We start from the raw sequence: 230,686 nt of genomic DNA, 5'->3' as shown, positions 1-230,686 counted from the left end.
CTGTGGTGTTGAAAGCGGTGGGGTTTACCTTTTTTCATATAAAAACCAATTGCAGAAGGTTGCTGAGTTTTCTCAAATTTCAGATGCAGGTATCTTCTATCGTTACGAAAAATTCATATTTCCCGATGATGACGGAGGTATTCCAGAAAAAATACTCTTTAAAAAAGAGCAAAAGCAATATTTGGATGAAGAAACACTTTGGACACAAACTACTATGGAAACCAGACAGCTAACTTGGGCAAACGGACAATTGACACCTGATTATAGAGATAAATCCTCAGATTAAGTATTCGCTTTTATTGGGAAACTAAAAATATACGTCATTTTACCGATATTCTTAATTATCGGCTATTTTACCGATATTTTGAATTATCGGCTATTTTACCGATATTTGTGCTTATGGATAGAACTATAGCTATCATAACTGGAGACATTATCAATTCTAGAAAGGCAACACCAGAGGTTTGGCTGCCTTATCTAAAAAAGGCATTGAACACCTATGGCAAGGAACCTTTACAATGGGAGATCTATCGTGGCGATAGCTTTCAATTGGAAACTTCCCCAGAAAAAGCACTGGAAGCGGCTATCCATATCAAATCGTGTCTAAAGCAAAAAAAAGGGATAGACGTAAGAATGGGCATAGGCCTTGGAGAAAAAGAATATAGCTCAGAAAAAATAACCGAATCCAATGGTTCGGCATTCATTCGCTCAGGAGAATGCTTTGAAAACTTAAAAAAACAGACCCTGGCATTAAAATCCGGTTCAGAAAGTTTTGATACTCCCATCAATCTCATGTTACAACTTGCATCACTGAGTATGGACAATTGGTTGCCTGCTACTTCCCGAATTGTAAAAACTGCCTTGGAACATCCCAAAGCCAATCAAAAAGAGCTAGCCGCATCTTTGGAAAAATCGCAAAGCAATATTAGCGAAGCATTGATAAGAGCTGGATTTGACGAAGTCCAAAAATTAATTCAATTTTACAAAACCCAACTCACACAATTATGACGCTACTTGCCCTAAAATTAATACTGGCTCATTTTATTGGCGATTTTGTATTGCAGCCCGGTCATTGGGTAGACGACAAACTTGAAAAAAAGTGGAAATCAAAATACCTTTACTGGCATATTGGCGTCCATTTAATAGCCCTTTTGGTTCTACTGCAATTTCAACACTTTGGACTCATTGCAATTATCATTGTAACACATTATTTGATTGACTTGGGAAAACTGGCTTTTAGCACCAAAAAAAATTACCGGTGGTTATTTGTGGTGGATCAAATACTGCATTTATCTGTAATTGTAGCAATTGTTTATTGGATAACTCCTTTTGAACTGGACTTCCAAAACATATTTGGACAAGAAAATCTCTTGCTGATTACCTTTCTGGTATTTGTTACCTACGTTTCAGGAATTATCATGCGAATGCTATTGGCTCCTTACATTGAAGAGATTGTAAAGGACGATGACCCAAAAGAAGGGGGATCTTTGAAAAATGCCGGAAAGTATATTGGCATGTTGGAGCGACTTTTTGTGTTTGGATTTATTATGATTGGCCAATGGGCAGCTATTGGGCTATTGATTGCTGCAAAATCTGTCTTTCGGTTCGGAGATTTAAACAAGGGCAAGAATAGAAAGCTTACTGAATATGTTCTTATTGGTACTTTACTAAGCTTTGGATTAGCCATTTTAGCCGGTCTTACTTATGATTATCTAGCTGAAATTTCATAAAAAAACAGGCAGACCAGCTATATGGTCTGCCCTAAAGTTCCAAACATTTGGTTTGGATTTATACATGAACTTTTTGATTCCATATTCCCGTTGCAGCAGTTTCTCTAACATAATCAGAAAAATCTTTGGGTTTTCTTCCCAAGACCTCTTCAATACCATGTGTAATCACCTGATTATTATCATTACCCAAAACTTCAGTAAATAAGTAATTAATCAACCAAATATAATCTGAAGGAATTCCATGTTCTTCCATCATTTTGGTATATGCCGGCAAGGAGATAGCGGTAAATTGGATATCCCTTCCAGTAGCCTCTGCTATCTCATGTACCACGTCTTTAAAAGTCAAAAATCTAGAACCTGTCAACTCATAAATTCTTCCATTATGCCTTTCGTTCAACAATACATCCACAGCTACATCCGCAATATCTTCGGCATCAACATAAGGAACTTTCACCTTGTCTTGGGGAAGAGCCACATGACCTGCTAAAATAGGCTCTAGAAAAAAGCTTTCACTAAAATTTTGATTAAACCAACTGGCACGTATAACGGTATAGTCTAAACCAGAATTTATCACCAATTGCTCACAACGTTCCGCTTCAATTTCTCCCTTACCGGAAAGGAGGACTAATTTTTGAATTCCCTTCTCTTTGGCTACTTTGACAAATGCCTCGATCGCTTCTTTGGCTCCAGGGACCGCCAAATCTGGTTGATAGGTAATGTACACCCTTTCAATACCCTCTAATACTGTGGGCCAACCTGCGGGTTTGTCCCAATCAAAGGCTGGATTTTCCGATCGTGAACCAATGCGTACATTGTGTCCTTTTTGAGTCAATCGTTCTGCAACACGTCTTCCCGTTTTTCCTTTTCCTCCCAATACTAAAATGTTTTTTTTCATAATGCTTGTTTTTGATATTTATATTATTGTTTACTTGTTTATTCCAGCGATGATCAACATCGCAAATGAGATGATCGCACTTATAATTCGAATTGTATGAAAACGATTCCAAGGGTTTTCAAATCTTCTGCGTAGTATTTGTAATTCCTCAAGACTACTTCCCGCCAAATCTGTTTTGTTCAATAACTGATTGAGAGGTATATTTCCTATTATAGTTACCAGAATCACACCAAAAAAGTAGATGCCAACTGCTATCAAAATCATCCAAAAATGAGTAGACGAAATAGCTCTATTTGTAACTATGCTAGCGATTCCTATAAAAAATGACCCGATGAAAATCACAAAAAACAAAGGGTTTTCTATGCTACGATTCATTTTCTGAAAAGATTGTAAATAGCCAAGATTATCCAATTGTCCAATGCCAGGAGTTACAGCGTTTCCCCATGTAAAACATAGTCCTGCAACCAACCCAAAACACAAGGTGGTGGCGAAAAGTGTAAGATTGCCCATTGAAATTTCCATGGTGTATAGTTTTAATCGGTTATACTATTTTTTGTTTTTTACGTAGACCTTCACGTACCAATACAATATGGCCACAGCAATGAACTCAAAGGCTATCACCCAGAATCCGATATCAGTATAAAAGCCATAGTAACTGCCTCCATTTGGTATAATCAAAAAAGGAACAGTGATAATGGCATCTAAAACTGCGCTGGTTAAAAACAGTGCTAGTCCAACACTATATCCATTGGTATTCCTATCCTCATTATAGTATAGCCAACATCCTACCCAGACCAGCGGTAGTACTGCTATAAATAAAACCATATTGGCTTGTTGTTCGGGATTTTCTATAACTGGAACATAAAATGACAGAGTATATAGACTTACCCCAAAAATCCAAATCAATGTCCCAATTGCAATTACCCTAAAAATTTTCATGACTGTTCGTTTTTAATTATAGAGCAAAACTAGAACAGCCCGTATGGGAAGATTTGTTCAAGAAGGAGGAAGATTTGTTCGAAAAGTATTATGATTTGATTTCGCTGGGGCGAAAACCAAATTTTTTGGCGAAGGCATTGGAAAAAGAGCTCAAACTATCGTATCCAACATGCCATGCCGCTTCTTGTACGGTGGCATCTTTATTCCGAATGAGATCATGGGCCATTGTCATACGTTCATTTTGTAAGTATTTGAAAACTGGCACCCCAAAGAGCTCTTTGAAATCCTTTTTGAGTTTAAAGGTATTAAGTCCAATTTTTCGGGAAAGCTCTGTGAGTGAAGGAGGCGTATCCAGATTCTGGGAAAGTATTTCTTTGGCCTCATATAATTTTTCCCGTTCAACACTTTTAATTCCTTGATCTTTTAAAGTGGATAATTGCCAAAAAAAATGAGATAACAATGCTGTTATTTGGCTTCGGAAAAACATCATTTTCGCCTTCCCTTCATAGGAATTGTTAAAAATGCCATCGACAATATGTTGCATCTCCGGTGTCATAAAAAATCGGGGGCCTTCCACATAATGGTCGGAAGGGTTCACCAGTTGCTCCAGCAGTTCAGTAAAAAGTTCTCCCTCATCATTTGGCAATTTTTGCAAGTTTTTGGGAGAAGTGGCAATTACGATACATTGCAAAGGTTTTATTGAGGAAACGGTATGTACGCATTCAACGGTTTCATCTGCGTAAAAAGAAAGCGCGAGTCCCTTGGTATTTTCATATTCCTTCTCTTTGCCCGCATACTTCATGGCTAAATGGACATTGCCGGAACCATATAGTGCTACCGCAATCAAAGGCTCATCAAAACTGCACGAATCAACTATGACAGTCTTAGAATTTGCTTCCTCTACCAAAATGGTAAAATCATTAATGTCCAGTATATCCCTAACCATATGTATCTTATCGATATGAATAAAAGTACTTATTTTGTGCTAATTCTTTATGTTTTCAATTGTAGCCCATGAAACCACCATTCAACACCTATAAACCAGACGGATTTCATACAGTAAATGCTTACTTGTTTGTATCCGAACCGCAGAAGCTAATCGATTTTTTACAAAAGGCTTTCTATGCAGAAGAACAAAACCGCTCTATAGATGAAGAGACTGGAGACATTGGAAATGTTATTCTAAAAATTGGAGATAGTTGTTTTATGATCAGTCAGGCCAGAGGTGAGTTCGAAAATATGCGAACCGCTTTTTATCTCTATGTTAAAGATGTGGATACAATATATCAAAATGCATTGAAATATGGGGCAACTAGTGTTTTTGAACCGGCAGACATGGATTATGAAGATCGTCAAGGTGGTATTACCGACCCAGTGGGAAATTATTGGTGGATTTCAAAACGATTGGTAGAAAAAGGATATAAGGACTAATATAAATTCTCCCGTTCTTTGATTGCTTTTTGGGTACTATATTTTACAAAATTCCTTCAGACTTCAATATTCCTACACTTTTGAGCACATCATTCACCGCCTTGGTCATTGATTTGGCGGAAATTGTTGCCCCTGCAATGGCATCAACATCCTCTCCATAGCGTATTACCCTATCAACTCCCATACCAATAAACTGCTTTAACCATCGCTGACTCCCTATTTGTCTACCATGGTTTTCGCGATAGATCAATACTTTAGATTTTTTTATGCTTAAATCTGTATTGAACAGCACCACATAATCAAAAACATCTTTCATACTAGGAGCCTCTCCCAGATAGGCGTAACCAATTAGCTTTTCATTTTGCACTACCTTAAAAAAATTCTCGCCACCAAGTTCAATAGCGGTTTTGCCGTTCAAACTAGAACTAATGGAAACTAAATCCAACGAAAATTCTTCAACTTCAAAGGTGGTTTGAACCGCCGAATTTAGTTTCTCCTGAAGGCGCGGAGAAATCTTATTTACGGAAAAACTAAAAAACAAAAGGGCCATGCAACACACGGCCCCAATGTAAATTCCATTCTTACTTTCCTTCTGAAGCATCTGAAGTTTCTTTGGTTAATACAAACTTTGAAATAACCTCGTTTATTTTGGCATTATCGGCACCCGCTTTCTCTAACGGATAAAAATGCATGAATAATGGCTTTTCATCCACTTTTTTGGCAAGTGTCAAATCCCCTTCACGATTATATACTTCATCCCATGCAGTTCTAACATTTGCCCAAAAACCATTATGGGATGCCCACCAATCTTTAGCCAATTTACATTTTTCATCAGCTACTTTTGTATACGTGTTCATCCCCTTTTCTTGAGCTAAAAGAAGATCTTCTTCACCATCTGCGCGAACTACTTTATCATTATCCTGCTCATGGAGCCAACCGTATTCCGTAATTTCCTGACGATTACCACGAAGCATAACATTGTAGTCCTTTCTCTTGGTATATTCCCTTCGCGGTAGGGGTGAATCCGTTTTGTTCTCCCAGTAATGTTTCCCATCGGCATGAATCCAAGTTGCAGAACCAGAATAACGCGGACTATCATCCACTTGAAACACTTTCTGGGTCCATTGGCCCTTTACTTCTTCTGCCGGTAAAGTTTTAAATACCCAATTATTGTCTTTGTCATAATGGAACACTTTTTGGTTTTCATATTCCCAGTCCTGCCGCCAATGCTTAATGACCATACTATCGTTGACCACCAACAAATGTTGAATAGAAATTTTATTCTCTTCATCCACTATAGGTAAAGCCAATTCTAGAGCACCCGCCGTGTAATCCATCTTTTTTTCGTAATCAATTTCAGGAGCAAAGGTCTCGGTGTACTTAAATGTAATTTCATAACAGCCACACATATCTTTTATGGCCTGTCTGTCAAGTTCTTTTTTTTCTTGCGCGCCCAACAAGGCAAACACAAAACTAAAGGAGATTAAAAATGCTACATTCTTCATTTTAAAAGTATTGTTTTCTGGATTTAAAAAAAAATAAAAAATTACTTATTATTATTTAGACTGATTTAAAATAAGATATATATTTGCGACAAATTTAAATGGAATGAGTCTAAATAAAAATTATATTCTCTTTTATTTTTTATTTTTTTTTAGTGTTGTAGGATTCTCTCAAGAAAACTACACAAAGGAAAATGATTCCATTTCCATAAAGAAATTGGACGAAGTTGTGGTGACAGGTGAAAGCAAAGTTATGTCACTAAGCAAAAAGCTGTTTGCTGTTCAAGTTCTAGATCAAACAGATATTGCTAAAGTTGCTGGCAATAATTTAGCAGATGTTCTTACCTATAGCTTAAACATTACCATTACCCCTGACCCATCTACCGGCAGGTCTACAGTTAACATGTTCGGGTTAGACGGACAATATGTAAAAGTACTGCTAGATGGAATTCCTATGGCTAGCGATAATGGAGTTGGAAATAACATAGATATTACCCAGATAAACCTTGAAGATGTTGAAAGAGTAGAAATAGTGGAAGGTTCGATGGGTGTGCTCTATGGGGACAATGCAGTAGCTGGAGTTATCAATATTGTAACCAAACGCGGTTTAGAAGGAGATAAAGCTTGGCAGATACAACTTGCTGTTCAAGAAGAGACTGTAGGAAGTGAGTATGAATTTTTTGATGAGGGTAGGCATATCCAAAATTTTAAAATCAGTAATCGGCTAAATGATAAAGTCTCATACTCAATTGGTGCTTCCAGAAATGATTATGCAGGGTTTTATAATGGATTTAGAGGTAAAGATTACGTCAATATTGAAGATAATGTAGTCGTTAATGATGGATTAAGAGGAACCGAATGGAGCCCTAAAGAACAACTAACCGCATATGGCAATCTAAATCTTTCTCTAGGAAAACATATGTTTCTCTACAAACTACAATATTATGACGAAGCTGTAACCGTATATGACCGTAATGTAATTGGCAGGCTGGATAGTGGAACCGGGTTGGTAAATCCAACTGCTCTGGATGAGCTTTTTGAAACTGATAGGTTTGTAAATAATCTTACAGTATCAGGACCTATAAATGGGTTGACAACCTATAACTTTTTCTTTTCACAACAAAACCAGAAACGTTACTATCAGCAGTATGTATACAATATTCTACAGCAGGGTATAGAGTCTTATATCACAGATGACTTAAGCCAATCCAGTGAGATATGGTACTCCAAAGGTTTTGTAAGCAACATTGTTCCAAAATCCAATTTTTTTAATCTACAACTAGGTTACGAGTTCACTCATCAGTCAGGTTTTGACGCAATTGCCACGGGCGAGTACTCTAATGATGTCGTTAAAAACACCCTGGAAAATTATGATTTCTTCGGGGTAGCTGATTTCAACCTAACAGATAAACTCTCCATATACCCCGGAGCACGACTAACCAACAACTCACAATTTGGAAACAAACTCATATGGTCACTTTCATCAACTTATAATTTCAATGAAACTTTGAAGTTAAAGGCAGTATTTGGTTCCGCATTCAGGGCTCCTAATTTTGAAGAACTTTTCTTCTATTTCGTTGATGCCAACCATAATGTGCAAGGCAATCCAAACCTTCAACCAGAGGACGGAATTTCCATTTTCCTAAATCTTGAAAATACATTTAAACTTAGTGATACTGGGTTTTTAAAATCTGCCATAAAAGCATACTACTTTGATATTAACGAAAAAATAGCCAGTGTAGTTGTATCTGATGAAAATGATAGAAGCCTTTTCACTTTTGCAAATGTGGACTATTCCAAAATTTTAGGTTTTTCATGGGAAAACAATGTGAAAGTGGGGAATTGGCAAGTAGGTTTAGGAGGTACCTATATGGGAGAGTCCACTGAAATTAGTACATCCGAAGCCAATAACAACGATTATCTATGGAGCTTTAACCTACAATCCACACTTGGGTACACCCTTCCATCTCTAAACACAACGTTCTCTACCCAACTAAAATATACCGGAAAAACACAGGTTATTTTGGATGGTATTGATGGTTTGGTTGTGGGTCAAACCGATGATTTTACATGGATGGATGCTTCTATAAAAACCAATATAACCAAGGATTTGGGAATTACCCTTGGTGCTCGAAACATCTTCAATATCGTTACCGTTAATGCCTCCGATGTGCCTTCGGGTGCGCATAGTTCCTCTGCTGTTTCCAGCAGACTGTTCGGTAACGGAAGGTCCTATTTTTTTAAACTCTCATATAATTTAAACTTTAATTAAAGTCATGAAAAAAACCATTTTTTTAAAAGTAATTTTGTTTTTGTTTGTTCTAAGCTCATGTAGTGATGATGACACCAAAGACTTGATAGATTTCACTGTATCTTTTGGTAGTGATACTATTAGCACGGCCGAAGAGGATACTACGAAAGAAATCACCCTTACCTTCTCTAGGGCAGCTACTGAGGCAGGAACCATTTCAGTTTCCTATTCTGGAATAAATGCGGAATACGGAACAGATTTCACAACAGCGCCCGTTGGCAGTTCGGGTACAATTTCTGTTCCTGTGAGCGTTGGAGACTTAGGTTCAACCATAACATTCACCAAATTATTAGACCCTATTGAGGGCACCACAAAATCTCTTGTTTTCTCTATTGATGGTTTTGATGTAACTGATTGGACTACCGGCTCAACCTCATCTTCAACAGTTAGTTTTTCGCCAATTGCTGCCTTAAGTGGTATCATCGATTTAGAAACTGGAGGCTCTAACATGCCAAATCAAGTATATTTCGATTTTAGTACAGGGGTGCAAACTCCGGTTAAAAGGGATACTTGGGAAATTGCTTTATATAATGGGGCAGAAAACAGAGTCTATCTTAATTCAGCTATGTTAGTATCCGCAGCAGAACTATCTGGCATTACTGATATTCTTTCTGTTACTGAAGAAACTGATTTAACCACTCCATTGGAATTAAATGCCCTAGACCCTATGACATTCCAACCTACCACGGTAACTGTGAATACTATTGAAGAACTGCTCCAAGGTCTTCCTATAGGGTATTTCCAATATGGTGATATTGATGAAGGTATTGTCTTTACAGATAGCTGGCAAGGAGATTTGGAAGGAACTGCCTTTGCAGAAATTTCCACCACAGCTGATGAAAACAATATATATATTGTCAGCTTGGGTAGTGCAATTCCAACAGAATCAGCAGATCCGGGAAGCATCAGCACAACTGGTGACCATAGAGGTTTTATGAAAGTTAGGATATTAAGTGATGGTAATAGTTATACCATTCAATACGCGGCCCTTGATGAGACTACTAATTATTCTGAGATAACTGTACCCAAGAACTCTAGTCACCTATTGTCCGCCTTTAGTTTGACAGATGGACAAAGTGTAAGTGTAGAACCAGCCGGTGATGAATGGGATATCAATTTTAGCGGAGTGTTCTCTTATTATGGCTATCAAGGATCATTAATTGCAGGATTGACCTATTCCGATTATGCAGTACATAATACTTTAGGTGGTGTTGGGCTCTACCAGGTAACTACGTATGAAAAAGATTCAGATGGAGTAGTAACAGAATTTGATGTTCCTTCCTACTCAAATTTTACTATTGGAGACATAGAGGAGTCCTCTTTGGTATATGATGATCGATCAATAATCGGTAGTGGTTGGAGAGATGCATTTGGAGGAATACTCAAAGACGATAGATATTATGTGCTTAAGGATGCAGCAGGAAACTATTACAAAATGATGTTTACGGCTTATGTGAGCAGTGAAGGAGAAAGGGGCAACGCCCAGTTTACTTATGAGCGACTGTAAGTACTTAAATAGAATAAAATGAGCGTAACAAATATTATTTTTATAATTCTCAGACTGTTTTTGGGCGGTTTTATGATTTATGGTGGAATCCAAAAATTCCAAAAACCAATTCCAGCTCCCATTGAAGTGGTCGAAAAAGCGGAGAAGTTTAAGGCACCTGAAAAAGAAAGCACACTCCAGAAGATTTTGTACATCAGTGGGGCAAAACAGACCGGGTATTTTTGGCAATTGTTGGGTATTTGCGAACTGTTTTTCGGATTGCTGATATTACTACAGGGAAGCAGTTTTGTTGGGGCAGTTTTCTTGTTGCCCATAACTCTTCACATCTTTTTGTTCCATCTGTTTTTAGAGGCTGATGAACTTGGTGAACTTATACAAACGGGAGGTTTATTTATTGCCAACATCGCTTTAGTATTAAAAGAAAAATCCAAGTGGAAACACTTGCTTTGGATAAAACCGATTTAGTTTGGTTTAGTTGCAGTTAGTTTGGTAGGAAATCGGGGCATTGCCCCGATTTTTCTTTTTTTGGCCTAATTTCTTCAAAAAGGATACCTTTAAAGTGTGATTGCTTTCTTATCCAAATTACTTAATAAACGTAGGTGGCGCATCATCCGATTTTATATTGTTGGATGGTCCTTGGCATTTGTTTTTTTGGCAATTGTTCGCGGTGTCGGTACTGAAGAACAGGGGCAGTTAAAATTCGATTTCAAATCAAGTATGATCATTGGTCTCACAATGGGACCAATCTTGGGTGTTATTTCAGGGATTGCTTCCATTTGGGCGGAGAAAAATATTTATCGAAAGCTTAGCATTGGAAGACTCTTATTGCTAAGGACCATGTATACCTTTTTATTCATCATTGCGATGACTTTTGTAGCATATGGGGTCTACCAATTTTATTTTGGCACAGAAATAAGCCTGCTCACCTTTGCTTTTGATGCCGGTAGTGGTGCCATATACTTTTACATATGGATAACTGACTCTTTTCTGACCATACTCCGACAAGTAAACCTCATGTTGGGAGAGGGGAACCTTTTAAAATTGATACGTGGTAAATTCTATACCCCACGGGAAGAAGCTCGAATCTTTATGTTTTTAGACCTACAGTCTTCCACGGAATTGGCAGAACGTCTTGGGCATGTTAATTATAGCATGTTGGTACAAGATTGCTTTAACGATTTAGGCATTGTTGTTGAGAATGATGCTGAAATATATCAATATGTAGGTGATGAAGCTGTCCTTACCTGGAAATTAAAAGAAGGGCTCCAAAATGAAAATTGCCTTAAGGCCTACTATAATTTCACTCAATTACTTTTGAAAAAACACGAGCATTACCAAAAAAAATACGCCTGCACACCATTTTTTAAAGCGGGCCTGCATGCGGGAACAGTTACCGTTACAGAAGTAGGAAAATACAAAAAGGAAATCGCTTACCATGGTGATACCATAAATACCGCTGCAAGAATTCAAGGCCAATGCAATAGTTTAAAGAGCGAATTATTGATATCTGAAAGCCTTAAAAACCAATTATCCTCTTCTAATTTTATGTATAACCCTATGGGAAGCATTCCCCTTAAAGGAAAAAAAGACAATGTGGCGGTTTGTGCGGTTTCCCAACTAACAGAATAATACTAGCCATCTAGACTTTCTGAAGAAAAAATGGAAACAAAAATTTACTGCTTGAGATTTCTAAATATGATTTCCTTCCTCACCTCAAAATGACTATTTTTCAACTTGAAATTATAGTGTGAATCCACCAAAACATATTCTTCCAAGTATTGTAATTGCACAATTTTTTTGCACATCCTTATGGTTTGCAGGCAATGGGGTTATGGTAGATTTGATAATCAATTTTGGGCTAAAACCAAATGCCTTGGGGCATCTTACCTCAGCTGTACAATTTGGGTTTATTGCCGGCACACTGCTTTTTGCTGTTTTTACTCTCACAGATCGCTATTCCCCTTCCAAAGTTTTTTTAGTGAGTGCTTTGCTTGGAGCTTTGTGCAATGCTGGGGTTATTTGGCAAGGCAATACATTAATCAGTATTTTAGGGCTTCGCTTTTTAACTGGGTTCTTTTTAGCAGGGATTTACCCCGTAGGTATGAAAATAGCAGCAGACTATTATGATAAGGGGTTGGGCAAATCCCTGAGCTATTTGGTGGGAGCTTTAGTGGTTGGGACCGCACTGCCGCATCTCTTAAAAGGGTTCACAACCATTTTTTCATGGCAATCCGTTTTGTTGACAACTTCTACCCTTGCTGTATTAGGCGGTGTATTGATTGTAATCCTAGTACCTAATGGTCCCTATAGAAAAGCCAGCGCGCATCTAAACTTTACAGCCTGTTTTACTATCTTCAAAAAACCAAGTTTCAAGGCCGCAGCATTAGGGTATTTTGGCCATATGTGGGAATTATATGTTTTTTGGGCCTTTGTCCCAGTAATGCTTCAAACCCATGCCCTTACCCATGGACGTATGGGACTAAACATCCCGATTTTATCATTTATAATTATTGCTTTGGGAGGTTTGGCCTGTGTACTTGGAGGATATGTTTCCCAGAAAATAGGAGTAAAAAAAACAGCGGCTACCATATTATTGCTATCGGGAATTTGTTGCTTTGCATCACCTCTATTTTTTATAGTTTCTTCTGAAGTCGTATTTCTTGGTTTCCTAGTTTTTTGGGGTATGGTTGTTGTTGCAGATTCCCCGCTCTTTTCCACCCTGGTTGCCCAAAATGCCCCTGTAGAAATTAAGGGTACTGCATTGACTATTGTCAATTGTATTGGTTTTGCCATTACCATACTAAGTCTTCAGTTGGTTACAGCACTTCAACCAGTTCTACAATTCAATTATTTGTATTTGATTTTGACTATTGGGCCCGTTTTAGGGTTATTGGGATTGTTTAGGAAATAATGCAACCCTCCAGCTTTTTGTTCACACCTTCTTTTTTACGGGAAAAAGCATATTTATATTTAGAAAATTGTTTTAACCGCATCTATGGTTTTATCCAAATCGGCATAGCTGATGGCATCGTTTAAAAAATAGCTTTCGAAAGCAGAGGGTGGCAAATAAACACCTTGATTCAACATGCCATGAAAATATTTTTTAAAAGTATCATTGTTCCCTTTTGCGGAGGAAGCAAAATCAACTACGGGTTCCTCACAAAAATGTACTGAAATCATGCTCCCATAGCGGTTAATTTGATGTGCCACACCCTTTTCCGTCAATATTCCGGCGATGCCCTTGTGTAAGTATTCTGTTTTCTTGGCCAAACTGGTAAATACTTCCGGCTTATTGTTAAGTTCCGTAAGCATAGCAAGTCCAGCGCTCATGGCCAAAGGGTTTCCACTTAAGGTTCCTGCTTGATAAACGGGTCCATCCGGAGCCAAATGATCCATAATTTCAGTTTTTGCGGCAAACGCACCTACGGGAAGTCCACCTCCTATCACCTTTCCAAACATCACAATATCAGCATTTATTCCTAAGGCTTCCTGGGCGCCACCTTTTTCCAAACGAAAACCAGTCATCACCTCATCAAACAACAACAAAATCCCTTCTTCCGTACACAATTTTCGTAATCCATGGATGAATTCATCCGAAGGAATTATGCAACCCATGTTTCCTGCCACGGGTTCTAAAATTATCGCGGCGATTTCACCTTTATTGGCTGTTGCAAGTGCTTTTACACCTTCCAAATCGTTATAATCGGCCAAAAGGGTATCCTTGGCCGTACCTTGGGTCACCCCAGGACTATTTGGGCTTCCAAAGGTTACCGCACCACTCCCAGCTTGTATCAAAAAAGAATCTGAATGCCCGTGATAACATCCGGCAAATTTGATGATCTTATCTTTTCCGGTATAGCCCCGGGCCAAACGAACCGCACTCATGCAAGCTTCGGTACCACTATTTACAAAGCGAATCTTATCGATATTGGGAACCATGGAAACAGCCAATTTTGCCAGTTCCGTCTCAATTTCGGTAGGCATTCCAAAAGAAGTTCCTTTTTTGGCCTTTTCCACCACAGCATTTATTACGGGTTCGTAGGCATGACCCAAAATAAGTGGACCCCACGAAGCGATATAATCAATTAATTGATTTCCATCTTCATCATAGAGGTAAGCACCTTTAGCTTCTTTTACAAAAATGGGATCTCCTCCTACTGCTTTAAAAGCTCGCACTGGAGAGTTTACCCCACCGGGAATATATTTTTTTGCCTCGGCAAATAAGGCACTGCTTCGTTGGTATAGCATGTACTATTTGGTGTTTAATGATGTGACACTAGATTATTTTACGCTTCTTTCCTTTCGGATGTTTATGACCTGCCCAATGGATAAATTAGTGCTGTCCAAATTATTGATTCGCATTAACTCATTCACCGAGATGGAGTATTCTCTTGAAATTCCATATAGGGTATCCCCTTTTTCAACTTCGTGGGTGAACACATCGTAATTTTTGGGTTCACGAACCGTATCCAATCCCCCACGAACTACTTCTTCATCATAGTCATCCAAACTGTAGCGTTCAATTAGGGCAATGAGTTTCTGCGGATATTTTTTATCGGTGGCATATCCTGCTTGTCGCAAGCCATAAGCCCATTTTTTGTAGTCATTTCGCCGATAATTGAACAGGAATTTATAACGGGAGCGTGAGGAAAGAAAAATACTATGGTCCCGGAATGAGTACATGGGGTGGTTGTATTTTCTAAAACATTCACCTTTGGCGTCATCATCATGAAAATCGAACTCGCCATCCCAACCGGTATGACATTTAATTCCGAAGTGGTTGTTGGTTTTCTGTGTAAGTTCCCCTTTGCCCGACCCACTCTCTAAAATACCCTGTGCTAAGGTAATGCTGGCCGGAATACCAAAAGCCCGCATTTCGTATTGTGCCATCTGCGCAAAGGTTTCTATATATTCTTGGGTATTGGCGATGGGAAATTTCACAAATCTGCCGGGATTAACAGGCAAGGGATATAATTCAGATTCCTTGGGGCCGTCTGTGGGAATTCCAGCATTCGGATTCCTATGTTTCCTAGCTTCGGTTACAGCTTTTTGTTCTTTGGTTACTGTCCTTTTTTTTGCCCCACAGCTTACCAACATCAATGTTAGCACCACAATACATCCTATTCGCCTGATCATATGTCCAATAACGGTAATTTTTTCTTCTTCAATACAAGGTTCATGCCTTTTATGCCTTGCAATCCTCCACTATGGATTGCCAAAATACGAGTGCCTGGTTTAAAAAAGCCTTGTTTTACTTTTTCCAATATCCCAAAAAGCATTTTCCCTGTATAAATAGGATCCAATGGAATCTCTGTCTCTTTTTTAAAGATGTTGATGAAATCTATCAGACTTTCATCGACCTTGGCATATCCTCCAAAATGGTAATCGGGAACAAGTTCCCAATTTTCATTACGGGCAAATTTAAGAATATCTTGCTTTAGAAAATCACCTTTTAACGCCGGGAATCCCAAAACAGTTTGATGCGGCTTTACCGAATTGATGAGTCCCGCGACTGTACCACCCGTTCCCACACAACTGCAAATAAAATTGAATTCAACATCTGAATCTGTTAAAATTTCTTCACACCCCTTTACGGCCAGCGCATTTGTTCCTCCTTCTGGCAATTCATAAAAATCACCAAAAAGAGTCTTCATTTTTTCATGAAAAATGGGACTGTCCTTCTCCTTGTATTCACTTCGGGATACAAAATGGAATTCCATTCCATGTTCTGCCGCCAGCTGCAAGGTGGGATTTTCACTCCAGTTTTCTTTTAGTTCTTCACCACGGATAACCCCAATTGTTTTTACATCCGATTTCTTACCCGCATAGGCCGTTGCAGCAATATGATTGGAAAAAGCACCTCCAAAGGTGAGGAGTTTGGTCTGGTTTTCCTTTTTGGCTTCCAGTAAATTATATTTTAGCTTTCGGTATTTATTCCCGGAAATGAAGGGGTGAATGGTATCTTCCCTTTTGATACAGAGAGTTACATCTTTTTCCTCAAGAAGAGATAAGTGTACTTTTTGATTGGGGATTAACAAATTCTGAATTTATCGCGTCAAATAGTCCAAAAAACCAAAGGTTTTTCGATGCGAAAGATAACCCATATTATTCTCATTTGCATATGCCTCTCTTTCAAAACTAATGTTTTGATAGGCCCGATAACTGTTCAAGTACAGTATCGTTCTTAAAATCCATTCCGAAATGTAAAGGATATAAAAAGGAACAATCAACAATTCTTGTTGTTGTTTTAGGTGTATACGTTCATGGTTTATCAGAACCTCATCTTTTTTAAGTGATCCCTCTTTTAAAAAGATGAACGGCCATAAAGATAGACCTACATAATTTCGATAAAAGAAATGTTTAAAAACTAATATCAAACTAAATTATAATAAGATTCCTACAAATATAATGGCTAGAACACATAGAAATTTGATTGTTTCGATAATAACATTAACAATTTCGATGAACTACCTAGGTTCTTACAAATCATAAAATCCTAGTGGTATTCATGGGAATATCTTAATTTTAGGGGAAACGAAATTGGTTTCGTAGCATATGAAAGAGCTTATTCCCTTGGAAGAGGGTGATTTTTATCTCTCTGAAGAGGGATATAAAGTATTCACTGAAAAATACCACTTAAAACGCGGGTACTGTTGTGAAAGTGGTTGCCGGCATTGTCCTTATGGTTATGACAAAAAAACAAACGCCAGACGTTGAAAGCAAATGTTCGGCATAATATTTGTGACTAAAAAATAGTCATTTTAATGAACTCAAAAAAAAGATTACTATGAAGAATTTAAAACTATTTTCCTTGGCTGCACTGGCAGTTGTTTTCTTGACGTCTTGCAGTTCCGTTAGGGTTATTGCGGATTATGATAAAGAAGCTAATTTTAAAACCTATAAAACTTACGCCTTTTATAAAACCGGAATTGACAAGGCCCAAATCTCTGATTTGGATAAAAAACGAATTTTGAAGGCAATTGATGCTGAAATGAGTTCGCGAGGCTTTGTAAAATCCGAACAACCCGATGTTTTGGTAAGCATTTTCACTAAAGAACGTGAACGTGTTGATGTCTACAACAACAACTTTGGTTGGGGCTGGGGTTGGGGAGGCTTCTACAATCCATGGCTTTGGGGTCCGGGCTGGGGTGGTGGCTGGGGTGGCAACAATGTTAGTACCCGTACCGAAGGTTCCTTATATATTGACCTTATCGACACCCAAAACAGGGAACTGGTATGGCAAGGGCGCGGAGTTGGCACTTTGAACAATATTAAAAATATTGAAAAGAAAGAAGAACGGATTAGAGAATTTGTTTCTCAAATTCTACAGGAATATCCGCCAGCAATAACTGTTGCAGCCAATTAAAATATTCCTATTCAAAATTGAGCGAAGAATCTACAACAACCAAAATGGAAGTGTTTATCCCAATTGGAAAAATAAGTTAGATTCTTCGTTCTATTTTAATTTAAAGTTCTACAATAGCGGGAAGGTATTTTCGTTCTTTGCTTCCTTTAAAACAAAAGCACTTTTCACAGCTCCTATATTGGGTAAAGACGCAATTTTAGTCTTGGCAAAATCGTAATAAGCATCCAGATTTTTAACAATCACCTTCAACAAAAAATCAAATTCACCCCCCACTACAAAGCACTCTGTTATCTCTGAAAATTGTTTTACCTGATTCAAAAAATCATCCATCAAGTGACCCTTTTGGGCTTCAAGGGAAACAAAACTAAATACAGTAATACTACTCTCAATTTTTTCTTTGTTGATAACGGCCGCATAGTTTCGAATAAAACCCTCATTTTCCAACCTTCTAATCCGTTCATATACCGGCGTCTTAGTTAAACCTAGTTTTTCCGCAATGGTTTTTGCCACGGTTTTGGCATCCTTTTCCAATATTTTTAAAATTTCACGGTCAATGCTGTCTAATTGTTGCTGCATACTTTTTCCTGATTGATGAAGATTGATATATTAAAAATAGTGTTTATTACTATAATATAGTATAATAAAAGTTTTTATTCCTTATAAAGCATAAATAATAGTCTTTAAATTCTTTTAATACTATATTTACAGGAAATTATATAGTATCACCCTATAAACTCTAATACTACTTAAATGATTAATCCCAAATACGAAAGCAATCCTATTTTAGATAAACTGCCCATACATTTAAAGCAGTTTATAAAACCGCAAAATTATGATGATTATTCAGCAATAGATCAAGCGGTATGGCGCTATGTAATGCGAAAAAATGTGGATTATTTAAGTAGGGTAGCACATAAATCATATGTAGATGGCTTATTAAAAACAGGGATTTCAATTGACCATATCCCCAATATGTATGGAATGAACCGCATTCTAAAAGAAATTGGATGGGCAGCGGTCGCAGTGGATGGTTTTATTCCACCATCGGCATTTATGGAGTTTCAAGCTTACAATGTGTTGGTTATCGCATCAGATATTAGACAACTTGAAAATATTGAATACACCCCTGCACCGGACATTATTCATGAAGGAGCGGGACACGCTCCCATAATTGCAAATCCGGAGTATGCCGAATATTTAAGACGATTTGGGGAAATTGGAAGTAAGGCTATTTCTAGTGCCAAAGACTATGAACTGTACCAGGCCGTAAGACACCTTTCCATTATAAAAGAGGCCACAGAAACCCCAAAAGAGGAAATTGACAAAGCCGAAAAACAAATAGAAGAACTACAGAAAAATATGGGAATTCCCAGTGAAATGGCACTTATTCGCAACTTACATTGGTGGACTGTGGAATATGGTTTGATTGGCACTCTGGATAATCCAAAAATTTATGGAGCAGGGCTGCTTTCATCTATTGGGGAAAGTAAATGGTGCATGCAAAGCGATGTTGTTAAAGAGCAGTATACCATCGATGCCGCGCAAAAAGCATTTGATATTACCAAACCGCAACCACAACTTTTTGTAACTCCAAATTTTGCCCATTTGAGTCAAGTTTTGGAAGATTTTGCAAATACCATGGCGCTACGAACCGGAGGCCTATCTGGCATACAAAAATTAATAGATTCCAAGGCTCTTGGAAGTATTGAACTAAGTACAGGAATTCAAATATCTGGGCATTTTCATACTATAATTGAACATGAAGGCAAACCCATTTATGTACGAACAGTTGGTCCTACGGCATTGGCATATCGTGAAAAAGAATTAGTTGGGCATAGTACTTTGGACCATTCTGAAGGTTTTGGCTCTCCAATTGGTAAACTAAAAGGCATTAACTTGGCTATTGAGGATATGGGGCCTCGCGATTTAATGGCCTATAAAATTTTTGAAGGGGAACAGGTTTCTTTAGAATTTGAGGGAGGAGTGAAAATAAAGGGCACCATTGTTACCGGAACCCGAAACTTACAAGGTAAAATCATTTTGATTACGTTTAAAGATTGTAAGGTTACCCATGACGGTACAATTTTATTTCTGCCCAATTGGGGACTATATCATATGGCCGTGGGTCAAAAAGTGGTTTCAGCATTCAATGGCCCAGCCGACCTGAATAGTTTTAATCTTATCTCGCACAAGATTACGGAAACTACGATTAAGCCAAAAACAGATAACAAAAAAAAGCAATTGGAATTGTACTACGCACAAATCAGGGATTTTAGAACAGGCATAAATACAACCATTTCCAGAAACAAGGTTTTCCAAGAACTCAAAAAGGATTATCCAGACGATTGGTTATTGCCCACAGAGCTTTACGAACTGGCCAAGGAGAGTAATGACCAAGACTTTCAAACCGATATTCTAAAGCATTTGGAAACTGTTAAATTGAATAATCCAAAAGTGGGACATCTTATTGATGATGGAATTTCATTGGTGGATGCCACTTTAGTTGACTAGAATCCAAGTATTTGTGTATTTTCTTCAGATATTTGGATTTGGGGTACTTCGGCCATTTTTACTGGATAAAAGTCAATAGCAACTTTGTTTCCTTCTTTCAGTACTCCTAATTCTACTTTTTTGGAAATATTCCCATACCATATACTTCTTGAATATAATTTGTCACCACTTCTAAGGCCCGCTTTCCATGCTTCACTATCCTTGTTAACTTCATCTACCTGTGTTCCATCTTCAGAAAGTTCAAAACCTAGTTCAAAAAGCTGGGTGGTTGGCTCGTATTCCAATTTCATTTCATTATAAAAATCCGCTAAAGGAAGTAATTTTCCATCTACAATAAATTCTTTAAAAACTGTATCGGTTCGATTGGGAAAATACTTTTTCAATACGCTTTTAAACACGGTATGGTTCAACTTTTTATTTTCATCCGTTGCCACTTTCAACAAATCCTTCATGACATTATCCAAACTATACTTTCCATTTGAATCCTTTTGAATTGAATAATCCAAGTAAAACGCAAACAAGGTCCCCCTGTAATAGGGCAATTTTCGATACTCATAGTCGGACCAAAAGTTTTCATAGTTCATTTCTGAATTTGGCACTTCTTTTATTGAAAGCGAATGCAAATTCTTTGCAGTTTCATTTATAGAGTTTATAAAAAAAGCTCCATCTAGCTCCTTAATTTTGTTTTTGGCTACATTCTTATAAGTGTAATACTCTGTAAAACCCTCACTAAACCAATACTGCTCTTCTTCGTTTTCATTTTCAATGGTGTTACCAATCCAATTGTGCATCAATTCATGATTGAACAAGTACACCATCTGATCTATATCAGTAAAATCATTATTGGAGACGGAGGTCGCGAATGAGTTGGTCAATCCGGTTCCTTGAAAGCTGCTACCTGTCTCTTGGAAAAAAGGCTGCATGGTAACAGTAAAATATTCTTGTGAATGATCCTCCCAAAAATCGCGCTGACACTTTAAGGTCTGTTTTAAAACTTGCATTACCTCCTTTTCCCCAAATGGAACCCATTCTCCCCTAGTGGCCAAGCTTATTGCATTTCCATTAATTTCATCTTCCAATATTCTAAAATCACCCCCAACAAAAATGGCACTCTCAAATAACTCCACATCCATATTCTCTAGGAATTGATTTCTTTTTTTACTTCCAAAACTATTGTGAATTGTATACTGCTCTGGAAAATCAATCCAATCCAAAGTGATATCAAAATTGGTTTTTGAAGTCTTGGGAAACATGAATAAATTATGTGAAAACACATGGAAGTAATCCTCCGTTATAACAGGACGATAGGCCTTGTCCGTTGCTAAATTTCCATAAAAATCCTGCTTTAAGTCGTACTCAAATTCCAGCGTTTTAAGATTTTTGGGATGCTTTAGAATTATCCAACCACTGTCCAAATCCTTTTCAATATCATCATCAACATCTATCAATTGTACATTGTGGAGGGTATTAAAAAGGTCTTTTTGACCCCAAGCTTCATTATTGAATTCCAATATTGTGGTTCCCGATGAATCCGCAGGAAATTTCATGTTTATTTTAAGTAGTGAAAGACTATCCTCAGTTACATGGGATATCGAAAAAACAATGTTTGATTGTGATTTTTCTTGGCAAGAAAAAGCCAAAATTAGCGCAAAAAATAAAACTGTTCTTTTAAACATGGTACATGAATTAATCATCTAACAGACGAAAAGAAAGTTAAAATGTGACAGATTTAAGGCAAAATTTCCTCTAAATTTTTAGAATCATCAATAGGATTCCCTTCATAATGCAAAGTCCACCCCAGTGTCTTTGTAACAACAAATATCTTGGAAAGTTCACTAATCAAACGATTTTCCGCATTGGATTTTAAGGATGATGCTTTCACCTTTTTCAATAGCGAAATGGTTACATCTTGTTTTATGGTATTGTAATCTTCCGCTTTAAATGGATTAAAATAATCCGCTGTAACATCATAATATTCAAAATCTGGATTAATCTTAATTTCAGCCTCTGGAATAGCGTTGATATAGATTGTTTTTTGCTCCTCATCCATTTCATAAACAACCTTAGAAAGGTCATAGGCAATTGTGGCCTCTGCGTTTACAACTACCAATGCTTTCTTATCCGCTGTGACCAATGTGCCAAACAATTCTTTTGAATCGGCATAATTGTATACCTCAACAAAATGTCCTTCGGTTACAATGAGTTTGGACACGTTTTGCAATTCTTGCTGAATGAGCAATGAATTTTCTTTTAAAATGGACAGCTGCTCCCTATCATCTGCACAAGATTTATAAATCAAAACTGATGCTAAGGCAATGATTGCTCCAACAAGTACTTTTTTCATTTAGTCAAATTTCATAAAAGGATACCTTTCCTTAAGATACGTAATTTTCGTCTGGAGCGACTTTTTAAATTGTTGATGTTCCTTGGAATCTGGATTAAAGGGTCGATGCTGTAACCCTTTTTGAATGGCCTCCACCTCATCCATAATTTCATGGGAATGCGAAGAAATCCAGATCGTTTTAAACCTTTCCCATATATAATCAACGGCAAGTTCGTTGGGATGAACCATATCCATTCCATAAAAACGATAGTCGCGTAATTCATCCATCATAATTTCATACGATGGAAAATAAGACACATCATGTTCCTTTGTCAATTGATGGACTGCAGCAATGAGATTTGCCTTGCTTCTTTGGTTTTCGACAAATCCATCTTTTAAATGGCGTACCGGGGAAATAGTAATAACAATCTGAACTTTTGGGTTGATGGATTGGAACAAACCTATCAGCCTTTTCAAGCTTGCCTGAATCACTTCTGTAGCTAATAATTCCTTGGAAAACTCTTTCTGGGGAACTTTATGACAATTCCCAACGACTTTCCCCGAGTTGACATTCCTGTAAATCCAGGAAGTTCCCAATGTAATAAGAATATGGGTTGACTCTTCAGCTTGCTGTTTGGCTTCTTTAAGGGTGTTATTCAGGCTTTGCAGCAATTCTTCTGAAGTATTGGCACTTAAATCTGAATGGGCATCAAAGCAATGCCATCTTCCATTTTGTTCAAAAACCTCATTTTCCTGATAAAAATGACCTTCAATAGCACGTTCCACCAAATTTTCAATGGCCAAAGGATGAAATAAAATTCCAAAAGGATTTTGTACTTGCTGGAACTTATAGTATCCAAGCTTACCCCCTATATTTTCAACAAAACAGGATCCCAGCAGCAAAAGTTTGCTTTGATAATCTATTGGATTATCTGCTTTTTCGATAGGGATTTTGGTTTGAAGTTTCATCAGGAAATATATTCCTTCACCTTATCCAAAGCTTCTTGAATACCTGATGGGTTCTTACCCCCTGCAGTAGCGAAAAATGGTTGTCCACCACCTCCACCTTGAATATGTTTTCCCAATTCGCGAACAATTGTTCCTGCATTCAAGCCTTTTTCCGAGACAAGTTCTTTGGAAATATAGCAAGACAGCAGGGCCTTTCCATCCTTTTCAGCAGCAAGCAATAAAAATAAGTTTGAATACTGCCCTCCTATCTCAAAGGCCAAATCTTTGATTCCCCCGGCATCTAAATCCACTTTTTTGGATAAAAACTGCACCCCGTTGATTTCATTCAACTCGGATATCAACTCATTTTTAAGTCCCTTCGCCTTATCCTTAAGCAGCTGTTCCACCTGCTTTTTTAAGGTTGAATTTTCTTCTTGTAATCCAACAACTGCCTTTACTGGATCCTGCGCATTGTTCAACAAATCCTTGATTTCAAAAAGCATTCTATTGTTTTTGAAGTAGAATTCTTTGACCGCATCTGAGGTAATAGCCTCAATTCTTCGTATTCCTGCTGCAACAGCACCTTCGGATACAATCTTAAAATGCCAAATATCCGCAGTGTTTTTCACGTGGGTCCCTCCGCAAAGTTCAATGGATTGCCCAAAACGAACCGTGCGCACTGTATCACCATATTTTTCTCCAAACAGCGCCATTGCACCTTGGTCCATTGCCTCTTTGATGGGGATGTTTCTACTTTCCTCAAACGGTAGCTGACCTTCAATACGGGCATTCACGAAGTTCTCTACATCCCTTAATTCCTCAACACTCAACTTGGAAAAGTGTGAAAAATCGAAACGGAGGTATTTGGAATGTACTGCCGAACCTTTCTGTTCTACATGGGTGCCTAAAATTTCCCGTAATGCTTGATGTAATAAATGCGTTGCCGTATGATTACTAGCGGTTCTCCATCGCTGTTTTTTATCTACTGTAGCTTTAAGTATTCCTGAAACATCCTTAGGTAAATTCTCAGAAAAATGAACTATTTCATTGTTCTCCTTCTTGGTATCAATAATGTAGATTACATCTCCATTTGTAGTCTCTAAATATCCTTTATCGCCTACTTGACCACCACCTTCCGCATAAAATGGAGTAAGGTTAAAGACCAGATGATACTGATCCCCTCCTTTTTTACTGGTTACTTTTCGATATTTTACCAATTTCACATTAGCTTCCAAAGTATCGTAACCTATAAATTCTTGCTCCGCATCTTCAAGTAAAACCACCCAATCTTCTTTGGATACTTCGGAAGCAGCCCTAGAACGGTCCTTTTGAGCTTTTAACGCCTTTTCAAACCCTTCAACATCGAGCTTATATCCTTTTTCCTCCAGAATCAAAGAAGTCAAGTCAATAGGAAAACCAAAAGTATCGTAGAGTTCAAAAGCTTTTTGCCCATCAATGGTTTTATTTTTTGACGATTTAATCACGGAATCCAACAATACCAATCCTTGCTCTAAGGTGCTCAAAAATGAATTTTCCTCTTCTTTGACCACATTTTCTATCAATTGATACTGCTCGCGTAGCTCCGGAAATGCTTTCCCCATGGTCTCGCCCAGCACCTTTACCAATCTATAGATAAATGGTTTATTGGTTCCTAAAAACGTAAATCCATAACGGATGCCACGTCTCAAAATCCTTCGGATTACATAACCAGCTCCTGTATTGCTCGGCAATTGCCCATCTGCTATGGAAAATGCAACGGCCCTGATGTGATCAGAAACAACCCGTATGGCAATGTCGGTCTCCTCATCTTTACCATATTTACGACCTGTGATGGTTTCTATTTCGCGAATCAACGGGGTAAAAACATCCGTGTCATAGTTGGACTTTACGCCCTGTAAAACCATACACAAACGTTCAAAACCCATTCCGGTATCAACATGTTTCTCAGGTAGATTTTCAAGCTGTCCATTGGCTTTTCTATTGTACTGCATAAAAACCAAGTTCCAAATCTCCACAACCTGCGGATGATCTTGGTTTACCAACGAAGCTCCAGTTACTTTAGCTTTTTCTTCCTTTGATCTAATATCCACATGAATCTCAGAACATGGCCCACAAGGACCTTGATCTCCCATCTCCCAAAAATTGTCCTTTTTGTTCCCCATGATAATTCGGTCTTCAGGAACAATGGCTTTCCATAAATCAAAGGCCTCCTTATCCATTTTCAAACTATCCGCATCATCACTCCCTTCAAAAACAGAAACATAAAGACTATCCTTATCAATTTTGTAGACATCGGTCAACAACTCCCAAGCCCATTGAATAGCCTCCTTTTTAAAATAATCCCCAAAACTCCAGTTCCCCAACATCTCAAACATGGTATGGTGATAAGTGTCCTTACCAACTTCCTCCAAATCGTTATGCTTGCCGCTAACTCTAAGACATTTCTGGGTATCGGAAATCCGTTTCGATTTTGAGATGGAATTTCCCAAAAAGAATTCCTTGAATTGGTTCATTCCTGCATTGGTGAACATCAAAGTGGGGTCATCTTTCATGACTATTGGCGCCGAAGGAACTATTTTATGCTTTTTCCCTTTAAAAAAGTCTAAAAACTGGGCTCTAACCTCTTGGGATGTCATTGGAATTGCTAGGGTTTTATTAAATTTAACATTTAAAGCAAAACAATTTTTATATTTGTTTGTTTTCTTTAAAAGAATGCGCAAAAATAGGATAAAATCCCTTCATGTCTAAAGTTAAGTACTATTACGATCCTGATACACTTTCATATCGAAAGATTGAACCTAAAAAATCCAAAAGGTATCGGAATCTCTTCTTTTTCATTGTTGGGGCCGCATTATTCGGATTTCTAGGCCTTATTGTATTATTGAACACCAACTTGTTGAACACTCCCAAGGAACTTTCTTTGGAACGTGAGGTACGTAATTATGAACTCCAATACGAGATCTTGGGGAAGAAGATGGAGCAAATGGAGCAGGTTCTCGGTAACATTGAAGACAGGGACAACAATATTTACAGACTATATTTTGAAGCAAACCCCATTCCAGAAGAGCAACGTAGAGCTGGTTTTGGTGGTGTAAATCGATATAAATCTTTAGAAGGTTTCAACAATTCAGAAATCATTGTCAATGCTACGCAGCGTTTGGACATCATTCAGAAACAAATGGTGATCCAATCAAAATCATTGGATGAGATTGCTAAATTGGCTGAAGAAAAAGAAAAACTTTTAGCGGCTATTCCTGCCATACAACCCGTAAGAAATGAAGACCTAACGAGAATGGCATCAGGTTACGGGTGGCGATCCGATCCTTTTACGAAAGCCCGGAAAATGCATTGGGGCATGGATTTTACAGCACCAAGAGGTGTTCCCATTTACGCTACTGGAGATGGAACTGTTAAAAGAGCCGATAACCGATCATCCGGTTATGGCAAACACATTAGAATAGACCACGGTTACGGCTATATGTCCCTGTATGCACATTTAAGCAAGTACAATGTTAGCAAAGGCCAAAAGGTAAAACGTGGCGATTTGATTGGCTTTGTGGGAAACACTGGCCGTTCTGAAGCTCCCCATCTTCATTATGAAGTCTTTAAGGACGAAGAACGCATCAACCCCATTAACTTCTATTATGGAAGTTTGACGGCGGAAGAGTTTGAAAATATGCTCAAATTCGCCAACCAAGAAAACCAATCTCTGGATTAATGCACGTAGATCTTCCTGAAAAACGATATTACGGCATTGGAGAAGTAGCCAAGGCATTTGGCGTAAACACATCTTTAATTCGGTTTTGGGAAAGGGAGTTCGATGTACTTCAACCAAAAAAAAATGCAAAGGGAAATCGAAAATTTACCCCACAGGATATAACAAACCTGCAACTGATCTACCACTTGGTAAAAGAACGTGGATTTACTTTGGAAGGGGCCAAAACACATCTAAAAGAAGAAAAGCAAAAAACACTCTCAACTTTTGAGGTGGTACAAAAACTACAAAAAGTACGTGCTGAACTTCTCAAAATAAAAGAACAATTATAATAACACTACAAACACTAAAACCGAGAACATGAAAAAGGGTATTCTTGCCATAATCGTACTTGTTGTGCTAGCCGTTTTGCTTGGGGGCTGGTACATAAAAACCAACAACACTTTGGTTGATATGAAAGGACAGGCCACAAAACAATGGGCCAATGTTGAAAGTTCCTATCAACGAAGGAGCGATTTAATAGGTAACTTGGTAAAAACAGTACAAGGAGCTGCGGATTTTGAAAGGGGCACCTTAAAAGATGTTATTGAAGCCCGTGCCAAGGCAACTTCCACAACTATAGATGCCAATAATATTACCCCAGAACAATTGACACAGTTTCAGCAGGCCCAGACCGGCCTTTCTTCGGCACTTTCACGGCTTTTGGTCACTGTGGAACGCTATCCAGATCTTAAATCCAATCAGAACTTTTTGGAATTACAGTCACAATTAGAGGGCACGGAAAATAGAATTAACGTAGAGCGTAACAGATTCAATGATATAGCTGGTGAATACAATATTACCATTGAGAAAATCCCAACCAATATAATTGCCAGCATTGCCAATTTTGACCCAGTTGCATTATTTAGCTCCAATCCAGGCGCTGAAAATGCTCCGGATGTAAACTTCGATTTTAATTAAGTATGTCGCACGTAGAGAAATTTTTAACTGCTGAAGAGGAACAGGAGATTGTTGAAGCCATTCTTGAAGCCGAAAAAAACACTTCAGGAGAAATCAGGGTCCATATTGAAGCTACAGCCAAAATAGATCACTTTAGCAGGGCCCAGCAACTATTTCATTTTCTTAAAATGGATAATACCAAAGAGGAAAATGGTGTTTTGTTATATGTGGCCGTTGATGACAAAAAATTTGTCATTTATGGAGATAGTGGCATTGACAGGGCCGTTCCAAAGGGTTTTTGGGATACTACAAAAGACCTGATTTCATCGCATTTTAAAAATGGTGCTTTTAAACAAGGTATTGTTGAGGGCGTATTAAAAACTGGAAAGGAACTAGAAGCTCATTTTCCATGGAACTACAATGACACCAATGAATTGAGCGATGCCATATCCAAAGGTTAGTCTTCTTATTGCCTTATGCTATGTTTCCATAGGATGGGGACAGTTTGCCATCCCGGAAAAACCTAAAAAACAAACAAGTGTTTATGATTATGTGAATCTACTGCCCGCCTCTCAAAGTAAGGCTTTGGAACAAAAACTGATTCGATATTCCGATAGCACCTCCACACAAATTGTAGTTGCAATAATACGTTCTACAGAAGGCGAAAACATTAATTATTTAGGTGCCCAATGGGGTCAAAAGTGGGGAATTGGGCAAGCGGAAAAAGACAATGGTATACTTGTTCTGTTAGCCAAGGATGACCGAAGGATAGCCATTAACACCGGATATGGGGTAGAAGGCGCCCTAACAGATTTTATGTCCAAGCGGATTATAGAATCCATTATTATCCCGGAATTTAAAAAAGGTGATTATTACGGTGGATTGGATAAGGGTTCGGATGCTATTTTCCAAGTATTGAACGGCGAATTCAAGGAAGAACGCTCTTTTGGCAATGATCAAGGGTTTAAATTTGAATCATTGCTTCCGTTCATCATCTTCATTATTATCATCATTATTCTTTCCAGACGAAACAAAAACAATCGCGGAGGTCGCGGTGGAGGTCGAAAAACAGGAATGGATATCTGGGATATGATTATCTTAAGTAATATGGGCCGTAGTTCAAGATCTTCTGGAGGAGGGTTTGGAGGCGGTGGTTTCGGTTCTGGTGGATTTGGTGGAGGCTTTGGTGGAGGCGGTTTTGGAGGCGGTGGTGCTTCAGGTGGTTGGTGATATGTATTGGATTCATAAGAACGGTTATAAACTTCCAGCGCAACCTTTCACTTTACCAAACATCTTCAAACAAATCAAGTAAATGTTTCTAAAGAAATGTTTTTTTGCCTCAATGCTCTTGGCCGCCACATTATGTAGTGATGAAGAAATTGAAATAAATTGTGCTACAGTAACCTGTCTAAGCGTTGATAATTCAATATCGATAAAATTCATTGATCAGGAAACAGATGACAACTTAATTTCCAATGGGGTCTATTCTCCTTCCCAGATTACAATTACCGACTTACAGGATACCGCAACGAATTTTGAAATTCAAAAAGATTTTGAGGATGAGGATGTTTTGGTACTGGATTTAGAAAACCAAAGTTTTGGTGAAATTGGATATGAAGTTAGGATTACCGACGGAGTTGTTTTTAATTTCACTCTAAATACTTCCTATGGAGAAGGTAGCGAATGTTGTGGCCCATACATAAACATTGATGACGTATCTGTACATAATGTTGTCAATGAGTTTAGCCAGTATGGTACTTTACCATTAAGTCTCACTATATTTATTTCAGATTAAAAGGTTAAAAACTTATTTTTAATTGCTGTTTTGTTATTCTATAATTCAAAATAAATCACTCATGATCCTAAAACGACTTCTATCACTTTGTTTACCACTATGTTTATTTATTTCCTGTTTAGATACAACAACCGATAGCTGCTCTAATGTATTGTGCGCTGGACTGCCTGTTTTGGGTTTTGAGGTGCTACAGAATGGAGAAAATGTTTTTGATTTTGGCTCCTACAGTGGAGATGATGTGGTTATAGACGATACCAATGCGCAAACTGCTGTTGAATTCTTATCAAGCATAAATGACCGTCCAGCTCTTTTGATTCAGGATTCAGATTGGACTGCAGGCAACTATAATTATGCTGTAGCGCTTGGAGATGATGACTCATTCACAATACGCACAACTTTTGAGCTTTCCGATGATAGCGAGTGCTGTGGCGGCATTCCTTTTCTAACCGCAATTGAAATAAATGATGTAGAAATCAATCTGGCAGAAGTTAGTGGAGGAGTATTTACGGTTAACCTTTAGACTCTAAAATGAATCTATAACTGGATAAAAAAGTACTTGCCCAAAACCAACACCATACCTTTATCACTAAAGTCATTATTTTGAACAATAGTCCGTTGGTCAAAATCATAAATCTTTCCTAACGTGCAATCCGTCCCATAACAGCTATCCGTAAATACTAACGCACCACCTATAAACTTTAAAGCCCCTCTACCTATTTTTAAGCTATCTTGTCTTTGGTTAAACACATTGTGTAATTAATTCCTTTTTAGATGGTACGCTTTTTTCGTTTTTTTTTGATTTCCGCACTTGTTCTATCCTTTTCTTGTAAAAAAAAGAGCTCGTCGGATACTGATAACTTGTTTAAATTCAAGGATTATATTAGTTACCACACCAATGGAAATCAAAGTATTTCAACTCCCATCACTATTGTCTTAGCCCAACAACTGGATCAGTTTGAGCTTGCTCAAGAACTCCCATCAGAATACTTGAAAATAACACCAAAAGTTGAAGGGAAACTGGCTATTGAAAACGGAAGAGAACTAACTTTTCAACCTTCTGAATATTTAAAACCGAATACGGAATACGTTATTGATCTTTCACTGGGTAAGCTTTTTGAGAATATTAAAAGTGATTTCAAAAACTATACGTTTAGTTTTAAAACGATTACTCCAAATTTTAAAATCAATCTAGGAAATCTACAATCCTACAGTAAAAATTGGCAGTATTTAACGGGTACCTTGGAAGCTTCTGATATTCTCAATGCAGAAAAAACTAACACTGTGTTGGCTGCCACGCTGGGTGATAAAAAAATTCTCGTAAAATGGGACAATAGCAGCGAAGATGCTAGATATTTCAGTTTTAAAATTGATAGCATCCCACGTAAAACAGATGATAGTGAGCTAATCCTTAGTTGGAACGGCAAGGAACTGGGTGTTGATAACAAGGGTTCGGAAAAATATACCATTCCAGGATTAAACAAATTCGTTGTAATAGACGCTAAAACTTCAACCGCACCCAATGCCGCATTGACATTAAATTTTTCAGACCCGCTAAAGCAAAATCAAAATTTAAATGGTTTGGTCACCATTGAAAACGCTCAAAGTCTTCGGTATGAAATAAATGGTAATGTATTGAAAGTATATCCTTCAAACCGAATTATGGGACAAGTGCACGTAAACGTATTTGAAGGCATTAAAAGTGATTATGGTTATGCGCTAAAAAAATCATTTTCTGAATTGGTTTCTTTTGAACAGTTAAAACCAAGTGTGAGGTTAATTTCAAAAGGTACAATTCTACCAAACGCCACATCAACCCCCATCTACTTTGAAACCGTTAATCTATCTGCGGTTGAAGTGCGGGTCATTCAGGTTTTTGAGAACAATATGTTGCAATACCTTCAAAACAACAATCTGACCCAAGAGTACAATTTGGATCTTAGACCTGTAGGTAGAAGAGTAGCTTATAAAGTAATATCACTTGCAGAAACCAAGGATGATGACATGAGTTTCTGGAAAGCACACGCCCTTGATCTATCAGAATTGATAAAAGTGAATCCCGGATCATTATATCGCGTAGAATTTAGCTTTAAAAAAGAACATACTTCCTATGAATGTGCAGATTCCGCCACTACTGAAGATGAAACAGAAAGTTATACTTCTAGCGATACCGATTCACAAGATTTGAGCGAACAAGCTTTGGAGGAACGCTATTGGGACAATGAGATTTATTATTGGAGAAACTACAACTATAATTGGGAAGAGGAGGACAATCCTTGCCATCAAGCCTATTATAACGCAAATAGAATTGTAACAACCAATCTTTTAGGTAGTGATTTGGGACTTATTGTAAAAAAAGGGAGCAATCGCACATACCATTTTGCCACAACCAACCTTTTGACCACAAATCCGGAAGCAAATACAAACATCAAATTGTATAATTTCCAACAGCAACTACTTGCTGAAATAACAACGGATGCCTCTGGATTTGGAGTTTACGATGGAGAAGCAACCATAGCAGTTGCCGTAGCAGAAAAGAATAACAATTTTGCCTATGCAAAACTTGCAGATGGCAATGCGCTTTCATTAAGTAAGTTTGATGTTTCTGGCCAAGAATTGCAAAGCGGCCTGCAAGGTTTTATCTATACGGAAAGAGGGGTGCATCGTCCTGGCGACCCTGTCCACCTTACCTTTGTATTGGATGATAAAGCTAATCCACTGCCCACAAATCATCCTGTAACCCTTGAAGTGAATGATGCACGAGGGAAATTAGTGCAACGAAATGTACTTAAAGACGGTACCGTACCCGTTGCTGATGGACTGTATGCCAAAAAAGAGGGTAGTTTTTATTACTTCCCTATTCCAACAAAAGCCAATTCGCCCACAGGAACTTGGAATGCCAAAATCATCGTTGGAGGAGCACAATTCAATAAAAGTTTAAAGATTGCTACTGTTAAGCCCAATAGATTAAAGGTAGATTTTGCTTTTGAAGATGAAGTATTAATGGCCAACAAAAATAGCAAGGGAAAGGCACTAGTGCAGTGGCTTCATGGTGCACCTGCTCGAAATTTAAAAATTGATATCAATGCTAAAATACAACGAGCTTCCAATGCGTTCCCCAATCATAAGGGGTATATTTTTCAAGACCCAGTTCGAACTTTTAATGAAACGGAACTTCAATTTATTTCTTCAAAATTGGATGGAGAGGGGCTACTCAATATTGATAAAAAAATCAATGCCAACACTAATGCTCCAGGCATGTTGCAAGCCACTTTTACTACAAAAGTATTTGAAGGCGGAGGAGATTTTTCCATCGATGTTTTCTCAAAGAAATTAGCGCCTTTTTCACATTTTGCTGGGTTACGTTCCCCAAAAGCAAGGCAATACGGTTCGTTTTTAACCGATGAAGACACAACGTTTGATGTAGTTTCGGTTAATGCAGATGGCAAAAAGGCTGGAAACCGCAAGTTAAAAGTCAAAGTTTATAAAATAGAGTGGCGGTGGTGGTGGAACCGTGGTTACGATAATCTTTCCCGATATGAAAATGCTACAGTGCATCGTCCGTTTAAAGAATTGTCCGTTACGACCGCATCCGATGGAAAAGCAAGTTTTAAAGTAAACATTCCTGATGACGATGGCGGGCGTTTTCTGATTCGGGTTATTGATGAAGATTCTGGACATGCCACTGGGCGGACAGCTTATTTTTATAGAAACTGGTGGAGAAGACAGGCGTCTGGAGATACTGAAAGTTCGAAAATTTTAATTTTTTCAGCTGACAAGGAAAAGTATTCGCTTGGAGATCAGGCAGTGGTTACTTTTCCATCAGATTTAGGGAGCAGGGCTTTATTAAGTATTGAAAACGGTTCTGAAGTTTTATCACAACAATGGATTGAAACCTCAGCAAAAGAGACCAAAGCTACCATTCCAATCACTGCTGATATGGCTCCCAATGCCTACATCAACATATCCTTGTTACAACCTCATGGACAAGTAGCAAACGACCTGCCCATTCGTCTGTATGGCGTTGTACCTTTATTGGTTGAAAACCCAGCGACCTTTCTAAAACCAGAGCTGAAAATACCAGAAGTTTTGGAACCAGAAAAATCCTTTAAAGTCACTGTATCTGAAGCCAACAAAAAAGCAATGACCTATTCCTTGGCAGTTGTTGATGAAGGCCTTCTGGATTTAACCCGATTTAAAACGCCAGATATCCATGCTTCGTTCTATGCCAGACAAGCTTTGGGGGTAAAAACCTTTGATATTTTTGATGATGTTATGGGTGCCTACTCCATCAGTGTAGATAACATTTATGCCATTGGCGGTGGTGGAATTGGTGAAGGAGCCAAAAACAGAAAGGCACAACGATTTAAACCAGTTGTCACTTATTTAGGGCCATTTACTTTAAAAGCTGGTGAAAAAGCATCCCACACCATCGAAATGCCTAATTATGTAGGTTCTGTACGAACGATGGTCGTTGCAGGAAATAATAACAGTGCCTACGGTAATGCTGAAAAGGCTACTCCAGTTCGGAAACCATTGATGGTATTGACCTCGATACCCAGAAAATTATCTCCAGGCGAAAAAGTGACCATTCCCGTTACCGTATTCGCCATGGAAAAAAAGATTAAAAACGTAAAGGTTTCAATCGATGCAGGAAAAGCTCTGGAAGCTATTGGCCCTACATCAAAAAGTATCACCTTCAATTCCGTGGGCGAGCAAATTGTAAATTTTGATTTTAAGGTAAATCCAACAAAATCATTTCAAACCATAAAAGTCACAGCATCTGGGAATGGAGAAAGTGCAAGCAACGAAACTGAAATAGATGTAGAAAATCCCAATCCAATAACTACCAAAAGTGCGTTGTATACGATAACCGAAAATCAATCAGAGACCATTTCTTTTGAAACTTTTGGAACATCTGGCACCAATTCTGCATTTGTTGAGTTTTCCACGCTCCCACCTATGGACTTTTCAAAAAGAATGGAATACTTGCTGCAGTATCCCCATGGCTGTGTGGAACAAACTACGTCCGCAGCTTTTCCCCAGCTATTTTTAGCAGAAGTACTTGATATCACTTTTGACAAGAAAAAAGAAATCGAAAAAAATATAAAAGCTGCCATTAAGAGGCTTAACGATTTTCAAGTACCAAATGGTGGTTTAAGCTATTGGTCCGGTTATGGAAGTGCAGATGATTGGGGAACATCCTACGCAGGGCATTTTATGTTGGAGGCCAAACAGAAAGGGTATCAACTCCCATTAACATTTTTGAGTAATTGGCTACGTTATCAAAAAAACACAGCTCGTCAATGGAGTAATCAAAGTACGAGTTATAATAATGATATTGCCCAAGCCTACCGCCTATATACATTGGCTTTGGCTCAACAACCAGAATTGGCGGCCATGAACAGATTGCGTGAATCCAAAAACCTGAGTAATGAAGCTAAATGGAGGTTGGCTGCTGCTTATGCGTTGATGGGCAAAAAAGAAGTGGCAAAAGAACTTGCCCAAACGGCTAACATTAACTTTAGACCTAATTCCTATAATTACAGAACCTATGGTTCAGTATTCAGGAATAGGGCAATGGCTTTAGAGACTATGGTCATACTTGAAGATTCCCAACAGCGAGAATTGGCTGTTTCACTAGCAAAAAACCTGTCCTCACAAAGATGGTACAGCACACAAGAGACGGCATTTGCGTTGTTGTCCATGGCTAAAATGGTTGCAAAAAATGGGGGTAAATCCCTTGATTTGACTTTTACCAATAATGGAAAAGAAGTAGCGGTAAAAACAGATAGGGCTATTGCGCAACGAAGTATTTCAATCTCCTCAGCAAAAGGTGAAATACTTATCAAAAACAATCAAGGCAATACCATTTATGCCACGCTTACCCAAACTGGAAAACTACCCGTGGGTCAAGAATTGGCGCAACAGCAAAATCTAACACTTTCCGTAAAATATTTGGATGCTGTTGGAAATTCTATTAATGTAACTGAGCTTCGTCAAGGAACTGAATTGCAAGCACAGCTAACCGTGTTTAATTCCACCAATGATTATTATGATAATCTGGCTTTGACTCAAATTGTTCCTAGCGGGTGGGAAATTGTAAATACATCTTATGCAGGAGGAAGCGACCCAAATTCAAGTAAAGCTGATTACATTGACACACGTGACGACAGAACCAATTTCTATTTTGATTTAGGGGCAAGGAAGACAAAAACTTTTACTATAAAATTGAATGCTTCCTTTTTAGGTGACTATTACTTGCCAGGGTCTCAGGTTGAAGCTATGTACGACAATACCAGCTATGCCCGTAATAAGGGCAAATGGATTAAAGTATCACGATGATGTTGTAAATGAAGGTTTTTTTATTGGCATTGAAGAAAATTATACTGAAACACCGAATTAAACTTTCGGTTGTTCTCATTCTTTTCTTGTTTTGGTTTTTCTGTTTACCCAAACAACTTTTTAAAGACCCAACCTCGACTGTAGTCACCAGTTCTGATAATGTATTGATCGGGGCGCGAATTGCAAGTGACGGGCAATGGCGTTTTCCTGAAATGGATTCCATTCCAGAACGTTTTAAACAAAGTATTTTACTTTTCGAAGATGAATATTTCTATCACCATCCCGGTTTTAATCCGATTTCTATTTTTAATGCCATAAAGCATAACCTCACCAAGGATACGCGAAGAGGAGGAAGTACCATTACCCAACAAGTTATACGGTTGAGCAGAAAAAACAAGCGTCGAACCTATATTGAAAAATGCATTGAAATCTTCATGGCAACTAGACTAGAGTTGCGCTATTCCAAGGAAGATATTCTAAAACTGTATGCCACGCATACGCCTTATGGCGGTAATGTAGTAGGCTTAGAAACCGCTTCATGGCGTTACTTTGGAATTCCCGCACAAGAATTAAGTTGGGGTCAGTCAGCTACATTGGCTGTTTTGCCCAATGCGCCATCGCTTATTTTTCCAGGCAGAAATGAACAATTGCTCCTGAAGAAACGTAATCGGTTGCTCAAAAAATTATGGAGTGAAAACCATATCGATGAAACTACCTATGAACTGGCCATTGCAGAACCTTTACCACAAAAACCCATTGCTTTGCCCAATATAACGCCACATCTTACAGAACGGATTAAAAAAGAGCACCGAGGCAAACGAATACAGACTTCGATTGATAGACATTTGCAGTATCAAGCAAATATTGTGGCAGAACGACATTACCAACGATTAAAAGGTAACGAAATCCATAACCTTGCCATTTTAATTTTGGATGTGGAAACCCGAAAGGTTTTAAGCTATGTGGGCAATTCTCCTTCGGGAAAACAACACGGAAACTACGTAGATATCATCACCAAAAATCGAAGTGCCGGTAGCACTTTAAAACCTTTTCTTTTTGCTTCACTTATGCATGAAGGCCAATTGTTGCCTAATACTTTGGTAAAAGACATTCCAACTGTAATCAATGGTTACAATCCAAAAAACTTCAATAAAAAACACTCTGGCGTTGTACCAGCCAGTAGAGCTCTTTCCCGTTCATTAAATGTGCCCGCAGTTCGGTTATTGCGACAATATGGGCTTCAAAAATTTTATAACAAACTTCATAAAATGAACTTGAAATTGAATAGCCCTTCCAGTCATTACGGTTTGGCATTAATTTTAGGTGGAGCAGAAAGCTCACTATGGGGTCTTACCAAAACGTATGCATCGGCCGCTTCAACTTTAAATTATTTTGAATCCAATTCTAGTACGTATCGCACGAATGAATTTGTAGAACCCAGTTACTTGCTGAACACTAAAATCGATTTTGGGGAGCAGCAATTTGAAGCTCCTGTTATAAATGCAGGAGCGATTTACCATACCTTCAAATCACTACAAGAAGTAAATAGACCGGAAGGTGACGAAAATTGGCAATTTTTTGATTCTTCTAAACGTATTGCATGGAAAACAGGAACCAGTTTTGGTTTTAAAGATGCTTGGGCCGTTGGAGTAACCCAAAAATATGCCATTGGTGTTTGGGCAGGAAATGCCGATGGCGAAGGAAGACCTGGATTAACAGGAATTACCGCCGCGGCACCCATTCTTTTTGATATCCTGGATATATTACCCAATAGCAGTTGGTTTCAGCAACCGTTTGATGATCTGACTGAAATGGAAATCTGCGCGCAAAGTGGACATCTCGCTTCCTCTTTCTGTGATAATATCAAGAAAGAGCTGCTCCCAAATAATGGAATAAAAAGCAAGCAATGTCCTTACCATAAACAAATTTTCTTGGATGCTTCAAAGGCGTTTAGGGTAAATTCTGAGTGTTATCCACTAGAGGATATGATAGCAAAAAATTGGTTTACCCTTACTCCTGTAATTGAATATTATTATGCTACTTCAAATCCAAATTATAGGCCTTTGCCTACTTATTTACAAGGATGTTCTATTTCAGAAGTACAGTTTATGGAATTTATCTATCCCAAGAAAAATGAGGAAGTTTTGCTTCCAAAAGACCTGGGCAACAATACAACTGAAATCATATTCAAGCTGGTGCATCAACAAGGAGAAAGTACTGTGTATTGGTATTTGGATGAGACTTACATCGGCACTACCGAAAATTTTCATGAACTGATTTATCAAATTAAGCCTGGAGAATATGTATTGACCGTAGTTGACGATGAAGGCAATCGCATTCAACAAAAATTAGCTGTAAAATTAGCTTCGGAGAACTAGGTCTCTATTTCTTACGCATAAAAACAGTAATAGGCACTCCGCTAAAGTCAAAGTTCTCCCGCAATTGGTTTTCTAAAAAACGTTTGTAAGGTTCGCGTACGTACTGCGGTAGATTACAGAAAAAAGCAAATTGCGGATAAGGTGTTGGCAGTTGGGTACAGAACTTTATTTTTACAAATTTTCCCTTATAAGCAGGTGGTGATGTTTTCTCAATTATGGGCAACATGATGTCGTTCAATTTTCGGGTAACCACTTTTTTTGAACGATTTTTATAGACATCCACAGCGGTTTCAATCGCTTTAAAAATGCGCTGTTTAGTCAACACGGAAATGAAAAGAATCGGCACATCATCAAAAGGTTCTATGGCCTTTTTAATTTTTTGCGTGTATTCTTTAACGGAATTGGTTTCTTTTTCAACCAAATCCCATTTGTTCACCAAAATTACCACTCCTTTGTGGTTCCGTTGTGCTAACCAAAAGATGTTCTGTACTTGTCCATCAAACCCACGTGTGGCATCCACCAATAATATACAGACATCACAGTGCTCAATGGCCCTTACGGACCTCATCACCGAATAAAACTCCAGATCTTCCTTTACTTTGGCTTTTCTACGGATTCCAGCGGTATCCACTAAATTAAACTCAAATCCAAATCTGTTGTATTTTGTATCGATACTATCGCGAGTTGTTCCCGCGATATCAGTAACAATGTATCTATCCTCTCCTATCAGGGCATTTATAAAAGATGATTTTCCGGCATTGGGTCTTCCTACAACCGCAAATCTTGGCAAGTCACTTTCTTCTTCTTCAACTTCTGGAAGTTCTTTGACCAGTGCATCCAATAGCTCCCCTGTTCCACTTCCATTTATACTCGATAAGGTATAGTAATCCCCAAGTCCCAATGCGTAAAATTCCACTGCATCGGTTTCTCGTTGGGCGTTGTCAACTTTATTAACAGCAAGGAAAATGGGTTTATCCACTTTACGAAGCAACTTGGATACATCTTCATCCATCCCAGTAACTCCAGACTCTACATCAACCATAAAAATAATGGCATCAGCTTCATCAATAGCGAGTTCTACTTGTTTGTCGATTTCCTGCTCAAAGATATCATCACTACCAACCACATACCCTCCAGTATCTATTAATGAAAATTCTTTCCCGTTCCAATCACTTTTTCCGTAGTGACGATCACGTGTAACACCACTTACAGCGTCCACGATGGCTTCGCGACGTTGAATTAATCGATTAAAGAAAGTGGATTTACCCACATTTGGTCTTCCCACAATAGCTACAATAGCACCCATCCGCATTAAATTTTGGCAAAAATACCACTATTTATGAAGAAAAAATGATACCTTTTTTAATCAATTTCAATTAGTTATGAGTGATTTCGCCAATGAAATTGTTTTGCGTCCACGTTTTGAAGTTTCTTTAAAAGAAGATATTGAAAAATTAAAGTTACTTTTTGACAAAAGTGCCAAGGAACCTTTTTTGATAAAACGATTGGATGAACACATTTACATTAGGTTTAAAAAGTCGGCTACCACCTTTTGGACCCCACAACTCCATTTAGAACTTACATCGTTTGAAGATGGAATTAGTAAAATACATGGTGTTTTTGGACCCAACCCTACACTATGGAGCTTTTTTATGTTCTTACACTTTGGGGTTGGAACCCTCTTTATTATTCTGGCAGTTTTTGCATACTCCAACTACTCTCTTGGCCATGACATTACATTTTGGGCCGTTGGAATGGTCTTTTTGATACTTATCTGGTTTAGCTTATACGCTTTTGGGCGATTGGGAAAATCAAAAGGAAAACCTCAAATGGAACAATTAAAAGGCTATATGAGGGATTTAATTTCAACTTTAAAAAAGACTGATTAGCTATTGTAACCAAAACGTTTGAGTTGTCTTGAGTTACTGCGCCAATTTTTATTCACCTTAACGTAGAGTTCTATATGAACCTGCTTATCGAAGAATTTTTCAAGGTCTTTTCTGGATTCCACTCCTACCCTTTTTAGCGCACTACCCTTATGCCCTATAATTATGCCCTTTTGTGTATCACGTTCAACCATTATTACAGAACGGATTCTAATAATTTTTTCATCCTCAAAAAATTCCTCAGTCTCCACCTCAACGGCATAGGGAATTTCTTTTTTATAGTGCATCAATATTTTCTCTCGAATGGTTTCGTTCACAAAAAAACGCTCTGGTTTATCCGTTAATTGGTCTTTGGGATAATATGGTGGTGCTTCTGGAAGTAATTCCAGAATCCTGTCAAAAACTTCCTTTACATTAAAGTTTTCCAATGCAGAAATGGGATGTAGTTCTGCCTTTGGAAGGACATCTTGCCAGTGCTGAATTTGTTCTTCCAAAACCGATTGCTCGGAAGTGTCTATCTTGTTTAGAAGCAGCAAGACCGGAATATTGCTGTTTTGAATCTTTTTGAAGAAGGCCTCATCTTTCAATGCCTTTTCTCCAATCTCAACCATATACAATAAAACATCTGCATCTTCAAAGGCCGATTTCACAAAGTCCATCATGGAGCTTTGTAGCTCATAAGCTGGTTTTATGATTCCAGGAGTGTCGGACAGAATTACCTGAAAATCATCCCCATTGACAATTCCCAAAATCCGATGTCTTGTGGTTTGTGCCTTGGACGTGATAATGGAAAGTTTTTCGCCCACAAAAGCATTCATCAAAGTGGATTTACCCACATTTGGGTTTCCGATAATATTTACAAAACCTGATCTATGCTTTTTCATTCTTCAATTTTGAAAAATACGTTTTAGCCGCCACATTTACTTTAGGGGCAAGCAAAAGTACGGCTATCATATTTGGAATAACCATTAAAGCGTATGAAAGGTCTATGAGATTCTTTACCAATTCTAAGGATGCGACCGCAGCAAACACAATCATAACCACAAAATACCAATTATAGAATCTGCCTATTTTGGCATTGGTTAAAAATGATAAACATTTTACCCCGTAATACGAATATGTAAATAAAGTAGAAAGAGCGAACGCGGAAACAATGACCATCAATAGTACACCACCCCAATTTCCAAGGGAAGTATTAAATGCGTTCAAGGTCATTACAATTCCGCTTCCATCTTCTAAATAAGCGCCACTTAAAATTAAGACCACTGCCGTAAAAGTGCACACCAAAATGGTATCTATAAATGGACCTAGCATGGCTACCAAACCTTCACGAATGGGTTCTTCGTTTTTAGATTGGCCATGATACATGGGGGCGCTACCCAAACCTGCCTCATTTGAAAACATGGCCCTGCGAACACCAATGATAACCAATCCCCAAAATCCACCAGTTACCACTGTGTTAAAATTCCATGCTTCGGCTATTATTAATTTTAAAGAGGGTAATATTTGTGATGCATTCATGGCCATGACCACAATTACAGCTATCAAATACACCATCACCATAAATGGCACAATGGTAGTAGCCACTTTCGCTATTTTGGACAATCCTCCAAAAATGACAAATGAAGTAATGATGGCAAGCAAGAAACCTATGGTTAGTTTCCAATTGAAATCACTCATGGCAAACAAAGAGTCTGACGGTTGAATTACACTCATAAAAGTCTCCGTAAACTGATTGGCGGTGAAAACCCCCAAGAATCCAAATATTCCCGCAATACAAAAGAAAATGGCCAACGGCTTGTATTTTTTCCCCAAACCTTGTGTAATATAGAACATGGGGCCTCCCTGTAATTTTCCTTCGGAATCCTGCCCTCTGAACATAATGGACAAACTACAGGAATAGAACTTAATGCCCATTCCTATAAGAGCTGTCATCCAAATCCAAAAAACCACTCCGGGGCCTCCGTCGTGAATGGCAATTGCAACCCCAGAAATATTTCCTAGGCCAACGGTTGCCGCAACAGCAGCAGATAATGCTTGAAATGAGCTGACATCGCCTTTGGCATTCTTATCATCATATTTACCTCTAGCAATAGCAATGGCGTGTCCAAAATAGCGATAGGGTAAAAATTTGGAATACAAAACCAGTAATAATCCTCCACCTATAAGTAAGATGAACATAGGCCATTCCGTCCCTGAAATTGCCTTCACTAAAAAGTCATTGAGTTGCTCCATGGTTTCGAAGGTAGCTATTTCGATTAAAACTTACCATTGAGACGAAAATTTACAGCCCCTGTTTATCACATCCTCAATTTCAGCAGTGAATTATGAACAATATGAAACCGTGGGACGTTCCAAGTGAATCTGATAGAATGTGCTTCAATTTTCAAATCAAGAAGATATTCAAGGTAAACCGATAAAGATGCTTCGACGGGCTGAGCATTAGTTCGAACATTTGATTTGAATTCACTACGTTTTTCAAATCAAAGTCTCTCTAATTTGGAAATAATAGGAAAACGGTTGTATATTTACCGTCCACATCGCGGGATAGAGCAGTAGGTAGCTCGTCGGGCTCATAACCCGAAGGTCACTGGTTCGAGTCCAGTTCCCGCTACTTTAAAATCCACTGATAATCAGATGTTTAAATCAATTGTCAGTGGATTCTTTTTTTAGTACCTTACAGAACGCATACACTACCGCGTACAAGTCAACTGGAATGATAAGGAAATTTATAGAACCAAGAATATATCATGGAGGTCCAAATTTTGATCTATCCAAAAGATGGTATGTCTATTATTCCTACGAACATCCTACTAAAAAGAATAAGGACGGGACGCCGGCTATGAAGCGCCAACCAACAATAACTCTAAGCATCAACAGAAAATACAAGACCAAGTGATGTAAGGAAAAAATACAAGGTCGTGATGGTCAGTTATGGCTACTGCGTTTACACCCTTTTCTCTACAGGCTAATACAAATCTATCAGCATATGCATTTCTGTCTGCATCAGAAACAGGCTTTGGTCCTGACCAATTAATGTCTCTTGGCGTGTGGACTTGGAAATCACAGTTATAAAATCTTGTCCCTTTGTTCATTAAAATAAGTCTTCCCTTTTTTGTATTTGCTTGTAAACTCCACCAAGTCCCCTAGCGCGAGGGATTTGTACCTTCCCTTGCCCTCCTTGCCATGGTAAAGCCTCCCATTGGGACTTGTCCAACTTACTTTCTTATCGGAACCGCCCAATTTGGCAAAGACATCTTGGGCCTGAGAGTAGTCCAATCCATGTCCGTTGTCTTTGATTTGCAAGGAGGCTACGTTCCCGAGTTTTGATTTTTGATATTCAATATGGATTTCCGTGGCATCCGCATCAAGGGTATTCCATATCAGTTCTGAAATGGCCGTCTTCCCATTGGCACGGGTCAATGACTCGATATGGTCTATTTCAACACCAAGATCTATTTGTTTGCCCATGGTAGCTGACTATTTGGAAGAAAGTTGCTTTAACATCGAATTGTACTTTAACAGGTTCCTTGTCTTAATTGCTGTCGTAGAAATAAACATTGATGGAGTCGATATTACCCGGCCCCAGTTTTTTCAACGTACATATCAGCCTTTTGAAATAGTCCATTGGAGCACCGCGTTCAAGTCCGATCACCACATCAAAGGTATTTGAACCCGATTTCTTTTTTGGTTTCTCAAAAACATTTTCAAGGTCTTCAACTTCATCAAGGTCACTCCCCATATATTTCAGGCCGTTTTCGTTCAGTAATAAATTGAGATAGTTGAGACCGGGCTTTCCGTGTTCCTCAAAGGCTTCTTGCGCCCTTTTATCATTCGTAAAACTTAAAGGTACTTTTTCTGTACAGGAATTATCATAGGTTATCTGGCAATAGGTTGCCGTTGTACATAATGCGATACAGACCAGTGTTATCATTTTTTTCATGAAACCAATATTTGAACTTTTGTTGAAATTAAAAAATAATTATGGGTGGTCAACGCCCCCCAAGGTAAATTAAGACACTCTTGTGGATTGTCTACCTTGGATCGGCATCGTCCACATAATTCTTGACGCTTATCTTAATCATATAATGATCGGAAAGCAGTCGGTCATGCAATCCGAGATCGGATGAACGCAGAATGTACTGCCTGCTGTATTTGAACTCTGGCCTTTCTTCGGCTACAAATATCCTGTCAAAAGGGGATTCGTTGTATTCACGGCTCCAATAGGTAGCTCCATCATTGTTGTTCAAATCAATGAACCCGTTCTCCACAATAGTGTCAATTGCTGGTTCATCATTGCGCAGTATGTTCGTATCCCCAAGAATGATAAGACTAGGATCGATATCCTTCCTAACTTTATTTAAGGCCTCACAAAGGGTAACGGCCTCACTGGCCCTGACCTTTCTGTTCTTGGTCACCCCGCCGTAGTTCGACTTCATATGTATGGGAACCAGCGAAAGTGTGCGACCTTCAGATTCCTTTGTCCATTCGCCATCGATGGATTTTCTCCAAACTTCAATTTCAGTCGAAAAGGACAGCACATGGGGTTTACGATCCCAAAGGTTCAAATCACCATCCTTGTGAGCCACATCTAGCGGTAGAACATCCTCAAGGGTCATTTTTTTATCGTCCCACATCACTGCGCACAACTGTGACTTGTCCCCAGATCTGCGATTGGGAAGGATAACATATTTCCATGGCGCCTTTAAGTGCTCTTCCAATAAATAACAGACAATGTCCAAGTCCGAATTCCTCCTTTCCGAAAAGGCCCTGCTCTCGATTTCCGGCTGGTTCTCCGACAACTTTACTACCTCGTCCCGAGGGGTGACATATACTTCCTGGAGAGCGATAAGGTCTACCCCCGCCATTTCGATATGATCTGCCAAGGCAAATGCACTCTGTTTTTCCGCAGCCCGTGAGCTACCTGAAAGGTGTTCAATGTTCCAACTTGCAATTTGAAGAAAACTCATTTTTTTGATTTTAATGTTATTTGTTCTTTTTTGTTCCATAGCTCCAGAACGGTACTTTATGCGTCGACCCAAGTACCCTTCCGACAAAGTAGGGATGTATCCTTTTGGGAACAGAAGTGCAATGACAGAATAGCCTTCACTTCACTTTCGAAACCACCTGTATCACTTCTTAAAATTTGGGGAGAGGGAAAGAACAAATTATAAAATCTTCTGAACTTTTGGTTGTATAAAAACCTTAATAATTCTGTGGTTTTTTGCCAATTTAGCTACATTAGTTTTCGGCCAATTACTATCCTAACTCTCGGCAGTCAATAAGTTTTCTGGGGAAATTAATATACCTTCTGGCTTGGATAGCCTTCAATTTTATAATCTTCAATGTGAAAATTCACTTTGGAGTTGAGTGTTTTTGGCAATATGCATTTTCAATTTCTTGATTTTTATCCCAAAATAATTTACCACATTCTTTACAAATACGCCTACCTTGGTGAGCAAGATATTTATATAGCGTACGTTTTGAGCCTATGTCGATGAGTTTCATGATTTCCTCTACGCTCAATTTATTATCTCGATAATATTTTTCAGCTAGAATAGCTTTATGTTGTGCTTTCTTACTAAGCCCAGGATGACGACCCAAACGAACACCCCTTCTTCTTGAGCTTTCCAGTCCTGCCCTAGTTCGTTCAATAATAATGTCTCTTTCCAACTGAGCAATGGATGCAAACAAATTGAATACAAACCTTCCGTGTGGTGATGATGTATCGATAAAGTTCTCTTGGATGCTTTTAAAGTGTATACCCTTTTTCTCAAAGTCTTCGATGAGCTTGACCAAATGTGAGAGGCTTCGCGCAATCCGATCCATCTTCCAGACAACAATTGTATCGCCCTCCCTTAATTTGGAAAGCAATTCGTCTAAGCCCTTACGTTCGCTTTTTGCTCCAGACGAGATATCAGCATAAATATTCTTCGGTTTGATGCCTTCCTTTAAAAAAGCATCAACCTGTAAATTATGTTTTTGGGATTTTGTGCTCACCCTTGCATAACCAAATGTCATTCTGTGTCATTTAAACGTATACAAAGTAAACCTTAAAAGTGTACGGTTAAAGTAAACTGACTAGGAGTAATGAACAAGTTTGGAAACAAAAGTTTACAAAAACGGTAGGATTTGTAAACTCGTAGTATCCCGTAAAAGGTGAATTAACGAAACTACTAAAAGAGACCACGAATGGGACTCTAGTAGAATACCCTTAATTTTTAAAAGGCAGTTTCATAAAATGGCCGTTTAGAGGGACTGAAACATTTTATATCTGAATTGGTCCCAAAAGTTCAATTTCCCATACCTATGTGTAAACTTTCTCCAAGGTCTGTGAAAGGTGAATTTTAAAGCTATAAAACGGTAGTTATAGTACACACCATAATCACAAACCTGCTTCTTTTAAAATAACCACTTCCATCATCACATGTTAATAAGCACATTTCACTAGCCCAAAGTTCTCAATCACTCATCTGAATTATTTTTTTAGGTGTAAAGATTTTAGCTTAGCTACCAAACAACCAAACCATGAAGACCAGAATCACGTTTTTATTTTTTTTCTTGATGCTGAACTGTTCTCTGCTAGCGCAAAATGGAATAGTATCAGGAACCCTTTTGGATAAAGATGGAACACCATTAGCAGGAGTAAGCATTACAGTAAAAGGGAAAAATAACGGCACCCAAAGTGATTTTGACGGAAACTACAGTATAAATTGTGGAGTGGGCGACACGCTGATTTTCACCTATATCGGTTTTTCAAGCAAGGAAATCAAGGTAACGGCAAAAATGTTCAATAACAGTCCGACCACGGAAATCACCAAAAATACTCCAGTAGCATCGATTATTTCCAATGACTACGCCGAACAACTGAGTAAGAATAAAAATCTGGAATTCGACATACCGGATATAGGTACATCCAACAAAACCTTTACACTTAACCAAAGGTATTTTAACTACTCACAAATAAAAAAAATTGACCCAAGCCAAGATGACATCAAAATTAAAATTTACGCAGGAGACATTCATTTTGAGATTGGTGTGGATCAAAAAAGCAGTTTTCAATTTGTGCAACAAAGAAACCTGCCTGAAACTCAAAATCTATTTGCCCAAGGTAGAGCCAATAATGGAAGCTCTACTTGGTTTGGGCCTGAAACCGACGAGATATTTTCTTACGGGCCAAGATTGACGAATTTGGAGTTTGATGGCCAGTCTTATCCTTTTGATGTTAACGGACGATTGGTGGGTGTTGGTCAAGGGAACGGAACAACGGCAAATGCCTACGATAACCCAATATTTGAAACAGGGCTGAACACCTATACAACGGTCAATTTTCATGTTGCCTCCGATAAAGACCAATTCAAACTTAATTATGCCAATGGTAATACCAAAGACCTTTTCAACAAATCTGGCAATAAGACGAATCATATCGATTTGGGTTATGTAAGCAAAGGGGACATGCTGGAATGGGATGCATCAGTGCAATATCATAATAGCAAAATTGGAAATGCCAACATCAATGGTCATCACAACCAAATTTATTTTGGTCAATTGATAACACCTCCCAGTTTTTCCAACGGACAAGCATTTGCGCTCGATGATGGAACACAAAGGAGCTTTAGTCCTCAAAATTTCAATAATCCATATTGGCTATTGAAAAACAATGGAAACATGGTTGATTACTCCTTTTTCAAAGCGTCTCTTATCAACGACATTAATTTCATTGATAATCTTAATATCGATACAGGGATAACTTTTTCAAAACAATCACAAGAAATGCGCTTTGACCTTCCGTTTGGCACAAATGGTTTTGAAAATGGCTATTTAAGTGATAAATTGATACATACGGAAGAGATTTCGTTCGATTTTTCAGCAAGTCATTGGAACATCCGCGTTGCTGATGGTATTTATTTAGCGCCATACACTTCCTTTAATTTTACCAATTCTAGATTGCAATATGGTCTGTTGGAAGCATCTGCCATACAAACACTGAACACTTTAAGCAACGAGCCAAAAAAATCGACGGTACAACTTAAGAACAGGGTGACTTTTGAAACTGATTTTGGATTTGACATGTGGTTGACCCTTCAAAACAATTCGTTCTCTTCTTCTGTACAGGGTAATGAATGGTTCTTACCTTCTGCAAAGTTATATGTAGGTTTGGGCAACAATATATTCGATTCTGATTTTATAAACCACCTTTCTCTTAGTGGTGGTTTTTCAAAGGATGTTGTCGATTTCCCACTGTTCTATGACAATCTAAGCCATAATAGTCTACAACTTGATTTGGAAGACAGTTTAACCTACACGACCAACAATGACCTTTTTATTTCAGACGGATTGGATTTTGAAATGGTGGAACAGTTTGATTTTGAAACGAAAGCCACTTTCTTCAATCACCAGCTTGATATAACGGTCAGCTATTATAACTCCTTGAACAAGAACAGTATTTTTCCATTTTTTGGGAATAATGGTTGGCAACTTCAAAATATCGGTGAAATCAGAAACAAGGGACTTGAAGCCTCTATCGATTTTCACTTGGGACGGTATTATGATTCTGGATTTAAGGTGAACACAAAAATTATCTTCTCCAAGAATAGGCCCATTGTTGAAAATATTTATGGCAATACGCTTAACCGTATTCCCATTGCCGGATTTCAAACGATTACCAAAAATCTCATTATTGGTCAACCAGTGGGGACCTTGGTCGGTAACGCATTCTTGAGAAACGAAAACAATGCGGTTGTGGTTGGTGATGATGGATTTCCTTTGGTAGATCCTGAGCTTCAAATTTTGGGAAATCCCGTTCCCGATTTCAATCTTGGTTGGTCAAATACTTTAAGCTTGGGTGGCTTCAAATTGAGTTTTCTTTTGGATTATCAAAGAGGTGGTGATATCTGGAATGGCACACAAAATATCTTGAACTACTTTGGTGCCTCCCAAGAATCGGCCCAATTAAGAGAGACCACGGGGTTTATCTTTCAAGGTGTTGATCAACAAGGCAACACAAACTCCATTCCTGTTGATTTTGCTTCCGTCAATTCCAATACAAACGAAAACAGATGGGCAAGATATGGTTTTGGCGGTGTCGCTGAAGAAGCCATATCGGACGGAAGTTATTTGAACCTTAAATCCATTTCTTTTTCCTATAAAATAAAGAACGGTTCCAAAGATTCTTTTTTCAAAGAAGCGGTATTTGGAGTCTTTGCCAAAAATATCTGGACATGGACTAAAACACAGGGTGTCAATCCTTATGGCACATTGTACGGCAATACATCTGCACAAGGATTGCATTTTTTCAACCTTCCATTGGCCTCTGAGATTGGAGCAAACATTAACATAAAAATCTAATGAAGATGAAAAACGAGACGGCTTCTTTTTTAAACGTAGTACTGCTATATGCTTTGTTTAGCTCTTCAATACTCTTGGGGCAGCAATCATACCAACTTGAAAAAATATACACCCATACCGATAGACCATTTTACTTTCCCGGGGAAACCATTTGGTTTAAATCGTATCTGGTCGATGAAAATAACCAACCTTCGAGTATAACTGATATCATTCGGGCCGAGTTGGTTTCTCCCAAAGGAAGTGTGGTCAAAACCAAAAATTTGGCAGTAGTCCATGGATATGTATATGGTGATTTTGAAATTCAGGAGAATTGGGTCGGAGGCATTTATAATTTGAAGGTTTACACCAATTACATGCGAAACTTTGATGAGAACCTATTCTTTTCAAAAGAAATCACAGTTCAAAAAGTGGTTGTGCCCAAACTATTATTATCGTTAGACTTCCAAAAAGAAGCCTACGGTAAGGGAAGCAACGTTAAGGTGGATTTCGATGTAAAGGACTTAAAGAACAACCCATTGGCAAGCACAGAATTCATAATCAATGTATTGCTCCGGGGCAACAACTTTGTCCAAAAAGAAATGTTGACCAATGAGAATGGGAAAAGTGTCATTGCTTTTGATTTACCTAAAGATTTGAATACATCGGATGTGGTGCTGAACATTCAAGTGCCTTATCAGGGAACAACCGAATCCATTTCAAGGACTGTGCCTGTTATCATGGACAACATTGATTTCCAATTCATGCCGGAAGGGGGCAAAATGATCGAGGGCACCAACAATGTAATCGCCTTTAAGGCTTTGAATGAATTTGGAAAACCCGCTGATATAAAAGGATATATTCTGGATGCGAACGGAAACAAAATCCAATATTTTGAAAGCTATCACGATGGTATGGGCACACTTCAACTCGTACCTGTACTGAGTACAGCTTATTTTGCCAAAATTACCAGTCCATTTCAATCAGATTCACTTTATGCCCTGCCAAAAAACCATTCCAAAGGCACTAAAATTTCGTTGCTGGACCATCAAATCGATACCACCACATGGGATATATTTACCACAACCCAATTCTGTGGCACTTTACAGGTTTTGGATGTTCTGGACCAAATACTCACTGAGAAAACAGTACAGTTGAAAAGGGGAAGTATTAAGGTTGACATCGGCATTTCAGAATTTCCCAGGGGCATAGCAAAGTTTCGCTTGATAAACTCCAAAAAGGATGTCATTAGTGAGCGATTGGTGTTTTTGAACAATCACAAAGCCTTGAACATTAAGCTAAAACCCAATAAAGAAATCTATGCGCCAAGGGAAAAGGTAGTGTTGGAAATCGAAACAAAGGATTTTGATAGCATTCCGGTCAGTAGTAACCTATCCATAGCCGTTGCGGACAACGCATTGTTATCATTTGCTGATGACAAACAAGACCGCATCGACAGCTATCTTTTAATGTCAAGTGAATTACAGGGAAAAATTCACGAACCATCTTTCTACTTTGACCCAGAAGAAGAAAAATCCATCAAAGCGATCGATTTGGTCATGCTTACCCATGGCTGGAGGGATTATCTTGTCCATCCAATAAAAAAAGTAGACTTTCTACCTGAAAAAAGAAACTTGATCGAGGGACAGATATTGGACAGAAAAGGAAACCCAATCTCGGCAAATTTGTTTTTGTTCGAAGACAGTGGGGAAAAGGCGTTGCAATTCAAGACAGACCAAAATGGAAACTTTAGATGTAAAATCGGGAATGCCAACTCCTACATCCTAGTGGCCTATCGAGATGATCGAAAATCCTTAAAAATTATAGAAAAACAAATACTATCCACAAAAAAAATAGTTGGCTCTCCTGCATCAAAAAAAACCGAGCAAAAGGAAACCGGATTTCCAAATTTAGAAGTTGCAAATAAACCACTTCAAAAACCTGTACAGGAAAAAGCAGTGTTCTCCACAAGTTTAGCTGAAGACGCCTCCTCTTTGGATGAAGTCGTTGTTGTTGGTTATGGTAATTATTCCAGAAAGCAGGCATTGGGGTTTGCACAAATTTTTGTTGAAACAGATGAAATCAATGGCCTTGCAAGTACGGTAAGCCAGATATTACAGGGACGGGTGGCCGGAGTTGCCATTACAAATTCAAGTGGGGTCTCAGGAGCAGGCACCACAATCAACATTAGGGGGGCAAATTCAATAAGGGGCTCCAATCAACCTCTTTACGTTATCGATGGCATTCCATATACCGATAGTTTTTCAGGGGATCAGAGTGCTGAACTGCAAGATTTGAATCCCAACAACATAGAGTCCGTAAGTGTTCTAAAAGGTGTCGCCGCCAGTACGCTTTATGGAGCAAGAGGAGCAAATGGCATAGTGATCATAAATACAAAAAAGAGGTATTATCGATATAATGACAAGGTATTGATTGGAAAGAAGTTCAATAATTATACTGTTAAAAAGATTCTTTCCAACTCCAATTCACCTTCAATAAGCTCTTCCAAAACATTTTACATGCCTGTTTATGATGCCGCTGAAGTTGTATCGGAAAGAAGCGATTTCAGAAATACAATCTATTGGAATCCAGTGGTGCAAACCGATAAAACAGGCAAAGCCAAGTTGGAGTTTTACAATTCAGATGCTATTACCTCTTTCAACATAATAGCAGAAGGGATTTCCCATAATGGATTATTAAATCATACGGAATCCAAATATAGTATCCAACGTCCACTGAGCATCACTGCGAAGTTTCCCAATTATTGTTCTTTGAACGACACCATAAAAATCCCAATCACTATTTCAAACAATACCAGTGAGGATTTAAAATTAAAGTTGGATGTAAATATTCCCAATGAATTTTCACTCCTCAACAAAGGGGATTTGAAGGATAGTATTTGGGTGGCATCCAAAGGTTTTTTGCTTAAACATATTGATGTTGTCCCGAAAAAAATAAGTGAAAATTTAACTTTAAACGTTAATGTCCAAAATACTGTTCATTCCGATGGTTTTAGTAGGGAAATAACGGTCTTAAGCCCATACTTTCCTGTTAAAACTGCAATTTCTGGTTCAAAGAATGGAAGGTATGATTTCAATATAACCAACCTAGTGCCCAACAGCATTCGCGCAGAATTGAATGTTTATATTGATGTCGTTGGTGATGTCATGAACGGTATCGAAGGTATTATCAGACAACCTTACGGATGCTTTGAACAGACCTCATCGGCCACTTATCCCAATGTCATGGTGCTCAAATATCTCAAAGAAACGGGTAAAAGCAATACCGAAATTGAGGTAAAAGCCATGGATTTTATCAAAAAAGGTTACAAAAGGCTTATAGGTTTTGAGACTTCCCAAGGCGGATTCGAATGGTTTGGCCATACACCTCCCCATGAAACGCTGACAGCCTTTGGAATTCTAGAATTTACTGAAATGAAAGAGGTTTATGAAAAGGTAGACCAGAAAATGATAGATCGAACCATAAATTGGTTGATGGAGCAAAGAGATGGCGAAGGTGGTTTCCATAAAAGCAAAAAAGGATACGATAGTTTTGCAAGTTCTCCCCCAAAAGTAGCCAATGCCTATATTGTCTATGCTCTGAGTGAAGTAGGTCTTAATTCCGAAATAGAAAAAGAATATCAAAGCTCCTTGCAAGAAGCCCTAGAATCTGAAGACACCTACAGAATGGCACTAATGGCCTTGGCAAGTCATAATATGGGACATCAGGCAGATTATGAAAACCTGATCGATAAATTGCTCACACAAATAAAAGCTTCAGGTTATGGAGATTTGGCCGTGGAAAATACCATTACCCGATCTTATGGAAAATCCAAGGAATTGGAAACAACGGCATTCATAGTGCTTTCATTGCTCCGGTCAACTCAATACAGTTCAGAAGTGGCAAAGGGCATACAGTACATAACATCCAATAGGGAATATGGCCGTTTTGGCAGTACGCAGGCCACAGTCATGTCATTAAAGGCTTTGATCGAATATACCAAAACCCATAAAAGGATTATTGCCGAAAGCAAAAATGGGGTGCGATTATCCGTGAATGAAAAGAGTATTGAACGTCGACTGGTAAAACAAGAAAATGGTATCCTGAAAATCGATGGTATTGAAGAGTTTTTATCCGAGGGAAAGCAATCCGTTGAGATTCATTTCCAAAATCCAGAAAAAACATTTCCCTATACGCTGGATATTAAATGGGAAAGCCATTTACCCAAATCTTCCCCCAATACCTTTGTTGATTTAAGAACCATCTTGGCAGATTCAGTTGTTAAGGTTGGCAACATTGCAAGAATGAGAATTGATATTGCCAATAAAAGGGATAGTCCCGTTTCAATGACAACGGCTATTATCGGAATTCCTAGTGGGGCAAGTTTACAACCCTACCAATTAAAGGAACTATTGGAAGCTCAACTAGTGGATTATTACGAAGTCTTTGATAACTATTTGGTACTCTATTGGAAAAGTTTGAATGCTTTGGAAGAAAAAACGATAAATCTAGATCTAAAAGCAGAAATTGCGGGAAATTACAAATCCCCTGCCAGTACGGTCTATTTATACTATGGGGATGAAAACAAGCATTGGATACAGGGCAGTTATTTAGTCATTAAACCTTGATCATTACAGTTGTATGACCGATGCACATAATTGGAGTTTAACAAGTCCCTTCTTATAAGTGGGAAGCATCATTGTTCAATTGACAACTGAAATCATCTATAGAAAAAATTACTTGCCTCTTTTTCAAATATTTGGAGAAATGTTGAAATTCTTGATCAGAGATTGACGAATCAACGGAATTTCTTTTTCGGCCATTGATTCTGCCAAATCGCTTTCTTCTATTTGCTTCTGGGTTATATTGGAGTTTCGAGACCAATTTTTATACTCGTAGGCAATGATCAAGTCCCTCAGCTTTGTTCTAACCATTCGTAGCTTGGAATTTTCTTTTGCCATTATTCGTAACAGCCTACTCGCGATTAAGGCTCTTTGAAGATCTAGTTCGTTTTGAATACCTGATGTTATAATCCTATGTATGTCAAATTCCGATTCCATCTGTAAATTTCATCTTTTTAACCCTTTACAAAGGTATTCTATTACTCAAGAAATAAGGAGTCAGTTGAAATAATAAGTCAGGAAGCAGTCTCTTAAATTACCTTCGGGTTTATAGAATAATTCATCATTACATCATAAGTAACTGATTTTTAAATTATTATGTAAAATTTTAATCGCATCGTCGGGCTCATAACCCGAAGGTCACTGGTTCGAGTCCAGTTCCCGCTACTAAGAAACCCTCAGAAACACTGGGGGTTTCGCTATTTTTAGGAGTAATTGAAATCCTAAAAAAATCAAAACAGAACCCAAGATATATCATGGTGGTCCAACCTTTAACCTCAAAGACATGCACTATTTTACTCCCAGTCACACTAATTTACATCTTGTATTTCAGTTTTTTAGAATTTTTCTAATATACATTATCTAAATCTGTGCTATGTATCGTTTTTTAAAACTTTCGATTGAGCTTTTAAATTAAGGATAATTGAATCGGTTTCGAAAAAGATTTAACTTCCTTTTATCCTTTCCTATTTGGGGCAAAGTATCCGTTTGGAAAATCATGTGATAATCTATGGAAACGATACCATTCCATTTTTCGGGTTATCTAAGGGAAGTTATTGGTCAGCAACTCACAAATGTTAAACAAGCCACCCACCGAGGTACGATCCCGGGGAAATGAATTCTTAACGTTTCCGGTTACGATGGGTGTGCTGATTTTCATTTAAGGATAAAGTGTCAATTCTTGGATTTAACTCTTCTTTATCTCATCTAATCAGACACCATCAAATTGATAAGGTCACAAATTTCTTTAAAAAAATCAACGCTTTCAATTATACTATTTAACCCAGGTTTTGAGCTAGTAAAGTTTAGTCTATTTCATTAGAATTGATGGATATACATTATGATAGAATTTGAGGTATTGGATATCGCTTTTTTATTGTCCCAATTCCCTAGCTTCAAAATGTAATAACTCTTGATTTTCAAACTTTGAAACTGCCTCAATGGGATTACAACATACCTCACAATCTTCTACATAGGTTTGATTTGATACCGAAGTATCCAAAAGAAAAGAAATCTCTTCCCAACAGTACGGGCATTGAAAAAAGTGTTCGAACATTTATGACAGGATTAAAAATCCACGTTCAATAGTTGTCCGCTTATCTGTAGCATTTGAAGTTCTGCTAACTTTGCGCTATACTTTGCTTGGCTTTGCGCCAGTTCTGCATTCAATAAATTCAATTGTGCCTGTCTAAACTCAATAGAAGTTATCTGTCCCAATTTGTATCGTTCGTCAGTACGTTTAAAATTATTCTGATTAGTCTGTAAATTCTTTTCTTGAACCTCAAGAACATAGAGTGCATTGGTATAACTATCCCATGCATTTCTAATATCACGCTCTACTTCTAATTCTATCTGTTTCTTGATAAGTTCTTGGTTCTCATATCCAATTTTAACATTCTTGATATTGGTTATTCCACTTCCTCCATCAAAGAGGTTCCAAGTGAGATTGACTGTACCCGTATAACCCGTAGATGTATTTTGTAATAGGAAAGCCAAAGGACTATTGTTGTTGGATTCATTCCATCCGTATGTACCTGTTAAGCCAATAGTAGGTAAAAAAACACTTTTTGTCGCTTTTTGATTATATCTGCTTATGCTTATGTCCTTTTCTGCCAATTGTAATTGAATATTGTTTGTCTTGGCCTCATTATGCATGTTTTCCATTTGAAGTCCAGGAACAAAAACCACTGTGGTATCCGCAATAAACTGCGTATCAAGTCCTTGGTTCATCACAAGGTTTAAATCTCGCATTGTGTTTCGCAATTGTTGTCTGGAATTTAACAGGTTGATACTGTCCGTATTTATGTCGACCTCGGCATTTAACACATCCAACCCTGTATTTTGGCCATATTCAAATTGATACTGGGCCCGTGTTAATCTATCTTTCGAAATTTGGAGTGCTTCTTCCAAGTTTTTGGTGTTCTCAGTCAACCTTGCAACCTCATAATACACCGTAAAAAGTTGTAAAATTGTGGTTTCTATGGTTTGTCTTACCTCAAGTTCTGATTGTTGTGAGCGTTCTTTAAAGCTTTTGTAAGTATAATATCTATTCAATCCATCAAACAACGTATAGTTTACATCTATAGAGGCGTTGTAACGTCTGGTTTCGGCACCGTCTGCCCTGCGTGTTTCCCCACTGGCTAATTCTCCTTCTGTATTTTGCACGTCTATACTTCCTCCCCCATTGGCCGAAACAGTAGGAAGGTATCCAGAGTTTAAAATACTTGCATTGTTATCATCAATCCTTTTTGTGTTTCTTGCTACTTGGATTCCTAAGTTATTTTCCAGAACCAAATCTATAGCTTCTTCCTTGGAAAGGATTTTTTCCTGGGCTTCTATAGAATTACTAAAAATCAATACAAAAAAAGGTAGTGTAAAAAGTATGCTTCTCATTATGTTGTTCCTTCTAAAACTTTTGAAGTGTTTTCCCTTGACTCATTGTGGTTCGCATTACCATTTAGGCTATGTTTTCCTTCTTCTAACATATATTGCTCATCTTTTTGCTCTTTTATAGCCCTTTCCACTTCTTCTTTTGATATTTTTTCACCTATCCATAAGCGTTTTGCCGAAACTTTTACCTGGTTTCCAAAGGAAAGGAAAATGGGCAACAATAAAAGTGTTAGTACTGTTGCAAAACCTATTCCATATGCTATGGCAATAGCCATAGGTTTTAAAAACTGTGCTTGTCTACTTTTTTCCAATAATAAAGGTGCTAGACCGGCTATGGTAGTTACCGATGTCAGGAATATAGCTCTAAAACGTGAACGCCCAGCTTCATAGAGGGCCTCATTGAATTTTAACCCGTTTCTAAGATTACTATTGAATTTTCCTATAAGCACGAGACCATCATTTACCATAATTCCAATCAATGCGATAATGCCCAACAGTGAAAGAATATTGATGGGAAAACCATGTATTACGTGTCCCCAAGCCACTGCAGTAAGGCTAAAAGGCACCAGTAGTATCAGCAATAGGGGCTGACTAAAACTCCTAAATGTAAAGGCGATGGTAATAAAAATGAGTGCCAAAACTGTTAAACCTGCAAACCGCAAAGACTTACGAAATTTTACAAATTCCCTGTTTTGTCCTTCATATGAAGGAGTAATAGATGGATATTTGGATAAAATATCGGGCATGACCTCATTCTGTATCCAAAGCATGGCATCAGTCCCACTTGTAGTTTTGGAATCCTTTAAATCTGACGACACTTGAATTTCCCGTCGACCATCCAGATGGTTTATTGCCACATCACCTCGTTCTATGGAATAGTCCGCAATTTCCTTGAGAGGGATTCTTTCTCCATTTGGTGCCAATATGCGCATTTCATCCAAATCCATTATAGAGGACCTGTTTTCTCTATCGTACCGAACCCAAACACGAATTTCATCTTGCCCCCGTTGAAAACGTTGAGCCTGAGAGCCAAAAAATCCTGCACGCACCTGATCCATTACGGTTCTAAGGTCCAATCCCAACAAGTATGCATTTTCTTTGAGTTGTAAACGTATTTCCTTAATTCCTGCCGGATCATTGTCCGCTACATCTTTCAACAATGCATTATTAAGCATTGCAGTTTTTAATTCTGTCTTTGCTGCTTTAAGCTCTTCAATGTTATTTCCCAAGAGTGATACGGAGACTGGGTCACCACCAAAGTTACCTCCTCCTCCATAGATTAAACTTTCTACCCCGATGACCGGGCCTACCAATTCTCGTAATCTAGCCGTAATCAAATCGGATACAACTTCATCTGGACGTTCTTCACCGGGCAACAAGTTGATGACCAAGGTCGCTGAGGAAGATCCCGGCCCAACGTTTTTTAGCATATTTTCAAACAACATCTTATCCGTACCTGCCAAATACTCTTCCGTAAGTTCTTTGTTTACAATATGCGCCTTATCCTGAATCATCTCAATGATGGAATCGGTTACCTTTTCATTGGTTCCATTGGGCATGGTCAATTCCACCTCAATTCTATCACTTGCAATTCTTGGAAAGAAGGCTGTTCTGATAATTCCTCCCCCGATAGAACCAAATGTCAACACCAAGGCCATAAAGAAAAAGGCAAACATTAAGAATTTATAGTCCAAGGCAAACTTTAGAACCGGGCTATATAATTTATCCCGCATCCATGCCATTGAACGGTCTCCCATTTTATTAATGACACGGAGCTTGGAAAATACCTTTGCAATTCCACTTTTAGGGCCTTCTTTTTGTGGCTGTAATGCCTTGGAATGTGCTAAATGCGCCGGAAGTATTATTAAAGCTTCCACCAAAGAAACTGCCAAGGTTAAAATAACAATAACGGAAACCTCACTAAAGAATTCCCCAATACCACCATCTAAAAAGAAGAAAATTGAAAATGCCAATATGGTAGTTATAATTGCCGAAAGAATAGGTGGAATCACCTCCATGGTTCCATCTATGGCTGCTCTTACGGGAGTCTTACCTTTTTCATAGTGTTGGTAAATATTCTCCGCAATCACAATCCCATCATCAACCAAAATTCCAATAACGATAATCATCCCAAAAAGGGACAGCACATTAATGGTAACATTGAACATGGGGGCAAAAATGAACATTCCCAAAAATGCAACAGGCAATCCAAAGGCCACCCAAAAGGCCAATCTTGTATTCAAGAACAGGGAAAGAAAAAGAAGCACCAAAATCATCCCAATTACAGCATTCTCAGCTAAAAGGTCCGTACGTTGATTCAAGACTTTTGATAAATCCCGAACCACCTCTAGCTGGACATTGGTATACTTCTGATTAAATTCCTCTATATACTCTTTTATCTTATCCGCAGAACCAATTAAATCTTCGGTATTAGTACTTGTAACGGTTATATTGACCGACAAATCTCCGTTATAATAAGAGGCATTGGGTGTCTCGGAAAAGCGATCTCTAATTTTTGCCACATCTTTCAATCGAACAGATCGACCGGAAGTTTCTGCCCAGACAATAATATTGGAAAGCTCATCTCCATAATATGATCTATTGTTTGCCCGAATTAAATATTCCTCCGAGCTGGTCTTGATGTTCCCTCCAGTTACCAAAATATTTGCGTTGGACACCGCCTGGGCTACTTCATCAAAAGAGATATTGTAAGCCAAAAGACTATTTTCGTTAACCGCAATTTCAATTTCCTCATCTGGATAACCTCCTATTTCAATTTGGGAAATTCCGTCAATTGCCCTTAGATCATTTTCTATTTGACGCCCAATCTGTTTTAAAGATACCAAAGGGATATTTTCACCACTAACTGCAAAACTTATTGTGGGTCTAACCGCTTCCATTTTTGAAACCACCAAAGGCTCCATTTCACTAGGAAAAGTAGGTACACGGTCAACAGCGTTTTTTACCTCCAACAGCATAAAATCTATATCCCTGCCCTTTTCAATCTCAACATTGATGGTGCCACTATTTTCTTGGGAAGTGGATGTAACACGTTCCACACCTTGCAACCCTTTGAGGTTATCCTCGATTTTTAAAACAATTCCCTCCTCAATTTCTTGTGGGGATGCTCCCGGATAAGTAATGCTAATTGCAATATTTCTGGATTCTGCTAAGGGGAAAAAAGAAGATTTTAAAGATAATGCCCCAACTATTCCAAAAGCAAAGAACGCCAAAATGATAACATTGACCGCAACATGATATTTGATAAAATAGGCAATTACCTTTTTCATGACTTTGCCTTTTTTGATTTGTTGGAATTAAAAACCTTTACCAACATTCCGGCATAAGCTCCTGTCAATGCTTTGGAAACGATAACCTCTTTATCCGGCACATTTTTAAGTACAACTTTTTTATCACTGAAATAAATCGGGTTGACGTCTATAAGATCTAAAATAGAATCCCGAACAACAAAAATCTGGTTATTCTCCAATAATAGAGATCGGTCTATTTCAATAGCGTTTGATTCTTCTTTAGCTTCTAAGTTTGCCTCCAGATATTGCCCTTCTTTCAAGTTTTCCCCACTTACCTCAATAAAGACTGTAATTGTTTGGGAATTCTGATCCACGCTTCCATTTATACGTGCAACTTCACCATCATAATTCTGGGTCCTATCCAGATTAACAAGCGCTACTTTTTTTCCAACTTTTAAAAAATCCCCATAGGTCTTACTCACGGAAACCTCTAATTCATAAATTCCAGTATTTATATACTCTCCCAGTTTTTGACCTGACCTGACCAGAGTTCCCTCTGTAACCAAAGCATCCGTCAAAACACCTTTAAAAGGCGCAGATATGGTATATTTTGATAGGCGTTGCTCTAAATTCTTCAGGTTATAATAATTTGATATTATTCCTCTTCCGGAAATAAAGAATTTTTCCTTTTCCGTAGTCATCTTAGGCAAGCTAGGTGTGCCTTTATCTAAATCAAAATTATTCAAATACTCTTGCCATTTAGGATAGATTTCTGGATAATCCAACCTCAAATCTGGCATTATTGAAGTTAGTAAATTGTACAAATCACTTTTTGCAGATTGTACACTGGCGTAATACTCATTGGCATCAATCCGAATTAACGTCTGACCTTTACTATATTCTTGTCCAGTCCTAAAAAGCTTACTTCCTGATTGAAAAACCCCTTGTACCTCAGAGAACAGCTCAACTCGTCTTTTTGCCTTTAGATTTCCATTGGCCGGAACTATAATGGGAATTGTACTGTTATTTACGGTATCCACAAAAACCGTCTTCACAACTTTCTGTGGTTTTGGTCTGCGGTTGTTCTTACTTCCTGCAATGAGTCCAGCAAAATAAAGTGATGCTAAAATAATGAGTCCACCTAGGACAGCGGAGATGATTAGCTTGCGCATATAAATGAATTAGTCTTTGCAAAACTATATTCTAGCACCGCGTTTTTGGTTAAATATTTCATAAATTGAAACGTTGACTGTCAATTTATGCCATAAAAAAAGGGGATACACGCCTGCATCCCCAAACCAAACAAACTAAAGTATAACTAACTACTCATTTTCGTCAACATCTTCAAATTTTGTATCCGCCATTCGTGTGCGTTGTAATTGTATATCATTGAACTTTGGATTTAATGTTTTTTCATCGGTATCAAAGACCAGAAATTGTTTTGTATTCATTTCTTGAAGTCCTTTATATGAATTGAATCTATTATTTTGAATCTGAAGTATTTTTAAGCTCGCCAATTGCCCAAATTCCGTTGGGATTTCTCCACCCAGCTGGTTATTGGCCAGAACTAATTCCCGAAGTTGTCCCAATTTGCCCATTTCTTGGGGAATGCTTCCTTCCAAATTATTCTCAAAAAGCCCCAAAGCTTCCAATTTTGATAAATTTCCAATAGTATTGGGAATAATACCTTTTAGGTTGTTACTGGAAAGATTGAGCTCTATCAAGTTCTCCAATTCTCCAAAAGTTGGCGGAATTGATCCACTCAAAAAATTATTGAACATGGAGAACACCTGCAATTCCTTTAAATGTCCAATACCTGTTGGCAGAGACCCTTTAATTCTGTTCATCTCCAACCTAAGAACCTTTAGGCTTTCCAACTTAACTATATCCTTGGGTAAAACTCCTGTAATATTGTTGAAGGCAAGGTTTAAATGCGTTAGGCGTCTTAACCTTCCCAAGCTTTCCGGCAAGGTTCCTTCTAAATTGTTTCTAAAAAGATTTATCTCTACTACATGATTGTCTTTTACCTTAATGCCTTTCCAGGTATGTACTGGTGATTCTAAATCCCATGGCGTGGTCCATTTTTCACCATTAGTACTTTTAAAAAGGTCGATAAGCACATTCTTTTCCTTTTGCGATACACCTAACTCATTAGCAAGTGTAGTATAAAAGGAAAGAGATAATAATAAACAGAATGTTATTAGCCTTATCATAGGTTGAAACTTCAATTTATAAGAATTTACCTACAAATTAACATTCGAAATATAAGTCCCACAAATAAAATGGGTAAATGGATGGGATTTTGTTGTAAAGGTGTCTAAAAGTGTGGTAAAGCAATCTTTCAGATTACTAGTTTAAAGATTCTAGCTCATTTGATATCTTCTCCCAGTCTTCCATTAATGACTCCAAAAGGTTCTTTTTTCCTTGATATTCATCAAAGAAACCTGACTTGGCAATGGTTTTATCGTAATCCAAAAGCAAGTCATGGTCTATGGATGCAATTTCCTTCTCCAATTGGGAAATCTTTTTCTCTACGCTGCTCAATTTATTCTTTAAAGACTTTAGCTTCTTCTGGGTTTGGTAGTCGTTTTCCTTGACTTGTACTTTTTCTACCTGAACTTTTTTATCTCCTTTTTCAATCTTTCTAAAATCCTCAGCTTTTCGTTGTTCCAAGTAAAAATCAATATCACCCAAATACTCTTTGATATTGCCATCCTTGAATTCGTAAACCTTATTGGTCAACCCTTGCAGAAAATCACGGTCGTGGGAAACAAGAATTAGTGTTCCTTCAAAATTTTGCAATGCTTGTTTCAGTACATTTTTGGATTTTATATCCAGGTGATTGGTAGGTTCGTCCATCACAAGGACATTGAAGGGCTGCAACAACAATTTGGCCAATGCCAAACGGTTACGCTCGCCTCCGGATAAGACTTTTACATACTTATCCACCTCATCTCCCCGAAACAAAAATGAACCTAAAATATCTCTTACCTTGCTTCTGTTACGTTCATTGGCTGCATCAATCATGGTATCCAAAACTGTTTTGCTACCATCCAAATACTCGGCCTGATTTTGGGCAAAATAGCCAATTTGTACATTGTGCCCTATCTTAAGATGGCCCTCAAATTCAAGCTCTCCCACCATAACTTTGGCCAAAGTAGTCTTGCCCTGTCCGTTTTGGCCAACAAATGCCGTTTTGCTACTTCGTTCCACCAAAAGATCTATCCCTTCCAAAACCTGCTTTTCCCCATAGTTTTTGGAAAGATTTTCAAGTTCGGCAACCACCTTTCCCGGGGTTATGGAAACCGGAAAGCGTACGTTCATTACGCTATTATCATCTTCATCAACCTCTATACGTTCAATCTTATCCAATTTTTTGATAAGCGATTGTGCCATGGATGCCTTGGTGGCTTTGGCCCTGAACTTTTCTATCAGTTTTTCTGTTTGCTGTATTTGTTTCTCTTGATTTTTTTGGGCATTTAACTGTTGTTCCTTGATTTCACCCCTTAACTCCAAAAATTTTGAATAAGGCTTATTGTAATCGTAAATACGACCCAACGAAATCTCTATAGTTCTGTTGGTAACATTGTCCAGAAACATTTTATCATGAGAAACGATGACCACCGCTCCCGCATAATTCCTTAAAAACTGTTCCAACCAAATAATGGATTCAATATCCAAATGGTTTGTAGGTTCATCCAACAGTAAAACATCATTGTTCTGAAGTAAAAGTTTTGCCAACTCAATGCGCATGCGCCAACCTCCTGAAAAAGTATCCGTGACCTTATCAAAATCGTTTCGCCTGAATCCAAGCCCTAAAAGGACTTTCTCAGTATCACCTTGATAGTTATAGCCTCCTAAAATTTCATAGCGATGGGTAACATCGGTCAAGTCAATCATCAATTGGTTATAGCTTTCGCTTTCATAGTCGGTGCGCTCTGCCAATTCTTGATTTATTCTATCAAGCTGCGATTCCAAAGATTTGAGTTCATAGAATGCTTGATAGGATTCTTCCAGGACCGTTCTACCTAACTCAAAATCGATATCTTGTTTAAGAAAACCAATTTTAATATCCTTCTCCATGGCTATGGTACCAGAATCTGCAGCCATTTCTTTTGAAAGTAGTTTGAGCAAGGTGGATTTTCCCGCTCCATTTTTACCAATAAGACCAACCCGATCCCCAGCATTTAAACGAAAGGCGATTTCTTCAAAAAGGTATTCGCCCCCAAAAGCGACTGAAAGGTTATGGATATTAAGCATATTTATAATAAAAATTCATTATCTTAAAATCAGCTTTTGGTATTGATGTTCGATGGTAACAATGGCTATAATTCCTACCTTTGATAAAAGCCTTGCAAATGTTAAAAAAAGGAAGCAAACTCTACAGTATTTTAACAGGAAGTTGTCCTAAATGTCATGAGGAGAGCATGTACGTCAATAACAATCCTTATAGATTATCACAGATTTTTAAAATGCATGAGCGCTGCTCCAATTGCAATACCAAATATAAAATTGAACCCTCCTTTTTTTATGGGGCCATGTATGTAAGCTATGGTGTTGGAATTGCCTTTGCCGTTGCAGCATTTGTTATTTCTTTTCTAATAATTGGGACTTCTTTGACTAGCGCCTTTATTGCAATAGTGGCAACCATGATTCTGTTTATGCCTGTTATTATTCGTTTGTCAAGAAATATTTGGATCAACTTTTTTATTAAGTATGAACCAAGGCAAATAAAAGGTCAGTTGGAATAATACTTTTTTGTAAATCTTTGAATATTGATTTCCTGGTTCAATTCTGGACCTTTTTCAACGGTATTAAATAGTTGTCTGGAAGCATCAGGAGCAATGAGAACTCCTCTAGAACCAAAACCATTCAGAACATATATGTTTTTATGTTCAGGATGTTGGCCTACCAAAGGTCTTCTATCTACAACCGTTGGTCTAATTCCGGCAACATGGTCTATTACCTCAAAATCACACTTTAGGAAGGTTTTTAATTTGTCCAAAAGTTCCTCTTTTGCTTCTTCCGTAGGGATGTTGGTTTTGTCTTTCCATTTGTATGTTGCTCCAATACGGTATAAATCGTTTCCTAAGGGAATGCTAAAAACCGAAGATTTGATAACGCTATCTTCCCTTAAATTGGGCGCTTTTATTGTAAGCAGTTCCCCTTTTGTTCCATTTAATGGGAGATAGTTGAAAAAAGGATTGTTTTTAAGCCCATAGCCTTCGGCAAAAACAATTTGTTTGGCTTTTATTGATTTATAGGAAATATACCCTTCAAAAGCCTCAAAACAGGAAAAATCGAACTTTTCTGCAGTAAAGCATCCTCTTTTTTCCAAATATCCGGCATATGAGTTGAGTAATGTCTTTGTGTCAATCCTCCCAGTGTAATTTACTTCACCATAACCAAAGGGAGCATCAATGCTCGAGTTTTTATTTTCGATGATGGCTGTGGATAAAAAATAATCAAGACCCGGGCGATCTGCGGCTTCAAACCAGCTGTTTTGTTCTTGGGTCGATGTAAATCTTCGCAAAACCTGAAGTTTATAATCCAACTTCACATTTAGTTTTCTTTCTAAATCTGCATAAAACGGAATGGCCAACTCCATTTGTTCTTTAGCATTCCAGGCCATTGTAAACCGTTTTAATATTACCGGATTATAGAGGCCTCCGGCCACAAGGGATGCTTTTTGCGAGTCATCTGAAATTACTGTGAATGTTTTACCCTCTTTTTCCAATATTTCGCAAAAGGAAATTCCGGCCAAACCCAAACCAACAACTATATAATCCAACATTTGGCAAAAGTAAACATCCTTGCTTTGATTTCTAGATTGCGTTCAAAATGACAAAAGAGAAGAAATAAAAAACGCCGCACATTTGTGCGGCGTCTATATGAATTGAATTGGAAATTTTAATCACTTAAGACTTAATAAGCCCACATGTCCTGCTCCCGATCTCGGATAACCTCTTTAATTCTTTTGGCTTCCAATAACTGGAACAGTGCATTATCAAAAACGTAGTCGTCAATTTCACGATCACCGTGAACATTGTCCTCTTTATAAATCACTGCATTAAAACGTCTTGCGTTCAACAGCATATCAAAAGTAATGGGACGTGCCGAGTTACGTTGATTATAGACCTTGGCTTCATGAAGAACTTGTCTTGCTGCTGGATACCAGACCCAAAACAGTTCTACTTTATTTTCTCCAGGATCTACAGACTCATCGTCTACAAAGTTTACATCTGGAGCCACAGGAGCGATACCCAATAAACGGTATTTTAATTCTCCTTGGCGCTTATCAAAATACCAAATGCCTTTTATACGGTACTCCTCAATATCAGCAGCGGTTAAATCTCTCTGGTTGATAAACTCAGCAGAAATTTGTTCACCTGCATTGATTTGCTCGTATCCAAGATCTGTGGTATCCACCTTGCTCAATGTAGCGGCTAAATCTTCAAACTTTCGCTTTTCAGTGAAGTATGAATCCGTATATACCTCGGTCAGATTACCATTTTTGATGTTTTTCATCAATACGTGGTACAAAGACCGTCTGTCCGCTCCAATACCAATGGTATCGGTTGGGTAGTATAATGGAAAGTTAACACGCTCATCTAGGTCAATTACCTCCCATATGGTTTTGGACCAAAGGATATCTCTATCATCTGTATATCCATATTCCAATGGGGCATCGTTATCCTGTTCTATTTGAGCTTCGGTTTTCTTACCTACATCATCAGGTAGCTTGGCATTCAAAATGTTTGCCTGAGCCATGATCGACATGGGCACTAAGGTTAAAGCTCCAATTAAAAATGCGTTTTTCCAATTCATGATTATCTGTATACTTTTTAGTTTGTAAGCTCTACAACAACTGGCGAAACCTTTTTCAACTTATAGGTTTTGTTGTTTGAAATGTAGGCTTTGATATCGAATATCTGTACGGCTTCACCTCTTTTAGCTCTTTGTAAAGCTGATTTGGCTCTTGCATTCAATTTGTTTCCGTTCACTACGATGGTAGGTTGACCTGGCACTTTAAATTTAAATCCGCTTACAGCAAGGTTCAAATCAAAATCAAAGTCTTCCAACATAGCTCCTATAGTAGATATCTCTAGGTTCTTTCTAGGCATTTTAGCACTTCCAGCTTCTCCACGAACAGTACCTCCTGGTCTTGGAATATCCTTGATACGGAATGTAGCTGGTGTACTGATTCTTTGCCCATCAGGCAAAATACCAGAAGCACTGATAGTAACTTCCCTACCTTTTCCAGGATTCATGACATATTTGCTTCCACTTCTCTTGGAAAGTCCAGGAGCAGATGCAGAAACTTTGTTATCAGGAATTCCAGGAATGGATATAGTCATTGGGTTAGCAACCCCACGGTATACCACATTCATCTTATCTGCAGCAATTACAGCAGCATTAGGCTTGGAAATTGTAGCAAAAGAATTTTTAACTTCTACAGGAATTTCCTCTCCATCTTGCATAAAGAACATTGTACCAACTATTTCATGATCACCAGGGTTACCGGCACCAATCAACATTTGCACACCACCAGCTTCCAACTTATAGTCTTTACCTTCGGTCAGTTTTCTTCCGTCCAAAGTCAACTCAGCCTTAACTGGAGTAGATGTTTTATCTGTTTTACTGATGATGATCTTACCATCATACTTATCTCCGTTATAGAAAGCAGATTTAGATGCCAACAAAGAAGTAGCAAAGTTTGTTAATGAAACTTGATTTGTAAGCTCACCTTCCAACATAGATTTTAAAGCATCTTCTTCAGTAGCTTTAACATCCGCCTGAAGCGCTGTTAGTTTAGCCAAAGAAGCTACCAATGGATACCCTTCATAGTGATAGTTGATCCAATCTTGCTTTGTACCATCTCTTTTTTCTACTTTACCGTTTGCATCTCCCGTTTGAAAGCGTGTGTTAACAGCTTCCTTTAAGGCTGTAGGTGCAATAGCAGCAACTTGCGTCTTATAGTCATTGATTCTTTTCATGAATTCCTTACCTTCTGGTGATAAGTTATCTCCCTGAAAAAGAGTCTGATCTAAATAATCGGAATTGTCCATTCTTGCATAATCCTTAGGATCTTCAAGCTTTTCGGTCATTCCCTTTTTAAGAGTTTCCAAGTAATCGTAGTACTCTTGTGACAAGCCCTTGATCTTCTGAGCATTTTGGTATAATTTACCATATTTCTCAGCATCTTCAGAAGCTTTTGTTTCAAGACTTGCCAAAAAGTTATCGTTACTTTCTGTAGTCTTTATATTGGAAGTCTCAAGCTTTTCGTTCATTATCCCGAACGCCGCAAGAACTTCCTTACTCATATTTAAGGCCAACATCGCGATGAAGATCAAATACATAAGGTTGATCATCTTCTGACGTGGTGTTTGTTTTCCTCCTGCCATGTTTTTCTAATTAGAATTAATAATTAATTTGATCTGGGTTTGGTATTATAATCAAATCCCTAATTAGTTTTTTGCCATTGCAGACAACATTCCACCATAAACTCCATTCAATGAAGAAAGGTTAGTTGCCAATGATTCCATTTGATCTTTTAATGCACCAGCATTCTGTACAACTTCTTCGTTGATAGAAGCTTGTCTGCTAGCGCTTTCCAACTGTACTTTGTACAAACTGTTCAAAGATTCCATTTGAGCGGCAGCATGAGACAATTCTTCAGAATACTTTTTAGTATGCTGAATTGCATCTGTAGTTGGAGCAATACCTTTAGCAGCACCTTCAAAATTCTTGATGCTATCACCTAAACTTGTGAAAAGTTCAGAATCAATATTGGCTTCTTTTAAAAGATCATCCAATTTTCTTGAAAGAAGACCTTCTGCTTCTTTAGCTTGCTTAGCGTCATTCTTGTTTCCTTTAGCTTGACCATTGTTCAATTCAGGATACACCAAAGACCAATCGTACTCATCGTCTACTGGTTCAAATGCACTGATAGCAAAGATCAATGCTTCTGTAATAAGTCCAACAGCAAGAAGCAATCCACCGGTAAGTGGTCCAAATTCCCAGTGAAGGATCTTAAATAGTGCACCAATAATTACTACCGATGCTCCAAGCCCGTAGGCCATGTTAAATAGTTTTTTTGTTGATTTTGACTGTGCCATAATTCTAATTTTAATTAAGTTATATAAATAAGTATTTGGTTACTGGTTTATATAATGCTCTCTCGTTTTTATTAATTTAATTTGGAAGCCCTTGCCCCTTTGTGGAATCCTCTTCGCCCATATAATCCTGAACGGTTCGGAAACCTATGTAACTCCTTGCCGAATCTTGGTATTCATAGTCTCTTGTGCTTACTTGCAAGAAGTATGCAACATCTTTCCAAGATCCTCCACGGATTACTTTTCTTTTGTTCTGCCCTGATCCAATATTAGGGTTCATGGTAGAAAGATATTCGTAGGCGCCTTGATCAAAGCTGGAACTTGTCCATTCTGATACATTACCCGCCATATTGTATAAATTGTAATCGTTTGGCTCATATGATTTTGCCTCAACAGTATACAATGCAGCATCTGCGGCATAATCTCCACGTTGCGGCTTAAAGTTAGCCATAAAACATCCTGTATCACTTATTACGTAAGGCCCACCCCATGGGTATGTGCCCCCTTCAATACCTCCTCTAGCGGCATATTCCCATTCGGCTTCCGTAGGTAATCTAAACTGATTTACAAATTGTCTTCCACGACTCTTCTGGTCATCGTTTTTAAACTTGGTTCTCCAAGAGCAAAACGCTTTTGCCTGCTGCCAGTTTACACCAACAACGGGATACTCACTGTATGCATCATGCCAAAAATAGTCATTGTGCATAGGTTCATTATAGGAATATTCAAAATCACGAATCCAAACGGTTGTGTCAGGGTAAATTTCTAATTCCTCCTTTTTAATGAAATCTTTTCTTCTACCACTTTTAGCTCGGGCAGCAGCTTCGATATCCATCCAATTGTACTTATATTTTAATTGGGTCACATCAATGGTTCTTAATCCATTATAGCTTTCCTCTTCAGGAATATATAATGAATCCATTACCTCAGCATAATATTCATCTGGGTATTCTGATGTATCCCATACCAAATCCATGTCAGTATTCAATGCTCTCCCTTCATATCCGGTTTCACCTAAACCGGCATAATTATCGAGCATATATCTATCGTATACTGAGATTTTGGTAGTGTCCGTATCTTTAAAGGCATACTCTCCTATACCTTCATCTTCAGGACCAATTCCCAATTCATCTGCAAGAATGGCTAATTTGGTTCTGGTTATAGAATCTTTGACCCACTCCACAAACTGACGGTACTCACTATTTGTGATTTCCGTGTCATCCATGTAAAAAGAACGTACGGTAACTGTTCTAGTGGGAGCGTTCAATACTTTCGCCTGATCCTCTTCAGCCTTACCCATTACAAAGGAGCCGCGGGGAATCAGTTCCATTCCGTAGGGTTTCTCAGGATACCACTTTTTTCCTTGGGCTCCAACGAGTTCACCTTTTGACTTTGATTTTGAACCACAACTTGTGAGTAAAAAAACAAATGCTATAGATGAAAAGAATAGCTTTCTCATACTTTAGGTTAAATTTTCGATTTAAGATTATAAACTGCGTTGCACAAATTCATTATTCTCAAAACTGTTTTTTGAATAAATTATTGTGTAAAACCAATTAATGCTTAAAAATTTAGTTTGTTAATTAAAGCCCTTTCTATAGGCCTTGAACCACCTTTCTGGAATATTCTGGTTGCAAGCATCCAGATAGTCCTCTTCGGTGCAAGGTAATAACGCCACTGAATTTGTTTTAGTATGTTCAGGTAAAATTGATGGAACCTCTACCCACCAGCGCTCTGTAACATGACTCTTGTAGAATATGAGTTCTTCGGTATCCGTAGGTACGGTGAACTTTGTAAAATCTTCGCTTTTGGAACTTGGGAACTCCTTTACCCTAAAACTGATACCTTCTATAAAGTACCAAATAATCTGGGCTATCATTTGAAAAGCTTGCAAGGAATTTTCTCCTTCGTAGATACCAAAAAGTGATACTTTGTCACTTATACCCGCATATCTTGCAATAGCGCAGATTTCCCTCCCGGTAAAACCATTGGGAGAAAAGTTTTTGTACAATCCCATTTCACTGGCACGAATTGCCCTTAGATCCAAACTCACAATATGGGCACTTCTCAATACTGGTTCTGCCAATCCAATATTAGCTGTTATATCTCCCAATCGATATGCATCAAAGAAAAGACGCTCCATTAAATCCATCTCCTCTTGGGCATTAAAATAACTTTGATACCCAATATTTGAAAAATTAAAAAGGTTATTGGGTTTATCTGTTATGATTCTACTCATATAAGAATGGGAAGAAATTAATTCTTCATCTTCCCCAAAGTCAAAACGGCTATCTATGGACACCAAATTGACCATGTTTCTAATTTTGTCAAAAGCCCTGTAGGTTGGAAAGGTAATATCTTGGGTGCCTCCTATTATAATAGGTATAATATTTTCTTCCAAAAGACCGGCCACAATTTCCTTAACCACAAAATAGGTGTCTTCAACGGTGTCTCCTTCTTCAACATCACCTATATCCAAAATTGTAGCGTTCCAATTACCTGTCATTAAGCGATACAATTGAATACGAATTTCATCGATGTCCAATTTTTCAGGTTTTTTCTCAAAGGCATTTCTTGATTCTAATACCCCAAAAATGGCAACTGTAGCATTGGCAAAAACAGGCAATCCTTTTTTTTCGGTATGTTTAAAAACATTCTTGCCCAATGCTTGTGGGGGGAGTAATTCTGAAAATGCCAAGACTTTGTCCTTTATGGGGACCAAAAAATCGAATGCCATACTACTTCTTAGCCTTTGTTTTTGCTTTGGTTTTTTTCTTAGGTGATTTTTTTTCAATAAGTGCCTGTGCCTCTTCCAAAGAAATCTTGGTTGCATCAACATCTTTGGAAAGCTCAACTTTTATTCTTCCTTTTATGATATTGTGCCTGCCCCATCTGGCCTTTTCAATACGAATTTTTTCTGCCGGCCATTCTTGAATCAATTTTTCCGCCTCTTTTACTTTTTTGGCTTCAATGAGTTCAACAATATCGGTTTTGGAAAGGTTGTCAAAATCGTATTTCTTGTTCACATTAATGAACATGCCATCCCATTTAATAAAAGGACCAAAACGACCCACACCTTTGGTCACCTCTTTATCTTCGTAATGTGCAATTGGCGCATCGGCCAATTGTTTAGCCTTGATCAGTTCAATGGCCCTATCCATATCCACATCAAAAGCACTTTCTCCTTTATCCAATGAGATGAATTTTTTTCCAAACCTCACATAGGGGCCAAACCGACCAACATTGGCCTCAATCTCTTCTCCTTCGTAAACCCCCAATTTTCTTGGCAATTCAAAAAGTTCCATGGCCTCATCAAAGGTTATTGTGGTAATGGATTGCTCTGGCAGCAAACTTGCGAACAATGGTTTTTCTTCTTCATCTACGGTACCTATTTGCACCATTGGGCCAAAACGACCTAATCTTGCCGCTACCTGTCTTCCAGATTTTGGATCTTTTCCCAATACCCGTTCTCCACTTGCACGTTCAGCATTTTCCTCTACATCCAATACTTTGGGATGGAAATTTTTGTAGAATTCCTTCATCATCTTCTGCCAATCTTCATCTCCCGAGGCAATTTCATCAAAGTTTTCTTCAACCTTCGCCGTAAAGTTATAATCTAGGATAGTGGTGAAATGACTAACGAGAAAATCGTTTACGATCATTCCAATATCAGTGGGAACCAATTTTCCTTTGTCCGAACCTATCATTTCAGATAATTTCTTTTCGGCAACTGCACCGGCCTCCAAAACCAACTGTATATAATTACGTTGTGTTCCTTCCACTGTTCCCTTTTCCACATATCCTCTATTTTGAATTGTAGAAATTGTTGGTGCATATGTTGATGGTCTTCCTATACCAAGTTCTTCCAGTTTTTTAACAAGGGAAGCTTCTGTATATCGGTACGGAGGTCTTGAAAAACGTTCGGTTGCAGAAATAAAATTATTTTGCAATGCCTCACCCACATTCATTGCTGGGAGCATTCCTTCCTGTTCTTCAGTTTTGTCCTCTTCATCCGTTCCTTCTAAATATACTTTAAGGAATCCATCAAACTTTACAACTTCACCATTTGCAGAAAACTCTTCTTTATGCGAGCTCGCTTTTATTTTAACATTGGTACGTTCCAATTCGGCATCGCTCATCTGAGAAGCCAAAGTACGTTTCCATATCAACTCATATAGTTTGGACTGGTCTCTTTCCAATGATGGATTGCTCAATTTCATATCGGTAGGGCGAATCGCTTCGTGAGCTTCTTGCGCACCTTTGGACTTTCCGGTATAGTTTCTAACCTTACTATACGATTCACCATAATTTTGCACAATAGCATCTTTAGCCGCATTCAATGCTTCTTTGGATAGGTTTACGCTATCCGTCCTCATATAAGTTATAAGCCCCGCTTCATACAAACGCTGCGCAACTTGCATGGTTCTACCAACGGAAAAATATAATTTTCTCGACGCTTCCTGTTGAAGCGTGGAAGTTGTAAATGGTGCTGCGGGGGATTTCTTTGCCGGTTTTTTATCTAGGTTTCCAACAGAAAAATCCGCACCAATATTTTGCTTTAAAAATTCCTCAGCCGCTGCTTTGGTCGGAAAGGTCTTGTTTAGTTTTGCCGCAAACACATTTCCTTTTGCTGTCTTAAACTCTGCTTGAATCCTAAAGGAGGCTTCTGGTTTAAAAACCTCAATATCCCGTTCTCTTTCTACGATTAACCGTACTGCAACGGATTGTACCCGTCCTGCCGAAAGTCCTGGTTTTATTTTTTTCCACAATACCGGGGAAAGTTCATACCCCACTAATCTATCCAGAACCCTTCTAGCCTGCTGGGCATTTACCAAATCATAATTGATTTCCCTTGGATTCTCAATTGCTTTTTGGATAGCGGATTTTGTAATGGAATTGAATACAATACGTTTGGTCCTGCTTTTATCCAATCCTAATTCTTCTGACAAATGCCAAGAAATAGCTTCTCCCTCTCGATCTTCATCACTTGCCAACCATATTGTATCTGCTTTTTTGGCCAAATCTTTCAGTTTTTTGACCAAGGCTTTTTTCTCCTTGTCAACAGTATATTTGGGCTTAAAATCGTTTTCCACGTCTACCCCCAGTTCTTTGGACGGAAGATCTGCAATATGACCAAAACTAGATTCAACTTGGAAATCTTTCCCTAAAAAACGTTCAATGGTTTTTGCTTTTGCTGGGGACTCAACAATAACTAAATTCTTCGGCATGCAATTGGTTTTGAAGTGACAAAAGTATATGAATTTTTCGATTTTGGTTTTTTGAAAAATTCATTCCAAAAAAATATCCCGCTAAAAACGGGATATTTTATTCAGTTATTGTGTTTTTTAATTGAGGCCTATCTGACTTATAAGTTTGATTTTATTGTCTAAATATTCATATTGGTAGAGCACTTCGTCTCCTACCATTATTAAATGACTCTCCAGCGGAATTACATCAAACGTAACGATATCTTTAAAATGGTTTAACGTTTTTAAATCTTCAATATCTGTCTTATCGTATACTTTAAGGCCTGAGCTACCATCGCATATAAATAGTTTTTCATCTTTAATACCTAAGCCATATGGTTCATCCATTGGATACGAAGTGGCCAATTTTGGTTCTGTTATTTCAGAAATATCCACAATGAACAGACCACTCTCCAAAGCTCCACATCCATTGCCTCCGCGTAACGTCACATAGGCGTAATCTCCATCAACCACAACGGGATCACAGGCAGTACCATGTTGAAACTCCGAAACAAATGTTGGTGTGGCCGGTGAGGAGATGTCATAAATGTACATACCGCTCATACTTCCCAAAAACAGGTGATTATCTCTATTGAATATCGTCTCAATGTCAAATCCTGCATAGACGTCTTCCAGATTTTGTGGGTTCTCCAAATCTGAAATATCAAATACATTGATATTGTGGCTGTCCACAGCATACAAATAATCATCAACTATTTTAAAACGTGCCAAAGAGCCTCCTTGTCCCGTACCTCCATCTGCACTGTTCGCCAAGGCCATATCTTCAAAAAAGATACCGCCCCCACCATTTTGCTGAACCTCCTCGATCAATCTTCTTTCTGTAACTGTTTCCCAACCTACCAGAATCTCATTCTCATAATCATATCCATCGTATTCTATGATGTCTGCTTCAAAAGGCCAGAAAACATTACCATAAAGTACATTCTCCAATCTACTAACCTGTTTTATATTGTTCAAGTCAGATATATCCAACACTACCAAATCCATCAGACTATCAGCAAATAGGAAATCATCTTTTACCGAAATATCAACATTTCCGGGAATCTTTATAAACGATATCTTTTTTGGCTGCTGGGGATTGCTGTTATCTATTACATGAATTCCCTGGCTCTTGTCATTAATAAAAATATAGTCTTTGTAGGTATACACCTTACCGGATTCATCTATAGGTCTTGGTGCAATTATGTCCACGCCTGCTGCAAATTCAGCTTTGCTCACAACCAAAGGTTTTGCCACTAAATAATCTGCGTAGTCACTGTCATCTTTATCATCACAGGATACAAAAACCAGCGTGACAAGGGATAGAATTACTAAAACTTTCTTTTTCATATTGTTTAATTTTTTGGATAGCATAACAAACAATAGATAAAAAGTCTTAAACAAAGTTGCGTAATTAGACAAAAAAAAGTCTAATCTGTATAGGATAAAATCATACATTTATCCTAATTCCTTGAAAGTTGAGAGCGCTTTTCTTATTATTTGCACACTGTATTTGTTTCAATGCTATTGCCCAAAAATCTTTTGAGCCCTATGCACAAAAAATTTCTGGAACTGACATCCATATTTCCATGGTCCCAATTCAAGGAGGCAATTTTACCATGGGCAGTACTGAAAGTGAAATTGGCAGATCTTTAGATGAAGGGCCAACCCATAATGTAGAAGTAGCTCCTTTTTGGATGGCTCAATTTGAAGTTACCTGGGATCTCTATAATTTGTTTATTGATAGGGAAATTGACAGACACAGAGACACAAATAATCTTGGAAACGAAGTTTTACTTGCTGTTGATGCCGTTTCTGGTGCCACCATCCCTTACATAGACATGGATCATGGAATGGGTATTGAGGGTTTTCCTGCAATAAACATGACACAATTAGCTGCTTCAAAATTCTGCGAATGGCTTTCCGCTATGACCGGAAATTTCTATCGACTTCCCACCGAAGCGGAATGGGAATATGCTTGTAGGGCAGGAACACAAACAGCCTATTCTTTTGGTAACGACCCAATGGCACTGGAAGATTACGCATGGTCAAAAAAAAATAGTGATAGCACGTCCCACAAAGTGGGGTTAAAAAAACCAAATCCTTGGGGGTTGTACGATATGCATGGTAACGTAGCAGAGTGGACATTGGATCAATATGAGGAAAAAGCATACTTTAATAGAAAGCAACACCCTGTTTCAAATCCATTCATAAAACCAATCAAAACCTACCCACGTAGTTTACGCGGTGGATCATGGATAGATCAAGCAAAACAGCTAAGAAGTGCTTCTAGGAAACCTTCTACCAAAAAATGGAAACTTAGAGACCCACAAATCCCAAAAAGTAAATGGTGGCACACTGATGCCCCTTTTATTGGATTTCGTATTGTACGACCTTATAAAACTCCCACTGCAGAGGAACAACAAATCTATTGGAAAGAAAAACATACAAACTAAAGGCTATGTCACAAAATCACAAAAAGAAAGAAATCAAAAAACTGAACAGAAGGTCGTTTGTAAAAACAACTGGACTTGCTACTGGAGCCCTTATGGCAAGCAGTACCTCCATGAATGCAATGGGCTATGTTGCCGGAAACAAAAAATTAAAACTCGCGCTGGTAGGTTGCGGAGGGCGAGGCACAGGTGCTGCAGTACAAGCCTTGACTGCTGACCCAGATGTGGAATTGGTTGCCATGGCTGATGCCTTTCAGGATCGATTGGATCAAAGCTTAACAGGAATCATAGAACATTTTGAGGGAGAACGAAAAATAGACGTCAAAGAAAAAAATCGCTTTGTTGGTTTTGACGCCTATTCAAAAGCAATAGACTTAGCTGATGTAGTCATTCTTACAACCCCTCCCGGCTTTCGGCCGCAGCATTTTGAATATGCCATTTCGCAGGACAAGCATGTTTTTATGGAAAAACCTGTGGCAACAGATCCAGCCGGAGTTCGAAAAGTGCTGAAAAATGCGAAAATAGCGAAGGAGAAAAAGTTGAATGTTGTAGTAGGACTCCAACGGCGCTATGAAAAAAAATACCTAGCACTCCATAAACAGATCCAAGAAGGAACAATTGGAAAAATAATCTCTGGACAAGTGTACTGGAACAGCGCTGGAGTATGGGTGCGAGCAAGACAGCCCCAGCAGACAGAAATGGAATACCAAATGCGAAACTGGTATTATTTTAACTGGTTATGCGGCGATCATATTTTAGAGCAACACATCCACAATATTGATGTTGCCAACTGGTTTATTGGGGAATATCCAGCTTCGGCCCAGGGAATGGGTGGTAGACAAACTAGAAATGGGTTAGATCATGGAGAAATTTTTGACCACCATTTTGTTGAATTCACGTATCCTAGTGGAGCGGTAGTCGCAAGCCAGTGCAGGCACCAAAAAGGTTGTTTTAGGCGAGTTGATGAAGCCTTTCAAGGCACCAAAGGTGCCATTTTGGCCAGAAAAGGTTTGGTAACGGATCTGGAAGGGGAAACACTACTCAATGTAGGCAAAGAACATGACCCCAATCCTTATCAAGTTGAGCATGACCTCCTTTTTGCTTCAATACGAAATAAGGGAGTTATTGCCGATGCTGAGAATGGTGCTAAAGCAACACTTACTGCCATAATGGGAAGAATGGCAACCTATTCCGGTCAAACCATAACTTGGGAACAAGCTTTGAATTCAGATTTAAGCCTGGTGCCGGAAAACCCAACTTGGGAATCCAAACCTCCAACAATTCCTGATGAAAATGGCAAATATCCCATTCCTATGCCAGGCGTAACTAAATTTTCCTAATCTTAAAATCATTAAATAGAGTTGGGCCTAGCCTTCTTAAAATTAGATAAATCAGATTTAGAAATTTTGATAGTGCGTGGTTACTATTAAAGCCTTCCTGTATTTAATACGCAACAATTCTGTAGATCTTTCAGGATTCATATTAAATGGTGGTTCTGTTAAAACCACACCACTATTATTTGACAATCGAATACCTGCCCCAGTAGATTTTTCAGCGTTTGCCACAAATTCACCTTTAGGGATGTGTTCAGTAACTATAATATGTTTGAATTTTTCAATTTTTTTAACCACCTTTTTTATCTCTTCGTTGGATAAGTGCTGAAACACCTGCCTAACTAGAATACAATCTCCTTTAGGTAAATTGTCCGTAACTATATTCAGACAATGAAATTCTAATTGTTCACTTACAAAAAGTTTCTTATTTCTTTCAATTAAATCGTCCACAATATCAATTCCTATATATCTCTTGGAATAGGAAACTAAATTTTTGCCTACGTTAAAATCACCACACCCTAAGTCACAGACAATCAAACCATCTTCATAATCTTTAAGGAATGAAGAAATAGTCTTGATATAAGGTTGCACTACTTTTCGAGAATGCGAACCGGAACCAGAATAAAAATCTTTTTGTCTACCACCCCATCTTTTCTTTTCATATATCTCGCTCATCACTTTCTTGGTCGACCTTGTCAACTCATCAGTAGCTGTACCTTCTGTAGTCTTGCTTTCTTTTGAAAAAAGACTCTTGAATTTATTCCACCTCATTCACATTATTTGTTTCTGTTAAAGGACTAGTCCATTGATGAAAAACCAACAGCATCCTTGTAAATAAAATAAACCGGTATTTTACCGAACATTGCAGTAAAAAGAACACCTACAAAGCAGAGTAAAACCCCAAGTTGGGCAATGATACCGGTCACGAGAATCAACCCGAATATTACCAATTTTTATTCCCCAAGGCAAAACTTGCCTTTGTAATTTCCATAGCCTTTAACTCTTTATCAAAAGCCAAAAAAGCCGGAAACAATGACATTGGAACCATTAAATATATAATTCCCAAACCACAAGCAAGTGTACCAAGTATTGAAAGCCCCAACATGATAAGTGAAAGTATCAATGCCTTTCCCAAATAATCTCTTTTAAAGTAGAAAAAATAGCTTTCTTCACCCGGTTCATTTAAATCTTTCAATCTACATATTCTTAAAAAAGCCGCATTCAAGCATAGAACAACGGTCATCAATCCCAAAAAGAAGATAGGCATGAACAAAACCATAAATAGAATTACAGCGGGAGGCAATTCTTGACTGTTCATGGCTTCGGGGTCTGAAATTCCAAAAGCAATCATTGGCGCATATAGTAAAATATAAAAAGGGATTAGGGCCAAAAAAGTAAAAAGCAGCGTAATAAAACCCTGCACCCAGACTTTTTTGAACAATTCTATACTATTATTGAAAATGCTTCCAAAATCCAATAGTATGCTTTCATTAATTCTTTGTGTCAAATCACTTAAACTCATAATTCGGTGGTTATAATTTAAATTGGAGCGTACAATAACAGAATATTATCTAAATATAGTATTAAAACGTACTGCCAAATTGTCACTAAAATGGAATATGCACTATCTTTGCAGACCATTGTAAAGAAATGATCAAAAGCGAAGGTATAGAGAAAATTATAGACGAAAGCCAACAGGGTACTACCTTGGCTTTGGAGAAAAACGATTCGAACGGCCGAAAGCTTTATATAGAAAGTTACGGTTGTCAAATGAATTTTTCAGATAGTGAGATTGTAGCATCAATTCTGGCCAAAGAGGGTTTTAATACCACTCAGAAACTTGAAGAAGCTGATTTAGTCTTGGTCAATACCTGCTCCATCAGAGAAAAGGCTGAACTAACGGTTAGAAAACGCTTGGAGAAATTCAATGCCGTTAAGAAAACCAATCCAGGGATGAAGGTCGGTGTACTAGGTTGCATGGCAGAACGCTTAAAGAGCAAATTTCTTGAAGAGGAAAAAATTGTGGATATGGTCGTTGGGCCAGATGCCTACAAAGACCTCCCTAACCTCATCCAAGAAATTGATGAAGGTAGAAATGCGGTAAACGTAATTCTTTCCAAAGATGAAACTTATGGTGATATTGCCCCGGTTAGACTAAATTCCAATGGAGTAAGTGCATTTGTATCCATCACAAGGGGATGCGACAATATGTGTACTTTTTGCGTGGTGCCTTTTACCAGAGGACGTGAACGTAGTCGCGATCCCCAATCCATATTAGAAGAAGTAAATGATCTTTGGGAAAAAGGATTTAAGGAAATTACCTTGTTGGGTCAAAACGTGGATAGCTATCTGTGGTATGGTGGTGGTTTAAAGAAAGACTTTGAAAAAGCTTCGGAAATACAAAAAGCAGCCTCGGTAAATTTTGCCAGATTGTTGGAATTGACCGCCAAGGCACAACCCAAAATGCGGATTCGGTTTTCTACTTCCAATCCACAGGATATGACCTTGGACGTTATTGAAGCTATGGCCAAGTATGAAAACATCTGCAATTACATTCATTTACCTGTCCAAAGTGGGAGCAATCGTATTTTAAAAGCGATGAATCGACTTCACACAAGAGAAGAGTATTTTGAATTGATCAATAATATCAAAAAAATCATCCCAGATTGTGCCATTAGTCAAGATATGATAACCGGATTCCCTACTGAAACCGAGGAAGATCATAAAGACACCTTGAGCTTAATGGAATATGTAAAGTACGATTTTGGATTTATGTTTGCTTACTCTGAACGCCCGGGAACAATGGCGGCGAGAAAATTGGAGGATGACATTCCCGAAGAAACCAAAAAGAGAAGGCTTACGGAAATTATAGATCTCCAACAGCAACATAGTTTGTACCGAACCCAACTACATTTGAATAAAACGCAGGAGGTTTTAATAGAAGGGCCTTCTAAAAAATCTGATGCGCATTGGAAAGGTAGAAATTCGCAAAATACCGTTGTAGTTTTTCCAAAGGAAAATTATAAAATAGGTGATTTTGTCAATGTAAAAATAAATGAATGTACCTCTGCAACCTTAATTGGTGAAGCCATTGGATATTCAAAGAACAACTAAGAAATATGGAAAACGTTCAATCCATAAAACAACGCTTTGAGCTTATAGGCAATGATATAAAACTGAATCGTTCCATAGAGAAAGCTATACAGGTTTCCCCAACTGATATTTCAGTTTTGGTAACCGGTGAAAGTGGTGTTGGTAAAGAAGCTATTCCAAAAATAATACATTCGCTATCCCATCGCAAACACGCAAAATATATTGCCGTAAACTGTGGAGCCATTCCTGAAGGCACTATTGACAGTGAGCTTTTTGGGCATGAAAAAGGCGCCTTTACAGGGGCTACGCAAACTAGAAATGGATATTTTGAGGTAGCCGACGGTGGAACCATTTTCTTGGACGAAGTTGGAGAATTGCCCCTTACCACCCAAGTAAGATTACTCCGGGTTTTGGAAAATGGAGAGTTTTTAAAAGTAGGATCCTCACAAGTACAAAAAACAGATGTCCGTATTGTGGCCGCTACCAACATCAACATGTTTGAGGCCATTAAAAAAGAAAAGTTTAGGGAAGACCTTTACTATAGATTGAGCACTGTGGAAATCTCCATTCCACCCTTACGTGAGCGTCAAGGAGATATTCATTTGCTTTTTAGAAAATTTGCTTCGGATTTTGGGCAGAAATATAAAATGCCCACAATTCGTTTGGAAGAACAAGCCGTACAATTGTTATTAAAATATAGATGGCCAGGAAATATCAGGCAGTTGCGAAACATTGCGGAACAAATCTCAGTTTTGGAAGAAAATAGGTCTATTTCCGCAATTACCTTGAACGGCTATTTGCCAAATTCCAGTAATACCAACCTGCCAGCGGTGGTAGACCAAGGCAAAAAAGAAAGTGATTTTAGTAATGAAAGGGAAATTCTTTACAAGGTTTTGTTTGATATGAAAGGAGATCTAAACGATCTTAAAAAACTTACCATGGAACTTTTGAAGAATAATGATTCTGAAAAAGTACAAGAAGAAAATGAGACACTGATACGTAAAATCTATGGGGAAAAGGAGGAAGAAATTCCGCAACAAAAAAGCAATATAGCAGAAGTCTTGCACTTACCGGAACCTGTTGTGGAAAGTACGACAACGATTACACAACCACAGGAAGACCGCTATCATTTTGCCGAAGAAATTGAAGAAGAAGAAACTTTATCTTTACAGGAAAAAGAAATTGAGTTGATTAAAAAATCCTTGGAACGCAATAGGGGGAAACGAAAAGCGGCAGCCTCAGAATTAGGGATTTCGGAACGAACTTTGTACAGAAAAATAAAACAATACGATTTATAGGAATTTAGCGAGAAAAGCAATGAAAAAATACTTTTTAAAAATAGGACTCTTTAGCTTTATTCTCAGTTTGTCTGGCTGCGGGGTGTATAACTTTTCTGGTGCAGATATCGGAACAGCCCAAAGCTTTCAGGTAAATTTCTTCCAGAATTACGCGGATCAAAGCCCAGGTTCCACAATTGTGCCCAGTTTAGATAGGGATTTCACCTTGGCGCTGCAAGATTTAATTAATAATTTGACAAGTCTATCGCTTACAGGAAGCAATGGAGACCTTTTATATGAAGGAGAGATTGTGGAATATAGAGTGACACCCATGACAGCTACGGCAGACCAGCTTACAGCACAAAACAGGCTTACAATGAGTGTTAATGTACGGTTTTACAATAAAACAAAAGAGGATGTAGATTTTGAACAACGTTTTTCTTTCTTTTTTGATTTTGATGCCACAGCCTCATTAACCTCTATTCAAAGTGCTGCACACGAAGAAATTTTTGATCGTATCACACAAGACATTTTTAATGCGTCATTAGGTAATTGGTAGCAACTATGAACGTATCGGATTTTATACATATTCTTCAAAAATCAAATACCATCCTCTCCCCAAAACAAACACGGGAACTGGAAGATATAATTGAAGAATACCCCTATTTTCAAGCAGCAAGGGCACTGCATTTAAAAGGGCTAAAGAATCTTGATAGCTACAAATACAATAATGCATTAAAAGTAACCGCGGCCCATACTGCGGATAGAGATGTATTGTTCGATTATATTACTTCACAAGAGTTTGTCCAAAACAATATAGCGGACACTCTTGCGGGAAGAGCTCCAAAACTTGAGGATAAAAAAGCTGTTTCCGAAGAAATCGAACCCAATTCAACTATTGAAACCATTTTAGTGGAATCTGAAGAAGTGGCGCTTCCCCAAAACATTCAGGATGCCGAACAGATATTGAATCCTGCCCTTTTCAAATCAAAAAAAACAGAAACGGACACAAAAACAGTGGTTCCCCAAGAGTCTACTCCAGAAACCGAATTGGATTTGGGTAAGCCAATTCCTTTCACTAAAAAAGAGAAGCATTCTTTTACAGAATGGCTGCAATTGGCATCAAAAAACACTTCTGGAGATTCTGAAAACGTTTTGACGGATGAGCTGGATAAAAAGAAAAAATTCGACTTGTTGGACAAGTTCATTGAAAATAAGCCCAAAATAGTACCCAATGAAGGATTAAAGTCAAAAGTCAATATAAAAGAGTCCACTAAAATGGACAAAAATGAACTGATGACAGAAACTTTGGCCAAAGTTTACCTGGAACAAAAAAAGTATAAAAAAGCCATTCAGGCCTTCAAAATATTGAGTTTGAAATATCCAGAAAAAAATGGTTTCTTTGCAGACCAAATTCGGGCGGTGAAGAAGCTTCAGAAGGAAAACGAATAAGATATAGAACATGAGTACGTTTGCAATTTTTTTAATATTAATTATAGTGGTGTGCCTTTTATTGGTTTTGGTCATTATGGTCCAAAATCCTAAAGGAGGCGGATTGTCATCCTCTTTTGGAGGAGGTGGAAATCAAGTTGTTGGTGGAGTAAAGAAAACAGGGGATTTTTTAGATAAAAGTACCTGGACCCTTGCCACTTTGTTGATTGTTTTGATACTGCTTTCCAATGTTTCCCTTAAAGGAAGTTACAGTCAAGCAGATTCTAAATTATTACAAGGCGACGATATTGAGACCACAGTTCCTGAAACGGTGCCGGAACAAGTTCCAGAGCAAGTTCCAGCTACTGACAATAGCAACCCAGCAGACACTATTAATTAATAGTAATGACAAAACAATTACAAAATGCCAGCTTGAATGACAAGCTGGCATTTTTGTTTTCTAATAATGTCAGTTTTTTTGTAATGGCATAATTTCTGTCCAAAGTTTCCAGAATTTTTAAAACAAACACCTAAAAATTAATAATATGGCTAAAGTTAACATCAAACCATTAGCGGACAGAGTTCTTATCGAACCTGTTGAGGCTGAGACAAAAACGGCTTCCGGTATCATAATTCCAGATACTGCAAAAGAAAAACCACAAAAAGGAAAAGTAGTAGCTGTAGGCCCAGGAACCAAAGATGAGGCAATCACCGTAAAAGTTGGTGATACCGTTCTTTACGGTAAGTATGCCGGCACAGAATTAAAATTGGATGGCTCTGACTATTTGATGATGCGTGAAAGTGACATTTTAGCAATTGTTTAATAAAAAATCAACTAAAGAAAATGGCAAAAGATATTAAGTTCGATATAGATGCGCGTGATGGCCTAAAAAAAGGTGTAGATGCCTTGGCCAATGCAGTAAAAGTAACCTTAGGTCCTAAGGGAAGGAATGTTATCATTAGTAAATCATTTGGTGCTCCGCAAGTAACCAAAGATGGTGTTACTGTTGCAAAAGAAATTGAATTGGAGAACGCCCTTGAAAACATGGGCGCCCAAATGGTAAAGGAAGTTGCTTCAAAAACCAACGATTTGGCTGGTGACGGAACAACAACTGCAACCGTTCTTGCTCAGGCAATCGTAAAAGAAGGTCTTAAAAATGTTGCGGCAGGTGCCAACCCAATGGATTTGAAAAGAGGTATTGACAAGGCTGTAGAGTCTATCGTTGAAAACCTTTCAAAGCAATCCAAAAAAGTTGGAGATTCTTCAGAAAAAATTAAGCAAGTAGCCGCTATTTCTGCAAACAACGATGGAACAATCGGTGATTTGATTGCTCAAGCTTTTGGAAAAGTTGGAAAAGAAGGCGTTATCACTGTAGAAGAAGCAAAAGGAACAGATACCTATGTTGATGTTGTAGAAGGAATGCAGTTTGACAGAGGTTACCTTTCTCCTTACTTCGTAACCGATTCTGAAAAAATGATCGCTGACTTGGACAATCCTTATATCCTATTGTTCGACAAGAAAATATCTTCAATGAAGGATTTGCTTCCTGTATTGGAGCCAGTTGCACAATCTGGAAAACCTTTATTGATCATTGCTGAAGATGTTGACGGTGAAGCTTTGGCTACTTTGGTGGTGAACAAATTAAGAGGTTCATTAAAAATTGCAGCGGTAAAAGCTCCAGGTTTTGGAGATAGAAGAAAAGCCATGTTGGAAGATATTGCTATTTTGACCAATGGTACCGTTATCTCAGAAGAAAGAGGATTCTCTTTAGAAACTGCAACAATAGATATGTTGGGTACAACGGAAAGAGTAACAATCGACAAAGACAATACTACAATTGTTAATGGTGGGGGTGTTGCTAAAAATATTAAAGCTCGTGTTAACCAAATTAAAGCACAGATAGAAACAACTACTTCAGATTACGACAAAGAAAAACTACAAGAGCGTTTAGCCAAATTGGCTGGAGGTGTTGCGGTGCTTTATGTCGGTGCTGCCTCTGAGGTTGAAATGAAAGAAAAGAAAGACCGTGTTGATGATGCATTACATGCTACAAGAGCTGCTGTTGAAGAAGGTATTGTTGCAGGTGGTGGTGTTGCATTGGTAAGAGCAAAATCTGTTCTTTCTAAAGTTGATGCTCTTAATGCAGACGAAGAAACTGGATTACAAATCGTTGCCAGAGCTATTGAAGCTCCACTACGCACCATAGTTGAAAACGCAGGTGGCGAAGGTTCGGTTGTTGTTGCCAAAGTTATGGAAGGTAAAGGAGATTTTGGTTTTGATGCCAAATCCGATAAATATGTTGAAATGATGAAGGCAGGTATCATAGATCCAACTAAAGTAACTCGTGTTGCTTTGGAAAATGCCGCTTCCGTTTCTGGAATGATTTTAACCACAGAATGTGCGTTAACAGACATTAAAGAAGATGCTCCAGCCATGCCTCCAATGGGTGGTGGAGGAATGCCAGGTATGATGTAGTCTCCCTTGGAGAACCAACAAATATTAAAAAGCCGCTCTTAAGTTAAGAGCGGCTTTTTTATTGAACAATTTAAAAAGTAGTATAACCATCATCTTTTAAAATACATAATACACTTGTCATCAGTATTTTATTTATTATGTTAAAATCGTTATAATATTATCAGATTTAAAAGAGCAAATTTGGTTTTTTCGTATCTTAAAGAAAACAAAATGAAGTCTTTTAACCGTCTTATATTATCCACATTATGTCTTTTAGGCCTCTTTTCCAGTTTCGGTCAAGAAGCCAATAAAAAGCAACTCCCAAAAGATTATAAAAACTATTTCAGTCATTTTAGGGAAGCAATCCATCTACATCTTAACAAAACCACTTATTTTGTTGGAGAAGAAATCTGGTGGACAGCTTACGCCTATAACAAAAAAACCAACTCTCCATCTTTGGAAACTGCCAATCTATATTGCGGTCTATATGACAAAAATGGAAAACAAATAAGAAAAGAGCTTTTTCTACTAAAAGATGGTGTTGGACAGGGTAATTTCAAGGTAGATTCAACCTTAAGTTCAGGAATCTATTTTATAAAAGCAGGCACAAAATGGATGAAGAATTTTGATGAGGACCTTCCCTTTTTCCAAAGTATTACCATTATTAACAAACCGCTTTCACCCAGGTCAATAACCTCGTCGAATCATGATCTTCAAATACTTCCGGAAGGAGGTCATATTATATCCAATGTAGAGAACATGATAGGGATTCGGCTTATTGATGAAAATGGCAGAGGAGTACCGGTCAAAGGAGATATTCTAAATGGACAAGGTAACGTAGTGACATCCTTCTATACTAACGAATATGGTGTTGGTAAGTTTAAATTAGATGCCAACCCCAATGAATCATATAAAGTAAAAATAACGCTCGATAACAAAAAAACAATAGAGAAGCTTATTCCCAAATCAAAGGAAAAAGGAATAGCGATGGCCATTAATAATATTTTGGAGGATAAACTGGTCATCTCTATAAGGACAAACAATGAAACCTTGAAGGACATCTTGAATAACCCATTCCATATTGCAGTCCATCGTGATGGTATTATGACATTGAATTCCTTCAATCTAGACAGTGTCTCAAGGACCATAAAAATTGATAAAAAGAAATTATTGCCAGGCATGAATATCATTACTCTTTTCGACAGTGAACTAATCCCTATCTCTGAACGCCTCACTTTCAATTATAAAAATGCCAACATAGCTTCTGCCAGTGTAAAGCCGTATCCGGGAACAAGCAATGATTCCGTTTCCATTAAAGTCAACACTTTTTCAAAAAAAAACACATCAATGTCCTTAAGTGTGTCCGTACTTCCAAAGTCAACAGTTGTAAATAATACTGACACCAATATTGTGTCCAACTTTCTTTTGACACCATATTTACAGTTGCCCATAGAAAACTCATCTAGGTATTTTTCAAAAATCAATCGAACCAAAGAATATGAACTAGATCTTATTCTATTGACACAGGGCTGGAGTAGATATAAATGGGATTCCATTTTTAATAAAACTCCAGAAATCAAGTATCCATTTGAGTTTGGCATAAGCGCTATTGGGCGGATAGACACTAAAATGAGAAACGGGGAAGCACTTGCCTTAATCCAAAATAGCATAAACTCCATGTTTTTCTTGGAACTAAAAGATTCTATAAATTTCACCCTAACAAATCTACTTTTGGAAAATGGGGACAAGATGAAGTTTTCAATAAAAAAGAAAAGTGGTGGATTAAGAAGACCAAAATTAAATATCGATTTTCAAGGTCTAGATTATAAAAGTGATTCTATTCCTTTATTTCTTATTACAAATCACCTTCATGCACGAACTACAATTGAGCAGTGGAAAGTTACTGAAGGTATTAATCTAATCAAACCCAAAGACCTTATCAAACTGGATGAAGTTATCCTGACAGAAGAAAAAATCGAAAACAAACTAACTAGAAAATCACCTTTAATAGATTCATCATTCAGAGGAGTCAAGATTGATGAGAAGGAATTAAGAAGGAGCCCGCTGCTTACAGATTTGATTGCTCGAAATGGGTTCAGAGTAATTGTTAATCCTAGGGGGCGCGGAGAGGTTTTAATCACCAATATAAAACCTTTTGTCCTAGGGCCTGTCAGAATTTACGAGAATGATATCCCTGTTCTAGATTCTACCCAATTACTCAATATTCCTTTAAACCAGATTGACGAAGTCTATTTTGAAACAGATGGAATGGCCGCAGATATTAATGCTTCTGGGGGTGCAATCCGCATTTACAGAAAAGAAGGCACTTCGCTAAAACTAAGTTCATCCCGTTTTGCAGAAAAATTGGTCAAGAATAGCTTTACCAAACCCAAAGAGTTCTACAGACCGAAATATACATCTTCCATAGATCAGAATTTTACTGACTTTGGCATTGTGCATTGGGAACCTCAACTATTAACAAACAAAAAAGGGGAAGCCACATTAACAATACCAGATGACAAACTACCAGCAATCACTTTGTTCATAGAAGGCATTGGAGAAGATGGCTCGCTCCTCTCCCATACACAGGAAATATCTTTAAACTAACCCGCTTTCTATTAACATCCAAAACGCCATGACCAACATAATGGCATTTTCAATAAAGGTCGCCTCGGTCATAGGTAACTTTAGAGCAGTTCCAAGACATGCGCACCTTATGTTCTTTTTATCGAGCAGAGTTTTGGTTACACCAATTGTGGTGACTCCTAAAATAACTACGGTTAATATCAAGGCTGCCGTTACTTGAACTCGCATTAAGAATAGTAGGCCTAATCCCAATTCCAGAAAGGGGTATATCCAACCATACATAGGAATTGCCTTTGCCAAAGGGTCGTACATTCTAAAACTCTCAGGGAAACCTTTTAAGTCCAAAAACTTAAAAAAGCTAAAAACAATATAGAAAAGCCCCATAAAGTCCAACATCGCTTCCGCTGTATTCCAATTTTTATAGTTCAATAAAATTGATGCAGCGAATAGATAAGCAAAAATCAAAAACAATGGGCGCAATTGCGCCCATTTGGATTTTTCTCCCATCATTTCCCCCACAGTGGATACAACCTCACTTTGGCTTTCTTGAATTCCATATTTATTGGGTAACACAGCACTAAACTCTTCTAATGAAATGTGTCGCTCCATCGTAATGTTAGCGGTAGAAGTTTCTAAATCCACACTAACATCCGTGACACCATCTAATCCCGAAAGTTTTTCCTGCACAGATGCCACGCACCCTTCACAGGTCATTCCAGTAACAGTATATGTATGCTTCATTTCCTTATTTAATGCTTTTCGCTATCGTCAGTATTGTCTTCGCGGTATTTGCAACACGGATGAATGTCATCATAGGCTTCTTGGGTAGCCTTCAACTCCTTGGTATCATGTCCCGCGGCAACTAAGGCTGTCTTAATTTTCATGGGATCTGTCTTTCTTTCATCAACCACTAACGACAATTGGTGTGAAGGAATATCCCAAAGTGCGTATTTAACTCCGGGAACACCCAATGCAGCTTTTTCAATACGCATTTTACACATTTCACATTTGCCGTCTACCTCAAATGCCATTTTTTTGTTCTTTTCTTGTGCAAAACCAATGGTTGAAACCAGTAAGCAAATTGCTATTAAAACGCTATTTTTCATCTTTTTCTATTTTTAATTTATTAGGATTTAAATCGAAACCCTGCATATACCATCCGTCCAAAAATTGGGGCATATACAATGGTAGTGTCAAAGTTTGTTCCAAAAGGGTCATTTGATCCTAAAACCGGATTATCTTGTCTAAAATCAGTCAAATTCTCCCCACCCACATAGACTTCAAACTTCTTGGAAAAGACTTTCGTTACTTGTGCATTCATTAAACTATAACCTTCAGCAAAATCTCCTAATTGAAAATTAACAGGATTTGAAGAAGTGTTGGGCAATCGCTGCTCCCCAAGGGCATGTAAGGTGTAATCAAAGCGCCATTGCGACCCATTTTCAGTTGGTGTTGTGTTGTAACCAACGTTTGCAAAATACCTGTGTCTGGCTTGCAGGGGTTTCTGCAAAAGCCCAGTTTGATAGTCCGTTTTCACATCATAGAATTTATAGGCCGTCCGCAATTCTACATTGGGCAGTACTTCATGATTCAATTCAGCCTGTAAACTGTTTGCATAACTTTTTCCATCTAAATTGGAGAAAACCACCTGATCTGGATTTTCCCAATCTACCACAATTTGATTATCGAAATCAGTTCGGTAGAAATCAACGGAAAAATTTCCAGGTCTTTCAAATAATGAAAATCCCTGAATAAAGCTGATACCATAATTTACCGCTTTTTCAGGGTCGAAACCATAAATCTCTCCTCCATTGCCCTGCAGCTGAAGGGTTCTTGAGGATGCAAACAGACGTTGGTTCTCCGCAAAAATATTGGCTGCTCTTCTTCCAATACCAAAAGACCCTCGTAAGCTTCCTTTTTCCCAAGGTGTGTAACGGATATGAAATCTTGGCGTAAAAAATGTCCCCAATCGATTATGCGTATCCAGTCGAAGACCTGCAGTAAAACTCAACTTTTCCAAATTGGTATAGCTGTATTCAAAAAACGCTCCGGCGGATGTGTCAGTTCGATTAAACTCTTGGCTGTTTACCAATTCATTGTATCCATCGTATGCGAAGGTCAAACCTGTTTTGAACTTGCTTTTGGTATTTCCAATAATGGAGTTGAAAATTAGATTGGTATAAATGCTCTCATGGTCAATATTATAAATATTGAAACCATAATACGAATCTTGTTTATGGCTGCTGTATGACGTCTGAAAACCAAAACTTTGATAGGGTAGTTCCGGAAAAACATACCCTAATTTCACAGAACCATCAAACCGCTGTGTATCAATTTCACTACCCCAAGCGTTTGTGGTGAATCTGTCCGTATCCGGTTTAAAATCGGTTTGACCAATCTGCTTTTCATCGTTCAAATAGCGTAGATTGAAAAAGCTTACCCATCCTTTTTCTGCATTTTGATATTGCCAACGACTCATAATATTAATCTGATTGGCTAAAGGATTGTCCAAAAACCCATCATCATTATTGTCCACTTCAACATCTCTCCGGTTACCGTGCAAATACAATCCCGTGCTCCATTTGTCCGACAGCTTTGTGTTGAGATGGGTATTCAGTTCCAGCCTACCATTCAGGTTCGCATATCCGTTCACAAAGACCGGAGTATCAGTCAATGGCTTTTGCAATTCGGTATTGATCTGCCCTGAAATACTTTCATAGCCATTTACCACGCTTCCAGCTCCTTTGGTAATTTGAATGCTTTCCACCCATGTTCCAGGTGTAAAGGTCAAACCATAGGTTTGCGAAGCCCCGCGTACCATTGGGATATTCTCTTGGGTAATCAACAAATAAGGACTGGTAAGCCCTAGCATCTGAATTTGTTTAGTACCCGTAAGAGCATCATTAAAATTAACGTCAATCGCCGGGTTGGTTTCAAAACTTTCCGACAGGTTACAGCATGCAGCCTTCAAAAGTTCCGCGCTATTTACGGTAACCACATTTTGGGTAGAGAAAAAGGTCTTTTGTACGGCATCACGTTCTTTTTCTACCACAACTTCATCCAATTGATTGGAAGGCACCAGCCAATGATGCACCATTTTGGGTTCGTTGATGGTCAATGTATCTGTCTTGAACCCCACAAAACTTATCACAAGCTTGTTGTAATCTTTGGAATACGGGATACTAAAGGTTCCATTTTCTTTGGTAATCGTCCCTATTTGGGAATTTAACCAGTACACATTGGCTCCAGCTAGTCCAATATGTTTGTTTTCTGCATTGGCCTCCATAACCATCCCTTCAATTTTATCTTGAGCGGTCAGTAGCATGGGAAGCCAAAAAAATATAATTAAAATCTGTTTCATTGTATGTATTGTAATTTTTGAAATAACAATCTGTTCCCGAATCACGCGAAACGGGTAAATCATCAAAATTCAATACATCAAATCAAGAAGACTTGGTCCAGCACATGAATGTCCCTGACCAAAATGGGAGGTGGATATTTTTCGTGGGGAACAGGTAGTTCCTCAACGGGCACAAACAAATCAAGATAAGAATGGGTAAAGACCACCAAAAAGGTTTGGTGCTCCAAATCCAAATCGTACCAAGAAAGCTTTAAATCATCTTGCCCTTTCAACGTGAAAGATTCATCATCACAGCAGTGGTTTTCACCAGCATCCGTCCCCATGGCCTTCATAGCCTCTTCCATGCCACAGTCATCGGCATGGGCAAAGAACGAAACATCCATTACTCTTCCCATACACAAATGCTTATCTACCGTCCACGAAGCCGTAGATAGTAACACCATAAGTGCCAAGAAGATAGAACCGATATTGCGAAAAATCTCTTTCACGCTACAAAATTACAATTTATTTGTATTTGTCTTAATTTCAAGATGATTCCTTAACGAAATTTTAGGCTATAGATGTTGTAATTTTTCCTTTTTTGCATAGACTAAAAAGTCCTTTTCAAATACATTTGCAAAAACAATTCAATGCTCGCATCTCTAAAACCAAAGGTAACCACCATTCTATCTAATAACGTGGAAAGTGTCGAAAATCGTCTAACCGAGCTTTGCAAACTGCTTAGCGATTCTGTGGAATATTATGATTGGGTCGGTTTTTATTTTAAAAATGGGGATAAAGAGGAGCTGAAATTAGGACCTTATGTTGGCGAGCCCACCGACCACACGATTATTCCCTTTGGGAAAGGTATCTGCGGACAGGTCGCCCTAAGCAATGAAAACTTTGTTGTACCTGATGTTGCCGCCCAGGATAATTACATAGCCTGCAGTATTACCGTGAAGTCTGAAATCGTGGTTCCCCTATTTAAAAATGGCGAGAACATCGGTCAAATTGATATTGATTCCAACACCCCGGACCCATTTACAGAAGAAGACGAACGTTTTTTGGAATTTGTAAACCAAGAAGTATCACAAATTCTTTAAAACTAGTGCCATATTGTTGATAACCCAACTCATTTTTTAGGTTCAAAAAAATTACTTTTGTGTGCTTAATAAATTGATTTTTAAGACACAAAATGAGCACCACCAAAAAAGCTGCCGCAGCACTTATTTCCGTTTTCCACAAGGACGGATTGGAACCTATTGTAAAGAAATTGGATGAACTTGGCGTAACCTTATACTCAACCGGGGGCACGGAGAAATTTATTCGTGATTTAGGCATCAATGTTGTTCCCGTTGAAGATGTAACCAGCTATCCTTCAATATTAGGAGGGCGGGTAAAAACACTTCATCCGAAGGTTTTTGGTGGAATTCTTAACCGTCAGGACAATGATAGTGATGTTGCCCAAATGGAAGAATTTGAAATTCCGCAATTGGACATCGTTATTGTGGATCTATATCCTTTTGAAAAAACTGTGGCAAGTGGAGCCTCTGAACAAGATATTATTGAAAAAATAGATATTGGTGGCATCTCGTTGATACGAGCTGCAGCCAAAAACTTCAAAGATGTGCTTTGCGTTTCATCAATGGAAGATTACGAAGATTTTCTTAATGTGATTTCCGAAGGCAATGGCTCAACCACAATTGAAGACCGAAAGCGGTTTGCCTCTAAAGCTTTTAATATTTCCTCGCATTACGATTCGGCCATTTTCAACTATTTCAATGCAAATGGTGAAGAAACTGCGCTTAAAATCAGTGAGCAAAATGGAAAAGTGCTTCGCTATGGTGAAAATCCGCATCAAAAAGGGTATTTCTTCGGTGATTTTGAAGCCATGTTTACCAAATTACATGGTAAGGAGCTTTCATACAACAACCTTTTAGATGTAGATGCCGCTGTAAACCTTATGGGGGAGTTTAAAAATGACGCCCCCACTTTTGCCATTCTAAAACACAACAATGCTTGTGGCTTGGCCCAGCGTAAAACTATACACCAAGCTTATGTGGATGCCTTGGCCGGAGACCCAGTTTCTGCTTTTGGTGGAATTTTGATTTCCAACGTTGAAATCGATGCACCTACCGCGGAGGAAATACACAAACTGTTCTGCGAAGTGGTAATTGCCCCATCCTATTCCGATGAAGCTTTGGAAACGTTGAAGGGCAAAAAGAACCGTATCATCCTTATCCAAAATGAAGTTGCGCTTCCGGAAACTTTGGTTAGAACATGCTTGAATGGTGTTTTAGTCCAAGACAAAGATTTTAAAACGGATACTGCTGAAGAGTTACAATCCGTCACAGATAAAAAACCATCTTCGGAGGAAATCGAAGATTTAATTTTTGCCTCTAAATTGTGCAAACACACCAAGAGCAACACTATAGTTTTGGCTAAGAATAAACAACTTTGTGCTAGTGGAACAGGTCAAACCTCAAGAGTTGATGCTCTAAACCAAGCCATACATAAAGCGAATTCCTTCAATTTTGAGTTGGAAGGTGCTGTTATGGCTAGTGATGCTTTCTTCCCATTCCCCGATTGTGTTGAGATAGCGGATAAAGCAGGAATAAAAAGTGTGATTCAACCCGGAGGATCTATAAAAGATCAGTTGAGCATAGATTATTGCAATGAAAATGGACTGTCAATGGTAATGACGGGGACACGACATTTTAAACATTAATTTTAGTACATTAGCCGATAAAATTTACCGTTAATCCGAAAAACCAACACTTTTTATGGGATTTTTTGATTTCATGACCGAGGAAATTGCAATTGACCTTGGTACTGCAAACACCCTGATCATTCATTTAGATAAAGTAGTAGTTGACAGCCCGTCAATTGTTGCAAGGGACCGTATTTCTGGAAAAATAATTGCTGTGGGCAGGGAAGCCAACATGATGCAGGGAAAAACCCATGAAAACATTAAGACCATTCGACCTTTGAAGGATGGTGTAATTGCAGATTTTGATGCTTCGGAAAAGATGATTAATATGTTCATCAAGAACATTCCTGCATTAAAGAAAAAATGGTTTCCACCAGCATTAAGAATGGTAATTTGTATTCCTTCCGGGATTACTGAGGTGGAAATGCGTGCGGTACGTGAGTCTGCAGAACGAGTAAATGGCAAAGAAGTTTATTTGATTCATGAGCCCATGGCTGCTGCAATTGGTATCGGTTTGGATATTATGCAGCCCAAAGGAAATATGATTGTTGACATAGGTGGTGGAACAACTGAGATTGCGGTAATTGCTTTAGGGGGAATTGTATGTGATAAATCGGTCAAAATTGCGGGTGATGTATTTACCAACGATATTATTTATTACATGCGTACCCAGCACAATTTATATGTTGGAGAGAGCACGGCAGAAGCGATAAAAATTGAAATAGGTTCAGCTACCGAAGATTTAAAATCCCCTCCGGATGATAAGTCAATTCAAGGAAGGGATCTTTTGACTGGAAAACCAAAACAAGTTCAAGTTTCCTACAGAGAAATAGCAAAAGCACTTGATAAAAGTATTCTAAGGGTGGAAGATGCTGTAATGGAAACCCTTTCCCAAACCCCACCAGAGCTTGCAGCGGATATTTACAACACAGGGATTTATCTTGCTGGAGGAGGTTCCATGCTAAGAGGATTGGATAGAAGGCTTTCCCAAAAAACAGATTTGCCCGTATACATTGCCGAAGATCCTTTAAGAGCTGTTGTGCGAGGTACTGGTATTGCTCTTAAAAATTTGGAGCGCTATAAAAGTATATTGATAAAATAATTCGGTGACCTAATTATTGGAACCGTTCGAAAGTTTTAAAACTTTCCTAATGATACGATTGCATGCAGCGCATCATCAATTTTATTTTAAATTATAGAAATGCATTTCTCTATGGGTTTCTTATGGTCGTTTGCTTGACACTTACCGTAAGATCACATTCATACCATCAATCCAAGTTTTTTAATTCCTCTAAATGGCTAACAGGAAACGTTTATGGATCGGCCGCAAATATTTCATCTTATTTTGAGCTCAAAGATGAAAACAAAAGGTTGGTACGGGAAAATGAGGAATTGCGCAAACTACTTTTCAATACCAACACAAATACTATCCAGCAATTTGATACTACCTTGGTAAAATATCAAATAACAAGCGGTAATATTATCAAGAATAGCTTTGCTTCCCCACGAAATTATCTTACCATTGATAAGGGAGAGAATCAAGGTATAACACAAGACATGGGTGTAATCACAACCAAAGGTATTCTGGGAATTGTGGAAAACACCTCTTCAAATTTTGCGACCGTACAAAGTGTCTTGAACACAAAGTCAAACATTAATGCGAAAATAAAGAACACCAACTATTTTGGCTCACTTACTTGGAATGTTGAAGATTATAATGTTGTGCAGCTCATAGATATACCAAGGCTCGTGCCCTTGGTTGTAGGAGACACCATCGTTACCGGAGCAATGTCAAGTATTTTTCCGGAGGATATTCCAATAGGGGTTATTAAGAAATACGACCTTAACGCATCAAGAAGTTTTTACAATATCGATGTTGAATTGTTCAATGACATGGCCAATGTTAAAAATATTTACATAATACAAAACAAGAACAAGGAAGAAATTGAAGCTCTAGAGACAAGGACAACGGATGAATAGCACTCTAATTTTAAACGGTTTACGATTCATATTGCTCATCCTAATACAGGTTCTGATATTTAACACCCTAAACTTTCTTGGCTTTATAAATCCACTGGTTTACGTCATATTTTTATACTGGTATCCTATCAAAGGAAATAGGGCTCTGTTTATGGTCACCTCTTTTTTCCTAGGATTCATTATTGATATTTTTTCGGACACAATGGCACTGCATGCCACAGCCACACTAACTGTTGCTTACATTAGACCCGTACTTATGCGGTTTTGCTTTGGGGTGAACTATGAATTTCAAAATTTCAGCTTTAAGAATACCACCAAAGTACAACGCTTGACTTTTTTGGGCCTTTTAATTTTAATCCATCAGATTGTTTTCTTTTCTCTGGAAATTATAAGTCTATCCCATGTGCTTTTAATTTTTAAAAGGGTTTTAGCCACAGGTATCGTAACTTTGATTTTATGTGCACTCTTTAGTTCACTTTTTAGTCCGCATAGCGAATAAAAAAGTTACTATTTCGTTGAAGTAAATATGCTGGACTGACAAATTTTGATTCGCCATGAAAAAACTGTTGTTATCATCTATAATTGTTATCATTGGATTTACCTTCATAGGAAGACTTTCTTATTTACAGCTTTTTCGTTTTTCACCTGATCAAATCTTGGACGATCCGGCCATTAAAAAAATCTATGATTATCCAGAAAGGGGCTATGTATACGATAGGCATGGAGAGCTTATGGTAGGTAATCAGCCTGCATATGATGTTATGGTTATCCCCAGAGACGTAAAACCTTTGGATACTTTAGAGTTTTGTCAACTGTTAAGTATAGATAAAACATCTTTTATCAACAAAATGGCAAGAGCAAGAAGGTACTCCCCAAGGCTACCTTCGGTTTTAGTGCCACAACTATCCAAAGAGGATTATGCCCGCCTTCAAGAAAAAATGCGGCATTATACGGGATTTTATATACAAAAAAGGTCGCTGCGCTACTATACCACAAATAGTGCTGCCAACGTGCTGGGGTATATTAGTGAAGTAAACGAAAGAGACCTTCAAAACAATCCATATTATGTGGCGGGAGAATTAAAAGGCCGTACTGGCATTGAAAAACAATATGAAGAAGTGCTACGGGGACGTAAAGGGGTATTACATATTCAAAAAGACCGTTTTAATAGGGATATTGGACCCTATAAAAATGGAAAACTTGACACACTTCCTGAGCAGGGAAAAGAAATACATATAACCATTGACAAAAAGCTACAGGAATATGGTGAAAAATTAATGCATGGAAAAAGAGGTGGTATTGTAGCGATTGATCCTAAATCTGGTGAGATTTTGGCCATGATTTCAGGACCTACATACGACCCATCCCTTTTAGTGGGTAGAGATCGCTCAAAAAACTACAGTAAGCTGCATTATGACACTATTTCCAAACCTACATGGGATCGTTCCATTTTAGCGGAACCCTCGCCTGGCTCCCCTTTTAAAACTCTCAATGCACTCGTAGCACTGCAGGAAGGTGTAATAGATACAGATACAAAGTTCAGGTGCTACAATGGATTTTATGTTGGAAATGTAAAAAGAGGTTGCCATTGTGGAGGAGGTGTCCGCAATATGAACTCAGGTATCTATCAATCATGCAACGCCTATTTTGCCGGAACTTTTAGGAAAATCTATGGGAAATATGCCACTACCGATGAAGGCATGGATGTTTGGGAAAAACACATGAAAAGTTTTGGTTTAGGTCAGTATTTAGGAACTGATCTGCCCACAGGAAGACCGGGCAGGATACCCGGAAAGGAATACTATGACCGAGCTTACGGTGATAACAGATGGGCATCTTCCTTTATTATTTCAAACTCGATCGGACAGGGAGAAGTTGCCGCCACACCTTTACAGCTTGCCAATATGACGGCAGCCATTGCCAACAGAGGCTATTTTTATACACCCCATATTATAAAACGTATTGGTGGGAATACCGGAGCAATAGACCCCAAATACACAGAGCCACGATATACTACCATTGACAGAGAGCATTTTGAGCCTGTAATTGAAGGAATGGCAAATGTGTACAAATACGGCACCGGAAGATGGGTTCAAATTCCAGAAATTAATATTGCGGGGAAAACCGGAACTGTTGAAAATTTTGTCAGGGTCAATGGAGAACGCATGCAGCTTACGGACCACTCCGTTTTTGTGGCTTTTGCCCCAGTTGAAAATCCTAAGATTGCCTTGGCTGTTTATATAGAAAATGGTTATTATGGCTCACGCTATGCTGGGCATATTGCTTCGTTGTTGATTGAGAAATACATAAAAGGAGAAATCACAAGAAAGGATTTGGAAAAGCGTATGTTGGAAAAAACATTGGAGCATGAATACGCCAAACCCTATAGCGGAGAACCTTTCAAGATAAATGAATATGTCTGGTAAAGGACTTTTTGGAAGAATAGACTGGCTTACCGTATTTCTTTACGCTTTTTTGGTTTTTATTGGATGGATCAACATCTATTCTACAACCTTGAGTGATCAAAACGCCTCAATTTTTGACTTTTCCACCCTCTACGGAAAACAATTATTTTTCATTGGTCTGGCCTTTGCAGGAATCATTTTGGTCCTCTTTATCGAGACAAGTTTTTTTGAACGATTTGCATCGGTGTTTTACATTGCTTCCTTAGTATTATTACTTGGACTTTTTCTCTTTGGAAAGACCATTGCCGGAGCAACATCTTGGTACGATTTGGGCTTCTTTAACCTGCAACCATCAGAATTGGCAAAGGTTACAACTGCATTGGCATTGGCAAAATATTTAAGTGATATCCAAACGGACATTAAAAATAGAAAGCACCAACTATATGCCTTGATCATCATTCTGCTGCCAGCCCTTCTTATACTTCCCCAACCAGACCCGGGTAGTTCATTGATCTACTTTTCACTTTTCTTTGTACTCTTTAGGGAAGGTTTTCCTATATATTATCTTGGAATTTTGTTGTTTATTGTCGTTCTGTTCGCAACGACCTTGATGTTTGGCACAGTCTGGATTGCAATAGGACTGGGTGTCTTGACTGTTCTCATCTTTACCTTTAAACGAAAATCCACAAAAGTTCCATTACTGCCTTTAGGTATTACAATTACTTTATCCATTCTTTTTTCCCTATCCGTTGGCTTTGTCTATGAGAATGTTTTTGAACAAAGGCATCGCGATCGTTTTGCCCTATGGTTGAGTTTGGAAAAAGATGAGAAAAAGCTGGAGGGAATTAGAAAAACCATTGGTTACAATACCTATCAATCTGAAAAAGCCATTGAGTCAGGTGGTTTTTTTGGCAAAGGGTTTTTAGAGGGCACCCGTACCAAGGGAGATTTTGTACCAGAACAACACACCGATTATATTTTTAGTTCTGTTGGTGAAGAATGGGGCTTTATGGGAACATTTACTGTAATTCTCCTCTTTTCTTTTTTGTTTTTACGGTTGATTTTTATTGCTGAAAGACAGAAGAACGATTTTAGCCGAATGTATGGTTATGGGGTAATCTCCATCCTGCTTATCCATTATTTTGTAAATATTGGTATGGTGATAGGACTGTTACCAACCATTGGGGTACCACTTCCATTTTTTAGTTATGGAGGCTCTGGATTGATCTTCTTTACCATGCTGCTTTTTATCTTTTTAAAGTTGGATTCCAACCGTCTAAAAGATGGTATCTAAAATTTCCAGCCCGAAGCATTTACCTTCCGCTCTACTTTTTCTTGCCATTCTTGGGATTGCCCTTCAAAAAAATTGATGCTGGTCAGTGCCTCCAATTCATCAACAGAAATCAAAAAACTCTCCAACTTCGCTTGACTCTCCTTACCGGGTATCAAAAAACAAAGTAAATCAACGGTAGTTCCATTTTTTCGAAACACAATTTTGTAAAATGCGTTGGGAACATCCACATCTTCCTCCCCTATTTCTTCTAATCCATCTTGCAAAACCCCTCCGGTGATCACAACCAAATCCCCATATCTTTTGCACCATTGGCGCACTTGCTGTTCCAATCGGTTCCAAACCCCTGCGTTAAAATCACGGTCTTGGGGGCTAATATTGCTGGTATAAAATGTTTCGTTGTAGGCATACTCCGAAAACCGGCGATCACCAGCAGGGCACAAATGTCCCCTATCATACCCAGAGCCTCTATAATTTCTCCAATCTGCAGATTTGGTCTTTACCTTGGGGTCTTCAATAAAATAGGGGCGTTTTCTATCATCTTGGGTCAAGTGACTCTTCTTTAACTCATAGGCTACCCACTCCGCTTGTTCGTATAGCTCATTGTATGAAAGCATAAAATGTTCATGCTGAACAATGGCTCCGGTGGTTGAACTTGGCAGTAAGCTTGAATCCTGTAATACTGAATCTGCTGTGCCATCAGGATTTGAATACATATCTGGGGTGTAAAAATTCTCGAACACCCAAAAACCTATCACACAAACAATAAAAAGTAAGGTATAGACGGTTCTGTTTTTCATTAGGTGATACTTTCTTTTTCAAGTTTAGGGAAATCCTATGAAATATATAATCATTGTTTATATATTCTTATATTGGATAGTAACTATATACACTTGTTGTACGTAATTTGACTTATTAAATGACCAATTCTTGAAAAAAACTTTACTCTTCTTAATTATAATTATTTTTTTTTCCTGCAAAGATGATATTTCAAATAAAAAATTTAGGAATTCAAAGTATGCCTTTTATCAAGAAGATGGAAAATCAGGAGAATGGATAAAAGTGATTGCTCATTCAGAAATACATTTCCCTAAATCAAAAACCACATATTTCTTTGATAATGGAAACCGATATGCCGAATTAAATGTTTTAGATAGCTTTCCAAATAGGGTTTCTAGATTTTATGATACGGATGATAATCTCAAAGTAATTGAAAAGCATTTGAACGACTCACTAGTTTCAAAGAAATATTTAGATGGATATTACAAAGGTTACTATTCCAATAAAGAAAATTTAAAATCTGAGGGGATTATAAAGAATAACAAACAGGAAGGCAAGTGGATTTATTATCAAGAAGATGGGGAGACTATAGATTATACAATTCACTTTATCAAAAATTTGCCTGATGGAGAACGTAAAGACTATTATGATACCGGCGAACTTAAAGTTTCCATCTATTATAAGGAAGGAAAAAAGAATGGAAAAGCCATGCATTATTATAAAAACGAACGGGTTAAAGAAAGTAAAACTTATAGAAATGGTAAAGAAAATGGCAACATTCGAACATATTACGAAGATGGTTCAATCGAATATTCTGGAACATTTTGGAATGGAATAGAAGTTGATTCAACTAAGAAATTCTACCCTAGTGGGGCTCTTAAACAATTATTTATTTGTAAAGCGGACACAATCAAAATGCATTTTAAGGGTAAGCTTTTTGTGTACTACGAATCTGGAGTTCCAAAATCAACATTTAGTATTTTAAATTCGGAAGCTCATGGAAAAGCCGAGTTTTTTGACAAAAAAGGAAATTTGACCAAATCTATTAACTATGACAAAGGAATATCCTTAGATTCTGTCATATATAAAACTATGCACAACAATGACTATAAGTAATTGCTTAGTCCTGCCTTCTTGTGAAATTAATCCTTCCCCAACTTTAACCTGCTTTTAACGATTCATACCTACTTATTGTCATAATTTAAGAGTGCATCATTCTATGAACCATGAAAAAAATTATCGCACTATCAATTTGTATACTATTCCTATTTAGTGCTTGCCAAAAAAAAAGCAAAATTGAGGATACTACTACAAGTGATTCAGCAGAAGAAATCAGTTTTGTTACCTCAGATGGTATTAAGATATATGGCGACTTATATGAAATAGATAAAACCAGTCCCGTAATTTTACTCTTCCATCAAGGTGGGTCTAATGCAAGGGCAGAATATGGGTCCATTATTCCAAGACTTGTGGGTAAAGGGTTCAATATCTTAGCAATTGACCAAAGAATGGGTGGACAAATCTATGGTAATTACAATAGAACCCTCACCACTATTTCTGACCATAGTTTTGGCAATCCATATACATATTGTGATGCATACAACAATCTTGAAAGTGCATTAAATTTCATTATCAGTTCAGGGTTCACTGGAAATAAAATTGTTTGGGGAAGCAGTTACAGTGCTTCTTTGGCTATTCAGCTAGCCAGTCAAAATCAAGATAAAATAAATGGTGTATTGGCTTTTTCCCCAGCTTCCGGAGGTTCTATGAAAAATTGCTTGCCAGACCCTTACTTTGAAACTTTAAAAGTTCCATTGTTGCTGTTAAGGCCACCAAATGAAATGAGAAATGAAAATGTGCAAGCTCAATTTGAATTGGCCAAGGTTAATGGACATCAAACTTATGCCGCAAAATATGGAGTACATGGTTCTTCCATGCTTGTAAGTGAGCGCGTTGGAAATGACGTTAGTGAAACTTGGCAAGTGGTTACAACATTTCTTGAGGAGATTAGATGATATAAAATAACCATTGTGAATACCCTAATTGAACATAAAAGTTGGTTTAAGCGAAATTGGAAATGGTTTCTTCCATCAATAATCGTTTTATTCTTGGTATTAGGTCTACTGTTTTCTACCAAACTGGGCGGGAATATTATGGGAATGGCCAAAGTCTATTCGGAATCATCGGTTTGCGAAAATGCACTGGAAATTGCAAAAAAGGACAAAAAAGTAATACAACTCCTGGGAGAATTGCAACCTCTGGACAAATTGGCAATCCTAGAGGGCGCGCACAACTATTCAAACGATTACAACACACTGGACATTACCGTTAGGGTTACTGGTTCAGAAAAAAATAAAGAGCAAAATGGACATTTCTGCAGATAGAAATGGTGATGAGTGGGTTTACAAAACCATAAATATCCGGATTAAAAATCCTGAGCATTTAAAACAGACCATTGTAGTTATTGAAAAGTTCGAATGAAAATTATTGGGAACAGCTAACATAGTTAATGCTCCTTTGTATGCTTAGCCTTAAGTTTGCAGCTTTCAAAGAAGCTTCTCAAACTTTTTATAATCCATTGAACAAAATGACATTCGAAGATTTAAAATTGATTCCCTCCATCCTCAAAGCCTTGAAGGATAAAAACTATACGGAGCCAACTTCTATTCAGGCTAAATCAATTCCATTGATTTTAAATAGGGAAGATGTTTTGGGCAGCGCACAGACTGGAACAGGAAAAACTGCGGCCTTTGCCATTCCCATTATTCAACATTTGGCGAATGACAAACAAAAACAAAGTGGTAAGCGAAGGATTTCGGCACTGGTGATAACTCCAACGCGAGAGCTTGCCATCCAAATTGGGGAAAACTTTGCCGCTTATGGGAAATACACTACTATCACAAATACGGTAATTTTCGGAGGTGTAAATCAAAGACCCCAAGTAAATATATTGAAGAAAGGTGTTGATGTTTTAATTGCCACTCCCGGACGTTTGTTGGATTTGATGAACCAAGGGTATATTTCCTTGCGGGATGTTGACTATTTTGTATTGGATGAGGCAGATCGTATGTTGGATATGGGTTTTATTCATGATATAAAGAAGATTCTTTCCAAATTGCCTAAAAAAAGACAGTCCTTGTTTTTCTCCGCAACAATGCCAAAAAATATTTTGGGTCTGTCCCAGCAAATTTTAATCAATCCAAAAAAGGTAGCTGTCAACCCTGTTTCTTCCACGGCAGAAACCATTCAGCAGTTTCTATATACCACAAATAAGCAGGACAAAAGCAAACTCCTTTTACACATTCTAAAGAATCCTGAAATTGGGCAGGCGCTACTTTTTTCAAGAACCAAGCATGGAGCTAACCGTATTGTACGAAATCTTCAAAAGAAAAAAATTGATTGTGCTGCCATTCATGGTGACAAGTCTCAAAATCAACGACAAAAGGCACTAAAAGGGTTTAAAGCCGAAAACATTAGAGTATTGGTGGCTACGGATATTGCTGCACGCGGTATAGACATAGACAGACTTCGCTATGTCATTAATTATGACATCCCCAATGAGCCTGAAACCTATGTGCATAGAATTGGGCGTTGTGGGCGTGCCGGTGAAGAGGGCACTTCCATTTCAATATGCGAACCGGAGGAGAACGTTTACATAAGGGATATTGAAAGACTTATTAAGCAAAAGATTGAAGTTGTAAGTGAAAATCCATTTCCGCAGACCGACAAACCCATGAATACTACAGAAAAAAAGGCAATGGAAAAGGAAAAACAGCGGAAAAAACAAGAGTTTTTTGCCAATCGCAATAAAAAAAGAGGTTCACAAAATCCTGGTTTTAAAAGAAAGAAAAGATAATTGTAAAAACTACATTTAGTAGGGCGTTATACCTCATTTCAATGGCATCTTTATGAAAATTCGACTCATTCTAATTACAATTACACTAGTATGTTGCAAAACACAAAAAACTGTTGTAGAGGATACAATTAGCAAACCTTTTGAGGTACGCTGTATTCTTAAAGACCTCAGGAAAACAACTAATTACAAAAATGAAATTACAAAGTACACTTCCATCTATCGGGACACAATTATTGAATTAGAGTCAGTTAAAACCGATTCAACTGAATATAAAACAATGTTGGACCTACAAAAATCTGAACGCTTTTTATGGATATTGGCAATTAGGGACAATGAGATAGATTCTCTTTTAATTGATTGTGTTTCTAAAACCAAATGGGTAGAATCCAACTTCTTATTGGACCAATGCGAAATAGAGATGGCAATAACAGCATACGACAACCAAGGAATGGCAATTTCTGGAGGAACCCAAAAAATAAAGTATAAAAACTAGTTTTAGGTTTAGCTGAATTGTCCTTCTAACCAATCACAGCAATAAAAAAACCGACTTGGTTGAAGTCGGTTTTAAACATATTTTTTTGCAAAAGTTTATCCTTTTACACTGGCCAATTTTCTTTCGGCTCCTTTAATATTGTTCAATTTCAAGTCTTTTAGCACATTTACTGCTTCTTCAACATAAATGTCTTTTGCCAAATTTTTGTGCCAGCGATTTCTTTTTTCCCGTAGCACTGAGTCTTTGGTAAACAATTCTGTTTCGTATTTTAAAGATCCGAACGTAAGTTTGGAATCATATTCCCTTAAGCTCTTAAATTGTTCCGCGCGTTTTTTAGCCTGTTGCTCCCTGCTTTTATAGGAATCATAGCTTAAGGAAACAATAGTTTCATCTTGCTGCTCTTTTAACCATTTGGCATTGTCCTCAATCAACTTTATCTGTTGGTTGCCTTCCATTCGTTTTTTACTATTGGCAATGGTAGTTTCAAAATCGATATAACCATCCCATATCTCATAATCGGCAGGTGTGATTTTATCCCAACCCAATGGATTTTCTTGATCTCGTTCTCCAAGATCTATGTAACTGTATCGGTCTGGTACCACAATATCACTTTTAACTCCTTCCAACTGTGTAGAGCCTCCATTGATCCTATAGAATTTTTGGGTGGTAAGTTTAATTGCACCCAAATCCCCGTGTTCATTGCTTCGTACTATATTATCCAAAGGAATTACATTCTGAACAGTCCCTTTTCCAAAGGTTTGCTTGCTTCCAATAACAACAGCTCTTTTATAATCCTGCATGGCAGCTGCCAAAATTTCGGAAGCCGAAGCAGATAATTCGTTCACCAAAATAACCAATGGGCCATCCCACTGAATGCGCTCATCCTTATCTTCATGCACTTCTTTTCGCTGTCCTGAAGAGCGTACCTGCACAATTGGGCCATCTTTAATGAAAAGACCTGCCATTTCCACAACAGTTTTTAACGAACCGCCTCCATTGTCCCTTAAATCCAAAACAATCCCTTCAACGCCTTCTTCCTTTAGTCGCTCAACTTCTTTGGCAACATCTGAAGCCGCGTTTCTTTCGGTATAATCTTCAAAATCTACATAAAATTTAGGTAAATTGATGAGACCATATTTATGATCGTCACCTTTTACGGTAGCGGACTTTGCATAGGATTCTTCCAACATGACTACATCCCTGGTTATGGAGACTTCTTCAATAGTACCATCTACTCGTCTAACGGTAAGGTCAACAACGGTTCCTTTTTGTCCTTTTATCAATTTAATGGCATCATCCAAACGCATTCCAACGATGTCAATAGGTTCTTCGCCATCTTGCCCTACTTTCAAAATTTCATCACCAACTTCCAAGCTTTGTTCCCTCCATACCGGGCCTCCGGAAATAATTTCCATAATCCTGGCTCCTTCTGGTTTCTTTTGCAGTCTAGCACCTATTCCTTCAAACTTACCGGACATTCCAATATCAAATTTCTCCTTGTCATCAGGAGCAAAATAAAAGGTATGTGGGTCAAATTCGTCAACAATAGTATTGATATATTGAACAAACCAATCCTTGCGCTCCAAGTCTTCTATAAAATCAAAGAATTCATCCAAAGTGTTCTTGGTATTCTCTCTGGAAGCAATTTCAATTTCAGTAATGGTAACATCCTTTAAAACCGAATTGGCCTCTTTTAAGTTTACAACGGTACTTGCATAGGCGATGTCTCCTCCTTCGCCTGCCATACCACCCTTCATCTCTGCTATCTTGTTGTCCACCTTGTTGTCAAAAACACCAAGAGTATTATATTTCAGTTGTTTTCTCCAACGTTCTTTAAGTTGCTTTTTGTTGGAGGCGAATTCCTGATCACGATAATCAATATTGATATCTTCCTCCATTGTGTAATCAAACGGATTGGAAAGTACGTCTGCATAAATTCCCTTTGCTTCATCCATACGTTTCATTAAACGCTGGTACACTACATTGAAAAAAGTGATGTCTGTATTTCGTATTTCATCATCAATTTGAAACCTATATTTTTCAAATTCTTTGATATCGCTGGCTAAAAAATACCTTTTTGTAGGATCTAGAATATCGACAAAATCATCAAAGACATTTGATGAAAAATTATCGTTCAAGTCTTTGGGCTCATAATGTCCCCGTTCCAATACGTAGGTAATCAAGTCCAACAGCAACTTATCCTTGTCATCATTCTCAAATGATTTATTTGTAAAACTGCAGGAAGCTACTGCAACAAGAATTACTAAAAGCGCAAAGGCGAAATTCTTCTTCATAAATATGGTTTTATTGGGAGCTAGATTATTTGACTTTTTATCATCAAATCCACATTACATCATTCTCCGTTTCTATTCGTATGAATTCCCTAAGATACTGAAAAAACCGTGCCAGTTTGGAGCAGGGACTGTAATTTTTTGTTAAACACTTGGGACATCATATACTTATGAAAAACGTATTTTTACAGCATTAATTATACAAAATGAGAAAACCACTCATCTTAGTTACCAATGATGATGGAATTACTGCCCCAGGTCTTAGAACTTTAATCCGGTTAATGAAGGAGATAGGCGAGGTTATTGTTGTGGCTCCGGATAGCCCCCAATCTGGCATGGGACACGCCATAACCATAGACAGCACGCTGTATTCAAAGAAAGTGACCATTGATCAAGAAGATGGTGCTCCCCATGAATATAGTTGCAGCGGTACGCCTGCCGATTGTGTAAAGTTGGCCCTGCAAGAAATATTGGACAGAAAACCGGATATCTGCGTAAGCGGAATCAATCATGGCTCAAATGCTTCGATAAACGTTATTTACTCGGGAACCATGAGTGCCGCGATTGAAGCCGGTATTGAAGGTATTCCCGCCATTGGTTTTTCCTTATGTGACTATTCTTGGGAAGCGGATTTTAGCTTTGTGGGAAAATCGATAAAAAGTATTGTTTCTGAAGCATTGGCACACGGAATCCCAAAAGGTACTGTCCTCAATGTCAATATTCCAAAAACCGATGCCGAACCCAAGGGAATAAAGGTTTGCAGACAGGCCAAGGCCAACTGGAAAGAACAGTTTGATAAACGAACCAGCCCTACGGGAAAAGACTATTATTGGTTAACTGGTGAATTTGAATTGCTTGACAAAGGTGAGGATACCGATATTTGGGCTCTGGGACAAGGTTATGTTTCTGTGGTCCCCACCCAATTTGACCTTACCGCACATCATGTAATTTCCCAAGTAAACAATTGGAACTTAAATGAACACTAGGAAAGAAATTATTATAGGTTTTGTTGTAGGGGTAATTGCGAATACCATTGGTACTTTGCTCTATATCTTGATTTTTTCTGATTTGGGAATTGCTGAAACCTTTGAGGCAGCAATAGTTCAAGGACATATAGGAAGCTTGTTGGCACTTGGTGCCATATTGAACCTAGTTGCTTTTTTTGGTTTTCTGCGCTTAAAACGGGATTACAGAGCACGAGGAGTTATGATTGCCACCTTGCTAACTGCTTTGGTAATTTTATACTATAAGTTTTTTAGTTGATTAAGGTGATGTTTTGAATTTGAACTTTTTTAATGAAGTACTACATTATAGCAGGTGAAGCTTCTGGAGACCTTCACGGCTCCAATCTTATCAAGGCCCTTAAAATAGAGGATGAGAAGGCTCAAATTCGTTGTTGGGGTGGCGATTTAATGCAAAAGGCAGGCGGGGAATTGGCCAAACATTACAAGGACATGGCCTTTATGGGGTTTCTGGAAGTTCTTAAAAATATCCCCACTATCTTCAAGAACATTGCTTTTTGCAAGGAAGACATTCAGAAATTTGCACCAGACCTCATTATTTTTATCGATTTTTCCGGTTTTAACCTGCGTATCGCAAAATGGGCGAAGAAAAATAATTTTACTACCAACTATTACATTTCACCACAAATTTGGGCTTCACGAGAAGGTAGAATTGAAAAAATTAAACGGGATATTGATGCCATGTATGTGATACTTCCGTTTGAAAAGGAGTTTTACGAAAAAAAACATAATTACCCTGTGCACTTTGTTGGTCATCCATTGATTGATGCCATTGAAAATACCAAAATTGTTGATGAACCCACTTTCAGAAAAGAAAACGGGTTGGATTCCAAAAAACCCCTAATTGCGCTATTACCTGGAAGTAGAAAACAAGAGGTTCAAAAGATGTTGCACATAATGCTATCTATTTCTGACGATTTTCCAAATTATCAGTTTGTTATAGCTGGTGCCCCCAGCTTACCAAATGACTTTTATGCCTCCTTTCTAAAAGAAAATAATGTAGGATACGTATCCAATCAAACTTATTCCCTATTAAAGCATTCGCATGCCGCATTGGTAACCAGCGGCACTGCGACCCTGGAAACCGCTCTTTTTGGCATCCCTCAAGTGGTATGCTATAAAGGAAATTGGATTTCCTATCAAATTGCTAAACGAATCATCACCTTGGATTTTATTTCACTAGTGAATCTAATTATGGATAGAGAAGTTGTCAAAGAACTGATTCAAAGTGATTTAACTACTTCTAACCTCAAAACTGAGCTTTCAAAAATTATAGAAGGGAATGATAGAGACCGCATTTTGGAAGACTATAAATTGCTAAAAAACAAATTGGGCGGAAAAGGTGCGAGTCAATTGGCGGCTAAATTAATCATCGAAAATGCTTAGATTTAGCGACCAAGAATGAAATAGTATCTTGGATGTTACGGAAAACACTCTATTTTCTAGCTCTTTTAACCATTATTGGCTGTGGGTCGGCCAAGAAAAAAAGAACCTACAGCACTCCCCGAACCGTTACTGTTGAGGGTACTGCTGAAAACACCACGCTCCCCGAAAAAAGCAAAAAAGAAGAACGAAAGGACAAAAAAGCCGAAAATATTATCGCTACGGCGTTGACCTTTTCAGGTACACGGTACAAGTTTGGAGGCACTACACGAAAGGGAATGGATTGTTCCGGTTTAGTATATGTTGCTTTAAAAGAAAATGATATTGTTTTTCCTCGGGTTTCCTACCAAATGGCAGAGGAGGGAAAACGCATAAAAGTAGGTCAAGTACAGAAGGGCGACCTTCTTTTCTTTAAGACCGGTAAAAGCGGAAAACGTATAAACCATGTAGGTTTAGTTGTTGATGTTAAAGGAAACGACATAAAATTTATTCACGCCTCAACCTCGAGAGGTGTAATCGTATCTTCCTTACGGGAAGGCTATTGGAATTATGCTTTTGTAAAGGCCATGCGAATTCTATAATGCAACTTTTTAATTTTGTATCTATAAAATTGACGTTATGTCTAATTATAGGCATTGTCATAGGTTTTAATATTCAGGTTGATTGGCGAGTTCCTGTCTATTGTATTTTAACCCTGCTTCTGTTATTGTTTTGGGCCAAAAGGAAACAAACTCGTAATGGATTTCCTTATTTCGAATTAATTTTTGTTTTTGCCACATCACTTTTGGGAATTTTTATTGTTACCGTAGCTCAATCCAAAAGTCTTCCAACCCATTATTCAAAGAAAAACTTTACTGAACAAAAACTGTGGGAACTTAAGATTAGGGAAGTTCTTAAACCCAATCCATTTACCCAACGCTATGTGGTGAACGTAATTTCCCTGGAAAATGAACAAAGTTCCGGAAACTTGATTTTGAATTTTCCGATAGATTCCACAGCAAAAAAGCTAAAAGTTGATGACGAACTCATTGTATTTTCAAAAGCGGAAACAATCAAACCGTCTTTAAATCCGCACCAATTTGATTATAAGGATTATTTGAAAAAGCTGGGGATTTACCATCAGATCAGGGTCAATTCAAAAGACTATATTTTCAAAGAAAGTGCTTCTACAACAATTTATGGCCTAGCCTCCAATTTCCGGGAGCACATAATAACAAAATTAAAAACCAAAGACTTTGGAGAAGATGAACTAGCTGTAATTCAAGCTTTATTGCTGGGTCAACGTAGCGACATTTCGGAAAGCACCTATAACAATTACAAAAATGCCGGAGCCGTTCATATTTTGGCCGTTTCCGGGCTTCATGTGGGTATTCTCCTGTTGTTACTCCAATTTTTGCTAAATCCCATAGAACGATTCCCTAAAGGGAAAGGCATAAAATTGGTGTTGATTGTCTTTTTACTTTGGGCTTACGCTTTTATAGCAGGACTTTCCCCTTCTATTGTAAGAGCTGTGACCATGTTCTCCTTTTTAGCCTATGCAATGTATCTGAATAGACCCACCAATGCTTTTAATAGTATTGCCTTATCCATGTTCTTCATTTTGCTAATAAAGCCCTTGTTTTTATTCCAGGTAGGGTTTCAAATGAGCTACGCGGCAGTTTTTGCCATTGTTTGGATTTATCCGAAACTCCAGCAATTCTGGTTTCCTGAAAATTATCTAATTCAAAAAATATGGCAATTGTTTTCCGTAAGCGTTGCGGCACAATTGGGTGTTTTACCCATCAGTCTTTTTTACTTCCATCAATTTCCGGCTTTGTTCTTTGTATCCAATCTTCTAATCATTCCATTCTTAGGTTTTATTCTTGGAATGGGCGTTTTGGTTATTCTGCTGTCCATTTTTATAGTCTACCCAATTTTATGGTTTACGCTTACAACCAAGTAATCAACACCATGAATGCTATAGTAGACTGGGTTGCCCGGCAAGAAGGGTTTATAATAAAAGATATTCCTTTTGATAACATCCAAATGGTTTTAGCGTATCTGTTTATCATTGCCTTGATCGTATTTCTTTCCAAACCAAGATTTAAAAACGCCATTGCACTTTTACTTGGAATTGTAGCATTACAGGGCTGGACTATTTGGACTCAGGTAAAAGTGCAGAACAAAGAAGCTTTTATCCTATTGCATAAATCCAAGAATACAATATTGCTTCATCAAACTGGAAAAATCCTTACTACTTATGCTGAGGATACCAGCAACATAAAAAGCTCCATAAATGATTACAAAATTGCGGAACGAATCAAATCCATTGCTGTTCATGAACTAAATAACAGCTATAATATCAATGGAAAAAGTTTGTATGTATTGGATAGTTCAGGTATTTATCCAAAAATGGAGGTCCAAGATTTTTTGCTGCTCACACAATCCCCCAAGGTAAATCTGGAACGCGTAATCGATTCAATCCAACCAAAAATTGTTATTGCTGATGGTAGCAACTACCCAAGCTACATTGAACGTTGGAAACGAACGTGTAGTAAAAAAGAAATCCCTTTCCACAGTACTGGTGAAAAGGGATATTATATTTTTGATTTGGATTAATCAGTGAACGTTGCCCATCAACTTTTTCATGAGCGGACCAAACACCAATACCACAATTCCCGCAACCAAGGCATATATTGCAATTAAGCGAAAACCGTCTAAATATACATCAAGCGTATCCAAACCACCCACATTGCTATCTGTGCTTTCAATAGCCAGTTGTTTCGAAATAAAACCAACCACTTGAAAAGCAAAAGCAGAGGAAAGAAACCAAACTCCCATCATAAATGCCACAATTCTTTTTGGTGATAAATCAGTAATCTTTGAAAGTCCAACAGGTGACATAAATAATTCTCCAACTGATAATATAAAATATAGCCAGAGTAAATAAGAAAATGGCACCATTCCATTTTCATCCGCCGCTCCGCCGCTTAGGGACACCACGTAAAAACTTAAACCAGCCAAAACCAGACCCAAACCAAATTTATAGGGCGTTCTTGGATTTAATTTCTTTTTTGCTAAATACGTCCAAACCAATGAAATTGGAATCGCCAAAATAAAGATGAACATGGAATTCAAGGCGTTGGTCTGACTTGCATTAATGAGGGACAAGTTCACATTTCTGGCTGCAAAAAGGGTAATTACACTACCATGTAACTCATGAAACCCCCAAAATATGGTCATGAAAAAAGTAATCAATAAAGCCATAAAAAGCTTTTTTCGCTCATCCAAGGTAGATTTAATCATTATCATACCCATGTAAACTAAAATTGCCACTCCAATCAATTTGAACAATACATTTACAATGTTTTGATCCTCAAAAAAACTTCCTTCACCTCCTAAAGATTTATAGGAATGCAATAAATACGCAATCAAAGGAGCTGATAAAAATGCTAAAATTGGAATAAGGTGTTTTTGAGGAATTCCTATCACTTTTTTCTCATAAACCTCAACACTCGGTGGTTTGCCCCCTTCACCAAAAACGTTCTTTTTTATCCCGCTCCAAAAGAAAAGTAATCCTGTAAGCATTCCTATTCCGGCCAAACCAAAACCATAATGCCATCCATACGTTTCTCCCAGCCATCCGCATAGTAGAGGTGATATGAAGCCACCAATATTGATACCCATATAAAAAATAGTAAATCCAGAATCTTTTCTGGTATCCCCATCTTTGTACAAGGTTCCTACAAATGTTGATATGTTAGGTTTAAAAAATCCATTCCCAACTATAATAAATGCCAAGGCCAAAAAGAAGGCTGTATTGTTCTCGATGGCCAATACAAAATGCCCCAACGCCATTAAAATACCACCCAAAAAAATTGAAGAACGCATACCTAGAATAGAATCCGATATTTTTCCTCCAATTACTGTTGATGCATAGACCAAAGAACCATAAGAAGCATATACTGCAGCTGCAGCATAATCTCTTGTTGATAAGGCCTCGAATATAACATTGACCATATACAGGGTGAGCAAGGCCCGCATCCCATAGAAACTGAAACGCTCCCATAATTCGGCAAAGAACAAATAGAAAAGACCTTGTGGATGCCCAAAAAGCTCCTTTTCACTGGCTGGTTTTACAATATCTGACATATATTAGGTGGTTTGATTATAAATTTTCTTTAATGAAATTGGTCATTTTGGTGAACAAGTGAAGTCTAGTATTGCCTCCATAAATTCCGTGGTTTTTGTCTGGGTAAATGGCCCATTCAAAATCTTTGTTCGCTTGCACTAGAGCCTCAATCATACGCATAGAATTCTGCACATGCACATTATCATCACCAGAACCGTGCACCAAAAGATATTTTCCCTTTAAAAGCTCGGGATAGTTAAACGGTGAATTATCATCATACCCTCCAGGGTTTTCCTGTGGTGTTCGCATAAAGCGTTCGGTATAGATGGTATCGTAAAAACGCCAAGAGGTTACCGGAGCAACGGCAATGGCCATTTCAAAAGTATCGTTTCCCCTTAAAAGGCAGTTCGTGCTCATATGACCTCCATAGCTCCATCCCCAAATACCTGTGCGATCTTCATCAATATATGGCAGTTCGCTCAGCTTTTTGGCTGCTGCGATTTGATCCTCGGTCTCATACTTTACCAGATTCATGTATGTAACTTTCTTGAAATCACGGCCTTTTAAACCAGTTCCCCTTCCATCCACACAGGCCACAATATATCCTTCAGATGCGAGCATTTGATGCCAATAATCATTGCTCCCAAACCATCTGTTCGCAACTTGTTGGGAGCCTGGTCCGCTGTATTGGAACATGAGGAGCGGGTATTTTTTGCTTTCATCAAAGTCTACGGGTTTGATCATGTACATGTTCAAATCATTCCCATTGATATTTATGGTCGAAAACTCTTTTGGAGTCAATTCATAACCTTCCAATGCACTATCCAGAACAGCATTATCTTTTATATCCTTCAGTTTTTTCCCATTGGATGCTTTGTGCAATGTAAATTCATAGGGCATCACAGCACTTGAATAGGTATTGATAAAATAGCTGTAATCTGTGCTAAAATCGGCAGAATTGGTTCCTTCTTTTTCAGTCAAGCGCTTTTTGTTCTTTCCGGAACTGGCAATACTATATACATCTCGATTAATAGAGCCATTCTCCACGGACTGGTAATATATCTTATCTCCTTTTTCGTCATAACCATAGTAATTGGTCACTTCCCACTCTCCCTCGGTAACTTGATTCTTCAGTTTACCTCCTCCGCCATATAAATAAATGTGATTATAACCATCCCTTTCACTTGTCCAAATAAAACTGTCATCAGCCAAAAAGGTCAGGTTGTCCGTAATATCCACATACGCATCATCCTTTTCTTCGAGCAATACTGAAACTGAATTATCCTTCGCATTTACAGAATGTAGTTTCAAATGATTTTGATGTCGGTTTATGGTTTGTACACTCAAAAAATCAGGATTTTTCATCCATTGTATTCGAGGGATGTATTCCACCTTGCCCAAATCCACTTTTGATGTCTCGGCCGATGCCACATCAAACAGCTGCAAGGATACTATTGCATTTTTCTCTCCTGCCTTTGGGTATTTAAATTCATATTGAAACGGATATAAATTCTCTCCATAGACATCCATGGCATAAAGTGGCACATCGGTCTCATCAAACTTTAGAAAAGCAATCTTGGTTCCATTACTGTTCCACTCAAATGCACGTACAAAGGCAAATTCTTCCTCATATACCCAATCGGTTATGCCATTTATAATACTTCCCTTAACACCATCCGAAGTAATCTGTTTGGTGGTACTGGAAGCCATGTCCATTATATAAATGTTATTTTCCATTACATACGCAACTTTTGAACCATCCGGAGATAATAAAGGTTCCTGAATTTTAGCATCAGAAACCTTAACAATATTCTTGGTTGCAACATCATACACATAGTAAATGCCTAAACGTGAACGCCTAAAAATGGGCTCAATTTCCGTAGCCAGTACTATTTTTGACTCATCATCACTAAAGGCATAGGAACTGAAAAAAGGAATCTCATCAGAAGAGGCCACAAGGGTTTCCACTTTTTCCAAAGTTTCATAATTGTATTTATCCAAACTACTGGAACGTGGTGATTGATTAAAATTCAGAATAGTATATTGCTTTCCATTTTTCATGGAACGTAGCACATCCATGTTTTCAGTTCTGAATGTGCCTCCCCAAATTTCTTCAAGGGTTATTTTTTTCTTTTGGGCTATTGATGTGGTTAAAAATCCTAAAACAATCAGGAATAAGGGAAGCTGTTTTCGCATTGAAGTTATAAATTGATTAAAATCTACCAAGTTTACTAATATTTATCGAAAATCTAAACTTTAATGTTACAATTGCAACAGAAAATACATCCTTACACCATTGAAAAATGACTTAAATACAATGAAAAACAGCATTATCTTTATATTTGAACCCTTTAACCAAGCTCTATGACCACTCCAGTTGAAGGATTTTCCAAACTATCCAAAAGTGAAAAAATTAATTGGGTCGCCTCCAACTTTACCAAAAATCCGAAGGAAACCAAGCAACTATTGGAACGTTATTGGAACGACGATATAGAACTACAGAAGCTGCATGATGAGTTTATAGAAAATACGGTTACCAACTATTACCTCCCTTTTGCGATTGCCCCTAATTTTTTGATAAATGATACGCTCTATGCCATTCCTATGGCCATTGAAGAAAGTTCCGTGGTGGCAGCGGCAAGCAAGGCCGCCAAATTTTGGTTAAATCGTGGTGGGTTTAAAACTGAAATTCTGGGAACTGAGAAAGTGGGGCAGGTCCATTTTATATTTAAAGGAAGTTCTGAAAAATTAAATGCTTTTTTCGAGGAGATATTACCTGATTTTTACAAAGATGCCTCCGCTATCACCAAAAATATGGAAAAACGAGGTGGTGGAATCAGTACCATACAACTTCGGAATTTAAGTGATAAAATTGATGGGTATTACCAATTGCACTGCACTTTTGAAACACTGGATGCGATGGGGGCCAACTTTATCAATTCTTGTTTGGAACAATTTGCCATAACATTGAAGAAAAAGGCAAATGGACACCCCAATTTTACGGATGCCGAGAAGGAGATAGAAATTATAATGAGTATCCTATCCAATTATGTGCCCAATTGTTTGGTCAAGGCGGAAGTCAGCTGTCCAATTCATGAGTTAAATGAAGATAATATTCCACCAGAAGAATTTGCTAAAAAAATAATACAGGCAGTCGCTATTGCCAAGGCAGAGCCGTACAGGGCTGTTACCCACAACAAAGGGATAATGAATGGTATTGACTCTGTGGTTTTGGCAACAGGGAATGATTTTAGAGCGATAGAAGCAGGAGTTCATGCCTACGCCTCCAAAAATGGTAGTTACTCAAGTCTAACCCATGCAAGCATTGAAGGCGATATCTTTAAGTTCTGGATTGAAGTTCCACTAGCTCTTGGCACTGTGGGTGGATTGACTTCGCTTCACCCATTGGTAAAATTGGCTTTGGAAATCCTTCAAAATCCGAACGCAAAAGAATTGATGCAGATTGTCGCCGTAGCCGGATTGGCACAAAATTTTGCCGCGGTCCGTTCTTTGGTAACTACGGGAATTCAAAAAGGGCATATGAAAATGCATTTGCTGAACATGCTGAACCAAATGGGAGCTACCGAAAGTGAAAAACTGCAACTTGTGGATTATTTTAAAGACCATGCTGTTACCAATCCCTCTGTAAAAGAAGCTTTGGAAAAGATTAGATCTAACTAATGCAAAAGGAGTTTTACAGCAACGGTAAATTATTGCTCTCTGGAGAGTATGCCATTTTGGATGGAGCCCTTGGGTTAGCCGTACCCGCCAAATATGGACAATCTTTAAACGTAACCCAGACCGCATCTACGGGCTTGTTGGAATGGAAAAGTTTTGATGAAAAAAAAAGCATATGGTTTAACGGAAGCTTTGACTTAGATGGTTTAAAACTAATTTCCACGACTGATAGTGCTATTTCAAAAACCCTGATAGATTTATTGTCCGAAGCCAAATCACAAAACCCGGAATTTTTACAAAATTCAGTCGGGTTTATTATCGAAACCCACCTTAATTTTTCGCGAAATTGGGGCTTGGGTACTTCATCAACATTAATAAACAACATTGCCCAATGGGCAAAAATTGATCCTTATAAATTACTTTGGAACGCCTTCGGTGGAAGTGGTTATGATATTGCCTGTGCGCAACATGATGGCCCTATTTTGTATCAATTGGAAAATGACAATCCTAAAGTTGAGGAAGTGGCTTTTAATCCTTCTTTTAAAGATTCTATTTACTTTGTCCATCTCAATCAAAAGCAAAGTAGTAAAGAAGCGATTACCAACTATCGAAAACAACGATTTAGTAAGAGCAGTTTAATTTCCAAAGTCTCTTCAATTACAAAAAAAATGATTGCCTCCTCTTCACTTTTAGAGTTTGAAACCCTAATTCAAGAACATGAAGAAACGCTATCCAAAGTATTGGGCTTACCAACCATAAAATCCAAGCTTTTTAAAGATTTTCCCGGAGCTGTAAAAAGTCTTGGTGCATGGGGAGGAGACTTTGTTATGGTTACTGGAGACGAAAATGCTCCATCCTATTTTTCATCCAAAGGATTCAGTACCTGTTATCAGTTTCGTGAAATGGTTTTGTAACTGAACCAAGATTGATGTATCAACGTATCAATTCAAAAAAGAGAGTTATCAATCACCAAACTATAACTCCAATGATTTTTGCTATATTCATCTAGAATCAAAATTGTTATGGGTATTTTTTGACCCATCATTACGTCAATTTGAAATGAAAAAATGAGTATTCTCAAGGATTTACAGGACCTTATCGAGGCCGATATTATTACGCAGGAAACTGCAGAGAAAATCAAGAATCATTACAAAGACAAAGGAGATTCTTCCATAAATCGCCTTTTTGTAGTATTCGGAATCTTGGGAGCTATTTTAGTAGGGCTTGGAATTATTTTGATTATAGCACATAATTGGGATGAACTTTCAAAAACCATAAAGACCATTTTTGCCTTTTTACCTCTTGTAATAGGACAGCTACTCTGCGGTTATGCATTAATCAAAAAAAATCAAAGTATAGCTTGGAAGGAGAGTACTTCCACATTCCTGTTTTTTGGGGTTGGCGCAAGTATATCCCTGGTAAGTCAAGTTTATAACATCCCTGGCGATTTAAGCACATTTATACTAACATGGATGTTAATTTGTCTTCCAATAGTATATGTAATGAATTCTTCATTGACTTCCCTATTCTTTATTGTTGGAATAACCTATTACGCAACTGAAACAAGTTATTGGTCAAGCCCTTCAAAAGAATCATATCTCTATTGGCCGCTGCTTTTGAGTATACTTCCCCATTATTATCAATTGTTCAAGAAAAGACCAAAGAGCAATTTTATGGTGCTACACAATTGGTTTGTCCCGTTATCAGTTCTTATTGTTTTAGGCACTCTTGCCGACAAAGAAGGAGAACTTATGATGGTTGCCTATTTCAGTCTTTTTGGGCTTTTCTATCTCATCGGAAATCTAGACTTTTTTACGGAACAAAAAGCAAGAAGCAATGGTTATAAACTTTTTGGTAGCCTTGGTATGATCATATTGCTTTTAACATTAAGTTTTTCTGAGATTTGGGAGGATTTAAGAAAACATGAATACGTATTCAAAGAGCTGATTACAACACCTGAATTTATAGTGTCTGTAATTTTAACCGCATTGACGAGCTGGATGTTTTATGTATATCAAAAGAATAAATCTATCGAAGATATAAAGCCACTTGCGCCCATGTTTATAGTATTTGCCATTACTTTCATTATTGGGCACTACTTTTCATTTGCAGTAGTCCTAATCAATCTATTGGTTTTGGCAATAGGTATCCTTACCATAAGAAATGGTGCCGAAAAAAATCATTTGGGGATATTGAACTATGGTTTGGCCATAATTGCCATATTAATAACCTGTAGGTTCTTTGACACTGACCTTAGCTTTGTTGTACGAGGAATTCTATTTGTATTGGTAGGAGTCGGTTTTTTTGCCACAAACTATTGGATGCTCAGAAAAAGAAAGAAAAATGAACATTAAAAAATTTATGCTACCCGTATTTGTTCTTGTGTGCTTAATGCAACTATCAGTCCCTGCCAAAATGATATGGGATAAAGAAGATGTATTGGCCAGTGGGAAAGAATACAAATTCAAAACTGCACCTGTAGACCCCAATGACCCATTTAGAGGGAAGTATATTACACTACGTTATGATGAAAACACAATAGAAATTCCAAAAGAACATGATTGGGCACGTGGTGATGATATTTTTATTTCACTAACCAAAGACGATGATGGCTTTGCGAAAATCAAATCAGTTTCAAAAGAAAAGTTGAGTGAAAAAGAAGATTTTGTAAAAGCCGAAGTTGGCTATATTACTTCTTATACCACTACAGAGTTAATAATTGATTATCCTTTTGATCGATTCTATATGGAAGAATCCAAAGCGCATGATGCGGAATTAACCTATACTGAATCCCAATTGGATACTACCAGCGTTACCTACGCTTTGGTCAATATAAAAAATGGTGATGCTGTACTCAAGGATGTTTTGATTGATGGGCAGTCCATAAGAGAGATTGTAAAAGCCAAACAGCAGGAATAAACTAAAAAAGCCTCCAAGTTGGAGGCTTTTTACATCAAATTATATTTTCTTCCTAATAAAAGATTGCCCGTTTATCTTCAATCTCCGCTCCTTCTTTTAGCGCATTGTAGACTGCACTGTTTACACGATTGGATGCATTGGTTTTTAAGGTATTGGCATATGTGCTAAAGTTTTCCAAAGTAGGTGCCTCTTCTTTCTTCGTCACCTTCACCAAAAATACTCCTGTTTCACCCTTAATAAGTTCAGATGTAGCATCTTGCCCTAAACCAAAAGCAGCACCTATCACCAATGGTTCTCTACCAGCACCTGGAATAGTGGGTGATTTCATTGTAACGGCAGTGGCATTGGAAGTTGTTACATTGTTATCTTTTGCAAGAACATCCATGGCCTTTCCTTGATTGGCAGCGATGATTTGTTCTGCTTTACGTTCTTTTCTGATTTTAGGCAATGCGGTTGCAGAAGCATCTTCGGGAGACATTAGACCTTCTTCATGTTTTTTGGTCAATTGCACAACGGCATACCCATTGTTTATACTAAAACGTTTAATCTCCCCTACCTTGGTATCATCATTAAATGCCCACTGAACTATACTTCTTTGGGCTGAAAGACCTGGGAGATTCTCATCCATCTCTTTTATTTTGTTTACTGGTCTTACCGAATAACTACTTTCCTTGGCGATATCTGAAAAAGATTCAGCTTCACCATCTATAGTAGCCATTTCAAATTTAGTAGCATCGGTAAATAATGTATTGATGGTTTCCTCTGATGGTTCAATCTCTCTGGATAGGGTCGCTATTTGAAGAATGTCTTGTTTATCATCAACCTTTATGATATGGAAACCAAAAGGGGTTTCCACCAGGCCAATTTCTCCCAAATCATGCGAAAACAAATAATTTCTATACGCTTCGGCCAAACCTAAGTTGGACTCCTGGAAATATCCGATGTCACCTGAGCGTTGAGCTGCAGTGGGATCATCGGAATTTTCCCTTGCAAGGTTAGCAAAATTAGCATCCGCCTTTTTGGCCTCAACCAACATCTTTTTTGCTTCTTCCTCTGCTTCTTCCTTTGTTCTTGTGATATCAGGGTTAGCTCTTTCGGAACCTTCATAAGCATAAAGAATGTGACTTGATTTAACCGACCCTTCAGGTTTTACATCCATTATTCTAGAAATTTTAAAGAAATCGCCATCACGATAAGGTCCATAAGTTTCTCCTATTTTTAGTGCCATTAGAGTATCTGCCACAACAGCTGGCAAATCCTTTTTGGCCTTATAGATGGTATCAAACTTGGTATCTGAATTTCTATCAAGAAAAGCGGCCATGTCATTGGTAGTGCTGAAACCGGAAATAGTATCCGTAGCGTCTCTTTCTTCTGAATATTCAACCGTATCATTAAGAAGTGCAGTAATTGCATCTTTTACTGATTTCTCATCATCCGCAGAAGCCTTTTCTTCAAAATACACAAATCGGATATCGCGAGCTTCTTCCTGTTGAAAATCATCTTTATGGTCATTGATATATGCTTGAATCTCTTTTTTGGAAACCTGAATGCTACTATCAGCTATTGAAGTATACGGAACTCTCACATACTGTATATCCACTTTTTCATTGGCCATTTTATAATCAAATTCCCCTTCGGAAAGTGTAGCGCCAACCCCACCTTTAATCAAATTAAAGTATAAACGTTCTTTGGCAGCTTGTATAATGGATTGTTCATCTTGCAACCAAGCATCGTATCGCAGAGGATCGTTTACCTTCCAGTCCGCAATGGCGCTTTTGAAAACTTCTGGATTAAAAATTCCATTTTCATCTTGAAAATCTGGGATTTGCGCGTATCCCGAAGTTTTTACAAATTCTATTATTTGATCACTTTCCACATCAATACCCAAATCTTGAAACTGTTGTCCCAAAATGGATTTTCTCACTTCTTGATCGTAAACACGGTTTACCAATTGGGTTGAAGAAAGACTTGAGCCAAATCTTCTGGATGCATTTTCTACCTCTTTTCTAAAGTCATCAATGGATATATTTTCTCCATTTACTTCTGCCACAGAGGAGCTTACTTTTGTGCCTGCAAAATCATTGCTGCTAAACACTCCTGATATTACAAATGCGAACAATGCCAAACCAATGATCAAAATCAGTACGGTTGTTCGTTTTCTAATATTCTCTAATATTGCCATTTTAGTGCTGGTTTACTTTAATTTCAGTGGGCGAAAATACCATTTTCTTTTCAATTAAGAAAGCCCAAAACATTGTGGAAATTGTTAATCTTCAGCTAGAACGTGTACGCTGACCAAATCTATTTTTGTGTTGGACACTTCTAAAATCTGAAATAAGAAATTATCTATTTTTATTTCTGTGTCCTGCTCGGGGATTTCCCCAATATCATTCATGATCAATCCTCCCAAAGTTTCATATTCATCGCTTTCTGGAAGTTCCAATTTATAGTTTTCATTGATATAGTCCACTTCTAAACGAGCAGAAAACTTGTATACATTTTCACTTAATTGTTCTTCAACCAAATCAGTGGAATCGTGCTCGTCTTCTATTTCTCCAAATAATTCTTCAATAATATCCTCTACGGTCATAATCCCAGAAGTACCCCCGTACTCGTCCAAAACCACTGCCATGCTCTTTCTTTTTTTGGTCAAAACATTTAGAATATCTTGAATGAGCATTGTCTCAGGAACAAATTCAACGGGCAGTAAAATGCTTTTAATGGTTTTCGGCTTTTTGAAGAGTTCATAGGAATGCACATAACCAATAATCTCATCAACGCTTTCCTTATAAACCAATATTTTGGAATAGCCTGTTTCCGTAAATAATTTGGTAAGGTTTTTAGGGGTCTCATCAATTTCTACGGCCATAATCTCCGTTCTGGGAACCATTACCTCTCGTGCCTTTTGAGCGGAAAATTCCAATGCATTCTGGAATATTTGAATTTCTGAATCTACCTCATCTTCTTCTTCTACTGTTTCCATTTGCTCCGTAATATAGTCGCCAAGCTCCAATTTTGTAAACGCCAATTGTACTTCATCCCCTTCGGTCTTAAAAAAAACACGCAGTATAAAATCTGATACTTTGATCACTAACCATGAAATAAAGGAGAACAGGATGTAAAAAAAGTAAGCGGGAATGGCAAAAACCTTTAAAAGTGTATTGGAATATATCTGGAACAGCACTTTGGGCAAAAACTCCGCTGTCATCAGGATTATTAAGGTTGAAATAATTGTTTGGGAAAGGAGGCTGAAATCGGTAAGCAATGAATTTAAAAATTCTGAAGATGTGGGAACTAGGTTCTGGAACCAATCCATTAGAACATCTCCCATGAAAAACCCATAAATGACCAGTGCTATATTGTTGCCAATGAGCATGGTCGCAATAAATTTGGATGGTTTTTCCGTAAGCCATGTAAGGACCTTGGCAAAAAAGCCCTCTTGTTTCTTTTCTATTTCAATGTGAATCCTATTTGCAGAAACAAAAGCGATTTCCATTCCTGAGAAAAAAGCTGAGAACAGCAAGGAAAGAATAATAATGATTAACGAAGTGTCCAATTTTACTGTTGATTATCTTTTTTACGTTCTTCAAAACGTTTACGATACCTCCTTCTAAAGAGGAACATACCTACTGAGACCACTGCAAAGAAAATAAAGATATAGGTTTCTTTTGGGTCAATACTCCATAAAACCGCAATTTTATATATGGAGATTATGGCAACGGCCAGATACAAATACTCTGTATATCTTAAAAACTTGATCATACTATTCTGTTTCTTTTATGGTCATTAGACCAAAGGTTTTGTGCGCTTTAAAAAGACTGAAATCTCTATTAAAATCCATTCCCTCGCCATCCATTACAGTGCCATCTTCCGGATTTGTATACGTAAAAACTTCCTCGGTAAATATCCAATTGTTTGATCTATCGTAAAAAAGTTGCGGGGTTTCCAGCTTTTTGCCATCATGACTCTCTATAACCACATTTCCCTGAAGGTCAATTAAGTTTGTCTGGGAATACACGATTCCGTAATCTGCAATTATAACACTCTTCTGGTTTTTCTCATCAAAAAAATCCACTTTAAGCCCTTTGGGAAACGTGCGATACTTAAAATTTTGATTGTCAAAATCCTCTGTAATTGGGCTGGTCAGTATGGCAATCACTTTGGTGTTGGATGAGTCTTCTGTACTCATCTCCTCTATGGTCTCCGTGTAGGTCAGAACAAAATTCTGAGCTACCCCTTGTGGAAAAACAGGTTTTACCGCTTCTTCACCTACCCGCTCATAGTTATCCTTACAGGATATAAAAAGGATTGCCACGGTAAAAACCGTGGCAACACACTTTAAATTATTTTTTATATTCTGTTTCACACTAGAGATTGGGCACCTTAACGCTACCACCAACCCAACAACTGAAGGTAACGGTTTTTCCTGCCATAGCGGCACTAAATATCATCTCTTTGGTAGGCGCCTTGGCAGCATAACTAGCTGCCGACTTGTTAGCTCTTCCACTTAAAGATGGATCAACCCTACCTGCCTTTCTGGCCATATCTGCAGCTTTCCAGTAAATGGCTCTTTTCTCAAATGCCGTACTTCCACATGCATTTGCACTACTTGCATACAAATTGGCAATCAATAAATATGCTTTTCCGTTTGCTGAATTGGCATCTATCGCCTTTAAGGCATAGCTTCTTGCTTGTGATTTGCTGCTTCTTCGTACGGTGGTTGCAATCTTATATAGAATATTTGATTTTCTAAAGTTATCCGTTTCCAGTTCAACTGCTTTGTTAAAGTCAGCAATAGCACCTTTACTGTCCCCAGATTTTTGCTTAAGGGTTCCACCATAAAGATAGGCATCCGCAGAAGGATCTAAAGCCAACTGTGCTTCAAACAATTTTCTGAACATTGGATCGTCCGTACATTCTTTAGAGAACATTCTTCCTACTGCACGCTTTACCCAATTTACATCACCTTTTTTAGACTCGTAGCTTTTCTCATATAAAGGAATCAAGTTATCACACTCTGCCAGTGCACCTAGTTTGGCATCAACACTCGTAGCTACCTTACCATAAGATTTTGAATTTGTTGTAGCTGCACTGAGTTGTTTCTTTTCTTTGGATGTAAGTGTTCCCGCTTCTTCTTTTGGCAACAACTTTGTTATAATGGCGGTCAACTTTTTATTCTCATCCTCTATTTTTTCCGTAACGTCATCATAAACGTCGAATACCTCTTGCAATTCTTTTTTACCCGCTCCGTGTAAATCTACCAGCGCGGAGAAATACAAATAAAGTGCCTTTGGATTCTTAAAGTTTTTCTTGTCACCTTTGAAGGCAGCATCCAACATACCGTATAATTCTTCATCCGACGCCATTTTATTGTCATATAGCAAAAGGGCTTTATCAATGGCAACTCCCGCCATACTAAATTTTGCTGGAAAATATTTCAAACTGTTATCAAACAAAGACATTAAGTCTTGTATGTATCCATCTTTATCTGCGCCAGAAGAATTTTTAATTTTGTGTGACAGGATTTTTTCTCCATATGAAAAATTGGCCTTGTTAATGTCCGGACAACTTTCATAAACCATTTTCCATGGCTCATAGGCAGCATCATAATTTCTAACTTTGGCGTGTTCTGCGTAAATGGAAAGATTGGTCATGCACTCTGGGTTTTGTGCTTGAGCCATACTTAATCCCATCGACATAATAATCGCTATCATCGTTAAGTAGCATTTCGTCTTCATCTTACTAATTTTAAAGTGGTTAATGTACAAATTTTAATGAAAAAAATCATCTTAATGGTACAGATATCGGTGGTTATTTATTGATTCTTAAAAAATTCTATTAATTTATTTTTCTTTTCTGAAACCATCTATCATTTAATGAGAGACCTATATTTATATTAAAATAGTTTTCTTCTATTAGATTTTGGTCTGTTGTTCCTCTTCTTCCCAATTCAAATCCTAGATTTAGATTGGAGAACGAGTTTCCCAACGGTAATCCAAATCCAAAAGTTATGCCAAAGTCGTTTATTTCTTTATTGTTTACCTCAAGACCTGTCACATCATAGCGTAATCCTGCTCTATATGTTATCCTTTTATAATATCCAGATAGCGAGCTATAGTCTGGTATAAAATACCCGCCAAATGCAAAGCTAGTAGCATCTCCATAGGTTACATTATCCAGTCCTAAAAAGTCATTTTGGAAATCGCTAAATTTCTGAAAGCTATATTCACCTCCCAAAAACCATTTTCTATTTTCTCCAAATCCTAATCCAAGTGTAGTTGTGGTAGGTATTTTAAGCTCAGTACGTTTTAGGTTTACCGCATCCAAATTAACTTCTATGACTTCAATATCCTGTCCGTTCACCAAAGAAAAAGACCCTATGTTTTGAGTATTGGTCGAGGTTAGATTTCCTTGCGTATTTATTAAAACTGATGTATACAGGGTATATTTATCTTTTAGTATTGGATTATAATTTAAAGCGTAATTGATGTCATACCCGCTTATTCGCGATTCACGTCTATCAACCGTACCAAATTGCACATCCTCAACACTTTGAATCCTTTGGTATTCCAGAGTTCCAAAATTAAAATTTACCGTGGCACCAATGCTCAGGTTTTTTATGGGTTCAAAACCTGCAGAAAGATAGACCCTATTCAAACCGCCTTCTCCTGCAAATACATTAGTAATGGTTGGATCACCATTGGAAGGGACCTGTTCATCGGTCAAATTGTATCCAACTGAAGAAAAAGGCATTATTCCAAAACCAATCCCAGCGTTTTTAGCAATTGGAAAGCCTATGGATAGGTATTCCAAATTGGTTACCGATGTCTTCTGTGTTTCGGTAAAATCTTTTAGAGTTAATTCCGAATGGGAAATACCTGCGGTGTAGGTCGTCAATTTCAATTTTGAATAGGCTGCTGGATTGCTTAAATTAATATGGATGCTATCTCCATACATACTAATGCCTCCCATCATCCTGTTATCCACTGTACCTTTATCTCTAAAGTCTCCTATACCAAAATATGAATATGGTGATACGGTACCGTTTTGCGCAAAAATACCATGTGCAGCTACGCAAAAAAAAGCAATCAAAAATTTCTTAACCATCTAGCGTTTATTGTATTCCAGCAAGTAATTTAGCCCCTCCAAGAGAAATTTAGAATTGGCAAATATGGTATTTTTTAGTCGTTTGGCAAAAAAATGGGAGTCACCGCCTGTTAAAATAACTGTTAAATCTTGAAAGCGATCATGGTACTGGCTTATTATCCCATCTACTTCTTGACAAACCCCATTGATAACCCCACTATGCATGCAGGCCTGTGTTGAGTTCCCAATGACATCTAAAATGTCCTCTGGCTCAAGGAGTGGTAAATTAGCAGTTTGATTATGCATTGCCTTGTAGCGCATTGGAATACCTGGCGAAATTGCCCCTCCAATATACTCCCCCGCATTGTTGACCATATCATAGGTAATACAGGTACCAACATCAATGACAAGCGTGTTTCCTCTTGGATTGTTATAAAATGCAGCAGTTGCCAAAGCCACACGATCCATTCCCAAGGTTTGCGGACTAGCGTAACTATTTTTAAATGGGACTTTGGAGGAACTACTAAGCACATACACCTTACAAAAAAGTGAAATAATATCTTGTTCTTTTCTTTCTAAGGTACCAACCGATGAAATTAGGGCGTATTCAATTTTTGGATAAACTTCAAAAAGTTCCTTGACCTTTGATAAAAAAAGTCCTGATTCCGAAGTTTGGGTATAAATAATACTCCTATTTTCAAAAACTGCGTATTTTATAAGCGTATTGCCAATATCGACCACCAAGTTCATACTACAAAGATGGAGAATTATAAAAAACCAATACCTTTTTTTACGTTTTTGTTTGTATATCCTATTTTTGAAATTATATTTGCACCCGCCTTTGTAAAAGGTAACAAAGGTACCTTAGCTCAGTTGGTAGAGCAACGGACTGAAAATCCGTGTGTCCCTGGTTCGATTCCTGGAGGTACCACAAAAAAACCGGCAATTTTGCCGGTTTTTTTGATTGCAAGATTCATATTATCGTCTTAATAATTTCATAAATATGAAAATAGAATACCCAGATAGATATAAAATATGAAACTAACCCTTATATTTAGCCGATCTAGATTAATTTTAAATAAAAATGACTGAAGACTTATTAGAAAAGGCAGAAGAGTTTCAGAACAGAACTTTGAGTCATATGTCCACTAGCGACCGTGTTGCAGCTTCAAGAGAGGCTAAACAGCTTATACTTTCCATCAACGAAATATATAAAGAAACAAAAGATTCTAACTTAATGGACGTAATGAAACGTCTAACGGAAAAGAAAAAGAAGATAGAAAAGCGTTTAAAGGGTACTCCACTTGTTTAAAGATATCTTTGTTTCTGACCAAGCACATTATTCGTGTTTTTTAGATTTATAAAATGTCCCTCCAACAATAAGAGCCGCTGAGATAATCAATACATTCTTTATAATGTATTGCCCCTCTAGTGTGGGCAATAAATAATTTCCATTTTGAAATGTTACCTCTGGTAAAAATACCAAAGGCATAAAGGTCCCAACCATTTGAAGGAACAAGAGTGCTATGGCAATTCTTGTAGTTCGCTTAAATAGAAATGTAAGTCCTATTACCACTTCCCACCAACCAATAATAATTAACCAAGTATCTGGACTTCCAAACGGCAACCAAGCCACAGTAGATTTTAAAAGACTGGTTGCAGCAGAAAGACCAAAAGGTTTTAGAATTCCGAACCAGAAAAAGATAATGGCAAAAGAGACTCTAATGGCAGGAATTCCCCATTTTCGCATTCTTCCTGATATCTGTTGATCAATTCTGTTATAGTCCATCAAACCCTAGATTACCCCTAAGTTAACATCAAATACGGACACATTCCTTTAAAATAGTGGATTTAGATGATTTCTAAATTTTAATCCGACTTTGGAGTATATAATCCGTTTATATCTCAATTTGCAATTCATAATATATTTTCAACCAATTATATCTTTTTGAATGCAAGTGGTATATATGTAAAATTTTGTGTGATTCATTTCAGTACTTTCGAAATGTAAATCAAAAATCTCAACTAAAAAACACACTAAAATGAACGCTGTAGAAGAAAAATTAGGCTACATATTCTGGTACTTTGTAATTATGTGTTCCATATGTTCCCTTGTAAACAGCCTTTATCACTATATCAATTAAAAAAACAATTCCTTCTAATTATTTTAAAACAGGAATTCTTCTATTATTTGATTGATAATATCAATTGCGATCAATCAATTCTGGTCCGTATCAAAGTTCTAAAAAAATATTCACCAGACCGATTCCACTTTTTTAATAAACCCATCTGAAATCTGAGATTGGGCATCATAATTTTCAATAATCAATCGATCGTAAGGTTCTGTAGGGAAGATTTGTTCGGTCATTACGTACAATCCACGATCCATGAATAGTTCTATGGATGACCAATCCAAAAGAATAGTAACTTCAAACTCTTCGTTTATGCCACCAATGGGCATGATGTGTTTTTTATGCCCAAAGTCAGATTGAAAATCAACTTTACCTGAATGCGTTCGGTCCAATAAGAATATATTACTCTCGGAATCCAAAGCAAGTTCCAAAGTTTCGTTTAAGCTATTTTTAAAAGTGATCTTAAAATCTTTGGAAGAGGTTTTAAAGCGAATTTGAGATTGATTCAAACCATCAAAATAAAAAGTTTCCGAAGTGTTGGGTGGAACCACTATTTCCTTAGGTGTACTTGACTTTGTTAGTTCAAAAACTTGTTTTAACGGGTAATTTGTTAAAAAAACTTCTTCGCCTATTTTTCTCAATGCTAAGTTTCTAGGCGTCGTCATTGCGCTACGCCATTTTTTTGTCGGTGTATCTCTGGCATAGTCCCAATTGCTCATCCATCCAATAAAAATCCGTTCATTGCTAGGTATGTTGTTGTAGGTTACACCGGCATAATTATCAGTACCCCAATCTAACCATTTTGGCTCTTTTTGGTCCGATGTAAATTGAACACCATCAAAATCACCTATAAAGTATTGCGTTCCGCTACCCCCATTTGGCGCACCTGGATTAATACTTATAATCAAAACCCATTTTTCTTCATCGGTTCCTTCAACTTTTAACGGAAAAAGGTCAGGACATTCCCATACACCACCGTGTGCCCCCATTGTTTTTCCAAAATCGCTCAAATAATCCCAATCCTTGAGATTTTTAGACGCATAAAACTTTGCATGATCTCCCGCGACCAAAGCCAAAATCCAACTTTTAGAATCGTCATGCCAAAAAACTTTTGGGTCTCTAAAATCTTTGATTCCATTATTCCCGATTACTGGATTCTTTTCAAATTTTTCCCATGTATCGCCATTATCCAAACTATACGCAATTCCTTGGGTCTGAAAATCATCCCTGCCAGCTTTCTCACCTTCCTCGGAATGATAGGTGAAAATAGCGACCAAAGGTATTTTTCCATCAGTACCAAATCCTGATGTATTCTTCTTATCCACAACTGCACTCCCCGAAAAAATTAATCCATGTTCATCTGGATATAGTGCTATGGGTTTATGTTCCCAGTGTACCATATCCTTGCTAATGGCATGTCCCCAATGCATAGGTCCCCAGACAATATCTTCAGGGTAATATTGATAGAACAAATGATATACACCTTCATTATAGACCAATCCATTGGGGTCGTTCATCCACTTTTCAGGTGGCGAAAAATGAAATTGGGGTCTATAGTCTTCCGTATACATTCTTGGTTCTATTTTTTCAATGGTTTTTTCTGTATTCCCCTTACAGGCAAACAGCAATACTACTATTAAACAAGAAAAGGTTTTTTTCTTCATTTAATTTCTATTTAAATCAAAGTATTAATATAGTGATTATTACATTCAAAATTTCTAAAGCGGTATCTTTAACCTCTATTTTCTTAGGCTGAAATATTTTCATTTTTTTGTAAGTGTTGATATCACTAGCTGACCAACATATTCAAATAATTGTTGACCAAATCGGATACTATTGAACGCAAAAAAGAACCTACTCCTAATATTTACAAGGAATCCAGAACTGGGAAAATGTAAGACCAGATTGGCTTCTAAAATTGGTGATGAGGCTGCATTGAAAATCTATATATTTTTATTGGAACATACAGTTTCCATTACCCAAAACCTTAACGTTCAAAAACGTGTATACTATTCTGAAGAAATTTGGGACACGGATATTTGGGACAATACAATTTATCAAAAAAAACTCCAAAAAGGCGGAGATTTAGGATTGCGCATGCTAGATGCTTTTCAAGATGGTTTTAAATCTGGTTATGAAAAAATCATTATTATTGGCAGTGATATGTACGATTTATCCCAAAGAGATTTGGAATCCGCTTTTTTAAAGTTAGACAATCATGATTATGTGCTTGGCCCAGCTGAAGATGGTGGTTATTATCTCTTGGGAATGACATCCTTAAAAGAAGAGCTTTTTCATGATAAGCTATGGGGAACAGAAGCTGTGCTACCTTCAACATTGGATAATTTGAAAAGAGAAAATCTTTTTGAACTTCCTCTAAAAAATGATGTTGACCATTATGAGGACATTAAAGAAATCAAAGCTTTCAGTCCCTACTTAAAACATATAAAAGAATGACCAAAAAACAACTTGACGAATCTGTAGATTACTTAAAAAAGAAAGGGTTTGACAATCCTGAAATTGGGATTGTTTTGGGTACTGGATTAGGGCAATTAGTCGATGAGATTCAGGACCCTATTGAAGCGCACTACAATCATATTCCCTACTTTCCCTTAGCAACGGTGGAGTTTCATACCGGGAAACTAATTTATGGAACCATTGCCGGTAAGAAGGTGGTAGTTATGCAAGGGCGATTTCATCTGTACGAAGGGTACGACTTTTTGGATATAACATATCCCATACGAGTAATGCACCAATTGGGAATTAAAAAACTATTTGTCTCCAATGCCGCGGGCGCTATTAACCTCAGCTATAAAAAAGGGGATATTATGCTTATTGAAGATCATATCAATCTTCAAGGGGGGTCGCCTTTGGCTTTTAAAAATGTTGCTGAATTTGGAGATCGTTTTGCGGATATGAGTGAACCCTATGATTTGGATATGCGCACCAAAATTGAAGCTATTGCCCAAAAAGAGGACATCTCATTACAAAAAGGAGTTTATGCCTCGGTTGTTGGACCACAACTGGAAACGAAAGCGGAGTACCGAATGTTAAAAATTTTAGGGGCAGATGCTGTGGGTATGAGCACCGTTCCTGAAGTTATTGTTGCCAATCATTTACGACTCCCAATCTTGGCAGTTTCGGTTTTAACAGATGAATGTGACCCTGATAACCTGCAACCTGTTAATATTCAGGAAATTATTGAAATTGCAGGCAACACCGAACCAAAAATGATACAACTGTTTAAAGAACTAATCAAGGTTATTTAAACTACAACCAAAATTTTCTGTAGTACTTTTTTGCCAAAAAAATTTCAAGTTTTGAAAGGTTAGCGTCGTTTTTATGACTGTTATGCCAGTAATATAATTAGCCTCTATTTTACCTATTTATGAATTTTATCCTGTATTTCTTTTTTGGAACACTACTAGCCACCTGTAATGGAAATGTAAATCCTGATGAAAAAAAAGGAGATAAAACAGTAAATGCGGCCCAGACTGAAGTTTTAAAACCACAAAATTCCATACCCAATCATACACCATGGAATGACTTGCTCAAAAAACATGTGGACAACAAGGGCAATGTAGATTATTTGGGCTTTAAAGATAATAGAGGTCTTTTAAAAGGGTACCTGAATCATCTTTCTGAAAATTCACCTAAAGATTCTTGGGACGGCAATGAAAAACTGGCTTTTTATATCAATCTATACAATGCCGCCACGGTTAAATTGATTGTGGACAATTATCCAACAAAAAGCATAAAGGATATTCCAAACCAATGGAAGAAAAAATGGATTTCAGTTGGGGAAAACATAACTTCCTTGAATGATATTGAACATGAAGTTCTCCGTAAAATGAACGAACCTCGAATTCATTTTGCCATAAATTGCGCATCATATTCATGTCCAAAGCTGCTCAATACAGCTTTTACTTCAAAAAACATGGAACGGTTGCTTTCCAAGGCAACTGTCGACTTCATAAATGATAAAAAACGGAATCGATTTCAAAAAAACAAAGCAGAACTTTCCAGAATATTTAAATGGTATAAGAGTGATTTCACCGAGCAAACTTCACTCTTGGAATATATTAATATGTATTTGGATAATCCAGTTTCTAAAAATACCAAAATAGAATATTTGGAATATGATTGGGGGTTGAATGAATCAGAATAAACTAAAAATAAGCATCCTTATTCCAGTCTTAAATGAGGAGAATTGTATTGGGGACCTACTTTCACATATAAATGACAATAGTGTTTCAAGTTCGATTCAAGAAATCATTTGTATTGATGGTGGCAGTATGGATAAAACCGTTGCAATTGCAACAGCACATAAAGCTGAAGTAATACAATCAAAAAAAGGCAGGGCCATACAAATGAATACGGGAGCAAGACATGCCAATGGAGACCTTCTCTATTTTCTGCATGCAGATACCATTCCACCTAAAGGTTTTGATCAAATGATTTTAGAATCCGTTACTCAAGGATATGAATCTGGATGTTTTAGAATGAGGTTTGACACCAATAACCCTATTTTGCGCTTTTTTGCCTGGCTTTCAAGAATAAATCACAGCTTATGTAGAGGAGGAGATCAATCACTTTTTATAAAAAAAGAACTTTTTGAAAAGAACAAGGGTTTCAATGAAGGGTATTTAATTTATGAAGACACGGAATTCATTCGAAGATTATACCAGCATACAAAATTTAAAGTTCTTCCAGACTATGTGATTACTTCTGCACGAAAGTACCGGGAGAAAGGTTGGTTTAAGGTTCAGTACCATTTTGGTATGATTCATTTAAAAAACTATTTAGGTGCCGGGCCAGATGAACTCTATCAATACTATTCAAAAAACATTCTCAACTAGTTGGATTTGGTCTCATAATCCAACAAAATACCTTCGGAAATCCATTTCGCCAGAGCCTGCCGATTATCCGGGTCTAAAATTCTACGCTGGTCTTTTTTACTTTTAATATTTCCAATCTCTATATAGGCAATCGCTGGTAAAGTGTTTTTAATCAAATAAAGACTGCTTCTATCCATAAAGGTGCCGGTATATTTTCTGTTGGGTTGAAATTCTTTGTATTTTTTATCAAAGGTCTTATGAATACTTTCAGCAAGGCGTTTTCCGTTTTTACTTTTATGGTGATGGTAAAAGAATACATCTATATTAGTTCCTTTACTCCGGCTATCTACATGGGTAACAATTAGTCTTTGATATTTTCCAGTATTCTTCAAGTATAGGTCGTTCACAATTTTCACCCGTTGTTCCAAACGCTTTAATTGTCCCAATGGAATTGTTTTATTTGGATAGGCTACCTCATCCGTATCCAACTCAAGGGTTCGTGCTTGCCTAATTCCGTCATTCTCATCGCGTATTATAATATGAACTTCGGCACCATGGGATATAAGTTCGCGGGCCAAACGCAAGGTTACATCGTAGGCATATTCATCTTCCGCAATCATTTTACCATTGTAATTGGCCACTGCCCCGGGATCAGGACCTCCATGTCCAGAAATCAAGTAATAAACTGTATTCTTTAACCTATTGCTAAGCGAATCAACAACGGAAAAGTCAGGTCCAAAAATGGGATATTCTGTTCGGGGAATCGATTCAATTTTAATTTTTTTATCCTTTAGTATAATCGTGTCCGGTATTTGATACATACTTCCCACAAAAAGCTTATCCCCTTCTGTCAAGTTTTCTTTGTTCATCTTGATAAAGGACTGATAGTATTCAATCGGGTCCAGCCCATTCCTTCTCAATAAAGAATAGACCCCATCACCTTCAATAGCCTCAACTTTCAAGATAGAATCTTGGGCAATAATATTGGTGTTACAACAGAAAATAATTAGGCTAAAAGCGCCTATAAAATGGTTTGTGAAATTATTCTTCGATTGAAAGGTCTGCATAATCCTTTAAAATACCACTTGTAACCCAATTGGTAAAGGATTTTTTATCAGAACGCACAGGAATCCCATCTTTTTTTGAAATTTTTGAACCGCTATCAATCGTTAAAAGAGTAATGGCTGGCAATGTGTTCTTTGCCAAATATAAGCTGTTCTTATCTTGAAAAATTGTGTTTATGTCTTTATAAGATCGGTTTGAGATACTGTTTCTTTTGAAGACACTTTGGATATTCTCTGCGAAACGCTGTCCTTTTTCACTTTTATTATGATGGTATACCGCCACATCCATATTCCCATTTTTAATCAATCCATTCGCTCTTATAATCAATAATCTTTGATATTTTCCATTGTTTTGAAGGTAGCGCTTATTAATGGTCTCAACATAAGCGCCCATTTTTTCAACCTCTGACAGGGGTTTTCGCTCTACTACTTTTTCATCACCACTTTCAATTACAAAAACTGTGGCTCCATGCACCATAAGCTCCGCTGCAAGACTCTTTATAATATCGTCTGTAAATTTATTTTCCGCCTCAATCTTATTTTCAGCTATCAGATAATAAACCGCATTCTTGAGGGAATTGCTCTTGCGAGACATAGTAGCAAGTTCAGCATCAAAAATAGGGTCAACAGTTCCATTGGACATTTGTACTCTAACCCCGGTTTCCTTGAATGAATCTTTGGCTTTTGGAATTATGTATTCCCTACCCACATGAAGCATACTGCCATCCTTGATGTTTTCTATGTTTAGGGTGATAAACTTTTCGTAGTACTTTGCAGGGTCAAGTCCTTGCTTTCTAAGTATGGAAAAGATTCCATCTCCTTGTTCTGCAATGACCTTATGCTCATTTTCCTGTGCAAGAAGCATGGTAGACATGCCTACCCACAACAAAAGGGTTGGTATTAATTTCATTTTTATATTTTGTTGCTGGGATGCGCTACAAATATGGTAAAAAATCGATGAAATGCAAAAATCATCGATGAAATACTTTAAAAATATTGTCCTATACCAAAAACTATTCCTTTTGATGCATCGTTGGTAATGCCATGTCCATAGTCAATTCTAAAGATGGCATTAAAAATCCTTTTGTGAATCAGCCTTAAACCGACACCTGGGTAAATTCTTATATTTTGATCGTCTCCAAAGTCGCTAAAATCACCCCCAGGGTTTCGCCATGTTCCACCATCAACAAAAATATTGCTCTGGAGTACAAACCAATTTTTGTCTATCAAGGTGTGTCTGTATTCGGTATTAAAAACAATAGCTCCGGTCCCTCGATCTATGGTATTTCCCACACCTCTAATATTCAGATTATTGTCTACTGCAAAGGGAGCAAATGGTGTATCTAAATTACTGGAAAGGCCCAAACGCAGTCTACTTGCCCAGTTTCCCCGTTCACCAATCCTTGTATAGTACACAAAATCATTAAACCCAATTAAAAATTCCGGGAGTTGAGTATTTGAGCTATTTACATACTGAAAGTTGAGCGTACTCTTAAATCCAGATAAATATTGATAATAATATTGAATTGCATCATAATTGTAGATCAGTTTATACAGATACTTATCTACATTAAGCGATTGAGGAACATTTGGATCAGTAGTTCCAAATAGATATTCATAATCTTCAGTAAAAAAATTGATTCCGAGCTCAAATCTATGTTTGTAGTTTATTTCATAAAGCCCCAAGATTTCGAAAGATTCATTATTGTATTTATAGTCCGCCGTTCCAGAGTCAAGAAAAACAGGTTCTTGCGTGGTAAGGTCTTGGTAGCTTAGGGCAAGCCCCAATTTCTTTCCAAATAGATATGGAGCTCTCATCTGGGCTCCAATGGAATTGAAAATGTCCTTTTGGTAAAATCCACCAAGGGTAATATTGCTCCCTAAAAAATTAAACTCCTGCAACCCAATCCTGAACGCAAACTCATCGTTGTTGGAGGTGTATACATTTACAAACGGAATCAATGTAAAATTTTCCTCAATTCCATAAACGACAGTATACTTCCCTTCTCCGACTGAAGGAGACACCTGAAAGTAAGCATGGGTTACGGATGGTAATCGTTTTAGCCTATAAATATCTTCTTCAATTAGGACGGAATCCAATTCCATACCCGCTTTTAGCTTGGTGATTTTCTTTATGAAATTTGTTTTGGTCCTTTTATTTCCTTGAACCTTGATATCAGCAACCGTGTTTTGACCGTATGCTTTGCCCAATAGCAGAGAAAGAAAACAAGCAAGGACAATGCGTATCATTAATTGCGTGTGCTAGATTATGGATTAGGATTGTTGAAGCTTACGTAATGTTTTTGAATTACAGATTCTGCAGGTTTGTTTTGGGGTGTAAACCGATTGTCCTTTTCTCCCCCTGATTTGGTATGGTGTATAAACCATTTCCAAACAAAGCCCCCCGCAAACCATTTTTCTTTCCAAAATTCATCAAATATGGCCTGGGTAGCATCTGCCTGTGCCTTTAGGTTTACATCCATCTCATTACGGTCTACTAGCCATGGTTTTTTTGCCGTATAATCCATACTTCTATAGCCAAACTCCGTAAAAAGAACAGGTTTGTCCTTAGCTTCTGAAATTGCCAACAACTTTGATTTCCAGGGCTGCCAACCCAACTTCATTTGCTCCAAGGATGGATGGCTTTCTTCAGACAAAGGAAAATAGGCATCAACCCCTATATAATCCAATTTTTCCCAAAAAGGGGTTCTTGTGTATTCGTCCCAATTTGCCGCATATGTAAGCTTTCCGCTAAAAACATTCCTCACTTTATCTACCAAATCTTTCCAATACTGCGGTCTGTTCTTTACAAACTCCTCCAGTTCGGTACCAATACAATAGATCTCAACCTTGGTTTCTTCCGCAAGTTTTGCGTAGGTTAAAATGAAATCACTGTAAGTTTCCTCCAAAGTTTTCCAATCTTCTTCAGATTCCATGGTCATATCACCGGTAAACTCTCCTTTCCAAATCCAAATTTGGGGTTTCAACATGATTTTAACCCCATTCTTTTGTAAAAGTTCAATGTATTGTTTGGCACCTCGTCTAGTTTCTCCATACCATTGCCTATCTGTATTAAAAATAACGTTAGGCGAATTCAATGTTCTAGCAAATCCGAAGGGCATTACGGCAGCGTAATTTGCAGCAACATTCAAAACGGGATCTACATTGGTCTGGGTCACCTCTTCTCGTGAACCAACAAAGCTCACCCCATTTATTTTTTCAGCCTTTTGGCTGTTGCACGAAATCTGGAGTAGACATAAAAAAAAGAGCCCTAATCCTTTCATAGTTAAAAAATTAAGACTCCTAAAATAGTTTTTTATGTTGTTAGAACTACAATACTGCCCGCAATCCTATGTTAAATGTTTGTCCAAGACCCGTGTTTTCTCCCCTAACGAAGTTTGTGTAAAGCACTTCCACGTTCAATTCATTGGTAAGTTGATATTTGGCGCCACCACCCAGTGCCGTGAAGTTTTGGGTAAAGTTGTTCCCTAAATCTAACCGTTGGTTATGTTGCGCCAAAACTAAAACTGTAAATTTTGAACTTGGAAAATAACTCAGAAACACTCCTGGAACAAGATTTAAACTATTATTGGCAAAACTTTCTTCCTTATCCCCAAAATTCAATTCTGTATTTAGTTCAGTAAATAATTGCCATTTTTTACCCGGAAAAGTGTAATCATAAAAGAAACGATTTTGCCAGGTGAATCCTTTTTGGTCCAGGAATACTCCTGTATCTTCATCATTTTCATTACTGACCAAGGGAATGGATAGAGAACTTAAGATTGAAAAATTACCTACATTCTCAAAGGGAACAAATTTAATGGATGGTGCAATTGAAGTGAGTCCTGAGGTGTTTCTTCGTTCAAAGCTTCCATCATCCTGAAGAAAATCCCTGCCGTTTGCCCGATATTCTGCGATTAACCCTAGATTAACCCTTCGTGTATCCGATACTCCCGTAAAAACCTCCAGAGTTGACGTAAAGAAATTTTGTCGGATTCCCTTCTCAGACTCAAAAGTACTATCATCTTGGGTATACAGATTATTAAATAATTTAACATCCCATTGGCCCTTACCAATTAATTTAGAAGGTGTTAGATTCTGGATATTACTTCCTCCTTGGTCGTCATCTTGTGCAGACAAGGTAATTGAAGCAAAAAATAGTGTTGCAATTGCTATGGTATTCTTAAATTGTTTCATGATAGTTGTTTCTTAAAATATTTTTATTTGGTTTCGTTTAAAGTCCAATCATAAGGGTAATACCCAACCTTGGTTTTAATATCAATTTTTTCTTTTCTGTATTGGTTCACAAAATCCACTAAACTCTTTCCATCTTGTGTGAAATCATTCGTATACCACTCAAAAATTTGGGATAGGTTTACTTTTTTTCCTTTGATTTGAATAAAATTGGAGTCGTTAAGGGCTAATTCCGTCTGCCTCTGTAATTGCGACTCCAAAGTGTCTGGCAGATAAGCTTTATCTATTATTGGGGGACAGCCAAGACCTGCGCAAACCAAAACAAAATGAAATCTAGCTTCCTTGGGAAAGTTTGCTCTTAGTAATTTGTTTTCAATATCGTTTAAGGTGATTTTTTTGCCACCAATTTCATATGTGATCTTGTCAAAAAAACCGGCTTTATCCAATGGGGATTTTATGGGATAGTTTTCAATAATTCCTTTAATAACCGACAAATTGTAGCCATTAATCCAAAATGCCTGATAGGTTTTGGCATCGTTAACAGAGACTGAAATTCCTTTTGCCATTTCCAATAGCTCATTTAAGCTTGCTGGATTATTCTTAATATCCTTGTACGCCACTCTGCCATCCTTTACATAAGTAGTAAGGAATATATCTGTTTTGGTAAAAAATGTTGAAGTGCTCTGCGCAAATCCTAAACCAGAAATGCTGAAGCATAAAAAAGTGATTAGTGTTTTTCTATAATTCATGTTTTGAATCTTTAAGTTGATTAAAACTGGAACTTATGTCGAAGTCAATTTTAACAACATACACGTTTTACGGTTTTTTATGATTTATTTAAGATTTTAAAAATCAATGTATTAGCCGTTCGAGTTTAAGCCCACTACCTTACAGAGTCTTGGGAATTTAAATTCTTTCTAAATTATGGGTCACCGTTAAGTTCTTATATTTAAGGACGACACACCTCTAACAACCAATAAAATTCTATGGAAAACATTGTAATTATCGGAAATGGAATTGCAGGCATCTCGGCAGCAAGACATATTCGAAAACTTTCCGACAAAAGAATCATTATTGTTTCCGCAGAAACTGATTATTTCTTTTCACGTACTGCGCTCATGTATGTATATATGGGGCATATGAAATTTGACCATATTCAACCCTATGAAAATTGGTTTTGGGAGAAAAACAATATTGAACTTGTGCGAGCCTATGTAAACCATGTGGATACCGAAAAAAAGCAACTTCTTTTAGATGGATCTAGGGCTCTACAATATGATAAATTGATATTAGCTACAGGATCAAAACCCAACAAATTTGGATGGCCCGGTCAAGATTTACATGGAGTACAAGGACTATACTCAAAGCAAGATTTAGATTTATTGGAAGTTAATGCACCCAATAAAGATGTTTGTAAAAGAGCTGTAATTGTTGGAGGTGGGCTTATCGGCATAGAACTAGCAGAAATGTTACGAAGCAGGGATATTCCAGTAACATTTTTGGTTAGAGAGAATAGCTTTTGGAACGGGGTCCTCCCAAGTGGAGAATCAAAAATGATTAATGAACATATTTTGGAACACCATATTGATTTACGCCTGGGAACCAATTTAAAGGAAATTGTTTCGGATGAAAACGGTAGTGTTAAATCGGTTATCATTGCCGAAACTGGGGAAGAACTTCCCTGTGATATGGTTGGACTCACCGCGGGTGTAACTCCCAATATTGATTTTCTTAAAGATTCTGGGATTGAGTTGGGCCGTGGTATTAAGGTAAATCGATTTTTAGAAACAAACATCAAAGACATTTATGCCATTGGCGATTGTGCAGAACAGCATGAGGCCATTGGAAACCGAAGACCCATTGAAGCCGTTTGGTATACCGGACGAATGATGGGCGAAACAGTAGCGCAGACCATTTGTGGAAACAAACTAGAATACAAGCCAGGTCACTGGTTCAATTCTGCAAAATTCTTGGATATTGAATATCAAACCTATGGTTGGGTATTTTCAGAAAGAGGAAAAAAAGACTACGAGGAGCATTTTCACTGGAGGCATTCCAGTGAAAAAATATGCATCACTATAGCGTTCAACAAAGAAAATAATCGATTCTTGGGTATTAACACTTTTGGAATTCGGATGCGCCATGAAATTTTTGATAGATGGCTGACTGAAAAACGCGACGTTGATTATGTTATTGAACATCTATCAGATGCAAATTTTGACCCCGAATTCTATAAGCATTATGAGCAAGAGGTTGTCTCAAAATACAATTCGGACTTTGGTAAATCCATTGCACTGAAAAAGAAAAGTTTAAAAAGAATCTTTCAAATTAACTAGACCAAAATGAGCACTTACGATAGAAGCATGGCCTTAACGGGTCAGCCACCAAAGGAATTAAATAGAAATCAGAAAATAGCAACCCTAATTGGTTTGTTCGGTCTAGCAATAATCTTGTTGACCGCTTTCAATGTCGACTTTCCAAACAAATCAATATGGCTAAGCATTTCATTGGCTTCCATAACAATAGGAATTCTGTGGTTTTCTTGGGATATGTATTCACAAAAAGAGCCGGGAATTAAAAACGATGGTGTTTGGTTTAAATCTATTTCAAGTAAAGGTTTTTGGGGATGGATAGCCGGTATTTCGCTTACTTCATTTTATATAATTCTTTACTTCTTCCCGGAATATTTGGGACTTGTTCAGAAAGGGAACAACACAGGAGTTATTGGGCTTTTTGATCCTTTGAGTAGGGCTTTAAGTGGCAACCCTGCCAGTCAATGGTTTGTTTATGGAACGCTATATACAGTTGCTATACTTGCTTTTGGAATTAAGTTTATCTGGAAGTATCGTCATAATAGATATGAAAGAATCCGTACAATGAGTGTGATGTTCTTTCAAACTGCATTTGCATTTATAATCCCAGAACTCATGGCCAGATTGAATGGAAGTTCAGTCTTAAATGGTGGTAGCTTGCCTTATTATGACCTTAAAAATATGTGGCCTTTGAATTATTATAATTTTGAAGGATACCGCATTAAAGGCTTTTTAAGCTCAGGTGATATTGGTTTTGCTCTATTGATTTTTGGAATTCTTTCCGTTTTTGTAATCAGTCCAATCTTAACGTACAAATACGGTAAACGCTGGTACTGTTCTTGGGTTTGTGGTTGTGGTGGCTTGGCTGAAACCGCCGGCGATTCTTTTAGACAACTTAGTGATAAAACGGTAAAAGCATGGAAGATTGAGCGTTGGGTAGTACATAGTGTTGTTGTTTTTGTGACCTTGATGACAACAGCTGTTATTTATTCCTATTTAGGCAATGATACCAGCAAATATTGGTTGACCAAGAGTACTTTCTTAATTGGGGTAGGCGTTCTATTGACCTCCGTTTTTACCCTGGTAATGATTTTTAAAAGAGAACAGTTTCAAAAAGATGCAAAATATGGAGCCGTTGGTTATTTGGTTATTATCCTTGCTTTAATTGGTTTCCATTTTTTTAGTGGTGAAGGCCAAGTATTTTTGTTCAAATCAGAAACACTCCGTAAATCATATTCTTTCTTAATCGGAAGTATTTTCTCAGGTGTTATAGGCACAGGTTTCTATCCCATTTTTGGAAACCGTGTTTGGTGTCGTTTTGGTTGTCCAATGGCGGCGATTTTAGGTTTTCAACAACGATTGTTTTCAAAATTCAGGATTACCACAAACGGAGGGCAATGTATCTCATGCGGTAACTGCTCCACATATTGTGAAATGGGTATTGATGTTCGTGCATATGCCCAAAAAGGCGAAAATATAGTTCGTTCCAGTTGTGTAGGCTGCGGTATTTGTTCTGCTGTATGTCCAAGAGGAGTATTGAAACTGGAAAATGGCCCGTTACAAGGTAGAATAGATAGCAATCAAGTACTGTTGGGCAATGATGTGGATTTAATGACCTTAGTGAACAAAAAATAATATGCTTCGTTTCAGCCTATTGTTTCTGCTACTTTTTCTTATTGATACCGATAAAACATATCATCGGGAATATTATGATGGTGGCGCCTTAAAAGCTCAAGGCTGGAAGGTGGGCGATTCCAAGGAAGAGTTCTGGAAATATTACTTCCCAAATAAAAATATTAAGGAACAAGGGCATTATAAAATGAATAATCGTACGGGGTATTGGTATTTTCATACGGAAACAGGAAAGTTGAAAATGGAAGGTCATTTTGAAAACGGAAAAAAAGTAAACTGGTGGCTTTTCTACGATGAAAATGAAAAAATAAACCACAAATGTCAATTGGAGAATGGCGTAAAAAATGGGTATTGCCTTAAATACATGGATGAAGAGTTAACATCTGCCGAAAAATATAAAAATGGGAAAAAAATAAAAGAATGGTTTAGCTTTAGCGGTTTTAAAAAGGAAAACAAACTGTCCGATTTGAAATAATGCCAATGCCAGATATTAAAGTCATCATTCCCGCAGTAAATGAAGCAGATTCCATTGGAAAAGTGGTATCGGAACTCCCCAAGTCTGTTTCAGAAATTATTGTGGTCAACAATGGGTCAACAGACAATACTTTAGAGAATGCAGAAAAAGCTGGCGCAACAGTTTTAACCGAAAATCAACGTGGCTATGGGTTTGCCTGCCTCAAAGGAATAGATTATGTGGCCAAACAATCCAAAACACCGGATATTATCGTATTTATTGACGGAGACTATTCAGACTATCCAGAGGAATTGGATAAGATAGTAGCCCCAATTTTAGAAAATGACATTGATTTTGTGGTCGGAGCAAGAAAAAAATCGCTTCGAGAACCGGGTTCCATGACTCCACAACAAGTTTTTGGAAACCAATTGGCAACATTTTTAATGCGTTTGTTTTTTAGGGCAAAGTTTACGGATTTAGGTCCTTTTAGGGCCATTAAATACGAAAAGCTCAAAGAATTGGAAATGCAGGATAAAACTTATGGATGGACTGTGGAAATGCAGCTTAAAGTTTTGCGAAAAAAAATGACATATGCCGAAGTACCAGTACGTTATAAAAGGCGAATTGGTATTTCAAAAGTCTCTGGTACAGTAAAAGGTACTATATTTGCAGGCATAAAAATCTTAGGTTGGATTTTTAAATACAGTATAAAATAATATGGGACTAACTATCGCTTTTATCATCATCGCTATTTACACTACAGCCTTAATTTTAATATTCTGCTATAGCTTGGCTCAATTAAATCTTTTGATAAATTATCTGGGCTATAAAAAACGAAATGAAGAAGCCCCAAAATTCAACCTATTAGATCCCAAAGAAATTCCTTCTGTCACAATTCAACTTCCCATTTATAATGAGGAATATGTAATGGAACGCCTTTTGGAAAATATTTCCAAGATAGAATATCCCAAAAGTAAACTGGAAATTCAGGTTTTGGACGATTCTACGGACGATACTGTTATTGAAACAGCGGAAAGGATAAAAGAACTTCAAAAAACCGGACTGGATATAACGCATATTCGCCGAGAAAACAGACAAGGTTATAAAGCCGGTGCTCTTAAAGAAGGTCTGGAAATAGCAAAAGGAGAGTTTGTAGCTATTTTTGATGCTGATTTCCTTCCTGAAAGCGATTGGTTGAAAAAGACGGTTCCATATTTCAAGGATCAAGAAATAGGTGTTGTCCAAACCCGATGGGGGCATATTAATAGAGATTACTCCACGCTTACAAGAATTCAAGCATTTGCTTTGGATGCACATTTTACCTTGGAGCAGGTAGGGAGAAACTCAAAGGGACACTTTATCAATTTTAATGGTACAGCAGGTATCTGGAGAAAAGAATGTATTCTGGATGCAGGCAACTGGGAAGGTGACACGCTTACCGAAGATTTGGATTTAAGCTATAGGGCCCAACTGAAAAATTGGAAATTCAAATATTTGGAAGATGTAGAGACTCCTGCAGAACTTCCTGTAGTAATCAGTGCTGCACGTTCACAGCAATTCCGTTGGAATAAGGGCGGTGCGGAAAACTTCCGGAAAACTGTTTGGAGTGTGATCACTGCCAAAAACATTCCATTTAAAACAAAATTTCATGGCGTAATGCATTTGTTGAACAGTTCAATGTTCTTATGTGTTTTTATTGTTGCGCTACTTAGTATTCCCATGTTATATATTAAGAATATGTACGGCCATTTAGGTTGGATTTTTGAGGTTACCAGCTTCTTTATAGTCAGTACCATTATTCTCTTTGTTTGTTACTGGTTCACCTATAAAAGCATACAGGGTAGTGGTTTTGATAATTTTGTGGATTACATCAAACTCTTTTTTACCTTTTTCTCCGTTGCCCTAGGATTTTCATTGCACAACACGGTTGCAGTATTGGAGGGTCATATGGGTAAACGAAGTGAGTTTGTACGTACACCTAAATTCAACATCAACAATCTTACAGATAGTTGGAAGGGCAATAAATACCTGGCCAAAAAACTATCCCCAAATATGATTTTGGAATTTGCACTTATGGTCTATTTCTTATTTGGAATGTACAGTGCAGTGCCTTTAAATGATTATGGACTTTTTCCTTTTCATTTAATGTTATTCTTGGGGTTTGGATTTGTATTCTTTAAATCACTGACTGCTAAAGCTTAGTATTTTTTTATTCTTAATGACTTCACTTGGGTTTTTGTCCATCCAAAAAATGGCAAAAGTTATTATTTTCAATAACTTCACCTTAACACAGTGTCCATGAGAAAAAGTCTTACCTTTTTTAGAGTTATCCTAATTGTATTTATAACATTCCTGAGCTGTAAAGATTCAGAAAAGGAGCAACTTAGACCAAATATCTTATTCCTATCCATAGATGACCTTCGCCCTACTCTGGGTGCTTATGGAGACTCGGTGGCAATTACTCCAAATATGGATCAGTTGGCCTCTGAAGGCATGACTTTCAGGCGAACTTTTACCCAAGTTGCAGTTTGCGCACCATCAAGAGCAAGTTTAATGACGGGGTTAAGACCGGACTCTACCAGAGTTTGGCATTTGGGAGACAAATTCCGAGAAATCGATCCCCATGCAGTTACAATGCCGCAATACTTTTCAAAATTTGGATACTATACCGTAAACCTTGGTAAAATTTTTCACAATTATATGCCCGATTCCATTTCTTGGGATGAGCCTGACCTGCGCCCATCACGCTACCTAAAACCCGATTGGATTAATAGGGATGGCGAAACATTTTATATTAGTGAAGAAGTCAATAAATCACAGGCAATAAAAAGAGATTCCTTATTAAAATTAAGGCCTATCAGATATGCCGATGGATGGAATACTGGACCCGCATGGGAAGCGGCAGATGTCCATGATACCATGTACTATGATGGCGCCCAGACCAAACTCGCAAAACAGACCTTAAGCCGTTTAGCAAAAATGGACAAGCCATTTTATATGGGCCTTGGTTATTTTAGACCCCATCTCCCGTTTGCGGTGCCCAAAAAATATTGGGACCTATACGACCCCATGAAGATACCGCTGGCCTCAAACCCCGAGATTCCTGACGGTGCTCCATTACATACAATGAATTCTATGTATGAGTTAAGACACTACGACGGTTTTAACCACATTGGACACCCTACGTCCTCCTATAGAATGAGTCAAGATACCATTCGAACATTACGGCAGGGATATTATGCAAGTGTGAGTTATGTAGATGCGCTTTTGGGAGACCTTTTTTCGCACATGAAAAAAATTGGAATCTATAAAAACACCATCATCATTCTTTGGGGAGATCATGGCTGGAAATTGGGCGACCATAATAGTTGGGGCAAAATGACCAACTACAATATCGATTTAAAAGTGCCCATGATTATCCGTTATCCAGAACAAGAAAACAAAGGGGCACAAACCTTTGAAATTACGGAGTTAATCGATATGTTTCCCTCGCTTTGCGAGTTGGCTGGCATTGAAATTCCCGAATATATGCAGGGAACCAGTTTTGTGCCCTTGCTTGAAAATCCAAAACGTATATGGAAAAAAGCGGCCTTTAGTCAATTTCATAGAAGGCCAAGAGTATCAGCGGATGGTAAAAGATATATGGGATATTCCATAAACACTAAAAAATACCATTACATAGCTTGGTATGATTGGAATGAAAAAACGGGGGTGAGAGGGGAATTTAAGGGAGAAGAACTCTATGATTCAGAAAACGACCCACACGAAACAATTAATGTTGCCAGTAATAAAGAGTATGATGAAATAATTCAAAACTTATCTGCACAACTTAGTGAAGGATGGCAATCCGCTATTCCAAATTAACCTACTAATCGATAATCTTCTCTTCATAGTTTATACTTTTATACTAGCACAATGCTAATTTAATATGGAGGAAAAACCACGACTTGCAAGACTTACCGCCATTCTTACCCAATTACAATCCTCGAGAATTGTAACGGCCACACAACTTGCAAACAAACACACTGTAAGCATAAGAACTATATACAGGGATATACGCACCCTTGAAAAATCCGGAGTCCCAATCGTTACGGAAGAAGGCAAGGGGTATTCCATGATGGAAGGTTACAAACTACCACCTGTAATGTTTACGGAAGATGAAGCCAATGCGCTGATTACAGCAGAACAATTGATTCTTAAAAACAAGGATGCCTCTTTTGTACAGAACTATTCTGAAGCCATCGTAAAAATAAAGGCCCTTTTAAAAGGCTCACAAAAAGATAAGGCCAGTTTGCTTACGGAACGCATCTACTTTAGCAACAACTATTCCAATCAAAAGACCAGTAATTACCTCATGCGTATCCAAGCTGCCATTACCAATTTTGAGGTTTTGCATATGGAGTACCTATCTATCGACAATAAACATAGTATAAGAAATATAGAACCCTTTGCATTATACAGTACCCAAGAAAACTGGTTATTGATTGCCTACTGCCGTCTTCGAAAAGCTTTTAGGGTATTTAGAATAGATCATATCCAAAAAATAACCGCAACATTGAAGCATTTTGAATCCCACAACATGACCTTGGAAGAATATTATAAATCTTACGAGAGAGACCATTAGAATACCCCAGAGATACACTCATCCAAAGCCTTAAATTTACGGAAGTCTAAAACTCGTCTAATACAGCACATAAAATAAATATATGGCGGTATGTCTCATCCTAAATTAAAGTTACTAAGTGGCCAAAGAAAATACAATGACACTTATCGGTTTGTGTATGATTAGTTGCGGACTTCTCCAACGGAAAATGTCCGCTGTGACTTAAAGATAATTGATTGCAAGGATTTCCATTTTGGGAAATCCGCCCGCAATTAATTATACACCGTGTTACCACATGTTTTTAACGGTCAACATAATATTTTTTGTGTCGTGCTAAGCTTTTTAAGTCCGTACTGTCCAGTTGAATTTCAACTAGCTTTATTTTCAGTAATTTATTCTTTTCATCGAGAACATATAGTAAAACATTCCCATTATTTTCCTTTATAATAACTGGTGTTGCGTCTGCCAATAATAAAAAGTCATAGTTGTCAATAGAGACAGTTTCCCAGCCTCCAGTATACCAATCAATATGTGGATGGTCCTTTCGGCGATAATACGTTAACTTCGAGTCAAAATAGTTTGTGTCAATACCTTTTTCAGACTCCAATCGAAAGGCTTTGTTGGTAAAATCCAATTTGAAATATGAATTGTTTTTCAATGAATCTGGAATTTTTTTGTAAATCCTTCTATGCTCGTTATAAAATTCGAAAAACAGACTGTCCCGATTAACAAATACCTTTGGTAATGTATAATCTGTTGAATCCTTTGGCCATAGTCTTAGAGATTTACCAATAAGGAAATACTTTTCTTTTATAAGTCCACCATTTGCCTGATGATTATAGGAATGAAAAGTTTGATTTTTTATTTTCAGTACGTCACGACCTGGAGAAAAATAGTCGGTCGAAACACTTGTGTTGTAATGATTTATCCAAACTCCCTCAATTTTTTTGTTTGAATAAATCACAAAGCCAATCCCACAGATAATCAGGGTTATGAATATGATTAGAACTTTTCTTTTCAAAATATGTGGTAACGTTTAAGATATCGTTCGTTTTAATGAACTATATCGTCCGATAAGTGAAGTTCGGAAATTTCACCCAAAAAATCCACTCCTAATTGATGGAATTATCTGATGGTTTTGCGGAGTACATTTTTTATGAATCCAATCCCCGATTCATTTTCTTTTGTATCCCTTCCAAACACAAATTCCCTAAACTGCCTTCATGGGAATGTTCAATATCCCGTTTGGGCGTAAAGGTGCCTGCTTCAATTTCCGTACCCATTTTTTTATAGGCATCCCTAAAGGGCATTCCATTGGTGACCAACTCATTTAAGGTATCCACACTAAACAGATAATCGTATTTGGTGTCATCCAGAATCTCAGTATTTACCTTGATTTCCTTAAGACTGAAATGCATTAACTCCAGACAAGCCTTTATATCTTGAATTGCTGGCACAATCACTTCTTTTACCAATTGTAAATCCCGGTGATAACCACTGGGCAGATTGTTGGTGATCAAGGTCAACTGATTGGGTACGGCTTGAATCTTATTGCATTTTCCCCGTATCAGTTCAAAAACATCAGGGTTTTTTTTGTGGGGCATAATGCTACTGCCCGTGGTCAATTCATCAGGAAAAGAGATAAAATCAAAATTCTGGCTCATATACAGGCAAATATCCATGGCCAATTTAGAAAGTGTGCCTGCAATACTCGAAATTCCAAATGCTGTAGCCTTTTCAACCTTTCCCCTTCCCATTTGGGCAGCCACCACATTGTATTTTAGGGTTTCAAAACCCATTTCCTTTGTGGTAAAACTTCGGTCAATAGGGAAAGAACTGCCATAGCCTGCAGCACTTCCCAACGGATTTTGATCAGCTATTTTATAAGCGGCATCAACAAAATAAAGATCATCTATCAAACTTTCGGCATAGGCTGAAAACCAGAGACCAAACGAGGAGGGCATCGCAATCTGAAGATGTGTATAACCGGGGAGCAAAACAGATTTGTGTTTTTCGGCTAAATCCAACAACAAATCAAAAAGGGTTTTGACCTCGCTTTTAATTTCTGAAAGCTCATTTTTAAGGTACAGCTGCATGGCCACTAACACCTGATCATTTCGGGATCGGGCCGTATGGATTTTCTTTCCGGTATCGCCCAGCTTTTCAATAAGCAGAAATTCAATTTTAGAGTGCATGTCCTCAAAAGCGTCTTCAATGGTAAAATTTCCGGCCGCTATGGTTTCGGCAATGGCATCCAACTCCTGTACCAAAACATTTGATTCGTCCGCACTGATCAACCCGACCTTACCCAACATTTTGGCATGCGCTTTGGAAGCAATAACATCGTACTTGGCCAAGAGCAAATCCAATTCCCTGTCATTGCCAACGGTAAAGTGGTCTATTTTTTTATCTGTGCTGAAGCCTTTGTCCCAGAGTTTCATAAGTCTATATTAATTCATTTTTGACAATTGTTTTAATACGTCAATTGCTTTTTTACCATTTTGTTTATCCACAAAAATATGGTCATGATAATAAGCCGCTACAACATTACAGCTAATTTCATTTTCCGCCAGTACTTTGGAAACAGCAGCGGTAAGCCCCACAGCTTCCAATGACGAATGTACGTTAAGGGTTATCCACGAAGCAACATAATCGTACTTCAAGGATAATTGATCTGCCTTTTGCTTTTCCAACACAAGTGTAACACCTTCCTGTTCCCTAAAACTTGCCAACACATCATGCAAATTGATGGAAAATGAATCACTTACAGAAACAAAAACATAATCGCCTTCATGCAATTGCGGATTCATTTCTGAGAGTAGCTCCGATAAGTTCGTTTTTCCAGACATTTTAACGCGTTAAAAACCCTTTTAAAATTTTTATATATAAATCAATTCCTTCTTCTATTTCGTGTACATGAATAAATTCATTGGCAGAATGGGAACGGGTACTGTCACCTGGACCCAATTTTACGGATTGACAGCTTAATGCCGCCTGATCCGAAAGTGTTGGGGAACCGTATGTTTTTCGACCCAATGCCAGTCCGCTTTTTACCAAATCATGGTCTGGATCAATGGATGATGAATTTAACCGTAAAGAACGTGGCGTTAGTTTGCAGGGAGCTTCGTTTTGCAAAATATCTGCAATTTCTTGATTGGAATAGCAATCGTTCACCCGAACATCAACTACTAGATCCACCTGTGCGGGAACCACATTATGCTGATTTCCAGCAGAGATTTGGGTTACAGTCAATTTTACCTCACCCAAAGCATCTGAAACCTTTTCAAAAGAATAATCTTTAAACCAGTTCAGTACTTCAATACTATTATAAATGGAGTTGTTATCATTTGGATGCGCGGCATGCGAAGGGGTTCCCTCCACAACGGCATCAAAAACCACCAAGCCTTTTTCTGCAATGGCTAAATCCAATAACGTGGGCTCACCCACAATGGCCACATCAATATTAGGGAGAATGGGCAAGAGTGCCCGTATACTTTTTTCTCCGGCGTCTTCTTCTTCGGCGGTAGCGGCCATAATAATATTGTGGTTTAGGTTTTCTCGCTCGTAAAAATGGACAAAAGTTGCCAAAAGGGAAACCAAACAGCCTCCTGCATCGTTGCTGCCCAAGCCATATAACTTACCATCTTCAATATGTGGATTAAAGGGATCTTTGGTATAGGCCGAATTTGGTTTTACCGTATCATGATGGGAATTCAACAGCAGTGTAGGCTTGTTTTCATCAAAATGTTTGTTGAAAGCATATACGTTGTTGTATTGTCTTTCCGTTTTAACGTCAAAATCGTTTAGCCATTTTTGGATAGCATCTCCGGTTTTATCCTCTTCCCCTGAAAATGATGGAATAGCAATCAATTGTTGCAGTAGTTCAATCGCTTTTTGGGTCAATATATCTTGATGTATTGTCATAGTGTCAGGGTGGTAAAATTTGAGGATGAATTTTCAAGCATAGTACTGTCTCCAATACATACTTGTTTTACATTGTTGTTGAGCGCATGGTAGCAATTGTGCATTTTCGGAAGCATTCCGTCAGCAATAATGCCTTGCTGTAAAAGTTGATTATATTTTTTAGAATCGATATGTGCAATAACCGAGTTTTCATCTGCTACACTACGCAAGACTCCTTTCTTTTCAAAACAATAATAGAGGGTCGTTTCAAATTCGGTTGACATGCCAATGGCCAATTCAGCAGCAATCGTATCTGCATTGGTATTGAACAACTGTCCTTTTCCATCATGGGTCAAGGCACAAAAAACTGGAGTGAAATGGGCATTTAGCAGGTTTGAAATATTTTTTGCGTTTACAGCTTCAACATCACCAACAAAACCAAAATCAACCTCTTTTACAGGTCTCTTGTGTGCTTTTATGGAATTGCCATCGGCTCCGCTCATTCCAATTGCGTTGCAATCAAAGGATTGAAGTTGGGCAACAATATTTTTGTTCACCAATCCGCCATAAACCATTATAGCCACATCTAGACTTTCAGCATCCGTAATTCTTCGGCCATTGGTCATCTTGGCTTCAATACCCAGTTTATTGCCTATTTCAGTTGCCTTTTTTCCACCTCCATGCACCAATAGTTTATGCCCTTCCACCTTTGAGAATAATTCCAGCACATGGGAAAGCTGCTGTTCATCCTCAATGATGTTTCCTCCAATTTTTACTATGGATAATCTCTGTTTCATTTTGTGTGTGATCATTTCGAATCTGCATGGATGAGATATCTCACCTACGTTCGATATGACATAATTATTTAATAGTCTCCAATATTTTTTTCAATACAATTTGCGCCGAAAACGTCCTGTTATTGGCTTGTTCTATCACCAAGGACTGGTTTCCATCCAGAACGGCATCTTCCACCACCATATTTCTTCGTACGGGCAGACAATGCATAAACTTGGCCTTATCCAATTTTTCTGCTGTCATCATCCAATCCGTATTTTGATGTATCACTTCCCCATAATCGGAATAACTGCTCCAGTTTTTCACATAAACAAAATCGGCATTTTCCAATGCTTTTTTCTGATTGTGTTCAATCCTGCATCCTTCCGTAATCCTTGAATCAAGCTCATAACCTTCTGGGTGGGTAATGACAAATTCCGCATTCTGGAGCTTCATCATTTTTACAAAGGAATTGGCAACAGCATGCGGTAAAGCCTTGGGATGTGGTGCCCAAGACAGCACAACCTTTGGTTTTGGTTTAGCATTGTTTTCTTCCAATGTGATGGCATCTGCAAGAGCCTGAAGTGGGTGTGCAACAGAACTTTCCATATTCACAACGGGTATGGATGCATATTGGGTAAATCCCTCCAGTACTTCCTCGGCTTCATCCTTTATTTTGTCTTGCAATTTGGCGAATGCCCTGATGGCCACAATATCGCAATATTGGGAAACCACCTGTGCCGCTTCCTTGATATGTTCCGATTTTCCCTCACCCATAATGGTTCCATCACCATATTCCAAGGCCCAGCCTTCGTTCCCGAAATTCATGACCATAACATCCATTCCCAAATTCATGGCTGCCTTTTGGGTACTTAAACGGGTCCTAAGGGAGTTATTGAAGAACAACAAACATATGGTTTTGTCTGCGCCTAAGGATTTGTATTTTTTTGGTTCTTTCTTCAAGGCTATTGCCTCATCTACCCATTGGGTCAAATCATCGGCATCGTGTATGGAGAGGTAGTGTTTCATCATTTGATTTTGGTGTAGTTTACGGAATTTTGCAGGGCATCCTGAATAAAGTTTTCCTTTAATCCATTTACAATCCAGGTCTCAATACCTGCCGCCTTGGCAATGGTGGCCGCCTCTATTTTTGATTGCATTCCACCCGTTCCATGCGAGGATTTGCCATTGTTTATTTCACTGGATAGATTTTTTAAATCATCTACAGAGTCAATCGTCTCAGGTTGATTTTTAAGCAATGATTCCTTGGTATAGATTCCATTGGTATTGGTAGCGATCAAAAGCAAATCAACCTCTAAAAGGGCTGCGGTCAAAGCCGCTAACTTATCGTTATCACCAAACTGGATTTCATCGGTGGCCACCGTATCATTTTCATTGATTATGGGAATGAAATCATTCGCCACAAGCACATTGATGGTATTCTTGATATTCGCTTTGGCGTCGGAATTCTCAAAATCGGAATACGACAACAAACATTGGGACGTAAGTAAGCCCAACTCCCTAAAATTTTCCTGGAAAATGCGCATAAGGTGAGGTTGTCCAATTGCGGCCAGTGCTTGTTTCACATTGATTTCTGGACCGGGATGTTCCAGTTTTACAAACTGTTTGGCAGCGGCAATGGCCCCCGAGCTAACAATGATAAATTCATATTCCGAAGACAAATGTGCAATCTGCCTACCGATATCCTCAACCTTACCTCTTGAAATATGGTTGGTTTCCTTGGTAAGGGTATTGGAGCCTATTTTTAATAATATTCGTTTCTTTTTCATATCATCTAGTTTGGCCATTACCCATTACGTACCATTTATTGCTCACCAAATGCTGCAACCCAATAGGTCCTCTCTGGTGTAATTTGTCCGTACTTATGGCGAGCTCACCACCAAGCCCAAATTGACCTCCATCTGTAAATCGGGTGGAAGCATTATGATACACTGCCGCAGAATCCACCGATTGCATAAAGGTTGATGCCTTTTCATCATTTGAGGTGATTATTGCAGCCGAATGTCCTCCACTGTACTTGTTTATTTTAGTTATGGCCTCGGTCAGATCAGTAACCTGTCCAAGAACAATTTTATAATCCAAAAACTCTTCATACCAAACCGATTCATCCCTAATTTCAGAGGTTTCCCCCAAACTGGAAAGCGATGTATCCGTAAGAATTTCAACCTTACTTTTTTGAAGTTCTTGAATCAAATGTTTAAGAAATTGCTGTTTTCTTGGCAAATCGGCAGCAATCAACACCTTGTCCAAGGCGTTGCAAGCAGATATTTTTGTTGTTTTCGCGTTGTTGATGATATCCAAAGCCATTTCCAAATCGGCTTCGGCATCCACGTACACAAAGTTATTCCCTCTACCACTTACAATTACCGGGCAGATAGCATGTTGTTTTACAAATGCAATTAGTTTTTCACCACCTCTGGGAACTATCAAATCAATTTTTTGGGTCGGGTTTTCCAAAAAACTTTGGGTCTGCGCTCGGTCAAATTGTAAATAGCTTACCCAATCCTTTGAGCAGTCATGAGTTTCCAGAGCTTGATGCCACAAATCAACCAATATGAGATTACTGTTCAAGGATTCTTTCCCGCCTTTTAATAGAATCTTATTTCCTGATTTGAATGCGATTCCGGCTGCTTCGATGGTCACATCGGGTCTAGATTCATAAATAATCAGAATCGTACCAAAAGGTGCCGTTTTATTACTGACCTTGATGCCATTGTCATGGGTAAATTGAAATCGCTCAATACCTAAAGGGTCTTGCTCCGTTTCAAGCTGATTTAAGGAAAGTATCATTCCCTCAATTTTGGAAACATCAACTTTTAGGCGATCTCGCATGGCCAAATCCTCTCCCTTGTATGCTTCCAAATCTTTTTGATTAGCATCTAGAATTTTGGATTGTTCCAACTTTACCAATTGTGACATGGTAGCTAGAACCGCATTTCTTTTTTCTGTTGATAATATCAAACTCATCCCAATTCTGCTTTTAGTGCTTCAAAAAATAGATCAATATGATCTTTCGTAATGTTCAAGGCAGGTAAAATCCGAAGGACATATTTATCCTTTGCACCGCCTGTAAACAATTTCTGGTTGAAAATCATTTTTTTTCGCAATTCGGCAACTTCAAAATCAAATTCCAATCCCAGCATTAAACCTCTTCCCTTAATTTTTTTCACTTGTGGAATCTCAGCTGCTTTTGCTTTGAAATAAACACCAAGTTCATCTGCATTTTGAATTAGATTTTCCGCTTCCATAACCTCCAAAACAGCCAAGGTGGCCACACAAGCCAAATGATTGCCTCCAAAGGTGGTACCCAAAAGTCCAAAAGACGCCTTTATGGATTCGTGGATTAAAATTCCGCCTACTGGAAAACCATTCCCCATTCCTTTTGCAATTGAAATGATATCCGGTTGAATACCATGGTGCTGAAAAGCGAAGAATTTACCACTTCTACCAAAACCGCATTGCACCTCATCCGCAATCAATACTACCTTGTTCAATTTGCATTTTTCAGCAACAAATTGGTAAAATTCGGTGGTGGGTTCATCCAAACCACCAACTCCTTGAATGCTCTCTAAAATAACAGCGCAATAGTCATCTGAATTGATGGTTTTTTCAAAAGCTTCAAAATCGTTTAAGGGCAAAAAGTTTACCTCCTGTTGCTTGTTGATGGGGGCATTTATCTTTGGATTGTCGGTAGTAGCCACCGCGGCGGATGTACGCCCATGAAATCCGTTGCTGAATGCTATAACTTTAGATTTTCCCGTATGAAAAGATGCCATCTTCAGGGCATTTTCATTGGCTTCGGCTCCGGAATTACAGAGAAAAAGATTATAATCGGGACAATTGGAAAGCGTTCCCAGTTTTTCAGCCAATTGGTGCTGCAATGGATTTTGAACGGAGTTGCTGTAAAATCCAATTTGCTCCAACTGATTTTTAAGTCGATTTACATAATGTGGGTGCGAATGACCAATGGAAATAACGGCATGGCCCCCATAAAAATCGAGGTATTTTTCACCTTTATCATCCAAAACCTCTATGCCCTTGGCAGAGACCGGAGTTACGTCGTATAATGGATACACATCAAATAGTTTCATAATTGTTTTTTATCCTTTTCGAATCGCACTTATCTTTTCAAACGAAGCGACAATTCCCTGAATCAAGGAAGAACTCAGTCCTTGATGTTCCATTTCATTCAATCCTTCAATGGTACAGCCCTTTGGTGTTGTAACACGATCTATTTCTTCTTCAGGATGGCTACCGGAATCAATAAGTAAGCTTGCGGCGCCATTGCAGGTGTGCATGGCCAACTCTTGGGCTTCCTTGGCATCAAAACCCAGTTGGATGGCTCCTTGCGTGGTGGCACGAATCAGGCGCATCCAAAAAGCGATACCACTGGCACAAATTACAGTGGCTGCTTGCATTTGTTCTTCAGGAATTTCCATAGTGTGCCCCATTCGATTAAAAATGGCCTTGGCCAGATCAACCCGTTTTTTACCCAGTTCATTGCTACACATACAGGTCATTGAATTCCCAACGGAAATGGCCGTATTGGGCATACTTCGGATAATGTATTTGTCGTGACCGATAATATCTTCAATTTTCGAAATGCTAAAACCGGTTATGGCACTGATAATCACATGATTTTCTGTCAATAAGTCCTTTACTTGTTCCAAAATCGAAGCGAAATGACCTGGTTGCACTGCAAAAATTAGTGTATCCGACTTTTGCACCGCTTCACGATTGTCCGTAGTTACGGTAACGTTGCCATACTTTTCAAAATCTTTGATTTCAGACGTATTCCTTTTGGTCAGGTACATGGTGGTGGCTCCATTGCTATGTAAGACGCCTTTGGCTATTGCCAATCCCAAATTTCCTGCTCCTATGATTGCTATCTTCATAATTTATTTATTTAGGTCTCGATTACGCTCGACCAGACACTGTATGTTTTAAAATACTCCTGCTTTTAATTGCAAACCTTGATTTTCTTCAAAACCAAACATTAAATTCATGTTCTGAACGGCTTGCCCTGACGCCCCTTTGATTAAATTGTCAATTGCCGAAGTGACTAAAAGCACATCTTCATGTTTATGTAAATGGATGTGACAATTGTTGGTGTTCACTACTTGCTTCAAATGGATGGGTTCATCTGAAACATGGGTGAAGATCGCATCGGCATAAAAATCTTTAAACAGGTTTTGGGCATCTTCCACTGAACCTTCAAACTTTGTGTATGCCGTGGCCAATATTCCCCGGGTAAAGTTACCTCTTGTAGGCAAAAAAAACAGTTTTCCTGTTTTATTTCCGAAGGAATCCAGACTTTCACATATTTCACCCAAATGTTGGTGCGTAAAAGGTTTATACCACGAAACATTATTGTTTCGCCAGCTAAAATGGGATGTTGCAGATGGACTAACACCTGCTCCCGTACTTCCTGTAATGGCATTTATATGGACTTCATTTTCCAGCAAACCTGCTTTGGCCAAGGGTAATAATGCCAATTGAATTGAGGTAGCAAAGCAGCCAGGATTTGCAATTTCAGTTGCCGTTTTTATGTTTTCCCTACTTAACTCTGGCAGTCCATAAACAAAAGTTTTTCCATGTAGAACCGCATCTTGACTCAATCTAAAATCGTTGCTTAAATCAATAATCTTAGTACTATTGGAAAAGGTGTTTTCCTCCAGAAATTTAGTGGAGTTTCCATGCCCAAGACATAGAAAAACAACATCCACATTTGGATTTATGGTGCCTGTGAACTCCAAATTTGTTAGCCCCAACAAATCTTGGTGGGCAGTAGTTACTTGTTTTCCTGCCCTAGTGGTGCTGAATACAAAATCAATAGTTGTTTCAGGATGATTCAATAATAACCGAATCAATTCTCCACCGGTGTAGCCCGACCCGCCTATAATACCTGCTTTAATCATGATTTTGGTTTACATGGGTTGCAATTTTACCAGAATTGGAAAGGATTTTTATAAATCCTTTGGCATCATCAGCTGTCCAACCTTTGTTCATTTCGCCATAACTTCCAAAGGAAGCATTCATAAGATCATGCGGCGAGTCTATTCCATCCAATCGAAACTGAAAAGGATAAAGACTTACAAAAACATCGCCTGAAACATTCTTCTGGGTGTCCGTTAAAAATGCTTCAATATTTCTCATGACCTCATCCAAATAGTTCCCCTCATGCAACAACATTCCATAAAAATTTCCTAGTTGTTCTTTTTGGTATTGTTGCCATTTACTCAAAGTGTGTTTTTCTAATAAATGATGTGCTTTAATGATAATCAGTGGAGCGGAAGCTTCAAAACCAACCCTTCCTTTAATTCCGATTATGGTGTCACCAACATGAATATCCCTGCCGATTGCATATTTTGAGGCAATGGCCTCCAGTTTTTCGATAGTTGCCACGGGAGTATCTTTTTCGCCGTCAATTGCTATGAGTTCTCCTTTTTCAAAAGTCAATTTAACTTGCTTTGGCTCCTTTTCTTGTAATTGACTTGGATAGGCCGAGTCTGGAAGGGGTAAATTGGAGGTCAAGGTTTCCTCTCCTCCAACGGAAGTTCCCCATAATCCTCTATTGACCGAATATTTTGCTTTTTCCCAGGAGTAATCCACTCCATTTTTCTGTAAATAATCAATCTCTGCTTCCCGAGATAATTTATTGTCCCTGATTGGGGTTATGATTTCGATTTCTGGCGCCATGATTTGGAAAATCATATCAAATCGAACCTGATCGTTTCCTGCCCCAGTACTGCCATGGGCAATATGGGTTGCACCAATTTTTTTGGCGTGGGATACAATTTCCATGGCTTGCACAATCCTTTCGGCACTTACAGAGAGTGGATAGGTATTGTTTCGAAGTACATTTCCGAAAATGAGGTACTTTACCACCTTTTCATAGAAGTTGGAAACCGCATCAATGGAAGTATATGAAGTTGCGCCCAATGCCAAGGCCTTTTGCTCTATTTCTTGAATCTCTTCAGCGCTAAACCCACCAGTGTTAACGCTTACGGCATGGACTTGAAACCCTTCTTCCTTGGATAAATATTTGGCACAGTATGATGTATCTAGCCCTCCACTATAGGCTAAAACTAATTTTTTCATTTTGTTTTCTTTTTAAGGAAGAGATTTTCTTTGATTTCCTTTAATCGCTGAAAAGCCTTTCCATTTATTTTTTTTGATTCTGATTTTGCGGTATTTGGATCGTAAAGCATGCCCGTACAAAGGCACATATTTCGTTCAGTTCTCGTAAGAATATCGAAGTTCTTACAGGTTTGGCATCCTTTCCAAAATTCCGGATCATCGGTTAGCTCGGAAAATGTCACAGGTTTGTAGCCCAGCTCGTAGTTCATTTTCATTACGGCCAAGCCTGTGGTAATCCCAAAGATTTTGGCATCCGGAAATTTTTGTTTTGATAATTCAAAAACCGCTTTTTTTATTTTTTTGGCAAGTCCTTGCTTCCTATAATCTGGATGTACGATGAGTCCAGAATTGGCCACAAAGTTTTTGTTTCCCCAAACTTCGATATAACAGAAACCAGCAAATTTATCCCCATCCAAAGCGATAATTGCGTTTCCATTTTCCAACCGTTTTATGATATATTCAGGTGTACGCTGCGCGATACCGGTACCACGTACCTTGGCAGATTCCGTTATGGTATTGCTAATAATTTGTGCGTACTTAATATGTGATTCGTTAGCAATTACAATTTTCATTGCTATGTCGATTTAAACTATAAATTAAATATGATTTTGTGTTTTTTGCGGAAATGGACTCACCTATTTCCATAGTTTTAGTGCACCCTTACGGGCGACGACGTGGAGAGAATGGACGTACTGGAGCAGTGATGCTCAATGAAGTTAATATGTATTCTTGTCCTTTCATTATGGGTTAAAAGTACAAATTAATTCCGATTGAGCTAAAATGAGATTTATTTTTTGAAGAAATATAACTTTTTTTGCCCCTTTCCTACTATTTCATAAATCAAATAGCCAAAGACCAAAATATATTCAATGGCCAATAGCCATAGATTTTCCGTATAGTCTGGATTGGAATAGGCCCAATAGCTCAAAATTACCGCAAAAGACCAGACAATTGGATAGCGATATCTTGTAAAAATGCTCAATCCCACTAGAAAGATAATATACCAAGGGTGTACTGTACTTGATAGGAAGTAATAGAGCGATAGTGCGATTAGCATAGAGGTAATTAAGGTGCTAAGATTTTGGTTCTTTCTAACAAAAGCCATTAAGAGCGTAATCACCATTACCAAAATTGCTACTAGTTTACCGTAAGATTTTACTAATTCCCACGGTTTGGCATCAAAAAAATTAGTCCCTATTTGTTTGACCACATTGTAAATTCCTGCATTAAACTCAAAATTAGAAAACCACAGGCTTATGGTCTCAGAATAATTACTGACAAATACAGGGGAATAAAACGGCAAAAATAATACTATACATGATAGCCCAATCAGTATATAAAAGATGGCGCTTTTTTTGAAACCAAAATGTTTTATAAAAAGAGGTAAAAAAAGAAGGGGCACAAGCTTTACCATAATAGATACCGCATAGATCGGAGCGGCCAAAATTTCTTTTTTACTGGAAATTAAATAGAGTGACCAAACAAGGAAAAATAGCATTACACCTTCAAAATGCAGATTTCCTGTAAGCTCAATGATGACCAAGGGGTTTAAAAAATACCAAAATGCCATGTGATTGGATTGGTTTAAATTTTGAAGCAATTTTCTTGAAAAGTAGAGAATGCCCAAATCTGCAAAAATGATGAACAGTCGCATTACAATTATAGAACCCAAAATACTGCCGCCTCCCAATAATGAAGAAAGGGCAAAAATGATTTGATTTACCGGCGGATAGTTGCTAAAATGTTTTGCACTCAATTCGCCCATACCTGCAAAAAGCGCGTCAGCATTTGAGATTGGCAAGCCATTTTGCCCAATTAAATCGTTGGGAGTGTATAAATATGGATTTAAACCATGTTTGATAAGTTCTCCATCCCATATAAACCGATAAAAATCCTGCGAAAGATTAGGCTCTACAAGAAAAAACACCAATCTAAACAGTATCCCTGAAATCAACAGGAATTTGAGATTCCATTTTTCAAACTGAATGAGCTTATAGAAAAAGTAAAACAATCCAGCATAAAGCGTTATGAGCTTGATGAAAGAGGTACGCTCCAAATCATATCCAAAGCTTACATAAAAAAGAATGCTTACTACTACAAAAACAACGGAAAGTTTGTGCAGTTTCCAGAATTTTATAACATCATTGTACATTTATAGCATACGTTTCTTACGTATGCAAAAAGTATAAAAATATATTTGAATAAGAGTATTTAATATTTAAATAAACCGCTATGTCCATTAGCAGATAGATTGGGGACATAGCGGCTAAATAATGTGAGGGTTTATTGCACTGCAATTAAAATTTCAGCTTCTCCATCTGTGGGGTTCAATGCTTTCTCCCCATAGATTTCAATATCAGTAGTGTAGGTTCTTTTTAGATCCGTGTTCCAAATTTCCATCCAGGTATTGATTACGGCATCTTTGGTAAGATCACCCTTGGCCATAAATTTTGTGTAGTTGGAAGAAGGTACCATTTTTACAGTTAGATCCTCTGGAATGTTATCCAGATTGGACACATTGCAACCAATTACAATGGTATAGGGCTTTGTGTGGTCTCCTTCATAATTTGTATAAATGGCATAGATGGTATCATCCACTTTATGGGGAATTTTGTGAGCAACACCTTCTGCCATAAATTTTTGCCATAGTTGAGGAATGTCATTCTCCGCTTTCCCATTTTCATTAGATGTTCTTGCCGATATACCAACAATGGTAAATGCGTCTTTTTTTGTGTGTGTCATGCTTATAAATTTTAAGATTTCTACAAAAATATTTACAGCTTATGACAAGGGTGTGTCAGGGGTGCTTTGATACTGCGATATTTTTGTAGAATTGTTGGTCCTGTTGTTTACAAATACTAATTAAATGTAGATTTTATTACAAAATTTCCGAACTTCACTTATCAGTCGCTAACGACAAATAAAACAGTCCTTAGTTTAACATTGTAAGCAAGCTTAAATGGATCAAGGACACTTCATAGTTAAACTTAATTTCTTTCATTTTAATGATAGATTTAGAACATCAATTAAAAAACCCCGTTTGGCATTCCTTAAAAGAAACTCATAAAGAATTTGCTGTTGAATTTAACGGGGTCCAATTTTACAACCCAGAGATTTGCACTTTTGGGTCTTTTTTCGATGAAACAAAAACAGCAAAAGCTTCAAATGAATATTTAAAAACTTCGGATGAATTCTTCTTCGTTTCAGAGAATCAAACACCAATAATAGATGACACCAAAGTTTTTTTGGAAAAAAAAATTGATGGGTGTCAAATGGTTTTAAATAAATTAATTGACATTCAAATAACAGAAAGAATTGTGTTGTTAGATGAGTCATTTATTGATGAGATCTATGATTTAATTTGGTTGGTTATGCCTGGTTACTATCAAAAAAGAAGCTTTGAAATGGGCAACTATTATGGGATATTTAAGAACGGTCAATTAGTTTCAATAGCTGGTCAGCGAATGCAAACCAATCTTTTTATTGAAGTTAGTGCCGTGGTTACTCATCCCAATTATACCCGAAAAGGACTGGCAAAACAATTGATTGCCTACAATACAAAAGAAATTTTAAAAGAAAACAAAACACCTATTTTACATACAAACAAAGGGAATTTGGCAATTTCTCTGTATGAAAAATTAGGGTATACGTTGACTAGAGATATGAACTGGTGGTTGTATCGTAAAAAAATAAGCTGAATAAAAAGCGTGTGCTTTTATCATTTAATTGATAAAATCACTTTATCATCCCCAAATTAATGATTTCTTGTTCTGTTAGTGGGCGCCAATGTCCTCTTGGAAGGTCTTTTTTGGTCAATCCTGCAAAAATAACCCTGTCCAATTTGGTTACGGTATAACCAAGATGTTCAAAAATTCGCCGTACAATACGATTCCGTCCACTGTGAATTTCAATACCCACCTCCCTTTTTGGGGAACCTTGAATATAACTTACATCATCAACTTGAACCATTCCATCTTCCAATTCCAATCCGGCCTCAATCTTTCGTAAATCGGAAAGGGTTAAACTTTTATCCAAATGTACATGGTAGATTTTACGTACTCCGTATGTTGGGTGGGTCAACTTTTTGGTCATATCCCCATCATTGGTAAAGAGTAAAAGTCCTGTGGTATTCCTATCCAAACGCCCAACGGGCAATAATCTAGATTTGGAAGCACTGGAAACCAGTTCCATTACGGTGCGCCTTCCTTTTTCATCATTTGTTGTAGTGATAAAATTTTTGGGCTTGTTCAGCAAAATGTATTCCTTCTTTTCAAGGCTTAGTTTTCGGCCGTCGAACCGGACATCGTCCGTTCGTTTTACCTTATACCCCATTTCTGAGATTACCTTACCGTTTACAGATACACTTCCGGCAGCAATATAGGTGTCGGCTTCCCTTCGGGAACAGATACCCGCATTGGCAATATACCGGTTTAAACGAATCTCATCTGGGTTGGATGGTTTTTTTGGGGCAGTTTTCTTTCTGGGGGGTCTTCCTTTGGAAAATTGCTTTTTTTTATCGCTTCCAGAGGTTCTATTGGAAGGTTTCCGCTCTCGGCTGTAGTCTGATTTCGCCATCAGTCATTAATTTTTTGCAAAGGTAGTGTTTTCTACTGCCTATTTAATCCTGATGAATAACTATCGCCCATTTATACTGCAATAGTTTATAGGCGTCAATCGGGATTGGATTTTTTAACTAAAAATCCCGAACTTCACTTATCAATCGCTAAAGACAATTAAAACAGTCCTTAGCTTAACGTTACCTGCAAGCTGAAAAATCTGAACTTATAAATGAACATATTACAAAAAATAGCCAGAAGGATAATTAAACAATCTTTTGACCTCTCTGTTTCAACAATCGAATTCTTTAGCAAAATGGAACCTTATGAACAAAAGGTTTCGGAATTAAGAAAACTTGAAAATGGAACTTTAGGAAAAGAAATAGCTGAATGTCTTGACAATCATAATCTGACTTTAGTACCAAAATACGAAAGCCACGATTTGAAACACGTTTTGCTTAATTACCAAATGACGGCTGAAGACGAAATCCGAATGCAAGCATTTATGATTGGAAATGGAAATTATTCTATTCCATCATTTACAATTTTGATATTCGGAGCAATTTTGCTTCCAGACTTGTGGCGAACTTTTTACTCGGACTTTAAAAACGGAAAGAAAACCATCGCAATTTCGGAATGGACAATTGAAAAATATGCTACCCGAAATCTGACGGAATTGAGAACTGAACTATTAAAGCCAGAATTTGAATGCAAAACAGTATTTGATATGAAACGAGTTACAAAATTTGGAGCTTTTGCTTCAATTACAGCAGGGATTTTTGGAATGTTATTTTGTTTGCCATTTCTTTTTTCATCAAATATGGCTGATTTAGTTGGTGCTGGATTTCCTTTTATTGGTGGAGCAATATTAGCAGTTGGAGGATTATTGGCTCTATCGAATTTATCACGACCGAATAAAAGCCAGCAGGTAACAACGGCTATAATTCAGCGTGGCTGAATTGATAGCCCGAAACTAAATACTAATTAATTAAGGTCAGTGCTACTGCGGAAAATTCTACCGAATTTTCCACTCCGAAATCATAGCCAAGACCGATAAGTGAAATTTTAAAAAAGCCTATTCCTCAACTTAATCTTTAAACTCTACAGTAGATTGCCGTTCACGATTTACTGTTAGTTTGGTAACATCAGGTCTGGAATAGTGCCCAACCGGGTCAAAATTTTGTCGTTCCTCATAGACTCGGTTAAAATCCAAAGTTTTATAAATCAACCCTTCATTGTCTATAACGGGTTCCACAATCCACTCTCCATCTGGGCCCGCTATACATGAACCTCCATTGGCAAGCACCTTTGGTGCTTTTTCCAGAATTTTATCCAAATGTGGAGTGTCCTTTGGAAAGTCAGAAGTTCGCATCAAAGATGAAACCGAAATGACAAAGCTTCTCGATTCACGAGCGATAAAGCAAGTAATGTCTTTGGTATTATGTAATCCGCCTGGCCATACTGCAACGTGCAAATTTTCGCCTTGTCCATACAAGGCAGTTCTAGGCAAGGGCATCCAATTTTCCCAACAGTTAAGACCTCCAACGGTAAATTGTTTTAACGGATGTACTTGTAATCCGTTGCCATCACCCGGAGCCCAGGTAAGGCGTTCATCATATGTGGGCTGCAATTTACGGTGTACCGATTTTATTTCTCCCATAGGGTCAATATACACAAGGGAACAATACAGACTATGACCTCCACGGTCTTTGGCCCGTTCCATCATACCCAAATAAATCGCTATGTTATTTTCCTTGGCAAGCTTGCAAATTGCATCCAACTCCCCAGCTTCAATCTGAATGGAATTTCTGGCATAATGGGCATGTAGTTCTTTGTTTACTTTTAAATTCCATGCTGCGCCCTCTGTATATGCCAACCAAAAAGGATATCCTGGTAAAAAAGCTTCGCCAAAAACAAGCAACTCCGCCTTTTCTTTGGCCGCTTCTAGAATAGTTTGCTCAATTTTTTTCAGAGTGGCCTGCTTATCCAGCCAAACTGGGGCAATTTGGGCTAGTGCCACTTTCAATAGGTTCTCCATTATAAAATCCGGTTTAAGACCAAATCAACATCAATCAATAAAATACTGAATACTCCAGCCACAATTATAAACTTTAGAATGTTGTGCAACCAAACATAATGTTTTTTACCATCGGCCTTAATCAATAAAATTAAGAAAAGAGCCAACAGAACTATACATGAAATGAAATAAAGGTACATATACCCCACTTCAAACGTATTGATCAATAATAATGCCGGGACAAGTGTTGAAACAATCAACAGCCCAATTATCAGCTTTGAAACCTTGGCGCCATAAATTATAGGGATGGTTCTGTAATTTTGGGCCATATCTCCAACCATATTCTCTAAATCCTTGATCAGTTCCCGGGCCAAAATCAACAAAAACAGAAAAAGGGCATGCACAAAAATGACGGTCTCAAAATTCTTATAATACACAAAAACCACAAAAAAGGGAGCTATTGCCAAAGAAGCGGAGACTAAATTTCCAACAAAGGGTATCCGTTTTAACTTGTGGGAATACAACCAAATTCCAAAAATATAGACAGAGAAAAAAAGTACTGCCCTAAATGAAATATAGCTTGCCGCAAGAACAGCTAAAAAATTGAGGATGAAATAGGTGGTCAATTTAAATCGCTGGCTGACCAACCGGTCCAACATACTTTTCCTCGGTTTGTTGATCAGGTCTTTTTCTGCATCGTAAAAATTATTGATGATATAACCGCTGGCAATCACCAAAGCCGAAGCGGTTACAATGAGAAAAAGATTAAGGTCCAAAACCACATCGCGTACCGGCCAATTGGGTGATAGTATAAAAATGGAAGCCAAGTATTGTGCGAGCGTTATGATAAGGATATTATATCCGCGCACAACGGAAAACAAACTCAATAGCTTAAAAAGCAGGAGTTTATTTTTTCTACTAAGCATTTTATGGTGTTAGAAGTTGTAAACCACTTCCAAGTTATGGCCTTCAAGCGCTTTTTTAGCTTTATCCAAATCTTGGGTAAAGCCTAAAATATATCCACCTCCACCTGAGCCACAAAGTTTCAGGTAATAATCATTGGTATCAATTCCCTGTTTCCAAAGTTGATGGAACTTGGAAGGAATCATAGGTTTAAAATTGTCGAACACCACATGGGAGAGCTGCTTAAGGTTGCCAAAAAGGGATTTGACATTTCCGTTCAAGAAATCTTCCACACAGGCATCGGTATGCTTAATGAACTTATTCTTGACCATATTACGGAACCCTTCTTGTTTCATTTTTTCCATGAACAACTGCACCATAGGTGCGGTTTCACCTATTATACCACTATCCAACAAGAAAACAGCTCCTTTCCCCTCTTTATTTTGGGAAGGTATGCTTGTAGATTCTATATTATCCTTGGAATTGATCAGAATGGGCAAACTCAAATAACTGTTCAAGGGGTCAAGCCCTGAAGATTTTCCATGAAAGAAGGATTCCATCTTTCCAAAAATCTCTTTGAGTTTCAGTAGTTTTTCACGGGTTAAATTCTCAAGTACCGTGATTTTGTCCGTGGCATATTTGTCATAGATAGCCGCTACGAGAGCACCACTACTTCCAATACCATAACCTTGTGGAATTGAGCTGTCAAAATACATTCCATTGGCAACATCTTCTTCCAATGTCTGCAAATCAAAAGAAACCAGGCCTTGTTCTTCTTTTTCCAACTTTCTTAAATACTCCACATATGTTTTTAAGCTTTTGTTGGATTTTTGGGCCGATTCAGATGGATTTTCGTCCGTCTTCAATGCGCCTTTAAAAAAACTATAGGGTATGGAAAGTCCTTTAGAGTCTTTGATAATGCCATACTCTCCAAAAAGTAGAATCTTAGAATAAAATAACGGTCCTTTCATAATTGAGTCAAAGATACAAACCTGATTTGTTTAAAGTAAAACAGTTTAAAGATAAACAATAATCGTCCTCAAATGTAAACCTCTGTCTTTAAATACGTTGTTCACCCTAAATCAACGTTGTTTGATAGTATTAATTACATTTTTTAGCTCCACTTCCAATTCGATCGCAAATATAATGTCCATTCTCGCAGTGGGCAACCAATTCATCCTTAATAAATTGTATTGCCTTTTCCTTTACTGATTCTGGATATAAAACATGTACATTGGCGCCTGCATCCAACGTAAAACAAATTGGCACATCGGTCGTGGCCCTAAAATTCCATATCTTATTGATGATTTCCAAGGTATCGGGTTTCATTAAAATAAAATACGGCATGCTGGTCATCATCATCGCATGCAGGGTTAATGCCTCACTTTCAACCACATTGATAAAACCTTCCAAATCTCCGGTTTCAAGAATACTTTTAAGCTTGTCCAAATTTTCATGTGCTTGGGTAAAGCGTCTTTCAGCGTAGGGATGACTGTGCATTAAATTATGCCCTACGGAGCTACTGACCTGTTTTTGGCCCTTGTGCACCAACAAAATGGTATCATGGAAATTTTTAAAAACAGGGTTCACTTTAAATGGATACTTAATTCCATATAAATCCGAACTTCCATGTATTGTTTTATGGCTTCCCCATTGAATCAGATCTCCTTCAATACTCCTGCACGCACTTCCGGACCCCAACCGAGCCAGAAAAGATGCCTTTCTATTAAAAAAGACCTTATCTATACTTGGATCCAATCTTTTTTCAATATCCACCAAGCACAATGCCAATGCGGCCATACCACTTGCAGAAGATGCAATACCACTGCTATGTGGAAAGGAGTTGGAAGTTTCAATTTTAAAATGATATGATTTCAAAAAAGATATATATTGTTCAATTCGTTCAAAAAAGCTTTGGATTTTTGGTTTGAAATCTGGTTTGGGCTTGCCTTCAAAAAGTAAATCAAAAGAAAATTGTGAAGTATCCGTATCCTTTTTGCTGTAGGAAACTGAAGTTCTTGTAGCGCATGCATCTAACGTGAAACTTATTGATGGATTAGCCGGAATTTGGTTTTCCTTTTTTCCCCAATATTTTACCAATGCAATGTTGCTTGGAGCTTTCCAAGTAACTTTTCCTTCCTCTGGTAAATCAACATATTTCCTTGACAAAAAGTTTTCTTCAGTCATTCAAAAAAACATTTGGACAAATATAGTGGATGGTATGAGGTTCTATGGATACGGATTCAAATAAATTCTTATTTTAGACAGAATTGCGCTAATCATGAAGAAAAAAGTTGGTTACATTTTAATTACGGTTGCAATCTGTCTTCTTATTGGTTTTCTATCAAGCTTTGCAACCCAAACCTCGGTAAACGACTGGTATCTAGCTTTGAACAAACCCAGTTTTAATCCGCCAAATTGGCTTTTTGCACCAGTTTGGACAGGGCTTTATATTTTAATGGGTATTGCTGCGGGAATAGTTTGGTCTAAAGGCTTTCACCATATCTGGGTAAAAACCGCCTTGTATCACTTTGGATTCCAATTACTTTTTAATGCTTTGTGGAGTATTGTTTTCTTCGGATTTAAAAGCCCAGCATGGGCCTTACTCGTAATTTTTGTTTTATTGACCTTGATTATTTTAACTATTCGATGGTTTAAAGTGGTCAGCAAATTAGCTGCCATTTTGCTTATTCCCTATATGCTTTGGGTATGCTTTGCAACTTTGTTGAATTATAAAATCTGGGAATTGAATTAGCCCTTGACCATTTCGGTCAATTTTTGCATCGTTTTTAAGTTTCGGGTCGTAGCCTGAACTTTTAATTTTCTTTCAATAAGATTATTGTTCAATTTGGCATTGCCATACCCCTTTTTGCAGCATAGATATACACAGGATTCCGAAATTTGAAAATCCTCATTTACAAAACTCAATGTATTGAATTCTTCTACCGGATTTTGGGACGGAACTTCCTTAAGCAACACAAAATATAATCGATTCTCTTCCACTTCATTCTTAAAGGGATTTTCTTCTAGAATCTTCTCTAGTTTTCTTCCTTCAGTAATCAAGGTAGGAACATCAAAACCAAAATCTTCCATAATAGCACTATGCACCAAATCTTGAAGCAAATTAATCTCGGACATTTCACTGTCAAAAACAATATTACCGCTTTGAATATAGGTTCTTACATTCTTCAAATCCTTTTTTTCCAAGGTTAGTTTTAGATCGGTCATTTTGATTTTCTTCTGCCCACTTACATTAATCCCCCTTAGAAGTGCTATATATGTTTTCATGATTTAATAATTCAATGGAATAAAATTACTCCGATTTATTTTAGTAAATTCAGTCGCATTAAATTAACTCAAATGAATCAATATATCCTTGCCTTGGATCAAGGCACAACCAGTTCGCGAGCTGTGATTTTCGATAAAGCTGGCAGTATTATATCCGTAGCACAAAAAGAATTCACCCAAATTTTTCCAAAACCAGGATGGGTAGAACATGATGCCAATGAAATTTGGGCTACCCAAGCTGGAATGGCCGCCGAAGCTGTTAGTAAAAAAGGTTTAAAAGGGGAACAAATAGCAGCCATTGGAATTACCAATCAACGGGAGACCATTGTTGTTTGGGACAAAAATACTGGGGAACCTATATATAATGCCATTGTTTGGCAAGATAAACGCACTGCCGACTATTGCGATGAATTGAAAAGTCAAGGAAAATCGGATATGATTCGTCAAAAGACAGGTTTGGTCATTGATTCCTATTTTTCAGGCACCAAAGTCAAATGGATTTTGGACAATGTGGAAGGCGCTCGTGAAAGGGCAGAAGCTGGCGATTTGGTTCTGGGAACAATTGACACCTGGCTTATCTGGAAAATGACCGAAGCCGAGTTGCACATTACCGATGTTACCAATGCATCTCGTTCTTTAATGTTCAACATCAACACAATGGAATGGGATGATGAGCTTCTTGAACTTTTGACCATTCCTAAAAGCATGCTGCCAGAGGTAAAACAATCTAGTGAGGTTTATGGCCATACAAGCCCTAATTTTTTCGCCGCCAAAATTCCAATTTCAGGGATTGCCGGGGACCAACAAGCAGCACTATTTGGACAAATGTGTACCAAACAGGGTATGGTAAAAAATACGTATGGCACAGGTTGTTTTATGTTGATGAATATTGGAGACAAGCCAATAGTTTCTAAAAACAATCTGCTTACCACCGTTGCATGGAAAATAAATGGAAAGACCACCTACGCGCTGGAAGGAAGCATTTTTATAGCAGGAGCGGTTGTGCAATGGTTACGGGATAGTTTAAAAATTATAAAAACCTCCTCTGAGGTAGAACAACTTGCCAGTTCTGTAGATAGTTCGGAGGGTGTTTATTTTGTACCCGCATTTGCTGGTTTGGGAGCTCCACACTGGAACCAACATGCCCAAGGAACCATTTTTGGGTTGACACGCGGAAGTACTGATGCCCATATTGCCCGAGCCGCCTTGGAATCCATAGCCTACCAAACCATGGATATTTTAAAAGCCATGGAAGCAGATTCTGGGATTTCCATAAAAGAACTAAGAGTTGATGGGGGAGCAACGGTTAACAATATGCTTATGCAATTTCAATCGGATGTTTTGAATACTGTTACTATTCGTCCTAAAATTATAGAAACTACGGTTATGGGAGCTGCATATTTAGCTGGACTTGCTGTTGGCTATTGGGAAAGTCCCGAAGAAATTCAAGATATTTGGCAAACCGATGTTCATTTTAGCCCATCAACAGACCGCGAACCTATTGAAACAGGAATCAAAGGCTGGTACAGAGCCATTGATGCCCTTGAACAGTGGACAAAAAATAATTAAACCAAAGCTAACATGACTCCATTTATTGCAGAAATCGTTGGAACATTTCTATTGATTTTGTTGGGATGTGGTGTCAACGCCAATGTTTCATTAAAACAAACATATGGAAATGGTTCCGGATGGATAGTGATTACCACGGGTTGGGCCTTTGCTGTATACACAGGAGTAGTAGTCGCTGGGCCATATAGTGGCGCACACATGAATCCAGCTGTAACCATTGGACTTGCCTTGGCCGGTGAATTTTCAATTTATGATGTGCCCAATTATATTATGGCTCAATTTATTGGAGCTATGCTGGGAGCTTTCTTTGTGTGGTTAATGAACAAAGATCATTTTGATGTTACCGAAGATGGTAATACTAAAAGAGGGGTTTTTTGCAATGCCCCAGCAATTCCAAATACTTTTTTAAATATTTTAACTGAGGTCATGGGGACTTTTGTTTTGGTATTTGCTGTGCTTTATTTTACGGATGCCGTAGCAACCAGTGATAACAGCATTATAGGTTTAGGTTCTTTAGGAGCTTTGCCCGTTGCTATAATTGTTTGGGGAATTGGTTTGTCTTTGGGAGGCACTACTGGTTACGCCATTAATCCCGCCAGGGATCTTGGCCCAAGAATTATACATGCTTTGGTTCCAATTAAAAATAAAGGCTCCAACGGATGGGGATATTCATGGATTCCAGTTTTTGGTCCCATTTTGGGAGCATCGCTTGCGGCAGGAATTGCTATGTTGCTTCAATAAATTTACTTTGAAACAATCGCCCTTGCCGCAATATAGGCACCTGTCCAAGCATTTTGAAAATTAAAGCCTCCTGTTATGGCATCAACGTTGATGATTTCACCAGCAAAATATAGATTTTGATGAATTTTGCTTTCAAAAGTCTTAAAATTGATTTCCTTTAAATCGATACCACCCGCAGTGACAAACTCTTCTTTAAATGTGCTTTTCCCTTCCACCTTAAAAGAACATGCCGTGAGTTGTTTTGCAAGATTTTGAAGTTTTTCCTTTGTTACATCTCCCCATTTCAAATCCTTATCTATTCCAGCTGCTTTTACCAAATTTATCCAAAGTCTTCTAGGCATGTCAACAGCATTAGTTCTTAAAATGGTCTTTTTGGGTTCAACCTCTTTTACTTCTCTAAGATATAGTTCCATGGAACCTGTTGTGTATTCCGGCATCCAATTGATAATGACTCTAAAATTATAATCGTACTTATATAATATGTTCGCACCCCAAGCTGAGAGTTTTAATATAGCGGGACCACTTAGTCCCCAATGGGTAATTAAAACAGGGCCTTCAGATTCTAAAACGGACTCATTCTTGAGTGCGCTTTTTAGTTCGACATCAATTTTTGAGGGAAACCTCTTTTTTGGAGGAATTTCTACGGAAGCTTCTGTACTTATTCCTTGAATGCCTCTTATTCTTTCATCATTTATATTAAAGGTGAACAATGAAGGGACCGGGGGAATAATTGTGTGTCTCATTTTCTCCAATTGTTTCCAAATTTTTGGATTACTCCCTGTAGCCAAAAGCAATTTTTTGGTTTGATAGTGCTTGTTCATTGTTGTTATCCGCCACCTATCGCCCTCTTTGCTCCTGCCAAACTCTTTAACTGAGCTATTCCTTAAAATTTTAACCCCTAATCGCTCAGCTTCGTTGACAAAACAATCAATAATGGTTTGTGATGAGTTGCTTTTTGGAAAAACCCTACCATCATCCTCTATTTTCAACGGAATTCCTTTTTCTTCAAAAAATGACATCACATCTATGGGAGCATACGTATGAAAAGGACCTAGAAGCTCCTTTTGTCCTCTTGGATAATTGGTAACCAACTCTTGAGCAGAAAATTCGCCATGTGTTACATTACAACGACCACCGCCCGAAACTTTGACTTTGGAAAGCACTGTTTTTCCTCTTTCAAAAATGGCCACATTTAAATGTGGGGCATGTTCAGCAATCTGGATTGCAGCATAAAAACCTGCCGCTCCACCTCCAACAACAATAATATCAAACATTAATGTACACGTTCAGGATAATTGGTTATAATTCCGTCCACTCTGAATTTCTTCATTCTTTGGATATCATCCGGTTGGTTAACCGTCCATGTATAGACTTTAAATCCTTCTTTGTGCATTTTAGAAGTATTTTCGGTGGTCAATGTTTTAAAATCAGGATTTATGGCAATGGCATTCAATTCTTTGGCAATTGAAATTGCTTCCAGCGGGTCTTCCTCAGTCAAAATTGCAATTTTCACATCCCTATTTATTGTACGCATCTTCTCAAGTTCATTCCATTTAAAACTGGAAATCACAAAATCATCAGATTTCCATCCTTTATTATTAATATAATTCGCCATTATGGTATTCACATCTTTGGCCGTGTTAGCTCCTTTCAATTCTATATTGAGTGCTACATTTCCATCGATTAAATTTAAAATATCTTGTAATAAGGGTATTGTATGGTTCCCCTTCAGGGTAAGTTTATTTAATTCAACTATATCGTATTCTTCTATTAATCCTTTTCCATTAGAAAGCCGTTCAACCTCATCATCATGAAACACCACAATTTCTCCACTCTTGATTTTAAAGACATCTATTTCAATCATATCAACCCCTAAATCCATTGCTTTTTTTATGGATGCCAAAGTATTCTCGGTCTCGTGCCCCATTGCTCCCCTATGACCAATAACCAAAGGTTCATAATCTTTCATGCCACAATTGTTAGCTAAAAAAACAGTGATTAATACCACTGCAATTGTTTTTTTCATTATCGGTTAAGTTTTAATTCTAAAAATACAACTTGAAAATGGAATTCACTCCTATTTCCTTACTAGTTATTTATCATTTATATTTTATCAAAATAGATAAATAATCAATTTTTGATATGTTTTTTTATCATATTGATAAAAATTATTTAATATATTTATCACATTATTAACCAATTAAATAATCAAAATGTTTTCAAAATCTAATTTGCTGGCCACTATAGCTGCCACAGTGGTCATGTTCTTGTTGGGCTATGGTCTTTGGGGTGTTGCGTTGACAGATTTTTTTGAATCTCACACTATCACAGATGTTTCAAAAGACCCAATGGACTTTCCATTGATAGTTGTTTCTAACTTGATTGGAGCCTTTATATTGAGTTCTATCTACAGTAAATGGGCCAGGGGGCATCATAGTGTTGGTCAAGGGTTTGAATTTGGTGCCGCAATAGGTGCTTTTACCGGGATTTCCATGGGTCTTATGTGGTATGCGACATCAAGTGTTATGGATTTCACAGGATATGTTGTAGAAGCTATTGTTGAAATTATTTATTATGGTATTGTTGGTGTTGTAATTGCACTGGTATATAAGAATACAGCCCCAGTCAAAACATAAGAAAATTAACCAACCTTAAACTTGAGCGGGCTGTTTTACAGCCCGCTTTTTTATTCTTCAACTTTAAAAATAACAGATTCCAAAGGCTCCAATTCCACTGTAATTATTCCTTGTCCACCTTCTACAAAAAGAGTTTTGTTGATTTTATTGTAAAGTTCTTCTGTTAAGTTGTATTCTCCATTCTTCAAATTCCATTTTTCGATGACATCTTTTGGAATTTTCAATTGAAACGTATAGTCTTTTACGGCATCAAAATTTGATATCACCACAAGTGTTTCGGTATTGCACCATCTTACATAGGAAAGCACCCTATGGTCATAGTTCTCCGTAAAATCTTTATTGTAAAAGTGAATTTCTTGGTATGCCCCCATTAGGGCGTCACTTTTAATGGTAAAATTTAATAGTCGCTTATAGAAATCCCTTAACTCTTTTTCTTCTTTGGATAGTTGACCTCCATCAAACTTTTTATCGTTCACCCAACGTTGATGATTTGGCACTCCTATATAATCAAAGATTGATGTACGTGTAGGTTTACCAAACCCTGCATCTTCTGCTCCCGGTTCTCCTACTTCCTGTCCAAAATATATCATGGTTGGTGAAGTACTCAAGGTTGCAGACACGACCATGGCAGGTTTTGCAAGCTCTGCTTTCCCAACAAAATCTGGACTTGCAATTCGTTGTTCATCATGATTCTCCAAAAAATGAAGCATATGATGCTCTATATCTGCCATTCCTTTTTGCACCACTGGAATATGGTCGGTCCAACCATATCCTTTCATAATGTGCTTTATGCTATCGTACAATTCTACTTTATCGTACAAATAATCCATTTTCCCCTTGTGGATGTAATCCCGATAGAGGTCTGGGTTGTACACTTCAGCCAATAAGAAGGCTTCTGGGTTTTTCATTTTGATACTCGAATTCAGATAGCTCCAAAATTCAACAGGTACCATTTCGGCCATATCAAACCGAAAACCGTCCACCCCAAAATCCAACCAATACTGTGTAATATCCCTGAACTTAACCCATGAATTTGGAATGTTCTTATCACCCCAAAATTTATAGTGTTCTTCGTAATTCTTATTTTCAAAACCTAAGGGAAATTCATCAAAATCTTTTGTGCCATCCGGTCTAACACCATAATTTATTTTTACCGTTTCATACCAATCATTAAAATTGGGCTGTGCCAACCTAGACCCATTTCCGGTCCATTTTGCAGGAACCTCAACAAACTTTCCATTTGAAAATTGGTTTTCCTCCCCACCAAGTGGTAGATAATCATCTTGCCATAGCGGCACCTTAAACTCGCTATTGGGAACGTAGTAGAAATTATTATTGACGTGATATTCCAAGGAAGTATCATCATTGGCCCCAAAGTCCAAAACTCCTTCCGGATTTGTAAGTCCCTCATAATTTCGAGCAACATGGTTGGGAACAATGTCTATAATAACCTTCATTCCTGCGAGATGGGTGCGTACCACCAACGCTTTGAATTCATCCAACCTTTTATTTGGGTCAATAGCTAAATCTGGATTAACGTTATAATAATCTTTGACCGCATAAGGTGAACCTGCCCGTCCTTTAACCACATCTGGGTCATCATTGGAAATTCCGAAAGCAGTATAATCATTAATAAGTGCATGGTGCGGAACACCAGTATACCAAATATGGGTCACTCCCAAATCTTTAATCTCATTTAAGGCCCGCTCGTTGAAATCAGCAAATTTTCCAACCCCATTTTCATTGATGGTTCCCCAAGGTTTATTGGTAGTATTGGTATTTCCAAAAAGTCGAGTAAAAACTTGATAGACTACGGCTTTTTTCTTCATTTTTTGCTGAACTGGTTCTTGATTGGTTTTCTGATCACATGAATGCGATAAGCCTACAATTACCATAAAAGTAATGTAGCTGTATTTTTTCATGCTTGAACAACTTTGCCCGGAATTAATGATACCGGTTTATCATTCACCTGAATACTTAGTTCTTTCCCCTCCGTTATTTCAAAACTTGTATACTGTCCTGAAACGGTAACGGTTATTATTTGATTTCTAAAATTGATTTTAAAAGCATATGATTCCCATTGTTTAGGTATTCTTGGTGTAAAACAGAGTTGATTATTCAAGATTCGCATTCCTCCAAAACCTTCAACAATACTCATCCAAGTCCCCGCCATGGATGTAATGTGGAGCCCTTCTTCCACTTCTTTGTTATAATCATCCAAATCCAATCTTGAGGTTCTCAAGTAAAAAGTGTAGGCTTGATCCATCCTATCCAATTTTGCTGCTTGAATGCTATGCACACATGGGGACAGGGAAGATTCATGGACGGTAAATGGTTCATAAAAGTCAAAATGTTTTTCTAAGGATTCCTTGCTGAAGTGGTCTTCAAAAAAATAGAAGCCTTGTAATACATCTGCCTGTTTTATATAGGGCGAACGCAATATTCTATCCCAACTCCATTTTTGGTTGATCGGCCTATCTGATTTATCTAAATCTTCTACCTTGATCATTTCCTTGTCCAGAAAGCCATCTTGTTGCAGGAAAACCTCGTGTTTTTCAGAATATGGAAAATAAATATTCCCAGCAACCTTTGCCCAGTCATCAGTCTCTGTAATAGTCAAATTTGTTTTGGAAATAATTCTAGCATAGTCCTTTGGGCATATTTCTTTTACAATTTCCAGCTGTTCTAACGTATAGTCAATACACCACTTGGCCAGATAGCTGGTGTACCAATTGTTGTTGACATTGTTTTCATACTCATTTGGACCTGTTACCCCTAGCATCACATACTGCTGTTTGTCCTCAGAAAAATTAACTCTTTGATGCCAAAACCGAGCGATGCCTATTAAAACTTCCAACCCCATTTTTGGGATATAACTGTAATCGCCTGTATACCTATGATAATTATAGATTGCGAATGAGATTGCACCATTTCTATGGATTTCTTCAAACGTAATTTCCCATTCGTTATGGCACTCCTCTCCATTCATTGTTACCATGGGATACAAGGCAGCCCCATTTTTAAAGCCAAGTTTTTGGGCATTTTCTATCGCTTTTTCCAGATGGTTGTATCTATACTCCAACAAACTCCACGCAACTTGCTGATTTTTTGTGGCCATATAAAAGGGAAGGCAGTATGCTTCCGTATCCCAATAGGTACTTCCTCCATATTTTTCACCTGTGAACCCTTTTGGACCTATGTTCAATCGGGAATCTTTTCCTAAATAGGTCTGGTTTAATTGGAAAATATTAAATCGAATTCCTTGTTGCGCTTTTACATCACCATTAATGGTGATATCACTCATTTCCCATATTTTGGCCCAGGCCTCCTTTTGTTTTTGAAGCAACCCTTCATAACCCAATGTAGTTGCACTAAAAAGAGCATCTTTCGCCACTTGTACAAGTTCGGACTCCTTATGGTCTCTTGAAACAGTATATCCACCAAACTTATGTAGGGTAAAAGGCTCTCCTTTCTCTACCTTTTGCTTGTAGGACAAACCGATTAAACTATCGGTCTTTTTAAGGTGAGGTTTCATTTCAACTGGTGACCCTTTATAAAACAACTTAGCCTCCATAAAGGTGCATGTAGCAAAGTTGGTCTTCATTGTATGTGCTTCAATAAAGGCCTGACTTCCTTCAGAATCAACATTTGTTGTGTTCCAAAACTTATCATCCCAATTGGAATCTTCGTTGGTAATGCCACTGTCTAAATAGGGTGCAATAATTACTTCAACATCTTGGTTAAGGGGTGTTATCTCATATTTTATTGCTCCTACCGCATCAATATCGAGGCTTAGAAACCGGGTTGATCTTACTGAAATTTCCACTCCATTTTGTAATAGCGCCGTAAAACTTCGTTGATACCAGCCCTCACGCATATTCAACTCTCTTTTAAACTCCCTAACAGATTTGCATGTATTAAGGTCAACCAATTCTTCATTGATTAGAACTTCAATACCAATCCAGTTTGGAGCATTAAGGACTTTAGCAAAATATTCGGGGTAACCATTTTTCCACCAACCTACTCTGGTCTTATCTGGATAATAAACTCCTGCTATGTAACTGCCCTGAAAAGTTTCTCCGGTATATTCTTCCTCAAAATTAGCTCTTTGCCCCATGGCACCATTGCCCAAACTGAACAAACTTTCTGAGGATTTAACTTGTTTCGCGTCAAAACCCTCTTCAATAATTGACCATGGGTCCACTTTTATATAATCTTGATTCATCGATGTTTAAACTAAAACTTGGTGAGTAAATTGAGTTGCCTTAGTTTTAAGGTCGATGCAAACTTAATTAATTGTGGAATCTCTTACCACCAAAGTAGGTTCTAAAATTTTGGTTTGAAATGTTTCTTCTTCATTCTCGCTTTCCACTTTTTCAATCAACATTTGTGCGGAAATTTCGCCCATTTTTTCTCCGTGTTGGGCAACAACGGTAAGTCTGGGGTTTGCAAATTCGGAAAGAAGTCCGTTAGTAAAACCGATAAATGATACGTCTTTGGGGATATTTAAACCTTTTTCTTGAAGCAAGCGCATACTAAAAACGGTAAACACCTCATTTACACAGAGTACTGCATCAACCTCCTGATTATTGAAGAAGTGTCGAATGCTTTTTTCATCTACTTCCATTGTGGAAAGCTTAAGTATCTTCGACTCATCAAGGCTTAAGTTGCTCTCTAAAAGAGCTTTTCGGTAACCTTCGGCTCTTGCCTTGCTTACACTTAGGTAATCATCAGTCGTAATTAAGGCAATCTTCTTTCTTCCTTCATCGATAAGCTTTTTTGTTGCCATATAGCCTCCCAATTCATCGTCAATGATAACTTTGTCGCAATCAACTTCATTGGTAACACGATCAAATAATACTAAAGGTATTCCCTGCTCCGTAACTTCTTTAAGATGGTTATAATCGTTTTTAGCTTGGGTTTCTGATGATAAAGACATAATGAAACCATCGATACTGCCATTTGCCAACATTTCCATATTGATTACTTCCTTATCAAAAGATTCTTCAGAAAGACAGACAATTACATTGTATCCTTTGGCATTTGCATATTTTTCAATACCACGAATTACTGTTGTGAAAAAATGATGTACAATATCAGGAATTACAACCCCAATATTTTTAGTCCTTTTATTTTTAAGACTTATTGCAATATTGTTGGGCTTGTAATTATATAATTTGGCAAAAGCTTGAATTTTTTCTTTCGTATCTCTACTTATCTCCTCACTATTTTTAAGTGCTTTTGAAACAGTAGAAATTGAAACTTCAAGTTCTCGGGCAATATCCTTTAATGTAATCTTTGTTTTCAAAATCATTGAGATTATTAGATCATAAACATTTTTGAAATTACTCAATTAAGATAAGCAAGCTTCATTAAATAAATCTTTTTAACAAATACAATTACAAAGCTTATAAAAAACCCATAATAGAAACCAAAAACATGCTAAAAAATAAAAATAGTATCTTAGCAAATAATTATGGATTTCTCTTAATTTATATCCTTAAATTGAGATTTAAATAAATTATCACTTATAAATCCATAAACCTTTCACAATTTCAAAGTTATTAACACGAAACCGTTTTCGTAGAACATTGAGTTCTCCGTAAATTTAGATTAACATTTTTTTTATATATGTTTAACACTTGAATTAAAATTAACTAAACTTAAAATTAATTATTTATGAAGATTACGCTACTAAAAAGCTTTTTGCTTTTAGGTGCATTTATGTGCTTAAGTCTAGCAGAAGCTCAAACAGTATCTGGTACTGTTTCGGACGCTAACGGTCCTCTACCGGGAGCTAGTGTTGTTGTCAAAGGAACAACAAACGGTACGCAGACTGATTTTGATGGTAACTACACTTTAAATGATGTTGCCGCCGATGCAGTTATCACCTTTAGTTACATTGGTTTCTCCACTCAGGAGATTTCTGTAAGTGGACAAACAACTATTGACGTTGTTTTACAAGAAGATGCCAATGAGTTGGATGAAGTTGTTGTTGTAGGTTATGGAACACAATCCCGAAGAACAACTGTTGGTGCTGTAGAAAGTGTCAAATCTGAAGAATTTAACAAGGGTGTTATTGTAAACCCGCAGCAATTAATCCAGGGTAAAACAGCTGGTGTACAGATTTCTGCTACAAATGGTGAACCTGGTTCTGCAGTAAATGTTAGGATTAGGGGTACAGCTTCAGTACGTTCTAATAACAACCCATTGTATGTTGTTGATGGTGTTCCATTGAGCGGTTCAACTACCTCTCCTGGAACTCAAGGTGGAAGTTCTACTGATAACAATGGAGGAGGAGACTCCGATATTGGCCAGGGTTCTTCGTTAGACCCATTGAGTTTCTTAAACCCTAATGATATTGCAAGTATTGATATCCTAAAAGATGCATCAGCTACCGCTATCTATGGTTCTCGTGGAGCGAATGGTGTTGTATTGATTACTACGAAGAGTGGAAAATCAGGTAAAGGGGTATTGGAATTCTCTTCAACCATGTCTGTTGGTTGGATTGGAAATCGTATTGATCTTTTGAGTAGAGATCAGTTTTTAAGTGCTCAAAACACTATATCAGGTGGATCATTTGTTGATAGTGGCGCAAACACAGATACTTATGAGACCATTTTCCGCACGTCTTTCACACAGAATTACAATCTTTCTTATGGTGGAGGGAATGAAAATGGAAATTACAGAATATCATTCGGTTATCAAGACCAAGAAGGTGAGGTCGAGGATAGTACTTTTGACAGGTTAACGGCTAGAATAAACGCCTCACAACGTTTCTTTGACGGAAAGTTAAAACTTGATACACAAGCTACAATTTCTAATATTGAATCACAAAGAACACCAATAAGTGATAATCCTAATGCTCGTGGAGATTTATTATCTGCAGCATATGGTTTTGCACCAGATCAATCTCTTTTTGAGGATGACATAAATGCAGGTGGCCTTGGCGGTTTCTATCAACCATCGGCAGAGAGAAGAAATCCTCTGGCATTGTTAGAATTAACACGTAGTACTTCAAGTACATTAAGAGCGCTTATTAGTGTTGGTGCGCAATATAATTTTACAGACAACCTAAGTTTCAAGACGACAATTGGTTTGGACAAATCAACATCTTCAGGTAATAGTGCGCAATCAAGATTATTTAAATCTGGTCCTACAGAAAATATTGGTAGAGTTCAATTAAACGAATTTGATTTGACCAACACTACTTGGGAATCTTACTTTACCTATAATAAGGATATTGGAGATGATGTTTTGAACATGACTTTAGGACATTCTTATCAAGAATTTACCAGAGAGACAATCTTTATAGAAGGTGCCAATTTTGAAACCACAGATTTATTTCTAATGGTAAACAATATTGCCCGAGCACAAGACTTTGCAGCAAACACTACTGGTGAGACGGATGAGTTACAATCTTTCTTCTTCAGAAGTAACTATTCTCTAAATGGTAAGTTTAACTTTTCAGGTACCATAAGAATTGATGGTTCATCTCGTTTTGGTGTAAATAACAAGTATGGAACCTTTGGTGCTTTAGGTGCTTCTTGGGAATTGTCTGAAGAAGATTGGTTCCCTGACGTTTTTGACAGGTTTAAATTTAGAGCGGCTTACGGTGTTACCGGTAACCAAGAAGGTTTAGGTTCTAACCAATACACGCAAAGAGAACGTTTTGGCACTGTTAATGCTGCTGGAAATCCTGCAACTACGGGAATTGTCGCTTTTCAAAATGATGATTTAAAGTGGGAAGAAAACGAACAAATAAATGTTGGTGTTGATTTTGCTATTCTAGACAATAAAATTTCAGGTTCATTGGAGTATTATAACAGAACAACTACCGACTTCTTGTTACAAATACAGAGTGCTCAACCCGCAGATCAACCTTTCTTTTTCCAAAACGTTGATGGTGACATTGTAAACAAAGGTGTAGAATTAAGTTTAAATGCAGCAGTTGTAGAAACTGAAGATTTCAGTTGGAATTTCAACTTCAACATCGGCTATAATGACAACATGTTAAAAAATTATAGCGGTCCGGATATTCAGGCAGGTGCTATTAACGGTCCTGGATTAACTGGTGCTTTTGCACAGCAATTGTCAAATGACCAACCTTTATTTAGTTTCTATGTAAGAGACTGGCAAGGATTGGATGCTGATGGTAACAACATTTTTGCAAATAATGCTGTACAATCCTTTATTGGGGAAAGTGCTTTGCCCGATGTTACTTTAGGTATAACTCAAAACTTCAATTACAAAAATTGGGATATGAGCTTGTTCTTTAATGGTTTGTTCGGACAATCCATTTACAGCAATGACCGAAATGCATTTTCAACTATAGGGAACCTTTCACAAGGTAGGAACGTATTCGCATCCACATTACCATTTGTTGGCGTGGAGAACCCATTCAATCCTGCAGAAGTATCATCTAGGTTCTTGGAAGATGGGTCATTCTTAAGATTACAGAATGTTACTATAGGACATAATTTTGATTTGTCTGAAAACAGCATTTTTAGCAGCTTAAGGATTTTCGCAAACGCTCAAAACTTGTTTGTAATAACTGACTATAGTGGTCAAGACCCTGAAGTCTCAACTCCTAGAACCTTAAATAATGTTCCTTCATTAGGTATAGATTTAACGGCTTATCCTAGACCAACAACAATATCTTTTGGCTTCAATGCAAGCTTTTAAATAAAAAAAATAACAATGAGAAAAGAAACTTTTAAAAATCGATTTGTCCAGTATATTGGGGCGGCAACAGCCCTATTGCTAGGACAAGCATGTACGGACTTGGAACCCACTTTTTCAGATTCCGTGTCCATTGAAACCTCATCTGGGGAATTTAATGGAGTTGCAAGTAGCTCAGCTACACTAGATGCTTTGTACAGTAGTGGTGCAAGTAATGGTTTGGGAATAAACAATGCTCAAACCCAAACCGATGATTACGCTCTTTCTGAGGTAGCTGCAGATAATATTGCTGTTCTTACTAGGGGTGCTGACTGGAGTGACAATGGTGTGTGGAGAGTATTGCATGCACACACTTGGGACCCCAATCACCTTTATGTTCTTCAATCATGGAATAAACATAACGCGGCTATCTTATTAGCGACTCAGTTATTGGACAGCAGATCTAATCCTAGTGCAAGTGAAACAGCACAAGCTCAAGTTATCAGAGCCTTTCATGTTTTTTCAGTTTTGGATTATTTCGGACAAGTTCCTTTTAGAGGAGTAGATGATGATTCTACAGTAGATCCTACAGTTCTTACACCTTCTGAAGCATTTGCTTTGGCCAAGTCTGATTTGGATGCAGCAATCTCAAGTGGAAACTTATCCACTCATGGTCCAGATGCTCCGTTGAGAGACGATTCAAGTGGAGGTGCTTTAACAGATGTTGGTCAAGCAATGGCACATTTTATGAGAGCTAGGCTAAACCTCAATGCCGAAATCCTTACTGGAACTGCTGGTGATATGAATCAGGTAATTTCTGATGTAAATGCAATTGAGGCATTAGGTTTCCAACTTGATGGTCTTGGTGCTGACGATCCTGATGGTGATGAGAGTTATTTCGATATTTGGGATATGGCCAACAATACAAATCAAGAAGTGATTATGATGTTGGATGGAGATGCCAGAACTAGACTTTATAATATGACACATCCCAACCAAGGCGGTTGGAACGGTTTTGTTACCATGACGGAAACTTTCAGGTTGCATGGGACAAATGATCCAGCAGTTGATGCACGTGTAGGTGAATCTGGTGAAAATGTAATTGGTCTTACCACAGGGTATGTCCGAGGGCAACAAATTGATCCCAGTGGTACACCTCTTGAAGACAGACAAGGAAACCCCCTTGTATATGAAGATGAGCTTTTAACGTCTTTGGAAGTAAACAATGAGCGTAATGGTATCCGTATCGTAAAATATCCTGTAAGAAGTGCCAGTGGAGGACTTCCTGGAGATGGTTTTAGAGATTATGTTTTTGCGAGGTTTACAGACGCTGCATTGATGAGAGCTGAAGCTGGATTAAGAGGCGGAACAGGTGCTACACTCACTCCATTGGAAGAGGTAAATGCCATTAGGGCGAGAGCTGGTGCCGCTGCATTAGGCTCACTAACCCTAGATGATATGCCAGATGTTCTTGCAAGAGAATTAAATGGTGAAGGTGTAATTGGAGGCAGAAGAGATGTCCTTAGAAGATTTGGACTATATACAACTGCAACATGGGAAATGAAAACTGTAGTCGAAGACTTCAGGGATTTATACCCTATCCCAGGCTCTGCAATTGCAACCAACCCAAATTTGGTACAGAATCCTGGTTACTAAGATTAAAGTTTAAGTTTATCAAAGTAAAAGAGGGCACTAAGTGCCCTCTTTTTTACTTAATCCAATTTTTATAACTATTCTATTCCTAATTATAAGTTTGTTTTCCTAACTTGAAGTGCTTTTTTGTTTGGAATACAATCTACTCTTATCGAAATCAATCAAACTTATTCTAAATCAGATGCCCAATAGATTTTTACATTATTTTCTATTCTTCATCATTCTAACTTCTGTTTCCTGTTCAAAAAACAAAAGAACTGAAACAAATCTTTCAGACGAAACTCTTTTTACCTCTTTAGATAGCACACAAACTGGTATATCGTTTGTAAATGAAATAGAAAACGAGGAAGACTTCAACATTTTTCTATATCGCAATTTTTATAATGGCGGCGGAGTGGCAATAGGTGATATAAATAATGATGGTCTACCCGATATTTACTTAACAGCCAACCGCAAAAAAAATAAGCTATTTCTAAATAAAGGAGATTTTACCTTTGAAGATATCACCAATTCGGCGGGTGTTAGCGGAACAAAAGCATGGTCCACCGGTGTTGTTTTGGTTGATATTAATGCCGATGGGCTTCTTGATATCTATGTGTGTAATGCAGGAAACATTAAAGGAGACGACCAAAAAAATGAGCTTTTTATTAATAATGGTGACTTAAGCTTTACGGAAAAAGCTCAGGACTACAACTTGGCCGATAGCGGGTTTACCACCCACGCAGCTTTTTTTGATTATGATAAAGACGGAGATCTTGACGTATATATGCTCAACAATAGTTTTATCCCGGTTGCAAGCCTTGGATATGAAAATAAAAGAGATCTACGTGCGGAAGATTGGAACGTAATTGATGAAATAAAAGGAGGAGGGGATAAACTTTTTAGAAATGATAATGGAATTTTTAAAAATGTAAGCGAAGAGGCAAACATTTACGGAAGTCTTGTTGGTTTTGGTCTTGGTGTTACTGTTGGCGATATAAACAATGACCTGTATCCTGATATTTATGTGTCCAACGATTTTTTTGAACACGATTACCTCTACATCAATAATCAAGATGGAACTTTTACGGAAAGCATAAAGGATTGGGCCAATCATCTGAGCTTATTTTCAATGGGTGCAGATATGGCCGATATCAATAATGATGGAAAATCAGATGTTTTTGTAACGGACATGCTTCCCGAGGAGGATGAAAGGCTTAAAAACACCACCACCTTTGAAACCTTCGATACCCATCAACGTAAACTCCAAAATGATTACTATTACCAATACATGCAGAACACTCTGCAATTGAATACGGGAAATTCTTTTTCAGAAGTTGCCAACTATAGTGGGGTTTCTGGAACAGATTGGAGTTGGGGAGCGCTATTATTTGATATGGATAATGATGGATACCGCGACATTTATGTCTGCAATGGAATTTATCACGATTTGACCAATCAGGATTTTATTGACTTTTTTGAGGATGTTGCCAGACAACAAACTGCGGTTAAAGGCACCAAAGAACAGAAAGATGTCATTATAAATGCAATGCCTTCTACCCCAGTTTCCAACTACGCGTTTCAAAACAATAAAAACCTCACATTTTCCAATACTGCACAGGATTGGGGGCTAAGTATACCAAGTTTTTCAAATGGGGCCGCTTATGGTGATCTAGATAATGACGGAGATTTAGACATTGTGGTAAACAATGTAAACCAAGAACTTTTTGTATACAAAAACAATGCTGAAAAGAACAACAATAACTACCTGAAAATATCATTGGAGGGAATAGCGCCAAACACTTTCGCAATCGGAAGTATTGTTGAGCTATTTGTTGATGAAGGAATTATAAGACATGAATTAATCCCTTCAAGAGGGTTTCAATCTTCAGTTGAGTATGGAATGACCATCGGACTGGGACAAACAACAAAAATTGATTCACTACGGGTAATCTGGCCCGATGATAAAACCCAAATACTTAAGGGTATTGCAGCAAATACAGCATTAACCCTAAAACAGTCAGATGCAAATGAAATCTATCAAGTGATTGAGGAAACTCCAATTCCTTTTTTAAGTGAGATAAAGTCTAACATGCCCTCACATCAAGAAAATAAACACATAGATTTTGATTATGAAGGTTTGATTTCAACAATGTTATCCCAAGAAGGACCTACGGTTTCCATTGCTGATATTGATAATGATGGCAACGAGGATGTATATGTTGGAGGCTCCAAGGGTGAAGCCGCCAAAATTTATTTTCATAAAGGAAAAGGTGAACTAAAATCAGCTTATACTCAAGATGCTTTTAGGGCGGACCGATTTTTTGAAGATACCGCATCCGCATTTTTGGATATTGATGGAGATGGGGACATGGACTTGGTTGTTGGATCTGGAGGAAACATCCCCAATGACTCCCCTAATTATTCCAATCGCATTTATTTAAATGACGGGAAAGGGAATTTTACAAAAAGTCCAAATGCCCTAATAAGCTTAAACACCAATGTTTCTGTAATTGTGCCTCACGATTTTGATGATGATGGCGATGATGATTTATTCATAGGTAGCAGAAGCGTACCCGGAATTTATGGTGTAAATCCTGAGCATCTTTTTTTGCAAAATAATGGTGATGGAAGTTTTTCGGATGTGACTGAAAACAAGGCGTTCCATTTAAAAAATGCAGGGATGGTTACTGATGCTACCTGGGCTGATATTGATGGGGATTCAAAAAAAGACCTTGTATTGACAAGTGATTGGGGCGCTCCCCAAATCTTTAAAAATAATGGTAGAAGATTAAGTCCCAAAGCCAGTTCGTTGGACAGTTTATATGGTTGGTGGAACACTGTCTACCCAAAAGACTTGGATAATGATGGGGATATTGATTTAATTTTCGGCAACCAAGGAAGTAATTTTGCGTACAAAGCTTCCAAAGAAGCTCCATCAAAAATGTTCATCAATGATTTTGACAATAACGGAACCATTGAACAAATTGTTACAAAGCATATTGAAAATAGGAACGTACCCGTTGCAATGAAAAGAGAACTTACCAATCAGCTGGTTTCCCTTAAAAAGCAAAACCTTAAATTTTCGGACTATGCCACCAAAAGTATAGATGAGCTTTTGGATTCAAAAGTGTTGGAAAATTCTATTGTAAAAGAAGTCAATACTGTGAAAAGTATGATTGCATTGAATGATGGTAATGGAAATTTTGAGCTAAAACCATTGCCCAAAGAAACACAGTTCTCTTGCGTTTGTGATATTAATTGCACAGATATTGATGGTGATGGAAAACTCGACATCATCCTTGGTGGTAATAAATACAACTTTAAACCACAGTACAGTAGATTGGATGCCAGCTATGGTAGCGTTTTAATGGCAAAGGAAGGTGGGAAATTTGAATGGTTACCTTACCAAGAGTCCGGTTTTTATGTAAGGGGCGAAATTAAGCACTTGCTCCCTTTTAAGGATCGGAACGGACAGGAATACTTGTTTGTGGCAATAAATAATGAAAAACCAAAGATTTATAAATATAGCAGATAGGTCTTGGCATTAAAATAAAAATGTAAACGTTTACATTTTTATTTGTAGTTTAGCGTTCAATTAGAATGCTTTCAAAAACAGCTACATACATATTAGGTGCGTTAGTGCTCATTGGCACCTTATTTGGGTATATTTCCCCAGCACTTGCACTTGCCATTGGTATGATCTGTGGAATATTTAGGATCGCGGACCAAAATTTAATTCAAAAGAGTACAAACTTTCAAAAGATTCTACTGCAATTATCAGTCGTTGGGCTTGGTTTTGGAATTCACATGCAAGAAGCCATCGAAGTTGGTTCAAACAGTTTTTTCATCACTCTTGTAACCATTGTTTGCACTTTTATCATAGCATTTGCCATTGGGAAAGTTTTAAAATCTGAAAGAATTACCACCATTTTGGTAGCATCGGGAACAGCAATCTGCGGAGGTAGTGCCATTGCTGCTGTGAGTCCGAGCTTAAAGGCAAATTCCTCACAAACTTCAATATCACTGGCAATTGTTTTTTTATTAAATGCCATTGCCTTGTTTATTTTTCCATACATCGGGAAATACTTCGACCTAACCCAACTGCAATTCGGGACCTGGAGTGCCATCGCCATACATGATACCAGTTCAGTAGTTGGTGCCGCTGAAGCTTTTGGAAATGAAGCCCTAAATGTGGCCACAACAACCAAACTGGTCAGAACCCTTTGGATTATCCCTTTGGTATTGATTATTTCCTTTGGCTCCAATTCCAAGGAAAAGTTTGCCTTTCCCTGGTTTATTTTTGGATTTATTGGGGCAATGCTTATAAATTCATACCTGCCATCAGCAGAAATTTTTAGCCCTCATATTGTTTGGGGTGCCAGAAAGGCATTGATTTTTACACTTTTCCTTATTGGTTTGCAGATAAATATTTCACAGTTAAAAAAACTTGGTTTCAATATTTTAATTGTTGGTATTTTTACCTGGATAGTGTTGGGTGTTGTATCCTTACTTTATGTTTTAAATTATATCTAATTTTTAATCAATATTCGGAGCTACTTTTATAGTTGATTATGGCTGGAATAAAAGAAATTTCCAAAATTACGGGCTTATCCCTGGCAACCGTATCCAGAGTGTTCAACAATAGTTCTTTGGTTTCTCCGAAAACCAGGGCAAAAGTGATGAAGGCCGCTGCATCAATTGACTATCAACCCAATATCATGGCAGCCTCCTTACGAAGTGGAAAAAGCAAAATCATTGGTGTTGTAGTCCCAGAAGTGAACAACTATTTCTTTAGCGGAATTATAAATGGTATTGAGCAAATTGTAAGCGATTCTGGGTATAATATCATTATCTCTCAGTCACATGAATCCCAAGAAAAGGAGAATGAAGCCTTAAATTCCTTTTTAAAGCTCCAAGTGGATGGCATACTAATATCCATCTCCAAGGAAACAACCGATTTTTCGTCAATTCAAAAAATTATAAAGAGTAATGTTCCGGTAGTATTTTTTGACCGAGTTCCTGACCTTAAAAACATTAACTCTGTTACCCTCAATGACTACAAAGGTGGTTATATGGCCACTGAGCACTTGTTAAATGAAAATTGCAAGAACCTTCTCCATATTTCAGGAGACTCCAAAGTTTCAATTTTTGGTGAACGCCAAAAAGGATTTTTAGATGCTATTTTGAATAAGAATAGCATTGAGTATACTATTGTTGAGCTTACTTCATCAATAGAAATGGATAGGGAAATTCTCAAAAAAACATTTGAAACCAATCCAAAAATAGATGGCATTTTTGCCTATGGCGATGAAATGGGTCTTCATGTTTTAAACCTTTTGAAGGAACTACATATTGACATTCCAGGCAAAGTAAAGTTGATTGGGTTCGGGAATGCCAATTTTAGCGGTCTCACACAACCTAAAATCAGCACTGTAGATCAGGAATGTTCCCAAATGGGCGAATTGACAGCAACTCTTTTGCTCAATACCTTAAAGAATAGTAAAAGTGGGCCGAAAACAAAGGTATTGTCCCCTAGACTCATAGTGCGCGAGTCCTCGTTAAGCACTAAAGTTTAGAACTTTAAAATCTGTACAACCTGTTTTTGAATAGTTTCTTCACCATCGGCAGAAAGTGAATTGTCCTCCGCATTCAATAATTTAAAAATGGATGATATTGGGTTTTTATTTGGATGTACATGAATTCCTAAATGGTTCAAAACTTCCGCCAAATGGTCCATTCCCCTTAAATTTCCAGCTCTTCCAGATGCAATACCCGTAATACACGCTTTTTTATTATCAAAACTTGGTTTGTATTCCCTTATGGACATGGCATCCAACAGCAACTTTACAATTCCGGGATAGCTGCCATTGTACTCTGGTATAAAAAACCAAAACTTTGTGGAAGGTATAAAATAGGTGTCCTGTATATGCTGGATCATTTTTGGCTGATCGGAGTCCTTGTACATGTTTTCATAAACAACATTCCCCTCCAGTTCTGATAAATCCAAAAACTTTACTTCCTCATTGGTTTCCTTGCTAAGCTTCTCATAGGCGTACCTGGCAAAATGCAATGTTTTATTGTTTTTTCTATTGGATCCTGAGATAATTGTAATCATCTGAGCAGTAAAATCAAATTAAATATATACAAAGATGCAATATTATTAATTTTTATAATGTAAACGTTTACATTTATCATATATTTATTTAAATTTGACTAGTAACACCCATCATTTAATGACTATGAAACTGACAAAAGACAGTATTTCACCATATGTAATAGGTACCATGCGATTGGGTACTTGGGGAAGCAACCTTTCCACATCGGAATATGAAAATTTTATTGAAGGGTGTCTTGATTTGAATCTTATAGATTTTGACCATGCCGATATTTATGGCCATTATACTACCGAAGATGACTTTGGCAATGTGCTGAAATCAAGAAAAGATTTAAGACAAAAAATGCGCATTACCACCAAATGCGGTATAAAGTTGATTTCAGAGAATCGTCCAGAACATCAAATAAAATCTTATGATCTAACGGCAAAGCATATTGAAGCATCTGTGGAAAAATCCCTCGCAAGTCTTCAAACGGATTATTTAGACGTGCTTTTGTTGCATAGGCCCGATTACCTGTTTGACCCGTATGAAATAGCGGACGTCTTTTCCAAATTAAAAAAAGAAGGAAAGGTTTTGGAGTTTGGAGTTTCAAACTTTTCTCCATCCCAATTCGATGTGTTGAATTCACTGACGCCCTTAGTTACAAATCAGGTAGAAATATCTCTTTTACATCGCAACGCATTTGAAGATGGAACTTTAGATCAATGCCAAAAACTAAAGATAATTCCATCCGCCTGGTCACCATTGGGAGGCGGTCTATTATTTAAAGAAAGTTCAGACACCAAGATCAAGGCCATTCAAAGCACTTTGGCAACACTGGCCAAAAAATATGATGCAGCAACAGATCAAATTCTATATGCTTGGTTACGAAAACACCCAGCTGGAATCATACCTGTTTTGGGCACATCGAAGATTGAACGCATCAAGGCAGCACAGGAAGCTTTAACCATAGAACTGACCCATGAAGAGTGGTACATGCTCTGGGAAGCTGCCCTGGGAAGAGAAATAGATTAACAAAGTTTATAAAGAAAAAGAAATGGATAATTCAAAAATAGAAATCAGATCTCCACATTTGGAGGGAGCGGAAGTCTCTTGGTTTGCGCCAATTTGCAATGGTGATGATAGATACTTGGGTGAACGAAACATGGATTACAAAAGCACCTTTGAAAATACTTCCCAAATATTGTTGACCGCGGATAAAAATGGTTTCAGAAACATTCTATGTCCTTCTTCTTATCAGGTTGGTCAGGACACCCTTCCCTTTGTATCTGCAGTTGCACCCATGACGGAGCAAATCAATTTATTGGCTGCAGTTCGATGTGGTGAGGTTCATCCTGCGATGTTGGGAAGAACCTTGGCAACAATTGACCATATCCTTAAAGGTCGATTTACCATAAATATTATTTCCTCTCCCCTTCCAGGTGAAGAAATGTCGTCCGAAGATCGCTATCAAAGATCAAGAGAGGTCATTGAAATTCTAAAACAGGCCTGGACCCAGGATGAAATTGATTATCAAGGACAATTTTATAAAATGAAAATATCTTCCTTGCCCGCAAAAACCTATCAAAATGGGGGGCCATTACTCTATTTTGGTGGATATTCGCCTGCAGCTGTTGATTTATGTGCAGAACATTGTGATGTTTACCTTATGTGGCCAGAAACAGAAGGGAATCTTAGAAAGCTCATGGAAAACATGAGTGCAAAAGCAGCCGCTTATGGGCGTAAAGTGGATTTTGGACTACGAGTTCATGTTGTGGTGCGGGAAACTGAAGAAGAGGCTAGGGAATATGCGGATAGTATTGTTTCAAAACTAGGCGTTGAGCAAGGAAAGGAAATGAGAGAACGCGCTTTGGATGCAAAATCTTACGGTGTTAGCAGACAAGCGGAAATGCGGGAAATTGCCGAGGATGATGGCTATGTTGAGCCAAATATGTGGACAGGAATAGGTAGAGGACGATCTGGGTGCGGAGCTGCACTTGTTGGAAACCCTGACCAAATTGTGGAAAAATTGAACCGTTATATGGATATGGGCATCCGGGCTTTTATTTTCTCAGGATATCCACATAAGGAAGAATGTGAGCGATTTGCCAAATTGGTTTTACCACGACTAAAAACATTTTCAATGCCTGTTGCCCAGGGAAAAGTTTCCGAGGAAAAACCCTTGAGTCCTTTGGCTGCAGGAATCCGAATTTAACGGCTCATTAAGTGCTGATTTTAGAAACAAAATAGTATATTATTGCTTAATTAATAATTATCCCATTAACCAACCATCAATACCATTATGTTAGATTGTATTTTGGAATATCATGCTATGGGATTTGCTTATCTAATTACATAGTTTATGATCGATTTACTTATTGTCAGCGCCTATTTTATTATTGTTTTTGTAACCGCAATTACCGGAAGGACTTCTAAAGAAGCTACAACCGAGGAGTATTTTTTAAGTGGGAGAAATCTTCGTTGGCATTCAATTGCGTTCTCAACAATTGCTACCAATGTACAAGGGTATCAATTCCTTGGTTTTATGGGTTCTGCATATTTGTATGGACTGGCACAAGCAAATTTTGAAATCAATGCCATACAAGGATTGTTATTGGCTGCATTCATTTTTGTTCCGATGTATTTGCGGGAGAAAATTATCACCATTACCCAATTTATAAAAACAAGGTTGGGCAGTACAGTTGCCCTTTTATATTCAGCTTCAAACATTCTATTGTTTTCAACCATAACTCTAGGCGCCGCCTTGTTTTGGGGTGCCTATTCAGTGGATTTGGTCTTTGGGGATTACCTTTCGTTTATTCATCAAGATAGATTGATCAGAATAACCATACTAATTGTTTTTTTAGGCCTCTTTTCTGCCACCTATACGTATTTTGGAGGATTGGCAGCAGTAGTGCGGACGGACGTAATTCAATTTGCTATTCTTTTGACCGGTGGTGTTGTAGTTTTGTTTATTGCAATCTACCATCTTGGTGGCTGGTCAGAGCTATATACAAAAACAGGCGATTTGATGCATTTGCATTTACCTGCAGATCACGATACACTTCCGTGGATACACATTTTCGGAGCTTTCTTGTTGAATATTAACTATTGGTGTGCAAATCAATCTGTGGTGCAGCGTTCGTTGGCCGCTAAAAGCTTAAAAGATGTACAGATTGGACTTATGGTTGGCGGTCTAATGAAGTATTTTATGGCTGCCATAATCATCCTTCCAGGAATTGCATTGGTAGGTATATTGGGTGAAAATGGTCTTCCTGAACCTGATGCCGCCTTTCCATATTTGGTTAATACATACCTACCTGTTGGTGTGAAGGGGCTCATTTTATGTGCGTTGTTTGCTTCCTTAATGAGTACCGTGGATTCTACTTTTAATTCGTTGGCAACCTTATGGTCCATCGATATTTATAAAGTGTATGTGAACAAAAATGCCTCGGACCAGCAAGTAGTCAAATCTGGAAAAAGAGCTATTTTATTAGCCTTTATTTCTGGTTCAATTATTGGCGTTGTTCTGCTGTACTTAAAGTTCCAAGATCCTGGCGCAGCTTTTACGCATACACTAAATCAATTACGATATTTTATAAATTGTGGTATTGTGGTATTGATAAGCGCCGCGGCATTTCTTGCATTTCCAAAACAAAAAGTGGCCTTGTTTGGGTTTGCTGCAACCATACCATTGCAATTTTTCTTTTTGGAATATTTCCCGGATATGAACTATTTTGTAAGAGCCATGTGGGTTATCTTGATTGGATTTGTAATTATCTGGTTAGGTTCCAGAACAGGCTTTATAAAAGATAAATTGAAACCAGAACCCGCATCACCTATGTTGGCCAAAGCAGGCATTGGAATGGCATTATCATTAGTAGCATTACATATTATATTTCACTAAGGTAAACTATGAAAAGACGGAATTTCATCACTAAAGGAACCTTAGGCGCTTTTAGTGCACTTTTGGGTACTGAAATCGTCTTTGGACATAGCATTCCTTTGGGGTATAGACCCTTGGCGCTTCAAGATCCAGATCCTTTTAAATTGTTTCAAAAGGATTCTGACATGATAGTTCTCAATAACAAACCATGGAATATCGAAGCGAAAGCGCATCTTCTGGATGATAAGATTACTCCAAATAAGTTCATGTTCATCAGGAACAATGGTCTTATCCCTGAAAACGTAGATGCAAGTGATTGGTCATTGACCATTGATGGCGAATCAGTTCAAAAAAGTAAAACGTATACCCTAGCAGAATTAAAGTCAAAGTTTCCACAATACACGTACCAACTTACTTTAGAATGCGGCGGAAATGGTCGTAGCGAATTTAATCCTCCTGCAAAAGGGAATCAATGGACAATTGGTGCCGTATCCTGTGCCAGTTGGACAGGAATACGACTCAAAGATGTTTTGGAAGATGTTGGGATTAAAGAAGATGCCGTTTACATTGGGTATCATGCTGCGGATGTTCACTTGAGCAGAAATCCCGAAAAAGAACCTATTTCCAGAGGCGTTCCTATTCCCAAGGCACTTCAAGATGAAACGCTATTGGCTTTTCAAATGAATGGAAAGGATATTCCTTTGGCTCATGGCTATCCATTAAGACTTATTGCTGGCGGATGGCCAGCTTCAGCTTCAGGAAAATGGGTCAATAGGCTAAGTATTCGAAATAAGGTACATGATGGGGCCAAAATGACAGGTACTTCGTATCGTGTTCCTTGTGAACCCGTTGCTCCGGGTGAAAAGGTTGCTGATGAAGACATGTGCATTATTGAATCTATGCCTGTAAAGTCTTTGATTACTTATCCTAAGTCTGGGGCTATGATCAAAGAAGGGCAATCTTTACATATTAGGGGTCACGCATGGGCGGGCGAGTTAGAGGTTTCAAAAATGGAATATTCCATAGATTTTGGTGCCACATGGACGAGTTGTACAATTGAAAAACCAGCCAATCGATTGGCATGGCAACATTTTACAACCAAAATCAGTGATTTTCCAAAAAAAGGATATTACGAAATTTGGGCAAGAGCAACTGATTCTGAAGGCACGAGTCAGCCTATGCTTTTACCTGGCTGGAACCCGAAAGGCTATTTGAACAATGCCTGTCATAGAATTGCAATTAAGGTTGTTTAGCCATGTCCTCTGAAAACGAATTCAAACAACAGGTACGTAAGCTCTACAATAAACTCATTGTAGCTTTTTGTATGATTGGAATTGCCGTTTTTGGTTTCATCTACATCGTCTTAAACCCGTCTATTTTTGCTGAAAAACCTGAGAAAAACGCCTTAATTTCTATTCCCAATGTTGATGGCGAAATTAAAAATGGAATTCATGTTGCTACCGGTTTTATTGATGATGAAGGACTTACTGAAGTAATACAAAATTGCACTAATTGCCATTCGTCCAAATTGGTCACACAAAACAGGATGACCAAAGAGGGCTGGATAGCCACCATCCGTTGGATGCAGGAAACCCAGAATTTATGGGATTTGGGGAATCAGCAGGAAACCATTGTAAACTACCTCTCCACTAATTATGCTCCCCAGAAAAAAGGACGAAGAGAGGTTCTTACCAAAGTGGAATGGTATGTTTTAGAGGATTGATTTTTTCTCTATCTATTTGGCAAAATAAATATAGATTCCTATCACAATTAAGCAAATAACAGCTCCCGCCTGTTTTACATACTTATATGGCGTAATTTCAACTTGTTTGGTATACTCCTGCTCAAACGCCTCTTTTCTAGGATAGAACTTACCAATCAACAACATAATACCAGCATTTAAAAGGAACAGTATGGCCATTACATGCAGAAAGTGTGGATATGCATCCGCCTCTACCAATTTTAAGGCTGCCTCATCTGTTATACCTGAGGCTTTGGCAGTTTCCAACGCCTTTTCCACCATATTGGGACCAACAATAAATTGACTGATAATATAAAGACCTGAGCCTAAAAATATGGCTATTTTGGCCGCAATTGCAGGTACTCGTTTAGTCAAATACCCTACCACTATAATGGTTAAAATAGGGATATTATAGATTCCATTGATTTCCTGCAGATAATTGAACAAACTTCCGGCATTGGCAATCAACGGTGCAATGAACATTGCTGCAAGTGCCAAAGAAACACCAAATACCTTTCCATATTTTACAACTGTAGCTTCGGGGGCAGCTTTATTTATGTGCTGTTTGTAGATATCTATCCCAAAAAGTGTAACGGAACTATTAAGTACGCTATTAAATGAGCTTAGAATTGCGCCGAATAATACAGCCGCAAAAAACCCGACCAAATATTTGGGCAATACGGCCCCAACCAATGCCGGATATGCCATATCGCTTGAATCTAAATTTCCATCAAAGTAATGATATGCAATCATTCCGGGCAGCACCAAAATCAGTGGCCCCAATATTTTTAAGAACGAAGCCAATAGCAATCCCTTTTGCCCTTCCGCCAAATTCTTCGCCCCCAATGCTCTTTGAATAATCTGTTGATTGGTCCCCCAATAAAATAATTGAACCAGCATCATCCCTGTAAAAATGGTTGCAAATGGCACCTCTTGCCCATGCCGACCTGTTGAGTCAAATCGTTCTGGGTTTGTTGACATTAATGTATCCAATCCTGCAAATATGCTACCATCTCCAATAGCCATTAATCCAAATATTGGTATCAATATTCCTCCTATCATTAATCCAATGGCATTGATACTATCCGAAACCGCAACCGCTTTTAATCCTCCAAATACAGCATAAATAGAGCCAATGACACCAATCCCCCAAATACAAATTACAAGTGCAGTTTTATCAGAAACATTCAACAATTCTGGCACATTGAACATTCCACTGATCGCAACAGAACCTGAATATAAAATTACGGGCAGCAATACCACTACATAACCAGTTAAAAATAAGCCTGAGGTTATTGTTTTTGTGGCAACATCAAACCGAGTGGCCAAAAATTGTGGAACTGTGGTCAAGCCTCCTTTCAAATATCTTGGTAACAGGAATATGGCTGCAACCACCATGGCTATAGCCGCCAAAGTTTCCCAAGCCATAACCGATAATCCATCTTTATAAGCACTCCCATTCAATCCAACGATTTGTTCGGTAGATAGATTGGTAAGCAAAAGTGAGCCAGCTATAACTCCAGCAGTTAAACTCCTTCCTCCTAAAAAATAGCCATCGGATGATTTTTCATCGGTACTTCTGGTTGCCAAGTAAGCTATGATTCCAACCAAAATAGTGAAGCCCAGAAAAGATAATATTCCCAACATGTTGATTCGTTCAGTTTGTTTATAGCTTATAAATATATTGGATTATTTATCAAATAAACAATTCAAGTTATCACGATTTAAATAAGTAGCAAAAATTCGTGCATTTTTGAGACAAAACATTAACTAATTCAATTTTCTTTGTTACTACGGGAATGGTTATCTTACCCCCTATTTTGATAAAATGAGAAGAGTCTACTGGATTTTCTTTAGTGTTATTCTGCTGAGCATTGGTTGTTCAAAAAACGGTTCAGAAAGCCTTTTTAAAAAACATACTGCCTCCAATACTGGCATTACTTTCAAAAACGAACTTAAGAATACTCCAGAGCTTAATATTCTTACGTATTTATATTATTATAACGGAGCTGGAGTTGCCGCTGGAGATTTTAATAACGATGGTCTAACAGATTTATATTTTACGGCAAACCAAACAGCGGATAAGCTCTACCTAAACAAAGGAAATTTTACGTTTGAAGACATCACCGAAACTGCCAATATTCATAATAGTGATGGATGGACGACAGGGGTTACCCATGTAGATATTAATAATGATGGTCTTTTGGATATCTATGTATGTAAAGTTGGGAATTATAAGCATCTAAAAGGGAATAATCTTCTTTATGTAAATCAAGGAAATAATGAAAAAGGTGTGCCTACTTTTAAAGAGGAAGCAGCTTCTTACAATGTAGATTTTTCTGGTTTTTCAACCCAAGCTGCTTTTTTTGATTATGATATTGATGGGGATTTGGATATGTATCTTCTCAATCATTCTGTAAGCCCGAATAGATCCTATGGAAAGGGTATTAAAAGAAAGCAAATAGATTCTCTTTCCGGTGATATTTTATTTCGTAATGACAGTGGAAAATTTAAAAATGTTTCGGCCGAAGCTGGAATTTTTCAAGGTAATATAGGGTATGGTCTTGGGATAGGTATCAGCGATGTCAATAATGATGGTTATCCGGATATCTATGTTGGCAACGATTTTTTTGAAAACGACTATCTCTACATCAACCAAAAAAACGGAACTTTTAAAGAGGTTATTTCGGCAGATCAAACCAAATTGGGGCATACCTCACATTTCTCTATGGGCAATGATATTGCGGACATCAATAATGATGGTTTTACCGATATTATTTCCTTGGATATGCTCCCGGAAAATCTGGAAACCTATAAAACATCAGGATTGGAATATGCCTTCCCGGTATATCAGCAATATTTAAAAAATGGTTTTGCTCCGCAATACATGCAGAATACCCTGCACCTGAACTTGGGGAATACAAATTTTAGTGAGATAGCTAATTTAAGCGGTATTTCGGCAACGGAATGGTCATGGGGGTCTCTTTTAGCGGATTTTGACAATGATGGACACAAGGACCTGTTTGTTTCCAACGGGATACAGGGCGCAACCAATGACATGGATTTTATTAGTTTTATTGCAAACGAGAAAATCCAAAAACAAATTGAAGAAGGAATGTCAGAAAAGGAAATGGCATTCATAAATGAACTTCCAGAAAAGAAAGTTTCAAATTATTTCTTTAGAAACAATACCGATCTCACCTTTGAAAATGTCACTGATTCTTGGTTCAACCAAGAGGACTCGTTCAGTAATGGATGTGTTTATGTAGATTTAGATAATGACGGGGATTTGGATATCGTGGTCAACAATGTGAATGATGAAGCCTTTGTTTTGGAAAATACTTTGGAATCAAAACCAAACCATAACGCAATCAATGTATCTTTTAAAGGGATCAATGGGAATACCTTTGGTATAGGAACCAAAATTATCGCGCATACTTCAGCTGGTATGTTATCGCAGGAGAATTTTGTGAGTAGGGGATATTTATCGGCTGTTCCAAATACACTTCATTTGGGAATTGGAAAAGATTCCATTGTAGATTCCCTTACGATTATTTGGCCTACGGGAAAATATCAAAAACTTGAATTTGTTAAATCCGGGAACCTGATAGTTGAAGAAAAAAACGCATCGGGTAATTTTTATGACAAGAGAACTAGTTTTCAACCTTCACGATTCATTAAAAAAGACAGTATAATCCCTTTTGTCCATAAAGAACAATCCACTTTTGAATTTGATAGAGATCCGCTAGTGCCATTCGCCAACACCAATGAAGGACCTTCAATCTCAGTGGCCGATGTAAATAATGATGGACTACAGGATATTTTTATTTGTGGGGCAAAAGCCCAAGCATCCAAACTATACCTCCAAACAACCGACGGTTTTATTGAGGATCAAGAAGAAGTTTTTTCTATAGATGGTTTTAATGAAGATGTTTCACATGTTTTTTTTGATGCAAACGGGGATGAATTTCAAGACTTGGTTATCGTAAGTGGTGGTAACGAATTTAAATCATCATATAGAATACAACCAAGATTGTACCTAAACAACGCTGGAAAATTTGTAAAACTGCCCAATGCTTTTAATGGAATTGAACTCAATGCATCCAAAGTAACAGCCGTTGATTTTGACAATGATGGCCATACAGACCTTAGCATCACCTCAGATCAGATTCCCCATCAATTTGGAATCGCTGGAGAGCAATACTTGTTTAAAAATACTGGGGGCGGAGTTTTTGAGGATGTCACTGACCAAGTTTGTCCAAGTTTTAAATCCATAGGTAATGTAAAAGATATTATTTGGAAAGATTTAGACGGAAATGGATTTAAGGACCTATTAGTAGTTGGCGATTGGATGCCGATTTCAATTTTTATGAATAATGGTAAAAAATTGGAATTGAGCGCTACCAATGGGTTGGATAAAACCCATGGATTTTGGAATGTTATTATTGCTGAAGATTTTGACAATGACGGAGATTTGGATCTAGTAGCTGGCAATTGGGGCAACAACAGTAAGTTAAAAGCATCCTTGGAAAAACCCATTACCCTATACAGCAACGATTTTGATGAGAATGGTTCTATTGAGCCATTGGTCACTTATTTCTATAATGAAAAAGAAACTCCCTTCGCATCAAAAGATGAGCTGGTAAAACAAATGCCTTTTTTAAATAAGAAGTTCCTTTCCTATAAAAGCTTTGCAAAAGCATCCCTTGAAGACCTTTTTGGCTCTGAAAGTCTTAAAAATGCGCTCCAAAAAAAGGTTTATGTACTTTCCAGTTGTTATTTTGAAAATACTGGAAACAACGAATTCAAACAACATGAATTGCCTAAAATGGCCCAAGTTTCTACCATAAATGATATGGTTGTGGATGACTTTGATAAGGATGGCCACAAAGACATTCTTGCGGTTGGAAACAACTATGAAATTAGTACCCAACTAGGTAGGATGGATGCATCCCATGGCATACTTTTGCGTTTTGGAAAAGATGGTTTTCAATGGGTTAACAACCAGAATATTAATATCCCTGGTCCTGCAAGAAGCGTTGAAAAAGCTATCATAAATAGCAAAGAATATTTTATTGTAGGCATAAACAATTCCGCTCCGCTCTTTTTAGAAAAAAACAAGCATGACTAAACAAATTTACATTTCCCTATTTCTAATACTTTTTTTGAGTTGTGGAAAAAAAGAGGGGGAACTTTTCTCCAATCCATCTGCAAAAGACACGGGAATCTCATTTACCAATACCTTGATTGAATCTGACGACTTGAACATTTTGGACTACCTCTATTTTTATAATGGAGGAGGCGTAGCAGTCGGTGATATCAATAATGATGGTCTTCCAGATGTTTTCTTTTCAGGAAATCAGGTAAAAAATGTATTGTATTTAAACAAAGGGAATCTAACATTTGAAGATATTTCCCAAAGTGCAGGTGTTCAAGGGAATAGTTCTTGGAATACGGGAGCCATAATGGGTGATGTAAACGGTGATGGACTTTTGGATATTTATGTTTGTGCCGTAGTTGGAATCAATGGATTTGAGGGGCATAACGAGCTTTTCATCAACAATGGCGATAACACATTTTCCGAAAGCGCAGCAAAATACGGGTTGGATTTTGATTCCTATAGTTCTTCAGCAGCATTTTTGGATTATGATTTAGATGGAGATTTAGATCTTTATTTGTTGAACCATGCAGTGCATACTCAGGAATCTTTTGGCAGGGTAGATTTACGATATACCAGAAACTTTGAAACCGGGGATAAACTGCTTAGAAATGATGGAGGGAAATTTACCGATGTTAGCGAACAAGCTGGAATTTATGGCGGTATTAATGCATACGGACTAGGAATAGCTGTTTCCGACTTTAATTCGGATGGTTACCCGGATATTTATGTTGGAAACGATTTTCATGAAGATGATTATTACTATTTGAACAATGGTGATGGTACATTTACGGAAAGTCTTCGGGATTATTTTGGCCATACAAGCAGATTTTCCATGGGTAGCGATGTTGCTGATATTAACCATGATGGTTTGCCCGATTTAATTTCGTTGGATATGCTCCCTGAAGATGAAATTCCATTAAAATCTTCGGAAGGGGATGATAATATTCAGGTTCAACGACTTCGGATTGAGCGTTATGGGTATCATTATCAGTTTACAAGGAATATGCTCTATGTAAACCAACCCAGCGGCAATTATCTTGAAACAGCATTATTAAGCGGAGTTGCGGCCACTGACTGGAGTTGGAGTGCTCTGTTTGGTGATTATGATCAAGATGGCGAACAGGATTTATTTGTTTCCAATGGTATTCCAAAACGCCCCAATGATTTGGACTATGTTCGATTTATATCCAACGAACAGATTCAAAAAAAACTGGACAACACAAAATTAGTAGACCAGGAAGCGCTCAACATGATGCCTTCGGGGGCAACAAACAATATAATTTTTAGAGGAGCTGCAAATCTTCAATTTGTAGATAAAACTAAAGATTGGATTGCAAAAGACACCCTTATCTCTGGAGCGACTGCTTATGGGGATTTGGATAATGATGGGGATTTGGATTTAATAACCAATAATATAAATAGACCCGCGACTATCTATCTAAACAAGACCAACGATAAAGGAAATTACCTCAAAATCCAATTTAAATATAAAGACAAGAATCCTTTTGGTATCGGCACAAAGGTGTATTCCTATCATCAAGGTACATTGCAGTATAAGGAATTGTATACAAGCAGGGGATTTCAGGCTAGTTCAGAACCAATCGTCCATTTTGGTTATGGAAACGTTCAAAAAGTGGATTCCTTAAAAATTGTATGGCCAGATAAGACATTTCAAACTCTAAAAAGTATAGATATCAATCAAGCCCTAATGATTGAACCTACCGGTACAACTCCATTTAATTATGAATCCAAAACTCAAAAAACACCCCCCCTTTTTGAAAAAGTAGATGACAATCTGGGGATTGATTTTACGCACATTGAGGATAACCATATCGATTTTAATAGAGAAAAACTCATCCCGTATCGTGTATCGGACAGGGGGCCCGCAACGGCTATAGGCGATTTAAATGGAGACGGCAAAGACGATGTGTTCTTTGGGGGTTCAAAGTTTCATCCTTCCAAAATCTACATACAGCAAGACACTTCTTTTGTGAAGCAAAGATTTAATGAGATTCAAAAAGATCCTGTGAAAGAAGAAGTGGTTGCCCTAATAAAAGATTTGAACGGTGATGGCAAGGGTGATGTGTTTCTTGGTTCTGGAGGTTCAGATTTTTCAGGCAAATCCAAAGCCTTATTGGACAGCTATTTTATCAAAAAAGATTCTTCCTTTGTAAAATCCAACTTGCCGGATTTCTTTGAAAATGCTTCCGTTATCAAACCATGTGATTATGATAAAGATGGTGATTTAGACCTTTTCGTGGGAAGCAATTCCGTGACCTCAAGTTTTGGGGAGATTCCAAATTCATATCTCCTGCAAAATAATGGTGGAACCTTTTCACTTTTGGAAAATCTTCCTTTTCAAAATATTGGGATGATTACCGATGCCGTTTGGACAGATTTTGATACCGATGGAACTATTGACCTCCTGCTAATTGGTGAATGGATGGCCCCGAAATTTTACAAAAACACCAACGGTACATTTAATGAGGTAGCGGTTTTGGCCAACCCTCTAAATGGCCTTTGGCAAGCCATTGAGCCTTTTGACATTGATTCTGATGGAGATATGGATTATTTGCTTGGCAATTGGGGTGCAAACTCAAAATTTAGCGCATCAGAAGAAGCCCCAATGAAAATGTTCTTCTCAGATTTTGATGAAAATGGAAGTACGGAGACAATTATCACTACACAAAAAGACGGAAAATATTATCCAATTCTGGGATTGGACGAACTGTCTGGACAACTGGTTTCTTTGAGAAAAAAATTCAACACCTATAAAGGTTTTGCAGGAAAATCTATGGACCAACTTTTTGATAAAACCACACTTGATAAATCCAAAATCCTAGAGGTTCACGAGCTTCAATCTGGTTATTTAAAAAACGAGGGCAGTCAATACAACTTTGTCCCTTTTCAATCTGAACTTCAAGTTTCACCAATGAAATCCTTTTTATCATTTGATTTTAATGGCGATTCCAAAAATGAGGTTCTGGTGGCTGGAAACTATTTTGGAGTAACTCCTTTTCATGGAAGGTTTGATTCTTTTCCAGGAGCATTGATAACTAATGAAAATGATATAATTTTGGGAGATAGATTAGGCTTGGAGCTTGCCCAAAAATCAATTAGACATCTTAATACAATTACTTTAGACAACCAAACGTATCTTCTGGTAACACTGAACAACGACAAAGCACAAGTCTACCGCTTACTTAAACAAAAAACAACTAAACAATGAAACAACGAATAACGCTACAATTCTTAATCCTCCTTTTTCTTTTTTCATGCACTAAAGAAAGTCAGCCCATTACAATCACTCCTGAAGATTTTCACGGTTCTGTTGACAAGGTAACGGAAATAATGATTCATGATATTTTTTCACCACCTGTTGCCAGTAGAATATTTGCGTATCCTAATGTTGCTGCTTATGAAATTCTGGCATCCCAAGAAAATGAATACCAATCAATGGCAAATCAACTAAGGGACTTGGAACCTATTCCAACCCCAAAAGAAGTGGAAACCATTAACCATGAATTAGCAGCCTTGATTGCTCACATTGAATTAAGCAAACGCCTTATTTTTTCAGAAGATAGAATTGAAGCGTATCGCGACAGTCTCTATACAATTTGGGAGGATAAAAATGCCAAAGAATTCAATGCATCAAAAACTTACGGTCTTGAAGTAGCAGAACATATTGCCAAATGGATGAGTGGCGACAATTATAACCAAACTAGGACCATGCCCAAGTTCACTGTTGATACGGATGACCCATCAAGATGGCAGCCTACACCCCCTGCATATATGGCCGGAATTGAACCTCATTGGAATAAAATACGTCCTTTTGTAATAGACTCTGCAAGTCAATTTAAACCTTCAGCACCGCCATCATTTTCTATGGAAGAGGATTCCGATTTCTTTAAAGAACTTAAGGAAGTATATGACATCAGCAATGAAATAACCGCCTCTGGAGATGATTCGGAAGAGGTTGAAATTGCGCAGTTTTGGGACTGTAACCCCTACGTATCGGTTACAAGAGGACACTTAATGTTTGCTACAAAAAAGATTACACCCGGAGCCCATTGGATTGGCATTACTAAAATTGCAAGCAGAAAAACCAATGCCGATGTAGGCAAAACTGTTTACGCCTACACAAAGGCATCCATTGCCATGGCTGATGCTTTTATAAGTTGTTGGGATGAAAAATATAGAAGTAATCTTGTAAGGCCCGAAACGCTTATTAATGAACATATAGATGAAAATTGGGAGCCAATTCTCCAAACACCCCCATTTCCGGAGTATACTAGCGGACACAGTGTGGTTTCAGGTGCAGCTGGTGTTGTTCTTACCGAAATTTTCGGGGAAAACTTTGCATTTGATGACGATACAGAGGTTCCGTATGGGCTTCCCGTTCGTTCGTTTACTTCTTTTACACACGCTTCAGATGAAGCTGCCATTAGCAGAATGTACGGTGGAATCCACTACCGCGCAGCAGTCGAAATTGGGGTAAACCAAGGACGAAATTTGGGCAAATTTGTGGTAGACAACCTTAAAATGGTTCAATAATTGTTTAATCTTAAAACTTATCTGATTACTGATGAAACGAAAAATTTCTTTAGTACTCGTTTTAGTACTGTTGATTTCTTTGGTATGGTATCTTTTTATAAAACCTAGCGATTATCTGGTTTCATTCAATGCTAGAACCTTTCCCGGGGCCATAAACCAAACAATTAAACATTGGAACAAAAGCTTAAGACCTTATACCCCTATTCAACAAGATGGAATTTTAAACCTAAAACAGCAGTTGACCTATAATGATACCCTTGTTGAATATAACTGGGAAATAATTCCGATTAATGATTCCCTTTCAAAAATTAGAGTGGGCATTAAAGATTTGGACCATAGCATTAGAAACAAAATTTTGGTTCCATTTTCCAACACGGTTTTGGAAAGACGTTCCAAAGAGAACCTTATCAACTTTAATACGTTATTACAAAGTCATACTAAAAAATTTAAGGTAAGGGTTGTTGGCCCTGATGAGATTGAACCTACCTATTGTGCTTACCTTAATGTAAGGTGTTTGCAAGATGAAAAAGCATTTAAAATGATGGCGGATTTTCCATTTCTAAGCGGATTTGTTGATGATAATGGACTTACAAAAGAAGAAGGTGTCCCCTTTGTTGAGATTGTAAATTGGGATATGGAGAAGGACAGTATTGAATACAATTTTTGCTATCCAATCATTAAAAAGGACTCTTTACCCTTTAACAAGGAAATAAAATATAAAGAATTTAAAGGTATCAAGGCCTTAAAAGCAATTTACAACGGGAATTATATTACTTCAGACCGGGCTTGGTACAAGCTTTTAGATCATGCCAAAAACAATGATATTGAAGTTATAAGTACACCGGTTGAAATTTTTTATAATAATCCAAGTACGAGTGGCAACGAATTGGATTGGAAAGCAGAAATATTTATGCCCTTAAAAGAAACCAATGAATAAAATCTGTATCCTCCTTCTACTTATTGTTCTACAAGGGTGCGCACAAAAACCCTATTATGGAGATTTGACGTACTTGGGAAAGTTGCCTCCTAAGCTAAGTGAAATCTCTGGGATTGTCTCTTTAGATGGCGAGACCATTTGGGCCATTGAAGACAATGGTAATAAGGATGATATTTATAAGGTAAATCTCAAAGCCAAGATCACCAAAAAATTCGATGTAAAAGATATTAAAAACAACGACTGGGAAGACTTGGCAAAAGATAACTTGGGCAACTTATATATCGGTGATTTTGGAAACAATTTCAATGACAGAAAAAATCTGTGTATTTATATATTACCAAATCCAGAAAAAGAAAAAGGGAACAAGATCGAAGCAGAAAAAATAAGCTTCCATTATCCGGAGCAAACGAAATTTCCACCAAAAAAATCAAAATTGATGTTTGATTGTGAAGCGTTCTTTTATAAAAATGACTTCCTATATCTCATTACAAAAAACAGAACAAGACCATATACGGGCAAGGCATTTGTTTATAAAATCCCAGCAAAAAAAGGTTCACATACGGCAGAATTGGTTGGCGAGATCACAACATGCATAGATCAACAATTTTGTTCCGTAACAGGTGCCGATATATCTCCTGATGGAAAAACTGTTGTGTTATTAGGTTCTGGATTCATATGGGCTTTTACGGATTTTCCGTCTGACGATTTTACAAAGGGAACCTTACGCACTATAGATGTGTTTCACAGAACCCAGCAAGAATCCATTTGTTTTTTGGATAATACCACGGTTTTGATTGCGGATGAACAATCCAAAACAAAGGGAAGAAACCTGTATTCCTATAAAATCAATTAGAAGCCAAACCCTACTCCAAAAGCAAATCGTAACCCATCTGAACTGTTAAAGAAGCCCAGGTTTGCGGATAAAATATCTGCTCCATTTACAAAAATACCCCCTCCATAGGAATTGTGCCATGTATCCGAGTCTTCATTAGGAAACCATACTCTTCCATAATCAAAACCACCAAAGATTCCAGGTGTTACGGGTAATAATCCTGTTTTTCGTTTTCTAAAACTATACCGCAGATCGGTATTCTGATAATAGGCCGTCTTTCCAGTAAATCGTTGAAAGCGAAATCCTCTCAAACCATCATTTGCACCTATACTAGCTCCTTGATAAAATTCAAAGTCATCTCCTATATTAAAGTGCCCTTTTATCTTAGTGGCCAAAACCAATCGCCCATCGGAGCATATTTTATGATCAATGGACAAACTTGGTATAATATATCCGAATACTCTTTCCGAATCATTTAGATTCATTTTGTATCCACCCTGTACGGAAAAGCTCATGCCTAAAGTTGGAAAAGCTTCATTATCGGTATTGGAGTAGCTGTATTCCGCATCCACGCCAAAGAAACTTTGCTCGCTCTCTTCTCCATTTTCAACATAAAATTGGTTAATGAACCTATCCTCTGTTTCCTCTACATCAATATCTTCATACGAAATCCCAAGTCTTACCTTAGAACCCAAATATCCACGCCACACAAGCGATGGGGCAAATCGTATGGTACTTAACCTAACCCGGTTGTAATCAAGTTCCAGAGGTTCTTCATCCTCGTTGTTTTCGGTTTCATTTCCGAAACCAAAAAAATTGATTGTGAAATTAGGACTGGTGAATTTGGCATTCAGTTCTAAGTTTACATCCTCAAAAATATTGGCAAATTCTCCGTTGTACGTAAAGTCAAAACCATTCGTAGCAAAATAATATACCGCACTAAATGTATGTTGTTGCGTAAATGGGTTTTGCCTAAACCCATTAAAGGTATAGGTGTCGGAAAGACCAATTCTAAAGCCGTCATCTGGATTGAAGCCAAATGAAGGCAACAATTGATTGTTACTTGCCTTTACTTTAAGAAACTCATAGGTGTTTGTGTCATAATCGTTGATGGCGTGTACCGTTCCTCCAAAAGCTTCATCATAAGTGTTCTTTTTTGTTTTGAAATCATACGCATGCACCTTTTTAGATTTTTCTGCGATTTTATATTGATCGTTATTTTGCCCTCCTACAATTCTTAACTTGATTTTGGAGGATGCTGTGTTTACATCAAAAACATCTTCATCATCCAGCCCATATACCCAAACTTCCTTTGTGAATTCTGGGTCGTATACTTTTTCAAAAAACAAATCCTGAGCTTTCTTATCCTTTAAACGATACCCCTTTACTTCTAGACCTCCATTTTTCAATGAACGAACCATAAAATAATCATCCTTATCAGTACCCGTAATTACACTGTATTTATTGATTATTTTAAAATACTCTTTAGCTGTGCCTACAAGATTTTGCTTTCTTGCCAATAGGATTTTTTTGAAATTGGTAACAGTTTCATCTTTGACTTCTTCCGGAAAAGCAGAAAAAGATTTATCAATCACATCATCGTTTATTTGTTTTTGAATGAATTTTGCCTGGTCTATCCATAAATCCAAATCGGTTTCAGAAAGTAGTGCCATGTCAAGGGCAAATGTTCTTGGTGACCCATTGAAACCTTTTACATTTCGTATTTCTTCATTGAAACCTTCAAAAATACGCAAGGAAGGAACCGTTCTTGATGCAAATGCCATTAACGCACCGTCTCCCCAAATTGAATATGCTTGATCTCTATCCCTAGGAATTGGTTTGTATATCTTTTTTCCTGATTCATCTTTGAACTCCGCCCATCTCCATTGATCTACATGACGATCCCAATCGCCAATCAGCATATCGAACAGTCGCGCTTTTACATACTCTTTTTTATCAATGCTATATTCCTCATCCTTTCGTAGTTTGGTAATTAAATCATATGTGCTTTCAATCTTTTTTGTTTTACCAAAGCTTTCTAAGTCATCATGCCCCTCGGATACATGCTCCTCAATCATATAAAGTCCATCCCCAAAATCCGAATTATACTCCCCAAGAGCATTCTGTTTAGGTATGTAATACATTTTTGGATTGGTGTGATATAGTCCAATGGCATCAGAAAGTGGCCCCAGGGTAAACGGAGCATATGGGTGTGCGCCCGTATAAAAATCAAGAAGAAGCTTTTGGGTAAATGAATCTTGAAAATCTCCTATAATATATTGCTCTTGGAAAGCAATCGCCTGTAAATACCGCTCAGCACTCTTCCGCAGCGCACGCATTACAAATTGCCTCCCATCTTTATGCTGAAGCCGTAGAGAATTTGATTGATTTCCACCTCCTTTTCTCACAACCGAAAGACCTCCCATCAAAGTATCTAAAAGCACCGTAGGAGCTTTTACCTTGGTAGCATAATATTTTCTATAGCGATCGCCCCAAAGCCATTTGTAAAAACCGCTTCTATCAATCTCGTGATCTGTATAAATTGAAGCTTCCATCTCAGCAGGAAACTGGTCTGTATATTTATTTATTTTTCTCTCTCTGTTGGGTTGCAATACTTTGGTACTATATATCAATTCTTCAGAACCATCATCTTCAATCCCATAAAAATCTACACTTGAAGAGCCATCTTTATAAACCTTTAAGGTTGCATATCCCATTTGACCTGTAGAGAATTTACTTCCATTTAAAAGCTTGGTCGCTCCTTTTTTTACACCTGAACCACTAACTATTTGTGGTATGCCATTCTCCTCTATATACTGAAGCGTATGTTCATGTCCAGATGCAAAAATTACCTTTTCAGAGTATTGGGAAAGTGTAACTATCCTATTTTTTAGTTGATTGTATATCTTATTTGATTGATCCTCAATTGTGGCTCCAGAAGTTCTTCTTAAAACATTGGCAACTGTTCCCAATACAGGAAGGGGGAATTTTCCTCCACTGGGGTTCATATGCTGCTTAAACGAATACTGACCTCCATGAGACCCGTAGGTGAACATTGGATGGTGCATTGCAATCAGGATAGTTTTATCAACATTCTTTTTGATAAGGCCTTCCAATTCTTCAAAAAATCTGCCCCGGTCTTTTATTTCACAATCATCGTTCATGGTTGGGTGCTTATCCCAATTGGTTAAATACCATTCTGTATCAATTGAAATAACAATGATATCATCACCTATTTCAATTTTTTCAATGGGACACCCATTATCCGGTAAAAACACTTTTTTGCTATCCAATGCTTTCTGAATGTATTTTTCCTCGCGCTCCAATCCCTCAAGTCCGTTACTATACCAATCATGGTTGCCAGGAATAAAAATCGTCTTTCCCTTAAAGTCATCAAGCGTACTTATTTGTGCATCTAAGTGGTTCTTTGCCAATTTATTCCCAGACGGGTCAGTTTTCTTACCAGGAAATCCAGCGGGATAAATATTATCTCCCAGAAAAATAGCAGTACTATTCTTTTTTGCTTCACTTAATCTGGATTTGAACATTTTAAGGGCAGGATTTAAATCCCCAATGGGTGATTTTCCGGCATCCCCTATCAAATAAAAAGTATGTTCAACTTCTTTGTCCTTAAAAATCTCAATGTTGTTAAATGGAGATGTATATTTTGTTTCATAAGTGGCACAACTATTTACCAGAGCCGCTAAAACAACAATTAGGTAATGTTTTTTCATATCAATGAGGTTGATTCCAAATTTTTGTATTTTGGAGTATTCAAAATACTGTTATGTCGGAAATTGTTGAAAAAGCTGAATGTTTTGTCTCGGAAATTTTGGAGAAAGAATTAAATCCAAAGTTTTTATACCACAATTTACGACATACCCAACGTGTAGTTAAAAGTACTAAAGAATTACTCAATTTCTATAACCTTGGTGAGGCGGAAGTGGAGAAGCTTTTGTTAACCGCTTGGTTTCATGATACAGGCTACACCAAGAGTACGGAAAACCACGAGGAAGCCAGCTGTAAAATTGCCACATCTTTTCTTGAAGACAACAATTATGATACTAAAGACATTGAACAGATCTGCTCTTGTATCATGGCCACAAAAAGGTATCATGAACCAACTAATTTGCATGAGGAGATTATACGGGATGCGGATGCCTCGCACTTTGCCCAAAAAAGCTATTGGGAAACCACAGATTTTTTGAAGGAGGAATTGAAAGAATTGGGAATTGCAAAATATTCTAACAAGGAATGGCGAGACGAGAACATAAAAATGTTCCGGAACGAGCATCAATTTTATACTGATTATGCCAAGGACAATTGGGAAGAGAACAAGGAAAGAAATCTGAAGCTGTTGGTGAAGGAGAAAAAGACCGAGAAAGAAATTGCCAAGAAGGAAGCACTTAAGGCAAAATACAAAAGTGAAAGTCCTGATCGAGGAATACAGACCCTTTTTAGGGTAACCCTTAAAAATCATTTAACGCTTAGTGATATTGCAGATACCAAGGCCAATATTCTGTTATCCGTAAATGCCATTATCATTTCCGTGGCCCTGTCCAATCTTATTCCGAAACTGGATAATCCTTCAAATGCGTACTTGGTCTATCCAACAGCGATTTTTATAATTTTTAGCGTTGTTTCAATGGTTTTGGCCGTGCTTGCCACAAGGCCCAACGTAACCAGTGGACAGTTCACCAAACAGGATGTGGAAAACAAAAAGGTGAACCTTTTGTTTTTTGGGAATTTTCATAAAATGAGCTTGAACGAATATGAATGGGCCATCCAAGAATTGGTAAAAGACAAGGACTACATTTATTCTTCACTTACCAAAGACCTTTATTTTCTGGGGCTTGTCCTAAATAGAAAGTATAAGATATTGAGAACAACCTATACTATTTTTATTATAGGGATAGTAATATCTGTATTGGCATTTGGCCTCGCATTTCATTTTTTGGGGCCGGATAGAGTAGCATAAAGAAACTTATTACTAAGATTTCAATTCCTCCATTAAATCATTATAGGTATAGGTTCTTTCGGATTGTGTGTCCTTTGTATATAGAATTTCAGCCCTTATTGCCTTAAGTCCGGTGACACCTTGCAAACCTTCAAGTTCTACAATTTCAATGTTATTTGTAAAATAACCTTTAGCTTTTAAGAATTTAATGTAGCGCATATATTCCTTTTCGTCTTTTCGTTGGGAATATACTATTGCCAATTTCCCCTTCTGGGTCAATCTTTCATTGGTTCCTTTAATGTATGATTTATCAATACGCTTTTTAATGATTTCATACCTGGCATTGTAGGTGCCATCTACATCAAATCGTTTTTCGTCCATTCTAAATCGTATGGACAGGGAAGTACTGTACACTAAAATTAGGGAAGCCACATCCAATTTTACTGGAAGTTTGGTCTTAAGCGCGTAATATTTGTTTTCCATATCACACATAACCTGTAGTTGCCACAACCTTAGATTACTTAGGTAAAGCTTATCAAAATTACGGTCATTGGCAATGGAACTTCCAATATACATATTGTGCTCTACTCCATCTGTTTTGTATCTCTCAAAGTAATGTGGAAACATTTTTTGGGCATCAACTTGTTTTCTATCCAATAAAGAAGCAAGCTGCATATTGGCTTCCATCACACTATTGTCATAATTCCGGCGATGGTCGTAATATGATTCTGTAGTTGGATCTATTTGACTCTCATACTTCTCAACAAGCAGATTTATCTCCTTATCCTCTTTCTTTAAATGTTTGAAAACAGGTGCTACTTCTTCCTGTACAAAATCAAAAATTGCCTGCTCAGTATGGGTATAAAGTGTTTCTCTTAACTCTTCAAGATAGGTGTCCACCCTAAACATCAACTCCTCATAAATGGGAAGTTTATACTTTTTGACAGCTGACCAGAGTACTTCATTAATTTCTGAAAGCTGAATCATTAAATCCCTCTGTATTGAGAGATTTCTTTCTTTTGAGGACTCCTTAATATCAATCTGTCCATACAGCGGATAAACATCTTTAAATACTATTTCCTTAAAAACAGGTTGATTTCCAATCAGTTCGTCCGACATGAACCGCTTGGCCTCCTCTTGAAATTTCCAATAGACGGAAGAATGAACCGTTGTACACTCGTGTTGAATAATGGCATCAACCAAATTTTCCTCTTCTTCTATGGATCGTATAACCGCGGAAACAATAAATGGCATTACATCATCCAGCTTGTTCGCATTTATGCTGTTAAGCTCATTTACCGTGGTAGAAACCAATTCCAAAACACCCAAAAGGTTTCCATTGTCCGCAATTGGTGCCAAAATAGCACTTTTTATCCCCTGCTCATGAAGGTTCTTGTAGGGTTGACCTCCGTTGGTCTTTTTATAATATTTTTCTACATTGGAAATGGCAAAATAGGTGTTCTCCTTAAAGAGTTTATCATAGGAATAACCGCATAGCATGGTATCGCAAGATTCCATTTCCTTACCCTTTAGAATGTGGCTTTCGATACCCTTCCCATATATTTTTAGGAATCGATTTGTCTTGGAATCATATCCCGCAAACCCAACGCTGATTTTTTTAAGGTTAAAAAGCGACCTAAAGGTATCCTGAAAACTGTCCATAAAGTTTTCATTTCCTCTTTTATTGCTTCCAATAAGTGTGGATTTTATTTCCGAAATGGAATGTTCGGCAGTTACATCGAACATATTGGAGATTACAAAACCCTTTGAAATAAAACTGTTTGGCGGTATTTTTTCTTTCCAAAGATCTAGATTGTCAAAATTTTCCAAGAGTTCGTCAACGTCTTCCTGAGAAAGTTCCTTTGATTTGTCTGTAGGAATGATTTCCATAAAATCTGCATTGTACAGTATTCTATAATGTCTCATTACCCCATTTGCGTCCGGAATATCATAAAACAAAGGTCTTTTAAAGTCCATTTTAAAACCGTAGTAGTAACTCAGTACCACGGTACATTTCATGATATAATTGAGCTCCATGGGTAAATTCCGGATTTCCAGCTCAAATCCTTCACCTGCATTCTGCAAAATATTTTGAAACCTTTCGGAGGAGTTAAAAACCAAATTATCAAATGGCGTGGAAGCTGTCTTAATCTCATTCAAGGTAAGCACCGGGGCAAATGTGTCCGCCAGAATGGTGCTAATCACATCCTCATGCTTCTTTAACAGCCCAACATCATCAAAACCTTCCCGTAGTTCAGGAAAAGGTGCCTGTGCATCCAATACGTGCTTGGCCCTATTTACCAAGTACACATCCTTGCTTTCTAGCTGATTATCATAGTGTTCCAATAATTTATTGAAACTTATCAACTGCAACATGGGACTTTCAGCATTGTAGTTTTGCTCCATACCAGTATTAGACGAGGTTTAGCCTATAAAGTTACAAAAAGAAAATATGCGCCAATGTTAAGGGAATCTTTATGGTTTTAACTGCAATTTTTAGATATTTAGTAAAATTTGCTGAATGTCATCGACCACAAGACTTGACCGCGCTTACCAAAATGCCAAAATCATCTCTTTTGATGATGACTCAAAGTTTATCTTTTTTAGCGATTGCCATAGGGGAGATAATAGCTTTGCTGATGATTTCGCAAATAACCGAAACATTTATTTTCATGCTCTAAACCATTATTATCGTGAAGGATTTGAGTATTGTGAACTGGGCGATGGCGACGAACTATGGGAAAACCTCAGCTTTGAATCCATTTTTGAAGCTCACAAAAATATTTTTCAATTGTTACGTCAATTCCATTTGGAAAACCGGTTACATATGGTTTGGGGAAATCATGATATGGTATATAGGGACGAGACTTATGTGAGCAAACATCTCTCAAGTTATTTTGAACCTATTGATGATTCGGACAAGGCTCTTTTTGAAGGCATAACGTACCATGAAGCACTTATTCTAAAACATAAGGAAAATGGACAAGAACTGTTCTGCACCCATGGACACCAGGCCGATTGGTGGAATTATGTTTGTTGGCGTATTGGTCGGTTTTTGGTTCGCATTCTTTGGAAACCTTTACAGGTGGTTGGAATTGCAGATCCAACCAGTCCAGCTAAAAACTACAAAGAACTCATACGAATTGAACGGCGGATCAAGCGTTGGATTTTAAAGAATACCCTTAAAATTACAATTGTAGGGCATACGCATAGACCTCGCTTTCCCGAACCAGGTCAAATTCCTTTGTTTAATGATGGTAGTTGTGTTCACCCAAGAAGTATTACCGGAATTGAGATTGAAAATGGGAAAATTTCATTAATCAAGTGGCAAATTGCAACAAAACCTGATGGTACGCTACAAATTGTTCGGATTTTGCTGGAAGGCCCTGAAAAATTAGCACATTATAAAACGGAATAGCCTTTATGCTCTCTTTGCTAATGTTTTTATTACCGTTACAAATTTATCAAGCTCTTCTGTAGTAGTATATACGTTGGGGGTTATCCTACAACCATTCACGTTGGCATATTCAATTCCAACGGTCCATATCTGAAACTCTTCCAGTAAGGTCTTGGCCAAATCCTTGGCTCCCATATTGGTGAGACCAACATTGGCTATTCCACAACTTCGTTCTTCTGCCTCCGGGGTATTGATAATTACATTTTCAACATTTCGCAATTGATCGCTCCAGTACCTTTGAATGAATCGCAGTCTATTTTCCTTTCGTTTCAATCCAATCATTTCAAGATAATCAATGGCATCATTTATGGCCAAATCTGAATGCACAGGGTGGGTTCCGATATGGTTCAATCGCTGAATTTTATCAGAATCAGTTACATGATCCGCCAATAGCGGCCATATTTTTCCAATATTTTTCTTGGCAACATATAACATGCCCGTGCCCAAAGGAGCACTTAACCATTTATGCAGACTTGAACCGTAATAGTCACAATTCAATTCACTAATGTTGACCTCAAAATGGCCTATACAATGTGCACCATCTACCAAAACCTCAACTCCATAGCTATGTGCCATATCACAAATTTTACGGATGGGAAGAATATGTCCAGTAATATTGATCATATGGCTGACCATTATCAATCTGGTGTTTGAGGTGATTTGGGATTCATATAATGTAACCAATTCATCATCCGAATTTGGATGGTTCGGTACAGAAACTTCTTTACAAACAACACCATAACGTTCACTAATCTGACGAAAATGGTCTCGCATTGAACCGTAATCCTGAATGGCGAATATGGCTTCATCACCTTTTTTCCAAGGATATCCTCCAATAATCATATCCAAAGATTCCGTAGTATTACGAGTGATTATCAATTCTTCAGACTGACAGCCGACCAAATTTGCCAGTCTGGCAGCTACTTTTTTCTTGTTGTCCCACTGTACCGTTCGCATATAAAAAGAAGCTTCATAATTTACATTCTTAATATGCTTAAGATGGTTGTTCATGATTGGGATGGGCACAAAATTGTAGTACCCATTTTCAAGATTTATATAGTCTGGTTTAAGGGAGTAGTCCTTTCGGATTCTTTTCCAAAATTCATCATCATTGTTTTTAGGGTAAGGTAGGTTTGTATCTTCATTTTGTGCGCTTACCGGTATTGAAAGAAAAGGCGTGACCACCGCCGCTTGCCCCAAGCGTTTTAAAAATTGTCTTTTTTTCATAATTTTTCAATTTATTGGTTAAACGTATCTTTTGAAAGCATTGAAAAGAACCCTAAATTGAGCTATACCTAGCTCAATTTACAATATAACTCAGAATTGGAACAACTTCAATCCATATTAAATCAAATTCCAATAAGGCATGACATTGCCTCACATTTAATGCTCCTTGGGGTAGTTCAAGGATTTTTTTTAAGTTTTGTCATTTTTGCTAGGGCAAGAAAGAACTCGGCAATAACCTTTTTGGGTTGGTCTTTATTTTTTCAGTCACTGGTTTTTTTAGATACATACCTGTGCTATACAGGGCTTATTAAATACATGCTTCATTTTAACGATTCTACGGAAGTGTTTGTACTACTGATAGCTCCAACAATTTATTTTTTCACTTATGCCTTGTTAGAGAGAAAGCCAATTACCTTAAAAAAACACTGGCCACATTTTTTGCTCCCTTTCGTTTATGGACTATCGCAAATCAATTATTACAAGGGGCCTTTAGCCGTAAAACTCAACGCATACCTAGGAGCTTACTATGATAATCTGGGTTACATACCTGTTCCAGACTCCTTTAATTTTACCTATCATATTATAAAAGATGAATTTAGATGGATGATTCTTTTCAGTTTTGTCCTCTACCTTGTTCTTTCGGCTAGATTAGTTTTTAAGTCGAGACGCAAAAAGGGATTGGCTCCAAAAAAAATAAAGCTTGACAAATATGCTTTTTCCAGAAACACGGTTGCGCTTTTTGTTTTTTTGCTGATTTTCCTATTTCTTATTTTCTTAAATCATGATGATGATAGTGGGGATCACTATATTGCCATTCTGCAAACCGTAATCACCTTCATCACAACTTTTTTTATCATTTCAGAATCTCGATTTTTTGAAAATTCCTGGATTGCGGACAAATATGAAACACTTACCTCCAACGGGTTAAATTTTATTGAAATTGAAAGCTTTATCCACGATAACAATTACTTTAAATCTTCGGAAGCAACTCTAAACGACCTTGCTAAAAAGCTTGAAACAAACCCCAATTTGGTTTCCAAACTGATCAATACCGAAACCGGAAGCAACTTCAACGACTATATCAATCAAAAAAGAGTACAGTTAGCCCAAGAAAAACTGATTAAGGCAGAGTATGCCCATTTAACGGTTGAAGCTATTGGAAATTTAGTCGGTTTTAGCTCAAAATCAGCATTTTACAATGCATTTAAAAAGTATGTGGGCACCTCTCCATCACAGTATTCAAAAAACAAAGTTTCTCCAGAATTGTAATTCAATACACTTCGGCTCCTCTTAAATTCCAATTCTTCTTCTTTGCTTCCCATCTTTGACCAAACAATTTTAACTATGGAGACAAAGATTCGCCGCTACGACTTGGATTGGTTACGAGTAATCGTTTTTGGATTGCTTATTTTTTACCATGTAGGTATGTTTTTTGTACCCTGGGGATGGCATGTTAAAAACAATGTAACCTATGATTGGCTACGTTGGCCTATGATATTTCTAAACCAATGGCGCTTGCCCATCCTATTTGTTATTTCAGGAATGGGCACGTATTATGCCTTGGGAAAAAGAAGTCTTTGGAAATTTAACCTGGAACGCTATTTAAGATTGGGTATTCCACTTGGTGTAGGGATGTTGCTCATTGTGCCTCCCCAAGTGTATTTTGAACGCCTTGCAAATGCACAATTTTCAGGGTCTTATTTTGAGTTCTTTACCACCATTGCCTTTGAAGGTATTTATCCCGAGGGAAATATAAGCTGGCACCACCTCTGGTTTTTACCCTATCTTTTTCTGTTTTCATTGGTGCTCTCTCCCATTCTTGTGTATCTACGTAGAAATGAAACAAAATTTGTAGAATGGATTAAACGACAGATTCAAAAACCATATGGACTTTACATTTTTGTTATCCCCTTATATGTACTTGAAGCCTGCGTAGAACCTTTTTTCGACATTACCCACGCATTGATTGATGATTGGTTCAATATAAGTTTTAGTATTGTTTTGTTCTTCTTTGGTTTTTTGTTGATAGCAACCAAGGATACCTTCTGGGAATGCTTGAAAAGCATAAAAACCAAAGCTTTGTTCATAGGGATCATTGCTTTCTCAAGTCAGGTTATCATATGGCTCTTCTTTGAAGATGGTTATATTATTCACTTTACCGAAGCAATGCTAAAAGTGGTGAATATTTGGTCTTGGATTTTGGTGCTTTTTGCCTATGCAGCCCAATATCTAAATAGGCCCAGTAAAACCCTTGCCTATGCCAACAGGGCAGTATATCCTTTTTACATTTTGCACCAAACCATTACCGTGGGGATTGCCTATTACTTAATTGACTTGGATTGGGGGCTGCTTCCCAAAAGTGTCATTTTAGTCGTTGGTACTTTTGGATTAAGCTGGCTTATCTATGATTTGATTATTTTAAGAATCCCATTTTTACATCCTTTATTTGGGTTGAAAAGAAAGAAAGTCAAATAATTGCATCTGGTCGATTTAACTTTGCTTTATCATGAAGATGGCAAGGTATTTGTTAACTTTATGGTCAACTGTCGACCAAGTTGTTATGAAAAAGTTTCTTTTTTTTCTTTCATGTTTTGTTTTAGGAGTAACGGCAATACAAGCCCAAGGAGACATCCCTACTACCCGCCCACTTACAATTGGGAGTAACAATAATTTGGATATAACACCGAGTACTCAAGGAACTGCTCTTCGTATGCCCTCAGTGCTTAGTGAAAATCTAACTTCAAAAGATGAAAAGCCGGGCATAAAAATGTTGCCGGATAGGGAATTGTTACAGGCAGGCCATGATATGGTTATTGACCCCAAGGTAGGTGAAAAAGAAAAGAAGGGTTCCAAAGAACACTTTGGAGACCAGTATTTAGGTGATGTAAAAACTACAGCAAAGTTTGTTGGTGTTGTTTGTCGTGATCATGAATATGTTGATGGAGATCGTGTAAAAATCTACCTTAATGGTGAAGTTATTGAAGCCAATATTCTACTTTCTGGCTCTTTCAAAGGTGTAAACATTGACCTGATAAAAGGTTTTAACCGACTAGATTTTGAAGCTTTAAACCAAGGTTCTTCTGGGCCAAATACAGCTCAAGTAGTGATTGCTGATGAAAAGGGTGAAATTATCCACAACAACCGTTGGAATCTCTCTACGGGATCAAAAGCGAGTTTGATCGTAATAAAAGAGGAGGAGGAATAACTATTCTCCAGGCTTGTACGTTTTCACTGCTCTTTTTAACACATCTTCTTTATAATAGGCAGCATCTTTCCATTGTACATCGGCATACATTTTAATTTGATCATCAAAATGGGACGAACCGGGATTTCCGCTTTGGCCTCCGGCTAAAATTGTTTTTGCCTTTACTTTTTCTCCAAATTCCACTGCAGCGACAAAACTATTGCCTCTGGTGCCATAAATCTTTTTAGTGTCATTATCATACCGAGCTCCATAAGCAGCCAAAGCTCCCCATCTACCACTTGCAAAACCAATGGGAATACTTGGTTTGGAATCATCGAAGAGTTGTCGAATATCACCATTCAACCGTTGATACCGATTTACCTCTCCCCAGGGCATTTGCCAAGTACCAAAATCCTGCTTCAATCGATATACTGTTTCCTGAAATAAGGCTAATTTTTCAGAATCTGAAGATACACTGCCCCAATATTCCATTAATTGCATAGCATATAATCCTTCTGGCCTACTTGCCTGCCTATAACATTCCGTTCCATAAAAATGCGCCAAGGTCATTGCCACAGATTCTTTTGAGGTTCTGAAATTCCAATTCCGAAAAATTTCTAAGGGCTCTTTCAATTCGGGTATTGGATTTTCATCATATGCCTTAATCAAGCCCGGAATCAACGCCTTAAAAGCAGGCAGATACGAATCATGTGCCAAAGCGATCAAACTATCCAAAGTATAGCTGCTTCTATCTGTTAACAATTCAATCGCATGCACTCCACGAAAATTCTCCTGGTCTCTAGACATGTATTTTGGGTAATCTCCACGTTTGGGACTATTCTCCAATGCCGATGTATATGGGGTGGAATTACAATTCTGAATCCAACCATTGTCTGGATTCAAAACCAAAATATTTTCATCAACAGTATGCAACCCTTGCCAATCTGTTTTGGGATTGCTTCCATCCACGGGGAGTGTATAATTGAAAATGGTATCGCGTTTGGGAACGAAATTTCCATGAAAATAGGCAATGTTACCTTCCGCATCGGCGTAAACCGTGTTGTTTGAGGAGTTGGTTCTAATATCCATCATCTCGCGAAAGCCCTTATACCCATCTTGTTTTGTCCTGATAAAAGATTGCTCCAAAGCTTTTACGGGCTCCCACATCATTGCCGAAGCCGTCCATTGACCCCCAACCGCATGTGTAATAGGTCCATGATGCGTGTGATGTTTAGGGAAGGTCCTCTCTTTCAAAGCTTCGCCCTCTTTAAATTTTAAAATCACTTTTGATGTTTCAACAGGTCGTAGTTCCTCCCCATATTGGTAAAACAAATTCTTATCATTTTCAACAATGGTTTCCTTGAACTCATCCATCACATCGGTGTAGGTTGATGTATGCATCCATCCCGTTTTTTCATTGAAGCCTTGATAGACAAAAAACTGCCCCCATGTTACAGCGCCGTAGGCATTCAACCCTTCTTCGCTTACCACATGTACCTCTCCCCTAAAATAAAAAGAAGTATGCGGGTTTATCAATAGCATGGCATTGCCAGATTGGGTCAGTTTTCCAGAGATAGCTATTCCATTTGAACCTTGGGGTTCAGCCATTTCCTTTTTCTTTTTTAGTTGTAAATCTTCCATTTCGGGAAGCTGCATTCCACTTTCATAAAATGCTTTTAATCTTCTAACCGAAATTCGCTCAATATCACCCCCAATACTTCCTTCGCTAAAATACATGGGCATCCATGGCTCAAATCGGGTTAAAAGTTTAGGCTTAACTTCTGGGTGGGTATGCAGGTAATAATTGATCCCATCAGCAAAGGCATCGCATAATGATTTCAACCATTCCGGGCTTTTCTTGTAATTGGCTTTTGCCTCCTCTTCCGTCATGAAAAGTTTGGCGCGCAAATCACTGTACAGAGCATCTTCACCATCTACCTCTGCTAAGCGTCCTGTGGCCCAGATATAATTTTGCTCAACACGATTAAAATCATCTTCACATTGCGCATATAGTAGTCCAAAAACAGCGTCAGCATCAGTTTTTCCATAGATGTGGGGCACACCAAAATCGTCCCGTATAATTGTGATGTTTTCCGCTTGTACTTGCCATTCTTCAATTTCGGTTTGCGGTTTTTGTGCACATGAAACCGCTATCAAAAAAAATAATCCCGCTACTATTCTCATTAAAAATTCTTTACGCTTTTTTCAAAAATTGTGTTTTCAGAACGATTTGGGCTTTCCCAACCCTACATTCAACTTCTTGAGGACTTCCTGTCAAGCGAATATTCTTGATAACATTCCCTCTTTTTAAGGTCCTGGACATTCCTTTAATCTTTAAATCTTTGGTGACATGAACATTATCTCCATCTTCAAGTAGGTTTCCATTACTGTCCTTTGTATCCATAGTTTTGCTTTATTGAGTGAAAATACACGAATTCTTTCCCAATTACCAACTTCCACTTGCACCGCCACCGCCAGAACTACCTCCTCCACCGGAAAAGCTACTTGAGCTTCCTCCCGAAGATGAACTTGAACCAAAGGAATGGCTACCAGATGATGAAAAGGTTTTACTCATGTATGTCTTGTCACTTTTAAGGAACGAGAGTTTAAACTCTTCTTTTCCTTTTATCAGGATTTTTAGTACTGCCAAGAGTATAGTAAGGCCAAGGAAGCTACCCATGACAATAAAAACCCACGTGTTGTTTTCAAATAAGTAGTCGTAATCCTCAACGATTTTAAAATCGAAGATCATAACCATAAAAAATAGGGGCATTAACACAAAAACAAGTGAAAAAAGTACAGGTATCAACCCAAAAATAGCCATGAACAATCCTTGAACGACACTAAGCTTTCCTATCATCATTCCACGAAAAACCTCAATAATATTTCGATAGGATTTATAAAAAATAAATCCGCCTGCAGCTACAAAAATGGATAAGAACAGGATAAAGAAAAGCTTGACTCCAAAGCCCATTTCTCCCTCTTCCTCTATCTCTTTTTTAAATTCCTCAAGTGCTTCCGGGTTGTTCAGGAAATTAATGATCTGATCTGTTGCCCTATTAAGACCTACTACATAATTCTCCTCTTTAAATTCAGGAATCATGGTATTCCTGATAATTCGTGAAGCTACAGCATCTGTTATGTATGGTTCGAGGCCATAGCCTACCTCAATACGTACTTCTCGATTATTTTTTGCGAAAAGGATAAGTATTCCGTTGTCTTTGTCTTTTTGACCTAATTTGTTCTGATTAAACGTTCCATTAGCATACTCTTCAATGGTTTCGTAACCCAAATCCATTATGGTAAGTACAACCAACTGATTGGTAGTCTCTGTTTCAAAATTGGTCAGCTTCATCTTTAATCCTTCCAATTCCGATGGAGTAAAAATCCCAGCACTATCAGTTGCTATGGCCTTTAATTCAGGATATTGCTGTTGACCAAAGCTGAAAGTGGCAACCAGAACCAAAAAATAAAACAGTGTTTTTCTACTCATTCTATTAAATCATCCAACATTTAAATATACCATATGTTACCCATTCTTTTATATATAAATTGATGGGGCCTCTTGGCTTTTCGTGTCCATATAATTTCGACTAACTTGCACGCTCTTTTGAAGAACTGATCATGGCGGAAAAAAAAGTTAGCATTTTAAAAGCATTTAAAACCATTATTTGGCCAAGAAGAAACCTGGTTCTACTTGGACTTTTACTTATTGTAATTAGCAAGGCAGCAAGCTTTGTTGCCCCAATTTCCCTAAGATATTTTCTAGACGATATTGTACCCAATAAGAACTATGATTTTCTAAAAATTATAGTGGCCGTAGTCATATGTTCATTTTTGGTACAGGCAATCATGTCATTTCTATTGACCAAAGTTTTGAGCATTCAAGCCCAGTTCATGATATCAGAATTGCGGGCACAGGTACAAAAACAAGTTTTATCATTACCAATCCGTTTTTTCGACAATACTAAATCCGGCGCATTGGTATCCCGTATTATGAGTGATGTAGAAGGAGTCAGAAATTTAATAGGAACGGGCTTGGTTCAATTGGTTGGTGGTTCCATAACAGCAATTGTTTCTTTGGTTTTATTACTGAGAATAAGTCCGAGCATGACGCTATTGACATTTATTCCTTTGATCATATTTGCCATAATTGCATTAAAGGCATTTAAAATAATAAGGCCTGTTTTTAGAGAGCGTGGAAAAATCAATGCGGAAGTAAAAGGCCGTCTTACAGAAACATTGAGTGGAATTCGGGTCATAAAAGGTTTTAATGCCGAAGCACAGGAAGGGAAAGTATTTGAAATCGGGGTTGACCGTTTATTCAAAAATGTAAAAAAGAGCTTAACTGCAACTGCAGTAATGACGAGTTCTTCCACTTTTCTTTTGGGTCTGGCAACGACTGGAATAATGATGGGGTATGGAGGCTATAAAATGATTAATGGAGAGCTTACCACTGGTGAATATTTTGAGTTCACCTTTCTTTTAGCACTAATGGTGGCTCCAATTGTTCAAATGAGCAATATTGGTAGTCAACTGACCGAAGCTTTGGCAGGTTTAGATCGTACTGAAGAATTAATGAACGAAACCTCCGAAGCGAACGAAAAAGACCGTACCATTCAGCTTGATTCCATTCATGGCGACATTAAATTTGACAATGTTTCTTTTTCCTATGATGAAGATGAAGAAGTATTGCACAACATTAGTTTTAAGGTAAAGTCTGGACAAGTAATTGCCTTGGTGGGAAGTTCTGGCTCGGGAAAATCCACCATTGCAGGGTTGGCTGCTAGCTTTTTGAATCCAAATTCTGGAACCATTACCGTTGATGGACAAGATTTATCCCAAATTAACTTGAACAGTTTTAGACAGCATCTGGGCGTGGTGTTACAGGATGATTTTTTATTTGAAGGTACCATTCGCGAGAACATATTGTTCCCAAGACCCAATGCTTCGGAGGAGCGATTGCTTGAAGCCGTTAAAGCTGCCTACGTAAATGAATTTACAGATCGGTTTGATGACGGTTTGGACACGCTCATTGGCGAACGGGGTGTAAAACTATCTGGCGGACAACGCCAGCGTATTGCAATTGCCCGAGCTATTTTGGCAGATCCAAAAGTTCTGGTCTTGGACGAGGCCACCTCTAGTTTAGATACAGAATCCGAAGCGTTGATTCAAAAGAGTTTGGCCGAACTGACCAAGGGCAGAACCACTTTTGTAATTGCGCACCGTTTGAGTACCATCCGAAAAGCAGATCAGATTTTAGTAATTGAAAATGGAAAAATTGCCGAACAGGGAACCCATGAAGAATTGATAGCTTCCGAAGGAAGGTATTATAATTTGTTTACGTACCAGGCACGGATATAATTTAGAGTTCCTCTGGAGCCAACTCTACCTCAAGTCCGTCCAAATCATCGGTCATATGGATTTGGCAGCCTAATCTTGAGTTATCTTCAACATTAAAAGCCTCCGAAAGCATTGCTTCTTCATCATCTGACTTTTCAGGGAGTTGGTGATCTGACTTTACATAGCATTGGCATGAAGCGCACATGGCCATTCCTCCGCAAATTCCTATGGTTCCTTCAGGGGCTAATTCATAAGAACGAACCACCTCCATGAGATTCATGTTCATGTCCGTTGGTGCATCCACTTTGTGTTGCACACCTTCACGGTCGGTTATCTTTATCTTTATATCCATCAAAAGGATTTAGGAATTAGAAGGTCAGGAATCAGTATCATTTCATAGATTGTATTAGTCCATAAAGCATTCTAGAAATCTCATTCGACCTATCCAATAATTCTTCAACTATTTCAAGATGCAAATATCCTAATCTTTCCGATAAATACAACATAGATCTTACTTCACTATTTGAACTAATCCCTATATATAAAAACCTGATGAAATCTGGATTTGTTCTCCGGTCAAAACCTTCTGCTATATTATTTGAAATAGAAACCGAAGCTCTTAAAATCTGGTCTTTGAAAGGGTAATCTTTTGTGCCAGAAAAATTCTTATAAATTATAACTGCAAAGTCTTGTGATTTTTGCCAAACAAGCAAATCTTCAAATTTCTTTACTGCCATATTTTTTCTTACTCCTAAAACCTTGCTACTGATTCCTAATCTATACTTTTTACAACGGCTTTGGGAGCTTCTTTTTTACTTCCATCAAAACCGGTTACACCACCCACCGTGGTATACTTCATGACATATTTTTTATCTGGGAAAATTCGCTGATAAGCACTTTGGCACATCAATGTAGCCTCATGAAAACCACATAAAATCAATTTTAGTTTTCCAGGATACGTGTTCACATCGCCAATGGCATAAATCCCTGGGATGTTCGTTTGATAGTCCAATGTATTATCTACTTTAATCGCATTTTTTTCAATTTCCAAGCCCCAATCTGCAATTGGCCCCAACTTTGGCGAAAGTCCAAATAGGGGAATAAAGTTGTCTATTTCAAGCTCAATTTCTTCGGAAGTATCTGTTTTTTTGATAGAAACCTTTTCCAATTTTTCTTCACCATGTAAGCCAACAACCTCAGAAGGTGTGATCAAATTGATTTTTCCTTGATTTTTTAACTGCTGTACTTTCTCCACCGAATCCAAAGCACCTCTAAATTCATTTCGGCGATGAACCAAGG

General features: G+C 37.8%; 195 protein-coding genes and 2 tRNA genes (2 of these 197 only partly in view). 98 read left to right on the top strand and 99 right to left on the bottom strand.

Translation table 11 applies throughout. The features are described from left to right. The 3 genes from AAY42_RS15540 to AAY42_RS15530 form a co-directional block, all read left to right on the top strand. Window positions 1-286, top strand: the end of a protein-coding gene (locus AAY42_RS15540) for an SH3 domain-containing protein (RefSeq protein WP_055396860.1). Its footprint begins 527 nt before the window's first position; only the last 286 of its 813 coding nucleotides appear in the window; its start codon lies beyond the left edge, outside the window; its stop codon occupies window positions 284-286. A 113-nt stretch (window positions 287-399) separates the two neighbouring features. Beyond that, window positions 400-1,008 carry a hypothetical protein gene (locus AAY42_RS15535; RefSeq protein ID WP_055396858.1) on the top strand — a complete coding sequence of 203 codons (609 nt, stop codon included), beginning with the start codon at window positions 400-402 and terminating at the stop codon, window positions 1,006-1,008. Beyond that, on the top strand, window positions 1,005-1,730 hold the full coding sequence (locus tag AAY42_RS15530; RefSeq protein ID WP_055396856.1) for a DUF3307 domain-containing protein: 726 nt from the start codon (window positions 1,005-1,007) through the stop codon (window positions 1,728-1,730). The genes AAY42_RS15535 and AAY42_RS15530 overlap by 4 nt, the downstream gene beginning before the upstream one ends. Window positions 1,731-1,788: 58 nt before the next feature. On the opposite strand, the gene AAY42_RS15525 is transcribed toward AAY42_RS15530, so the two are convergent. From AAY42_RS15525 to AAY42_RS15510, 4 genes are all read right to left on the bottom strand, one after another. Continuing rightward, window positions 1,789-2,625: an NmrA family NAD(P)-binding protein gene (locus AAY42_RS15525; protein ID WP_055396854.1), complete on the bottom strand. Its 837-nt coding sequence runs from the start codon at window positions 2,623-2,625 to the stop codon at window positions 1,789-1,791. Window positions 2,626-2,655: 30 nt separating this feature from the next. Continuing rightward, window positions 2,656-3,147 carry an anthrone oxygenase family protein gene (locus AAY42_RS15520; RefSeq protein WP_055396852.1) on the bottom strand — a complete coding sequence of 164 codons (492 nt, stop codon included), beginning with the start codon at window positions 3,145-3,147 and terminating at the stop codon, window positions 2,656-2,658. A 24-nt stretch (window positions 3,148-3,171) separates the two neighbouring features. Beyond that, window positions 3,172-3,564, bottom strand: a complete 393-nt coding sequence (locus AAY42_RS15515; RefSeq protein WP_055396850.1) for a DUF5367 family protein — start codon at window positions 3,562-3,564, stop codon at window positions 3,172-3,174. A gap of 88 nt (window positions 3,565-3,652) precedes the next feature. Continuing rightward, entirely contained in the window at window positions 3,653-4,510 is an 858-nt protein-coding gene (locus tag AAY42_RS15510) for a helix-turn-helix transcriptional regulator (protein WP_055396848.1), read from the bottom strand. A 68-nt stretch (window positions 4,511-4,578) separates the two neighbouring features. Between AAY42_RS15510 and AAY42_RS15505 the strand changes: the two genes are divergently transcribed. After that, the gene (locus tag AAY42_RS15505; RefSeq protein WP_055396846.1) at window positions 4,579-4,995 is read left to right on the top strand and encodes a VOC family protein; all 417 of its coding nucleotides are present in this window, start codon (window positions 4,579-4,581) and stop codon (window positions 4,993-4,995) included. Window positions 4,996-5,038: 43 nt separating this feature from the next. On the opposite strand, the gene AAY42_RS15500 is transcribed toward AAY42_RS15505, so the two are convergent. Further along, window positions 5,039-5,596 (bottom strand): FMN-binding protein, encoded by a 558-nt coding sequence (locus AAY42_RS15500; RefSeq protein ID WP_055396844.1) that lies wholly within the window; start codon window positions 5,594-5,596, stop codon window positions 5,039-5,041. Further along, the gene (locus AAY42_RS15495) at window positions 5,577-6,500 is read right to left on the bottom strand and encodes a DUF6607 family protein (RefSeq protein WP_055396842.1); all 924 of its coding nucleotides are present in this window, start codon (window positions 6,498-6,500) and stop codon (window positions 5,577-5,579) included. Before AAY42_RS15495 ends, AAY42_RS15500 begins: the two co-directional genes overlap by 20 nt. A gap of 103 nt (window positions 6,501-6,603) precedes the next feature. On the opposite strand from AAY42_RS15495, the gene AAY42_RS15490 reads away from it, so the two are divergent. The 5 genes from AAY42_RS15490 (at window position 6,604) to AAY42_RS15470 (ending at window position 13,226) form a co-directional block, all read left to right on the top strand. Next, entirely contained in the window at window positions 6,604-8,769 is a 2,166-nt protein-coding gene (locus AAY42_RS15490; protein WP_055396840.1) for a TonB-dependent receptor plug domain-containing protein, read from the top strand. 4 nt (window positions 8,770-8,773) lie between these two features. Continuing rightward, entirely contained in the window at window positions 8,774-10,315 is a 1,542-nt protein-coding gene (locus AAY42_RS15485) for an HmuY family protein (RefSeq protein ID WP_055396838.1), read from the top strand. 18 nt (window positions 10,316-10,333) lie between these two features. Next, window positions 10,334-10,780 carry a DoxX family membrane protein gene (locus AAY42_RS15480; RefSeq protein ID WP_055396837.1) on the top strand — a complete coding sequence of 149 codons (447 nt, stop codon included), beginning with the start codon at window positions 10,334-10,336 and terminating at the stop codon, window positions 10,778-10,780. Between the two features lie 96 nt (window positions 10,781-10,876). Beyond that, window positions 10,877-11,944, top strand: coding sequence for an adenylate/guanylate cyclase domain-containing protein (locus AAY42_RS15475; protein ID WP_055396835.1), 1,068 nt, complete (start codon window positions 10,877-10,879; stop codon window positions 11,942-11,944). A gap of 118 nt (window positions 11,945-12,062) precedes the next feature. Beyond that, on the top strand, window positions 12,063-13,226 hold the full coding sequence (locus AAY42_RS15470) for an MFS transporter (RefSeq protein ID WP_055396833.1): 1,164 nt from the start codon (window positions 12,063-12,065) through the stop codon (window positions 13,224-13,226). 59 nt (window positions 13,227-13,285) lie between these two features. Here the strand turns inward: AAY42_RS15470 and hemL are convergent, their stop codons facing one another. The 4 genes from hemL to AAY42_RS15450 are packed head-to-tail and all read right to left on the bottom strand — an operon-like array spanning window position 13,286 to window position 16,692. Further along, window positions 13,286-14,563, bottom strand: a complete 1,278-nt coding sequence (hemL, locus tag AAY42_RS15465) for a glutamate-1-semialdehyde 2,1-aminomutase (protein ID WP_055396831.1) — start codon at window positions 14,561-14,563, stop codon at window positions 13,286-13,288. Window positions 14,564-14,596: 33 nt separating this feature from the next. Then, complete coding sequence (locus tag AAY42_RS15460; protein WP_055396829.1) at window positions 14,597-15,451, bottom strand: glucosaminidase domain-containing protein; 855 nt, start codon at window positions 15,449-15,451, stop codon at window positions 14,597-14,599. After that, a complete protein-coding gene (locus tag AAY42_RS15455; protein ID WP_055396827.1) occupies window positions 15,448-16,353 on the bottom strand; it encodes a 1-aminocyclopropane-1-carboxylate deaminase/D-cysteine desulfhydrase in 906 nt (301 codons plus the stop codon). The genes AAY42_RS15460 and AAY42_RS15455 overlap by 4 nt, the downstream gene beginning before the upstream one ends. A gap of 9 nt (window positions 16,354-16,362) precedes the next feature. Continuing rightward, on the bottom strand, window positions 16,363-16,692 hold the full coding sequence (locus AAY42_RS15450; RefSeq protein ID WP_055396825.1) for a hypothetical protein: 330 nt from the start codon (window positions 16,690-16,692) through the stop codon (window positions 16,363-16,365). A 178-nt stretch (window positions 16,693-16,870) separates the two neighbouring features. On the opposite strand from AAY42_RS15450, the gene AAY42_RS18330 reads away from it, so the two are divergent. Together AAY42_RS18330 and AAY42_RS15445 are read left to right on the top strand one after the other, a co-directional pair. Beyond that, entirely contained in the window at window positions 16,871-17,032 is a 162-nt protein-coding gene (locus AAY42_RS18330) for a DUF5522 domain-containing protein (RefSeq protein ID WP_175288777.1), read from the top strand. 70 nt (window positions 17,033-17,102) lie between these two features. Then, a complete protein-coding gene (locus tag AAY42_RS15445; RefSeq protein ID WP_055396823.1) occupies window positions 17,103-17,681 on the top strand; it encodes a DUF4136 domain-containing protein in 579 nt (192 codons plus the stop codon). A gap of 108 nt (window positions 17,682-17,789) precedes the next feature. Here AAY42_RS15445 and AAY42_RS15440 read toward each other — a convergent pair whose 3' ends face one another. Continuing rightward, entirely contained in the window at window positions 17,790-18,257 is a 468-nt protein-coding gene (locus tag AAY42_RS15440) for an Lrp/AsnC family transcriptional regulator (protein WP_055396822.1), read from the bottom strand. Window positions 18,258-18,431: 174 nt separating this feature from the next. On the opposite strand from AAY42_RS15440, the gene AAY42_RS15435 reads away from it, so the two are divergent. Then, complete coding sequence (locus AAY42_RS15435; RefSeq protein WP_055396820.1) at window positions 18,432-20,192, top strand: aromatic amino acid hydroxylase; 1,761 nt, start codon at window positions 18,432-18,434, stop codon at window positions 20,190-20,192. Here AAY42_RS15435 and AAY42_RS15430 read toward each other — a convergent pair. From AAY42_RS15430 to alaS, 4 genes are all read right to left on the bottom strand, one after another. Next, window positions 20,189-21,739, bottom strand: a complete 1,551-nt coding sequence (locus AAY42_RS15430) for a M1 family aminopeptidase (RefSeq protein WP_139063748.1) — start codon at window positions 21,737-21,739, stop codon at window positions 20,189-20,191. The two genes, AAY42_RS15435 and AAY42_RS15430, sit on opposite strands and share 4 nt — an antisense overlap. A 182-nt stretch (window positions 21,740-21,921) precedes the next feature. Then, window positions 21,922-22,536: a DUF4230 domain-containing protein gene (locus tag AAY42_RS15425; protein ID WP_055396817.1), complete on the bottom strand. Its 615-nt coding sequence runs from the start codon at window positions 22,534-22,536 to the stop codon at window positions 21,922-21,924. After that, on the bottom strand, window positions 22,537-23,484 hold the full coding sequence (locus AAY42_RS15420; RefSeq protein ID WP_055396815.1) for a GSCFA domain-containing protein: 948 nt from the start codon (window positions 23,482-23,484) through the stop codon (window positions 22,537-22,539). It abuts the gene before it with no gap. Then, on the bottom strand, window positions 23,484-26,099 hold the full coding sequence (alaS, locus tag AAY42_RS15415) for an alanine--tRNA ligase (RefSeq protein WP_055397982.1): 2,616 nt from the start codon (window positions 26,097-26,099) through the stop codon (window positions 23,484-23,486). The genes AAY42_RS15420 and alaS overlap by 1 nt, the downstream gene beginning before the upstream one ends. Window positions 26,100-26,203: 104 nt before the next feature. On the opposite strand from alaS, the gene AAY42_RS15410 reads away from it, so the two are divergent. The 9 genes from AAY42_RS15410 to pbpC all read left to right on the top strand — a co-directional run bounded on the left by AAY42_RS15410 (window position 26,204) and on the right by pbpC (window position 38,632). Then, on the top strand, window positions 26,204-27,181 hold the full coding sequence (locus AAY42_RS15410; protein ID WP_055396813.1) for a M23 family metallopeptidase: 978 nt from the start codon (window positions 26,204-26,206) through the stop codon (window positions 27,179-27,181). Next, the gene (locus AAY42_RS15405) at window positions 27,181-27,510 is read left to right on the top strand and encodes a MerR family transcriptional regulator (RefSeq protein ID WP_055396811.1); all 330 of its coding nucleotides are present in this window, start codon (window positions 27,181-27,183) and stop codon (window positions 27,508-27,510) included. The genes AAY42_RS15410 and AAY42_RS15405 overlap by 1 nt, the downstream gene beginning before the upstream one ends. 28 nt (window positions 27,511-27,538) lie before the next feature. After that, complete coding sequence (locus AAY42_RS15400; RefSeq protein ID WP_055396809.1) at window positions 27,539-28,138, top strand: LemA family protein; 600 nt, start codon at window positions 27,539-27,541, stop codon at window positions 28,136-28,138. Window positions 28,139-28,140: 2 nt separating this feature from the next. Then, window positions 28,141-28,578 (top strand): TPM domain-containing protein, encoded by a 438-nt coding sequence (locus tag AAY42_RS15395; protein WP_055396807.1) that lies wholly within the window; start codon window positions 28,141-28,143, stop codon window positions 28,576-28,578. Then, window positions 28,559-29,347: a TPM domain-containing protein gene (locus tag AAY42_RS15390; RefSeq protein ID WP_055396805.1), complete on the top strand. Its 789-nt coding sequence runs from the start codon at window positions 28,559-28,561 to the stop codon at window positions 29,345-29,347. The genes AAY42_RS15395 and AAY42_RS15390 overlap by 20 nt, the downstream gene beginning before the upstream one ends. An 82-nt stretch (window positions 29,348-29,429) precedes the next feature. Continuing rightward, on the top strand, window positions 29,430-29,912 hold the full coding sequence (locus AAY42_RS15385; protein WP_139063747.1) for a hypothetical protein: 483 nt from the start codon (window positions 29,430-29,432) through the stop codon (window positions 29,910-29,912). A 61-nt stretch (window positions 29,913-29,973) separates the two neighbouring features. Beyond that, window positions 29,974-30,432, top strand: coding sequence for a hypothetical protein (locus AAY42_RS15380; protein ID WP_139063746.1), 459 nt, complete (start codon window positions 29,974-29,976; stop codon window positions 30,430-30,432). A gap of 251 nt (window positions 30,433-30,683) precedes the next feature. Beyond that, window positions 30,684-36,254 (top strand): alpha-2-macroglobulin family protein, encoded by a 5,571-nt coding sequence (locus tag AAY42_RS15370; protein WP_055396797.1) that lies wholly within the window; start codon window positions 30,684-30,686, stop codon window positions 36,252-36,254. Window positions 36,255-36,262: 8 nt separating this feature from the next. Next, window positions 36,263-38,632 carry a penicillin-binding protein 1C gene (pbpC, locus tag AAY42_RS15365; RefSeq protein ID WP_055396796.1) on the top strand — a complete coding sequence of 790 codons (2,370 nt, stop codon included), beginning with the start codon at window positions 36,263-36,265 and terminating at the stop codon, window positions 38,630-38,632. Window positions 38,633-38,636: 4 nt separating this feature from the next. Here the strand turns inward: pbpC and der are convergent, their stop codons facing one another. Next, window positions 38,637-39,938, bottom strand: coding sequence for a ribosome biogenesis GTPase Der (gene der / locus AAY42_RS15360; RefSeq protein ID WP_055396793.1), 1,302 nt, complete (start codon window positions 39,936-39,938; stop codon window positions 38,637-38,639). Window positions 39,939-40,014: 76 nt separating this feature from the next. Between der and AAY42_RS15355 the strand changes: the two genes are divergently transcribed. Further along, window positions 40,015-40,521: a hypothetical protein gene (locus AAY42_RS15355; protein WP_055396792.1), complete on the top strand. Its 507-nt coding sequence runs from the start codon at window positions 40,015-40,017 to the stop codon at window positions 40,519-40,521. Here the strand turns inward: AAY42_RS15355 and era are convergent. Together era and AAY42_RS15345 are read right to left on the bottom strand one after the other, a co-directional pair. Beyond that, on the bottom strand, window positions 40,518-41,402 hold the full coding sequence (era, locus tag AAY42_RS15350; protein WP_055396790.1) for a GTPase Era: 885 nt from the start codon (window positions 41,400-41,402) through the stop codon (window positions 40,518-40,520). The two genes, AAY42_RS15355 and era, sit on opposite strands and share 4 nt — an antisense overlap. Beyond that, window positions 41,389-42,753: an alanine/glycine:cation symporter family protein gene (locus tag AAY42_RS15345; RefSeq protein ID WP_055396788.1), complete on the bottom strand. Its 1,365-nt coding sequence runs from the start codon at window positions 42,751-42,753 to the stop codon at window positions 41,389-41,391. The genes era and AAY42_RS15345 overlap by 14 nt, the downstream gene beginning before the upstream one ends. A 306-nt stretch (window positions 42,754-43,059) precedes the next feature. On the opposite strand from AAY42_RS15345, the gene AAY42_RS15340 reads away from it, so the two are divergent. Next, window positions 43,060-43,132 (top strand) — tRNA-Met (locus tag AAY42_RS15340). 455 nt (window positions 43,133-43,587) lie between these two features. On the opposite strand, the gene AAY42_RS15335 is transcribed toward AAY42_RS15340, so the two are convergent. The 4 genes from AAY42_RS15335 to AAY42_RS15320 all read right to left on the bottom strand — a co-directional run bounded on the left by AAY42_RS15335 (window position 43,588) and on the right by AAY42_RS15320 (window position 46,539). Continuing rightward, window positions 43,588-43,989: an ATP-binding protein gene (locus tag AAY42_RS15335; RefSeq protein ID WP_055396786.1), complete on the bottom strand. Its 402-nt coding sequence runs from the start codon at window positions 43,987-43,989 to the stop codon at window positions 43,588-43,590. A 64-nt stretch (window positions 43,990-44,053) separates the two neighbouring features. Continuing rightward, window positions 44,054-44,461, bottom strand: a complete 408-nt coding sequence (locus AAY42_RS15330; protein ID WP_055396784.1) for a hypothetical protein — start codon at window positions 44,459-44,461, stop codon at window positions 44,054-44,056. A gap of 91 nt (window positions 44,462-44,552) precedes the next feature. After that, complete coding sequence (locus AAY42_RS15325; RefSeq protein ID WP_139063745.1) at window positions 44,553-45,575, bottom strand: exonuclease/endonuclease/phosphatase family protein; 1,023 nt, start codon at window positions 45,573-45,575, stop codon at window positions 44,553-44,555. A gap of 298 nt (window positions 45,576-45,873) precedes the next feature. Then, window positions 45,874-46,539 (bottom strand): recombinase family protein, encoded by a 666-nt coding sequence (locus AAY42_RS15320; protein ID WP_082433461.1) that lies wholly within the window; start codon window positions 46,537-46,539, stop codon window positions 45,874-45,876. Window positions 46,540-47,046: 507 nt separating this feature from the next. Between AAY42_RS15320 and AAY42_RS15315 the strand changes: the two genes are divergently transcribed. Further along, window positions 47,047-49,866 (top strand): carboxypeptidase-like regulatory domain-containing protein, encoded by a 2,820-nt coding sequence (locus AAY42_RS15315; protein ID WP_055396781.1) that lies wholly within the window; start codon window positions 47,047-47,049, stop codon window positions 49,864-49,866. A gap of 5 nt (window positions 49,867-49,871) precedes the next feature. Beyond that, entirely contained in the window at window positions 49,872-54,470 is a 4,599-nt protein-coding gene (locus tag AAY42_RS15310) for a TonB-dependent receptor plug domain-containing protein (protein ID WP_175288776.1), read from the top strand. 123 nt (window positions 54,471-54,593) lie between these two features. Here the strand turns inward: AAY42_RS15310 and AAY42_RS15305 are convergent, their stop codons facing one another. The 7 genes from AAY42_RS15305 to AAY42_RS15275 form a co-directional block, all read right to left on the bottom strand. Further along, on the bottom strand, window positions 54,594-54,902 hold the full coding sequence (locus tag AAY42_RS15305; RefSeq protein ID WP_055396777.1) for a hypothetical protein: 309 nt from the start codon (window positions 54,900-54,902) through the stop codon (window positions 54,594-54,596). A 934-nt stretch (window positions 54,903-55,836) separates the two neighbouring features. After that, window positions 55,837-56,019 (bottom strand): CPXCG motif-containing cysteine-rich protein, encoded by a 183-nt coding sequence (locus tag AAY42_RS15300; protein WP_055396775.1) that lies wholly within the window; start codon window positions 56,017-56,019, stop codon window positions 55,837-55,839. Between the two features lie 11 nt (window positions 56,020-56,030). Next, window positions 56,031-57,356 (bottom strand): TolC family protein, encoded by a 1,326-nt coding sequence (locus tag AAY42_RS15295; RefSeq protein ID WP_055396773.1) that lies wholly within the window; start codon window positions 57,354-57,356, stop codon window positions 56,031-56,033. Beyond that, window positions 57,356-60,643, bottom strand: a complete 3,288-nt coding sequence (locus AAY42_RS15290; RefSeq protein WP_055396771.1) for an efflux RND transporter permease subunit — start codon at window positions 60,641-60,643, stop codon at window positions 57,356-57,358. Before AAY42_RS15290 ends, AAY42_RS15295 begins: the two co-directional genes overlap by 1 nt. After that, the gene (locus AAY42_RS15285) at window positions 60,640-61,776 is read right to left on the bottom strand and encodes an efflux RND transporter periplasmic adaptor subunit (RefSeq protein ID WP_055396769.1); all 1,137 of its coding nucleotides are present in this window, start codon (window positions 61,774-61,776) and stop codon (window positions 60,640-60,642) included. The genes AAY42_RS15290 and AAY42_RS15285 overlap by 4 nt, the downstream gene beginning before the upstream one ends. 150 nt (window positions 61,777-61,926) lie before the next feature. Then, the gene (locus AAY42_RS15280; RefSeq protein WP_055396767.1) at window positions 61,927-62,817 is read right to left on the bottom strand and encodes a leucine-rich repeat domain-containing protein; all 891 of its coding nucleotides are present in this window, start codon (window positions 62,815-62,817) and stop codon (window positions 61,927-61,929) included. A 136-nt stretch (window positions 62,818-62,953) separates the two neighbouring features. Then, window positions 62,954-64,864, bottom strand: coding sequence for an ABC-F family ATP-binding cassette domain-containing protein (locus AAY42_RS15275; protein ID WP_055396765.1), 1,911 nt, complete (start codon window positions 64,862-64,864; stop codon window positions 62,954-62,956). A 98-nt stretch (window positions 64,865-64,962) separates the two neighbouring features. On the opposite strand from AAY42_RS15275, the gene AAY42_RS15270 reads away from it, so the two are divergent. Continuing rightward, entirely contained in the window at window positions 64,963-65,355 is a 393-nt protein-coding gene (locus AAY42_RS15270) for a DUF983 domain-containing protein (RefSeq protein ID WP_055396762.1), read from the top strand. Here AAY42_RS15270 and AAY42_RS15265 read toward each other — a convergent pair. From AAY42_RS15265 to AAY42_RS15230, 8 genes are all read right to left on the bottom strand, one after another. Next, window positions 65,343-66,398, bottom strand: coding sequence for an NAD(P)/FAD-dependent oxidoreductase (locus AAY42_RS15265; RefSeq protein WP_055396761.1), 1,056 nt, complete (start codon window positions 66,396-66,398; stop codon window positions 65,343-65,345). The genes AAY42_RS15270 and AAY42_RS15265 overlap by 13 nt on opposite strands. Window positions 66,399-66,529: 131 nt before the next feature. Further along, window positions 66,530-67,432 (bottom strand): type IX secretion system ring subunit PorN/GldN, encoded by a 903-nt coding sequence (gene porN / locus AAY42_RS15260; RefSeq protein WP_055396759.1) that lies wholly within the window; start codon window positions 67,430-67,432, stop codon window positions 66,530-66,532. Between the two features lie 17 nt (window positions 67,433-67,449). Beyond that, window positions 67,450-69,009 carry a type IX secretion system motor protein PorM/GldM gene (porM, locus tag AAY42_RS15255; protein WP_055396757.1) on the bottom strand — a complete coding sequence of 520 codons (1,560 nt, stop codon included), beginning with the start codon at window positions 69,007-69,009 and terminating at the stop codon, window positions 67,450-67,452. Window positions 69,010-69,072: 63 nt separating this feature from the next. Further along, window positions 69,073-69,723, bottom strand: a complete 651-nt coding sequence (gene porL / locus AAY42_RS15250; protein ID WP_055396755.1) for a type IX secretion system motor protein PorL/GldL — start codon at window positions 69,721-69,723, stop codon at window positions 69,073-69,075. A 76-nt stretch (window positions 69,724-69,799) separates the two neighbouring features. Further along, window positions 69,800-71,179, bottom strand: a complete 1,380-nt coding sequence (gene porK / locus AAY42_RS15245) for a T9SS ring complex lipoprotein PorK/GldK (RefSeq protein WP_055396754.1) — start codon at window positions 71,177-71,179, stop codon at window positions 69,800-69,802. A gap of 120 nt (window positions 71,180-71,299) precedes the next feature. Then, window positions 71,300-72,457: a formimidoylglutamase gene (locus tag AAY42_RS15240; protein ID WP_055397980.1), complete on the bottom strand. Its 1,158-nt coding sequence runs from the start codon at window positions 72,455-72,457 to the stop codon at window positions 71,300-71,302. Window position 72,458: 1 nt separating this feature from the next. Further along, the gene (topA, locus tag AAY42_RS15235; RefSeq protein ID WP_055396752.1) at window positions 72,459-74,948 is read right to left on the bottom strand and encodes a type I DNA topoisomerase; all 2,490 of its coding nucleotides are present in this window, start codon (window positions 74,946-74,948) and stop codon (window positions 72,459-72,461) included. Window positions 74,949-75,065: 117 nt separating this feature from the next. After that, a complete protein-coding gene (locus AAY42_RS15230; RefSeq protein ID WP_055397978.1) occupies window positions 75,066-76,316 on the bottom strand; it encodes an LVIVD repeat-containing protein in 1,251 nt (416 codons plus the stop codon). 128 nt (window positions 76,317-76,444) lie between these two features. Here AAY42_RS15230 and AAY42_RS15225 point away from each other — a divergent pair, with 128 nt between their 5' ends. After that, window positions 76,445-77,422, top strand: a complete 978-nt coding sequence (locus AAY42_RS15225; protein WP_055396750.1) for a formylglycine-generating enzyme family protein — start codon at window positions 76,445-76,447, stop codon at window positions 77,420-77,422. A 5-nt stretch (window positions 77,423-77,427) separates the two neighbouring features. After that, window positions 77,428-78,759: a Gfo/Idh/MocA family protein gene (locus AAY42_RS15220; RefSeq protein ID WP_055396748.1), complete on the top strand. Its 1,332-nt coding sequence runs from the start codon at window positions 77,428-77,430 to the stop codon at window positions 78,757-78,759. Between the two features lie 57 nt (window positions 78,760-78,816). Here the strand turns inward: AAY42_RS15220 and AAY42_RS15215 are convergent, their stop codons facing one another. Both AAY42_RS15215 and AAY42_RS15210 read right to left on the bottom strand, forming a co-directional pair. Next, window positions 78,817-79,524 carry a methyltransferase gene (locus AAY42_RS15215; RefSeq protein WP_245625630.1) on the bottom strand — a complete coding sequence of 236 codons (708 nt, stop codon included), beginning with the start codon at window positions 79,522-79,524 and terminating at the stop codon, window positions 78,817-78,819. 172 nt (window positions 79,525-79,696) lie between these two features. After that, on the bottom strand, window positions 79,697-80,275 hold the full coding sequence (locus AAY42_RS15210; RefSeq protein ID WP_245625629.1) for a hypothetical protein: 579 nt from the start codon (window positions 80,273-80,275) through the stop codon (window positions 79,697-79,699). Window positions 80,276-80,403: 128 nt separating this feature from the next. Between AAY42_RS15210 and miaB the strand changes: the two genes are divergently transcribed. From miaB to AAY42_RS15170, 8 genes are all read left to right on the top strand, one after another. Next, window positions 80,404-81,867, top strand: a complete 1,464-nt coding sequence (miaB, locus tag AAY42_RS15205; RefSeq protein ID WP_245625628.1) for a tRNA (N6-isopentenyl adenosine(37)-C2)-methylthiotransferase MiaB — start codon at window positions 80,404-80,406, stop codon at window positions 81,865-81,867. A gap of 5 nt (window positions 81,868-81,872) precedes the next feature. Further along, the gene (locus AAY42_RS15200; RefSeq protein WP_055396746.1) at window positions 81,873-83,144 is read left to right on the top strand and encodes a sigma 54-interacting transcriptional regulator; all 1,272 of its coding nucleotides are present in this window, start codon (window positions 81,873-81,875) and stop codon (window positions 83,142-83,144) included. Between the two features lie 19 nt (window positions 83,145-83,163). Further along, window positions 83,164-83,682, top strand: coding sequence for an LptE family protein (locus AAY42_RS15195; protein WP_055396744.1), 519 nt, complete (start codon window positions 83,164-83,166; stop codon window positions 83,680-83,682). A gap of 5 nt (window positions 83,683-83,687) precedes the next feature. Then, on the top strand, window positions 83,688-84,575 hold the full coding sequence (locus AAY42_RS15190; protein ID WP_055396742.1) for a hypothetical protein: 888 nt from the start codon (window positions 83,688-83,690) through the stop codon (window positions 84,573-84,575). Window positions 84,576-84,585: 10 nt separating this feature from the next. Then, entirely contained in the window at window positions 84,586-84,954 is a 369-nt protein-coding gene (gene secG / locus AAY42_RS15185) for a preprotein translocase subunit SecG (protein WP_055396740.1), read from the top strand. A 145-nt stretch (window positions 84,955-85,099) separates the two neighbouring features. Continuing rightward, window positions 85,100-85,378, top strand: a complete 279-nt coding sequence (locus AAY42_RS15180; protein ID WP_055396737.1) for a co-chaperone GroES — start codon at window positions 85,100-85,102, stop codon at window positions 85,376-85,378. Between the two features lie 20 nt (window positions 85,379-85,398). After that, on the top strand, window positions 85,399-87,030 hold the full coding sequence (groL, locus tag AAY42_RS15175) for a chaperonin GroEL (protein ID WP_055396735.1): 1,632 nt from the start codon (window positions 85,399-85,401) through the stop codon (window positions 87,028-87,030). Window positions 87,031-87,240: 210 nt separating this feature from the next. After that, window positions 87,241-89,616 carry a hypothetical protein gene (locus AAY42_RS15170; RefSeq protein WP_055396733.1) on the top strand — a complete coding sequence of 792 codons (2,376 nt, stop codon included), beginning with the start codon at window positions 87,241-87,243 and terminating at the stop codon, window positions 89,614-89,616. On the opposite strand, the gene AAY42_RS15165 is transcribed toward AAY42_RS15170, so the two are convergent. The 4 genes from AAY42_RS15165 to AAY42_RS15150 form a co-directional block, all read right to left on the bottom strand. Further along, complete coding sequence (locus tag AAY42_RS15165; protein WP_055396731.1) at window positions 89,608-90,336, bottom strand: heavy-metal-associated domain-containing protein; 729 nt, start codon at window positions 90,334-90,336, stop codon at window positions 89,608-89,610. The two genes, AAY42_RS15170 and AAY42_RS15165, sit on opposite strands and share 9 nt — an antisense overlap. An 8-nt stretch (window positions 90,337-90,344) precedes the next feature. Next, the gene (locus AAY42_RS15160) at window positions 90,345-90,701 is read right to left on the bottom strand and encodes a heavy-metal-associated domain-containing protein (RefSeq protein ID WP_055396729.1); all 357 of its coding nucleotides are present in this window, start codon (window positions 90,699-90,701) and stop codon (window positions 90,345-90,347) included. Window positions 90,702-90,721: 20 nt separating this feature from the next. Beyond that, a complete protein-coding gene (locus AAY42_RS15155) occupies window positions 90,722-92,956 on the bottom strand; it encodes a TonB-dependent receptor (RefSeq protein ID WP_055397972.1) in 2,235 nt (744 codons plus the stop codon). 77 nt (window positions 92,957-93,033) lie between these two features. After that, window positions 93,034-93,444: an HYC_CC_PP family protein gene (locus tag AAY42_RS15150; RefSeq protein WP_245625627.1), complete on the bottom strand. Its 411-nt coding sequence runs from the start codon at window positions 93,442-93,444 to the stop codon at window positions 93,034-93,036. A 141-nt stretch (window positions 93,445-93,585) separates the two neighbouring features. Between AAY42_RS15150 and AAY42_RS15145 the strand changes: the two genes are divergently transcribed. The 7 genes from AAY42_RS15145 to rodA all read left to right on the top strand — a co-directional run bounded on the left by AAY42_RS15145 (window position 93,586) and on the right by rodA (window position 101,324). Beyond that, window positions 93,586-94,038 carry a GAF domain-containing protein gene (locus AAY42_RS15145; protein ID WP_055396727.1) on the top strand — a complete coding sequence of 151 codons (453 nt, stop codon included), beginning with the start codon at window positions 93,586-93,588 and terminating at the stop codon, window positions 94,036-94,038. A 92-nt stretch (window positions 94,039-94,130) separates the two neighbouring features. Further along, window positions 94,131-95,663 (top strand): bifunctional phosphoribosylaminoimidazolecarboxamide formyltransferase/IMP cyclohydrolase, encoded by a 1,533-nt coding sequence (purH, locus tag AAY42_RS15140; RefSeq protein ID WP_055396725.1) that lies wholly within the window; start codon window positions 94,131-94,133, stop codon window positions 95,661-95,663. 55 nt (window positions 95,664-95,718) lie between these two features. Further along, window positions 95,719-96,747 carry a rod shape-determining protein gene (locus AAY42_RS15135; RefSeq protein WP_055396723.1) on the top strand — a complete coding sequence of 343 codons (1,029 nt, stop codon included), beginning with the start codon at window positions 95,719-95,721 and terminating at the stop codon, window positions 96,745-96,747. Window positions 96,748-96,809: 62 nt separating this feature from the next. After that, window positions 96,810-97,625, top strand: coding sequence for a rod shape-determining protein MreC (gene mreC / locus AAY42_RS15130; RefSeq protein WP_055396721.1), 816 nt, complete (start codon window positions 96,810-96,812; stop codon window positions 97,623-97,625). 151 nt (window positions 97,626-97,776) lie between these two features. Then, window positions 97,777-98,124, top strand: a complete 348-nt coding sequence (locus AAY42_RS15125) for a hypothetical protein (RefSeq protein WP_313777906.1) — start codon at window positions 97,777-97,779, stop codon at window positions 98,122-98,124. A 55-nt stretch (window positions 98,125-98,179) separates the two neighbouring features. After that, window positions 98,180-100,051 carry a peptidoglycan D,D-transpeptidase FtsI family protein gene (locus AAY42_RS15120; RefSeq protein ID WP_055396717.1) on the top strand — a complete coding sequence of 624 codons (1,872 nt, stop codon included), beginning with the start codon at window positions 98,180-98,182 and terminating at the stop codon, window positions 100,049-100,051. Then, window positions 100,041-101,324, top strand: a complete 1,284-nt coding sequence (gene rodA / locus AAY42_RS15115; protein WP_055396715.1) for a rod shape-determining protein RodA — start codon at window positions 100,041-100,043, stop codon at window positions 101,322-101,324. The genes AAY42_RS15120 and rodA overlap by 11 nt, the downstream gene beginning before the upstream one ends. On the opposite strand, the gene AAY42_RS15110 is transcribed toward rodA, so the two are convergent. Next, window positions 101,321-102,121 carry a DNA/RNA non-specific endonuclease gene (locus AAY42_RS15110; protein ID WP_055396713.1) on the bottom strand — a complete coding sequence of 267 codons (801 nt, stop codon included), beginning with the start codon at window positions 102,119-102,121 and terminating at the stop codon, window positions 101,321-101,323. The two genes, rodA and AAY42_RS15110, sit on opposite strands and share 4 nt — an antisense overlap. Window positions 102,122-102,251: 130 nt before the next feature. Between AAY42_RS15110 and AAY42_RS15105 the strand changes: the two genes are divergently transcribed. The 5 genes from AAY42_RS15105 to AAY42_RS15085 all read left to right on the top strand — a co-directional run bounded on the left by AAY42_RS15105 (window position 102,252) and on the right by AAY42_RS15085 (window position 106,450). Further along, entirely contained in the window at window positions 102,252-103,217 is a 966-nt protein-coding gene (locus AAY42_RS15105) for a toxin-antitoxin system YwqK family antitoxin (protein WP_055396711.1), read from the top strand. 110 nt (window positions 103,218-103,327) lie between these two features. Then, the gene (locus AAY42_RS15100) at window positions 103,328-104,116 is read left to right on the top strand and encodes an alpha/beta hydrolase family protein (protein WP_055396709.1); all 789 of its coding nucleotides are present in this window, start codon (window positions 103,328-103,330) and stop codon (window positions 104,114-104,116) included. Window positions 104,117-104,131: 15 nt separating this feature from the next. Further along, window positions 104,132-104,485 (top strand): cytochrome c oxidase assembly factor Coa1 family protein, encoded by a 354-nt coding sequence (locus AAY42_RS15095; protein ID WP_055396707.1) that lies wholly within the window; start codon window positions 104,132-104,134, stop codon window positions 104,483-104,485. A gap of 203 nt (window positions 104,486-104,688) precedes the next feature. Then, entirely contained in the window at window positions 104,689-105,957 is a 1,269-nt protein-coding gene (locus AAY42_RS15090) for a DEAD/DEAH box helicase (protein ID WP_055397968.1), read from the top strand. A gap of 52 nt (window positions 105,958-106,009) precedes the next feature. Continuing rightward, window positions 106,010-106,450, top strand: coding sequence for a hypothetical protein (locus AAY42_RS15085; RefSeq protein WP_055396704.1), 441 nt, complete (start codon window positions 106,010-106,012; stop codon window positions 106,448-106,450). A 95-nt stretch (window positions 106,451-106,545) separates the two neighbouring features. Here the strand turns inward: AAY42_RS15085 and AAY42_RS15080 are convergent, their stop codons facing one another. Next, complete coding sequence (locus AAY42_RS15080) at window positions 106,546-108,744, bottom strand: carboxy terminal-processing peptidase (protein ID WP_055396702.1); 2,199 nt, start codon at window positions 108,742-108,744, stop codon at window positions 106,546-106,548. Between the two features lie 203 nt (window positions 108,745-108,947). On the opposite strand from AAY42_RS15080, the gene surE reads away from it, so the two are divergent. From surE to AAY42_RS18515, 6 genes are read left to right on the top strand one after another with little or no spacing between them, the layout of a single operon-like run. After that, window positions 108,948-109,727, top strand: coding sequence for a 5'/3'-nucleotidase SurE (gene surE / locus AAY42_RS15075; protein ID WP_055396700.1), 780 nt, complete (start codon window positions 108,948-108,950; stop codon window positions 109,725-109,727). Further along, window positions 109,717-110,004: a hypothetical protein gene (locus tag AAY42_RS15070; RefSeq protein WP_055396698.1), complete on the top strand. Its 288-nt coding sequence runs from the start codon at window positions 109,717-109,719 to the stop codon at window positions 110,002-110,004. The genes surE and AAY42_RS15070 overlap by 11 nt, the downstream gene beginning before the upstream one ends. Before the next feature lie 32 nt (window positions 110,005-110,036). Beyond that, window positions 110,037-111,149, top strand: coding sequence for a lipid-A-disaccharide synthase (lpxB, locus tag AAY42_RS15065; RefSeq protein WP_055396696.1), 1,113 nt, complete (start codon window positions 110,037-110,039; stop codon window positions 111,147-111,149). Window positions 111,150-111,181: 32 nt separating this feature from the next. Further along, window positions 111,182-111,727, top strand: a complete 546-nt coding sequence (locus AAY42_RS15060; protein ID WP_055396694.1) for a C40 family peptidase — start codon at window positions 111,182-111,184, stop codon at window positions 111,725-111,727. 29 nt (window positions 111,728-111,756) lie between these two features. Next, a complete protein-coding gene (locus tag AAY42_RS18520; RefSeq protein WP_245625626.1) occupies window positions 111,757-113,088 on the top strand; it encodes a ComEC/Rec2 family competence protein in 1,332 nt (443 codons plus the stop codon). Between the two features lie 8 nt (window positions 113,089-113,096). After that, window positions 113,097-113,744, top strand: coding sequence for a hypothetical protein (locus tag AAY42_RS18515; protein ID WP_245625625.1), 648 nt, complete (start codon window positions 113,097-113,099; stop codon window positions 113,742-113,744). Here the strand turns inward: AAY42_RS18515 and AAY42_RS15050 are convergent, their stop codons facing one another. Then, window positions 113,745-115,277, bottom strand: a complete 1,533-nt coding sequence (locus tag AAY42_RS15050; RefSeq protein WP_055396691.1) for a peptide MFS transporter — start codon at window positions 115,275-115,277, stop codon at window positions 113,745-113,747. Window positions 115,278-115,293: 16 nt separating this feature from the next. Further along, window positions 115,294-117,453 (bottom strand): S9 family peptidase, encoded by a 2,160-nt coding sequence (locus tag AAY42_RS15045; RefSeq protein ID WP_055396689.1) that lies wholly within the window; start codon window positions 117,451-117,453, stop codon window positions 115,294-115,296. A 168-nt stretch (window positions 117,454-117,621) separates the two neighbouring features. Here AAY42_RS15045 and AAY42_RS15040 point away from each other — a divergent pair, with 168 nt between their 5' ends. The 4 genes from AAY42_RS15040 to AAY42_RS15025 all read left to right on the top strand — a co-directional run bounded on the left by AAY42_RS15040 (window position 117,622) and on the right by AAY42_RS15025 (window position 121,854). Continuing rightward, window positions 117,622-118,938, top strand: coding sequence for a hydroxymethylglutaryl-CoA reductase, degradative (locus AAY42_RS15040; protein WP_055396687.1), 1,317 nt, complete (start codon window positions 117,622-117,624; stop codon window positions 118,936-118,938). After that, window positions 118,938-119,849 carry a GYDIA family GHMP kinase gene (locus AAY42_RS15035; RefSeq protein ID WP_055396685.1) on the top strand — a complete coding sequence of 304 codons (912 nt, stop codon included), beginning with the start codon at window positions 118,938-118,940 and terminating at the stop codon, window positions 119,847-119,849. Before AAY42_RS15040 ends, AAY42_RS15035 begins: the two co-directional genes overlap by 1 nt. Before the next feature lie 153 nt (window positions 119,850-120,002). Next, complete coding sequence (locus AAY42_RS15030; protein WP_055396682.1) at window positions 120,003-121,289, top strand: DUF2157 domain-containing protein; 1,287 nt, start codon at window positions 120,003-120,005, stop codon at window positions 121,287-121,289. Next, the gene (locus AAY42_RS15025; protein ID WP_055396680.1) at window positions 121,279-121,854 is read left to right on the top strand and encodes a GDYXXLXY domain-containing protein; all 576 of its coding nucleotides are present in this window, start codon (window positions 121,279-121,281) and stop codon (window positions 121,852-121,854) included. The genes AAY42_RS15030 and AAY42_RS15025 overlap by 11 nt, the downstream gene beginning before the upstream one ends. Before the next feature lie 52 nt (window positions 121,855-121,906). Here AAY42_RS15025 and AAY42_RS15020 read toward each other — a convergent pair whose 3' ends face one another. From AAY42_RS15020 to AAY42_RS14990, 7 genes are all read right to left on the bottom strand, one after another. Continuing rightward, the gene (locus tag AAY42_RS15020) at window positions 121,907-124,036 is read right to left on the bottom strand and encodes a peptidylprolyl isomerase (protein WP_055396678.1); all 2,130 of its coding nucleotides are present in this window, start codon (window positions 124,034-124,036) and stop codon (window positions 121,907-121,909) included. Between the two features lie 84 nt (window positions 124,037-124,120). Then, window positions 124,121-125,410, bottom strand: coding sequence for a hemolysin family protein (locus AAY42_RS15015; protein ID WP_055396676.1), 1,290 nt, complete (start codon window positions 125,408-125,410; stop codon window positions 124,121-124,123). 2 nt (window positions 125,411-125,412) lie between these two features. Beyond that, window positions 125,413-125,616, bottom strand: coding sequence for a hypothetical protein (locus tag AAY42_RS15010; protein WP_055396673.1), 204 nt, complete (start codon window positions 125,614-125,616; stop codon window positions 125,413-125,415). Window position 125,617: 1 nt separating this feature from the next. Further along, on the bottom strand, window positions 125,618-126,220 hold the full coding sequence (gene lptC / locus AAY42_RS15005; protein ID WP_055396672.1) for an LPS export ABC transporter periplasmic protein LptC: 603 nt from the start codon (window positions 126,218-126,220) through the stop codon (window positions 125,618-125,620). 1 nt (window position 126,221) lies between these two features. After that, window positions 126,222-127,592, bottom strand: coding sequence for a hypothetical protein (locus AAY42_RS15000; protein WP_055396670.1), 1,371 nt, complete (start codon window positions 127,590-127,592; stop codon window positions 126,222-126,224). A gap of 100 nt (window positions 127,593-127,692) precedes the next feature. Beyond that, the gene (locus tag AAY42_RS14995) at window positions 127,693-128,961 is read right to left on the bottom strand and encodes a BamG family beta-barrel-assembly machinery protein (protein WP_055396668.1); all 1,269 of its coding nucleotides are present in this window, start codon (window positions 128,959-128,961) and stop codon (window positions 127,693-127,695) included. After that, complete coding sequence (locus AAY42_RS14990; RefSeq protein ID WP_055396666.1) at window positions 128,962-129,690, bottom strand: type III pantothenate kinase; 729 nt, start codon at window positions 129,688-129,690, stop codon at window positions 128,962-128,964. It lies immediately after the preceding gene. A gap of 108 nt (window positions 129,691-129,798) precedes the next feature. Here AAY42_RS14990 and AAY42_RS14985 point away from each other — a divergent pair. Further along, window positions 129,799-129,871: transfer RNA gene (locus AAY42_RS14985), tRNA-Phe, on the top strand. A 153-nt stretch (window positions 129,872-130,024) separates the two neighbouring features. Beyond that, complete coding sequence (locus AAY42_RS14980) at window positions 130,025-130,252, top strand: hypothetical protein (protein WP_055396664.1); 228 nt, start codon at window positions 130,025-130,027, stop codon at window positions 130,250-130,252. Window positions 130,253-130,279: 27 nt separating this feature from the next. Here the strand turns inward: AAY42_RS14980 and AAY42_RS14975 are convergent, their stop codons facing one another. Beyond that, entirely contained in the window at window positions 130,280-130,729 is a 450-nt protein-coding gene (locus AAY42_RS14975; protein ID WP_055396661.1) for a DoxX family protein, read from the bottom strand. A gap of 465 nt (window positions 130,730-131,194) precedes the next feature. After that, window positions 131,195-132,736: a glycoside hydrolase family 32 protein gene (locus AAY42_RS14970; protein ID WP_055396659.1), complete on the bottom strand. Its 1,542-nt coding sequence runs from the start codon at window positions 132,734-132,736 to the stop codon at window positions 131,195-131,197. A gap of 172 nt (window positions 132,737-132,908) precedes the next feature. Here AAY42_RS14970 and AAY42_RS14965 point away from each other — a divergent pair, with 172 nt between their 5' ends. The 4 genes from AAY42_RS14965 (at window position 132,909) to AAY42_RS14950 (ending at window position 135,931) form a co-directional block, all read left to right on the top strand. Next, complete coding sequence (locus tag AAY42_RS14965) at window positions 132,909-133,529, top strand: TIGR04282 family arsenosugar biosynthesis glycosyltransferase (RefSeq protein WP_055396657.1); 621 nt, start codon at window positions 132,909-132,911, stop codon at window positions 133,527-133,529. Next, window positions 133,526-134,341, top strand: coding sequence for a purine-nucleoside phosphorylase (locus AAY42_RS14960; protein WP_055396655.1), 816 nt, complete (start codon window positions 133,526-133,528; stop codon window positions 134,339-134,341). Before AAY42_RS14965 ends, AAY42_RS14960 begins: the two co-directional genes overlap by 4 nt. A 119-nt stretch (window positions 134,342-134,460) precedes the next feature. Then, window positions 134,461-135,240: a DUF547 domain-containing protein gene (locus tag AAY42_RS14955; protein WP_082433460.1), complete on the top strand. Its 780-nt coding sequence runs from the start codon at window positions 134,461-134,463 to the stop codon at window positions 135,238-135,240. Continuing rightward, entirely contained in the window at window positions 135,227-135,931 is a 705-nt protein-coding gene (locus AAY42_RS14950) for a TIGR04283 family arsenosugar biosynthesis glycosyltransferase (protein ID WP_055396653.1), read from the top strand. The genes AAY42_RS14955 and AAY42_RS14950 overlap by 14 nt, the downstream gene beginning before the upstream one ends. On the opposite strand, the gene AAY42_RS14945 is transcribed toward AAY42_RS14950, so the two are convergent. From AAY42_RS14945 to AAY42_RS14920, 6 genes are all read right to left on the bottom strand, one after another. Beyond that, window positions 135,928-136,977, bottom strand: a complete 1,050-nt coding sequence (locus tag AAY42_RS14945; RefSeq protein ID WP_055396651.1) for an N-acetylmuramoyl-L-alanine amidase family protein — start codon at window positions 136,975-136,977, stop codon at window positions 135,928-135,930. The genes AAY42_RS14950 and AAY42_RS14945 overlap by 4 nt on opposite strands. Continuing rightward, window positions 136,952-137,884, bottom strand: a complete 933-nt coding sequence (locus tag AAY42_RS14940; RefSeq protein WP_055396649.1) for an N-acetylmuramoyl-L-alanine amidase — start codon at window positions 137,882-137,884, stop codon at window positions 136,952-136,954. Before AAY42_RS14940 ends, AAY42_RS14945 begins: the two co-directional genes overlap by 26 nt. Window positions 137,885-137,961: 77 nt before the next feature. Further along, complete coding sequence (locus AAY42_RS14935; protein ID WP_055396647.1) at window positions 137,962-139,224, bottom strand: POTRA domain-containing protein; 1,263 nt, start codon at window positions 139,222-139,224, stop codon at window positions 137,962-137,964. A 17-nt stretch (window positions 139,225-139,241) separates the two neighbouring features. Next, window positions 139,242-140,258, bottom strand: a complete 1,017-nt coding sequence (locus tag AAY42_RS14930; RefSeq protein ID WP_055396645.1) for a glycoside hydrolase family 113 — start codon at window positions 140,256-140,258, stop codon at window positions 139,242-139,244. Window positions 140,259-140,304: 46 nt separating this feature from the next. Continuing rightward, the gene (locus AAY42_RS14925; protein WP_055396643.1) at window positions 140,305-141,171 is read right to left on the bottom strand and encodes a hypothetical protein; all 867 of its coding nucleotides are present in this window, start codon (window positions 141,169-141,171) and stop codon (window positions 140,305-140,307) included. Window positions 141,172-141,194: 23 nt separating this feature from the next. Beyond that, the gene (locus AAY42_RS14920) at window positions 141,195-141,917 is read right to left on the bottom strand and encodes a DUF547 domain-containing protein (protein WP_055396641.1); all 723 of its coding nucleotides are present in this window, start codon (window positions 141,915-141,917) and stop codon (window positions 141,195-141,197) included. Between the two features lie 237 nt (window positions 141,918-142,154). On the opposite strand from AAY42_RS14920, the gene AAY42_RS14915 reads away from it, so the two are divergent. From AAY42_RS14915 to AAY42_RS14885, 7 genes are all read left to right on the top strand, one after another. Beyond that, window positions 142,155-143,504 carry an NAD(P)/FAD-dependent oxidoreductase gene (locus tag AAY42_RS14915; protein WP_055396639.1) on the top strand — a complete coding sequence of 450 codons (1,350 nt, stop codon included), beginning with the start codon at window positions 142,155-142,157 and terminating at the stop codon, window positions 143,502-143,504. 6 nt (window positions 143,505-143,510) lie between these two features. Next, a complete protein-coding gene (locus tag AAY42_RS14910; RefSeq protein WP_055396636.1) occupies window positions 143,511-145,115 on the top strand; it encodes a 4Fe-4S binding protein in 1,605 nt (534 codons plus the stop codon). Window position 145,116: 1 nt separating this feature from the next. Further along, window positions 145,117-145,587 (top strand): toxin-antitoxin system YwqK family antitoxin, encoded by a 471-nt coding sequence (locus tag AAY42_RS14905; protein WP_055396635.1) that lies wholly within the window; start codon window positions 145,117-145,119, stop codon window positions 145,585-145,587. A 5-nt stretch (window positions 145,588-145,592) separates the two neighbouring features. After that, the gene (locus tag AAY42_RS14900; protein ID WP_055397965.1) at window positions 145,593-146,282 is read left to right on the top strand and encodes a glycosyltransferase family 2 protein; all 690 of its coding nucleotides are present in this window, start codon (window positions 145,593-145,595) and stop codon (window positions 146,280-146,282) included. Window position 146,283: 1 nt separating this feature from the next. After that, window positions 146,284-147,768 carry a cellulose synthase family protein gene (locus AAY42_RS14895; protein ID WP_055396633.1) on the top strand — a complete coding sequence of 495 codons (1,485 nt, stop codon included), beginning with the start codon at window positions 146,284-146,286 and terminating at the stop codon, window positions 147,766-147,768. 96 nt (window positions 147,769-147,864) lie between these two features. Continuing rightward, the gene (locus tag AAY42_RS14890) at window positions 147,865-149,430 is read left to right on the top strand and encodes a sulfatase (RefSeq protein WP_055396631.1); all 1,566 of its coding nucleotides are present in this window, start codon (window positions 147,865-147,867) and stop codon (window positions 149,428-149,430) included. A 64-nt stretch (window positions 149,431-149,494) separates the two neighbouring features. After that, window positions 149,495-150,190, top strand: coding sequence for a helix-turn-helix transcriptional regulator (locus tag AAY42_RS14885; protein ID WP_055396629.1), 696 nt, complete (start codon window positions 149,495-149,497; stop codon window positions 150,188-150,190). A 280-nt stretch (window positions 150,191-150,470) separates the two neighbouring features. Here AAY42_RS14885 and AAY42_RS14880 read toward each other — a convergent pair whose 3' ends face one another. The 15 genes from AAY42_RS14880 to AAY42_RS14810 form a co-directional block, all read right to left on the bottom strand. Further along, window positions 150,471-151,190, bottom strand: coding sequence for a hypothetical protein (locus AAY42_RS14880; protein WP_055396627.1), 720 nt, complete (start codon window positions 151,188-151,190; stop codon window positions 150,471-150,473). A 133-nt stretch (window positions 151,191-151,323) separates the two neighbouring features. Further along, window positions 151,324-152,610: an argininosuccinate lyase gene (gene argH, locus AAY42_RS14875; protein ID WP_055396625.1), complete on the bottom strand. Its 1,287-nt coding sequence runs from the start codon at window positions 152,608-152,610 to the stop codon at window positions 151,324-151,326. 9 nt (window positions 152,611-152,619) lie between these two features. Beyond that, the gene (locus AAY42_RS14870) at window positions 152,620-153,018 is read right to left on the bottom strand and encodes an ACT domain-containing protein (RefSeq protein ID WP_055396623.1); all 399 of its coding nucleotides are present in this window, start codon (window positions 153,016-153,018) and stop codon (window positions 152,620-152,622) included. 1 nt (window position 153,019) lies between these two features. Further along, window positions 153,020-154,093 (bottom strand): M20 family metallo-hydrolase, encoded by a 1,074-nt coding sequence (locus AAY42_RS14865; RefSeq protein ID WP_175288775.1) that lies wholly within the window; start codon window positions 154,091-154,093, stop codon window positions 153,020-153,022. Then, a complete protein-coding gene (argB, locus tag AAY42_RS14860) occupies window positions 154,090-154,869 on the bottom strand; it encodes an acetylglutamate kinase (RefSeq protein WP_055396621.1) in 780 nt (259 codons plus the stop codon). Before argB ends, AAY42_RS14865 begins: the two co-directional genes overlap by 4 nt. Before the next feature lie 64 nt (window positions 154,870-154,933). Beyond that, window positions 154,934-155,875, bottom strand: a complete 942-nt coding sequence (locus tag AAY42_RS14855; protein ID WP_055396619.1) for a Rossmann-fold NAD(P)-binding domain-containing protein — start codon at window positions 155,873-155,875, stop codon at window positions 154,934-154,936. Beyond that, complete coding sequence (gene proB / locus AAY42_RS14850) at window positions 155,875-156,636, bottom strand: glutamate 5-kinase (protein ID WP_055397961.1); 762 nt, start codon at window positions 156,634-156,636, stop codon at window positions 155,875-155,877. The genes AAY42_RS14855 and proB overlap by 1 nt, the downstream gene beginning before the upstream one ends. A gap of 1 nt (window position 156,637) precedes the next feature. Then, a complete protein-coding gene (locus tag AAY42_RS14845; protein WP_055396617.1) occupies window positions 156,638-157,834 on the bottom strand; it encodes a glutamate-5-semialdehyde dehydrogenase in 1,197 nt (398 codons plus the stop codon). Continuing rightward, window positions 157,831-158,958, bottom strand: coding sequence for an aspartate aminotransferase family protein (locus AAY42_RS14840; protein ID WP_055396615.1), 1,128 nt, complete (start codon window positions 158,956-158,958; stop codon window positions 157,831-157,833). Before AAY42_RS14840 ends, AAY42_RS14845 begins: the two co-directional genes overlap by 4 nt. 9 nt (window positions 158,959-158,967) lie before the next feature. Continuing rightward, complete coding sequence (proC, locus tag AAY42_RS14835; RefSeq protein ID WP_055396613.1) at window positions 158,968-159,762, bottom strand: pyrroline-5-carboxylate reductase; 795 nt, start codon at window positions 159,760-159,762, stop codon at window positions 158,968-158,970. A 48-nt stretch (window positions 159,763-159,810) separates the two neighbouring features. Continuing rightward, a complete protein-coding gene (argC, locus tag AAY42_RS14830; protein WP_055396611.1) occupies window positions 159,811-160,785 on the bottom strand; it encodes an N-acetyl-gamma-glutamyl-phosphate reductase in 975 nt (324 codons plus the stop codon). Next, window positions 160,778-161,968, bottom strand: a complete 1,191-nt coding sequence (gene argG, locus AAY42_RS14825; RefSeq protein WP_055396609.1) for an argininosuccinate synthase — start codon at window positions 161,966-161,968, stop codon at window positions 160,778-160,780. The genes argC and argG overlap by 8 nt, the downstream gene beginning before the upstream one ends. Beyond that, window positions 161,965-162,579, bottom strand: a complete 615-nt coding sequence (locus tag AAY42_RS14820) for a GNAT family N-acetyltransferase (protein ID WP_055396607.1) — start codon at window positions 162,577-162,579, stop codon at window positions 161,965-161,967. Before AAY42_RS14820 ends, argG begins: the two co-directional genes overlap by 4 nt. 215 nt (window positions 162,580-162,794) lie before the next feature. Beyond that, window positions 162,795-164,159: a polyprenol phosphomannose-dependent alpha 1,6 mannosyltransferase MptB gene (mptB, locus tag AAY42_RS14815; RefSeq protein ID WP_055396605.1), complete on the bottom strand. Its 1,365-nt coding sequence runs from the start codon at window positions 164,157-164,159 to the stop codon at window positions 162,795-162,797. A gap of 131 nt (window positions 164,160-164,290) precedes the next feature. After that, window positions 164,291-164,749 (bottom strand): GyrI-like domain-containing protein, encoded by a 459-nt coding sequence (locus AAY42_RS14810; RefSeq protein ID WP_055396603.1) that lies wholly within the window; start codon window positions 164,747-164,749, stop codon window positions 164,291-164,293. Between the two features lie 263 nt (window positions 164,750-165,012). Between AAY42_RS14810 and AAY42_RS14805 the strand changes: the two genes are divergently transcribed. Then, complete coding sequence (locus AAY42_RS14805; protein ID WP_055396601.1) at window positions 165,013-165,705, top strand: GNAT family N-acetyltransferase; 693 nt, start codon at window positions 165,013-165,015, stop codon at window positions 165,703-165,705. 37 nt (window positions 165,706-165,742) lie between these two features. Here AAY42_RS14805 and AAY42_RS14800 read toward each other — a convergent pair whose 3' ends face one another. Then, complete coding sequence (locus AAY42_RS14800) at window positions 165,743-166,582, bottom strand: pseudouridine synthase (protein ID WP_055396599.1); 840 nt, start codon at window positions 166,580-166,582, stop codon at window positions 165,743-165,745. 213 nt (window positions 166,583-166,795) lie between these two features. On the opposite strand from AAY42_RS14800, the gene AAY42_RS14795 reads away from it, so the two are divergent. After that, window positions 166,796-167,521 carry a hypothetical protein gene (locus tag AAY42_RS14795; protein WP_139063744.1) on the top strand — a complete coding sequence of 242 codons (726 nt, stop codon included), beginning with the start codon at window positions 166,796-166,798 and terminating at the stop codon, window positions 167,519-167,521. A gap of 129 nt (window positions 167,522-167,650) precedes the next feature. Here AAY42_RS14795 and AAY42_RS14790 read toward each other — a convergent pair whose 3' ends face one another. The 4 genes from AAY42_RS14790 to AAY42_RS14775 all read right to left on the bottom strand — a co-directional run bounded on the left by AAY42_RS14790 (window position 167,651) and on the right by AAY42_RS14775 (window position 171,670). Next, window positions 167,651-168,601, bottom strand: coding sequence for a carbon-nitrogen hydrolase family protein (locus AAY42_RS14790; protein WP_055396595.1), 951 nt, complete (start codon window positions 168,599-168,601; stop codon window positions 167,651-167,653). Further along, a complete protein-coding gene (locus tag AAY42_RS14785) occupies window positions 168,601-169,506 on the bottom strand; it encodes a geranylgeranylglycerol-phosphate geranylgeranyltransferase (protein ID WP_055396593.1) in 906 nt (301 codons plus the stop codon). Before AAY42_RS14785 ends, AAY42_RS14790 begins: the two co-directional genes overlap by 1 nt. A 9-nt stretch (window positions 169,507-169,515) precedes the next feature. Further along, window positions 169,516-170,454 carry a mevalonate kinase family protein gene (locus AAY42_RS14780; RefSeq protein ID WP_055396591.1) on the bottom strand — a complete coding sequence of 313 codons (939 nt, stop codon included), beginning with the start codon at window positions 170,452-170,454 and terminating at the stop codon, window positions 169,516-169,518. A gap of 130 nt (window positions 170,455-170,584) precedes the next feature. Beyond that, complete coding sequence (locus tag AAY42_RS14775) at window positions 170,585-171,670, bottom strand: diphosphomevalonate decarboxylase (RefSeq protein ID WP_055396589.1); 1,086 nt, start codon at window positions 171,668-171,670, stop codon at window positions 170,585-170,587. 94 nt (window positions 171,671-171,764) lie between these two features. On the opposite strand from AAY42_RS14775, the gene AAY42_RS14770 reads away from it, so the two are divergent. Further along, on the top strand, window positions 171,765-172,238 hold the full coding sequence (locus AAY42_RS14770; protein ID WP_055396587.1) for a TspO/MBR family protein: 474 nt from the start codon (window positions 171,765-171,767) through the stop codon (window positions 172,236-172,238). Here AAY42_RS14770 and AAY42_RS14765 read toward each other — a convergent pair. After that, a complete protein-coding gene (locus AAY42_RS14765; protein ID WP_055396585.1) occupies window positions 172,235-172,771 on the bottom strand; it encodes a DUF1697 domain-containing protein in 537 nt (178 codons plus the stop codon). The two genes, AAY42_RS14770 and AAY42_RS14765, sit on opposite strands and share 4 nt — an antisense overlap. Window positions 172,772-172,843: 72 nt before the next feature. On the opposite strand from AAY42_RS14765, the gene glpK reads away from it, so the two are divergent. Then, window positions 172,844-174,340 (top strand): glycerol kinase GlpK, encoded by a 1,497-nt coding sequence (gene glpK / locus AAY42_RS14760; protein WP_055396582.1) that lies wholly within the window; start codon window positions 172,844-172,846, stop codon window positions 174,338-174,340. Window positions 174,341-174,352: 12 nt separating this feature from the next. Continuing rightward, window positions 174,353-175,081, top strand: a complete 729-nt coding sequence (locus AAY42_RS14755) for an MIP/aquaporin family protein (protein WP_055396580.1) — start codon at window positions 174,353-174,355, stop codon at window positions 175,079-175,081. A gap of 2 nt (window positions 175,082-175,083) precedes the next feature. On the opposite strand, the gene AAY42_RS14750 is transcribed toward AAY42_RS14755, so the two are convergent. Both AAY42_RS14750 and AAY42_RS14745 read right to left on the bottom strand, forming a co-directional pair. Continuing rightward, window positions 175,084-176,355: a BaiN/RdsA family NAD(P)/FAD-dependent oxidoreductase gene (locus AAY42_RS14750; protein WP_055396578.1), complete on the bottom strand. Its 1,272-nt coding sequence runs from the start codon at window positions 176,353-176,355 to the stop codon at window positions 175,084-175,086. Further along, window positions 176,355-177,107 (bottom strand): glycerophosphodiester phosphodiesterase, encoded by a 753-nt coding sequence (locus tag AAY42_RS14745; RefSeq protein WP_055396576.1) that lies wholly within the window; start codon window positions 177,105-177,107, stop codon window positions 176,355-176,357. The genes AAY42_RS14750 and AAY42_RS14745 overlap by 1 nt, the downstream gene beginning before the upstream one ends. Window positions 177,108-177,294: 187 nt before the next feature. Between AAY42_RS14745 and AAY42_RS14740 the strand changes: the two genes are divergently transcribed. Further along, entirely contained in the window at window positions 177,295-177,717 is a 423-nt protein-coding gene (locus AAY42_RS14740) for a hypothetical protein (RefSeq protein ID WP_055396574.1), read from the top strand. 50 nt (window positions 177,718-177,767) lie between these two features. Here AAY42_RS14740 and AAY42_RS14735 read toward each other — a convergent pair whose 3' ends face one another. From AAY42_RS14735 to AAY42_RS14725, 3 genes are all read right to left on the bottom strand, one after another. Further along, a complete protein-coding gene (locus AAY42_RS14735) occupies window positions 177,768-179,639 on the bottom strand; it encodes an alpha-amylase family glycosyl hydrolase (RefSeq protein ID WP_055396572.1) in 1,872 nt (623 codons plus the stop codon). Beyond that, a complete protein-coding gene (locus AAY42_RS14730; protein ID WP_055396570.1) occupies window positions 179,636-181,942 on the bottom strand; it encodes a glycoside hydrolase family 65 protein in 2,307 nt (768 codons plus the stop codon). Before AAY42_RS14730 ends, AAY42_RS14735 begins: the two co-directional genes overlap by 4 nt. Before the next feature lie 63 nt (window positions 181,943-182,005). Next, window positions 182,006-183,025, bottom strand: a complete 1,020-nt coding sequence (locus AAY42_RS14725; RefSeq protein ID WP_055397959.1) for a LacI family DNA-binding transcriptional regulator — start codon at window positions 183,023-183,025, stop codon at window positions 182,006-182,008. A 371-nt stretch (window positions 183,026-183,396) separates the two neighbouring features. Here AAY42_RS14725 and AAY42_RS14720 point away from each other — a divergent pair, with 371 nt between their 5' ends. The 5 genes from AAY42_RS14720 to AAY42_RS14700 all read left to right on the top strand — a co-directional run bounded on the left by AAY42_RS14720 (window position 183,397) and on the right by AAY42_RS14700 (window position 193,589). Beyond that, a complete protein-coding gene (locus AAY42_RS14720; protein WP_082433458.1) occupies window positions 183,397-186,402 on the top strand; it encodes a SusC/RagA family TonB-linked outer membrane protein in 3,006 nt (1,001 codons plus the stop codon). 15 nt (window positions 186,403-186,417) lie between these two features. After that, complete coding sequence (locus AAY42_RS14715) at window positions 186,418-188,034, top strand: RagB/SusD family nutrient uptake outer membrane protein (RefSeq protein ID WP_055396566.1); 1,617 nt, start codon at window positions 186,418-186,420, stop codon at window positions 188,032-188,034. Between the two features lie 178 nt (window positions 188,035-188,212). Then, window positions 188,213-191,548 (top strand): VCBS repeat-containing protein, encoded by a 3,336-nt coding sequence (locus AAY42_RS14710; RefSeq protein WP_055396564.1) that lies wholly within the window; start codon window positions 188,213-188,215, stop codon window positions 191,546-191,548. A gap of 65 nt (window positions 191,549-191,613) precedes the next feature. Further along, on the top strand, window positions 191,614-192,546 hold the full coding sequence (locus AAY42_RS14705) for a YeiH family protein (RefSeq protein ID WP_055396562.1): 933 nt from the start codon (window positions 191,614-191,616) through the stop codon (window positions 192,544-192,546). A gap of 38 nt (window positions 192,547-192,584) precedes the next feature. After that, window positions 192,585-193,589, top strand: coding sequence for a LacI family DNA-binding transcriptional regulator (locus AAY42_RS14700; RefSeq protein WP_055396559.1), 1,005 nt, complete (start codon window positions 192,585-192,587; stop codon window positions 193,587-193,589). On the opposite strand, the gene AAY42_RS14695 is transcribed toward AAY42_RS14700, so the two are convergent. Continuing rightward, on the bottom strand, window positions 193,586-194,128 hold the full coding sequence (locus AAY42_RS14695; RefSeq protein WP_055396557.1) for an NADPH-dependent FMN reductase: 543 nt from the start codon (window positions 194,126-194,128) through the stop codon (window positions 193,586-193,588). The genes AAY42_RS14700 and AAY42_RS14695 overlap by 4 nt on opposite strands. Before the next feature lie 124 nt (window positions 194,129-194,252). Between AAY42_RS14695 and AAY42_RS14690 the strand changes: the two genes are divergently transcribed. From AAY42_RS14690 to AAY42_RS14670, 5 genes are all read left to right on the top strand, one after another. After that, the gene (locus tag AAY42_RS14690) at window positions 194,253-195,143 is read left to right on the top strand and encodes an aldo/keto reductase (RefSeq protein ID WP_175288774.1); all 891 of its coding nucleotides are present in this window, start codon (window positions 194,253-194,255) and stop codon (window positions 195,141-195,143) included. A 22-nt stretch (window positions 195,144-195,165) separates the two neighbouring features. Further along, window positions 195,166-196,323: an LLM class flavin-dependent oxidoreductase gene (locus AAY42_RS14685; protein ID WP_055396553.1), complete on the top strand. Its 1,158-nt coding sequence runs from the start codon at window positions 195,166-195,168 to the stop codon at window positions 196,321-196,323. 147 nt (window positions 196,324-196,470) lie between these two features. Next, complete coding sequence (locus AAY42_RS14680) at window positions 196,471-198,015, top strand: SLC5 family protein (protein ID WP_055396551.1); 1,545 nt, start codon at window positions 196,471-196,473, stop codon at window positions 198,013-198,015. Between the two features lie 8 nt (window positions 198,016-198,023). Further along, window positions 198,024-199,247 (top strand): sulfite oxidase, encoded by a 1,224-nt coding sequence (locus tag AAY42_RS14675; RefSeq protein WP_055396549.1) that lies wholly within the window; start codon window positions 198,024-198,026, stop codon window positions 199,245-199,247. 2 nt (window positions 199,248-199,249) lie between these two features. After that, a complete protein-coding gene (locus AAY42_RS14670; protein WP_055396548.1) occupies window positions 199,250-199,717 on the top strand; it encodes a hypothetical protein in 468 nt (155 codons plus the stop codon). Window positions 199,718-199,729: 12 nt separating this feature from the next. Here the strand turns inward: AAY42_RS14670 and AAY42_RS14665 are convergent, their stop codons facing one another. After that, the gene (locus AAY42_RS14665; RefSeq protein WP_055396546.1) at window positions 199,730-201,382 is read right to left on the bottom strand and encodes a solute:sodium symporter family transporter; all 1,653 of its coding nucleotides are present in this window, start codon (window positions 201,380-201,382) and stop codon (window positions 199,730-199,732) included. Between the two features lie 181 nt (window positions 201,383-201,563). Here AAY42_RS14665 and AAY42_RS14660 point away from each other — a divergent pair, with 181 nt between their 5' ends. From AAY42_RS14660 to AAY42_RS14640, 5 genes are read left to right on the top strand one after another with little or no spacing between them, the layout of a single operon-like run. Continuing rightward, window positions 201,564-204,866 carry a VCBS repeat-containing protein gene (locus AAY42_RS14660; protein WP_055396544.1) on the top strand — a complete coding sequence of 1,101 codons (3,303 nt, stop codon included), beginning with the start codon at window positions 201,564-201,566 and terminating at the stop codon, window positions 204,864-204,866. Then, window positions 204,859-208,125 carry a VCBS repeat-containing protein gene (locus tag AAY42_RS14655; protein ID WP_055396542.1) on the top strand — a complete coding sequence of 1,089 codons (3,267 nt, stop codon included), beginning with the start codon at window positions 204,859-204,861 and terminating at the stop codon, window positions 208,123-208,125. Before AAY42_RS14660 ends, AAY42_RS14655 begins: the two co-directional genes overlap by 8 nt. Further along, entirely contained in the window at window positions 208,122-209,450 is a 1,329-nt protein-coding gene (locus AAY42_RS14650) for a vanadium-dependent haloperoxidase (RefSeq protein ID WP_055396539.1), read from the top strand. Before AAY42_RS14655 ends, AAY42_RS14650 begins: the two co-directional genes overlap by 4 nt. 31 nt (window positions 209,451-209,481) lie before the next feature. Further along, window positions 209,482-210,387: a GyrI-like domain-containing protein gene (locus tag AAY42_RS14645; RefSeq protein ID WP_055396537.1), complete on the top strand. Its 906-nt coding sequence runs from the start codon at window positions 209,482-209,484 to the stop codon at window positions 210,385-210,387. Further along, the gene (locus AAY42_RS14640) at window positions 210,380-211,240 is read left to right on the top strand and encodes a hypothetical protein (protein WP_055396536.1); all 861 of its coding nucleotides are present in this window, start codon (window positions 210,380-210,382) and stop codon (window positions 211,238-211,240) included. Before AAY42_RS14645 ends, AAY42_RS14640 begins: the two co-directional genes overlap by 8 nt. On the opposite strand, the gene AAY42_RS14635 is transcribed toward AAY42_RS14640, so the two are convergent. After that, window positions 211,237-214,953: a metallophosphoesterase gene (locus AAY42_RS14635; RefSeq protein ID WP_055396533.1), complete on the bottom strand. Its 3,717-nt coding sequence runs from the start codon at window positions 214,951-214,953 to the stop codon at window positions 211,237-211,239. The genes AAY42_RS14640 and AAY42_RS14635 overlap by 4 nt on opposite strands. A 53-nt stretch (window positions 214,954-215,006) precedes the next feature. On the opposite strand from AAY42_RS14635, the gene AAY42_RS14630 reads away from it, so the two are divergent. After that, the gene (locus AAY42_RS14630; protein WP_055396531.1) at window positions 215,007-216,197 is read left to right on the top strand and encodes a Pycsar system effector family protein; all 1,191 of its coding nucleotides are present in this window, start codon (window positions 215,007-215,009) and stop codon (window positions 216,195-216,197) included. 12 nt (window positions 216,198-216,209) lie between these two features. Here AAY42_RS14630 and AAY42_RS14625 read toward each other — a convergent pair whose 3' ends face one another. Beyond that, window positions 216,210-218,582, bottom strand: coding sequence for a GAF domain-containing protein (locus AAY42_RS14625; RefSeq protein ID WP_055391982.1), 2,373 nt, complete (start codon window positions 218,580-218,582; stop codon window positions 216,210-216,212). A gap of 115 nt (window positions 218,583-218,697) precedes the next feature. On the opposite strand from AAY42_RS14625, the gene AAY42_RS14620 reads away from it, so the two are divergent. Beyond that, on the top strand, window positions 218,698-219,594 hold the full coding sequence (locus AAY42_RS14620; RefSeq protein WP_055391977.1) for a metallophosphoesterase: 897 nt from the start codon (window positions 218,698-218,700) through the stop codon (window positions 219,592-219,594). Window positions 219,595-219,597: 3 nt separating this feature from the next. Here the strand turns inward: AAY42_RS14620 and AAY42_RS14615 are convergent, their stop codons facing one another. Continuing rightward, window positions 219,598-220,860, bottom strand: a complete 1,263-nt coding sequence (locus AAY42_RS14615) for an aminotransferase class V-fold PLP-dependent enzyme (protein ID WP_055391978.1) — start codon at window positions 220,858-220,860, stop codon at window positions 219,598-219,600. Window positions 220,861-220,956: 96 nt separating this feature from the next. Here AAY42_RS14615 and AAY42_RS14610 point away from each other — a divergent pair, with 96 nt between their 5' ends. The 3 genes from AAY42_RS14610 (at window position 220,957) to AAY42_RS14600 (ending at window position 224,065) form a co-directional block, all read left to right on the top strand. After that, window positions 220,957-222,129, top strand: a complete 1,173-nt coding sequence (locus tag AAY42_RS14610) for a helix-turn-helix domain-containing protein (RefSeq protein ID WP_055391979.1) — start codon at window positions 220,957-220,959, stop codon at window positions 222,127-222,129. 75 nt (window positions 222,130-222,204) lie between these two features. Continuing rightward, complete coding sequence (locus AAY42_RS14605) at window positions 222,205-223,335, top strand: acyltransferase family protein (protein WP_175288773.1); 1,131 nt, start codon at window positions 222,205-222,207, stop codon at window positions 223,333-223,335. Between the two features lie 85 nt (window positions 223,336-223,420). Continuing rightward, window positions 223,421-224,065, top strand: a complete 645-nt coding sequence (locus tag AAY42_RS14600) for a hypothetical protein (RefSeq protein ID WP_055396529.1) — start codon at window positions 223,421-223,423, stop codon at window positions 224,063-224,065. Here AAY42_RS14600 and AAY42_RS14595 read toward each other — a convergent pair whose 3' ends face one another. The 3 genes from AAY42_RS14595 to AAY42_RS14585 are packed head-to-tail and all read right to left on the bottom strand — an operon-like array spanning window position 224,066 to window position 227,537. Beyond that, a complete protein-coding gene (locus tag AAY42_RS14595) occupies window positions 224,066-226,228 on the bottom strand; it encodes an acylase (protein ID WP_055396527.1) in 2,163 nt (720 codons plus the stop codon). Window positions 226,229-226,238: 10 nt separating this feature from the next. Next, entirely contained in the window at window positions 226,239-226,448 is a 210-nt protein-coding gene (locus AAY42_RS14590; protein WP_055396524.1) for an alkylphosphonate utilization protein, read from the bottom strand. A 42-nt stretch (window positions 226,449-226,490) separates the two neighbouring features. Next, window positions 226,491-227,537 (bottom strand): TPM domain-containing protein, encoded by a 1,047-nt coding sequence (locus tag AAY42_RS14585; RefSeq protein ID WP_055396523.1) that lies wholly within the window; start codon window positions 227,535-227,537, stop codon window positions 226,491-226,493. A 131-nt stretch (window positions 227,538-227,668) separates the two neighbouring features. On the opposite strand from AAY42_RS14585, the gene AAY42_RS14580 reads away from it, so the two are divergent. Continuing rightward, window positions 227,669-229,408, top strand: a complete 1,740-nt coding sequence (locus AAY42_RS14580) for an ABC transporter ATP-binding protein (RefSeq protein WP_055396521.1) — start codon at window positions 227,669-227,671, stop codon at window positions 229,406-229,408. A gap of 1 nt (window position 229,409) precedes the next feature. Here AAY42_RS14580 and AAY42_RS14575 read toward each other — a convergent pair whose 3' ends face one another. The 3 genes in view from AAY42_RS14575 to AAY42_RS14565 are tightly spaced (at most 35 nt apart) and all read right to left on the bottom strand, a layout consistent with a single transcriptional unit that may run on beyond the window. Next, a complete protein-coding gene (locus AAY42_RS14575) occupies window positions 229,410-229,742 on the bottom strand; it encodes a 2Fe-2S iron-sulfur cluster-binding family protein (RefSeq protein WP_055396519.1) in 333 nt (110 codons plus the stop codon). Window positions 229,743-229,776: 34 nt separating this feature from the next. Beyond that, window positions 229,777-230,124, bottom strand: coding sequence for a four helix bundle protein (locus AAY42_RS14570; RefSeq protein ID WP_055396517.1), 348 nt, complete (start codon window positions 230,122-230,124; stop codon window positions 229,777-229,779). Between the two features lie 35 nt (window positions 230,125-230,159). After that, a protein-coding gene (locus tag AAY42_RS14565) for an NAD(P)/FAD-dependent oxidoreductase (RefSeq protein ID WP_055396514.1) crosses the window boundary here: on the bottom strand, window positions 230,160-230,686 show its final stretch. 532 nt of this gene lie beyond the right edge of the window; only the last 527 of its 1,059 coding nucleotides appear in the window; its start codon lies off the right edge, out of view; it ends in the stop codon at window positions 230,160-230,162.

The organism is Flagellimonas eckloniae, assembly GCF_001413955.1.
Lineage (GTDB): Bacteria > Bacteroidota > Bacteroidia > Flavobacteriales > Flavobacteriaceae > Flagellimonas > Flagellimonas eckloniae.
The sequence above is the reverse complement of the archived record's forward strand: the minus strand, read 5'-3'. Positions and strand labels throughout refer to the sequence as shown.

Bases quoted from the DNA above. Each gene is read 5' to 3' on its own strand.
- AAY42_RS15535 (WP_055396858.1), top strand. From the start codon at position 400: ATGGATAGAACTATAGCTATCATAACTGGAGACATTATCAATTCTAGA.
- AAY42_RS15530 (WP_055396856.1), top strand. From the start codon at position 1,005: ATGACGCTACTTGCCCTAAAATTAATACTGGCTCATTTTATTGGCGAT.
- AAY42_RS15525 (WP_055396854.1), bottom strand. From the start codon at position 2,625: ATGAAAAAAAACATTTTAGTATTGGGAGGAAAAGGAAAAACGGGAAGA.
- AAY42_RS15520 (WP_055396852.1), bottom strand. From the start codon at position 3,147: ATGGAAATTTCAATGGGCAATCTTACACTTTTCGCCACCACCTTGTGT.
- AAY42_RS15515 (WP_055396850.1), bottom strand. From the start codon at position 3,564: ATGAAAATTTTTAGGGTAATTGCAATTGGGACATTGATTTGGATTTTT.
- AAY42_RS15510 (WP_055396848.1), bottom strand. From the start codon at position 4,510: ATGGTTAGGGATATACTGGACATTAATGATTTTACCATTTTGGTAGAG.
- AAY42_RS15505 (WP_055396846.1), top strand. From the start codon at position 4,579: ATGAAACCACCATTCAACACCTATAAACCAGACGGATTTCATACAGTA.
- AAY42_RS15500 (WP_055396844.1), bottom strand. From the start codon at position 5,596: ATGCTTCAGAAGGAAAGTAAGAATGGAATTTACATTGGGGCCGTGTGT.
- AAY42_RS15495 (WP_055396842.1), bottom strand. From the start codon at position 6,500: ATGAAGAATGTAGCATTTTTAATCTCCTTTAGTTTTGTGTTTGCCTTG.
- AAY42_RS15490 (WP_055396840.1), top strand. From the start codon at position 6,604: ATGAGTCTAAATAAAAATTATATTCTCTTTTATTTTTTATTTTTTTTT.
- AAY42_RS15485 (WP_055396838.1), top strand. From the start codon at position 8,774: ATGAAAAAAACCATTTTTTTAAAAGTAATTTTGTTTTTGTTTGTTCTA.
- AAY42_RS15480 (WP_055396837.1), top strand. From the start codon at position 10,334: ATGAGCGTAACAAATATTATTTTTATAATTCTCAGACTGTTTTTGGGC.
- hemL (WP_055396831.1), bottom strand. From the start codon at position 14,563: ATGCTATACCAACGAAGCAGTGCCTTATTTGCCGAGGCAAAAAAATAT.
- AAY42_RS15460 (WP_055396829.1), bottom strand. From the start codon at position 15,451: ATGATCAGGCGAATAGGATGTATTGTGGTGCTAACATTGATGTTGGTA.
- AAY42_RS18330 (WP_175288777.1), top strand. From the start codon at position 16,871: ATGAAAGAGCTTATTCCCTTGGAAGAGGGTGATTTTTATCTCTCTGAA.
- AAY42_RS15445 (WP_055396823.1), top strand. From the start codon at position 17,103: ATGAAGAATTTAAAACTATTTTCCTTGGCTGCACTGGCAGTTGTTTTC.
- AAY42_RS15440 (WP_055396822.1), bottom strand. From the start codon at position 18,257: ATGCAGCAACAATTAGACAGCATTGACCGTGAAATTTTAAAAATATTG.
- AAY42_RS15435 (WP_055396820.1), top strand. From the start codon at position 18,432: ATGATTAATCCCAAATACGAAAGCAATCCTATTTTAGATAAACTGCCC.
- AAY42_RS15430 (WP_139063748.1), bottom strand. From the start codon at position 21,739: ATGAAATTTCCTGCGGATTCATCGGGAACCACAATATTGGAATTCAAT.
- AAY42_RS15425 (WP_055396817.1), bottom strand. From the start codon at position 22,536: ATGAAAAAAGTACTTGTTGGAGCAATCATTGCCTTAGCATCAGTTTTG.
- AAY42_RS15420 (WP_055396815.1), bottom strand. From the start codon at position 23,484: ATGAAACTTCAAACCAAAATCCCTATCGAAAAAGCAGATAATCCAATA.
- alaS (WP_055397982.1), bottom strand. From the start codon at position 26,099: ATGACATCCCAAGAGGTTAGAGCCCAGTTTTTAGACTTTTTTAAAGGG.
- AAY42_RS15410 (WP_055396813.1), top strand. From the start codon at position 26,204: ATGTCTAAAGTTAAGTACTATTACGATCCTGATACACTTTCATATCGA.
- AAY42_RS15405 (WP_055396811.1), top strand. From the start codon at position 27,181: ATGCACGTAGATCTTCCTGAAAAACGATATTACGGCATTGGAGAAGTA.
- AAY42_RS15400 (WP_055396809.1), top strand. From the start codon at position 27,539: ATGAAAAAGGGTATTCTTGCCATAATCGTACTTGTTGTGCTAGCCGTT.
- AAY42_RS15395 (WP_055396807.1), top strand. From the start codon at position 28,141: ATGTCGCACGTAGAGAAATTTTTAACTGCTGAAGAGGAACAGGAGATT.
- AAY42_RS15390 (WP_055396805.1), top strand. From the start codon at position 28,559: ATGCCATATCCAAAGGTTAGTCTTCTTATTGCCTTATGCTATGTTTCC.
- AAY42_RS15385 (WP_139063747.1), top strand. From the start codon at position 29,430: ATGTTTCTAAAGAAATGTTTTTTTGCCTCAATGCTCTTGGCCGCCACA.
- AAY42_RS15380 (WP_139063746.1), top strand. From the start codon at position 29,974: ATGATCCTAAAACGACTTCTATCACTTTGTTTACCACTATGTTTATTT.
- AAY42_RS15370 (WP_055396797.1), top strand. From the start codon at position 30,684: ATGGTACGCTTTTTTCGTTTTTTTTTGATTTCCGCACTTGTTCTATCC.
- pbpC (WP_055396796.1), top strand. From the start codon at position 36,263: ATGAAGGTTTTTTTATTGGCATTGAAGAAAATTATACTGAAACACCGA.
- der (WP_055396793.1), bottom strand. From the start codon at position 39,938: ATGGGTGCTATTGTAGCTATTGTGGGAAGACCAAATGTGGGTAAATCC.
- AAY42_RS15355 (WP_055396792.1), top strand. From the start codon at position 40,015: ATGAGTGATTTCGCCAATGAAATTGTTTTGCGTCCACGTTTTGAAGTT.
- era (WP_055396790.1), bottom strand. From the start codon at position 41,402: ATGAAAAAGCATAGATCAGGTTTTGTAAATATTATCGGAAACCCAAAT.
- AAY42_RS15345 (WP_055396788.1), bottom strand. From the start codon at position 42,753: ATGGAGCAACTCAATGACTTTTTAGTGAAGGCAATTTCAGGGACGGAA.
- AAY42_RS15335 (WP_055396786.1), bottom strand. From the start codon at position 43,989: ATGGGCAAACAAATAGATCTTGGTGTTGAAATAGACCATATCGAGTCA.
- AAY42_RS15330 (WP_055396784.1), bottom strand. From the start codon at position 44,461: ATGAAAAAAATGATAACACTGGTCTGTATCGCATTATGTACAACGGCA.
- AAY42_RS15320 (WP_082433461.1), bottom strand. From the start codon at position 46,539: ATGACATTTGGTTATGCAAGGGTGAGCACAAAATCCCAAAAACATAAT.
- AAY42_RS15315 (WP_055396781.1), top strand. From the start codon at position 47,047: ATGAAGACCAGAATCACGTTTTTATTTTTTTTCTTGATGCTGAACTGT.
- AAY42_RS15310 (WP_175288776.1), top strand. From the start codon at position 49,872: ATGAAAAACGAGACGGCTTCTTTTTTAAACGTAGTACTGCTATATGCT.
- AAY42_RS15305 (WP_055396777.1), bottom strand. From the start codon at position 54,902: ATGGAATCGGAATTTGACATACATAGGATTATAACATCAGGTATTCAA.
- AAY42_RS15300 (WP_055396775.1), bottom strand. From the start codon at position 56,019: ATGTTCGAACACTTTTTTCAATGCCCGTACTGTTGGGAAGAGATTTCT.
- AAY42_RS15295 (WP_055396773.1), bottom strand. From the start codon at position 57,356: ATGAGAAGCATACTTTTTACACTACCTTTTTTTGTATTGATTTTTAGT.
- AAY42_RS15290 (WP_055396771.1), bottom strand. From the start codon at position 60,643: ATGAAAAAGGTAATTGCCTATTTTATCAAATATCATGTTGCGGTCAAT.
- AAY42_RS15285 (WP_055396769.1), bottom strand. From the start codon at position 61,776: ATGCGCAAGCTAATCATCTCCGCTGTCCTAGGTGGACTCATTATTTTA.
- AAY42_RS15280 (WP_055396767.1), bottom strand. From the start codon at position 62,817: ATGATAAGGCTAATAACATTCTGTTTATTATTATCTCTTTCCTTTTAT.
- AAY42_RS15275 (WP_055396765.1), bottom strand. From the start codon at position 64,864: ATGCTTAATATCCATAACCTTTCAGTCGCTTTTGGGGGCGAATACCTT.
- AAY42_RS15270 (WP_055396762.1), top strand. From the start codon at position 64,963: ATGTTAAAAAAAGGAAGCAAACTCTACAGTATTTTAACAGGAAGTTGT.
- AAY42_RS15265 (WP_055396761.1), bottom strand. From the start codon at position 66,398: ATGTTGGATTATATAGTTGTTGGTTTGGGTTTGGCCGGAATTTCCTTT.
- porN (WP_055396759.1), bottom strand. From the start codon at position 67,432: ATGAATTGGAAAAACGCATTTTTAATTGGAGCTTTAACCTTAGTGCCC.
- porM (WP_055396757.1), bottom strand. From the start codon at position 69,009: ATGGCAGGAGGAAAACAAACACCACGTCAGAAGATGATCAACCTTATG.
- porL (WP_055396755.1), bottom strand. From the start codon at position 69,723: ATGGCACAGTCAAAATCAACAAAAAAACTATTTAACATGGCCTACGGG.
- porK (WP_055396754.1), bottom strand. From the start codon at position 71,179: ATGAGAAAGCTATTCTTTTCATCTATAGCATTTGTTTTTTTACTCACA.
- AAY42_RS15240 (WP_055397980.1), bottom strand. From the start codon at position 72,457: ATGGCATTCGATTTTTTGGTCCCCATAAAGGACAAAGTCTTGGCATTT.
- topA (WP_055396752.1), bottom strand. From the start codon at position 74,948: ATGCCGAAGAATTTAGTTATTGTTGAGTCCCCAGCAAAAGCAAAAACC.
- AAY42_RS15230 (WP_055397978.1), bottom strand. From the start codon at position 76,316: ATGAAAAAGAAAGTTTTAGTAATTCTATCCCTTGTCACGCTGGTTTTT.
- AAY42_RS15220 (WP_055396748.1), top strand. From the start codon at position 77,428: ATGTCACAAAATCACAAAAAGAAAGAAATCAAAAAACTGAACAGAAGG.
- AAY42_RS15215 (WP_245625630.1), bottom strand. From the start codon at position 79,524: ATGAGGTGGAATAAATTCAAGAGTCTTTTTTCAAAAGAAAGCAAGACT.
- AAY42_RS15210 (WP_245625629.1), bottom strand. From the start codon at position 80,275: ATGAGTTTAAGTGATTTGACACAAAGAATTAATGAAAGCATACTATTG.
- miaB (WP_245625628.1), top strand. From the start codon at position 80,404: ATGATCAAAAGCGAAGGTATAGAGAAAATTATAGACGAAAGCCAACAG.
- AAY42_RS15200 (WP_055396746.1), top strand. From the start codon at position 81,873: ATGGAAAACGTTCAATCCATAAAACAACGCTTTGAGCTTATAGGCAAT.
- AAY42_RS15195 (WP_055396744.1), top strand. From the start codon at position 83,164: ATGAAAAAATACTTTTTAAAAATAGGACTCTTTAGCTTTATTCTCAGT.
- AAY42_RS15190 (WP_055396742.1), top strand. From the start codon at position 83,688: ATGAACGTATCGGATTTTATACATATTCTTCAAAAATCAAATACCATC.
- secG (WP_055396740.1), top strand. From the start codon at position 84,586: ATGAGTACGTTTGCAATTTTTTTAATATTAATTATAGTGGTGTGCCTT.
- AAY42_RS15180 (WP_055396737.1), top strand. From the start codon at position 85,100: ATGGCTAAAGTTAACATCAAACCATTAGCGGACAGAGTTCTTATCGAA.
- groL (WP_055396735.1), top strand. From the start codon at position 85,399: ATGGCAAAAGATATTAAGTTCGATATAGATGCGCGTGATGGCCTAAAA.
- AAY42_RS15170 (WP_055396733.1), top strand. From the start codon at position 87,241: ATGAAGTCTTTTAACCGTCTTATATTATCCACATTATGTCTTTTAGGC.
- AAY42_RS15165 (WP_055396731.1), bottom strand. From the start codon at position 90,336: ATGAAGCATACATATACTGTTACTGGAATGACCTGTGAAGGGTGCGTG.
- AAY42_RS15160 (WP_055396729.1), bottom strand. From the start codon at position 90,701: ATGAAAAATAGCGTTTTAATAGCAATTTGCTTACTGGTTTCAACCATT.
- AAY42_RS15155 (WP_055397972.1), bottom strand. From the start codon at position 92,956: ATGAAACAGATTTTAATTATATTTTTTTGGCTTCCCATGCTACTGACC.
- AAY42_RS15145 (WP_055396727.1), top strand. From the start codon at position 93,586: ATGCTCGCATCTCTAAAACCAAAGGTAACCACCATTCTATCTAATAAC.
- purH (WP_055396725.1), top strand. From the start codon at position 94,131: ATGAGCACCACCAAAAAAGCTGCCGCAGCACTTATTTCCGTTTTCCAC.
- AAY42_RS15135 (WP_055396723.1), top strand. From the start codon at position 95,719: ATGGGATTTTTTGATTTCATGACCGAGGAAATTGCAATTGACCTTGGT.
- mreC (WP_055396721.1), top strand. From the start codon at position 96,810: ATGCAGCGCATCATCAATTTTATTTTAAATTATAGAAATGCATTTCTC.
- AAY42_RS15125 (WP_313777906.1), top strand. From the start codon at position 97,777: ATGGTCACCTCTTTTTTCCTAGGATTCATTATTGATATTTTTTCGGAC.
- AAY42_RS15120 (WP_055396717.1), top strand. From the start codon at position 98,180: ATGAAAAAACTGTTGTTATCATCTATAATTGTTATCATTGGATTTACC.
- rodA (WP_055396715.1), top strand. From the start codon at position 100,041: ATGTCTGGTAAAGGACTTTTTGGAAGAATAGACTGGCTTACCGTATTT.
- AAY42_RS15110 (WP_055396713.1), bottom strand. From the start codon at position 102,121: ATGAAAAACAGAACCGTCTATACCTTACTTTTTATTGTTTGTGTGATA.
- AAY42_RS15100 (WP_055396709.1), top strand. From the start codon at position 103,328: ATGAAAAAAATTATCGCACTATCAATTTGTATACTATTCCTATTTAGT.
- AAY42_RS15090 (WP_055397968.1), top strand. From the start codon at position 104,689: ATGACATTCGAAGATTTAAAATTGATTCCCTCCATCCTCAAAGCCTTG.
- AAY42_RS15085 (WP_055396704.1), top strand. From the start codon at position 106,010: ATGAAAATTCGACTCATTCTAATTACAATTACACTAGTATGTTGCAAA.
- AAY42_RS15080 (WP_055396702.1), bottom strand. From the start codon at position 108,744: ATGAAGAAGAATTTCGCCTTTGCGCTTTTAGTAATTCTTGTTGCAGTA.
- surE (WP_055396700.1), top strand. From the start codon at position 108,948: ATGAGAAAACCACTCATCTTAGTTACCAATGATGATGGAATTACTGCC.
- AAY42_RS15070 (WP_055396698.1), top strand. From the start codon at position 109,717: ATGAACACTAGGAAAGAAATTATTATAGGTTTTGTTGTAGGGGTAATT.
- lpxB (WP_055396696.1), top strand. From the start codon at position 110,037: ATGAAGTACTACATTATAGCAGGTGAAGCTTCTGGAGACCTTCACGGC.
- AAY42_RS15060 (WP_055396694.1), top strand. From the start codon at position 111,182: ATGTTACGGAAAACACTCTATTTTCTAGCTCTTTTAACCATTATTGGC.
- AAY42_RS18515 (WP_245625625.1), top strand. From the start codon at position 113,097: ATGAATGCTATAGTAGACTGGGTTGCCCGGCAAGAAGGGTTTATAATA.
- AAY42_RS15050 (WP_055396691.1), bottom strand. From the start codon at position 115,277: ATGTCAGATATTGTAAAACCAGCCAGTGAAAAGGAGCTTTTTGGGCAT.
- AAY42_RS15045 (WP_055396689.1), bottom strand. From the start codon at position 117,453: ATGCGAAAACAGCTTCCCTTATTCCTGATTGTTTTAGGATTTTTAACC.
- AAY42_RS15040 (WP_055396687.1), top strand. From the start codon at position 117,622: ATGACCACTCCAGTTGAAGGATTTTCCAAACTATCCAAAAGTGAAAAA.
- AAY42_RS15035 (WP_055396685.1), top strand. From the start codon at position 118,938: ATGCAAAAGGAGTTTTACAGCAACGGTAAATTATTGCTCTCTGGAGAG.
- AAY42_RS15030 (WP_055396682.1), top strand. From the start codon at position 120,003: ATGAGTATTCTCAAGGATTTACAGGACCTTATCGAGGCCGATATTATT.
- AAY42_RS15025 (WP_055396680.1), top strand. From the start codon at position 121,279: ATGAACATTAAAAAATTTATGCTACCCGTATTTGTTCTTGTGTGCTTA.
- AAY42_RS15020 (WP_055396678.1), bottom strand. From the start codon at position 124,036: ATGGCAATATTAGAGAATATTAGAAAACGAACAACCGTACTGATTTTG.
- AAY42_RS15010 (WP_055396673.1), bottom strand. From the start codon at position 125,616: ATGATCAAGTTTTTAAGATATACAGAGTATTTGTATCTGGCCGTTGCC.
- AAY42_RS15000 (WP_055396670.1), bottom strand. From the start codon at position 127,592: ATGAAGACGAAATGCTACTTAACGATGATAGCGATTATTATGTCGATG.
- AAY42_RS14995 (WP_055396668.1), bottom strand. From the start codon at position 128,961: ATGGTTAAGAAATTTTTGATTGCTTTTTTTTGCGTAGCTGCACATGGT.
- AAY42_RS14990 (WP_055396666.1), bottom strand. From the start codon at position 129,690: ATGAACTTGGTGGTCGATATTGGCAATACGCTTATAAAATACGCAGTT.
- AAY42_RS14980 (WP_055396664.1), top strand. From the start codon at position 130,025: ATGACTGAAGACTTATTAGAAAAGGCAGAAGAGTTTCAGAACAGAACT.
- AAY42_RS14975 (WP_055396661.1), bottom strand. From the start codon at position 130,729: ATGGACTATAACAGAATTGATCAACAGATATCAGGAAGAATGCGAAAA.
- AAY42_RS14970 (WP_055396659.1), bottom strand. From the start codon at position 132,736: ATGAAGAAAAAAACCTTTTCTTGTTTAATAGTAGTATTGCTGTTTGCC.
- AAY42_RS14960 (WP_055396655.1), top strand. From the start codon at position 133,526: ATGACCAAAAAACAACTTGACGAATCTGTAGATTACTTAAAAAAGAAA.
- AAY42_RS14955 (WP_082433460.1), top strand. From the start codon at position 134,461: ATGAATTTTATCCTGTATTTCTTTTTTGGAACACTACTAGCCACCTGT.
- AAY42_RS14950 (WP_055396653.1), top strand. From the start codon at position 135,227: ATGAATCAGAATAAACTAAAAATAAGCATCCTTATTCCAGTCTTAAAT.
- AAY42_RS14945 (WP_055396651.1), bottom strand. From the start codon at position 136,977: ATGCAGACCTTTCAATCGAAGAATAATTTCACAAACCATTTTATAGGC.
- AAY42_RS14940 (WP_055396649.1), bottom strand. From the start codon at position 137,884: ATGAAATTAATACCAACCCTTTTGTTGTGGGTAGGCATGTCTACCATG.
- AAY42_RS14935 (WP_055396647.1), bottom strand. From the start codon at position 139,224: ATGATACGCATTGTCCTTGCTTGTTTTCTTTCTCTGCTATTGGGCAAA.
- AAY42_RS14930 (WP_055396645.1), bottom strand. From the start codon at position 140,258: ATGAAAGGATTAGGGCTCTTTTTTTTATGTCTACTCCAGATTTCGTGC.
- AAY42_RS14925 (WP_055396643.1), bottom strand. From the start codon at position 141,171: ATGAAACAATTTAAGAATACCATAGCAATTGCAACACTATTTTTTGCT.
- AAY42_RS14920 (WP_055396641.1), bottom strand. From the start codon at position 141,917: ATGAATTATAGAAAAACACTAATCACTTTTTTATGCTTCAGCATTTCT.
- AAY42_RS14915 (WP_055396639.1), top strand. From the start codon at position 142,155: ATGGAAAACATTGTAATTATCGGAAATGGAATTGCAGGCATCTCGGCA.
- AAY42_RS14910 (WP_055396636.1), top strand. From the start codon at position 143,511: ATGAGCACTTACGATAGAAGCATGGCCTTAACGGGTCAGCCACCAAAG.
- AAY42_RS14905 (WP_055396635.1), top strand. From the start codon at position 145,117: ATGCTTCGTTTCAGCCTATTGTTTCTGCTACTTTTTCTTATTGATACC.
- AAY42_RS14900 (WP_055397965.1), top strand. From the start codon at position 145,593: ATGCCAGATATTAAAGTCATCATTCCCGCAGTAAATGAAGCAGATTCC.
- AAY42_RS14895 (WP_055396633.1), top strand. From the start codon at position 146,284: ATGGGACTAACTATCGCTTTTATCATCATCGCTATTTACACTACAGCC.
- AAY42_RS14890 (WP_055396631.1), top strand. From the start codon at position 147,865: ATGAGAAAAAGTCTTACCTTTTTTAGAGTTATCCTAATTGTATTTATA.
- AAY42_RS14885 (WP_055396629.1), top strand. From the start codon at position 149,495: ATGGAGGAAAAACCACGACTTGCAAGACTTACCGCCATTCTTACCCAA.
- argH (WP_055396625.1), bottom strand. From the start codon at position 152,610: ATGAAACTCTGGGACAAAGGCTTCAGCACAGATAAAAAAATAGACCAC.
- AAY42_RS14870 (WP_055396623.1), bottom strand. From the start codon at position 153,018: ATGTCTGGAAAAACGAACTTATCGGAGCTACTCTCAGAAATGAATCCG.
- AAY42_RS14865 (WP_175288775.1), bottom strand. From the start codon at position 154,093: ATGACAATACATCAAGATATATTGACCCAAAAAGCGATTGAACTACTG.
- argB (WP_055396621.1), bottom strand. From the start codon at position 154,869: ATGAAACAGAGATTATCCATAGTAAAAATTGGAGGAAACATCATTGAG.
- AAY42_RS14855 (WP_055396619.1), bottom strand. From the start codon at position 155,875: ATGAAACACTACCTCTCCATACACGATGCCGATGATTTGACCCAATGG.
- proB (WP_055397961.1), bottom strand. From the start codon at position 156,636: ATGAAAAAGAAACGAATATTATTAAAAATAGGCTCCAATACCCTTACC.
- AAY42_RS14845 (WP_055396617.1), bottom strand. From the start codon at position 157,834: ATGAGTTTGATATTATCAACAGAAAAAAGAAATGCGGTTCTAGCTACC.
- AAY42_RS14840 (WP_055396615.1), bottom strand. From the start codon at position 158,958: ATGAAACTATTTGATGTGTATCCATTATACGACGTAACTCCGGTCTCT.
- proC (WP_055396613.1), bottom strand. From the start codon at position 159,762: ATGAAGATAGCAATCATAGGAGCAGGAAATTTGGGATTGGCAATAGCC.
- argC (WP_055396611.1), bottom strand. From the start codon at position 160,785: ATGATTAAAGCAGGTATTATAGGCGGGTCGGGCTACACCGGTGGAGAA.
- argG (WP_055396609.1), bottom strand. From the start codon at position 161,968: ATGAAAAAATTAGTTTTAGCCTATAGTGGAGGGCTAGATACATCATAC.
- AAY42_RS14820 (WP_055396607.1), bottom strand. From the start codon at position 162,579: ATGAAAATTGTAATTGCTAACGAATCACATATTAAGTACGCACAAATT.
- mptB (WP_055396605.1), bottom strand. From the start codon at position 164,159: ATGTACAATGATGTTATAAAATTCTGGAAACTGCACAAACTTTCCGTT.
- AAY42_RS14810 (WP_055396603.1), bottom strand. From the start codon at position 164,749: ATGACACACACAAAAAAAGACGCATTTACCATTGTTGGTATATCGGCA.
- AAY42_RS14805 (WP_055396601.1), top strand. From the start codon at position 165,013: ATGATAGATTTAGAACATCAATTAAAAAACCCCGTTTGGCATTCCTTA.
- AAY42_RS14800 (WP_055396599.1), bottom strand. From the start codon at position 166,582: ATGGCGAAATCAGACTACAGCCGAGAGCGGAAACCTTCCAATAGAACC.
- AAY42_RS14795 (WP_139063744.1), top strand. From the start codon at position 166,796: ATGAACATATTACAAAAAATAGCCAGAAGGATAATTAAACAATCTTTT.
- AAY42_RS14790 (WP_055396595.1), bottom strand. From the start codon at position 168,601: ATGGAGAACCTATTGAAAGTGGCACTAGCCCAAATTGCCCCAGTTTGG.
- AAY42_RS14785 (WP_055396593.1), bottom strand. From the start codon at position 169,506: ATGCTTAGTAGAAAAAATAAACTCCTGCTTTTTAAGCTATTGAGTTTG.
- AAY42_RS14780 (WP_055396591.1), bottom strand. From the start codon at position 170,454: ATGAAAGGACCGTTATTTTATTCTAAGATTCTACTTTTTGGAGAGTAT.
- AAY42_RS14775 (WP_055396589.1), bottom strand. From the start codon at position 171,670: ATGACTGAAGAAAACTTTTTGTCAAGGAAATATGTTGATTTACCAGAG.
- AAY42_RS14770 (WP_055396587.1), top strand. From the start codon at position 171,765: ATGAAGAAAAAAGTTGGTTACATTTTAATTACGGTTGCAATCTGTCTT.
- AAY42_RS14765 (WP_055396585.1), bottom strand. From the start codon at position 172,771: ATGAAAACATATATAGCACTTCTAAGGGGGATTAATGTAAGTGGGCAG.
- glpK (WP_055396582.1), top strand. From the start codon at position 172,844: ATGAATCAATATATCCTTGCCTTGGATCAAGGCACAACCAGTTCGCGA.
- AAY42_RS14755 (WP_055396580.1), top strand. From the start codon at position 174,353: ATGACTCCATTTATTGCAGAAATCGTTGGAACATTTCTATTGATTTTG.
- AAY42_RS14750 (WP_055396578.1), bottom strand. From the start codon at position 176,355: ATGTTTGATATTATTGTTGTTGGAGGTGGAGCGGCAGGTTTTTATGCT.
- AAY42_RS14745 (WP_055396576.1), bottom strand. From the start codon at position 177,107: ATGAAAAAAACAATTGCAGTGGTATTAATCACTGTTTTTTTAGCTAAC.
- AAY42_RS14740 (WP_055396574.1), top strand. From the start codon at position 177,295: ATGTTTTCAAAATCTAATTTGCTGGCCACTATAGCTGCCACAGTGGTC.
- AAY42_RS14735 (WP_055396572.1), bottom strand. From the start codon at position 179,639: ATGAAAAAATACAGCTACATTACTTTTATGGTAATTGTAGGCTTATCG.
- AAY42_RS14730 (WP_055396570.1), bottom strand. From the start codon at position 181,942: ATGAATCAAGATTATATAAAAGTGGACCCATGGTCAATTATTGAAGAG.
- AAY42_RS14720 (WP_082433458.1), top strand. From the start codon at position 183,397: ATGAAGATTACGCTACTAAAAAGCTTTTTGCTTTTAGGTGCATTTATG.
- AAY42_RS14715 (WP_055396566.1), top strand. From the start codon at position 186,418: ATGAGAAAAGAAACTTTTAAAAATCGATTTGTCCAGTATATTGGGGCG.
- AAY42_RS14710 (WP_055396564.1), top strand. From the start codon at position 188,213: ATGCCCAATAGATTTTTACATTATTTTCTATTCTTCATCATTCTAACT.
- AAY42_RS14705 (WP_055396562.1), top strand. From the start codon at position 191,614: ATGCTTTCAAAAACAGCTACATACATATTAGGTGCGTTAGTGCTCATT.
- AAY42_RS14700 (WP_055396559.1), top strand. From the start codon at position 192,585: ATGGCTGGAATAAAAGAAATTTCCAAAATTACGGGCTTATCCCTGGCA.
- AAY42_RS14695 (WP_055396557.1), bottom strand. From the start codon at position 194,128: ATGATTACAATTATCTCAGGATCCAATAGAAAAAACAATAAAACATTG.
- AAY42_RS14690 (WP_175288774.1), top strand. From the start codon at position 194,253: ATGAAACTGACAAAAGACAGTATTTCACCATATGTAATAGGTACCATG.
- AAY42_RS14685 (WP_055396553.1), top strand. From the start codon at position 195,166: ATGGATAATTCAAAAATAGAAATCAGATCTCCACATTTGGAGGGAGCG.
- AAY42_RS14680 (WP_055396551.1), top strand. From the start codon at position 196,471: ATGATCGATTTACTTATTGTCAGCGCCTATTTTATTATTGTTTTTGTA.
- AAY42_RS14675 (WP_055396549.1), top strand. From the start codon at position 198,024: ATGAAAAGACGGAATTTCATCACTAAAGGAACCTTAGGCGCTTTTAGT.
- AAY42_RS14670 (WP_055396548.1), top strand. From the start codon at position 199,250: ATGTCCTCTGAAAACGAATTCAAACAACAGGTACGTAAGCTCTACAAT.
- AAY42_RS14665 (WP_055396546.1), bottom strand. From the start codon at position 201,382: ATGTTGGGAATATTATCTTTTCTGGGCTTCACTATTTTGGTTGGAATC.
- AAY42_RS14660 (WP_055396544.1), top strand. From the start codon at position 201,564: ATGAGAAGAGTCTACTGGATTTTCTTTAGTGTTATTCTGCTGAGCATT.
- AAY42_RS14655 (WP_055396542.1), top strand. From the start codon at position 204,859: ATGACTAAACAAATTTACATTTCCCTATTTCTAATACTTTTTTTGAGT.
- AAY42_RS14650 (WP_055396539.1), top strand. From the start codon at position 208,122: ATGAAACAACGAATAACGCTACAATTCTTAATCCTCCTTTTTCTTTTT.
- AAY42_RS14645 (WP_055396537.1), top strand. From the start codon at position 209,482: ATGAAACGAAAAATTTCTTTAGTACTCGTTTTAGTACTGTTGATTTCT.
- AAY42_RS14640 (WP_055396536.1), top strand. From the start codon at position 210,380: ATGAATAAAATCTGTATCCTCCTTCTACTTATTGTTCTACAAGGGTGC.
- AAY42_RS14635 (WP_055396533.1), bottom strand. From the start codon at position 214,953: ATGAAAAAACATTACCTAATTGTTGTTTTAGCGGCTCTGGTAAATAGT.
- AAY42_RS14630 (WP_055396531.1), top strand. From the start codon at position 215,007: ATGTCGGAAATTGTTGAAAAAGCTGAATGTTTTGTCTCGGAAATTTTG.
- AAY42_RS14625 (WP_055391982.1), bottom strand. From the start codon at position 218,582: ATGGAGCAAAACTACAATGCTGAAAGTCCCATGTTGCAGTTGATAAGT.
- AAY42_RS14620 (WP_055391977.1), top strand. From the start codon at position 218,698: ATGTCATCGACCACAAGACTTGACCGCGCTTACCAAAATGCCAAAATC.
- AAY42_RS14615 (WP_055391978.1), bottom strand. From the start codon at position 220,860: ATGAAAAAAAGACAATTTTTAAAACGCTTGGGGCAAGCGGCGGTGGTC.
- AAY42_RS14605 (WP_175288773.1), top strand. From the start codon at position 222,205: ATGGAGACAAAGATTCGCCGCTACGACTTGGATTGGTTACGAGTAATC.
- AAY42_RS14600 (WP_055396529.1), top strand. From the start codon at position 223,421: ATGAAAAAGTTTCTTTTTTTTCTTTCATGTTTTGTTTTAGGAGTAACG.
- AAY42_RS14595 (WP_055396527.1), bottom strand. From the start codon at position 226,228: ATGAGAATAGTAGCGGGATTATTTTTTTTGATAGCGGTTTCATGTGCA.
- AAY42_RS14590 (WP_055396524.1), bottom strand. From the start codon at position 226,448: ATGGATACAAAGGACAGTAATGGAAACCTACTTGAAGATGGAGATAAT.
- AAY42_RS14585 (WP_055396523.1), bottom strand. From the start codon at position 227,537: ATGAGTAGAAAAACACTGTTTTATTTTTTGGTTCTGGTTGCCACTTTC.
- AAY42_RS14580 (WP_055396521.1), top strand. From the start codon at position 227,669: ATGGCGGAAAAAAAAGTTAGCATTTTAAAAGCATTTAAAACCATTATT.
- AAY42_RS14570 (WP_055396517.1), bottom strand. From the start codon at position 230,124: ATGGCAGTAAAGAAATTTGAAGATTTGCTTGTTTGGCAAAAATCACAA.